We start from the raw sequence: 230686 nt of genomic DNA, 5'->3' as shown, positions 1-230686 counted from the left end.
CGCGTGTGCCGACCGCGACCAGGCGCTGCCGCTATCGTGGGCACAGCAACGCCTGTGGTTCCTGGATCAATTCGACCACGTGGCCGATGCGGCGTACCACATTCCAGCCGCATTGCGGTTGCAGGGCGAATTGAACCGCAGCGCACTGCGGGCAAGTCTGGATGCGATCGTCGCGCGGCACGAGAACCTGCGTACGACCTTCGTCAGCGTCGAGGGCGAGCCGCGACAGCTGATCGGACCGGCCGACAGCGGGTTCTCGCTGGCCGAACACGACCTGCGCAATCTGGACGAGACGTCGCAGGCCGCGACAGTGCGCCAATTGAGTGGCAGCGAGGCGCGCGCGCCCTTCGATCTGTCGACAGGCCCCTTGATTCGTGGCCGCCTGCTGCAACTCGGCGAACACGAGCACGTGCTATTGGTCACGCAGCATCACATCATCTCCGATGGTTGGTCGATCGGCGTGCTGGTGAAGGAAGTCAGCGCGTTGTATACCGCTTTCGCGCAAGGCAGGGACGATCCCTTGCCGCCACTGCCGATCCAATACGCCGACTACGCGATGTGGCAGCGCCAGTGGCTGCAAGGCGACGTGCTGCAGGCACAGGTCGATTTTTGGCGTGCGCATTTGTCCGGCGCACCGGCCTTGTTGGAATTGCCCACCGACCGGCCGCGGCCGGCGGTGCACAGCTACGACGGCGACAGCGTGCAGGTCCGCATGCCGCCTGCGCTCGGCGACCGCCTGAATGCGCTGGCGCAGCGCCATGGCGCCACCTTGTTCATGGCATTGCTTGCAGGCTGGTCGGCGTTGCTGTCGCGCTTGAGCGGGCAGGGCGAGGTGGTGATCGGCAGCCCGGTGGCCAACCGCCAGCGCGTCGAGATCGAACCATTGATCGGATTCTTCGTCAACACGTTGGCATTGCGTGTCGATCTGTCGGACGATCCGAGCGTGGCCGAGCTGCTGGCGCAGATCAAGCGGACGACGTTGGCAGCCTACGCGCACCAGGACCTGCCGTTCGAACAGGTGGTGGAAACGCTGCAGCCGGTGCGCAGCTTGAGCCACAACGCACTGTTCCAGGTCGCATTGACGCTCAACAACACGCCGGTCGACGACGACCTGAGCCGATTGCCTGGGCTGACATTGTCGTCGATGGAGAGTGCGCTGCGTACCGCCCGTTTCGATCTCTCCTTGTCGCTCGTCGCGACGCCCGAAGGTCTGGTCGGCAGCGTGATCTACGCTACCGCATTGTTCGACCGCGCCACGATCGAGCGGATGATGGGGCATTGGGTCACGCTGCTCGAGGCGATGGTCGCCGACGACGCGCAGCGCGTCAGCGGCTTGCCGCTGCTTACAACGCAAGAGCATGACCAGCTGCTGCGAGGGTTCAACGCGACACACGTGGAATATCCACATGGCCAACTGCTGCATGCACGGTTCGAAGCGCAGTCCGCACGAACACCCGATGCGATCGCGTTGGAATACGAGGGCGAGCAGTTAAGTTACAGCGAACTGAACCGCCGCGCGAACCGGGTAGCGCATCGCCTGATCGCCCATGGCGTGAAGGCGGATGATCGCATTGCGCTCTGCGCCGAGCGCAGCCTGGCGATGGTGGTCGGCGTGCTCGGCATCCTGAAGGCCGGTGCCGCCTATGTGCCGATGGATCCGCTGTATCCGGCCGATCGACTGGCCTATATGCTCGACGACAGCAGGCCGGTGGCGGTGCTCACGCAATCCTCCCAGCGCGAGCGTTTGCCGGCGCAGGCATCGCAGCAATGTCCTTTGTTGCTGCTGGATGTGGATTTCGACACCTCTCCCGACGAACATGCGCTCAATCCAAGCGTTCCAGGGCTGTCGTCGCGGCATCTGGCCTACGTGATCTACACCTCGGGCTCGACCGGCCAGCCGAAGGGGGTGATGGTCGAGCATGCCTCGGTGATGAATCTGCAAATGGAACTGGAGCAATCGATCTTCGGCGCGCTGGCCGAGCACGATCGAGTGGGCCTGAATGCCTCGCTGTCGTTCGACGCATCGGTGAAATCGCTGCTGCAGCTTCTGTCCGGCCGTTGCGTCGTGATCGTTCCTGCGCAGGTGCGCGCCGACGCGGATGCGCTGTTGGCGTTCCTGGCACGCAGTCGCATCGATGCGTTCGATTGCACCCCCGCGCAACTGGAATCGCTGCTCGCGGCCGGCCTGTTGGAGCATGCGACGTATCGGCCGCAGGCCGTCCTGATTGGCGGCGACGCCATCTCCGCCAATACGTGGCAGCGGCTGGGCCGCTCGATCACGCCACGTTTCTTCAATGTCTACGGCCCGACCGAGTGCACGGTCGACAGTGCATTGACCGCCGTCGACGGCGGCGGAGAACGTCCTAACATCGGCAAGCCGATCGGCAACGCGCGGATCTACATCCTCGATGCTCGGCGGCAGCCGGTCCCGATCGGTGCGTGCGGCGAGCTTTACATCGCGGGCATGGGAGTGGCGCGGGGCTATCTGCACCGTCCTGAGTTGACGGCGGAGCGCTTCCTGAAGGATCCGTTCTCCGACGATCTGGATGCGCGCATGTACAAGAGCGGCGATCTCGGGCGCTGGCTGCCCAATGGCAGCATCGAGTACCTGGGCCGCAACGACCAGCAGGTCAAAATTCGCGGATTCCGCGTCGAGCTGGGCGAGATCGAGGCCAAGCTGGCCGGGTGTCCAGGCGTACGCGAAGCGGTGGTGATCGCACGCGAAGACGTGCTTGGCGACAAGCGACTGGTCGCCTACGTGGTGCGGCAAGAGAATGCGGATTTTCCCGTCGCCGAACTGCGCGACCTGCTATTGCAGGATCTGCCCGAGTACATGATTCCGAGCGCCTGCGTGCTGCTGGACGCGCTGCCGCTGACGCCCAACGGCAAACTGGACCGCAAGGCGCTGCCGGCGCCGGACCAGGCGGCTGTGGCGAGCCGCATATACGAAGCGCCGGAAGGCGAAGCGGAACAGGCGATCGCTGAGGTCTGGCAGGAGCTGCTGGGAATCGAGCGTGTCGGCCGTCATGATCACTTCTTCGAGCTCGGCGGGCATTCGCTGCTCGCTGTCCGCGTCGTGGTACGGCTCAAGGAAATCCTGCAGGTCGATATCGACCTGCGCGACGTGTTCATCACCCCGCAGCTATCTGCTTTGGCAAACATCATCATCGATCGTCAGTTCGCCCAGTTCGATCAAACCGAGTTGTTGACGGTGCTGGGATCGATGCAGGAAGCGGAGCTGCGCGAGTGAGAGGAACCGATACGGTGCGCGATGGGCGGCGGCAGGCAAACCGATGGACCATACGCGGATTGGGTGACAGGCGAGGGCCACGTCTTTTCCAGGCTTAGAAAGGGGGGTGGTGTTGTTGGGCGACGTTGATGCACCGCATTGGTATGGGCGGCGACTTCATTAGGGCTTGGACGATTTTGTTGAAAGGAATGATGGAAAGATGGAACAGGTAGCGCTCAACAAGCTTTCGATTGCCGAACGGGAACGTTTGCTCAAGCTCGCTCGCGCGAAGCTGGTTTCCAATTTCGCCTCGACATCGCCAATTCCACGCGCCGACCGCAGCGTCGCTATACCGTTGTCGTGGGCGCAGCAACGTCTTTGGTTCCTCGATCAGCTCGACCGTGCCGCCGGCGCGGCGTACCACATTCCCACGGCGCTGCGCTTGAGTGGCGCGTTGAACCGGACAGCGTTGCAAGCGAGCCTGGACCGGATCGTGGCGCGGCACGAGAGCCTGCGCACGACGTTCGTCAGCGTCGAAGGTGAGCCGCAACAGGTGATCGCACCGGCAGATATCGGGTTCGTGTTGATCGAGTACGACCTGGGCGATTTCGATGAGGCGTCGCAAGCCGCGGCAGTGGCCGAACACAGCGACGAAGAAGCGCGTACACCGTTCGATCTGGCGTGCGGGCCCTTGCTACGCGGCCGCCTGCTGCAGTTGGCGGAGCACGAACATGTAGTGCTGGTGACGCTGCACCATATCGTCTCGGACGGCTGGTCCACCGGCGTGCTGTTGCGCGAAGTGAGCGCCTTGTACACCGCCTTCTGCCAGGGTGCGGCCGATCCCTTGCCGGCGTTGTCGATCCAGTATGCCGACTACGCTGCCTGGCAACGGCAATGGCTGCAGGGCGACGCCCTGCGGGGCCAACTCGATTTCTGGCGCCGCTGTCTGAAGGGTGCGCCGGCGTTGCTGGAGCTGCCGACCGATCGCCCACGCCCACCTGTGCAAAGCTACCGAGGCAACGATGCCTCGATCCGCTTGTCCCATGACCTGAGCGCGCGTTTGCGCGCACTATCGCAGCGCCATGGCGTCACCTTGTTCATGACGATGCTCGCGGGCTGGTCGGCGTTGCTGTCGCGGCTGAGCGGCCAGGACGACATCGTCGTCGGCAGCCCGGTGGCGAACCGCCAGCGTGCCGAGATCGAACCGCTGATCGGATTGTTCGTGAACACCCTCGCGCTGCGCGTGGACCTATCGGCGGATCCGAGCGTGGCGGCGCTATTGGCGCAGGTCAAGGCGACGACGCTGGACGCGTACATGCACCAGGACCTGCCGTTCGAGCAGGTGGTCGAGGCGCTGCAGCCCGAACGCAGTCTGGCGCATAGCCCGGTGTTCCAGGTGTTGCTGGTGCTGAACAATACGCCTGGTGGCGATGGTCTCGACCGTTTGCCCGGATTGACCTTGTCCGGTGTCGATATCCTGCAACAGACCGCGCAGGTCGATCTCGCCTTGTATGTATCCGATCTTCAGGATGGAATCGTCGGAGGGGTGACATACGCGACGGACCTGTTCGACCGCGGCACGGTGGAACGGCTGCTGGGGCATTGGGTGACATTGCTCGAGGGCATGGTGGCCGACGAGACGCAGCCGGTGAGCCGTCTGCCGTTGTTGACCGGCGACGAGCGTGGGCGGGTGCTGGCGGGGTTCAATGCGACGCATGCCGCCTATCCGCCGGATCTGTCCGTGCATGCGTTGTTCGAAGCACAGGTGGCGCGCACCCCGGGGGCAATCGCACTGCAGTTCGACGGCCAGTCCCTCAGTTACGCCATCTTGAACCGCCGCGCCAACCAACTCGCGCATCGCCTGATCGCGCTCGGTGTGCAGCCCGACGATCGCGTGGCGATCTGCGTCGAGCGTAGCCTGGAGATGGTCGTGGGTTTGCTCGGCATCCTGAAGGCCGGTGGTGCCTATGTGCCGCTGGACCCGTCCTATCCCGACGATCGCCTGGCCTACATGCTGGAGGACAGCGCGCCGGGCGTCGTCCTGACGCAGGCGGCGCTGCTGGCGCGTCTACCGATGCTCGGCTCGGCCGCGACACTGGTGCTGGACGCAGACCGGGCGCTGGCCGCGCTGCCCGAGCACGACCCGGTCGTGGCGGGGTTGACCCCGCGGCATCTGGCCTACGTGATCTACACCTCGGGCTCCACCGGCCAGCCCAAGGGCGCGATGAACGAGCATCGCGGGGTAGTCAATCGTCTGTTGTGGGCGCAGTCGCAGTTCCAGCTGTCGGCCGAGGATCGCGTCGTGCAGAAGACGCCGTTCGGGTTCGACGTATCGGTCTGGGAGTTCTTCCTGCCGCTGCTGGCCGGCGCGCGGCTGGTGCTGGCCAAGCCGGCGGGGCATCAGGACCCGGAGTACCTGGTGGACCTGATCGAAGAGGCGGGCATCACCCTCGCGCATTTCGTGCCGTCGATGTTGCAACTGTTCCTGGAGCGGGCCGAGGCGGCGCGCTGCGGGAGCGTGCGGGACGTGCTGTGCAGCGGCGAGGCGTTGCCGCCTGCGCTGCAGTTGCGTTGCCAACGGGCGTTGCCGCACGTTCGCCTGCACAACCTGTACGGGCCGACGGAAGCGGCGGTCGACGTGACGTATTGGCGATGCGATGCCGACCGGCATCCGGGCACCGTGCCGATCGGCCGGCCGATCGCGAACACGCGGATGTACGTCCTGGACAAGCATGGTGTGCCGGTTCCGGTCGGTGTCACCGGCGAGTTGCATATCGGCGGTGTGCAGGTCGGGCGTGGGTATTGGCGGCGTCCGCAGCTGACGGCGGAGCGCTTCCTGCCGGATCCGTTCTCCGGCGATGCGGATGCGCGGATGTACAAGACCGGCGACCTCGGCCGCTGGCTGCCGGACGGCAGCCTGGAGTACCTGGGGCGCAACGACTTCCAGGTGAAGCTGCGCGGCTTCCGGATAGAGCTGGGCGAGATCGAGGCGAAGCTCACCAGTTGCGTGGGCGTGCGCGACGCGGTGGTGATCGCGCGCGAGGATGGGGCAGGCGATACGCGGTTGGTGGCATATTTTGTTTTGCAGGATGAGGCCGAAGTGACAGCTTCGGCTCTGCGTGAACGCCTGCTACTCGATTTACCGGAGTACATGATCCCCAGCGCGTTCGTGCGACTGGACGCGCTGCCGCTGACGCCCAACGGCAAGCTGGACCGCCAGGCACTGCCGGCGCCGGACCAGGACGCGGTCGCCAGCCGGCTCTACGCCGCACCGGTCGGCCAGATCGAACAAGCGATCGCAGCGATCTGGCAGGACCTGCTCGGCCTGGCCCAGGTCGGCCGGCATGACCACTTCTTCGAACTCGGCGGCCACTCGCTGCTGGCGGTACGTTTGGCGACCCGTCTGCGTGCGGCGCTAGGGGTGGAGGTGGCATTGCGCGACGTGTTCGCGCAGCCGACGCTCGCCGGCCTGGCGCACGCCCTCTCCGGCGCAACCGCCTCATCGCAAGACGCGATCGTGCCGGTGAAACGCGATCGCGCCTTGCCATTATCGTGGGCGCAGCAACGGCTGTGGTTCCTGGACCAGCTCGACCATGCGGCGGGCGCGGCGTATCACATCCCGGCCGCGTTGCGGTTGCATGGCGCACTGGATCGCGATGCCCTGCATGCGAGCCTGGACCGGATCGTGGCGCGGCACGAGAGCCTGCGCACGACGTTCGTTAGCGTCGAGGGCGAGCCGCAACAGATGATCGCGCCGGCGGAACTCGGGTTCGTGCTGGTCGAACACGACCTACGCGATCTCGATGAGGCGGCGCAAGCTGCAGCGGTCGCGGAGATGAGCGAGGCCGAAGCGCGTGCATCGTTTGATCTGTCGATTGGACCGCTGATCCGCGGCCGCTTGCTGCGACTCAGCGACCAGGAACACGTGTTGCTGGTGACGCAGCACCATATCGTCTCCGATGGCTGGTCCATCGGTGTACTGGTGCGCGAAGTCGCAGCCTTGTACACGGCCTTCTGCCAGGGCGCCGCCGATCCGTTGCCGGCGTTGCCGATCCAGTATGCCGACTATGCCGCCTGGCAACGGCAGTGGCTGCAGGGCGAGGTGTTGCAGGCCCAGCTCGACTTTTGGCGCACGCACCTGCTGGGTGCACCGGCGCTGCTGGAACTGCCGAGCGACCGTCCGCGTCCGGCCGTGCAGCGCTATGCAGGCGATGCGCTCGACGTGCGCCTGCCTCCGGAACTCACCACGGCGCTGCGTGGCTTGTCCCAGCGCCATGGCGTTACGCTGTTCATGACCCTGCTGGCCGGCTGGTCGGCGTTGCTGTCGCGGCTGAGTGGCCAGGACGACATCGTCGTCGGCAGCCCGGTGGCGAACCGCCAACGAGCCGAGATCGAACCGTTGATCGGGTTCTTCGTCAACACCCTGGCGCTGCGCGTGGACCTGGCCGCGGACCCGAGCGTGGCGGCGCTGTTGGCGCAGGTCAAGGCGACGACGCTGGACGCCTACATGCACCAGGACCTGCCGTTCGAGCAGGTGGTCGAGGCGTTGCAGCCGGAACGCAGCCTGGCGCATAGCCCGGTGTTCCAGGTGCTGTTGACCTTGAACAACACGCCGGCCGGCGGCGATCTGGATCCACTGCCGGGCTTGCGCCTGTCCGGGATCGCCAGCGAACGCCATACGGCGCAGTTCGACCTGTCGCTGTCGCTGACCGAGACGCCGGAGCGGGTGGCGGGCAGCCTGGGCTACGCGACGGACCTGTTCGACCGCGGCACGGTGGAACGGCTGCTGGGGCATTGGGTGACATTGCTCGAGGGCATGGTGGCCGACGAGACGCAGCCGGTGAGCCGCCTGCCGCTGTTGACCGGCGACGAGCGTGAGCGGGTGCTGGCGGGGTTCAATGCGACGCATGCCGCCTATCCGCCGGATCTGTCCGTGCATGCATTGTTCGAAGCGCAAGTGATGCGCACGCCAGAGGCGATCGCGCTGCAGTTCGACGATCGGTCCCTCAGCTACGCCGCACTGAACCGCCGTGCCAACCAAGTCGCGCATCACTTGATCGCGCTCGGCGTCCAGCCCGACGATCGCGTGGCGATCTGCGTCGAGCGTAGCCTTGAGATGGTCGTAGGCCTGCTCGGCATCTTGAAGGCCGGCGGCGGTTATGTGCCGCTCGATCCGATCTACCCGGCAGAGCGCCTGGCTTACATGCTGCAAGACAGTGCGCCGGTCGCGCTGCTGACGCAGGCAGCGCTCCAGGACCGGCTGCCGGCATCGAGCGTGGCGATCCCCACGCTGGTGCTGGATGCAGAGGCATCGCTGGCCGCCATGCCCGAGCACGATCCGGTGGTGCCGGCGCTGACCACGCGCAGCCTGGCCTACGTCATCTACACCTCCGGTTCGACTGGCCAACCGAAGGGCGTGATGGTCGAGCACGGCCATGTCGTACGCCTGTTCGCGACGACCCACGCGCAGTTCCGCTTCGACGAGAGCGACGTGTGGACCCTGTTCCACTCCTTCGCGTTCGATTTTTCGGTCTGGGAGATCTGGGGAGCACTGTTCTATGGCGGCCGCCTGGTGATCGTGCCGGCGTTGTGCGCGCGGACGCCGTCAGAATTTTATGCGCTGCTGGTGCGCGAAGGCGTCACGGTGTTGAACCAGACGCCCAGCGCGTTCCGCGCATTGATGGCGGCGCAACAGGAGGCCACGGCCGAGCACCATCTGCGCGTGGTGGTCTTTGGGGGCGAGGCGCTGGAGCTGCCGATGCTGGCGCCGTGGTTCGCGCGCAATGCGGCCGCGCGCACGCAATTGGTCAACATGTACGGCATCACCGAGATCACGGTGCATGCGACGTACCGGCCGATCACGGAAGACGATGTGCGGCAGGCGCGGGGCAGCCTGATTGGCCGTGCCTTGCCGGATCTTCGGCTGTACGTGCTGGATCGTCATCGCCAGCCGGTGCCGATCGGGGTGACGGGCGAACTCCACGTCGCTGGCGGCGGCGTGGCCCGGGGATATTGGCAGCGTCCGCAGCTGACGGCGGAGCGCTTCCTGCCGGATCCGTTCTCCGGCGATGCGGATGCGCGGATGTACAAGACCGGCGACCTCGGCCGCTGGCTGCCGGACGGCAGCCTGGAGTATCTGGGCCGCAACGACTTCCAGGTGAAGCTGCGCGGCTTCCGCATCGAGCTGGGGGAGATCGAGGCGAAGCTGGCTGGCTGCGCAGGCGTGCGCGACGCGGTGGTGATCGCGCGCGAGGACGGGGCAGGCGATACGCGGTTGGTGGCATATTTTGTTTTGCAGGATGAGGCCGAAGTGACAGCTTCGGCTCTGCGTGAACGCCTGCTACTCGATTTACCGGAGTACATGATCCCCAGCGCGTTCGTGCATCTGGACGCGTTGCCGCTGACGCCCAACGGCAAGCTGGATCGCCAGGCACTGCCGGCGCCGGACCAGGACGCGGTCGCCAGCCGGCTCTACGCCGCACCGGTCGGCCAGATCGAACAAGCGATCGCAGCGATCTGGCAGGACCTGCTCGGCCTGGCCCAGGTCGGCCGGCACGACCACTTCTTCGAACTCGGCGGCCACTCGCTGCTGGCGGTACGTTTGGCGACCCGTCTGCGTGCGGCGCTTGGGGTGGAGGTGGCATTGCGCGACGTGTTCGCGCAGCCGACGCTCGCCGGCCTGGCGCACACCCTTTCCGGCGCAACCGCCTCATCGCAAGAGGCGATCGTGCCGGTGGAGCGCGATCGCGCCTTGCCGTTGTCGTGGGCGCAGCAACGGCTGTGGTTCCTGGACCAGCTCGACCAAGCGGCGGGTGCGGCGTATCACATCCCGGCCGCGCTGCGGTTGCGTGGCGCACTGGATCGCGCTGCCCTGCGTGCGAGCCTGGACCGGATCGTGGCGCGGCACGAGAGCCTGCGCACGACGTTCGTCAGCGTTGAGGGCGAGCCGCAACAGGTGATCGCACCGGCGGAGGTCGGGTTCGTGTTGGTCGCACACGACCTGCGCAATCTTGGCGAAGCAGCGCAAGTTGCGGCCGTGGCCGAACACAGCGACGAAGAGGCGCGTGCACCGTTCGATCTGTCGGTCGGGCCGCTGATCCGCGGCCGCTTGCTGCGACTCAGCGACCAGGAACACGTGCTGCTGGTGACGCAGCACCATATTGTCTCCGATGGCTGGTCCACCGGCGTGCTGGTGCGCGAAGTCGCTGCCTTGTACACGGCCTTCTGCCAGGGTGCCGCCGATCCCTTGCCGGCGTTGCCGATCCAGTATGCCGACTACGCCGCCTGGCAACGGCAGTGGCTGCAGGGCGAGGTATTGCAGGCCCAGCTCGCTTTTTGGCGCACGCATCTGCTCGGTGCACCAGCACTGCTGGAACTGCCGACCGACCGCCCACGTCCGGCCGTGCAGCGCTATGCAGGCGACGCGCTCGACGTACGCCTGACTCCGGAACTCACCACGGCGCTGCGTGGCTTGTCCCGGCGCCACGGCGTCACGCTGTTCATGACCCTGCTGGCCGGCTGGTCGGCGTTGCTGTCGCGGCTGAGCGGCCAGGACGACATCGTCGTCGGCAGCCCGGTGGCGAACCGCCAGCGTGCCGAGATCGAACCGCTGATCGGGTTCTTCGTCAACACCCTGGCGCTGCGCGTGGACCTGGCCGCGGCCCCGAGCGTGGCGGCGCTGTTGGCGCAGGTCAAGGCGACGACGCTGGGCGCCTACGCGCACCAGGACCTGCCGTTCGAGCAGGTGGTCGAGGCGTTGCAGCCGGAACGCAGCCTGGCGCATAGCCCGGTGTTCCAGGTGCTGCTGACCTTGAACAACACGCCGGCCGGCGATCTTGAGCAACTGTCGGGCCTGCGCCTGTCCGGGATCGCCAGCGAACGCCATACGGCGCAGTTCGACCTGTCGCTGTCGCTGACCGAGACGCCGGAGCGGGTGGCGGGCAGCCTGGGCTACGCGACGGACCTGTTCGATCGCGGCACGGTGGAGCGGCTGCTGGGGCACTGGGTGACATTGCTCGAGGGCATGGTGGCCGACGAGACGCAGCCGGTGAGCCGCCTGCCGCTGTTGACCGGCGACGAGCGTGAGCGGGTGCTGGCGGGGTTCAATGCGACGCATGCCGCCTATCCGCCGGATCTGTCCGTGCATGCGTTGTTCGAAGCACAGGTGGCGCGCACCCCGGGGGCAATCGCACTGCAGTTCGACGGCCAGTCCCTCAGTTACGCCATCTTGAACCGCCGCGCCAACCAACTCGCGCATCGCCTGATCGCGCTCGGTGTGCAGCCCGACGATCGCGTGGCGATCTGCGTCGAGCGTAGCCTGGAGATGGTCGTGGGTTTGCTCGGCATCCTGAAGGCCGGTGGTGCCTATGTGCCGCTGGACCCGTCCTATCCCGACGATCGCCTGGCCTACATGCTGGAGGACAGCGCGCCGGGCGTCGTCCTGACGCAGGCGGCGCTGCTGGCGCGTCTACCGATGCTCGGCTCGGCCGCGACACTGGTGCTGGACGCAGACCGGGCGCTGGCCGCGCTGCCCGAGCACGACCCGGTCGTGGCGGGGTTGACCCCGCGGCATCTGGCCTACGTGATCTACACCTCGGGCTCCACCGGCCAGCCCAAGGGCGCGATGAACGAGCATCGCGGGGTAGTCAATCGTCTGTTGTGGGCGCAGTCGCAGTTCCAGCTGTCGGCCGAGGATCGCGTCGTGCAGAAGACGCCGTTCGGGTTCGACGTATCGGTCTGGGAGTTCTTCCTGCCGCTGCTGGCCGGCGCGCGGCTGGTGCTGGCCAAGCCGGCGGGGCATCAGGACCCGGAGTACCTGGTGGACCTGATCGAAGAGGCGGGCATCACCCTCGCGCATTTCGTGCCGTCGATGTTGCAACTGTTCCTGGAGCGGGCCGAGGCGGCGCGCTGCGGGAGCGTGCGGGACGTGCTGTGCAGCGGCGAGGCGTTGCCGCCTGCGCTGCAGTTGCGTTGCCAACGGGCGTTGCCGCACGTTCGCCTGCACAACCTGTACGGGCCGACGGAAGCGGCGGTCGACGTGACGTATTGGCGATGCGATGCCGACCGGCATCCGGGCACCGTGCCGATCGGCCGGCCGATCGCGAACACGCGGATGTACGTCCTGGACAAGCATGGTGTGCCGGTTCCGGTCGGTGTCACCGGCGAGTTGCATATCGGCGGTGTGCAGGTCGGGCGTGGGTATTGGCGGCGTCCGCAGCTGACGGCGGAGCGCTTCCTGCCGGATCCGTTCTCCGGCGATGCGGATGCGCGGATGTACAAGACCGGCGACCTCGGCCGCTGGCTGCCGGACGGCAGCCTGGAGTACCTGGGGCGCAACGACTTCCAGGTGAAGCTGCGCGGCTTCCGGATAGAGCTGGGCGAGATCGAGGCGAAGCTCACCAGTTGCGTGGGCGTGCGCGACGCGGTGGTGATCGCGCGCGAGGATGGGGCAGGCGATACGCGGTTGGTGGCATATTTTGTTTTGCAGGATGAGGCCGAAGTGACAGCTTCGGCTCTGCGTGAACGCCTGCTACTCGATTTACCGGAGTACATGATCCCCAGCGCGTTCGTGCGACTGGACGCGCTGCCGCTGACGCCCAACGGCAAGCTGGACCGCCAGGCATTGCCGGCGCCGGACCAGGACGCGGTCGCCAGCCGGCTCTACGCCGCACCGGTCGGCCAGATCGAACAAGCGATCGCGACGATCTGGCAGGACCTGCTCGGTTTGGCCCAGGTCGGCCGCCATGACCACTTCTTCGAACTCGGCGGTCACTCGCTGCTGGCAGTGCGTCTGGCGACCCGCCTGCGTGCGGCGCTTGGGGTGGAGGTGGCATTGCGCGACGTGTTCGCGCAGCCGACGCTCGCCGGCCTGGCGCACGGCCTCTCCGGCGCGACCGCCTCATCGCAAGACGCGATCGTGCCGGTGGAGCGCGATCGCGCCTTGCCGTTGTCGTGGGCGCAGCAACGGCTGTGGTTCCTGGACCAGCTTGACCATGCGGCAGGTGCGGCGTATCACATCCCGGCCGCGTTGCGGTTGCGTGGCGCACTGGATCGCGATGCCTTGCATGCGAGCCTGGACCGGATCGTGGCGCGGCACGAGAGCCTGCGTACGACGTTCGTCAGCGTCGAGGGCGAGCCGCAACAGGTGATCGCACCGGCGGAGGTCGGGTTCGTGTTGGTCGCACACGACCTGCGCAATCTTGGCGAAGCAGCGCAAGTTGCGGCCGTGGCCGAACACAGCGACGAAGAGGCGCGTGCACCGTTCGATCTGTCGGTCGGGCCGCTGATCCGCGGCCGCTTGCTGCGACTCAGCGACCAGGAACACGTGCTGCTGGTGACGCAGCACCATATCGTCTCCGATGGCTGGTCCACCGGCGTGCTGGTGCGCGAAGTCAGCGCCTTGTACACGGCCTTCTGCCAGGGCGCCGCCGATCCCTTGCCGCCGCTGCCGATCCAGTATGCCGACTACGCCGCCTGGCAACGGCAGTGGCTGCAGGGCGAGGTATTGCAGGCCCAACTCGCCTTTTGGCGCAAGCATCTGCTCGGTGCACCGGCGCTGCTGGAACTGCCGACCGACCGCCCACGTCCGGCCGTGCAGCGCTATGCAGGCGACGCGCTCGACGTACGCCTGACTCCGGAACTCACCACGGCGCTGCGTGGCTTGTCCCAGCGCCACGGCGTCACGCTGTTCATGACCCTGCTGGCCGGCTGGTCGGCGTTGCTGTCGCGGCTGAGCGGCCAGGACGACATCGTCGTCGGCAGCCCGGTGGCGAACCGCCAGCGTGCCGAGATCGAACCGCTGATCGGGTTCTTCGTCAACACCCTGGCGCTGCGCGTGGACCTGGCCGCGGCCCCGAGCGTGGCGGCGCTGTTGGCGCAGGTCAAGGCGACGACGCTGGGCGCCTACGCGCACCAGGACCTGCCGTTCGAGCAGGTGGTCGAGGCGTTGCAGCCGGAACGCAGCCTGGCGCATAGCCCGGTGTTCCAGGTGCTGCTGACCTTGAACAACACGCCGGCCGGCGATCTTGAGCAACTGTCGGGCCTGCGCCTGTCCGGGATCGCCAGCGAACGCCATACGGCGCAGTTCGACCTGTCGCTGTCGCTGACCGAGACGCCGGAGCGGGTGGCGGGCAGCCTAGGCTACGCCACGGACCTGTTCGACCGCGGCACGGTGGAGCGGCTGCTGGGGCACTGGGTGACATTGCTCGAGGGCATGGTGGCCGACGAGACGCAGCCGGTGAGCCGCCTGCCGTTGTTGACCGGCGACGAGCGTGAGCGGGTGCTGGCGGGGTTCAATGCGACGCATGCCGCCTATCCGCCGGATCTATCCGTGTATGCCTTGGACAGCGCGGAACAAAGTGTGTCTTCGCAGCATTGGTCAGTGCACGCATTGTTCGAAGCGCAAGTGATGCGAACGCCAGAGGCGATCGCGCTGCAGTTCGACGATCGGTCCCTCAGCTACGCCGCACTGAATCGCCGCGCCAACCAGGTTGCGCACCGCCTGATCGCGCTGGGTGTGCAGCCTGACGACCGTGTCGCCATCCATGCCGAACGTGGTTTGGACATGGTGGTCGGCCTGCTCGGCATCCTGAAGGCCGGCGGCGGTTATGTGCCGCTCGATCCGATCTACCCGGCAGAGCGCCTGGCTTACATGCTGCAAGACAGTGCGCCGGTCGCGCTGCTGACGCAGGCAGCGCTCCAGGACCGGCTGCCGGCATCGAGCGTGGCGATCCCCACGCTGGTGCTGGATGCAGAGGCATCGCTGGCCGCCATGCCCGAGCACGATCCGGTGGTGCCGGCGCTGACCACGCGCAGCCTGGCCTACGTCATCTACACCTCCGGTTCGACTGGCCAACCGAAGGGCGTGATGGTCGAGCACGGCCATGTCGTACGCCTGTTCGCGACGACCCACGCGCAGTTCCGCTTCGACGAGAGCGACGTGTGGACCCTGTTCCACTCCTTCGCGTTCGATTTTTCGGTCTGGGAGATCTGGGGAGCACTGTTCTATGGCGGCCGCCTGGTGATCGTGCCGGCGCTGTGCGCGCGGACGCCGTCAGAATTTTATGCGCTGCTGGTGCGCGAAGGCGTCACGGTGTTGAACCAGACGCCCAGCGCGTTCCGCGCATTGATGGCGGCGCAACAGGAGGCCACGGCCGAGCACCATCTGCGCGTGGTGGTCTTTGGGGGCGAGGCGCTGGAGCTGCCGATGCTGGCGCCGTGGTTCGCGCGCAATGCGGCCGCGCGCACGCAATTGGTCAACATGTACGGCATCACCGAGATCACGGTGCATGCGACGTACCGGCCGATCACGGAAGACGATGTGCGGCAGGCGCGGGGCAGCCTGATTGGCCTTGCCTTGCCGGATCTTCGGCTGTACGTGCTGGATCGTCATCGCCAGCCGGTGCCGATCGGGGTGACGGGCGAACTCCACGTCGCTGGCGGCGGCGTGGCCCGGGGATATTGGCAGCGTCCGCAGCTGACGGCGGAGCGCTTCTTGCCGGATCCGTTCTCCGGCGATGCGGATGCGCGGATGTACAAGACCGGCGACCTCGGCCGCTGGCTGCCGGACGGCAGCCTGGAGTATCTGGGCCGCAACGACTTCCAGGTGAAGCTGCGCGGCTTCCGCATCGAGCTGGGGGAGATCGAGGCGAAGCTGGCTGGCTGCGCAGGCGTGCGCGACGCGGTGGTGATCGCGCGCGAGGACGGGGCAGGCGATACGCGGTTGGTGGCATATTTTGTTTTGCAGGATGAGGCCGAAGTGACAGCTTCGGCTCTGCGTGAACGCCTGCTACTCGATTTACCGGAGTACATGATCCCCAGCGCGTTCGTGCGGCTGGACGCGCTGCCGCTGACGCCCAACGGCAAGCTGGATCGCCAGGCATTGCCGGCGCCGGACCAGGACGCGGTCGCCAGCCGGCTCTACGCCGCACCGGTCGGCCAGATCGAACAAGCGATCGCGACGATCTGGCAGGACCTCCTCGGCCTGGCCCAGGTCGGCCGGCACGACCATTTCTTCGAACTCGGCGGCCACTCGCTGCTGATCATCGGGTTGATCGAGCGTCTGCGCCAACACGGGCTGCGCGCGGATGTGCGCATGGTCTTCATGACGCCCATTCTGTGCGCACTGGCAGAACAACTGGCCGGCGATCCGCAGACCACGCAGCGCATGGACATCGCACCGAACCAGATCACGACGGAGACCACGTCGATCGTGCCAGAGCTGCTGCCGTTGGTACGCCTGAGCCAGGAACAGATCGACGGCATCGTCGCCGGCGTACCCGGCGGCGTGTCGAACGTGCAGGACATCTATCCGCTGGCACCGCTGCAAGAGGGAATTCTGTTCCATCACTTGCTCGGAGGCGAGGGAGACGCCTATCTGGTACGTACGGTGGCGACGTTCGATCGTCGGGAGCGGCTGGATGATTTCCTGAGCGCATTGCAGGCGGTGATCGACCGCCACGACATCCTGCGCAGTTCGATGCACTGGGAAGGACTGCCGAGACCTGTGCAGGTCGTGCAGCGCCGCGCCCCTTTGAAGATCGTAGAAGTGGCCCTAGCGGCAGGTATCGCAGCGGCACCGCAGTTGCTGGCCCGCACCGATCCGCGCCGGATACGGCTGGATCTTCGGTATGCGCCGTTGCTGACGGCATACACCGCTGCCGATCCGGCGTCGGGCGAGTGGATGCTGGCATTGTTGAGCCATCACATCATCGACGACAACTACTCGATGCAGATTCTGCTCAAGGAAATGCGATGGTTGATGCAGGGACGCGGCGATCTTCTGGCCGCACCCTTGCCGTACCGCAATTTCATCGCCTCTGCGCAGACGGTGCCGGATGCAGCGCACGAGGCGTATTTCCGCAAGCGCCTGGGCGACGTCGAAGAACCCACCGCGCCCTACGGTGTCTTGAACGTACAGGGCGACGGCGGATCTGTCGGCGAAGCACAGGTGCAGCTCGATGAAGCGCTGTCGCAACGTATCCGCGACGCGGCGCGGCGGCAGGGCGCGACGCCAGCGGCCTTGTTCCATCTGGCATGGGCGCGCGTCCTCGGCCAGTGCAGCGGCCGCGACGACGTTGTGTTCGGTACGGTGCTGTCCGGCCGCATGCAGCACTCGTTCGACGCCGAAAGCGTGGTCGGTGTGTTCATCAATACCCTGCCGATCCGGATCGCGTTCGAAGGAACGGGCGTGGGCGAAATGGTACGCGCCACGCATCGCAACCTGAGCGAATTGCTGACGCACGAACAGGCATCGTTGGCGCTGGCGCAGCGCTGCTCTGCCGTTCCGCTGCCATTGCCTTTGTTTACGGCATTGATGAATTACCGGCATGGCAGGGGCGAAGCGCGGCGCCAGGACGATTCGACTGGCCGGGCATGGGAAGGCATTCGCGTCGTCGACGGCGAGGAACGCACCAATTATCCGCTGGCGGTATCCGTAGACGATTTGCAGCAAGGATTCCGCTTGACCGTGCAATCCGCCGCGGGAATCGATCCAGCGACGTTGGCCAGCTATCTGGAAACGGTGGTGCATGGGCTAGTCGAGGCGCTCGAGAGCGAACCGCAGCGGCCGCTGCGGCAACTGCCGTTGATGCCCGCGGCGGCCCGGGATCGGGTCCTGGTCGAATTCAACGCGACACGTGCCGAGTACCCGCAAGACCAGCTGATCCATGAAGTGTTCGAAGCGCAAGCGGCGGAGCACCCGGATGCGATCGCGGTGGAGTGCGATGGCCGGTGCTTGAGCTACGGCGAACTCAATCGCCGTGCGAACCAGGTGGCGCACCGATTGATCGCATTGGGCGTGCGTCCGGACGAGCGCGTCGCGATCTGCGTCGAGCGCAGCTTCGACATGGTGATCGGTCTGCTCGGCGTGCTGAAGGCAGGCGGCGCGTATGTGCCGCTGGATCCGAACTATCCGGCCGAACGTCTCGCGTACTTGCTCGAAGATTCCGCCCCTGTGGCTATGCTGATCCGTTCGCGCCTGCAGGAAGGTACGCCGATGCCGGCGTCCTCGGGACGCCCAGTGCTCGCGCTGGAGGAGGTCGCGTCTTCGGCGCAGTTCGAACATGCGCACGATCCGAGGATCCCTGGCTTGACCGCGCGCAACCTTGCCTACGTCATCTATACCTCTGGTTCGACCGGGAAGCCCAAGGGCGTGATGGTCGAGCACCGCAGCGTCCTGCGGCTGGTCATCAACAGCGGCTACGCGCCGATCGCGGCGACGGATTGTGTTGGCCATGGTTCCAATCCGGCTTTCGACGCGTCGGTTTGGGAAATCTGGGGTGCGTTGCTCAATGGCGCGCGGCTGCTGGTGATCCCGCAATCCGTGCTGATGGACGCGCATGCCTTGAACCGTCTGCTGACGGGCGCCAGGGTCACGGTGATCCTGCTGACCACCGGACTGTTCAACGAGTATGCGGCGATGCTGGGTCCGGCATTTGCAGGACTGAAATACCTACTGGTCGGCGGAGATGTGCTGGATGCGCGCAACGCGGCACGCTTAATGAGCGGTGCACGACCGCCGCAGCATCTGGTCAACGCCTACGGCCCCACGGAAACGACAACGATCGCAACCACGTTCGAAGTCGAAACGGCATCACCCGCAGGGCGCAGCGTGCCGATCGGCCGTCCGATCGCAAACACGCATGTCTACATTCTGGACGAACAAGGAGAGCCGGTACCACCTGGCGTCTCGGGCGAACTCCACATCGGTGGGCCGGGCGTCGCCCGCGGCTATCTGAATCGCGCCGAGTTGACCGCGCAACGCTTCCTGGTCGATCCGTTCGTGAACGACGAGGAGGCGCGCATGTACAAGACTGGCGACCTAGGCCGTTGGTTGCCCGATGGCAACATCGAGTATCTGGGGCGCAACGACTCCCAGGTGAAGATCCGCGGATTCCGGATCGAACTCGGCGAGATCGAAGCATGGCTTGCAGCTTGCCCGAAGGTGCGAGACGCGGTAGTGGTCGCGCACGAGCACTCCGTGGGCGACAAGCGTCTCGTGGCGTACGTGGTCGCTGCGGACGACGGATTCTCTATCGGCGAACTGCGTGAACACCTGCGACGCGATCTGCCGGACTACATGATTCCAGGCGCATTCGTCCGCCTGGATGCGTTGCCGCTCACGCCGAACGGCAAGTTGGATCGCAAAGCGCTGCCTGCACCCGATCAGCTTTCACAGGGCAGCCGCGAGTACGAAGCGCCCGTCGGCGACACCGAGGTGGCGATGGCGCAGATCTTTCGCGAACTGCTGAACCTGCCGCAAGTCGGGCGCGACGACCACTTCTTCGAGCTCGGCGGGCATTCGTTGCTGGCGATCAGGATGATCCACGCGATCAAGCTGCGTTTCGCCGTCTCGCTGCCGCTGGCCAGCATCTTCTCGTCTCCAAGCGTGAAAGCGCTCGCCGAAATGGTCGAGCAAGACCGCCATTCGGAGTCATCGCTGGTGCCGCTGCAGACATCCGGCTCGCAGCGGCCGCTCTTTTGCTTCCATCCCGTCGGCGGACATGTCTCTGTCTATCGGGCATTGGCGGGATGTTTCGCCGGTCGCTGCCCGGTCTATGGCGTGCAATCGCCAGAGGTTGCCGGATCGCGGCTGCGCATCGACTCCATGCAGGACATGGCCATGGCGTATGCGACGGCGATACGCGCCGCACAACCTGTTGGCCCTTACCGCTTGCTGGGTTGGTCCACCGGCGGACTGATCGCCGCGGAGACGGCCAGGTATCTGGCCGAGAATGGCGATACCGTCGACTATTTGGGATTGATCGATGTGCATACGAACTTCGGTGACGCGGCACGCTCGGAGGAGCAACTGCTGCGCAAGGCTGCGCTGGTCGAATTGCGAGCAAGCGGCGTTTCTCCCGGCGAATGGGCCGGCACAGAGGCGCCGCCTGCATTGGAAGCGATCGCGGGACTGCTCGAAGCGGACTTTTCAGGCGCGGCACCCGAACTGCTGGCTTGGGGCCTGTCCGGCTTCGACCGCGCAGCATTCGATCACCTCAAGACCCAGGTTCCGATCACCGCACATCACCTTGCGCTGGTATCCGCGTTCCGGCCCGATCCGGTCGACGTGCCGGTCCAGGCGTTCTGGGCGAACGAAAGCGTAGTGATGTCGGGTCCAGATCCGCATCCGGCACGGATCCAGATCGGCGCTGTCGAGACGCAGGCGATCGACACGGACCATGACGGGCTGTTGCGCGCGCCCCACGTCGAACGCGTCGCGGCAGCGATCCTGGCGTTCCTGGAACGCAGCGAGCGATCGCCGCAAACGGCGCAGGCAGCTGGGCGCATTGCGCGCGCACCACTTGAGGCGAATCCATGAACAGCATCGCTACCATGCAGTCGCCGCCTTGGCTGGTGCGCATAGCTCAGCAGCAGCCCAGCATGCGGTTGTTCTGTTTCGCGTACGCGGGCGGCAGCGCCTTCAGCTTCATGCCGTGGCGTTCCGCACTGAATCCCGCGATCGAGATCTGTGCAGTGCAGTTACCGGGCCGCGGCGCGCGGATCGCGGAACCGCCGATCGATTCCATGGCGGCACTGCTGCCGGCCATGGCGCCGGCGATCGCGCAGCTGGGTGCGCTTCCGTTCGCCTTCTTTGGCCACAGTGTAGGCGCATTGATCGCATTCGAGCTCGCGCGCTATCTGTACCTGCACGGCGTCGTCGTTCCTGAGCGCCTATTCATGTCCGGCTGCCACGCACCGCAATTCCGTAGCCCATCGCGGCAGCTGCACACGTTGCCGGACGGCGCTTTCATCGACGAACTCCGGCATTACAACGGCACGCCGGCGGAAGTGCTGGAAAGCCGGGAACTGATGGCCTTGATGCTGCCGACCATTCGCGCCGATTTCGCCATCGCGGAGAACTATCGCTACCGTCCCGGTCCGTTGTTGCAGATCCCGATCAGCGTGTATGCCGGCCTTCAGGAAGAGAACAAAGGGCATGGGCAAGTCGAAGGATGGCAAAAGGAGACATCCGCCGATCTCCGGACGACCTGGTTCGAGGGCGGGCATTTCTTCATCAACAGCGAGCGCGGCGCCGTGCTCGAACAGCTCGATGCCGAGTTGCTTGAGCTGCTGGGCGCTATTGGGGGAAAGCGCGTCGCACAGCCATACCCGGGGAACGATGCTGGAGGCCGCAAGTCGTTGGGTTGAGCAATATCGGCGATATGGTGCTGCCAGGGGCGCGCCGGCCCGTCACGCCAGAATTCGATCGTAGAAATCATCCGCGCAAGCCGAGGGGAGAATGCAGTATGAAAGTGGGTCCGCTTTTTTCGACGTCCGATCACCATCCGGTCGTCGTCACCCCGAATGGGGATTCCAGCCTGGGCGCGTTGCAGGCATATATGGCCGAAAACCAGTTGGACATTCAGCAATTGCTGAAGCAGCACGGCGGCATCCTGTTCCGCGGATTCGGCTTGGATGGCGCGCAGGACTTCCACAACTGCTCTGAAATCCTCGGCGCGAAGCCGTTCGGCTACGTAGGCGGCGACTCGCCGCGCAACCGCGTGGTCGCCGACGTGTTCACCTCGACGGAGTATCCGGCCAGCGAAGTGATCTCGATGCACAATGAGATGTCCTATCTGCCGAGTTGGCCGACGCGCCTGTTCTTCTACAGCCTGACTCCGGCCGTGTCCGGTGGACAGACGTCATTGGCCAACAGCGGCGACGTGTTGCGGAGCTTGCAGGACGAGGTCGTGCGGAAGTTCCGCACAAAGAGAATCAAGTACATCCGAAACTTCCAGCCCGGCATCCCGTTCGGAAAGAGTTGGCAGGCGACCTATCAGACCGATGATCCCGCCCGCGTGGAACGCATCGCTGCCGAACAGGGGTCGGCCTGCACCTGGTCGGCAAACGGCATGCTGCGCGTCTCCACGGTGTGCGATGCGTTCACTACGCATCCGCACACCGGCGAAGAAGTCTGGTTCAACCAGGCCGAGCAATGGCATTCCTCGGCATTGAATCCGGCCATTCGCGGCATGTTCGAACAGATGGTCGGGAAGGGAAACCTTCCGCACGAATGCGAGTACGGCGACGGCGAGGCGATGGAAGAGGACATGCTTGAGGACGTGCGCCGAATACTGAACCACAATAAATTGCTGTTCGATTGGCAGAAAAACGATCTGCTGATGATCGACAACGTACTGATGATGCATGGCCGCGAGTCGTTCAAGGGCGAGCGCAAGACGCTCGCCTATCTTTCTTCGACCTGAGGCGATCCGGCGGGCCCCAGTCATCATTTCTCCAGAAGCAGAACCTGATAAGGACATTAGATGCATCCGAACGATGCCGTTTTCCTGAAATCCGAGACGAAGATCGAGCCGCTCGTCTGTGGCTGGTACGCATGGCCGTATCTGATCGCCCCGGTGCAACTGGCAATGAACCTCAAGTACCGGCTGCTGCCACTGATGCAGTCGTTCGTGACCAATCCTGCGGCACACCTGGCCGCGAGCAGCGACCCGAAGATGTATGGAGGCCCGTTCGTCAGCCTTGCGCTGGAGGATGTGCCTGCCGTCGAACAACTGATGGCCGACACCCAGAAGCTATGCGCCCCCATGTTGACCTTCGCCGAAGACCTGAAGAACTTCAGTGCCACGCTTCAGGCCGAGGCCAATGGATTTTCCCTGAATGGTTTCTATTCCAGGCTGCCGCAGTCGCTGCGCGGTCTGGTCGAGTGCTTGTACGACACCAACGACCATCCCAACATCAGGCTCTTCGAAGACCTCGTCTACGATGAAGGAATGGGCGGGAAGCAGCAGATTTTCATGCAGCTGGCCGGCGAGCAGGAGCGGCATTTTTTCATGAGCACGCCGCGCCTGGACGGCAAGGATTCCTTCCGCTTCGACATGCACTTCTCGGACAAGAGAATGGATGCGCTGGCGGGCATGCGCACGAAGGCGCGGCCCTTCCAGGAGATCGTCAATCTGTTCGAAGTGGCCACAGATGCCGCTCCGGCGTTCGCCGAGTTCTTCACCACGTCGCCTCCAGTCACGAGCGGTGAAAGCGGCTATGCCGGTGCCGGGGTACGCATGCGCTATTTCGGTCATGCCTGCGTGCTGTTCCAGACCGATCAGATATCGATCCTGTTCGATCCGATGGTGGCGTTCGAGACGAAGGACGATGGGCGGTTCACCTACAACGACCTTCCCGACTTCATCGACTATGTGGTCCTGACGCACTCCCACCAGGATCATTTCTGCGCGGAAATGCTGATCCAGCTCAGGCATCGTATCGGCAAGGTGGTGGTGCCTGCGAACAACAGCGGCAACGTCGCCGATCCATCGATGAAGTTGATGTTGCGGTCTCTGGGTTTCGACGACGTGGAGGTGCTGGACGCATTCGAGCACGTCGAGGTTCCCGACGGAGAGATTCTCAGCTTGCCTTTCACCGGCGAGCATGCGGACCTGAGCATCTACAGCAAGCATGCCATTGCACTGACGCTCAAAGGGCGAAAGCTCATGTTCCTGATCGACTCCGACGGCGTCGACGGCATGCTCTACCAGCGGATGATGCGCAGGGTAGGGAAGATAGACGCGCTGTTTCTCGGCATGGAATGCCATGGTGCACCGCTTGCCTGGCTGTACGAGCCATTGCTTGGAAAGCCCATCACGCGAAAGAACAATGAATCCAGACGCCTCTCCGGTGCCAATTGCGAGCGCGCATGGAACGTACTGAGTGAAGTGCTGCCGCCAAGGGTGTTCATCTATGCCATGGGTCAGGAGCCATGGCTGCAGTACATGATGGGCCTGAAGTACGAGCCGGACAGCATTCAGTTGGTCGAATCGGACATGTTTCTGGAAAAGTGCAAGCAAGCGGACATTCCAGGGGAACGTCTTTTTTGCAGCCGCGAGATGGAATTCTGAGACGAGCCGGCTTCCTGCCGGAAACGAAAGCCGCTCGCGCGATGCCGTGGCCACCCGTAACGGACTACGCGAGCTCAATCCGATTGAATCAAGGAGCGTTCAATGTCAGTTTGCACAGTCGTCGAGCTTGGCGGTATTCCGCGCGCTCAGAACTCCTTTCAGGTGTTCAACGAGGTCGAATCCGGCGTCAGGAGCTATTGCCGCCGATTCCCTGCCGTGTTCTCGACCGCGCGCAACGCCGTTCTCGAAGACGAGAACGGGCGCATGTACATCGACTTCCTCGCAGCGGCCGGTTCGCTCAACTATGGCCACAACAATCCCGAGGTGCGCGACAGATTGATCGAGTACCTGTCGAGCGACGGCATCATTCAGGCCCTCGATTTGCATACGCTTGCGAAACGGGATTTTTTGCACGAGTTCAAACGCGTCATCCTGACGCCGAGAGGCTATGACTACCGGCTGCAGTTCACCGGACCGACCGGCACCAACGCGGTCGAGGCGGCGCTGAAATTGGCGCGCAAGATAACAGGGCGGCGCAACGTCGTGGCCTTCACCAATGCATTCCACGGCATGAGCCTGGCTTCACTTGCCGCATCGGCAAGAGCATCCAAGCGTGCTGCGGCCGGCGTTTCGCTGCACGATGTCGTGCGCATGCCTTACGACGGCTTTCTGGGCAAGGACATCGATTCGTTGGACGTCATCGAGGCGCTGCTTCTGCGCAGCGGTTCCGGTATCGACCTTCCTGCAGCGTTCATCGTCGAGACGGTGCAGTCAGAGGGTGGCATCAATGTCGCATCCTCGTCATGGCTCGCACGCTTGGCCGAGCTCGCCAAGAAACACGACATCGTGCTGATTGTGGACGACATCCAGGCAGGCTGCGGCCGTACTGGCGCGTTTTTCAGTTTCGAGCGTTCGGGGATCTATCCCGACATCGTTTGTCTGTCGAAATCGATCTCCGGTTATGGCCTGCCCATGTCCCTGGTCCTGATGAAGCCCGGCCTGGATCGCTGGGAACCAGGCGAACACAACGGCACCTTCCGTGGCAACAATCTGGCGTTCGTTGCCGCCACTGCGGTGCTGAAATACTGGGAGGACCACAAGTTCTGCAATGCGATCGAATACAGATCGCGGTTGATGGCCGAGGCGCTGCACTCCATGCAAGCCTCTGCTCCCGAGCACATATCCGAAGTACGCGGAATCGGCATGTTGCAGGGCTTGGTGTTCCAGGATAGGAATGTCGCCGACAGAGTCTCCCAGGCAGCGTTCGAAAAAGGGCTGATCGTCGAACTGTGCGGACCTGACGAAAATGTCGTCAAGCTCATTCCTCCCTTGACCATCGAGGAAGACGTCCTGCTGGACGGGCTGGAGCGCCTTTCTGCTGCGGTCGATGCGCAGTTCGGCTACCGCCCTTAGCCCGGCGGCATCCGAGCAGGACCGGTTGCCGCGAGTCGCTGGACCAACATTGGGAGCATTGCCAGGAGGAAGGGAGCCAAGGAAGTCATGCCTCGACTTCGCCGTCATTGGTAGATACCATTTAGGAATCACTAAAATACCAATCACGGCATGGAGTTGCTCGATGCGGAAGTCCCGACAGTTCTGCGCTGACGCTGTGGCCAAGGCAGCGCTCGCGCTTGCGCTGCTTGCAGGAAGCCCGGCAATCGCGGCGACCTTACCGGCCATCTTTCCCACCCCGGCGTCGGTGCGCATGACCGGAGCGGATTTCGCGCTCGGTCCGTCCGTGGTGCTGGTGCGGCCGGAAGGCACCGACCACGCGACGGAGACGCTGGTGCGCGACGCGCTGGCGGCGGCGGGCGTCGTGCAGATCCGCGCCGCCTCGGTCGTGCCGAAGCATCTGGACACCGTGTATGTGCTGCTCGGTATGGTCGAGGCTGCGCCGGTGCGCGAGGCGCTCGCGCGCACGGGCGCGACCTTGCCGGAGCGCAAGGAAGGCTATGCGTTGGGCAGCGTCGCCGGCGGCGAGGGGGCGGTGATCGTCCTTGCCGGCAAGGACAACGACGGCCTGTACCACGCGGCACAGACATTCCGACAGATCATCGCGCGCGGACGCGTGGCGTCGGTGGCGGTCTCCGACTATCCGGCGATGCCGGTCCGCGGCACCATCGAGGGTTTCTACGGCAAGCCGTGGACGATGGCAGAGCGCGCGGCGCATATCGCGTTCCTCGCGCGCTTCAAGGCCAACACCTACATCTACAGCCCGAAGGACGACGTGTTCGCGCGCGACCGCTGGCGGGATCCGTATCCGTCCGCCACGCTCGATGCGCTGGGAAAGGTCGTCGCTGTCGCCAACCGCGAGCACATCAATTTCGTCTATGCGATCTCGCCTGGTCCCTCGGTCTGCTACAGCGATCCGGCGGACCTGGATGCGATCCGGCACAAGTTCGCGGCGCTGCGCGGGCGCGGCGTGCGCAGCTTCTACGTCGCGTTCGACGACATCGAATACACCAAATGGAACTGCAAGGACGACGAGGCGGCATTCGGTCCGGCGGGCGAGAGCGCGGCGGCCGCCGCCCAGGCGAAGCTGCTCAATGCGGTGCAGGCGGATATCGCCGCGGCAGGCCATGGGTCGCTGATCATGGTGCCGACCGAGTATTTCAACGTCACCGAATCGCCTTATAAGGCAAAGCTGCGGCAGGCGCTCGACCCGCGCGTCGTCGTCCAGTGGACAGGCACCGATGTAGTGCCGTCCTCGATCTCGATCATGGATGCGAAGAGCGCGACCAAAGCGTTCGGCCGCATGACGCTGCTGTGGGACAACTACCCGGTCAACGACTTCGCCGAGACTACCGGGCGGTTGCTGATGGCGCCTTACGATCGGCGCCAGGCGGGCCTGTCGGAGGAACTGAGCGGTATCGTCGCCAATCCGATGAATCAGGAGGTCTCGAGCAGGCCGGCCGTGGCGGGATTGCTGGCGTTCGCCTGGAACGACCGCGACTACGATGCGCAACGGACCTGGCGCGCCGCGGCGCGCGATCTTGCCGGGGGTGACCCGGTCGTGACCCAGGCCTTGCTGGCCTTCTTCGACACGCAGCACATGGCGCCGACGTTCGGCCACCTTCCCTGGCAGCCGCAGGCTCCCCGGCTCAAGTCGCTGATCGACGACGTGCGCGACGCGCTTGCCGACGGCGACCCAGCGGCCAGCGAGGCCGCGCTCGATGCGCTGGGCAAGGCGGCCGATGCACTTGCCGCGGCTCCGGAGCGGATCCGTGCCGGAGCCTCCACCCAGGGCTTCGTGGCCGAAGCCGCTCCATGGCTGGATGCGACGCAACTGTGGGGGCGCTCCTTGCGTTTCAGCGCCGATGGATTGACGGCGGCGCTCGCAGGCGACCGGGCCGCGCTGCGCGATTTCGAAGAGGCCAAGCGGCTCGCCGCCAAGGCCAGCGCGATCCAATCGATTCCCGGCGCGACCCGTTTTGCAGGTCCGGTCAAGGTCGCCGACGGCGTACTCGATACGTTCGTGGCGGATGCGCCTCTGCTCGTGTATCTCCCACGCGTGCAGGAATGAGCGCGCAGGGTGGAGCGACGGCGGGCGATCACGTCCCGCGCCCGCCGCGCGGCGGCGAAGACAGCAAGGGGAGGGCAGCCAGCACCTCGCTTGTCGTCTGCCGAGCAAGGTGAAGCGCCGCGCACACGATGCCGGCGTCGGACCGGCTCGCCCCCGCCGCAGTGGCGGTAAACTTGCGCCTGGCCGGCCGACGAGATCGGCCCAGCGCAGGTTTCCACCGGACACAGACGCATTGAATGCCAAACGCCAAGCCGGTCCAACCGGCACTACCCAGTCACAGTGGCTGGCGATCGAGCGAGCCGCGGCGGCGGAACTGCTGCGCCGTACCGGCGAGGCGCACGTGACGATCCTCGAACTGCTTCGGCGCCATGCCAAGGATTTCAGCCCGAGGCAGATCGCCGGGCTCCAGCGGCGATTGCGCAAAGGTGTCAAGCGCTAGGCGTGGGGAGCCCGAGCCGATCGGCGCGGAAGAGTCGCGCCATGAGTGGATCGTCGAGTTACAGCGGTGCCTCGCCGGCCCGCGCTGCCGTGCCCACCGCTCCAGATCCCGCGCCTGGCGCGGCATGGATCTGGATAGCGCCTCAGCCGCTGTCCCGCTGCACGCGCGCCCGATAGTCGTGCACGTTGTCGCCACCGATGCGCCGCGCCTGTGTTCCCGTCACCGTGCCGACCTTGCTGTCCGAGCCGGTCACCGGCGTCGCCTCGACGCTGGTCTCGCGCTCGAAGGCGTGCGACTTGTCGGTGTTGCGGTAGTACCGGTACAGGGCCCAGTACAGCGCGCTGGCGCCGGCCGGGCCGGCCAGCAGCAGCCATAGGCCATTGTCGTCGCTCATGAGGTGGTCACCACGATCCAGAGTGCCAAGGCTTCGATGACGCTGCCGGCGGTGAGCGCGGCCAGCAGCAGTTTCCACTGCTGCACCGGCACGCTTCCCATGGTCTCGCCGGTGCGGCCGTTCACCGCGATGTAGTGCAGCATGCCGCCGTTGCGGCCGGGCTGGTGGTACGAATACAGCCACACCGGCAGGTACATCGACACCCAGCGCGTGCCGTGGACCTCCAGCCGCTCCTGCTCCCAGCGCACGCCGCGGTCGTAACGGTCGACGGAGTCTTCGACCTGGGCACGGGCGATCGACAGCAGCTGGTCCTCCACGCGCGGCCGCAGCTGCTCGATGTCGAGGTTGCGCTTCTCCGAGGTGAAGCCCGCCAGGTAGGACGCGTTCCACTTCACCGCGTTCTTGGTGTCGAACGGCAGGATCGTGTTGATGATGTTGTTGGTGTTGGCCCGCGTGTCCAGGTTGCCGCGGTCGGAGGACGATTCCAGCGGCAGGTCGTCCACGGTGAAATCCACGTGCCGCTCCACCTGGTACACATCGGCATCGTAGTAGGTCTGCTTGTTCTTTTCGGTGCCGCGCGTGTACTCGCGCGTCTTGATCTCGCCCTTGCCGGCCACGCTGGCGCTGACGTTGCTGTCGACGATCATGTAGGGCAGGTAGACGCCGACGACGTTCTCCGGCGTGAACTGCTCCTTGAACGCCTTCAACGCGAACAGGCGCCGCTTGTCCACGAACTGGCGGATGCGCGCGACCGCATCGTCCTTGCCGATATGGAACGGCAGCACCGCATCGGGCACCGCGCCGTTGGCGATCTGTTCGTTGACGCCGAACACATGGCGGCACCAGTGGCAGCGTGCGGTCATCGTGCTTTCGGTGTTGATCGTGACCTCGGCGCCGCAACCGGTGCACTTGAAGCTCATCAGGCTGGCGGCGTCGGCGGCGATGTCGCGCGCGCCGGACGCGATCACCGTGCCGCGCAGCGCGCCGATGCCGTCGCCGAATCCGAATGCCTCCTCGACCCGCGCGCCGTGCCATTCGTTGCGGCAGTACTGGCAGACCAGCAGGTCGGTGCCGAGCTTGGGCCGGATGTCGGTGGCGCCGCATTTCGGGCAGCGGTTGAGGCCGTCCCTGAGCTCGGCGGCGGCGGTGTCGATGGCGAGCGGATCGGGTGCCTGTACTTCGTCGCGGATCGGGCCGGGCAGGGTGGCCGGATCGATCGGAAAGCCGCCCGGCAGGGGCGGCACGTCCTGCGGCGATCCCGGGCCGCTCACCGGCGCCGCCGGCAACGGCGGCGGCATCGGTGGCAACGGCGGAGGCGTCGTTCTGGAGTCGGACATGGTCTGGGCGCGTCCGCGGTTACAGGCCCAGTGCCTTGGCCTTGGCCGCGTCGTAGTCGCCTTGGGTGATCAGGCCGAGGTCCAGCATCTCCTTGGCCTTCTTCAGCTTGGCGACCGCGTCGTCGGCGGCCGGTGCGGCGGGCGCGACCGGCTGCTGCAGGCCGCCCACGCCGCCGACCATGCCCGTGGCCATGCCGACCCCGACCAGGCCCGCGGCGCCACCATGCTCACCGGCCGATTGGATGCCCTGGGCGACGCTCGCCTGCAGATTGGAGTTGCCGCGCGCGCCGGCCAGCGCGTCGGCGCGCTGCACGGTCTTGAGCAGTTCCCGCGTATTGGCGTCGTACTCGATCGACACGATCGCGGTCTTGACGATGGCCAGGCCGCGGTCGGAACGCCACTGGTACGCCTGCTCGACCGCGTCGGACAGGCTCTTGGCGAAGCCGAGCGAATCCTGCTGCAGCTTGGTGATGCGGTTGCCCTTGCCCGGGTCGTTCGTGTACAGGCTGAAAGCCGGAGCGAGCGAGCCCACCACCTCGTTGAACAGCTGGTTGGCGGCGGAATTTTCCAGATCAGTGAAATCGAACACCTGGCCCGGCTGCAGGTAGCGGGCCGGGACGAAGTTCTTCACGAACAGGATCGGGTCGACGATCTTCAGCGTGTAGGAGCCGCGCGTCACCGCGCCGACCTGGGTGCCGAGGAAGCCGTCGTCCCAGTAGATCTCGGACTGCGTGCCGAAGCGATTCTCGGGCAGTTCCTTCAGCGACACGAAGAACGCGGCCTGCTGCGCGCCCGGCTGGCCGCCGAACTTGAAGCGCTCCCAGCTCTGCCGGATCAGCGGCGCGACCAGGCCGTCGCCGGCGAAGATCGACTGCGAGTTCGGATCGTCGGAGCGCCATTCGTAGCCGCCCGGTTCGGCGACGAAGCCGGTGATCGCACCGTCCTGCATCAGCAGCAGGCCGTAGCCTTCGGGAACGACGATCTTCGATCCGTTGCTGATGATGTTGGAAGAGGCGCCGGTGTTCGAACCCCGCCCGGCATTGGTGCCGCGCGGGACCGCGGCGAACAGCGCCGCCGTCGCCGGCAGGCCTGCCGGCACGGTGTAGAAGTCTTTCCACTGGTCGGCGAGAACGCCGCCGACCGCACCCGCCACCGCCTGTACGAGACCCATGACAACTCCCTTTGATTCTTGTGGACGGGTACCGTACCCATCGTGCCGCCGGACTATATCAGCAGCGGGCAGGGCGTGAAGCGCGAGCCTTGTCGATCCCGCCTACCGTTGGAGCTAGGCTCGGCACACGGGCGGCGGCCCAAAAACAAAGCCCCGCCGGAGCGGGGCCTTGTTACGGTTCTACCTCGTCCGGGCGCAGACCGGCATGCCATCCGGTGTCGGCCTCAGGGCAGGTCGCACTTGAGTTTCGCGTCCACGTAGTAGGGCTTGGGAACGTCCGGGTTCTGGCTGGTCTTCTCGAACACCACCTCGAACGAGTCCGGATTCGGCGTGCCCTTGCGTTCCGTGCAGGCGTCCTGCAGCTTCTTTTTCACCGCCGCGATACCGGCATCGCGATTGGCGCCATCGGCGCTGTTGGTCAGGTTGGCGACCTCGGCGAACGCGGGCGAACTCATGCCCAACAGGCATCCGGCGAACATGAGAGCGTGCAGTGTCTTCATGGAATCTCCTTGTTTGAATGTCCGTAAGCGTCTGGTGGCGTGCTCTGTGCCGCACGGCATGTCGTGGGCGCAGTTGGCGTCATCCAGCGCGCCGCTAGGATAGGAGGAGGTGGTTAAGGCTTCGTGCTGATCGCGCGATTCGCCTTGGGGCACGCACGCAAGGGATGCGCGCACCGACCGCCCCAGTTCGGCAGAGCAAGCGGGTGAGCGACGGATCACCCATGCAAGGGCCTCGATCGCCGTCAATTTTCAGAGACGGCGACCACGACGACGGCCGATGTCAGGCCGAGAAATCCACGACCGTCTTGCCGAGCTGCGGCTGGGTCCGGTTGCGTTCGATCGCCGCAGGCAGGTCGTCGAACCGCACCACGGCGCCGACCTTGGACTGCAGGCGACCGTGCGCCACGTCCTCGGCGATCGCCTGCAGGCGCGCCGCATCGGGCGTGTTGATGAACCACAGGCCGCGGCGTCCGGCCGGTGTGCTCGACAGGATCGCCGGCGACACGGTGCTGACGATGGCGCCATCGTCGGCGAGCACCGACCACGAGCGGTTCAGCACTTCGCCACCGACGTAGTCGAGCACCAGATCGATGTCGGTCACCGAACGCTCGAACTGCGTCTGGTCGTAGGCGATGACGTGGTCGGCCCCGAGGCCGCGGACGTAGTCGGCCTGGCTGGCCAGGGCGGTGGCGTAGACCACGGCGCCCGCCTGGCGCGCGTACTGCACCGCGAAAACCCGCCCAGACCGCCGGCCGCGCCGTGGATCAGGATGCGCTGCCCGGCACGGATGGGGCCGGCGAAGTGCAGGCTCTGCCACCCGGCCACCGAAGCGACCGGCAGCGCCGCCGCTTCCACGAAACTCAGGGCGTCGGGGATCAGGCTGAGATTGGCCTCGTTGACCGCGACCAGTTCGGCGTAGGCGCCCAGGCCGCCGAGCGGCCCCATCACGCGGTCGCCCTTGCGCAGTCGGGTGACGTTCGCGCCGACGGCCTCGACGACGCCGGCCAGTTCGATGCCCAGGACGGTCGGCAACTGCAGCGGAAACGCGTCGCGGACGTAGCCTTCCCGCACCTTCCAGTCCAGTCCGTTGATGCCGGCGGCCTGGACCCGCACCAGCACCTGGCCGGCTGCGGCGGTCGGCGCTTCGGTCGATGCGATCGTGGCCGCGTCGGCGCCGCCGTATTCGGTGAGAAGCAATGCACGGATGGTGTTCATCAGAAACTCCTTCAGGGTTTGGTTGCGGATGACCAAACGATAGGTGGTTTCAAATTCAAAACGAAGACCATAATATATAGACCTACCGTATCAAATGTGAGACGCATGGATCTCAACGCGCTCGAGGATTTCCAACTGGTGGCGGCCCACGGCGGCTTCGGCAAGGCGAGCCGGGCGAGTGGGCGCTCCAAGGCGACGCTGTCGCGCCGCGTCGCCGATCTCGAGGAAGCGCTGGGCGTTCGGCTGATCGAGCGGGGCTCGCACAGCCTGGAGTTGACCGAAGCCGGCCAACTGCTGCTGAGCAGAACGGAAGGGCCGATGCGCGAGGTGGCCGAAGCGGCGGCGGCGGCGCGCGATGGCATCGCAACGCCGCAGGGGCGGCTGCGGATCGCGGCGCCGATCCTGTTCTCGCAGCTGGCGTTGGGACGCATCGTGGCCCAGTTCGTGGCGCGCTATCCCGACGTGCAGATCGAAGCGGTGGCGGCGGATCGTGTCGTCGACCTGGTCGAGGAGCACTTCGATGCCGCCATCCGCATCAACCCGCGCAAGGACAGCAACCTGGTCGGCCGCTGTTTTGCCAGGGACAGGATGGTGCTCGCCGCAGCGCCCTCCGTGCAGATGCCGACCGGGCCGCGCGACACGCCGTTCCGGGTGCCTGCAGCGGTCATGCCGAGCTATCGCGACGGCGATGTGTGGAGCGTTCGCAATGGCCAGTTCAGCGTCGAGCCGCAGCCGATCCTGCGCCTGTCCTCGCTGCTGATGATCCGCGACGCCATCGCCGCCGGCGCCGGGGTGGCGATGCTGCCGCAGTCGATCATCGGCAGCCTGCTGGAAAAAGGCGAACTGGTGACCTGGGGCATCGTCGGCGACGAAGTCGAACTCTGGGTTCTGCACACCTCGCGACGCCTGCAGAGTCCGAAGGTCCGGGCGTTCGTGGAGTTCATGTGCGACCAGTATCCAGGCGGGTCGTTCACCATTCCGATGCGATGAATCGGGGTTGGGAGGCTAACAGCTGGCTTCAACGCAGCGTGGCGGGAATTCGGGCTGGGTATCGAGGGTAGGCCGACCATCGCTCCGGTCATCGCAGACGCCGGCCCTTCCCCGGCGATGGAGCGCGCTCGGCATGCCGGCGCTCCTCACCCGGTACAACCGCCGGGAATGACGTTCTGGGTGCAGGCGTGGGCAAGGCGGTAAGTCGCTTGTAAGTCGCCGCGCCAGAGAATGGCCGCGTTCCCACCCCCACAAGGCACGCTTCGATGCGCAAGTCCCTCGCCCTCCTCATGCTGGCGTCGCCGACGATCGGCATGGCCCAGAACAGCACGACCGCGGATCTGTTGCACGAGGTCGACGACGACCGCTGGAGCATCGGCGTCGGCGCCAATGCGCGGCAGAGCACGTACGCAGGCGAGGGCACACGGATCAGGCCGTTTCCGCTGGTGACGTTCGAAGGCGAGCGGATCTTCTGGAACGGGTTGTCGGCCGGCGTGCATGTCCTCGAGACCGACCGGATCGGCATCGACCTGATGATCGCCGGGCGATTCGATGGCTTCGACATCGCGGATCTTGGCCAGCGCGAACTCGTTGCCAATGGGCTGAATCCGGCGTTGCTGGAAGACCGCGACGATGCACTCGACGCAGGCATCGCGATCCGCTGGTTCGGGCGCGCCGGGCAATTGAAGCTGCGTGCGCTGGCGGACGTCACCGACACCAGCGGGGGCCAGGAAGTGACGCTGGACTATGGGTATGCTTTACAGTGGGGAAAGACCACGGTGGTGCCCGGCGCGTCGGTGACGTGGATGTCCAAGGACATCGTGCAGTACTACTACGGAATCACCGACAAGGAGGTGGCGCGTGGCGTGGCGGCGTATGCGCCAGGTGCCGCGGTGGTGCCGCAGGTCAATCTCGGGTTCCAGCGCTCGTTGGGTGAGAAATGGAAAGTGATCGGCGCGGTGAATTACCAGTTCCTGCCCAGCGAAATCACCGACAGCCCGTTGTCGGAGCCGGACACCGATGGCAGCGCGGGCGTGCGGATCGGCATCACCCGCAGCTTCTGAACGTGAGGCGCGCATGGCGGTGACAGTGGCATCGGACACCATCCACAACCGGGTCGCGCTGGTGGAGGACCATCTGCGCCTGGCCGGCCTGGTGACCCGGGGGTTGCAGGCGGCGGGCATCGCGGTCGATCACTATCGCAGCCTCGAGGCCGGGTGCCACGCTGTGCGGGACAGGCCGTATGCGGTGGTCATCGTCGACCGTGGCCTGCCCGACGGCGACGGCCTGGAGCTGGTCCGGCGGTTGCGCGGCGGCGGCGACCAGACCCCCTGCCTGATGCTGACCGCGCGCGATGCATTGCGCGACCGCGTGGACGGCCTGGACGCGGGTGCGGACGACTACCTGGCCAAACCGTTCGCGTTGGACGAGCTTGCCGCGCGGGTGCGGGCGTTGATGCGGCGCACGCCGCAGCTGCAGCTGTCGCAGCCGGCGTTCGGCGACCTGACCGTGGAGCCACATCACAGCGTGATGCGCTGCGGCGGGCAGACGGCCACGCTGTCGTCGTCGGAGTTGCAGATCGTCATCGCCCTGGTACGCGCCGGCGGCCGCACCGTGCGCCGCGACACGCTGGAACTTGCCGCCTGGGGCGTTTCCGAGGCGGTCACGCCCAATGCGCTGGATGTGGCCATTCACCGCCTGCGCAAGAAGCTGACGGCGCTGCGCTCGTGCGTGAGCGTTGCGAACATGCGCAACCAGGGTTTCTCGTTGAGCACGCCGGATGCGCCTGCATAGCCTGTCTGCGCGCCTGCTGGCCGCAGCGGTGGCCGGCCTGATCGCCGCGACCGCGGTGGGTGCGGCGGTGCTGGGCCTGCAGATGTGGCCGGACGACCCCACGCGCATCCTCCGCGCCGAGCTGGCCGAAGAGGTGCAGCACATCGCCGAGGGCATGCACGTGGATGGTGCCGGACAGGTGACGGTACGGCTGAGCGACAGCAACGCGGCGATCTACGATGCGATGCCGGGCGATGCCGCCTACGAGGTGCAGGACGCACGCGGCCGTCCGCTGGCGCACAGCCCGGATGGGCCGGCGCTGCGCGCCCTGCGTGCGATGGCGCCCGATGCGAAGGTGCTGCACGTCGACGTCCGTGGACGCAGTCTTGCGTTGGAAGTCGCCCAGGTGGGCATCGCCCACGCGGGCGTTCCATTCACCGTGCGCGTGGCGCGCAGCCACCGTCTGGTGACCACCTTGCAGCACCACGCCGGCGAGCTGTATCTGCGGGCGCTGCTGCTCACCACCGCGGTAGCATTGCTGATCTTCGTGGGGGTGGTCTATCTGACCGTCACGCGCATGCTGCGCCCGATCCGCGCGGTCTCCGACGCCGCCGCGGCGATCGGCCCGCGTAACCTCGCCGCACGCTTGCACGGCGACAGCCTGCCGGCCGAATTGCGCCCGCTGATCGCGGCCTTCAATACGACACTGGACAGGCTGCAAGCCGGATTCCAGGTGCAACAGCAGTTTCTGGCCGCGGCGGCCCATGAACTCAAGACGCCATTGGCGCTGCTGCAAGGCGAGATCGAACTGGGCGGTGCCGCCAATCGCGAGCTGCTGCTGCGCGACACCGCGCTGATGGCCAGGCAGGTCCACCAGTTGCTGCAGCTGGCGGAGGTCAGCGAAGGACACAACTTCCGCTTCTCCAGCATCGCGCCGGACGCCGTGCTCGAGGATGCGGTGCGCTACCTGCAACGCCTGGGCCAGCAGCATGCGGTCAGCGTGGTCTTCCTGCAGGGCACGGACACCTCGTCCGCCGTGGAAGCCGACAGCGCCGCATTGTTCGTGCTGGCCAAGAACCTGCTGGAAAACGCGATCCTGCATAGCCCGCGAGGGGGCGTGGTGGTCTTGGCGCTGCATGCGAACGGGTTTAGCGTGCAGGACCAGGGCAGCGGAGTGGCGCTGGGCGACCGGCCACACCTGTTTGCGCGGTTCTGGCGGGCGCGTACCGATGAGCGCGAGGGCGCCGGCCTGGGTCTGTCGATCTGCGCGGAGATCTGCGGCGCGCACGGCTGGCGTGTCGCGCTGGCCGATGCCGGTGACGCTGGCGGTGCGCGCTTTGAGGTCGTGTTCGACGCCACCGCGGAGTTGCGCCCGTGAGGGAGAACACAGGCGAGACGCAGGCGGCGTTGCAGTCGCTGGTCCTGGAGTTGGCGCGGCTGATCGACCCTGCACCTGGGTGCGCCGAACACTGGTTCGGCGCCGACCCCATCGATGCACTGGGCGGGCGTACCGCCGCGCAGATGATCGCCGACGGCCATGGCATCGCCGTGCTGAGCTTTCTGGTCCGCGTCGCGCATCTGCAAGCGGCGGTGCCGATCGTCGCCGGCCTGCATTCCGCCGGCGTGCCTTCGACAAAACGCCGCGTCCCGTAAGTAGCGGGTAAGCGCCGGCACACCACAGTACCTACTGCGCAGCGCTCGCCATCCCGGCGCGCCGCGACACTGGTGTGGACATTGAACATGAAACGGGACGAGATCGCCGCTTTGCTGGCACGGCTGCACTTCGACGCGCATCCGCCTGTACTGGCCAGGCGCCTCGGCGGCCGGGCGAGGGTGGCCGTGCTGGCGCTGATCGCGCTGCTGGCGGGCGTGGCGGGATGGGCGGTTGGGACGTTCGGACATGGCAGGGCGGCCGAAGCGGCAAGCGTTGCCGACGCCGCGCTACCGGGAATGCTAAGCATCACCACCGCAACGACGCGGCAATTGCAGTGGCAGGAGCAGATCCTGGCCTCGGGTGCGATCGTGCCGTGGCAGGAGGCGTCGTTGGCGTCGCCCCTTAGCGGCTTGCGAGTGGCCAGCGTCGAGGTCGACGTGGGCGATCTGGTCGGCAAGGGCCAGGTGCTGGCCAGGCTGGACGACGCGGTATTGCGGGCCGACGTCCTGCGCCTGCGCGCCGCCCTGGCGCAGGCGCAGGCGCTGCACGCGCAGGCCCGGCGCGACGCCGAACGCGCGGTCGCGCTGCGCGCGAGCAAGTTTCTCAGCGAGCAGGCCATCCTGCAGGCGACCACGCGCGTGGACACGGCCGCCGCCGACGTGCGCGTGGCGCAGGCGGCGCTGGCCGCCAAGCGGATCGACCTTGCCAACACCGTGCTGCGCGCGCCCGACGCGGGCGTGATCAGCGCCCGCGCCGCCACGCCCGGTGGCGTGCCGCAGGACGGCGAGGCGTTGTTCACCTTGATTCGCCAGCATCGGCTGGAGTGGCGGGGCGAGGTGACGGCCGCGCAGCTTTCGACCATCGCCAAAGGCCAGGTGGTCCGCCTGACGCTGGCCGATGGCACCCACGCCGAGGCGCTGGTACGCCAGACCTCGCCGGTGCTCGGCAGCGATTCGCGCCTGGGCCTGGTCTATGCGGACATCCGCAGCGGCTCCACCGCGCGGGCCGGGATGTACGTGGAAGGGCGCATCGGTGGCGGGACGACACCGGCGATGGCGCTGCCGGCGGCCTCGGTCGTGGTACGCGACGGACGCAGTTGCGTGTTCGTGCTCCAGGCCTTGGGTGCCCGCCACAAGGTGGCGTTGCGCGAGGTGACGGTGCGGCGGCGCCAGGGTGCGCTGGTGGAGATCGTGGCCGGCGTGTCGGCCGATGATGTCGTGGCGCACGAAGGCGCCGCCTTCCTGGCCGACGGCGACCAGGTGCGGATCGTGCCGGCATCGGCCGCTGCAATGCAGGCCGGCGTGAGCAAGGCCGGTTCGCCGTGAGCGCGGCGACCTGGCCCATCCGCCATCCCACCCCGGTGGTGCTGTTGTTCCTGCTGCTGGCGCTGGCTGGCTGGGTCGGCTTCCGCGACCTGCCGGTGCAGGATCTTCCCGAGATCGACCTGCCCACCATCAACATCGCGCTGGTGCAGCCTGGCGGTTCGCCGCTGCAACTGGAAAGCGAGGTCGCCCGGCCGGTGGAGGACGCGCTCACCGGACTGGTCGGCCTGCGCCATGTGCGCAGCACCGTGTTCAACGGCATGGTGCGGGTGAGCGCCCAGTTCGAGATCGGCAAGCCGTTGCAGGAGGCGTTGACCGAGACCAAGGAGGCGGTCGACCGCATGCGCTCGACCTTGCCGTCCACGGTGCTGCCGCCGTCGGTCAGCGCGGAACTGCTGGGGAGCAGCCCGATCCTGGGTTACGCCGTGCAGGCAAAGAAGATGGACGAGCAGCAATTGTCCTGGTTCGTCGACGACGTTCTCGCCAAGACATTGCGGGTGCTTCCAGGCGTCGGCCGGGTGGCGCGGGTGGGTGGGGTCGAACGCGAAGTGCGCGTCGAGCTCGACCCCGCGCGCATGGCAGCGCTCGGCGTCAGCGCCGCCGAAGTCTCACGTGCCATCGGCCGTGTGCAGCAGCAGGCCGCTGGCGGTACCGCGCGCCTTGGCGGAGAGACGCAGGCATTGCGCACGGTGGCGACAGTGCAGCAGGCGCGCGAACTGGAACAGTTGCCGATCCCATTGGCGGATGGACGCTGGCTGCGGCTGGAACACGTTGCACGCATCGTGGACGGTCCGCGCGATCGCAGCAGCGCTGCGCTGCTCGATGGCAAGGCGGTGGTCGGGATGGACATCTATCGTGCGCGTGGACGCGACGAAACCCGGGTGGCGGCGGCGGTGGAGCAGGCCCTGTCCGAACTGGCACAGCGTTACCCGGAGGTGGTGGTGACGCGGGTGGCGGGCAGCGTCGACTACACGCAGGAACAGTTCGACGGCTCGATGCAGCTGTTGCTGGAAGGTGCGCTGCTGGCCGTGCTGGTGGTGTGGTGGTTCTTGCGCGACTGGCGCGCCACCGCGGTGGCGGCGATGGCGCTGCCGTTGTCGATCCTGCCCACCTTTGCGCTGATGCCATGGCTGGGCTTTTCTCTCAACACATTGACGTTGCTTGCGCTTGCGGTGGTCGCCGGCATCCTGGTCGACGATGCGATCGTCGAGATCGAGAACATCGAACGCCACCGGCGGCTGGGCAAGCCCTTGCGCGAGGCCACCGCCGATGCGGTGTCGGAAATCGCGGTGGCGGTGATCGCCACGACGCTCACGCTGGTGGCGGTGTTCCTGCCGACCGCGCTCATGCCGGGCATCTCCGGCCTGTTGTTCGCACAGTTCGGCTGGACGACCGTGATCGCGGTGCTCGCCTCGCTGCTGGTCGCGCGCTTGCTGACGCCCTTGCTGGCGGTGCATTGGCTGGCCGACGCGCCCGCCGTGCATTGCCGGGAAAGCGCATGGGTCACCTGGTATCGGACGCGGGTGGCGTGGTGCCTGCAGCACCGCACCGCGACGCTGCTGCTGGCCGCGGCGGTGCTGATTGCATCGCTGGCCTTGCTGCCGCTGATCCCCACCGGTTTCATCCCGCCGGCGGAGCAGGGCTATGTGCAGATCGGCGTGGAGTCGCCGCCGGGAACGTCGCTGGAACGCTCCACCGCCATGGCCGAGCGGGTGCGCCAGGCGGTGGCGGATCTGCCCGGCGTCGTGCAGGTGTTCACCAGCATCGGCGGCACCGAAGGCGATGCCGGCATGTCGGTGTCCGAGACGCGCAGGGCGGTGCTGACCATCACCTTGGCCAAGCGCGGCCAGCGTCCACCGCAGCCTGCGCTCGAGCAGCAGATCCGCGACCGGCTGGCCACGCTGCCCGGCGTGCGCGTGACGGTCGGCGGCAATGCGCCCGGGGGCGAGGTCGCGCTCATCCTGGCGAGCAACGATCCCCACCTGCTGGCCGCCACGGCGCGTTCGCTGGAGCGCGAAATGCGTGGCGTGCGCGGACTGGCCAACGTGACATCCTCCGCCAGCCTCGAGCAGCCGGAGCTGGTGGTGCGCCCGATGCTGGGCCTTGCGGTGGAGCGGGGCGTGGAAACCCAGGCCCTGGCCGATACCGTGCGCATCGCGCTGGGAGGCGATTACGACACCGACCTGCCCAGGCTGACGCTAGACAGCCGCCAGCTGCTGATCCGCACCCAACTGCCGCAGGCCGCGCGCAGCGACCTCGACACGCTCACCCAGTTGCGCGTGCCGGGGCGGCACGGCCCGGTGCCGCTGGGCAGCGTGGCGAGCGTGGCGATGGAGAGCGGGCCGTACCAGTTGGAGCGGTTCGACCGCCAGCGCTACGTCACGCTCAGCGCGAGCCTGGCCGGGCTTGCGCTCGGACAGGCCAACGCCGCCATCGCCGCATTGCCCACCAGCCAGGCCAGGCCCAAGGCGGTCACGCGGATCGAGACCGGCGATGCCGAACTGGCCGCGGAAATGGCAGGCGGGCTGATCGGCGCCATCGCCGCCGGTATCGTCTGCATGTACTGCGTGTTGGTGCTGTTGTTCAAGGACGCGTTCCAACCGATCACCATCCTGTCGGCGGTGCCGCTGTCACTGGGTGGCGCATTCGCGGCCTTGCTGCTGAGCTCGATGGAACTGAACGTGCCGAGCATGATCGGCCTGATCATGTTGATGGGCATCGTGACCAAGAACTCCATCCTGCTGGTGGACCATGCCGAGCAGGCGTTGCGCAACGGCCAGGCGTCTTCCCCGTCGCAGGCGATCGCCGAGGCCGCCGCGCAGCGCGCACGCCCGATCGTGATGACATCGCTGGCGATGATCGCCGGCATGTTGCCGATCGCGCTTGGACTGGGTGCCGACGCGAGCTTCCGGCAGCCGATGGCGATCACCGTGATCGGCGGGTTGGTGACCTCGACGGTCCTCAGCCTGCTGGTGGTGCCGGTGTTGTTCGTCAGCATCGCCGAGCTGCGCCGACGCGTGGTGGCGGTGATGGGCAACGCTCGCCGCGGCGGCGCATCTGCGTGACGGCCGCGCCAGGAACGGCCGCGCGACCACGCGTACCTGTCAGCCGTCCTTTCGCTTGCGCGAGGTCTTTGTCGCACCTGGCGCGACGACACCGTCCCGTTTCCTGGAGGGGGTGCCGACCAGCTGCGCGCGAGGCGCAGCGCAGGTGCTGGCGGGATAGACCAGACAGGTGCACGGGGCCAGCACGCCAGGCGCGCCGGTCGCCGACAGGCCGACGAAACCGAGCGGTGCGTGGTAATAGCGGGTGCCCTGCGGTGGTTCCGCCAGGGCATGGCCGTCGCGGTCGCGAGGCCAGCCGGTATCGCCGGTTGTCCGCACCGCGGCATGCCAATAGTCGCCGCTGAGATACTCGCCATCCGGGTCGAAGCGCACCTGCAGGCCGTCCTCCAGGTCGATCCAGTCGTCCTCCTGCCCGGACGACGGCCGCAGCGGCACCGCGCCGTCGTCGAGGCTGACGTCGTCGCGGGCCTGCTGGTCCCAGCGCCGCACCTTGCTGGTGGCGTTCGCCTGCCGTGGCGCGTCCGTCGCCAGCACCAGTTCGTCGCCGTCGACGCTGGCCAGGCGGCACAGCGTGCCCGGCTGGCCTTGCAGATCGTCGTCTTCGTCGCTGAGTTCCACCCACTGCGCATCGAGGAAGCCGCGCGTGCTGGCCACGCGCAGGCGTTTGCCGCCGCCGGACACCCAGCGCGTCGCCACGCTGCCGTTGTCGCGCGACCATTTGAAGGTCGGCGCGCCGCTTTCGCTGCCGCGATGGATCTCCACGCGGTAGAGATGGTTCTCGGTGCCGCGGTAGGCGACGTCGGGATCGGTCACGCAGGGATCGTCCAGACGCTCCGGCGGTTCCAGCCGCAGCGTCATCGTCGCCCCGGCGTCGCGCTCGAACAGCTGCAACGGTACCGCGCAGGCCTGCTCCGGGCTCTCGCGCAGCAGATCGCGCTGCGCCTGCAGCGCGTCCAGCTGTGCCTGCAGCAGGGCCCGCTCATCCTCGTCCTCGGTCTGCTCGATGCGCTTCTTCCAGTCATCGATGCGCCCCTGCAAGCGCTTGTCCACCTCGGCCAGGTCGAGCGCGCGCACCTGCCAGACCACCTGCGAGCGGCTGCAGGTGTCCGCGCCGCCGAGCGCGACTTCGCGCAGGTGCGGCATTTCGATGCTGGTCACGTGGCGCTCCCACACCTTGAGATACACCCAGAATCGCGAGTCGTCGCGGTTGGCCGCGCCCAGCCAGCGGCGCAGCGCGTCGATCGGCCCATCCTTGCCGTCGGCCGGGGTGTAGTGCGGCTGCGCCAGGTAGTCGCAGCCTTCGCTTTCGCACAGCATGCCCTGCACATAGTAGCGGCCGGCCCCGATCTGCAATCCCAGGCCGTCGTCGTCGTCCAGCGTCAGGCCGAAGCCCGGACTGCCGGCCGGCGCGGCGTAGGGGCCGAACAGATCCAGCGCCAACGTGCGCAGGTGGTGCAGGAGGATGGCGCCCTGTTCGTTCGGATCGGCGTCCAGGGTGACGCGTCCCTGCTGCAGCAGCACTTGGCTGAAGTGGTGGCGGGGATCGAAGCTGACCCGCGAGAAATCGCCTTTCATGGGTAGGTCCTTTTTTGGTTCAGTCCGCGAACAGGAGCCCGACCGTCATCCCGGCCGGCGTGTGTTGATCCAGGCGCGCGCGCAGGTTGGCTTCGCGCTGGGGTTCGTAGAGATCGTGGTAGGCGCCCATCTCCGAGCCGTCATCGGCGCCGCGACGGATTTCCAGCGCGCTGTCCGGCGTCAGCCGCGCGTAGCCGGGCAGGCCGTAGCGGCGCGATTGGAAGCGCGGCTGCACGCGCTGGCGTTCGGCGCCGATCAGGGTCTGTTCGGTCGCTTCCGGCAAATGGCGCGCGCGCACCGCCGCCGTCACCTCGTCGGGCTGGCAGCGGTAGCGCCGCGGCGAGCGGCAGTGGCAGGGGATATGGCTGTGGCGCACACAACCGATCTGGCGCCGCGCCACATTGAGGCAGGCGTCGAACACGCTGTTCTCGGCCAGTTCGACCGCATGCACCTGGACCTGGCCGAGCACCGTGCTGTCGCGCAGGGTCAGCCGGACGTGGGCGACCGCCGCATCCATCGCCCCGATCGCATCGCCGCTGCCGGCGGCATCGATGATGCTGTCCGCGATGACCAGCGCGATCGGGTCGGTGCCGACCTCATCCTGGCGCACCTGGATCGAGCCGACGATGCTGTGCTCGATCTGTACGCGTGCCTGCACGCCGAGCAATTCCAGGCTGGGCTCGGAAGCCCGTTCGGGCGCGCAATCGCAGCCGATCCCCCAGCCCGGCACCAGCGTGCAATGGCGGATCGCCAGTTCGGCGCCACAGGCGGGGGTCTTGGCCGCCTGCTCGGCGTAGGCCCGCGGGTCGTGCGGGGCGCTGACCTGCATCGGCCGCCCGGCAAGCAGGATGCCTTCCAGCGCGAAGCGGCTGCCGACGTCCAGTTCCACGCCGAGCGCGTCGGGCAGGTCGGTCTGCCAGTCGATCAGGCGGATCACCGGCCGCGTTCCAGGGGCAGCGCACAGCATCAGCGACTGGCCGGGACGCAGGCGCACGTGCACCGGCTCGACCCACACGCCGCTGTGCATCAGCTCGATCACCGCGTGGGCGGGCGCTTCCTCCTCCCACTTGCGCAAGGCATCGCCGAGGCGCGGCAACGACGAGGCGCCGCCCTGGCCGACGCGATACAGCGTGAACGGCGGCGGTGGCCGCCGCGCCGGACGCGGATATTCGCCACCGCCCAGATCGGCCGCGAAGCCGTAGTGGTAGCTGACCCGCACGCCCTTCTTCGGCACCTGGTCGGGCGGGAACATCAGCCGTCCGCGCTGCGGGTCGACCGCGACCTTGCCGCGCGGTGGCCGGTAGCGCCAGCCGCTCAGGTCGGCCACCACGATGGCTTCGACCGGCACCGGCGCGCTGCCGTCCTGGCCGGCCCATTGCTCTGCCCAGATCGCCAGGCTGGCATCGGCGCCGTAGTCCTGGCGCAGGTGGTCGCGCAGATCGCGGCGGCGCAGCGGCAGCGGCAGGTTCTGTTCGTCGGCCTGGTGGAACGCGTCCGGCTCCGGCCGCGGCTTGCGGTACAGCGGCACATCCTGGCCCAGCACGCTGAAGGTGAAGCAATGCGCGCCGGCGTCCTCCACGCAATAGGCCGGGGTGCGCGTGACCGGGTAGCTGCGCGTGCGCCAGACATGCACGCCGACGCTGGGCACGTTGTGCCGGCCGCGGCGGTGGCGCGACTGGATGCGGCGCAGGTCGGCGCTGTGGGCCAGGGTGTCGAACGGGCGGTCGCAGCGGTCCAGCGCACGCATGTCGCGCAGGTCCGCCGTGCCCAGGCGCTCGGTATGCAGATGGCTGGGATGCTGGGCGCGGTCGAGCAAGCGGAAATATTCCTGCGCGCGCGCCGGCCATCCGCCGACATCGAAGGCCAGGTCTTCCAGCAACGAGACCGTGCCCTTGCGGCGCCGTTGCGAGATCAGATGCGCGACCTCGCGTCGCGGCACGCGGACACGTTCCAGCGCCTGGCCACCGGCGCCATCGCCCAGTGCCGCCTCCACCGGCCGATAGCCGAGCAGGTCGGCGAGGTAGGGCACGGCCCAGTCCTCGGCGGTCTCGATGAACCAGTTGTCGTACAGACGCGCGATGTCGTCCTCGACCAGGTTCATCTGCTCGGCGATCACCCGCAGCAGCGCCTGCAGCGGATAGCCCTGTTCGGCGTCGCGGATGCGGTGCACCGCCGGCAGCAGCCGATACAGGCGGTCTTCGCGGGGAAGCGTGTGCAGCGAAGGAAGATCCATGTCTGCGCTCACGAGTCGGGGTTGAGGATCAGGGTGTCGGCGACGGATGCCATGAAGCAGGCGATCTGCGCGGGCCGGGCCACGCCTTGTTCGATGCGGCCCGGGCGCGCCTCCACGCGCGGTGGGGGCCGTTGCAGCGCAGCGCCAACGCTCAGCGACTTGCCCGCGTTGTCGCCATGCAGGATCCGCTGCACCTGCGCGGTGATCTGCGCCTGGCTCACCAGCCGTGGCTGCCCGCTCTGCGGGTCGATCTCGGTATCGGTGATGCCGCCGAAGCTGTCCACGTCGACCCAGTCGATCCCATCCACCGACTGGATCGCCGCGATCGCCTCGCACAGCAGGGCCGGCTGCGCCAGCGCCCGCGCATCGAACCCGAAGCGCGCCAGCAGCCGCGTGCGTACCGCGGTGGCCACCGGTTCCCAGCGGTAACCCGGCAACAGCCGCAACCGCGCCTGCAGGACCAGGGCGATGCGTTCGCGCCAGACCAGCCGTATCGGCAGTCCGGAATCGCCCAGCGTGCGCAGCGCCTGGGCCAGATTCCGGTAGAGGTCCGAATCGATATCGATCGGCATGTCCTCCACGCCGGCGTAGCTGATCTGCACGTAGTCGCCCGCCACGTCGGCCAGCCGCCGCGCGTCGGCCTTGGCGATGCCGGCGAACATGCGGGTGAAGTCGGCGTAGTCCGAAACCGACACCAGCCGGTCCAGGGCGATGACCGAGCGTGGCGCGTTCTCGCGAATCAGCGCCTCGGTCTCGCGGTCGGCGCCACCGGAGGCGCGCAGCGGATTGACCACGTCCTTCAGTCCGAGCGGGCGGGTGACCATCAGCGCGACCTGGCCGGGGCGCACATTGCCGCCTTTGCCCAGGCCGTTGCGATATTCGGCGCGCAGGTTCTCGAATCCGCTGGGCGGACGCAGGCCATGCTCGCCGTCGCTGAAGACCACCGCGGTGCCGCCGTCGCCATCGGTGGTGGTGACGAAGGCACGGTCGTGTGGTCCCAGCATCGCCAGGCTTTGCGCTTCCGGCCAGGCCACGTCGTTGACGTAGACCTTCAGCGTGCTGACAGCGCCGAGTGCGGTTGGCGCCGGCCGCCAGGTCAGCGGCGGCTGGCGCAGCTCGAAGCGTTGTAGCGGACGCCGCGCGTCGCTGCTCCCCAGCACTTCGCGCCGGGTCTCGCCGTGGCTGGCGGCGACGACATTGCCGCGGATGCGCACGCTGGCGCGGTAATAGCGGTAGGCCAGCGGCGTGGCCAACTGCAGGGTGGTGTGCGGGCGGTCGCCAGGCAGGTTCGGGTCCTGCCCGTGGCGCAGCCCGGCGACCATCATCAGCTCGGCCGCACGCACTCCGCGCACCCCGGCGATGTCGCTGCGTTCGCCTTCGACCACCACCCAGCGCCCGGACCCCAGTTGCTCGTGCAGCGGGGCCAGTTCCAGCGTGCCGCCGGCGACGTCATCGAGGATCGGCGCATCGGTCAGGACCAGCGAACGCCGCTGCGGATGCAGCCAGGTGCTACGCAGTTCGGTGATCAAGACGCGCGCCTCCTTGACTTCGACCTCGCGCCACTGGGTCGGGCCGTCCGCGTCGCCGAACTCCACCCGGGTGGTGTCGCCCGACAGGCCATAGGCGCTGCGCGGGCCGCTGCGTGCGCGGGCGACGCGCAATACCTCCAGGCGCGGCAGATCGTCGACGTCCTCGCCGGCGCGCGACACCAGGATCAGGGCCCCGGATGCCAACAAGGGAGCGGCGCTGGCCAGGAACGCGTTGCTGGATGACTCGTCGGGCGCATAGTGCCAATCGCTCCAGCTCTCCAGCGCCGGCAGGCCGGGCGAGTCGGTGGCAGGCACCGGACGTGCCGACGTAGCGCCGAACAGCGCCCGCCCGGCCCCGAGCAAGTAGACCGCCTGCAGGGGCGAAGGCGCCGCGCCGGCAGTGGAGCCGCGCCAGGCATCGTAGTAAGCGCCCTTCAGGCGCGGCGCGAAGCCGGTGATCAACTGCGGCTGCAGGTCGGCGCCGCGGGCGAAGGCATCGCCCAGGTCGCGGCGCAGGCGCAGGCGGTTGGCGGCCTGGACCTGCGGCGGCATCAGCAAGGCCTCCACTGCCTCATCGGGCGTGGACACGATCGGCGCCGCGCCAGGCAGTTCCAGTTGTTTCAGCGCATCGCCGAACTTGGCGATCGCATCGATGGAGTCGCCCTCCACGCCGTTCTGCAACCGCTCGGCCCACTCCGCCAGCGGCCACGCGTCCGCGCCCAGCAGCAGGCCATCGCGCAGCCGGGTGGCGTTGCGCACGGCATTCGCATCGCCGTCGCCGTTGTCCTGCAGGCGCTGCAGCTCCAGCACCAGGTCCTGCAGCAATGGCAAGGCCTGCGGCACCAGCGGCGCCAACGGTTGCAGCCGCAGCGTGGTGCGCTGGGCTTCGAAATCGGTCTCCAGCGCCAGCACGCGACGCGCCTGGTAACGCATGGCGCCGCTAGCGAATTCGAACAACAGCAGGTCGCCGGCGCTTGCCCCGGTGTCCACGCCGGCCGCGTACACCACGTTCAAGGCGGGCAGGGTCGCCGCGTCGATCCGTTGCGGGCGCTGGCGGCGGATGCCGAGGTCGTTCCATTCGCGACGCGCCTGCAGCGGCTCGTCGGTTTCGAACATCTGCGGCAACTCGTCCGGCCCGGGGATCGACTGCGCACGCGTGCCGACCGGCACCTCGACCGGCTCGGCCTGATGCTCGTCGACGTTGTAGGCCAGGTGCACGCTGGCCGACACGCCGGCGCGCGGCTGGTAGCCGACCAGGCGCGCGAGCTCGACCAGCGAGCGCCGCTGCACGGCCGTTCGCAGATAGCCTTCGTTGGCGATGCGCTCCTGGTAGAAGGTCAGCACGTCGCCGACGCAGGCCCAGGCATCGAGCAGCGCCAGCGCCGGATCGGCGGGGTCGCGGGTGGTCAGGGCCTGCAACGGGCGATGGTGCAGCAGCGTCTGGCCGTCCTCGCCGGGCGCCGTCACTTCCATGCCGGACAGGCGCGCCTTCATGCTGGCCAGGAAGCGGCCGTGGGTGCCGACGCGATAGGGCAGCGCCGGCAGCGCCGGGCGCGGTGCGATCGCGACCGGCGTCATCGTCGCAACGCCGTCGCAGCAGCCGCACTGCGCGCCACCGCAGTGGCAATCGTGCGTACTCATCGCCCACCTCCCACGCTGATCGACAGTCGCCCGTGTTCGGGCCGGGCGGGATCGGCGTCCAGGCGCGCGATCTCGTTGCCACGCAAGGCCAGCACGCCATCGTCGAGTTCGCGGTTCGGCGGCGCGTACAGGCGTTGCAGGCGGGTGACCCGCGCGCATTCCACCCCCGGCACCGACATCGCCTCGGCCACCAGTGCGCTGACGCGGACGTTCTGGCCGAACTGCAGGCGGTCGGGATGGAAGTAGCCGGGCTGGCCGTCGCTGCGGCAGCCGGCGCCGAAGCGCTCGCGCAGGGCGGCGGCGACCGCGCCGCGCGCGTGGCCGGGCAGGGCGCAGACTTCCAGCGCGAGGTCCAGCGCGACGTAGCTCGCCGTTTCCACATGCAGGTCGTGGCCCATGCGGCGCACCCGTTCCAGGGCGGTCCGCACCTGCGCCAGCACCGCCGGCGCGGCCGGCACCTGGCCCAGCGGATCGAGCGCGACATCGGCTTCGTACCAACTGCCGGTCCAGACCAGTTCTGCGGCGGCGCGTTGCAGGCGCGGATCGCGTTCGGCGATGCGCGCGTAGTCGGCGGCGACGATGGCGCGCTGCAGGTCGCTGCGGAACGCCGACGGCGCCAGCAGGCGCGCCTGTGCCAGCGGTTCCGCATCGACGCCGCCACGCGCCGGCAACGGGTTGCCGAGGCGCAGATCGATGCCGCTCAGGCGCTGCCCACGCACGTACAGGCGATTGATGCTGCCGGCGCCGACATTGCCGGCGCTGCCGTTACCGACGCGATAGCGCGCCTGCATGGTGAGTCCGGCGCGCGGGCGCTGGCCCAGGCTGCCGTCGCCGAAGCGCACGCGCGCGCGGCCGTCGTTGTCGATCTCGGCGACGACGTGGCGGTCGCCGCCACGGCTGGCGAGCAGGTCGAACACCGGTTGCCAGGTGGCTTGGTCGCTGTCGAGCACGGCCAGGGCCGGCGATGCGTCGCGCGGATCGGCAGCGACGCTGGCGCTGGCCGCCGCAGTGGCGGCGGGGGCGGCATGGCGATGGGTCAGCGGCGACTCGGCCAGGCGCCAGCTCACGCGGGCTGCGCCCGCATCGGTCGGCGCCGGTTGACCCTCGCACTGGCATTCGTGCGGCGAGTCCGCTTGCGGCACCGTACCCAGGTCCTGCGGCCCGGTGCTGCGTCCGTGATCGACCAGCAGCACGTTGGCGAACGCCATCGCGACATCGCGCAGCCGGGCGCAGGCCGGCGCCGGGCCGAGCGCGGACAGGCACAGTGGAAAAGGCAGGGCGTCCTGCGCGTGCCATTCGATCTGCAGCAATGGCGTCGGCCGCGGATCGTCGGGGCCTGACGGGAATAGGCTGTCCTCATCGGGCGCGACGCGGACCAGCCGCACCGGCCAGGCGCGCTGCGGATCCGCATCGGCCTCCAGGCCGCTGCGCGCGCCGACCACCTCGCGCAGGATCAGCACATCGCCGGCACGCAGATCGAGCGTGCGCGCCGGCCCCTCGGCGTCCGCCCAGCCGTCGCGCAACACCGCGGTGGTGGCGCCCCGCGGCAGGCAGCAGTCGTCGCGGCCCCAGTCGTACAGGCCGATGCGGCTGTGTGCGGCGCGCAGCCGCACGTTGGCCGCAGCGTCCGCACCGACCGGCTCGAACACCGCCAGTGCCGGTGCGTCCAGCGCGGCCATGCGTTCGTCGTCGAGCACCGTGGGCAGTGGTGCGTCGGCGGCGATGCCGCTGACAAACGCGATATCGGCCGCGGGCAGGTCGAGGTCGCTGTCGGTTTCCAGCGCCACCCAGGCGCGCGCGTTGCAGCCCTCGTGCAGGCGGTAGTCCACCAGGCGCGCATGGCGACGCACCGAGATGCGCTGGCGCGCCGTGCCGAGATAGGCCTCGGTGGCGACCGCGTCCTGGTAGTAGCTGAGGTAGTCGCCGGCGTAGGCCAGCAGTTCGGTCAGGGCGACGCCGAGGTCCGGCACGTAGCGCGGCTGCCAGGCCAGCGAGATCAGCGCCAGGCGGTCCTCGATCAGGCGCTTGAAGCTCGCATAGTCCTTCACCAGGTAAGACAGCGACGGTTCGGCCGGCGACGGTTCCACGCAGGCCGGCGCGCTGGCGCAGTCGAGCTCGGCGGGACAGCCGACCTTGAACGAGAACGCCGCGCTCGCGTACATCGGGTCGAGCCCGGCCACGCCTTCGAGATGCAGCCGATAGGTGCCGTGATCGCCGCGCCGGTCCAGGCGCACGACCAGCCAGTCGTCGCGATCGGGACCGTCGCCGATCTGCGGGTCCACATCGACAATGACCAGGGGCCGGTCGCCACGCCCGCCTTCGAGCCGCAGATGGCCCGGCAGGCCCGGGCCGTCCTCGCGCAGTTCCGGCGGCAGCTTGCCGAGGAAGGTGACGTACAACGCACGCTGGTCGTCGGAGACTTCGACGAAATCCAGCCCGACCCGTCCCTGGAAGGCGCGGACGGCCTGGCGGCGCGGGTCGGTCAGGCAGGAAAGGTGCATGGCAAGGCTCCTGGTCGCGGCCTAGAGGGCGTGTTCGAAATCGGCGACGGCGTCTTCGCCGGTGCGCAGCACGCGGTACTCCACGTGTACGCGTAATGCTGCGTCGTCGGCGCTGACCTGCAGGGCACGCAGTTCGACCACGTCCTGCAGCCAGCGCTGCAATGCCGCCTGCAGGGTGAACTGCACCGTCGCCGCCAGTTCCGGGCTGTTGCCGGCAAACACCAACTGCAGCAGGCCGCTGCCGAAATCCGGACGGTTGACGCGCTCGCCGGCCTGGGTGAACACCAGTTGCTCGATCAGGTCGCGCACGTGGCCATCGAACCCGACCTCGGCGCTGCGGCCGCGGCCATCGACGTGGAAAGGAAAGTCGAGGTACATGCGCATGCTCCTGGCGGTCACATCGCGCTGACGCGCGCCTGCATCGCGCCGACGATCGGCGCCCCTTGCGGAATCTGTTCGGCGCTCTGGCAGATGCCCGGTCCTGGCCCGGGCGCCGGCGCCAGCATCACCGGCAACCCCATCACCTTGACCCGGGTGCTCGGCATCGACCAGCGCACGGTCACGCATGGCTGCGGTTTGCTTGGCGGCACGGTGAAGGGGCAGCCGAGCACGGCGATGGTCGGCGCGCCCGGCGGCATCACCGCCACCGGTTGCCCGACGACCAGGACCCGTGTCTGCCCGGGCACGATCTTGGCCTGGCCGGCGGCGTGCTGGCAGGTCATGGCGGCGTTGGCATGGAGCAGGAAACCCGGCATGGCGGAACCTCGGCTTAGGTAATGGTCATCGCGACTTTGTTGAAGGTGATCGCCGGGCCGACGAGATAGATCGACGCGCCCTTGCCGTTGTCGATGTAGATGCCGCTGTCGTTGACCACGAGCATCGCGCCGGTCGTACTCTTGAGCACGATGCCGCCGGTAACCGGCGTGGGCGGCATGTCGCTGACCATCACCATGTTCTGCAGCAGGGTCTGGATGACGATGTTGGGATCGGCGGGATTGCCGAGCTTGGCCATCGCCGGCGCGTCGCTGGGCAGGTCGAAACGGCAGCCCAGCCAGACCGGCTTGTTGGCGTTGCCCTGTTCGAACATCACCCATACGCCGGTGCCCGAAGGCGGCACCGCATAGATGCCCATGCCCGGACCGGGCGGGCCGGACAGCGGGGTGCACGGTTCGGCCCAGGTGGTGGGCACGAACGAGGCGACGTCGGCGATGGACAGCAGCAGGCGGCCGCGGAAGTAGGGGTCGGCATTGCTGGTGACGGTGCCGCGATAGATGCCGGGGAACTGGCCGTTGCGATGGGACTGGCTCATGTCGGCACCTTCGGCGTCAGCGAGATCAGGCCGTCGCGGCTGAGCTGGAAGCTCTGCTTGTATTCGCCGCGCTTGAGTTTGTGGGTGACGCTGTCCACGTAGTACAGGCCGTCGTAGGCCATGCTGGCGCCGCGCACGCCGACCAGCATCCGCGAGCGCAGCACGTGGCCGTAGCGCAACACATCGAGCGAGCCGGTGGCGGTGATGGCGTTGGCCGAACCCTTGAGCAGGCGGCCGAGCACCTTCTTGGCGGTGGACAGCGTGTCGTCGCCGCCGGACTCGCGGAACATCGCCAGGCGCAACGGCGCGATCGGTCGCGCGCCCAGCGGCGGCTGGAAGATGCTGATCGCCGGGATCGGCAGCGGAATCGGTACCCGGCCGGTGACCGGGTCGTAGACGGTGACCAACATGTTCTCCTTGGCCAGGCCGTCGAGCGAGAAGCTCAGCGACTCGACATTGGTGTGCGCGTCCATGTTCACGTTCAGCGCCGGCTGCGGCACCGGCACGCGGATGTCAGGGCCGAGGTAGGCGATGCTCTGCCCCGGCAAGGGGCCGGGCTCGACGTAGAAGACGAAGCCGTTGTCCTCGGCGATGCGCCGCAGATGGGTCAGATCGGTGCCGTTCTGCGACTCGATGCGCTCGGTCATGATCGGCTGGGTCGGAATGAAGCCGGGGATCACGATCGGCACCACGCCCAGCGCGGCGTACTTGGCCAGCACCGCATAGGCCTGCACCGTGTCGGACATGTTGGGATAGGGCAGGGCGAGCTCGATCAGGTCCATCGCCGCGCTGAGGTCGTCGCCGGTGACGGTCAGCGTCGACTGCCCCGGATCGTTGCTCGGCGCCAGGTCCTGGCGCGTCACCATGCCGTCCATCAGCACGTGCGGCATGCCGCCGAGCGTGACCATCACGATCACCCGCGTCACCAGCGGATCGAAATAGCCAGACGGCAACAGCGTGGTCAGCAGGCTGGAGTTCTTGCCCACCGCGAAGGTCAGCTGGAAACCGGCGCGGTCGCGGCCGCTGGTCACTTCCACGCTCTGCAACGCCTCGACCACCGCGCGCGGCACCGGGACCGGCACGGCCGGCCCGATCATCAGCGTGAGGTGGACGCCCTGCAGCATGGCTCATTCCCGCGCCGGCGGCGGCACGCCGTCGGGCAGGGCGATGCGCACGATCCCGCCGACCTCGTCGGTGAGCGCGTCCGGGTGCATCACGCCGTTGGCGTCGCACAGGCGCCAGAACGCCTCCGGATCGCCCAGTTCGCGTGCGGCGATGTGGTCGGGGCGCTCGCCTTCGACCACCGCGTGTTCGCGCAGCACGCTGAAGCCGTCCACCCTCGGCAGGAAGCGCCGCTGCAGGTAGGGCACCACGGTGCCGTCGGGCAAGATCAGCTCGGTCAGCGGGACATTGTGATAGCGGCTGGTCGGTGGGAAGTCGTAGTTGGCCATGATGGGTTGCTCAGTGGATGCCGGAGATGCCGAGCGCGCGGAAGTCGCCCTGGCCGGCCTGCGCGGCGAGGCGCTCGCGTGCCTGCAGGTAGCCCATGAACAGGCCGCCGCCGCGGCTGTCGAAGCCGAGGTCGTCGACGTTGAGCACGCGCAGGCCGAGCGAGACCTTGGCGCGGATCGGATTGAGCTGGGTGTCGAACGCTTCCTCGGTGATGCTCAGCTCGGTTACCCGCACCGGCACGATGCGCTGTGGCCCGAATACGAACACCGCCAGCGGCGCCTGCGCCGGCGCGATCTCCAGCGAACCGCTCGAGGCCACCGCGTCGGCGTTGCGCAGGTCGGCGCTGCTCGGCTGCACCAGCGCTTCCAGCGCCGCCAACTGCGGATGCAGGCCGAGCGTCACGTTGGGGCCGCGGCTACTTTCCAGCGCATCGGTGGCGTCGATCTCGGCCTCGAGCTTGATCGTCTCCACCGCCGGGCCCTTCAAGCGCAGTGCCTCGCTGCGGTCGCCCTGGTCGCTGCCCACCCCGCGCACCTGCAGGGTCCGGGTGAGGGTGTCCGGGTTGTACTGCAGCGCCAGGATCCGCAGCACGTGGCCGGCCAGCGGGTCCAGCAGGGCCAGGCCACCTTTGACCAGCTTGGGCGTGCGCGAATAGCCGCTCATGGCATTCTCACTCGTAGCTCTCGGCCACGCCGCGCAGGTAGCCCGGCTGGCGGCGATCCAGGGCGGCGGTGGCCATGCTCAGCGGACACTCTTCGGCGTCGTCGTCCATGCGCACGATGGGCAGGCGGTAATAGACGTTGTCCGGGTCGTCCAGATCGATGTCCCAGGACGCCTCGTCCAGCGCCAGCACCATCACCAGGCCGATGTGGCGCGCCACCGCGTCGAGCACGGCGCGGTGCTCCAGCGCCAGCGCCGCATCAAGGCTGGCGAAGCGCTCGAGCAGGAAGGCTTCGACCGCATCGAGCGAGGCCATGTCGCGGCCCGGGTCGCTGGGCATCATCGCGTAGAGCTCGTCGCGCACTTCGACATCGCTGGCCAGCCAGATCTGGAAGTCCTCGCGCGAGTGGAATCTGAAGGCGTGGAAGGGGTCGGCCATGTCGGTATGCTCCGGAGTCGGGGAAGGGGTCATCGCTTGGGCAGGTTGCGGCTGACGAAGGTGCTGTTGCCCTTGCCGTCGGAGGTGCGCCGCTCGACCAGGATGCCATTGTCCAGCAGCAGCTTGAGCAAGGGTCCGCTAGGTTCGGTATCGATCAGCATCCACTTGATCTTCCAGCCGCGCTTGACCAGCTTGGCGTCGCGCATCACTTCGGAAACGATGTCTTCGGTGGCGTAGATCTTGCCGGTCTCGTACGCCTTGACCTCGATGCCGATCTTCTTCTTGACGTCGGCGATATCCAGGCGGCGCACCTCATCCTTGCCGGTCTTGACCGTCTGCTCGGTCTTGCCCATGCCGATGCGCGCATGCTCGGCAGCGACGATGATGTTGGCCTTGTTGGCGCGATCGACGTTGGCGTCATAGACATTGGACCAGCTGTCGTAGGGCAGGTCGCCGCCGATCAACTCGTACATTTCGCGGCGGATCGCTTTGTGCCGCTTGCTGCCCACATCCTGCTGGCGCAGCTTGGTTTCGAGCTCGGCGTACTGGCGCTGCTTGGCCTTGGACAAGCCCTTTGCGGCCACGAAGCCTTCGCCGTCGCCAGCGAACGCGGTGCCCATGTCGAGCGTGCGCAGATGCTGGTCGAGCTGCACCTGCAGGCTCTCGAGCTCGGCCATCGCCTGCGCCGCGGCTTCCGGGCCGAGCGTGCGCATGTGCTCCATCTGCTGCTTGATCGCCTTGGGCAGCTTCTGGACTTCGAGCATCGCCTCGTAGGAGGCGCGGTGCTCCGGCTTGATCGCATCGATGCCGATCAGCCGCGCGATGTCGGCGATGGCCAGCTTCACCCGGCCGGAGAAGCCCTGGTATTTCTGCATCGCGCGCACGGTATCGGCATGCATGCCGACCGTTTCCGGACGCGCGTCGGGGCTGCAGCGGATGCGGATCTCGGTGATCAGCCCGGTCTTGTCGTTGATGTCGTAGTCGACCCGGACATCGTTGCCTTCGAGCTTGTCGTCGATGCTGGCGAGCTTGCGCATATCCGGCGGCAACTCGTGGGCCATTTCTTCCAGGGTGGAGCGGCGCTCGGTCGCCGGCGCGGTGCCGGGGCCCGCTTGTTCGGGATGCGCAGCGGCCGCTTCCTTGTCGGCCTTGGCGCGGGCCTCGTCGTCGGCGCTGTTGGTTTTTTCCTTGATCGCGGGCGGCTCGCCCAGTTGGGGTTCACCGGGCGCGCGTTCCAGCGGGCTCTTGGCGGTGGGTTCGCCCGGGGTGGGCGTGCGTTCGGCCGGCAGGCTTTCCTTGACGGCCGCGCCCTTGGCTTCCGGCTTGGCTGGCCCTTGCGCCTCCTTGGCCGCCTGCTTGGCCTTCATCACGTTGCCGGCGATGAACATGCCGTTGTTCTGCACCGCCGAACCGATCGCCTGCGCGCGGGCGCGGCGTGCGGCGGCATGGGTCATGCTGCCGCTGCGTTCCTGCGCGGCAATCTCGACCATCTGATCGAAGAAGCTGAGGTTGCCCCAGATCAGCCCGCCGTAGTTCATGACTTCGTTGGCGATCTCCACGCCCTTGGCGATCCGTTCGGCGGCCTTGAGCGCGTCGGTGGCGGCGGCGATTTGCGCTTGGGTGAACTTGCCGTCCTGGACGATCGCGAACACCTTCTCGAACTTCTGCACGCGCAGCCCGGCCCCCAACTGGCCGGCCGCGCCGACACCGCCGAGCACGCCGAGCACGTCGCTGACGGTCTGCGCGTCCAGGTACAGGCGGCCCGCCTGCCAGCGCTGGATCAGCCGCGCCGCCGCAACGCCGGCGCCGATCACCGCGCCGGCGGTACCGGCCGAGGCGACGAACAGGCCGACCGCGGCCAGCGTCATCACCAAGTCGTCCAGACGCTTTTCGGCCAGCGCCCAGTTGGCCGGCGCGCTTTCCACGTACATGGTTTCCGGCGCGCCGGATTCCAGCCCCAGGTTGCCGGTACGCACGCCGATCTTGCCGCGGCCGTACGATGCATGGCCGCCGAACTTGGTCAGCGCCGAGCGCAGCGCTTCGCTCGGCGTGCCGCCCATGCCGACATAGGCATCGCCTTCGCGATTGGTGACGTCACTGACCAGCCAGCGGTGCCGGTCGCCGTGCTTGGCCATCGGCCCGGCCGACAGCAGCATCGGATACTGCTCGCCGGTGACCTCGGAGATCAGCGTGGCGTTGAGCCGGCGCATCGGCGGTAGGTCGCCCGCGCCTGCGGTGCGCTCGGCCTCGTGGCGCTGGTAGCGCTTGATCTGGTCCTGCACCAGTTCCAGGTCGCGTTCGCGGCCGTAGTCGGAGAGGTTCGGCGCCTCCTTCCTGAAGTCGTCCAGTTCCTTCTGCTTCTCGGCCTCGCTCTTGCGCAGTACGTCCAACGCCGAGCCTTCAAAGCGCAGCCGCGCCTGCGACAGCAACTCGCGGAGGTACTTGCCCTTGGCGACCTCACCGGCAGCGTCGGCCAGCTTGATCTGCGCCTCCAGTTCGGCCAGTTGCGCGCTGGGCTCGTCCAGCGCTTCGTCTACCGCCTTTTCCATCGGCGCCACTTCGGTGATCTTGGACGCGACCGAGGGCGGGCGGATGATCTGCTTGCCTTCGCGGTCCTCGTTGATCGCCGGCGTGGTGATCGTGCGCACCAGGTAGATGCCTTTCTTGGTGAAAGGGATTTCCTGTTGCGTACGCGGGCCAGCGAACAGCTCGGCCACCCAGCTCAGCGCCGCGCCTATGGCGGTGGTCAGCAGCGAGACCGGCGCCAGTTCCAGTGCCAGCCGATTCGCGGCGGCATTGGATAGACGCTCGCCTACGGTGTCGCCCTGCGGGTTGAGCGTTCCGTGGGCGGCGCGAAGATTGTCCTTCCGCCAGTCGCTGAAGGCGCGATTGAACTCGTGGTTGGCCCCGCCCATGCCGGTGACGTCCTTGCCGGCGCCTTTCCTCGCATGCTGGAGCTGTGCCAGCCTTTCCTCGTAGCTGGGGCCGCTGTCGTCGACCTTCTCGCCCTTCTGCTTGGCCTTGTCCTTGTTGGCCTGCTGCTCGGCGTATTGGGTGACGTCGAACGACTCCCAGCGGTAGTGGATGGTTTCGCCGATCTGCGAGATCGCCTGCGAGGCCATGTTGTAGTTGCCGTTGGCGCCCCAGTCGATGGTGGCCGAATAGGTGGGGTTGGCATCGACCGGGACCAGCTTGGGACCGGTCATGTTGACCGGCCACGGCGGCGCATTCGGCGGTTGGCCGTCGCCGCGACCTTGGAGCGGACTGGCATAAAGCCCCGCGCCGCCGGCGCCGTCCTTGCCGCCGCGACCGCCGCTGTCGTAGGTGGGCACGAAATAGATCACCAGCGGGTTCGGCGTGGCGTTGACCCGCTGCCGGAACGTGCCGGCGTCCTGCAGGATGGCAGTGAGATCCATGATCGGCAGGCGCTTCGGCGCGGCGGCACCGGCGCCTGCCTTCTTGGCGTCGTCGGCGGCCTGCTGCTTCTCCTCGGCACTGAGGTCGCGCGAGACCACCGGGCTGGCGCTGGACTCGATGTCGATGCTCTTGCCGCTGCGATCCACGGTCACCGCGCGCATCGCGTTGCCGTAGTGCACGTAGATGCCGGGGGTGAACGCCAGCCCCTTGATGTCCTTGAAGGGCAGCTTGCCGCCGACCGGCTTGCCGCTGTCGTCATAGACCTTGAGGAACTTCGGGTGCAGGCCGACGAAGACCATCTTGCGCAGCGCTTCCCCGCGGAAGTTCAGGTGGTTGGCGCCCATGTAGGCGGCCGCCGCGTCCATGCCGCTGCTGTGGATCTGCAGCCGCGTCCAATCGGGGTCGTCGGTCTTCTTCTGCTCGGTATCGGGCTTGGGCGCCGTGGTCTTGCCGGCATTGGGCTTGCGCCGCAGCACCGGCGGCATGCCGCGGTCCTGGGCGACATGCGCCAGCTCGTGCGCGATCAGGCGCCGGCCTTCGACATCGCGCGGCGCATACCGGCCCTGGTCGAAGACGACATGCGCGCCGACGCTGTAGGCCTGCGCGTCCAGCGCCCGCGCCGATTGCGCGGCGACGGCGTCATGGTGCAGGCGCACATGTCCCAGCGAGGTGCCGGTCTGCGCTTCCATGTCTTCGCGCAGTGCCGGCGCCAGCGGCTGGCCGGGACTGCCGAGCGTGCGCGCCAGCGACACCGGCGGGGCGATGCGCGCGGCCCGGTCGCGCGGTGCGGTGGACGCCGGCAACGCAGTTGCGGAACGACCCGCTGCGTACGCATCGGCGAAGCGGTCGGCGTCGCGTTCGCGCGGGTCGTCGATGTCTCCGATGGCGATGGGTCCGGCAGCGTGCGAGGCGGCGGCACAGGCGGTACAGCGCGCTTCCCCCATCGTGTGGTTGCCGCAGGCGCAACGCGAGGCGGCGGCCGACGCGGGCGCCGCGAGGCAGGTGTCGCGCTGGCGCAGTGCCTTGGTCATCGGCGCAGGCCGCCGAGCAGCGAACTGGCGACGGCGCGCGCGCTGTCTTCCGCGGAGGTGCTGCGGCCGAGCGCGACCGGTGCTGCGGCCAGGCGCTCCTGCGCGAGCGGCCGCGGCGGTAGCGACTGTTGCGCCAGCAGCACGCCGAGTTTCCGTTCCAGCGCGGCCTGGAAGAGCAGGTGCTGCCCGGGACCGAGCGCGATACCGTGCAGGACGACACGTTCGATATGCAGCCTGGCGCTCATGCCGGCGTTCTCGCGGACACCGGCGCCGGCCGCGCCGTGGCACGGAAGTCCGCCTCGTCGCCCGGCCGGCCCAGTTTGCGCAGTTCCGCGCGCACCGCCGCCAGCATCCGCGGCATGTCCACCGCATCGTCGTCGGCCGCGGCGGCGAAGGCGGCATTGAGCGCGATGGAATGGATGTTGCCGCCGCTGAGGTTGAAGCGCGCCAGGCGCTCGCAATCCAGTGCGCGACGCGGCACCTCCGCCGGCAACGCGTTGCGCCAGATGCGGCAGCGTTCGGCCGGGCCGGGGTACGGGAAGTTCACCACGAAGCGCAGGCGCCGCAGGAACGCATTGTCGAGCGAGGCCTTCATGTTGGTGGCCAGGATGGCGAGGCCGGAAAACGACTCCATGCGCTGCAGCAGGTAGTTGGTCTCGATGTTGGCGTAGCGATCGTGGCTGTCCTTGACCTCGCTGCGCTTGCCGAACAAGGCGTCGGCCTCGTCGAAGAACAACAGGGCGCCGCCCTGTTCGGCGGCGTCGAACAGCCGTCGCAGGTTCTTCTCGGTCTCGCCGATGTATTTGCTGACCACCGAGGAAAGGTCGATGCGGTACAGGTGCAGGCGCAGTTCGTTGGCGATGACCTCGGCGGCCATGGTCTTGCCGGTGCCGCTCTCGCCGGCGAACAGCGCGCTGATGCCGAGGCCACGGTTCATGCGCTCGCCATAGCCCCATTCGCGGTAGACACGGTGGCGCGCGCGCGCCTGCGCGGCGATCTGCCGCAGCAGCGCATGCGGTTCCTCGCCCAGCATCAGGTCGTCCCAGTGCGCCCTGGGCTCCAGCCGCTGCGCCAACAGGTCCAGCCGCGGCGATGCGAAGTCGCGGCACAGATCCCAGGCGGGAATGGCGCGGGTCCGTGCACCTGCGGCGGCCTCGCCGATGCGGCCGAGGTCGAGATCGAAGTGGCTGGACAGGCTGGCGGCTTCGGTCTCGTTGTCTTCCTCGGCGAGCGCTTCGCGCCAGGCGTGATACTGCTCGCTGGCCGTCGGCAGCGGCGCGCGGACATGACAACTCGGCACGTCCAGCGCCAACGGCGTATCGCGCAGGCCGACGAACACCGGCCCCAGCGGCAGGGAGAGCAAGGTCGACAACGCGGCCAGCCGTTCGCCCTCGGCCTCGTCGGCCTCCACGTACAAGGCCAGCGGCAGCAGCAGGCTTTCGCGGCGCCACAGGCGCGCCAGCGTCTCCAGTTCGCCGCGCTGCAACGGCAGCGATTCGGACGCGATGCGGTGCAGCCGGCGCGACAGCCGCGCACAGACCTGGGTGGCGATCGCCAGGCGGCTATGGCGGTCCTGGCCCAGCAGCTGGACCACCGGCGCGGCGTCGCCGGGCGCATCGTCGAGCGCCGCCAGGATCTGCTCCACGCTGGCCTGCTGCAGCGCCGACACCGGTCGCTCGGCGACCTCGGGGCCGATCCAGGCGCCGAGACGCGCATCGGCCACGTTGAGGCCTTTGACGGCGTTGACGATGCGCTCGTCCGCACGCAACGCGGCGGCGGTGAGCGCGGTCGCACCGGGCTGGTTGATCTCCAGCAGGCGCAGGTGGCGCAGCGGCCGGTGCGGCGACAAGGCATCCCACGCCGCATCGTCGAACAGGCGCAGCGCCAGCGCGAACGTCGGCGCCGACACGCCGTCCTGCGCGGCCGCAATCGCAGCGGGCAGCGTCGAATCCAGTTCGACCGCCACGCACAGCCACAGGACGTCGCTCTCGAAGCGATCCAGGCCGAAACGTCGCGCCAGCGCCAGCAGTGCCGGTAGCGGCTCGTCGCCCGCAATGGCATCGCGCGCCGCGGCGACGTCGGCCAGTGACGCGGCGGGGTCCGGTGCCGGCAGGGCCGGCAGGTCGGGCGCGTGTTTCTTCCAGCGCGACCAGGAACGTGGCGATCCGCCAGCTGCAGTGGTTGCGGCAACGGTGGCGGTGGACGGCGTCACCGCCTGCAGGCGCAGGTGCAGCCAGTCCAGCGACAGCTCGAGATAGCGCTCGTTGGCCAGGCTCCAACCGGGGTGGTCGTGGGGGGCAAGGGTGCGCATGGGCCTCACGCCAACGCCACGCTCTGTTGCGGATCGAACTGCGGCATACCCTCGCTGTGCAGCACCGGTAGACTGTCCACACCCTCCACGCGCAGCGCCACGGCGTGCGCGCCGGCGACGGCCATCGCCGCAGGCACGGTCGCGTGCACCATGCTGGGCAGGCTCGCGTCGGCCGGCGTGTCGACGCTGTCGACCGCCAGTTCCTGCCCGCCGAACAGCAGCCGCAGGCCGGCATGCTGGGCGGGCAGCAGTTGCGGCACGCAGTCGATCGCCAGCGCGACATCGGCATCCGCGGCCGCCGCCAACGGCACGACCGCGATGCGCGGCGCCAGCATCCACGGCAGGGGATCGCCGATCCGGTCGGGTTGTCCGAGCGTGCTGGCGCGCAGGCGCAGCGTGTACAGGCCGGGCGCCCACGCCGCGGCGGCACCCGGCGCGTCGGCGGCCGGCAGCTGCGCTTGCCAGCGGCGCGGTCCATCGGCCAGCAACGGCAGGGACTGGCGCAGGCCGCTGCGTGCGTGTTCGAACACCAGCTGGGTCTCGGCATCGGCGCCGTCCGCATCGACCCGCAGCAAGTCCCCAAGGCGACCGCCGCGCAGGCCCGGCAGGGTGAGGTTCTCGATCGCGCGCAGGCGCGGCGGCATCGCTGCGAGGGCGCGCGGGCCGCGATCGTCGGGCCCGCGCCGCAGCACCGGCAACGCGGCGCGCACGCTGGCGTCCGACTGGATCAGCACCACCGAGACCTGATACGCCATCGACGCGCGGAAGCGCGCCTGCGCCGCCGTCCACAGCTTCGACAGTTCCTCGGCGCCGAGGTACTGCGGGGTGATCTTCAGCCACTCCACCTGATCGGCCAGGCTCTCGGCCGAGAACGCGCCGAACGGCAGGGCCGGCGGCGCCAGCAGCGCACGCAGGCGCTCGCGGTCGAGCATCGGCGTTTCGTGCAACGCCTGCATGCCGAGCCCGAGCAGCGCATCGCGACTCAGCTCCTGGTTGCCGAACGCAGTGAGCAGGTAGTGCAGGTCCAGCGCCAGCGGCGGGTTGGCGACGCGTTGTCCGGCGCCGTCGCGCGAGGCCAGCCCGGTGTTGCGCCAGCCGCCATTGGCGCTGACCTGGTAGAGGAACAGGTTGATCTGGTTGGGCTCGTTGTCGCCGGTCAGCACGCGGTCCAGCGCCATTGCGCCGACGCCGACGCTGCCGAGCGCGGACAGGTCGAGACCATCGAGATGGCGGTCGACCAGATTCTTCAATGCCGCGGTCACCGCTGCGATGGCGAGGGCATTGCTCATCGCGGGCCCCCGTGGCGCTGTCGCAGGTAGGCTTCGAGGCTGGGCGCGGTTGCGCTGGCGGCAGGGCGCGACGACGGCCGTTGCGACGCAGGCGCAGGCGCGTGGGCGCGGATTTCGACGCTGCCGATGGTGACCTGCACCGACGTCTCGGTCGCGGCCGGCAACGCGGCGCGGCGTGCAGGATGGGCGACCGGCGCGGCGACGCGCTGGGTCGCCGGCAGGCGCGGTGGCAACGGCAAGGTCGGCACCTCCGGCACGGGAGGGGCGGACTGTGTCGGTGCGGGACGCGCGCGGCGCAGCGGTGTGGGATCGACCGCTTCGGCCGCCGGCTGCGCGTGCGGAGCGGAGGGCGCCGGCGCGGTGTCCTCGGTATCGCGTCGTGGGCGGCGCACCGTCGGCACCGGGGTCTGGTCGCTCGCGGCCACGGTGACCACGTTGTGTCGCGCGGCGGACGAGGCGGGCAGGGGACGCAGCGACGGCGGCGCCGGCAACGTGGGTTGCGTCGGATGCGCCCCCTTTGGCGCCGGCGTGGTCGGGCTCTCGGCGCGTGGCGCGCGCAGCGCGACCGGCGCGTCCGGGCGATCGTGATGATGGATGTCGTGCCTGTGCACCACGTAGGCCTCGCCGCCGCCAGGCGGCGTCGGCACCGGCGCGGGGAGTCCAGCGTCGAATGCCATCGGTGAGGACGGCGCGGCCTCGCGAGCTTCGAACACGCTCGGCCGGCGCCGCCGCAACGCCGCATGCGCCGGGCCCTGCACCCGTTCCACCAGCCGCTGCAGGAAGCCGCTCATGGCTGCACCATGTCGAGGTAGAAGCGCCGGCGCAGCGGCGTCAGCGCGAGGATGTCGTGTTCGCGCCAGCCATAGGCGCGCGCGAGCTGGTGCACGTCGGACAGCAGGTCCTGGGCCCAGTCGTCGAGCGACTCCCACAGATAGCCGCCGATGTCGAAGGCCGCGGCCCACGCCGTGGCGCAGGCAGGGCAGGCCAGCGCCAGGCGCAGGTCGGCCAGCGGATCATGCTCGGCCATGCGGGTTTCCAGCCGTGCCACCAGCGCGGCCGGCAGTTCGTCGGCACTGGCCTCGCGTTCGCCCTGGCGCACGCGCAACACGCAGCGGCGCAGCAGCGCGGCGACCGCCACCGCGGGGTCGGCAGCGGCCTCGCGCAGCGCCACGACGTCGTTGCTGCTGGGCAGACGGAACTCGATCTCCCAGTCATGTTCGCGCAGCGCCAATGCAGCCGGCACCGGCATCGGCGCTGGAGCTTCGGCACCGCCGAACTGCGCGCAGTCGAACTGCGACTCCAGGGTTTCGCCGCAGGCCGGGCACTGCATCAAGGTGTGCAGCTGAGGTCCGAACAACGCCGACTGCAACCGGAACAGCGCCGCATCGCGCGTCCCCAGGCTCGCCGCGCCCCACGCGTCCGCCTCAGGCTGCGGCCACACCGCCTGCAACAGGCCGACGGCGCGCGCGTCGGCGGCCGCGGCATGCAGCCGTTCCCAGGTCTGCAACAGCACCTGCTGGAATCCGGCGTCGTGAAAGTCAGCAGGCATCGGTGTCGCGCTCAGGCCGGCTCGGTGAAGCTCGGTTCGGCCGGCTCGACCACGTCGGGGTCGCGCTCCCAGCCTTCGTTCTCGAGCTTGATGTGCTGGATGGCGACCGCATTGGCGTTGGCGTCCAGGTCGGGTAGCGCCTGGTACTCCGATACCCAGCAACGGAACAGGCGATAGGCGATGGCAAGCTGTCCGGCTTCGTTGTAGACCTCGATGATCAAGTCCTTGCGGAAGTCCTTCAGCGAGGTTTCCGAACCCAGGCCGGAACCGAAATTCCACACCTTGTTCGCCCACTGCTCGAACTCCTTGTCGTGGGTGACGCCGCGCTCCAGCGTGATCGGCTCGGACTTGGTGCGGCCGGGCGACTTGCGGCTGATGCTCGGATCGCCGCCTTCGCGGTGCTCGACCACCTCCGTGCTGCGCTTGAGCGCGCCGACCTTACTGATGCCGGCGACGTACTTGTTGTCCCATTTGACGCGGAACTTGAAGTTCTTGTAAGGATCGAAACGCTGCGTGTTGACGGTGAACTGGGCCATGGACGTGCTCCGGTGAAGAGGGGGATCAGGTCTCGATCGCGCCGGCGATCTGCTGCAGCTTCAGCACCACGAACTCGGCCGGCTTCAGCGGCGCGAAACCCACCACGACGTTCACCACGCCCAGGTTGATGTCGTTCTGCGTGGTGGTGTCCTTGTCGCAGCGCACGAAGTAGGCGTCGCGGGGCGAGCTGCCCTGGAACGCGCCCTGGCGGAACAGGTTGTGCATGAACGCGCCGACGTTGAGCCGCACCTGCGCCCACAGCGGCTCGTCGTTGGGTTCGAACACCACCCACTTCAGGCCGCGGAACAGGCTTTCCTCGATGAACAGCGCGGTCCGCCGCACCGGGATGTACTTGTACTCGTCGGCGAGTTGGTCGGCGCCGCGCAGCGTACGCGCGCCCCAGACCACGCGGCCGCTGGCCGGCATGGCGCGCAGGCAGTTGATGCCGCGCTGGTTGAGCTCGCCATTCTCGGCATCGGTCAGCGGCACCGACAGCTGCGGCACGCCGACCAGGCCGGCGTCGAGCCCGGCCGGCGCCTTCCAGACGCCGCGCTGGGTATCGGTACGCGCGAACACGCCCGCCACCGCGCCGCACGCGGCGAAGGTTTCGATCGCGTTGTTGCGCAGCAGGTTGGGTTGGCGCAGGCGCGGGAAGAACAGTGCGGCGTTGCGGCTGCGCGGATCGGCGAACTCGTCCAGACCGTCCAGCGCGTCGGCCTTGGTGTCCCAGGCGCTGGGCGAGTCGATGACATGGAAGGCGCGGCGCTGCTCGCAGTACGCGGTCGCTGCCGACAGCACGATCGCTTCGGCATCGTAGTTCGCGCCGTCGTTGCTGCGGTAGGGCGGGATGCACAGCAGGTTGAACAGGTCGGCCTGCTCCAACGCGTACAGGCCGCGCTTCTGCACCAGGCCGAGCTCGGGCAGGAAGTCGGTCGCGGCCAAGGCGCCGCCATCGCTAGCGCGGCGGTCGGCCTCGTCGTACTTCAGTTGCAGCGCCGCGCGAGCCTGGTCCATGGTCTGCTTCAGCGCGGCCGTGTCGACGCTGTCGCGGACCGCCTTGTCGAACGCGCGTTTGGCCGCGGCAACCGCGTCCTCGGCGGCGCTGACCTCGTCCACGCCATCGTCGACCGTGGCCGGCAGGCTGCCCTGCACACGTACCAGGTTCGATTCGGAGAGCAGCACCCGGTCCACGCGGCGTGCGCTTTCGACCACGGTGAGGTTGAGATAGGTCTCGCTGCCGCCGCCGGCCGAGGCGTCGCGCACGGTCAGGTTGAACACGTCGCCGGCGCCCACGCCCAGCGTGGCGGCGACCTCGGCGTTGCCCGACATCGCAATGGCGGCGCGCAACTTTCCGCCCCAGCGCCCTTCGTTGGCGGCCTGTAGCGACAGACCGCCGGCCTGCAGCGACGCGCGCGACGGCGCGGCGGCCTTGGCGCCGGCAGCGAGCGCGGAATCCTTGGTCGCCCCTGGTGCTGCCGAGGCGGCGGTGATCGCAGCGGCGACGGCCTTGGCCGCGGACAGCTCGGGTTCTTCGGCGAACGTTGCGGCCTTGGTGCTGGCATTGGCGACCACCGTCGCCAGGTCGGCGCCACCGCCGGCTGCCGCCAATACCTCCGCGGCGGCCGCTTCGGCGTCGACGCGATCGGCGTCGCTGGCGTAGCTGGGGTGGAACAGGCGGACGATCACTGCCTGGCCGCCGCCGTTGAGGAAGAAGTCGCGAACGGCGTAGCCGAGTTGACTTCCCAGCCACAGCCCGCCGAAGGTACGCTCGAAGTCGCCGAAGCCGTTGATGGTCACCGCTTCGTTCACCGGGCCACGCAGCGCGCGGCCGACGAATGCCGTCACCGACGTGGCCACACCGGTGATGGTGCGCACGCCACTGGGGATCTCCTCTACGTAGACGCCGGGATAGCTAAGGGCAGCGGGCATTTCGGTTCTCCTTGGTCTCGGTCAGTGCAGGTCGGCGGTGCGATCGGCGTTGTAGGCCACGCTCAACGCATACAAAAATTGTCCGTCCGGAAGCATTCGAACCTGCAGGCGGCCACGTTCCGCAAGCGACGTCAGTACGGCCTCGATACGTCCGCTTTCGCGGTTGTACCGTTGTTGCGGCAGCCACCACCGAACGATGCCCTGCAGCGTGTCCGCGGCTTCCGGATGCGCGCGGAGATACGACAGCACTGCGTCGGCAACTTCCTGATCCGAATCATTTCCATGCGGCTCGAGCGTGATCATGTGAAGCATCCCCAGTGCTTTCTCGGCAAGGGTCGCAACATCCATGCCAGCGATCTTTTCGGCGACGACCGCGTCCGGACGCATGGGAATCCGCAGAAAGCTGTGGTTTGCAGCCCAACTCACGCGCGCAAAAACTGTTGAGCGACCAGTTCGACTGGGGGATTGCCCACCCAACCGCGGTGCGACCGGGTGCGCCTGGACCCGGTGGTCAGTCGTGGCAGTGGCGCCCGATGCCATGGCGCTTGAGCATCTTTCCAAGATGCCGGCGTTCGGTGTTGGCCTCGGTCGCGGCTCGGCTGACGTTGTAGCCGGTACGGGCCATGAGCTGCGTCAGATAGTCGTGCTCGAAGCGCTCGACGGCGCGCTGCTTGGCTTCAGCCATCGAAAGCAGATCGTCGCCGCAGACCGTCGGCATCGAGGTGATCGATGCGGCGGGCAGCACTGCAAAGATCGTCTTCGCCGCCAGCGCCAATTCACCGAGACCGATTCGGCCATCGTTGGCGCGTACGCATGCCCGGAGCGTGACGTTCTCCAGCTCGCGCACATTGCCTGGCCAATCATGGCGGGACAGCGCCTGCAAAGCCTGCTCGGTCCACTCGCACGCAGGCAGGCCGAAGCGTACGGTCAGCTCGGCCAGCAGATGCATGGCCAGCCACTTCAGGTCGCCGCCACGATCGCGCAGCGGCGGCAAGGTCAGCTGCAGCGCGCTGAGCCGGTAGTAGAGATCGCGGCGGAAGCGACCCTGTTCGATCGCCGACAGCAACGGACAGTTCGTGGCCGCCAATACGCGGACGTCGGCCATGCGCAATGCCCGCTCGCCGACGACCCTGAACTCGCCGCTCTGCAGGAAGCGCAACAACGTGGTCTGCGCCCGCGAGGACAGCGAGTCGATCTCGTCCAGGAACAGCGTGCCGCCGCTTGCGAATTCCACCAGCCCCTGTTCGCTGCTGCGCGCGTCGGTAAAGGCGCCACGTCGGTGGCCGAAGAGTTCCGTCTCGAGCAGGTTGTCGGGCAACGCGCCGCAGTTGACCGGCACAAAGGGTTTGTCGCGACGCGGGCTGGCGTAGTGCAACTGGCGTGCCACCAGTTCCTTGCCCGTGCCGGTTTCGCCCTCGATCAGGACGGACGCATCGCAGCCTGAATAGCACTGAATGAGATCCTTCAACTCCCGCATCGCGTCGGAGTCTCCGACCAACACGGGCATCTCCCTGGGCTTCTGAGCCGCACTGTCCATAGCACTTGACTCCGTCGTTGGCCGCTTTTGTAGGTACGTTGCGCGACAGATGGCGCATCACGGGCCGGAAACGCACCTGGATGCAGGAAGCAGAATCTGAGGCAACGTCAAGTTGAACGGGAAAGCCGGCAGTAACCGGACAGCGAACCTCCGACGCGGTTCGCCAACGCCGGTGGGCACCCGGATCTGCGCAAGACGTCCCCGCCTAGCCGAAGGCCAATTAACGGAGCGCGGACTGGAGCGATCTATCGGGGTAGCGAGGGATCAAAACGCCCAACGCGAGTCAAGAAGAATTACGCCGCTCGGCCATGTAGCGGCCAGGCGAGGTGCCCAGCGCCTTGCGGAACATCGTGACGAAACTGCCTGCGCTTTCGTAGCCCAGATCGTCGGCGACCTGCTGCACCGACACCCCCATGCTCAACCATTTGACCGCGAGCATCAGGTGAAGCTGCTGACGCCAGCGGCCGAAGCTCATGCCGGTCTGGTGCGTGAGCAGGCGCGCCAGGGTACGTTCGCTCATGCCCACGCGCCGCGCCCAGGTCTGCACCGTGCCGCGCTCGGCCGGCTCGGCGACGATCGCCTCCACGATCTTGCGAAGCCGGGGATCGGTCGGCATCGGCAGGCGCAGCGTTCCGATTGGCGCTGCCGCCAGTTCGTCCAGAAGCAGGACGACCAGATGCGATTCGGCGCCGCCCTCCGGATACAGCATCGGCAGGCGTGCGGAACGGATCACCAGCTCGCGCAACAGCGCCGTGGTGGAGATGGCGCAGCAGGTCGACGGCAGCGCCGAGGCGACGGCCGGATCGATGAAGGCGACATAGACTTCGATCGTGCCGGCGGCGGTGATCTTGTGCAGGACATCGCTCGGCACCCACAGCGCGCCCTGCGGAGGCACGATCCAGAGACTGCCTTCCACTTCGCAGGTGAGCACCCCACGCAGCAACAGCATGAGCTGTCCCTTGCGATGGCGATGGAAGTCCTTTTCCAGCCGGTCCTGCCCGTCACCGAGGCTGGCCACGTCGATGCCGGCGGTACCGATGGTCACCACTGGGCGCGGGACGAGGTCCGGGTCGGTCCACTCGGTGGGATCGATGAGATCGGTCAGCACAGGCACGCGGCGTCGACTCCACAGCGATTGGCAGGAATTGCGAATATCTTGGCACAGTTCCCCAATGCCGCCAGCGTTGCGGCTCCCTACGATGCGTGACGGCAGAGGGATACCCGTCGGCCATTGCCATTGGAGAACATCGTGGATGCACTACACACCGAGCGCGTCGCGCAGACCTTGCAGCAGTTGTTCCAGGAAGCCGATCGCGCCGACCAGGGGATCATGGATCAGTTCGAGGCCGATCCCGGCGAACATGCGGAGCAGGCCTTCAGCGGCGCCATCGCCAAACTGATGAATGCGGAAAGGCGCGATCTGCGCGGCGTGTACCAGGGATACGCCGAGAACTTCCTCAACGTCACGCCGGCGTATGGCCGCTTCCTCTACCAGTGCGCGCGCATGCGCCAAGCCACGCGCATCGTTGAGTTCGGCACATCGATGGGCGTGTCCACCATCCACCTCGCCGCCGCGTTGCGCGACATGGGCGGCGGGCATCTGATCGGCACCGAGCTGGAACCCGGCAAGGCCGCCCGCGCCAACGCGAATCTGCACGCTGCCGGGCTTGCCGATCTGGTCGACATCCGGATCGGGGACGCGCGCGAAACGCTGGCCGATGTCGGCGGCCAGATCGATCTGGTGCTGCTGGACGGCGCGTTCAGCCTCTATCTGCCGGTGCTCAAGCTGCTCGAGCCGCACCTGAAGCCAGGCACGCCGATCCTTGCGGAAAACGCCTTCGACCACGACAACGAATACCTGGCCTATGTTCGCGACCCGGCGAACGGCTATCTGTCGCAGCCGATTGCGATCGACGAGGGCAGGGGCAACGAACTGTCGATCTTTACCCGATGAGCGCGCAGAACCCCGACGTCGCGGTGCCTGGGCCGGGCCGCATAGGCCGTGCCTTGCTCAGGATGTTCATGAAGCAGGCCAGCGTGGTGCAGGCCGAAAGCCTCGCCGAAAACTTCCGGCTGATCACGCTGGAGAGCCCGGCGTTCCGCGAGCTGCAATGGCTGCCGGGTCAGAAGATCCAGATCGCAATGGGCTCGGCGCTGGTCGCGAGGACCTACACGCCGATCGAATGGGACGCGGTAGCCGGGCGAACCCGCATCGTCGCGTACACGCACGGCAGCGGACCGGGCAGCGCCTGGATCGACCGCGCCAAGCCCGGCGACGCATGCGATGCCTTCGGCCCGCGCGCATCGCTCGATCTCGGTCGCATCGCCGGTCCCTGCGTCGTTCTCGGCGACGAGACATCCATCGGGCTGGCCTACGCACTCAATCGGCGGATTGGCGGCCGCAGCGAGGTGGCGTGTTTGCTCGAAGTGGCCCACGAGGCCGCCGCGCGCGCAGTGCTGGATCGCCTCGACCTGGGCGACGCCGAACTGTTCAGCCGCTGCGCCGACGACCGGCACCTCAAGGACATGGAGCGCCGCTTGCAGGTGGTCGCCGCAACCGATGCGACCTTCGTCTTGACGGGCAGGGCGCCATCCATCCAACGCCTGCGCCGGACGTTGAAGGGCCTAGGCGTTCCGGCATCGCGCATCATCGCCAAGGCATATTGGGCGGAGGGTAAAACTGGGCTGGACTGAGGTTTGCGAACTGGGTCTTTGTCGACTAGGGAGCATTCGTGCAGGTAGGCACTGCCTGCGGGCAGGCAGTGCCACCATCGACCACCGCGTATCACCACGCGTTCGCAGCGGCCATCCTCGCAATTCGCTGGCTCCCCGGCAGTGCGCATGGGAATGAACCACCCAAGTGCCGTGTGCCGGGGACGACCGCATCGTGCATGCGAGCCGGTTCCTCGCGCGGTGCTTCTCTCGTGCTATTTGTCGAGAAAGGAAACGAGCGCAGGAATCGTCTGCTCCGGCGCCTCCTCCATCAGCCAGTGGCCCGAGCCCTTGACGATGACGCCTTCGACATTGGTATCGACCAAGCGCGCCTGGTCGATCAGGAACTGGCCACCGGCCCTCTCGCCGGACAAGACCAGCATGGGGACATGAATCGGGGTCCGGGCGAAGTCGGCGAAGTCCTTTGCATCCTGCTCGAAGTTGCGGAAGTATTCGAAGCCGGCGCGCATGCCTCCCGGCTTGGCGTACTGCGCAGCGTAGAACCGCCGGTCCGCCTCGGAGATCGAACGCGCGCGATCGGCGGCGAAGTCGTTCCAGAAATGCTCGAAGTAGATGCGTTCGCGTCCATCGACCAACTTGAGCGGCACCTCTCCATAGAAGTGGAAGTGCCAGAGGTCGCGCAGCAACCAGACCTTGGTCCAGTCGCCTACGCCCGGCAGGAAGGCATCCATCAGCACGACACTTTCGACCTGGTCGGGATACTGGGCTGCGTAGGCATAGGCGACCATCAGGCCGATGTCATGGCCGACGATCTTGACCTTGGGATAGCCGAGCGACTGCACCAGCGCATGGATGTCCTGGGCCATGGTCTTCTTGTCGTAGCCGCCTTGCGGTTTCGACGACGAACCCGCACCACGCAGATCGGGTGCGATCACCATATGGCGATCGGCCAATTGGCGCATCAGCGGACGCCACATGTGGCTGGTCTCGGCATAGCCATGCAGCAGCACGACCGGCGTGCCGGTGCCACGGCCGGCTTGCAGGTAGTGCAGCGTGACGCCATTGACGTCGGCCGAGTGGCTCTGGATGGGATCGTTGGCCGCATAGGCGGTGGATGCGGCGAGGAGCGCCAGCAATGCGATGCCGGCACGCCGGAAGGAACGAAGCAGCGTTTTCATGGGAATTCCTCGTTAGGAGCGTTGCGGAAGGGGAGGGTTTTCCTCCCGATCATGTGGATGCCGTTGCCGGCAGGGAAAAAAACCGGCTCATGGGTCTGCGGTAAAGGGCACGCGTGCCAGGAACTCGCGCGTCGTCAGCAGTGCATGCGCATAAGTGGGCCCATTGATTTCGTGTGCGTAGAACATCGCGTCGTGACTCAAGGCCGCGGTGGCATCGGTGACCAGGGTGACGTGGTAACCCAGCTCGCTGGCATGGCGGGCGGTGGTTTCGACGCAGAGATTGGCGATCAACCCGACCATGACGACGTGGCTGATGCGTTGTTGCTTGAGCAGGAGATCCAGGTCCGTGCTAACGAAACCGTTAGCGCCCCAATGTTCCGTGGCCACGGTGTCGCCGGATGCCGGCATGAAGTCCGGATGCCACTGGCCTCCCCAGCCGTTCTTCAGGAACGCCTGGGCTTGCGAGATCGCCTTCTGGGAAGGGGTAGGGTGCTGCCAGCGGTCGAAGTCGCTGGGCTGCGCGCGGTGATGGGGGACGAAGAACAGCGGCCATCGCGCGCAGCGGATCGCCTGACGGATCCGGCGCAGGTTCGGCAACAGGTCGACGGCCACGGCAACTTCGGCCAAGCGCGGCCAGAGCTTTCCGCCGTCGGACAGCGAATCGTTGTAAGGGTCTACCAGCAGCAGCGCGGTATGGCCCGGCGGATAGAACGGCCGCAGCGAATCCATGGCAGCGTCTCCGGGCGCGCCGTTGCGCCCACAACGCAAGCTTCGGCCGGTCGTGGCGAGACGACATCGCAAAGAACGGTGGGTCGCGCGTCCTCCATTTGGGGGTCCCGTTGGCGACCCGGGTTTGCTGTACATTGCTTCGCGAACGACAGGGGCGTGCGTAGCGGAGCTGACATGGCCATCCGGATACTGACCATCGACGATCATCCACTGGTGCGGGATGGCATCTCCGCCATGCTGGAGGTCGAACAGGACCTGGCCGTAGTAGGCGAGGCCGGCGATGTCGAAAGCGGTCTGGAAGCGTTCCGCCGCCTGCTGCCGGATATCGTGCTGGTGGACCTGCAAATGCCAGGCTGCAACGGCATCGAGTTCATCCGCAGGCTGCGTGGGGAGTTTCCCGCGGCCAAGGCGGCCGTGCTCACGACTTACAGCGGGGATGGCAATGCACGCGAGGCGATGGCAGCGGGTGCGTACGGCTACCTGCTGAAGAGCTCGCTGAGGGGTGAACTGATCGACGCGCTGCGCAAGATCGCGCAGGGAAGGCGCTGCGTATCCGCCGAAGTGTCGCAGGAGATCTCCCGGCACATCGGCGAGGAGGCGCTGACCGCGCGCGAACTGACCATCCTCACGGCGCTGGCGCGCGGCTGGGAAAACAAGCGGATCGCCAATGAGATGGGAATCTCGGCCGAAACCGTCAAGTCGCACCTGACCCGCATCTTCGAAAAGATCGACGCCAGCAATCGGACCGAGGCATTCCAGATCGCGTTGCGCCGAGGCCTGGTGAGGCTCGACGATTGAACGTCGCCCCGTATGCGCTACGAGGGCGACCGCAGCCTGTGTCTCAAGGTGGTTCCACGTCGCCGAGCGCAGGATGCCGATGGACGGCGGGGCTTTCTGGCCTTGGTCGATGGCGATTGGCGGCAGCGTGACCCAGATCGGCCAGCGCTGCGGCACCAGCGCAGTCTCCCGCCAGTTCAGACGACGGAGCGCACCACGCCGCCATCCACGCGTACGGCCGCGCCGGTAGTGGCCGAGGCCTGCTCCGAGGCGAGATAGACGCTGAGATTGGCGACTTCATCGACCGTTGCGAGGCGTCCAATCAAGGAGGTCGGCCTGTGCGTGGCAATGAAGTCGCGTTCGACCTCCGCCTGCGAAATTCCCTTCTCCACGGCGATTTTCCCAAAGAAATCGCCAACACCTTCGGATCTGGTGGGACCCGGCAAGATGGCATTGACAGTGACCCCCGTGCCGGCCAGCGATTCGGCGAGGCCGCGCGACACGGCGAGCTGTGCGGTTTTGGTTGTGCCGTAGTGCACCATCTCCGCAGGGATCTGTACGCCTGATTCGCTCGAGATGAATTGGATGCGGCCCCAGCCACGCCGGGCCATTTCTGGAGCGTAATGCCTGGCAAGGCGAATGCCGCTCAGAACATTCACTTCGAAGAATCGCATCCAATCTTCGTCAGGAATATCGAAGAACGCCTTCGGTTCGAAGATCCCGAGGCTATTGACAAGGATGTCCGTCGCCGATACGGCGGCAATCAGTTCCTGTGCGCCCTTGCTTGTCCCCAGGTCGGCGGCGACACCCGACACCTTGGCATGGGGAACGTTGCTGGCAATGGCAGCGATCGCGGCGTCCACGCGCTGCTGGGTGCGCCCAGTGACAACCACTCGGGCGCCAGCAGCGGCCAGGCCATTGGCGATGGCAAGTCCGATGCCGGCCGTCGAACCCGTGACGATGGCGGTCCTGTTGTTCAGGTCGATCTGCATGGAAATCTCCTCCAGAGGTTTGACAGACGTTTTTCTTTGAATCGCGGTGGCTCATGAAGCTTTGCATTGCAGCACCGCGACGTCGAGCGCGGCCTCTCCAGGTACCCGACGGACGGACTCAATGCTTGGCTGTCGGAGTCTCCGCCGGATTCTCGTAGACCGTGTCCGTCGGCCCAAAACCGGTGATGAGCACAGTGACCGCCTCGTCACCGGTCTGCGCGAAATGGGCGGCATTTGCCGGCTCGGTGTAGACCGAACCGGCCGTCAGTGTCTTGAGCTTGCCTGGGTCGAACTTCTGTCCGAAACCGAAGTGCCACGTGCCCGACAAGACTGTCCCAGCGCGGTCACCCGCATGATGATGCGCGGGAATGGAAGCATGCGGGGCAACACGAAGCAGTTGGCTGTAAGGGCCAGGCTGTGATGGATCGCCGAGGATGGTGACTACCTGCACGTTCGCATTGCCAGAGCCGCCTGCGCCGCCCGTGGGGGAAATGGCAGCGAGTTCGCTGGGTGTCTTCGCATAGTTGTCCGAGAAGGTCGGAACGCTCGTCTGCTGCGCATGTGCATCCACTGCCAGAGCAACCAGCAAAGCAATCATCGGCTTGTTCATCTTGGATCGTCCTATCGGTGAGGTTTGGCTTCTCTGCGTCCGGCATTGGCGACGCGGGTTGCAAGTACACGCAGACGCCTGGATTGGCCGCAGCGAATCCATGGCAGGCTTCTCCGGCGTGCGACGTGGCCTCCACGACACCAGCATCGGCCGATCGCCGCAGGGCGACATCGCGGGAAACGGTTGGTCGTCCGTCCTCCATTTGGGGGATTCCGCGTTGGCCGCGTTCGCCGATCTCCTGCGATCACCCGGATGCAGCACCTCACCCGCTGCGCCATACTCCTGAAGTCCATCCCGGCGGGGGAGATCGCCGGGCACACATCCCTCTGATTGCGTCACCCCCAATGGCCCCTCTGGTCCCCGTTGTGCCGTCCTTCTGGTTTGGCGAGCCGGGCGGTGGTGCGCGCCGTCTCCTGCATGCTGGCTTCGCCTTGCTGCTGCTCGGCTTGTGCGCCACGGCGCAAGCCCTTGCTCCCGATCGCGCCTTGTCGCAGCTGCGGCATGACCGATGGACTCCCGACCGGGGGGCGCCGGCGCAAATCATGTCGATCGCGCAGACGCCGGATGGATTCCTCTGGCTAGGATCGCGCCAAGGCCTGTACCGGTTCGATGGGCTGCGCTTCGAGCGGATTACCCGGATCGCAGGCGAGGCCATGGTCGATGACGACATCCTCAACCTGTTCGCCGACGAGGACGGCAGCATCTGGATCGGCTATGTCAGCGGCGGCATGAGCCGCATGGCCGGACCACGCCCGGCGAACTACCCGTATCAACGCGACGATGTCCCCATCGGTTCGGTGATCGGGTTTGGACGGGACGCGACTGGGCGGCTGTGGGCAGCCACGTCCGGCACGATCGTGTATCTGGACCTGGCCACGGATACATGGAAGACCTCTGCGGCTATGGACTTCGATCCGGCGTGGTCGCCGCGGCGCTTGTTCGTCGACCGCGAGAAGGGCGTATGGGTCGCCTTTTCGGATGGAGCGCAACACGGTATCGCGCACCTGGCGCCCGGCGCGACGCAGTTCCAGCGCATGCCGCAGTCCATCGAGACTCCTTTTTTCGACCAGGCGCCGAACGGCACGCTGTGGGCGGCGGACGAATGGGGCGTACGTCCGCTTGCGCAGGCGATGCCGCTGCCCGGACACGCCGGGGTTACGGCCAGCTGGCTCGCACCGGATGTCAAGGGCGCCGGCCTTCGCTTCGACCGCGACGGCGTGATGTGGCTCGCCACCGCGGATGGAATCGCGCGCGTACGCGATCCCGCCAAGCTGCATGCGCCGGACAAGGCCCATCCCGCGCCGTCGCCGGAACACTTCGGCACCGCGCAGGGATTGAGCTCCGAGGTGGTGTGGACGCTGTTCGAGGATCGGGAGGGCAACCTCTGGGCCGGCACGGCCAATGGCCTGGATCGTTTCCGTGGGAACGCGCTGGCCGCGATCCGCCTACCGCGGCGCGAGCAGGCATTTTCGATAGAGGCGGATCGCGCGGGCCGCATCTGGGCGGGCAATCCCGACCAGGGACCGATGCGCGTCACTCCGGATGCCGACCGCGCCAGCGGTGCGCTTGTGCAGGAAGTCCGGGGCGCGGATGACGGCGTGACCGCACTGCATCGCGACGGCGCCGGAAACCTTTGGGTCGGGGACGCGAACGGCGGGTTGTGGCGCGCCGACGGGGCAGGGCTTCGGCCTGTTCCGCTGCCGCCGGAGGTCGCCGGTGGCGGCAGGATCGTGACGATGGCCAGCGACCACCAAGGTGGCCTGTGGCTGAGCAAGGTCAATGGCGGATTGCTGCGGTTCCACGAGGGAAGGTGGGAAGCACAGAACGCCAGGTACGGCATGGCACCGGGCACCGCGCCGCGGGCGCTGGCGGAGGACGCGCAGGGCCGGATCTGGTCCGATGCGGGACAGACGATCCGGGTGTTCGAGCATGGCGTACACCGCGATTTCGATGAAGATGGGCCGGGTGTCGGTCGCATCGCGGTGCTGCGTGCCTGGGAGGGCGAGCTCTGGATCGGTGGCGTGCAGGGCGTGGCGGCGCGCATCGGCGAGCGCTTCCAGCGCCTGCTCGGACGCGATGGCGAAACGTTCGAACGCACAGCCGGCATGGTCATGCTGGCCAATGGCGAGGCTTGGTTCATCGGGCGCCCCGGCATCACCCGGGTGCCCGCTGGCGAGATGGCACGCTGGCGCCTGCGGCCGTCCTATCGGGTCGCCTTCGAGCGCTTCGGGGTGCTGGATGGCCTGCGGGGCGCAGCAGAGCAGAGTGGAGCCTCGCCGGTCGCAGTGGCCGACGGCCAGGGTCGGGTATGGTTCGCGACCAGTCGCGGCGTCCATTGGATCGATCCGCGGCAGCTCCAGCACGGCAATGCGAGTCCAGGTGCTGCGCCCGTCGTGCTGGCCGTGCACGTCGATGAAAAGACTCTACCGCTCGCATCGCCGCTGACCCTGCCGGCCGGTAGTCGTGACCTGCGGATCGGTTACACGGCGCCCTTCCTGCGCAGGCCCGAACAAGCCCGGTTCCGCTATCGTCTGGATGGACTGGACGATGATTGGCATGACGCCGGCGCTCGACGCCAGGCGTTGTACAGCCGCCTGGCCCCGGGCACCTATCGGTTCCGGCTCATGGCCGGCGACGGGGCACAACCGTGGTCCGGACGGGAAGCGGCGTTTACTTTCCAAGTGTTGCCGGCGTTCTGGCAAACATGGTGGTTCGCACTGGCCTGCCTGGTGGTCACGCTGCTGCTGGTCTGGTGGCTGGTGCGATGGCGTGTGGCTATCGCGCGTGAGGGCCTGCAGCGGGCGTACCGTGCGCGTATCGGCGAGCGCGAACGTATCGCACGCGATCTGCACGATACGCTGCTGCAATCCATGCAGGCGCTGGTGTTCCTGGTGGATGCCGCGCGCGGGCGGCTCGAACGCGGCGACGGCGAAGCGGCCAAGGCCGGGCTTTCCCGCGCGGTACGGGAAGCCAATGCCGGGCTGGTGGAAGGCCGTGACCGTATCCGCGACCTGCGGCAGCAAGGGGCGGAGCCCCAGGACCTGGAAGCGGCCCTCCGCGACCTGCCGAAGACACTCGACATGCCGCCGGATTTCGCCTACGAATTCAGTACGCGGGGCAGGCCGGTCCGCTGGCATGCACCGGAGCAGGACGAGGTGTATCGAATAGTGCGCGAGGCGGTCGCCAACGCGGTGCGCCATGCCGGCTCCAGGCATCTCCGCGTCCGCGTGACCGGTGGATGGCTTGGCGTCCTGGTGGAGGTCCAGGACGACGGTTGCGGGATCGAAGCAAGACTCCTGAAACGCGGCAACCGGGATGGCCACTGGGGACTGACCGGCATGCGCGAACGGGCGAGACTTTTGGGGGCAACGCTATCGGTGACATCCAGGCCGGCGGAGGGCACGGTCGTGCGGCTGCGCCTGCCGCGCTGGCGCGCGGGAAGAGGCGTTGGAGTTTAGGTCGGGTTTCGGCTCTATCTACTCAACGAGGGGCGTCGTCACCAATACCCTAGCAACCATGAGTCCTGCAGCTGTATCCGACCTCGGCTATCATTCTCCCAATCTGATGTGAGTACGGATATGGAAGTGCGACTCACGCGCGAGCAGGTGCTCGCGCTTGCGCCTGATGCATCGTCAAGCAAGGCGGCCGGTGGTCTGGCCACAGATGGAAAGTGGAGCCTGCTCGGTGCCGACGCCGAAGTCCTGTGGGGCGAATGCCAAGGCAGCGGCGCCAATCCATACCAGACCCAAGTGGAGCTGACCACGCTGGTGAGCCGCTGCTCGTGCCCCAGCCGCAAGTTTCCTTGCAAGCATGGCCTGGCATTGCTGCTGCTATATGCCGCCGGCAGTCCGCGCTGCGTGCCAAGTGCGCGCCCAGCCTGGGTGGAGGAGTGGATGCAGGGCCGTCGCGCCCGTGCGGTCCGGAAGGAGGAGGCCGCCGCCAGCGTGTCTCCGCCGGATCCGCAGGTGCAGGCCGCCGCTGCCGCCAAGCGCGAACAGGCGCGCTGGTCGCGCATGGAAACCGGTGCGGCAGAACTGCAGCGCTGGGTGGCCGACCAGTTCCGCCAGGGGCTGGCCAACCTGGGCGCGGGCTTCGAGCAGGAAGCGCAGCGCATGATGGCACGCATGGTGGATGCCCAGGCCCCGGGACTGGCCAGCCGGCTGGAACGCGCGCTGGGCGAGGGCGGACGCGACCTTGCCCAGCTGGCCGAACTTGGCGAGTGCCTGGGGCTGTTGCAGCTGCTCACCCAGGCGGTGCCCCGCATGGACACCTTCAGCGCAGCGCGCCAGGGCGACCTGCGCACTGCGCTGGGTTGGCCGATGGAGCGCGACGCGGTGCAGCGAGAGGGCGAGACCGTGCGCGATCGCTGGCACGTGCAGGGTCAACATGTGATTGAACAGCCAGGCAACTTGGTGGAGCGCCGCGTGTGGCTGCATGGCCTGGAAAGCGGGCGGGCCGCACTGCTGCAGGACTACAGCCACGGTGGGCGCGGTTGGGAGCAGCATTGGCGCAACGGCCATGTTCATGCGGGCAGTCTGCATTTTCACGCGGGCACGGTACCGCTGCGCGCGGTGCCGGGCGAGATGGAAGCGGGTCTGGACGCCGGTACGGCGCCGCCGCGCGAAGATACGCTGGACGCCGCCGCGCAGGCGTACGCCATCAACCCATGGCTGCCACAGGTGCCCATGCGCCTTGGTGAGGCGCATGTGGCACATGATGGCCGCAACGCCTGGGTGCAGCACGCCGAAGGCACTTTACCGCTTCGGCTTCCGACGATGCAGGGCTGGGCGCTGATGGCGTTTGCCGGTGGCCACCCGCTGTGCCTGATGGGCGAGTGGGACGGCCAGGCACTGCTGCCACTGACCGCATGGAACGCGACGGGCGAGCGCTGGGAAAGGAGCGGGGCATGAGCGAGGCATGGTTGAAGCCGGCGCTGCTGGGCATAGACCGCCCGCAGGCCATTCCCGCCGCAGGCGCGCTGGGCGAAGTGCTCGCCGCCGTGGCCACGCAGGAAGACGCCGCGCTGGGCTACAGCCAACAGGTGGGCGTCCTGGCCGCCTGCCGGCGCGCCGCCCTGCGCATGGCCGCGCCGGTGGCTTTGCCGCCGCCTGCGGAAGTCGATCCTCTGGTGCTGCCCACCGGCCACGCCTGGGCACCGCTGTTGAAGGGGCTATTCACCAGCGCACAGCCGTCGCCGTGGATGAAGCGCGCCCGTTACGAGGCCTGCTTGCAGTTGGCCGCACACAACCGGCACCTGCCAGTGGCGGTGCTGCCGCAGGCGTTGGAAGCCGGTGTCCGCCTGAGCGCGTTGCGCCCCGGCCTGCGCCCGGTGCTGGGTGTACGCGGCCGCTGGCTCGCGGCCTGCAATGCAGACTGGGCCTACGCGGCCGATGCAGTGGGCGAAGCGGAGGCACCGACGGACCTGGAGCAGGTGTGGAACGAAGGCGCGTTTGATGCGCGCCTGCTGGCCTTCCGGCAACTGCGTGCGCACGACGCCGAGGACGCCCGCGCGCGCTTGCAGGGCACGCTGAAAGACCTTTCCGCGCGCGAACGGGTGGACTTCGTCGCTGCGCTGCAGCCGCAGCTGAGCGAGGCCGACGCGCCGCTGCTGCAGCCGCTGTTGAAGGACCGCAGCCGCGAGGTGCGCATGCTGGTGGGTCCGATGCTGGCTCGGCTGCCGCCCACGCCGCACGCACAGTACGTGCAGGCGCAAATACTCAACTTGCTGCAGCACCAGCCCGGCGGGCTGCTGCGTCGTATGACCTGGAAGCTGGAAGCTCCCTCGGCGGCTGATGCCGGATGGGCCGAAGCCGCCATCGACGGCAAACGCCCCAACAACGATATGTTGGGTGAGCGTGCCTGGTGGCTCTATCAGCTGGCGCGCCAGCTGCCGTTGGCCTGGTGGTGCCATACCCTGGAAAAAGCGCCAGCGCAGGTGCTGGCCTGGGCTCGCAGCACGGACTGGTATGACGCGCTGTTGCGCGCCTGGCTGGAACGTGTGGACGCCAGCGAACCAGAATGGGTGGAAGCCCTCATTGGTGTGGAGCAGCGGCACATGAGCCTGGGCGATCTGCTGGCCATGCTCCCGCCGACGCAACGCGAACGGCACTGGCCCACCAGTGCGGCCGAACTTCAACAAAAACGCCTGTTCGGCGAAGTGTTGGACAGCACCGGCCTCGGCCAGACGCTCAGCGCGACTTACTCGCAGCAGCTGGCTGCCGGGCTGGGCGCGCTGTTTGGCGAAGAGTCCCTGCGCTACGACTACACCCTGCGCGACGCGCTGCTGGAACTGTTGGCCGTGCTTCACCCCTCCGTGCTGTCGCACGTGCAGGTGGCCGACGCACGGGCCGACGCCACCGAGGCCATGCACGACTGCGTGCAGCAGGCACGCCAACTTCTGGCCTTGCGTCAGGCGCTGCATTCCGCTTTCTGATCATCACGACCTTTCATTGGAGCCAACATGAGCACTGCCGTCCTGCGCCAGCACGCCGAACACCAATACGCAGAAGAGTTGGAAGAACTGCGCCGCCAGGACACCCGCCAGCGCCCGGCCAACTGGATGCTCTCGCCGTGGGCGGTGGTGACCTATCTACTGGGCGGCACGCTGGAAAACGGCTTTGTGGTCAGCCCCAAGTACATCGGCGAGCGTCGCCTGATGGAAGTGGCCGTGGCCACCATCGCCACCGACCGCGCCCTGTTGCTGTTCGGGGTGCCGGGCACGGCCAAGTCGTGGGTGTCCGAGCACATGACCGCGGCCATCAGCGGCGATTCCACCCTGCTGGTGCAGGGCACGGCCGGCACCAGCGAAGAGCAGATCCGCTACGGCTGGAACTACGCGCAGTTGTTGGCCCACGGCCCCAGCGAGAAGGCGCTGGTGCCCAGCCCGCTGATGAACGCCATGCGCCTGGGCAAGATCGCGCGCATCGAGGAACTCACCCGCATTCCGGCGGATGTGCAGGATGCGCTTATCACCGTGCTTTCCGAAAAGACCCTGCCCGTGCCGGAACTGGGCAGTGAAGTGCAGGCCGTGCGCGGCTTCAGCGTGATTGCCACGGCCAACAACCGCGACAAGGGCGTGAACGAACTTTCCAGCGCGCTCAAGCGCCGCTTCAACACGGTGATCCTGCCGGTGCCCTCCAGCGAGGAAGATGAAGTGGCGATCGTGGTCAAGCGCGTGGCCGAAATGGGTGTGGCGCTGGACCTGCCGGCCGAACCGCCGGCACTGCAGGAAGTCGCGCGGGTGGTACGGATTTTCCGCGAGCTGCGTAACGGCGTTACCGAAGACGGCAAGGCCAAGCTGAAGAGTCCCAGTGCCACGCTTTCGACCGCCGAGGTCATTTCGGTGATCAACAACGGCATGGCCCTGGCCGGCCACTTCGGCGATGGCGTGCTGCGCCCGGGCGACATGGCCGCCGGCATGATCGGTGCCATCGTCAAGGATCCGGTGCAGGACGCGCTGGTGTGGAAGGAATACCTGGAAACCGTGGTGAAGGAACGCGACGACTGGAAAGACCTGTACCGCGCGTTCCGCGATCACGTCTGAGCGGCCGGCGCCAATGAGCGAAGGCATCTCCCTTTTCGGCATCCGCCACCACGGCCCGGGCTGCGCGCGCAGCCTGCTGGCTGCGTTGGAGGCGCTGCAGCCGGACTGCGTGTTGATTGAAGGCCCGACGGGTACCGAGGCGTTGCTGCCGCACGTGTTGGAGGCGGGCATGCAGCCGCCGGTGGCGTTGCTTTCCTATAGCGTGGACGACCCGCAGCTGGCGGTGTTCCATCCCTATGCGCTGTACTCGCCGGAATGGCAGGCCATGAGCTGGGCGTTACGCAACGGCGTGCCGGTACGCTTCATGGACGTGCCCCCGGCGCTGACGCTGGAATGGCAGGCGCAGGCCCGCGCGGACCGCCTGGTACCGGAGGCCGCCGAAGCGCTGGACGCAGCGGATGAAACAGCGGTGCAGCCCCAAGGCGATGCCGGATCTGCCGCTGAAGAAGACGCCGAAGCCCGCCCGGCCGACCCACTGGACTGGCTGGCGCGGGCCGCCGGCCACGCCGACGGCGAGGCGTGGTGGAACTACATGGTGGAAGAGCGGGGCAACGGGCAGGGGCTGTTCGACGCCATTGCCGAGGCCATGGCAGCCGTGCGCGAGCACACACCGGAACACCCCGGTCTTCGCGGCGAGCACGAGGTGGTACGCGAGGCGCACATGCGCACCGCATTGCGCAGCGCCAGCAAGGAATTCGCGCGCGTTGCCGTCGTGTGCGGGGCCTGGCACGTGCCGGCGCTGCAGCCGGCCGCCCTGCGCGCCAACAGCACCACGGCAGACAACCGCCTGCTCAAGGGCATGCCCAAGCGCAAGACGCAGAGCACCTGGGTGCCGTGGACCTACCGCCACCTGAGTGCCGAAAGCGGATACGGTGCCGGCGTGGACGCGCCGGGCTGGTACGACCACCTGTGGCGCAACGCCGGCTCGCACGACCAGCGTACCGTGGGCTGGTATGCCCGCGTGGGCCGATTGCTGCGCGAGCACGGGCTGGATTGCTCCCCGGCCCATCTCATCGAAGCCACGCGCCTGGCCGACACCCTGGCCGCGCTTCGCGGCCATCCTTCGCCGGGGCTGGAAGACATTGCCGAAGCCAGTCGCGCCGTCATCTGCAATGGCGACGACGCGCCCATGCGGCTCATCCGCGAACGTCTCATGGTGGGCGACGCGCTGGGCCAGGTGCCCGAAAGCGTGCCGGTGGTACCGCTGCAGCGCGACCTGGAAGCCCAGCAGAAACGCCTGCGCCTGAAACCCGAGGCGCTGGAAAAAACGCTGGATCTGGACCTGCGCAAGGACAACGACCTGGCGCGAAGCCACTTGCTGCACCGCCTACGGCTGATCGGCATCGAATGGGGGAGGCTTGCGCGCACCGGGCATTCGGTGCGCGGCACCTTCCACGAAGTCTGGCAGTTGGCGTGGCAGCCGCACTTCCTGGTGGATCTGGTGGAGGCCAGCCGCCACGGGCAGACCCTGCTGGACGCCGCTTCCAGCAAGGCCATCGCGCAGGCGCGCAAGGCCGAAGCGCTGCCGGAACTTTCCGGACTGGTGGACCAGGTGCTGCTGGCCGATCTGCCGCAGGCGGTGCGCGCCATTGCCGCCGAGCTGGAGGCGCGCGCAGCCACGGATGCCGATCCGCTGGCCCTGCTTGGCGCACTGCCGCCGCTGGCCAACATCCACCGCTACGGCAACGTGCGGCAGACCGAGGGCGTGCAGGTGGCGCACCTGTTCGACAGCATGCTGGAACGTGCGGTCATCGGCCTGACCCTGGCCCTTTCCAGCTTGGACGAAGCGCGCGCCGAACAGGCCCGCACCGTGGTGCTGGATGCCGACCGCGCCATTGGCCTGCGTGACGACGCAGGCGGCAGTGCCGGGTGGCAGCATGCATTGCAGCGGGTGGCGCTCTCGTCTTCGTGCAGCGCGCTGCTGCGCGGCGTCGCGCTGCGGCTGCTGTTCGACACGCAGGCGGTGGCGGCCGACACGGTGCACGTGCAGCTGCAGCAACAGCTTTCGCCAGGTGCCGAGCCACTGCAAGCCGCGCAGTGGCTGGATGGCTTCCTCAACCGAAACGCCACCGTGCTGCTGCACGATGATGCGGTGTGGCGGATGATCGACGAATGGGTGGTGGCGCTGGACGAGGCGCAGCTGGTGCGCGTGCTGCCGCTGGTGCGGCGGACCTTTGCCGCCTTCGAGGCCGCCGATCGCCGTGACCTGGGCACCCGTGTGAAGCGGGCCCCGGTGCAGAAACCCGCGGCCGTGCTGGCCCCGGACTGGAACGTGGCACGCGCCGAACGCGCGTTGCCGATGCTGCGCGAACTGCTCGGGCTGCCCGCATGACCGATACCACCGAAGCACTGGACACCCCCACCTCGCGCGAGCAGCGCTGGCGATTGATTCTGGGCCAGGAGGCCGATCGCAGCTGCGGCGCGTTGCCCAAGAACCTGCAGGGCATCGACCAGGCCCTGGCCGCGCTGTACGAACCTGATGGCCCCGGCGGCCTGGGTCGCCGCGGCGGGCGCGGGGCGTCTTCCCCGAATGTGGCCCGCTGGCTGGGCGACATCCGCCGTTATTTCCCGTCATCCGTGGTCCAGGTGATGCAGCGCGACGCCCTGCAGCGGCTGGATCTCACCCAGATGCTGCTGGAAAAGGAAATGCTGGAGCAGGTGCAGCCCGACGTGCACATGGTGGCCAACCTGATCGGCCTGAGCCGGGTGATTCCGGCAGAGACCAAGGACACCGCACGCATGGTGGTGCGCAAGGTGGTGGACGACCTGCTGCGCCAGCTCGAGGAGCCCATGCGCTCCGCAGTGACCGGCGCACTGGACCGCGCCCGCCGCAACCGCCGCCCGCGCCTGGCCGAGATCGACTGGCACCGCACCATCCGCAGCAACCTGCGCCACTGGCAGCCGGAACTGCGCACCGTGGTGCCGCAGGAGTTGGTCGGCTATGGCCGCAAGGCAAGAAAGCCGCAGCGGGAAGTGCTGCTGTGCATCGACCAGAGCGGTTCCATGGCGGCATCGGTGGTGTATTCGAGCATCTTCGGCGCGGTGATGGCCTCGTTGCCGGCGGTGGCCACGCGTCTGGTGGTGTTCGACACCGAAGTGGTGGACATGAGCGAACAGCTGGACGACCCGGTGGATCTGCTGTTCGGCGTGCAGCTGGGCGGCGGCACCGACATCCACCGCGCGGTGAGCTACTGCCAGGGCATCATCCGTGAACCGCACAACGCCATCCTGGTGCTCATCTCCGACCTGTACGAGGGCGGGGTGGAAGACAACCTGCTGGCCCGCGCCCGCGAGCTGCTGGAGGCCGGCGTGCAGTTCATCGTGCTGCTGGCACTCAGCGACGAAGGCGCGCCGTCCTACGATCGAAGCTTGGCCGGCAAGCTGGCGGCACTGGGCGTACCGTCGTTCGCCTGCACGCCGGACGCATTCCCGGGGCTGATGGCCGCTGCGATCCGCCGCGACGACATCAACCAATGGGCAGGCGGGCAGGGGCTGTTGACGACGCGTTGAGCGTCTACGCTGGATCGCGCAGCAATGCATGGCGGACAGACGGGGCAGGGCAGCGCGAACGCAGTGCGACTAGGGAGCGTTATCAGGGGTAACGAGGACGCGCGAACTGAGCCACGGTGGGAAGTCCGGAAACGCGATCGGAAGTGCACGGTGAGTATTTCTGTTCCTCAACGTCCCCGAGGCCAGGCTGATTGGACGCGATATTCCAGCCGAGATCCTTCCGTCAGGGCACCTGACGACGATCATCACCCCTGGGCAGATAGGATGCCTCGCTCGTCGGTTCCAACTGACATTTTGGCTCGGCAAACGTGCCAGACACCCAGCCGGTTCGGGCCAGACTTACGAAGCGCCTTCAGTATGCTCGGACTGCGGCGGAAGCTGAGTCAGCGCTGAGGCGTTCGTCGTGTAGTCCTTCGCCGACCGCGGCGCTTCCTCAGCCTGTCACGGAATGATTCGGTTCCTCGAAGCCATCCTCTGTGGACTGAGCCCGTGGTGGCCCCCTCCACTGAGCTATCGCCTCGCGACCTTGGATGCGTGCGTGATGTGGGAATCAGGAGAGCAAAAGACGGCATTCAATTGCCTCCGTCCCCTACGCGCTGCTCAGAAGCCCCTGACCAACTGTAACCATGCCCGTGCGGAGCTGCGCTTGCCGAGCAATGTGGGTGTGGCGCCCACCGATGTGGCCAGTTGCACTTGCGCCTGCCAATGGCGTGTGCCGACCCAGCTGAAGCCGATGCCGACGCCATCGAGGTCGAATTGATTGCGGCCGGCGATCCACGGGTCGGCATTGACGCGCAGGCTGCCATGGTCGACAAACAGGCTGCCCTCGCAGCGGCCGGCGCAGTCGAACGGCAGATGGTGGCGTAGCTCTACTGTGCCCAGCCAGCCGCTGGCGCCGGCGATGCTGGAGACGTCGTATCCGCGCACGCTGTTCGACCCGCCCAGCAGGAACTGCTCGGAGGAGTCGAGGTTGCGGTTGCTGTGCTGGCCGCTGAGGCTCACATACACGCGGGTAGCGGCACTGAGGTTCTGCAGGCGGGCGAGGCTGGCGTTCCAATGGGTGTAGCCACCTTGTGTGCGTGCGGTGGCAGCGTCGGCGGCCGCTGCCGCGGCGTTGGCGAAGCCGAGCCGGCCGTGGCCGAGGCCGAGGCTGGCGCTGGTCAGCCCGCCGCCGCCCCAGTCGTCGCCGTGCTGGCTGACGACGCTGGCTGTCCAGTGATTGCTGTGGCGGTCGTTGCGCAGGGCGGTGCTGTCGATGCGGTCGCGCAGTTGCTTGCGGTCGAACTGCAAACGGACGTCCAGTCGGCTGTCGTGCGTGCGCACCAGCGGCTGCGACAGCCAGGCACTGGAAACCCCGGCGGTACCGTGTGCATCCAGCGCATCGAGCGGACCACCCAGCGCATAGGCCAGCATCGAATACGCCGCGCCGAGCCGGGTGCCACGCCCGTTCAGGGTGAACTGGTAACCCAGCCGGCCGTAGCGCAGGCCGCGGCCGGAGGTGAGCGTACCCAGGCTGAGCTGGTCGCCGTGGCGCATCGGATTGTTGATGTCTAGATAGGCTCCCACGCGCAGGCGGCCGGTGTAGCGGCTGCCTGCGGTGTCGGCGACCAGCTGGCCTTGCAGAGATGGTTCGGCGTCGGCCTGCACGGCAAGGGTCGAGGTGCCCGGTTCTGTACCGGGGCGCAGCGTGGCGTGGGCTTCCACGCCGGGCAGGTCGCCGAGCAGCAGCAAGCGGGTATACAGCGTGGACTCGGTGACGACTTCGCCGGAGTGCAACGGCGCCAGCGTGGCGCGCAGCAGGCCGTCGCCGATGCGGCTTTGGTTGGCCAGTTCGACCTGGTCGTAGCGCGCCTCGACCACCTGCAGGCGCACCGTGCCGCCGCTCAAGGTTTGCGCCGGTACCAGTGCGCGGGCCAGCGGGTAGCCGTGCGCGTGGTAGTAGTCGGTGATCCGCTGCGCCAGCGCGTTGAGCTGGGTCAGGGTCTGCGTTTTCCCTTCGCCGTCGGCGACCAGCGCATGCAGGGTTGCGTTGTCGAAGATGGTGTTGCCTTCCACCAGCAGGTGCGTCACCGCGAACGGGGTGGCGTCTTCAGTGGTGTTGCTGGTCGGCGACTCGATCACCAGGCCGGGTGCGGCGACGGGTTTCTCCAGCGGCTTCGGCGGCACTTGCTGCAGGATCTGGCCGCTGTTGGGGATCGTCTGCGCTCGCGTGGCCAGCGGCAGGGCGAAGCAGGCCAGTGCAAGCGGGGCGAAGCGAAAGCGGAACGGTGACGGCATACGGTGATCCTTGCGCGGGGCGCGGGATGTGCGGGTTGCGTGATTCACGGCAGACGAACTCCACCGTTGACGATGCGCACATCCGGGGCATACGGCGCGTGGGCAGCATCGGTGTCCTCGGGGGATTGCTGCAGCCCGGCGACGGTGCTGACGACAAGGCGTGGCGCGCTGCCATCGATCACATGTAGCGCGGCGGCGTTGCCTGGTGCCTGCTCAAACAGATAGTTGAGTGCGGACAAGCCGCTGCCGTCGATGGCGTACGGCCCGGCCGGGCTGGCCGCGGTGGCTGGCGTCTGCCATGTCAGCGTGCCGTCGGTGGCATCGGCCAAGGTATCGCCACCGACCAGCCCGGTTACGGCACCGCTCAAATCACCCGGCATCTGTCCGATCTTGAAGTGGGCGGTATCCGCGCGGTATGTCAACGTCGCGGGCGTGACATCGGCGGTCGTGGTCGCGCTGGTGTTGTAGCTGTAGTTATTCGCGTCGCTGCCGCTGGCCGTGATACCGAAGACGCTGACGGTTTTTCCGGTACCGACATTCTTGTTGAGGAAGTTGCCGGTACCGGTGAAGTTCACCGTATCGCCGGACAGCACGCCGGCACTTGCCAGCGTGACCGCATCGACCGTGCTGCCGTCGTAGACGCGGCTGGTACCGGTGGCATCGACGGTGATGCCGAGCTGGCTGATGTCGGCCGTCGTGTTCGCGGTGGTGTTGTAGCTGTAATTGCCCGCATCGGCACCGCTGGCGGTGATGCCGCTGACGGTGACGGCCTTGTTGCTGCCAGCGTTCTTGTCGGCGAAGGCCGCCGAGGCGTTGCCGAAGGTGACAGCGTCGCCCGCCACCAGGCCAGTTGTGCCCAGTGCTGCGATCGTCGCGGCCGTGCTGCCGTCGTAGACCTTGTCCATACCGATCGCGTCGACCGTGATCGTCTTGGCGGCAATGTCGGCTGTCGTGTTCGCAGTGGTGTTGTAGCTATAGTTACCCGCATCGGCACCGCTGGCGGCGATGCCGCTCACGCCGACCGCCCTCGCCGTACCGACATTCTTGTTGAGGAAGTTGCCGGTACCGGTGAAGTTCACCGTATCGCCGGACAGCACGCCGGCACTTGCCAGCGTGACCGCATCGGCCGTGCTGCCGTCGTAGACGCGGCTGGTACCGGTGGCATCGACGATGATGCCGAGTTGGCTGATGTCGGCCGTCGTGTTCGCGGCGGTGTTGTAGCTGTAGTTGCCCGCATCGGCACCGCTGGCGGTGATGCCGCTGACGGTGACGGCCTTGTTGCTGCCGGCGTTCTTGTCGGCGAAGGCACCGGTGCCGTTGAAGCCCACCGTGTCACCGACGAGGATGCCGGTGCTGACCAGTTTTACCGCATCGGCGCTGGTGCCGTCGTAGACGCGATTGGTACCGGTGGCACCGACGGTGATGCTCCGCGCGGTGATGGTGCTGCTGCTGTTGTCGACGTAGGTGACGGCATAGTTGCCGCCGCTGTTGCCGTCGCTCACGGTGACGCCGTTGATGGTCACGTGCTTGCCGATGCCGACGTTCTTGTCGGTGAAGGCGAAATTGCCGCCGCCGAGGGTGTCGCTGCCGAACAGCGTGCCGCCGCTCACTACCGCTGTGCCGATCGCGCTCAGCCCGCCATCGTAGGTTTTGCTGACGTTGCTGCTGCTGACCGTCAGCGCGGCCTGACCCACCGAGAGGCTGCCATTCCTGTAAGCGATGGCGTAGTTGCCAGCGGTGAGGCCGTCAGGTGTGATTGTGTAGCCGCCCGCGTTGGTGGCGCCTTGCGCGTCGCCGGCATAGCCCAGCGCGCCGCCGAGTACCGAGGTGGTCTCGCCGTTGACAAAGCCGCTGTAGGTGACGCCGTGGCCGCCCGTGTAGGCGAGGCCGTTGTAGGTCTTGCTGTCGTCATTGGCGGTGACCGTCAGCGCGGCCTGGCCCACTGTGAGGCTGCCATTCCTGTAAGCGATGGCGTAGTTGCCAGCGGTGAGGCCGTCAGGCGTGATCGTGTAGCCGCCCGCGTTGGTAGCACCTTGCGCATCGCCGACATAGCCCAGCGCGCCGCCGAGTACCGAGGTGGTCTCGCCGTTGACAAAGCCGCTGTAGGTGACGCCGTGGCCGCCCGTGTAGGCGAGGCCGTTGTAGGTCTTGCTGTCGTCATTGGCGGTGACCATCAGCGCGGCCTGACCCACTGTGAGGCTGCCATTCCTGTAAGTGATGGCGTAGTTGCCAGCGGTGAGGCCGTCGGGGGTGATCGTGTAGCCGCCCGCGTTGGTGGCGCCTTGCGCATCGCCGGCATAGCCCAGCGCGCCGCCGAGTACCGAGGTAGTCTCGCCGTTGACAAAGCCGCTGTAGGTGACGCCGTGGCCGCCCGTGTAGGCGAGGCCGTTGTAGGTCTTGCTATCGTCATTGGCGGTGACCGTCAGCGCGGCCTGACCCACCGTGAGGCTGCCATTCCTGTAAGTGATGGCGTAGTTGCCCGTGTTGAAGCTACCGCCGGTAGCTGCGTTCGACGTGATGGTGTACGGGCCGCCAGTGACGCCGGCGCTTGCCGCAGCACCGGCGCTGGTGAGCGCGACATCGCCGATGGTTTCGCCGTTCTGCAGGCCGCTGGCCGTGAACTCGTTGCCTGCAAACGTGAGCGTGTCACCGTAGGTCTTGCTGGCGTTATTCGCCGTGATTGTCAGGATGGCCTGGTTCACCGTCAGTGCGGCGGCGTTACCTGTCGCTTGCGCGAACGTGTAGTTGCCGTAATTCGCGGTCAGGCCGCTGCCGTCGATGGCGTAGTTGCCGACGTTGCTGATGGCTGTGGCACCGGTAGCGAAACTGGCGGTGCCGGTGGTGGCGTTGGCCAGGGTCTGGCCGTTGACGAAGCCGGTCACCGTGCCGGTCAACCCGCTCGGCGTGTTGCCGTAAGTCGTAGTGGCGGTATCGGCCAGATAAGTCAGGAGGGCCGGATTCACCGTGAGTGCGGCGGCGTTACCTGCCGCTTGTGCGAACGTGTAGTTGCCGTAGTTCGCAGTCAGACCGCTGCCGTCGATGGCGTAGTTGCCGACGTTGCTGGTGGCTGTGGCACCGGCAGCGAAACTGGCGGTGCCGGTGGTGGCGTTGGCCAGGGTCTGGCCGTTGACGAAGCCGGTCACCGTGCCGGTCAACCCGTTTGGCGTGTTGCCGTAAGTCGTAGTGGCGGTATCAGCCACATAAGTCAGGAGGGCCGGATTCACCGTGAGTGCGGCGGCGTTACCCGCCGCTTGTGCGAACGTGTAGTTGCCGTAGTTCGCGGTCAGGCCGCTGCCGTCGATGGCGTAGTTGCCGACGTTGCTGGTGGCTGTGGCACCGGTGGTGAAACCGACGGTACCGGTCGTGGCGTTGGCCAGGGTCTGGCCGTTGACGAAGCCGGTCACCGTGCCGGTCAACCCTGTCGGCGTGCCGCCGTAGGTGGTAGTTGCGGTATTGGCCAGATAGGTCAGGGTGGCTGGGGCGATGGTCAGCGTGCCGGGCGTGAAAGCGATGTCGTAACCCATCTGGCCGGAATACAGGTCGCTAGTCAGCGCGTAGCTGCCGGCATTGGTCGCCGGGGTGCTGGTTCTGGCGTTGGCGTCGCCCAGAATCAGGCTCGCATCCACACTGCTCGCTGGCCGCCAGTGGCTCGGCGTCAGCGTGCCGAGGATCGAGCTGCTGCTGCCAGCAAAGGCGGTGCCGTTGTAGAACGTGCCGATATTCACGGTGAAGACCGCCAGGCCCGTCATGAAGGTACGCAACAACGGCGCGGTGTCACCCGCGTAGATCCGCCAGGCCGCGGAGCTGCCGCCGACGGCACTGATATCCGTGCCCCAGGCCGCAAAACTGGCCGGGTCCATCATCTGTGCGGTGGTGAGGCCGGTGCCGCCGCCGTCACTGGTGGATTGGCCTGTGGTTTCCGTGTCCCAGTAACTGCCGATGATGGTGCCTGCGGCGTAGAAACCGACCAGACCACCGACATAGTTGTTGCCGCTGACCGCCCCGGTGGCGTAGGTGTTTGTGATCGTGCCGCCCGGTTCGTTGGAGCCAACCAAGCCGCCGACGTAGTTGCCGCCGCTGTACAGGATGCCGTTGACCTCCCCGGTGGCATAGGCGTTCGTGATCGCGCCGAGGTTGCTTCCGACCAGACCCCCGACATAGTTGCTGCCTCTGACCGGCCCGGTGGCATAGGTGTTGGTGATCGTGCCGCCCGCTTCGTTGAAGCCAACCAAGCCGCCGACGTAGTCGCGTTCGTCGGAGGTGAAGCCGTTGACCATCCCGGCGACATAGGTGTTTGTGATCGTGCCGCCGTTGTCTCCGACCAGGCCGCCCACGTAACTCTGCCCTGCAACCGACCCGCCGAGCAGACCGAGATTGCGGATCGCGCTGCCGTTGCCGGTGACGCCGAACAGGCCGACGTAATCGGTGTTCGGCCAATTGATGGTCAGGTTGTTGATGGTGTGACCAAGGCCATCGAAGACGCCGGTGAACGCTGCGCCTGAGGCGCCAATCGGCCTGAAGCCGTTGTAGGCAAAGATGGGCCGGCCTTGGGCGTCCAACTCGAGGCCAACCCACCCGATCGAGGCGCTGGCGTCGATGTCGTTGCCCAGCACATAACGGCCGGCGAGGCCGGTGTTCACGCCCTGCAACTGGTTCAGATCCTGGATGACGGTGTAGAGGTTGGGCCGGTTGCTGGGCGTCACGGTGCCTGTGGGCAAGTCGTTGGTGTTGAATACCTGATTGCCGGACATGCCCAGCAGGTATGGCGTTGTCTGGTTGCCGACGTTGCCCCACCTGGCGGCCGTGAAACCTCCGGGCAGCGCTGCGATCAGTGCCTTGGTAGTCAGGCCGGTACCGCCGCTGCTGGTGGACTGACCGGTGGTTTCCGTGTCCCAGTAGCTGTTGGTGATCGTGCCGGCATTATTGAACCCAACGAGACCGCCGACGTTGCTGCCGGTGCCGCTGACCGCACCAGTGGCATAGACTTGGCTGATCGTGGTGCCGGATACGTTGTTCCCGACCAAGCCGCCGACATAGTTGCTGCCACTGACTGCGCCGGTCGCATAGGCTTGGTTGATCGCGCCGCTGATGTTGTATCCGACCAGACCGCCGACGTCTTTGCTGCCGCTGACCGTACCGGTCGCATAGGCTTGGCTGATCGGGCCGCCGTCGTTGATCCCGATCAGGCCGCCGACCTCACCGCCGCTGCTGCTGACCGTACCGGTCGCATAGGCTTGGCTGATCGAGCCGTGGTTGTTGTACCCGATCAGGCCACCGACAGTGGCCACGCCGCTGACCGCACTGCTGGCATAGACTTGGCTGATCCGGCCGCTGCTGTCGTTGTATCCGACCAGGCCACCGATGTCGGCACCGCCGCCGGAGCCGACGTCGGCACCGCCGGGATTGCCGTTGATCGCACCGGTGGCGTAGGCCTGGCTGATCGTGCCGTAGTTGTACCCGACCAGGCCGCCTACGTTGCTTTGCCCCTGGATCGACACGCCAAGCAGGCCGATGTTACGGATCGTCGTTGTGGTGTAGGTGTAACCGAACAGGCCGACGTTGTTGGAGCCGGGCCGGTTGATGGTGAGGCCACTGATGGTGTGGCCGAGGCCGTCGAAGGTACCGGTGAACATCTTGGAATCGGTGGCGTTGAACCTGTGGCCGATCGGCACGAAGCCGGAGCCGATGGCAGAGCCGAAGGCGGAATCTCCCCAGTTGGCCGTGGCGCTGGCGTCGATATTGGCACCTAGCGCGAAATAGCAAAAACAGTTGAGGGCGCCGCTGATGCCTTGCAGGTCCGTTCCGGACGTGCTGCCGGGGGCGCCCAACGTCGTGATGATGGTGTACGACTGGCCGTTGATTTTCAGCGTGTTGCTGCCGCCGGTGAAATCCACCCGGCCGCTCTGGCCCGGCATGGTACTGACCATGTTGACATTGACGGTGCCGCCGCCAATCGCCGCATCGCCGCCGTTGGCGGTGCTCGTGTTCAGCGCGAGGCCGGCGCTGCCGCTGGCCGTCATCACGGCGTTGATATCGACATCGTGGGCGGCGGTGAGCGTGAGCGTGTTGGCGCCCCAGTTCACTACATCATTGACGTAGATGTCGCCGCTGCCGCTGGCGTTGGCGCCTTGGCTGGACTGAATGGTGACATTGCCACCACCAAGCTGGCTGCCCAAGGTGCTACCGCTTATGTCGCCACCGCTGAAGGCGATGGTGAAATCGTGCGGATCGATCAGCCAGGTGCCGGCGTTGCCCATGGCGGCCAGGGTGGTGATCTTTGCGCCGTCGGCCACCTGCACATGCGCCGCCGAGGTTTCGACAAAGCCGCCGTCGCCGCCATTCGGCGCGCTGGCGTCCAGCGTGCCGTCCACCTGCGTGGTACCTGCTTCCATGCCGCCGAGCAGCACGATCCTGCCGGCGCGGTTTTCGACCGTCCGCGCCTGGATCGTGCCGCTGTTGTTGACCACGCTGGCTAGCAACGAGTCCTTCGCGCCGGCGCTCATCAGCACCTGGCCGCCGTCTGCGACGATCAGCTGCTTGTTCTCGGCCAGCGCGTTCAAGGTGCTGGCGTCGATCTGCATGTCGAGCAGGTGGTTGCCGTCGAAACTCAAGGTGACCGCGCTGCCGCCGGCCAGCGCCACGCTGCCGGCAGGCGCGTGGATCGCACCCTGGTTGGACACCGCGTGGCCGAGCAGGGCCACGTAGCCGCCGGGCGCAGCGGTGATCGTGCCGAGGTTGGTCACGCGGCCGACGCTTGCGCCGGTAAAGTGCAACGTGCCGCGACCCAACTGGCTGTCGCTGACGTCGAGCGTGCTGGCGACCAGGCCGCCCGCGTTGACCTGCGCGCCTTGTCCAAACAGCACGCCGTTGGGATTGATCAAGAACACCTGGCCGTTCGCGTTCAGGTGGCCGAGGATCACGCTGCCGTTGGGGTCGGCGATGCGGTTGACGGCGATGGACTGCGCGTTCGGCTGCAGGAAATTGACCGTGTCCTGCGCGCCGATGTTGAAGTTCAGCCAGCTCAGTGACAGGTTCTGGCTGTTCTGCTGGATGGTGGTGAGGTGATCGCCGTAGTCGATACGGCCGCTGCCGGCGGTGACCTGACCGCCGGTGGGGTGGGTCGAGGATGCCGTCGACGCGGTGACCGTCGGCGCGAGCGTCGGACGAGCGGCGGCGATGGCCGCCGCCGGACGGGCGGCATCCATCGCCGTAACGCCGGTTGGCGCGGTAGCGAGGGCCAGCATCGGCAGGCTCAGGGGCAGCGCAGCCCACCCGGCCGGGCGCGTGCGGCGCGATGTCGAGGTACCCCCGGCCTTGCCGCGACCGCGGGCGAGTTCGGAAACGACCAGCCAGGTGCGACGGACCTGGCTCCAGACCAGCCGGTAGATGTGATTCATGCGATTCCCCTGTGGTGCAACGCAGATTTCCCCGGGGCAAGCTTCTCTTGGACAGGCTCGATGACCGGGTTGGTTAGCTGGGAATTTTGCGCGCGAACGCACAGGCGACTTGATCGGCTGTCTCAGTTGGGAAGGGGAGGTTGGGGGGGAATGACGACATGGGGAACGAGGTTTTCGTTGGCAAGACGGCAGGCGATAGCGAGTCGATACGCCGGGCCTGGCGCTGGTTCGATGCGCCAGCAAGCCTCAGGGCCAGCATGGGAGGGTGTTGCGGCATGCCACGACAGGCGGCGACAGGCGGGGATAAAAGCGGGCGCGCGTCCTGTAGCATGAGCGCGCGGACGGGGGCCCGGGATGACCAGCAACAGCACAAGCCATGTCGAGGTCGAGGCAAGCGCTCGCGCGCCGATCCACCACCACTTCAGCACACGCGACGTCGCACGAACGCAGCAACTGGTGGCGTGGCGTGATCGAACCTCCTCTTTTCTCGATATAGCGGTGTCGCACGCACAGGTGGCTGACGGGTTTCGCGCCACGCTCGACCATTATCTGGTCGATGGCATGAGGTTTCTCCACGCCAGCACCGACCCGATCACGCAGACCCGCACGGCGCCAAAAATTTCCACGGACACCATGCGCGATTATGTTTTTCACGTGCTGCTGGTGGGGGGCGGCGGCGTCGAAACCACAACCGGTCTGTATCCACGGCGCAAGGCGCTGCAATCCCGACCAGGCATCCTGGCGCTGGACATGGGCCAGACGATGCGCATGGAGCGGGAGTGCAGGAGCCAGGTCATGGCCTTGTTCCTGCCGCGCGCACTGGTGGAATCGGTGCTGCCCGATGCGGAATCGCTGCATGGCCGCGTGATCGACTACGCATCGCCGTGCGCGCGCATGTTTCTCGGCGAACTGGAGGCGCTTTCCAGCAGCATCGATACGATGAGCGTGGCTGAAGCCCGCTCGATGATGGCCACATGCGCGCACCTGATCGTCGGGGCCTTCGCCAAACAGTGCGGCCTGAGTGGCGACGCGCGCGCCGCGATCCGCGCTGCGGTATTCGGGAGGGTACGGCGGCATGTCGAGCACCACTTGCACGAGCCGGAACTATCGCTGGAGAGCATCGTCGATGCATCGCAGCTGTCCCGCGCCGCGCTGTATCGCCTGTTCGAGCACGAAGGCGGCCTGGCCACCTACATCCGCAATCGCCGGTTGCGCGAGGCCGCGGACGAACTCATCCGATTCCCGAAGGCGCCGGTCGTGGAGATCGCTTACGGCCTGGGATTCAGGAGTGCGGCGGATTTCAACCACGCGTTCCGCCGCGCGTATGACATGCCGCCCCGGGACTTCCGCGCCCTGGCCCGTTCGCGCGAAAGCCGGGCATCAGGCCAGAAGTCCGTCGCTTCCATCACGCCGTGAATGGCAAGAACCGACACTTGCAGACCGCTGGACATGCGTCGCCTCACCGCTTGGAGATGCAGATTCGGCGCAGCGCCAGAATTGCCCGGCGAAATGTGCGGGGAGGGGCGGGAGCTTGGATTGGGTGATTATGCATGTTTATCGGGGGTAGGGCAGATGTACGCTTCTGGCCGGAAGCGGATTCGCCAACTTGGACAGCGGGTCCGGTTGTACCTCAGCTTGTTAAGCGGATCCAGCCATCATAAGATTGAGTCGCATCAAGGGGATAGGCCGTCACACGGTGCGCTGCGGATAAACCGGACTCAAGGGTCCGGCTGTTAGGTAGTTAAGCTTATGAGGGAGTCTCTGAGTGCTGCCATCACAAATTTCCGCCCTAGCCGAATCGATCGCATGGATGCTTTGTTCTCATGCAGCCCACGGCATATCTACTGATTCGTTGAAGGGCATCGGTGAAATCACCCTTCGAGACGCTTTGGTAGTTGCCGCTGCGTCAATCGGCGCAAAACAGAAAAGAGCGTGGCTGCTGAGCCGCGAAATTGAGCCAGACGAATGGTCGGATGCTGCCGTTGACCTAATTATTTATCGCGTATCAGCGGCCGCTGAAACCTTAGTAGGCGGCACGGAACTGAAATGGTGGCGGCAAGCTGACATTAGAAACAGTAGCAACCGGCGAACACACCTTGTGAAAGATTTTGTTCGTGCAGCTGCGCTCTACAACATGAGCGAATCTTTCGCGTTCGTCGCCCTTCTGTCTACCAAGGACTCATGGGTCGCTACGACCGATACGCGAGGTGGCGACAAACCAGTTATGGACAAAATCAAATCAACTGGGTCAGAGCTTTGGAGCTTGAACCAGCTCAGTGCCTGCCCTTCTGTAAGGGCAACGGTGAAGGCACTCCAAGGCAAAGTGCCAATCGCAAGTTCATTTCGCACAAAACTGGCTGCGTCTTGCTCACTATCAGACACGCATGGGTCGTTGTGCAGCGCAAGAGTCTGGGAAGTATCGAAGGTTAGAAATAGTCACTGGATTGAGGACCCGAACGAGCTAGCCAAATATACGGCATCCGCCTAACAGTTCGTTCAAGCCGAGCCCGCTTCGCGGTCTCACTCACTGGACGCAGGCTGGCTTAACTCAGGGCGCTCAGTGCCCGCTGCCGGCCGAAAGTAAACATCGGGGGCAGGGATTAGGGAGATTTATCGAGGGTGGGGAGGGTGGTTTCAGACCCAAAGCAGATGCCAGACACTCGCCATAGCACTGAGTAGCTCATTTCCGGTTAAATTCTATCTTTACACCCGAAGGGCCGGGTATCGTGACTATTGCTCAGAGCGCCGAGTCATTAAAGAAAAAACTTCAAGAAGGCCTAATGCTCGATCAGTCCTTCATGGAGTTGTACAGGTTCATCGATGCCTCTCCGAACGGCAAATTCGGGTGGGTCGGTCTGGTCGAGAGCAGCCCCGTAGACGGGCCCGAATCAGATGCCCAGATCGCAACTTGGCGTCAGGAATTGCGGGAATGCTTGGCGGCTAGCAAGCCGTTCAACCCGCTGCCAGTCGCTGACCTCGACAAGGCGCTGGAAGACATAATTCGTACCGGGCAGGTATCTCGTGAAAATTCAAGGGATCTGGTCATTGCACTCCGCGTGCTCGATTCCGCGTTCCGCGGCGTGCATTTGGGCGAGGTTTTCCATGCGCACGACAACGAGATGCTGGTGGCGCTTCGGACACGGCTACAGCAGGGTAATCCCTTGTTCTCGTCGGGCGACTTGCATGCGTTCCCCAAGCCGCGGCGCCTAGCCGATCCCGTGTTGAGGGGGCAGGAATATCTATCGGATCTGCTGGATGTCCTGACCGTCGTCCAGTTGCCGCCCAGTTTCGAGATCGCCTATGAGCCCATGCTGGACGTGCCCAGGCGGCGCATGGAGGGCGTGCGCTCCATCGGCATCATTCCGACCGTGCACGGGTTTTCTGAACTCGCCTGGCATCAGGTAGGACAGTATCGATACAGCGTTTCCGAACATCTTGAAGCCATGGCCACGCTGCAAGCGCGCTTGCAGGCAGCGCTGGACCTTCTGCTGGCCCGGGGCATTGATCTCCTTCTGCTACCGGAACTAGTTTCGGGTCCCGAACTGCATGCCTCGCTGATGGCTCTTTTACGGCAGCGTACCGCCGCAGGCGGTCCGATGCCATTGCTCGTACTGGCCGGAACTCGGATGTCGCCAGTGGGTGGCCTGACGCGCAACCGCGCGACGATCCTGGATCCGGACGGCGAGCAACTCTGGTGCCAGGACAAGATGCACGCCTACCGCTTCACTCAGGCCGAGCAGGCGAAAGCCGGTTACCCTCTGGGCAACCTCGAGCTGGCCGACAGAACCGAGGCGATCGACATCGAGCCGCGCAAATTGGTTGTCGCGGACCTGACTGCTTCTCTGCGCCTGATTGTGCTGACCTGCGAAGACTTTGTCGCGCACCAGCCCTACCCACAAGTAATCTCAGGCATGTGTGCGACCACCCTCTTGGTTCCCATCATGAGCGGGGGACGGGCTTCCGCCGCCGCCCAAGCGTGGATTACCGACGCTGCGATGAAGTTCGTCCGCCACCCCGGAGCGACAAGCATCGTGGCCAATTCCGCCGCCCTGGTCACATGGGAAAAAACCCCTGACGAGTGGTGGCATTTCGGCGAAATTCGCTCGGCGCCCCGGGTCGACGTGACTTGGGAGGGGCTAGCCCCTGACGGGTTAGGGGAGCCTATCGCCTGGTTGGCGACGCTTGATCGCAAGGTTTAAGTGTGCATACAATTGTTGACAATTGTTAAGGCGCTCTATGCGGCTCAAATCCGAAGTACTCGCGGAACTGCTCGAGCCGACGCTCTTTGGCTTGCAGCGCCCCGACGGGGAGCGCATCGGTAAACTGCTTGGCCAAGCGCGAGCCGCGTTGCTGCGCGCATCCGACACGCTCCAGATGGAAGGACGAGAGCCGGATCGCATCTCCTATGAGTTGGGTGTGGCGACCACCTTTACCCAACTCCTCGCCACCGCAGACCAGCGCCAGTATTTGAATGACGCCGTCGCGCGAGTGAAGGACATCAAGGATGGCGTGCAGACCCTTCACGAAATCGCCTTGATCGGACGATCGGCCCCGGAGCCGACCCAACGGGAACTGGCGGCACTGTTGAATGCCGACCGAGGTAATTTCAATCGCCGGATAACCCTTCTAGAGCAACTCGGCGTGGTGGAATCGCGGCGAAGCGGCCAATCGCGCGTCTACGCCATGACGGATCTGGGCCTGGATGTTCTGGGCGAATTGCAGCCCGGCTGGCGAGCGGTGCATCCGTCGCGCAGCGAAATGATGCGAACCGAAGCCGAAACCAAGCGGGTGGCGAGCGAGATCGCCACGACGATCATCCGTGGATGCGAGTTCAATGCAGGGAGGAGCGCAACGATCGTCACACCGGTGGCTTCTTTTGCATTGCACTCGGAACCGGCGGAGGAATTGCTCATCACGCCTCCCATGGCATCCAGGCGACGTACTGCCTGGGCGGTCGAACCCCAGATCGAGCAGGGGATGGCGATGGTCGCCTGATCAACGGAAACCTCTTGGAGCCGGACGTGAACAGTAGTCGGTCGATCGAACTGCAGGGGGTTCCTGGAACCGATGCGGTCGCCAGCAAGCGCGGGTACTACTATCAGGACGTCGTCACGGCACTGGCGTGGCTAAAGCTCCAGCCGGGCGAAATCCTGAGGGTCGAGGACCTAGAGGATCTCGCCGTCGATGACGGGGCTATGGTCAACGTGGAACAGGTCCGCCACGTTTCCGCAAGCCTGACGCTGACCGGTGCCATCACTTACCTGGAGCGCGTCCTTGATATCGCGGCCCGGAATCCCGGGGTCGATTTTTCGTTCGTCTACAGGACCACGGCTGGCATCGGGAAGGAGAAGTCCCGCGACCATCAAGTCGACGGCCAGGCAGCACTGGAATACTGGGAAATGGTCCGGGAGGGCGGTGATTCAGCGCCCCTCATCGCGGTTCTGGAAGCGCTCGCGCCAGCAGGTGGCCGTTTGTCGGCATTCCTAACGCAGAAGGCGCCCCAAGATGTTGTCGACGGTTTGATTTGTAAGGTTACCTGGGCGGCGAACGCCCCATCTTCCGCGCCGCTCGAACATGCGCTGACGGAAGGGCTGGCTGCGATCGTCCAGCAAGAGATTGGCGGCAGCTGGGCTGAAAACAGGCGACTCCTACCTGCGGTCATTGCCGCAGTCCAACGCGCGTCGATGGAGCCCGAATCGGAACATCGCCGGCTGACCTATGGCCAGCTGCGCGACCTGCTAACCACCCTGACCAACAAGACCCTGCCCATCGAGGTGTACGACCAACTGGTCAGGGATTCGGCAGTTGCCCGGAATCCGCCGATTGAGGCGATCAACGGCGACACCGAGCGTCGACTGCACGCACTGCGCGTCACGCGCTTCTTTCCGGAGGCGTTGCCGCAGGACACGGCTAGGCAGTTGGCAGGCGATGTCAGGAACGGCGGAAAGAACCAGATCGCGAACAAGGAGTTGAGGGCGCTGGCGTTGAGCTGGGCCGCTAGGGTGCTCGCAGAAGAGGATGCGGGCGCTGCGCGCTCCATGCTCGAGGAAGCGCAGTCGTTGGCGCCACAGCAACACGTCAGGCTGGTGTCCGCCCTGATCCAAGCCCAGGAGAATTCGGGTGAGGCCTTGCGGAGCATCCAGGACGAACGCGGCGGGACATCCATGACCATTCGGTATGCCATCGCCAGGAAGGGCGAGGGGGGCGACGGGTGGCCTTGGGTAACCGAAGGCGCGCTCACCCCATCGGACTTCGATGCCGATGGAAGTTTCCTGATCCTCTGGGACCATCTGCAGCGCAGCAGGTGGCAAGAGGCGCTGGCATGGTGGGAAGGCGTGCCGGAGGAAGCACCACCGGCACTCCCGGCATTGTTTTGGGCTGGAGCCCACGTGGCGTTGGCGTATGGCGTTCCGGAACCCATGAGATGGATTGTGCTGCATGGCCCACCGATTGCCGACGAAATGCCGTTGGTCGACGATCCGAATGGACTCAAAGCGCGTCGCAAAGCAGTTGAATTATTTGCCCAGTTCCAAGCCAGCGCCAACACGCTTGGAATGAGCAAGATCGCGACCACGGCCCAGGAGTACGAGCTCTGGCTGCGGCTGCGCGACCGGGTGAGCCAAAGCGCCGCGGCCACGGAGGTGGCCCAGCTCTGGGACAACTCCGGTCACGACACGCGGTGGATTCCCTTGGCCATCCAGGCAGGCGTTCAAATCGACCTGTCCAGTCTGGCCAAAGAACTCGATAGGCGCGGAAAACTGTACGGCAGCCTGAATTATGAGGACGCGAGGGCGCGGCTGGCGCTGTTGTTGTCGAGCAACGCGAAGGAATGGATCGATCAGTGGCCTTCCCTTCACGACCAGTTCAAGCCGTATTTCTCAGTGCCATTTCTTCAGCACCGCGAGATCCAAGGGCTGATCCAGTCCGAGCGACTGGAAGAAGCAGCCGTCGCACTCGCGAAGGCGTCCGATCTGCCCGATTTTGTCCGGACGCAGTTGCAGCTGGAAATCGGGCCCGTAGATGACGAAACATCATTCGCGAGCCTTCGTGCTGCGGTCGCTGCAGATGGCTCCCCCGGCCCCATGCGTAACCTGATCCGGGCGTTGGTGCGTGCCAAGAAATTGGAAGAGGCGACTGAACTGGCAGAATCGCTGTTCAAGCAAACGCGGGACCACGACCATGCCGAAGAGTGGCTCCGATTGCTGGCCAAGCAGAACCAATGGGACCAGATCGTCGACTTCCTCGACGCGAATCCGACACTGATCGAGCAGTCTCAGGTGCTTTCAGGAATGTATTTCGATGCGCTTTTCCGTCGAGGGAGGTGGGAGGATGCGCGAGCTCTGGCCGAGAAAGCCACGGAACTGGCCGAGCGCTCCAGTGAAATCGCGTTGCAACTGGCCCTGTACTCCTGCGATTGGGACCAGGTGGGCCTGTTACTGGAGCAGGCCCAAGCCAATGCATCACTCTCTGCGGAAGACCAGCTCCGATTCGCGCAATTGGCTACCGCGTTCAATCGGATCTCCACAGCCAAGCGCTTGGCGACAGCCGCCGCGTCGGCCAGTCCCGGTGATCCCAACATTTTGTTTGGCTGCTATCTGGTCGCCATGCGCGGCCGCTGGGACGACGAGGTCGTCGTCGCGGACTGGTTTAGATCCGCGGTAGAGCTGTCGGGCCCAGAGGGTCCGGTATATCAAAGATCGCTGTCCGAGCTGATCGAGATGATTCCAGAGCACCGCAAGCGCTCGGATGAATTGTGGAGTAGCGTCGCCGACGCAAAGATGTTCCTTGCTTTGGCGGCACAGCAAGCCCGGCAACCGCTTGCTGCGCTTATGCTGGGTCAGGCGGAGGCGAACCGTTTGGCACGCGACCCACGTTTCCGTGTCGTGATCACTGCCTTTTTTGGCCTGGCGCGCTCCGCGGCTCCCCGGCCACAGGTCATCGCGCTCGACCAGACGGCGCTTCTCACGTTAGGGTATCTGGAGCTGTTGCCGCGGTTGCTTGATGTCTTCCCGCGCATATACCTGCCTCATTCCACGGGCCCATGGCTGTTCAATGAACAGAACGAGATCCAATTTCATCAGCCCAGCCGGGTCTACGACGCCCAGCGTCTATTGAGCGCTATAGCGCGGCGAGAGGTGCATGTCACCGCAGCAAATGGCCAGTTCGCAAACGCGCTGGCGCCGGAAATAGGGCAGGACCTGGCGCAATTTGTCCATGCGGCGCAAGAAGATGCGCAGGCGGGTCGTGCGGCCTACATCATTCGGCCTGCGCCGCTGCACCGCCCTGGCTCGTTGTCGTCGCAGGATGCCAATTTTGGCGAACATGCGCCCCTGTTTCGCAGCACCATCGAGCTGCTTCGAAGCCTCAAGGCGCACGGGGCGATCGATGACTCGGCCTATGATCGTGGCGAATCATATCTCAAGCGAAAAGATCTCGGCTGGTCACACGACAGCGAGATTCCTGCTGGCGCGACACTTTATCTCGACGACGTCAGCGTCGCGTACATCCAGTGGCTCGATCTCTGGTCATCGCTGGTCCGGGCCGGGTATCGCCTCTTCGTGCATCCCGATAAGCAGGCCGAGGCCTCTGCGCTTGACCAATCCGATTCGACCAGCCAGTCAGTGACCAAGTCCATCGACTCGGTCAGAAAGTTCGTCCATGACGGCCAGTCCCGCAAGATCGTGCATAGCCTGCGTCGCCCCAATCGCGAGGTGGGTCGGGAACTAGAAGGCGATGACGCGCCGCGTTTCCTACTGCCTCAGTTGCTGGAGCACGAAGGAGGTTTGGAAGCTATCGTCGTGGATGATCGTGCGGCCAATCGACATCCCGTGATCACCGACAGCCATAACAAGAATGTAGCCTGCAAATCGACGCTGGAAGTACTGGATTGGCTGCTTGATGCCGGAAGCATCGACAACCGGGAATGGCAGCACGCCCGGACCCGACTGCGGCAGGCCGGGTATCAGTTCATTCCCGTCACCGTCGAGGAGCTCACAGCGGCGCTGGACGCCTCCGTCATGCGAGAAGGATTATTAGTCGAATCGGCAGCAGCCCGTGCGATACGTGAGAGCCATCAACTCGCGCAGGCCGCGGAAATTGTCTTGACGCCCGATGAGGCACCTTGGCTGTCCAACCACGGGCAGCAAATCAGCAAAGCGGTCGTGGCGATCTGGGAGCGTTCAGGGGATGCTGGGGAATCTGGCGCCAAGTCCACATGGCTGGTCGAACTTAGTCGTCTCGATGGGTTTTCCGGGCGTTTGCCAGGCGAATGGAACGACTCTAGGTTCGTCACGTTGGATGCGCTGACATTGGCGCGATTCCTGATGCTCTCCGTGACGAAGCCGCAGCGGAAAGCCTACAACAGTTGGCTGGAAGATCGTTATCTGAAGGAAATGAAAGACGATCGACCTCAGGTGTTCAGTGTCCTGTGCGAGAACGTGATCCACCACTTGGGACGCATCGATTCCATTATCAAGGAAAAGAATTTTCACCACGTCGATCTCGAAGCCGCGACTGCGGTGCTTGCCAAGGACATGGTCGCGAGTCTACCGCCATCGGTACGCGAACGTGTTCTGGACGACGACGATTTCCTCGGGGGTCTCGGCCTCAGCCGGACGACGCGGGTCACCGTCCATATCGAGGGCAAGCCGAGTTTTGATACTCAGACGCTGTACGGCGCGGTGAAAGAGCTCTATTCCCAGAACAACGACGTTACAGTGGATGATGTCGATGGGCAGACATGGAAACTGTCGATTGCCGAGGGGAGTGCGGTTTTTTGCAGCCATCCGGCAACCGGAAGGCAATTTACGGTCCGCTATGCGCCATTGGTGTCCGAGGAGGCGCAGGTACGCGACGCATACTTCGCCGAGCTGCTTGGCTTGGCGCGCCTGGAGCGGGGCGATGTAGCGGATTGGGCAGAGAAGATACACGCTGGCCCCGCCAATCCCTTCCACTTCCCACGCATTGCCCTCGATCTCAATGATACGCCTAGCGCCTTTGTTGAAAGGTTCCGGGACTCTATAGAGCAAGGCAGCACCCAGCGTGCAGTGCTGATTCCACTGAGGCGCCGTTACTACGAGCGACTGGTGCCGCCGTGGCCAGGACATGGGTCGCTGGAGATTTTCTCCCAGGCCGTCCGATTGTTGCCGGCGACCAGCGATCCCGAACAGATCGGCTTCGACCTGGTACGTTCCTCCCATCCTTCGCTTACTCCGGTAGGAGCGATCGCAGGTCTTTCGTCGTCCTGCCTGCGCGAGCTGGTGAAAGCCTTGTTGCCGGGTATCGATCTATGGTCGCTGACCGGGCTGCTCGAAGCCATTGCGACGCGCGACGATGTCTTTTCGGATCTTCAAGACCTGACCAAGGAGTTGCTTGAACACTTCATTGGCCTTGTCAGCGATCAATCCGATCGCTTGCGGCTCGCGGTGGCGATCGTCGCTGCGGTCGATGGCCAACTCAATACGTCCGGCCTGTTTACTGACGTCCCGGTGTATTGGCGCCGTTTGGCGTCCATTGCGCACGCAGCACTTATCGAACGTACCATTGCCGAGACAGGCGCCTCTAGTGAGGCGTTTGCCACCTGGGCTGAGCAGACGATGGGAAAATTCCAGAACGCAACGCTCGCCGACATGTGGCGAGAGCCGCGATGGGGGGGCTTCATGCTGTCGGTCGGGCAACTGAAACAGGAGCTGGTTGGCCGCGCCTTGAATGCCTTCGCACCAAAGCGCGACGAAGCCGAGCGAACTGACAGCGGCAAGCTGATATTTGGCGAGGATCCCGAGTCCTTGTCGTCATGTCGTATCAGCGTGTTCAGCGGGCTGCCAGGTCCCTTGGAGGGGTCCTCCGAGGACATTCAGAACCTGCCAAACGAGCTCCTGGACTCCATGGCGGCAAACCTCGAGGACGCCTCCCTGCCATTGTGGGAAAGGATATTAACGGCGGCGCACCTGGCCGGACTAGGCGGACTACCCGAGACACATGTCGAACTTCTAAATAATTCCGTCAAGGAGCTTGATCTATCCGATGCGTTGCTCGAGTCAGGTCAAACGCCGGCTTTGCTGTTCCGCCTGTCCCTTACAGCTGCAAGTTCACGCAACGCCCAATTTGCAACGGCAGTGAAGAATCTGCTTGCGCGACATACTTCTACGCCACTGCCACTACGCCTTTATGCCGGCCTGATGGCCTGCGGATCCGATGCCGTTGAGCAAAACTGGGCAAGGGAAGTCAAGCAGTGGGTAGAGCACCTCATGTCCCGGGATCTCTCACGAGACGATGCTCAGCACATCCTGCATGTAGCTGGCGTGATGTGCGATGCGCGCCCGATGTTGCGACGTACTCTGGCCAAGACAATCATCTGCCTTCAAGGGTCTGCACAGCGGCTAGGTTGATTATGGAATGACACCCCGGGACTTCACTCGAAACAACAGCATTATTTGAGAAGACGGGCGGCCGGATTGTCCTGTGCTGCACCGACCTGAAAGTACCCAATCACGCTTGCCACGGAACGATGCTCGGTCATCGCCATCACGACCGGGAGTGGGACGCCTTGCTTGCCGGCCTCGGTTACGAACCCCGATCGAAGGCTGTGCGCCCCGAAGTCGCCTTCCAACCCGGCCAGACGGGCACGACGCTTCACGATCGACGCCACCGAGCCAGGGAGCAGGGCAGGGCCAACTCGATCCTTCCAGATCCGCCGGAAGATTGCTCCTTCGTGGATATCTGCTGCATCGAGCCAGGCCGCGAGCGCTTCGGCACTGCGCCCAAGGATCGGCTTGTCCGGCGTCGAATCTGCATTCACGCCGCCTGCTGGGTCTTGGAGTACTCCAGTCGATATATAAAGCCGTCGTCGCCAACCTTGCGTAGGCGACGGCGATCTCGCTGCGCCGTCGCCCGCCACTGGCAAAGCCAAAGCAGAGCAGGGCACGGTCACGCAGCCCTTCCAAACTGTCGTCACAGGTCGCCAGCATGGCCTCGAGCTCAGGGCGTGTGATGGCGGTCTTCTTGGTCGGTCGCTCACCGCGTTTGACTGAGGCTCGGCGGGCGCGGCTCAGCAGCGTCCTGACACTGGGCAACTCGCACGGGTTGGCCAGGCGCTTGAGCTTGTGCGCCTTAGACAGCACCGCCACACGCTGGACCACCGTCGACAGCTTTAACGGCCCGACCTTGGCCTTGAGGCCGGCGGCCACCAACGCCTGGTCAACAGCCAGATCCAGCGCACCCGGACCCGTGCCGCCTGCATCACGTATTTCGCATAATGTATATTATGTTAAAACCGCCGTGTTGCTGGGGCGCGGGTTGCCACCATTCTTGCTGGCATTGCTCTTGCCCTGGTAAGCCTCGAGCCGGCTCCATCTCGCCTTGCAAGGTGGATCGATCGCAGGATAAGGCGTACACAGTGGCAAGCCCCACCCGGTCATTGACCAATGGATATCGCCGGCAGCTCTACCGAGGGTCGGCAGCGCAGATAGTTACGCTGCTGATCGAGCGCTTGCTCCCAGCCATTGCCCACTCTGCGGATCACACGGCCCTCGGAACATGAGACGCCGGAAGCCTTGGCTTCAGCGGTACCAAGTGCAGGGATATCGAGAAGAACCGAAGATGGCCGAGGACGTCCCCAGGCGCGGGACATGCCGTCCTGCATCGCGAAGTCGACATGCTCGCAATATGCATGTACCCATGGCCGAGGATCGCTAGCAAGAAGCTTGCGACAATCGAGCTTCGGAACCGCAGTGACATTGCGATTCGGGTTCACACGCTCGATGCCGCGGCCAGCGGCTGAGCGCGTCTGCGCAGACAAAGCGGACGCCGAAAGCAACAAGAACAGCCCTAAGACACGAACATCCATGCTCACCCCCGTGGCAGAGATGATATGCGAGGAGTGAAGCGCACGCTTAGACAGATGCAACGCCCCGATGTCAGGCGGTATGTACGGCCATCGTCCGCGCCAGCACCGCAAGCACCGCCAGATGCCCCACGTAGTAGATGTAGAACGCCCAGCGCGTCCGTGGAATGGGGAAATGGCGGTTCGCCAGCAGCGCCACCGCTGGCAGTGCCAGCAAGGCCCAGCCATTGCCGTTCCACCAGCACAGCGGTCCGAACGCCGCGAGGAGTACGGCGATGCGCGCATAGCGGTGTTCAATCATATGGCGGAAGCCGTGCCGGGAGGCGCCCTGGCGCGACGCATGCGGCACCGCGTGCAGACGAAACACCCACCAGGCGGCCAGCACCAGGATCAGGCCGGCCCAGTTGTAGTCCACCAATGGCGGCGCGGCCAGGACGCACATGCCGAGCAAGATCCATTGCCGTTGCTGGATGCTCCAGATCGCGGCGGCGGCCAGGGCGAAGCTGAGCAATATGTTGAACGGCGCCCAGTAGCCGAACGCGAGTCCGTGCACCGGCTGCGCCACGATGCCCCACAGCAGCAATCGGCGCACGGACTTGAGTACGTCGGCACCTGGCTGGGCCAGGTTGTAGGCCATGACCAGGGCGAACAGTGGAAACGCGACGCGACCGAGTTCGGACACGATCGGGACATAGCCATGGGCCAGCACCTTCGCTACGTGATCGCCGGTCATCAGCAGCAAGGCGATCCATTTCAACAGTTCGCGGGCGCTGCTGGTCATCGTGTCGTTCAGAACGCCGCTCCTCTGGCGGCCAGGTGTCCGCCCTGCCCCTTCCTTGCGCCATCGCCCGTGACGGGCGGCGATGCGTAGGGCGATGGTTCGGCGAGCAGCGGGCACGCATCGCTGTCGAGGCCATGGACGGTAGACTGTTCCATGCGAGCCGGCAATACGGTCGAGTGCGTTTCGCAGCGCGGCGCGCCATCGCGGATCGCGCCGCGCATGCCCCGCCGGTCAGAGCGGTCGCTGCGCCATCGGGATTGGCGTGGAGCTCGGGCGCTCCATGTGCAGGCAGCGATCCGCCACAGCGGACAGGCTGGTCCGGTGCGACACGACGACCAGCGCGGTGCGTGGCAGGCGCTGCCGCAGCGTCGACAGCACGTGCTTCTCCGAAATCGCGTCGAGTGCGCTGGTGGCTTCGTCGAGCAAGGCGATCCGCGGTTGCCTGAGGATCACCTGCGCCAGCAGCAAGCGCTGCAGTTCGCCGCCGGAGAGTTTGGCGGCGGCGCTGTTCAAGGTCGTGTCCAGGCCCTGCGCGCCCGCCTGCAGGCGCGCGGCCAGGCCGACGTCGCGCAACGCCTGCCACATCGCCGCTTCGCTGGCGCTCGGCTCGGCCCAGGCGAGGCAGTCGCGCACCGTGTGCTGCCACGGGCGCACGCTCTGGCCGACATAGGCGCCATGCCGGACCAGGGCGCGGTACGCCGCGAAATCCAGCGTTTGCCCATCGCATTGCGCGGCGAACACCCGCGGTTCGACCATGCCGGCGAGCACGTCCATCAGGCTGCTCTTGCCGGCACCGGAGTGTCCGCAGATCAAGGTCATGCTGCCGGGCGCCAGGATCAGTTCGCCGATCGCGATCGCGGCCAGCGGCGGCGCCAGGCCGATCCGGTGGATCCGCAGCGGGCCATGCATGGGCGGTGCCGCGTGCGGCGTTGCCTGCATCGCCCTCGCCGTCCCCAGGCCCACATAGTGCTGCCATAACTCCAGCGCCGGTGCCGCCGAACGCAGTTGCTGGAAGCTTTGCCGGGTCGAGACCAGATACGGCAGCAATCGCCCCAGCAACAGGCCCACGGTGATCAGCCCGCCGCGGTCGATGCCATGCCAGAGGCCGGCCAGCAGCATGATCGCGGCGATGGCGGCGACGGCGCTGAGTTCGAGCAGCAGCCGGCCCGAGGCGACCAGCGCCTGTTGCCGCCAGTAGCCATGGCTGAGCCGGCTGGAGATCGCGTCGTAGCCGCTTTTCTCCAGGTCTTCGCGTTCGAACGAACGCACATGGCGCAGGCGCCGCGGGAAATCCTCGCTGAGCCAGAACAGCCGGGTCATGTCGGCGACGTATTGACGGCTCACCTGGGCCTGTTCGTGGCCGGAGATGCGGAACGCGAGCACGGCCAGGCCCAGCAGCGGCGGCAGCGCCAGCACCAGGATGGGCGACACCAGAAAGGCGATGCCCAGGCTGACGCCGGCGGTGATGGCGGCCACCAGCAACTGCAGCAAGGCGCTGAAGCCCTGGACGATGATCTCGATGTTGTAGGTGAGCACGTTGGCGATTTCCGCCGAACTGGCGTCGGCAAGCGCCGGCAGCGGCGCGTCGAGCAGGCGCGCGTGCACCTGGCGGCGCAGGCGCACCGCGTGGCCGCTGGCCAGCTCAGCGGCCAGCCGCGCGCCCGTCCAGCGCAGCAGGGCGAAACCGGCGCTGGCGACGACGAAGATCGTCGTCTGGGCCAGGACGCCGTCGGGCAACGCCAGCACGTGGCCGCCGAGCGTCAGTGCATGCCCGGGTTGCACCAGCGGCACCAGGGCGACCGTGGCCACGGCGCCGGCCAGCGCGCAGACCAACGACAGCACGACGTAGAGACAGATGCGCATCCGCTCGCCACGATCCAGGGTGGCGATGAAGGTGCGCAGCAGCGGCGGCGCTCGGTCGGGCGCGGTGGTGCGTGCGGTCATCGGTGACGGCCTGGGGACGGCGCCCGTTCGCCGATCCGCGTGGCTGGCTGCAACGCGCCTGCACGCCGCACCGGCGCGAGCATGGCGCCGCGGCCGCCCTCGCCTGCGCGCGACGCCTCCGTTCTCATGGCCGGCATACGGTCGTCGCCGCCGCACTCATCGCAGCAACTGCAGCACGGCATCGACCGACGCATCCGGATGCGCGCCGCGCTGCAGTTCGTACACGCCCAGCCGCTGCAGCTGGCGCGCGAACAGCGACCATCCCGGTTGCGCGGCAGCGTACGGCTGGTCGACGGTCAGGCGATCGAGCACCTCGTGCTCGGCGACGGGCCGCAACAGTTGCTGCGGATCCGCGGCGGCCGTGCTGGAGACGAACACTGCGCCGGCAAGCTGCAACGGCGCAGGCGCCAGGCATGCGCGGCCGTTGCGGATATCGACTTCGTGCTTGAGCGCGCCGCTGCGGCGCCGGATCGTCGGCGCGGCGGCGATCCAGGCGCGGGTCTGCTCGTCGACCAACCGCAGCAGATCCGGGCGCAGGTGCAGGAAGTTGCCGATGCCGGTGGCGAGCATGCGCTGCGGCTCGACGAACAGCGCATCCTCGGCGAGGAATTCCAGCCCGCACAGCATGCTGTGCAGGGCCAGCGTGGACTTGCCCGCACCGCTGGCGCCGAGCAGCAGCACGCCGCGCCCACCAGCGCCGACACAGGCGCCGTGCAGCGGCACCAGGCGCATCGCGCGCGCCGCCAGCACGAACACCGCGAACTCGATCAGTTCGTAACGCACATGGTAGGGATGGGCGAGCATGTCTTCCGACACCACCAGCAGCGCCCTGCCCTGGTCGGGCATCAGCACCATGTAGTTGTCGGCGTCGATGACCCCGCACAGCACACCGGCGCCGGAATGGGTCTGCACCGGCGGCGGCTGCAGCGCGAACACATAGGGTGCGTCGTGGCGCGCGACCAGGTTCAGTTCGATATGGAAGTCGGCTGCCTCCGGCAACTGGTGCGGCGGTACGTCGCCGAACGCCGCTTCGACCAACTGCAGCAAGGCCTCGCTATTGCTTTCGAAGCGGAAGCGGCCGCCCAGCAGTTGCTTGTTGAGGACGTGGTCGCGCCGCAGCCGGTCGTGGAACGGATCGGCGGCAACGCCAGCCTGCGTTGCGGCAGTGCCGGCTACAGGCTCCCAGCGTTGCGTGCGCACGGTCGAGGGCTGCATCGGGAATGGGTCCATGGAGTCGATGCGCGTGAGTGCGTGCAGCGGCAGCAAAGGTTGTGCGGGCCGCACGCGCCGACCCACCTGCGCAGCGCGCACAACCAAAGACCGCGCCGGCGGCACTTACGGCACGGCCACCTGTGCGCGGCCACTGCTGCATGCGCCGCGGCATTCGTTGCCGGCGCCGAACGAGACCCTTCCGCCGATGCCAAAGATCCAGGTCAGCCACTCCTACTTCCTGCGCTACGACCCCAAGCAATGGGAGCGCGGCAAGCCGTATCCGCCGCTGGCCACGCTGCAGGTGGCCACGCTGCTGCGCCGGCACGGGCACGAGGTGACGCTGTTCGACGCGATGCTGGCCGACGGCGTGGAGGACTACCAGGCCTCGCTGCGCGCGGCGCAGCCGGACCTGGTGGTGTTCTACGAGGACAACTTCAATTTCCTGACCAAGATGTGCCTGAGCCGGATGCGCGAGGCCGCCTGCCGGATGATCGCCGAGGCGCGTGCCGGCGGCAGCCGGGTGATCGTGGCCGGCTCCGACGCGTCGGATCATCCCGAAGCGTTCCTGGCCGCCGGCGCGCACGCGGTGCTGATCGGCGAAGGCATCGCGCCGCTGCTGGAACTGGTCGAGCGGCTGCAGCAAACGCCCGACATCGATGCCGCGGCCTGGGTGGCGGACGTAGCCGATGTCGCCAGCGCCGCGCTGCCGCAGCTCAAGCGCGCACAGATCGGCGCGCGCCCGCCGGATCCGCGCCTGTCCGGCCTGGCCGCCTGGGACCTGGTCGATATCGAGCGCTATCGGCGCCTGTGGCTGCAGCGGCACGGCTACTTCAGCCTGAACATGGCCGCCTCGCGCGGTTGCCCGTTCCGCTGCAACTGGTGCGCCAAGCCGATCTGGGGCAACCACTACAAGCGCCGCAGCGCGCCGGAAGTGGCCGAGGAAATGATCCACCTCAAGCGCGCCTTCGCCCCCGACCATATCTGGATGGCCGACGACATCTTCGGCTTCCACATCGACTGGGTGGAAGAATTCGCCGCGGTGCTGGCCGCGGCCGATGGCTCGATTCCGTTCACCATCCAGACCCGCGCCGATCTGGGCAGCGAACGCATGGCCGCCGCGTTGGCCCGCGCCGGTTGCGCCGAGGCGTGGATCGGCGCGGAAAGCGGCAGCCAGCGCATCCTCGACAAGATGACCAAGGGCACCACCGTGGAGGACGTGATCGCCGCGCGCCAGCGTCTGGGCGCGCACGGCATCCGCGTCGGTTTCTTCCTGCAGCTCGGCTACCTGGACGAGCAACTGGACGACATCCTCGCCACCCGTGCGCTGGTGGCGACGGCGCGTCCGGACGACATCGGCGTCAGCGTGTCGTATCCGCTGCCGGGGACCAAGTTCTACCAGCAGGTGAAGAACCAGCTCGGCCGCAAGACCCATTGGCAGGACAGCGACGACCTGGCGATGATGTTCCATGGCGCCTACGACTCGGAGTTCTACAGGCGGGTGCGCGATCTGCTGCACCGGCAGGTGGACCTGCAGCGCACCGAAGCCACGCGGCCGCCGCAGGACTATGCGCAGGACTGGGCGGCACTGGATGCAGAGTGGGACGTATTGATCGCCAGCGAAGGCCAGCACCGCACCGACGCCGCCCTGCCGACCGCCGCCATCGTCTCCGACCGCCGCATCCCGCTGGCGCAACGTCAATGAGCGCACAGGCGACGCCGCAAGCGCAGGCGCCCTCCTCCGCCGATCCCTTCATCGATGCATTTGCCGAGCGCGCGACGCAGCCTGCGTTGAAGCAGGTCGGCAGCGGCTTGCGGCTGGCGACCGAAACCCTGGCTTGCGAACTGGCGCGGCCTGGCAACCCGATGCCGCAGTGGAACCGGCTGCAATGGCAGCTGGCCGCGGCGGCGACCGCCGCGCACGGCATCGGGCCGTTGCTGAGCCGGCTGTCGGTGTGGCCCGATCGCGACTGGAGCGCGTTCCTGGCCGAGCAGCGCGAGCACGTCGCCCACCGCTACCGGCGCATCGCCGCGCTGCTGGAGCGGATCGATACGCTGGCGCAAGACGCCGGCGTGGCCATCGTGTCGCTGAAGGGCGCGGCCTTGCACGCGCAAGGCCTATACCTGCCTGGCGATCGGCCGATGGCCGACATCGACCTGCTGGTGCGCGCCGAAGATGCGGCGCAGGCGGGTGCGCTGCTGGAAGAGCTCGGCTACGTGGCCGAGTTCGCGCAGTGGAAGCACCAGACCTTCCGCCCGGCGCAGGCGCAGCCCGTCGCCAGCCTGGGCGAGCATCGCGACACGCCGATCAACATCGAGCTGCACCTGCGCATCCAGGAGCGGTTGCCGCTGGCCACGGTCGATATCAGCGAACGCATCTTCCCGCGCGACAGCCGCCCGGGGCTGAACCCCTACCCGTCCAATGGCGCGCTGATGAGCCATCTGCTGCTGCACGCGGCCGGCGGCATCTGCAGCCGCAGCCTGCGCTTGATGCATCTGCACGATATCTCGCTGCTGGCCACGCGGATGAGCGGCAAGGACTGGCGGGTGCTGTGCGACGCCACCGATGGCGCGCCGTGGTGGGCGCTGCCGCCGTTGCAGCTGGTGCTGCGCTACTACCGCACGGCGATTCCGAAGCCGGTGCTGGCGCAGTTGCGCGCGCAATGCCCGCCGCTGCTGCGGCTGGTCTCGCGGCGGCTGGACCTGACCCGCGCCTCGTGCTCGCAGCTGTGGCTGCCGACGCTGCCGGGGATCGAATGGGCGCGCTCGCTCGGTGAGGTGTTGCGCTATCTGCGGCAGCGGCTGCAGCCTTCGCCGGAAAGCCGGCAGGAGCGCGCCGACATGATCCGCACCCAGCTGTGGTTGCAGGGCCAATCCTGGGTCGCCCTGCCGCAGCGGCGGCGCGTGCTGCTGCGCCTGCTGCGTCCGGTGCCGCGCATGGATGCGTTGTATGCGGTGCGCAGCGCTTTGCAGGGGTATGCGCCGCGTTAGGTAGAGCGGCTTCAGCCGCTACAGGCGTTACCGATAGTGCCTGTCGCGGCTGAAGCCGCTCCTACATTGGATACGTGCGCTCACGCGCGCTTTGGACACAACCGCCGGTACAGCGTGTTGAAGCTGCGCACGGTGTGTTCGGCGTCCTCGCGCACCGCGCGGCATTGTGCGGACCAGGCCAGGCGCAGGCGCAGTTCGTCGTCGGCCAGGACCTGGCGCAAGGCTTCGGCCAGGCCGGCCCAGTCGCCGGTCGGCACCGCCAGCGCCGCCGTCGGCGCCCATTCCAGCAGGTGCCCTACCCCGGTGCCGACGGTGGGCACGCCGGCCACCGCTGCTTCCAGCAACACCATCGGCCCTGCTTCGTGCAGCGACGACAGCACCAGCAGATCGGCCGCCTCCACCAGCGGGCGCAGTTCGCGCTGGGTCTTGAAACCGAGGAAACGCACCTGCTGCGACAGCCCGAGCTGCGCGACCAGGCGCTGCATCTCGCCTTCGAGCGTGTCCACGCCGACGATGTCGATGCGAAACGCGACCCCGGCGCGCGCCAGCGCCGCCAGTGCGCGCAGCAGCGTCGGCTGATCCTTGACCCGGTTGAGGCTGGCCACGTGCAGCAGCTGCGCGGTGCCGCCATCGCGGCGGCGCGGCTCGCGCTGCGGCCAGGCACGCAGGTCCACGCCCAGCGGCACGCGTTCGGCGGCGATGCCGAGCGCCTGCAGGGCATCGACGATCGGCGCGCTGGCTGCGGTGACCGCGTTCGCCAGCCGAAGCACCAGCGCCTCGCGCAGCCGGCCCTGCCATTTGCGCCGTCCGCCGTAGCCGATGGCATGCAGCGCGACCAGTTCGCCGCCGGCGATGTGCACGAGGCTCGGCCGCCGCAGCAAGCGTGCGGCGGCCACGGCGATCAGGCTGCAGTGGCCGGAGAAGATCGATTGCACCAGGTCGAACGGCGCCCGGCGATGCTCGGCGCGGATCGCGGCGACCGCGCGCAGGCGGGTGCGGCCGTCGCCGATGTTGTGGATGCGCGCGCCGAGCAACTCCCAGCATGCCGGCGCAGGCTCCTGGTGCAGCACGAACACATGCAGCTCGTGGCTGCGCGCCAGGCGCTCGATCAGGGTCAGCAGCACCGGGATCACCCGGTACTCGCCGCTGCGATCGACCCCGCCGGGCACCACCAGCGCCAGTTTCATGCATCGCTCCGCGCGGCTTGCTCCAGCAGTTGCGCATAGGCGCGCGACCAGCGTCGGCCCACCGCCGCGAACGACAGCTGCGCATCGAAATGCGCGCGGACCTGCTCTGGCGACGGCCGTTCGGCAGCGGCATGCACCAGCGCCTCGGCGAGCAGCCCGGCATCGCCGCACGGCCACAGTTCGCCGACGCGGCCGCAGTCGGTGAGCGCGCGGAACGACGGGATGTCGGTCAGCACCGGCAGCGTGCCGCAGGCGAAGGCTTCCAGCGCGGCGTAGCCGCAGCTTTCGGCCAGGCTGCCCGAGACGAACAGATCCGCCGCGCGCATCAGCGTCTGCACCTGCGCATGGTCGACCTTGCCGAGCAGATGCACGCGCCCGCGCAGGCGCGGATCCTGCTGCACGCGTTGCTGCACCGCCTCCAGCAACGGCGCGCTGCCGAACGCGCAGAACAGCTGCAGTCCGGGCAGCCGCGCGGCGGCGCGGGCGATGCCATCGAGCACGGTCAACGGGTCCTTGCCGGCGCTCAGGTGCCCCACCCACAGCACGCAGGGCGCGCCGTGCAGGCCGCTGTCGCGACGCGCCTGGGCGCGATCGCCGGGGGTGAAGCGGCAGCTGGATTCGGGGATCGCGAACAGGCGGGTGGACGGCGCGAACAACCCGGCATGCACGAATGCGCGCGCCAGATCCAGCGAGGTGAAGGCGATGCCCGCCGCGGCCGCGTACCACTGCCGCCACTGCGAGCGGCGCCACCAGCGCGGCGGGCGATTGGCATGGTCCTGCAGCAGGATCGGCACCTGCGGCAACTGCCGCGCCATCGCGCAGGCCTCGCGCGCGAACTCCAGGCCGTGCACGTGGACCACGTCGGCGCCGATCGCCTGCACGATGCCGGCGATGCGCCGCGCACGGCTGCTGGTACCGGCATGGCCCGGATCGGTGAAGTGATACTCCACGCCGTTGCGCAGCAACTGCGCCGATGCATCGGCGGCCTGGATCACCGACACGCGGGTGCCGGCGCTGGCCACCGCTTCGGAGATGTCGGCCAGCGACGGCCAGTGCGCGAACACCTGCGCCGGCGCCAGTCCCGGCGGCGTGCGGACGAAATTGATCTGGGCGACGTGCATGGGGTTTCCGCGGGGAGGCGACACGCCTAGATGCCGGAGACCTGCGGCCGGCGCAGGCGCACCAGCCAATTGGCCAGGTTCAGCTCCCACGGTCGGTCGTAGCGCCGGTAGCGGTAGCGCCACGCCGCCATCGCGCTCAGGCCGCGCTTGGCCCAGCGCGGCGAACGCAGGTCCTGCGCGGTGGGATAGCGGCAGCCCAGCACGGTGACGAAGTCGCGGATGCGCTGGCGCAGCGCGTCGTCGAGCCAGGGCGCGTCGGCATGGCAGGCGTAGTCCACCCATTGCGGCTGGGTCCACTCCTCCGGCGTGCGCGGGAACTCCACCGGCGCGCCGTGCAGGTCGCGCAGCGGCATCGATGCGCGCTTGCCGCGGTCCTTCTCGTGGCGGCTGGCTTCCGGCAGCGGCGTGTACACGTAAACGATGATTTCCGACTGCGGATTGATCTGCTTGAGTTCGCGAATGAACTCGAAGGTCTGCTCGGTCGCGTGCACGGTGTCCTGCGGCGGCGCGACCATGAACGACAGCTCCGGAATCACCCCGTTGCGCCGGCACAGCTCGGCCACCTCGAGGGTCTGGTCCGGACGCGTGCCCTTGCGGATTTCCTTGAGCATCGCCCCGCTCGGCGATTCGGCGCCGATGTAGGCCATGCGCAGCCGGCTCTTGCGCACCAGCGTCCAGGTGCTCTCGGACAGGTTGAGCAACGCGTCGGCGCGCGCGTAGCACCACCATGGCATCTCCAGCTTGGCCATGACTTCCAGCAACGGGATCATCTCCGCCTCGCGGTCGAAGAAGTTGTGGTCGAAGAACTGGATCGAATCGGCGCCCAGTTCCTCTTTCAGGTAGCGCAACTCACGCTCCAGCCGCGCCGCGGTGGGCAGCGCGGTGGCGCCGCCGAACATCGCCGCCACGCCGCAGAAGGTGCAGCGGAACCGGCAGCCCAGCGCGGCCTGGTGCGAGGCGGTGCGGCGGCCGAGGAAGCTGCGGCCCAGGTACTGGCGCGGGTCGCCGAGCTTGGCGTACGGCAGCGCCGGTGCCGCCTCGCCGCGGCTGAAGCCGCGATTGCGGTTGTGCACGATCGCGCCGTCCTGTTTCCACGACAGCCCGTCGATCTGCGCCAGGCTGGGGCCTTCGCCACGCAACGCCGCGACCAGTTCCGGCAGCGTGTCCTCGCCCTGCGCGCGGATCGCGTAGTCCACGTACGGCGCGCTCAGCGCGGTGTCGGTATACAGGGTCGGGAAATAGCCGCCCCAAACGATCGGCATGGCCGGGAAGCGTTCGCGGATCGCCGTGGACAGCGCGATCGACGGCGCGATCTGCGGCCCGCCCATGACGCTGATGCCGACCGCGTCGTAGCGTTGTTGCTGCAACGCCTGCAGCGCGCTGTCGATGAAGCCGCGATCGACGTTGCCGTCGATGATGCGGCAGTCGCCGCTGCGGTCCAGCGCCGCGGCCAGGTTCAGCAGCGCCAGCGGGAAGCGGGCATTGCCGCGCGAGGTGATGGTCGGATTGACCAGCAGCGTGTTCGGTGTGGAAGGCATGGGAGAAGACCGCAAGGCGAGGCTCACGGCAGGCGCCGCAGCCGGAACACCAGCGCCACCGGAACCTGCAGCGCGGCAGGATCGAAGTGCGCGCCGGCGGGAATGTCGGCAGGATCGAGCATCGGTTCGCGCACCGCCTCGATCGCCAGCCCGAGCGCGGCGCAGGCCGCATGCCAGTGGCTGTAGAGGTGCTGGGTATGGCGCACCGCGTAGCGCTGGCCAGCGGCCTTGAAATCGCGCTTCCAGCCCAGCGCGTGGCCGATCGGATGCACGTCGCTGCACAGCACGCTGCCGCCCGGGCGGGTGGCGCGGTGCAGTTCGGCCAGCGCCGGCTGCAGGTGCGGCAGATGCCCGACGGCCAGGGCGCAGATGCTCAGGTCGGCCTCGGCATCGGCCACCGGCAGTGCGTCCAGGCTGCCTTCGCGCAGCGTGTAGCGATTGCCGGCGCCGGCCGCATCCAGTTCGCGCGCGGCGCGGCCGAGCATCTGCGGCGACAGGTCCACGCCGGTGGCGTGCGCGGCGTGGCGCTGCAGCGCATGCAGCAGATAGCGTCCGCTGCCGCAGCCGGCATCGAGCACGCGCTGGCCGTGCAGCGCGGGCGGCAACAGCGCCAGCATGGCCCGCTGTTCGGCCTGCATCACCGGGTTGTGCGCGTGCGCCGGATAGCTTGCCGCCCACAGCGCATAGGCCTCGAGCGGGTCCAGGATCGGCACGGCGCTCATGCGCGGCGTGCCTGCAGGGCGGACGGCTCGGCCGTGCGAAGCGCATCGCCCTGCAGCTCCAGCCCGGGTTCGAGCGCGAGCAATGCGGGGTCGGCCAGCTCCGCGGCCAGCAGCTTCGGCACGCCGTCCAGCGTCACCGGCACCGCCGCCACGCCGGTGGCCTCGAACCAGTCGGCGAAATCGGGATCGGCGATGCGCGGGCGCCCGTCGCGTACCACCGCGCGCAGTTCGCTGCGTGCACGGCCGACCAGGCTATGCGCCGGGTCGCCGCCGCGGTCGCCGACGATCAGCAGATCCGCGGCGCTGCCGACCGCGAGACTGCCGCGTCCGGGGAGGCGCAGGATGCGCGCGGCGGCGGTAGTCGCCAGCGCCAGCGCCTGCCCGGCATCCAGCCCGTTGGCGGCGGCCACCTGCAGTTCCTCGAGCAGGTCGCGCGCGCCGCTCAGGCGCGAATCGCTGCCCAGCGCCAGGCGCCCGCCCGCGTACAGCCGGCGTGGATCCAGCGTGCGCCCCAACAGCGCCAGGTTGCTCGACGGGCACCACACCACGGCGGCGCCGCAGGCGAGCACGCGCTCGATGTCGGCCGCGCTCAGGCCCACGCCGTGGATCAGCACGCTGTTGGCGGCCAGGCAGCCGCGCCGGTCCAGTTCGGCCAGTTCGCCGGCGGCGATCGCATCGGTGCCCTCGGCCAGGTGGATCATCCACGGACGGTCGGCGGCGGTCGCGGAGAAGCTCTGCGCCAGCGGCGGGCCGTAGTCGGGTCCATGCAAGGCGTAGCTCCAGCCGAACTCGCGCAGCAGCGCGACCGGGAAGTCCGCCGCGTCCAGTTCGGCATGCCACGGATCGTGGTGGGCGACACAGGTGACGCCGGCGAGCAGATTCTTCAGCGCGCCGTGGCGCAGGCGCAGCGCCTTGGGCAGCCGCAGCGCGGCGGCGACGGCGGGATCGCGGAAATGCGCAGCGAATGCCTCGATCCACGCGTAGCTGTTGGCGAACGGCGCGGTCTGCGGCAGCGGCGGCACCGCGTTGACCTGCAGGTGCTCGTGCGCATTGATCAGCCCCGGAAACACCAGGTGCCCGTGCAGCGCGATCCGGTACGCCGCAGTGGCCGGCGCGGCGGCGATGCGCGCGCCGCGCAACGCCAGGGACGCGCGCAGCGCGCCGGCCGGCGTGGCCAGGCGCGAGCCGTGCAGGCAGACTTCGGCGGCAGCGGAAAGCGCGCGCATCGTTCAGCGCTTGCGCATCACGATCAGGAAGTGATCGCCCATGTCGCGCAGCAGCGGCCAGCCGCCGATGCGGTCGTCCAGCCGGCCCAGGCGTTCGCCCCAGCGCGGGTGGCGGCGATAGTGGTCGACCAGGTACGGCGGCGGCAGGCACAGGCTGAGCGCGCGATAGGATTCCAGTTCGAAATGCGCGGAGAAGGCGCGGTAGAACTCGCGCGGCAGGTAATACCAGGTCCAGATCGTGTGCCCGTTCATGCCCACCGCGGTGACCCCGCGCGCGCCACGCACCGCGGCGCGGCGGAAGCGCCCGCGCAGCGCGTAGTGGCCCACTTCCCACGGGCACAGGCGTCCGATCACCGAGAACACCAGGCGCCCATCGCGGCGCAGCAGGCGCGCGCATTCGGCGGCCACCGCGGGCAGGTCCGGCGCGCAGTTCAGCGGGCCGAAGTTGGAATACATGCCGTCGAACTCGCCGTCGATGCGGTCCAGTTGCTGGATGCCGACGTGCGCCGCGCTGAGCCGTCCCTGCAAGGCCGGGTCCTGCGCCCGCTGCCAGGTGCGCTCCACCATCTGCGGCGACCAGTCGGTGGCCAGCACCCGATAGCCGCGTTGCGCGAACTCGTGGGCGTCCAGGCCGGTGCCGCAGCCCAGGTCGATCAGCCGCGCGCCGACCGGCAACTGCGCGGCCACCGTGTCCCACAGGGTGGTGCGCATGCGCTGGATCAGCTCGTTGTTGCCGCGCGGGCCGTCGTAGTCGGCGGCAACGCTATCGAAGGCGCGCTGGGTCTCCAGCAGCAGCGCCGGATCGATCGTCGCCGCGCGCGCAGCGGTGCCGGGCTTGCCATTCGCAGTCACATCCACTCTCCACTCGCCTGCCGTCGTCGTCGGGAATTGCCGTGCCGGCCGCAAGCGCGGATCGCACGGTATGCCAGTGAGTGCGGGTGGCGGGCGGTTTGGTTGAATCGCCGTGAGCGGCGTGGTGCGTATTGGCGCTTATGCGCCGCTAAGGGCCTGCTGAGGCTGCGGCATGCGTGCCACCTGCCGGCGCCGCAGCGCGTTGCGGACGATCGCGGCGAACACGCCGAGTCCCACGCCCAGCATCAGTCCCACCGCCAGTACCAGCACCGGATTGGGAAATGCCGGGCGTTCGGGCACGTAGGCCGCCCATGGCGCGGAGGTGTCGTAGGTATAGCGCGCGCCGAGCCGGGCGCGCAGGTCGTCGCGCTCGGACTTCAGGCTGCGGATGGTCGTGTTCTTCTCCGACAGCAGCATGTCGCCGAGCAATTGCCGCTCGACGCTGCCCTTGCCTTCTGCCTGCTGTTGCAGCAGGCGCGCGCGCTCGGCCTGGGTCGCGGCGAGTTCGCTGTCGATGTCCTGCAGGCGTTCGCGCGTCTGTTGCATCGGCACGGCCTGGATGCGCCGATGCAACGCCTGCAACTGCGCTGTCGTCGCCGCAGCCAGGGCGCGCGCCTGCTGCGCCGAATCGGCGCGCAGGCTCAGCTCGATCAGGTTGGCATAGGGATCCGGGTCCAGCTTCAGACTGCCGCGGTACAGCGCGGCCTCGCGGCCGTTCAACGGCAGGCCCAGGCTCTGCAGCACCTGGTCCTGGAACAGCCGGGTCTTGATCCGCTCGATCACCCGCTGGAACGGCTCCAGCTTGGGATCGCGCCCGGCCGGGGTCGGGCCGAACTCGCCGACCTGTACCCACGCGGTGGCCTGCCACTGGCGCGTGGCGACATGCAGGAAGGCGAACGCCAGCGCCAGCGCGACGAGCAGCGGCAGCACGCACCACGTCCATTCGCGCCGCAGGATCCGCCACAGGTCGATCAGGTAGATTTCGTCTTCTTTCATGGCAAGGTAGTTCCCGGAGAAAAAGGTGGCGACGGCGCCTGCCCCGCCCTGCCCGGCGCAGCCGCCAGCGCCGCGCGGCGGTTCGGCAGCAGCGCGCTGCCGGCGTGCAGGACCAGGCACAGCGCGATGAAGCCGGCGTTGGTCCAGGTGAACGCCTGCGGCGCGAATGGCGACATCAGGCAGGCATAGGCGATGCGCAGGAACACCAGCAGGTTGAACAGCGACACCGTGCTGCCGAGCAGGCGCACGCTCCACAGCAGCGCCGCGTACAGCGCCAGCATCGCGGCCAGCGCGGCGCCGGCGCCGCCGGCCAGCAGGAACGGGAAGAATTCGGTGCCGACGTTGATGTTCGGCGCATCCAGCGGAATGCCGGTGCCGGCGGTGGCGATCGAACCGCTCAGCGGCACCAGCTGGTTGACCAGGAAACTGGCATTGACGTAGTCCTTGGCCAGCATCGCGCCGAAGTTGTACGGGCCGGCGCCGATGTACAGCAGCAGCCACTTGATGCCTTGCGGCGCGGCGCGATAGAGCGCGCTGAACGGCAGCGTCACCGAGTCCAGCGAGCCCGAGCGCAGCGCGCCCAGCAGCGAGAACGCCGCGCCGCCGGCGACCAGCAACGCCACGATGGCCTTCCACGGCACCGGCCGCGCCGGATCGCGCCGCAGCAGCAGGAGCAGCGCGAAGCTGAACAACGCGGCGAAGATGCGGTTGCGGTCGATCACCAGCACCGGGAACACGAAGCCGGCGACGATCATCGCGTTGCGCAGCGCCTTGTCGCGCACGCACAGCAGCCCGATCGGCGGCAGGATCCAGCACATGTTGGACAGGTGCCGCACGTGCGAATGCAGCGGCGTCAGGTCGGCATAGGCGGAAGGATTGGTGAACAGCGGGATCGGGAACAGCGCCAGGTCCAGCACGCAGAACACGCCGACCAGCGCGGCCAGGCACAGCGCGACGAAGGCCTCGCGGGTGCCGGCATAGCGACGCGCGCGAAACGCAGCCAGCGACGGCAGGCGGATGCCGTGCAGCGCGTCCAGCAGCAGCGTCGTGGCGGCCGCGGCGGCGAGCAAGGCGATGCCGGCGGAATAGCCGGGCGGCAGATCGAAGCTGAGCAGGGTCAGCGCGCAACTGAACAGCAGCGGCAGGCCGAAATAGCTCGACGGCAGGCGCAGCAGGCGTTTCATGCGCGCTCGGCCAGCGGCGCCGCGGCGGCCGGCCGCAGGCGCGCCAGCAGCGACAGCCAGGCATGCGCCAGCAGGTGCCCGCCCAGCACCGCCGGCTGGCGCCGCAGGAACGCGATCTTGGCCGCGATGTAGTGCGCCTGCGCATGCAGCAGCGTGCGGCACGGCGCATCGAACAGCGCCGCGCGGCGCAGCGCCACCTGCCGCGACTCGGTCAGATTGGCCAGGCGGCTGGGCAGGTGCCGGGTCCTGCTGGCGTTGGCGCCGTGCAGCCGGTACGCACAGACGCCGACGTCGATGAAGCCCAGCGCGTCGCGCGCGACCAGGCGCAGGAAGAAGTCCCAGTCCTCGATGTGCAGCTCTTCGTCCCAGGCCACGCGCGCCTGCAGCGCGCTGCGCCGGACCAGGGCCACCGCCCCGCTCACCGCCCAGTGCCGGATCACCGCGCGGCGGATGCCGGCGTCGCTCAGGTACAGGCGTTTGTCCACGCCGTGCAGGTCGCGCATGCTGCTCTGGTGCAACAGGCGCCCGTCCGCGTCGACCACCACCGCATCGCCGATCACCGCGGTCTTGCCTGGCGCGGCGCGCAGATAGGCGACCTGCGCGGCCAAGCCGCCCGGCAGCAGGTAATCGTCGCTGGCGCCCAGACGCAGGAATTCGCCGCTGGCCATCGCCACCAGATGGTTCAGCGTGGCGGCGATGCCGCGGTTCTCGCGCGGCCAGAACCGTACCGGGATGCGCTGTCCGTGCAGCGCGATCCATTCGGCGATGCGCGCGGCGGTGGCGTCGCTGGAGCCGTCGTCGACGATCACCAGCTCCTTGTTGGGATACGGATCCTCCAGCACGCTGTCCAGGCAGCGCTGCACGAAGCGTTCATGGTTGAACGCCGGCACCAGCACCGACACCAGCGGCATGTCGCCGCGCAGTCCGCGTTCGTCCATCAGCGCAACCCTCCCAGATAGCGCCGCACCACCACGACGTTGAACGCCAGGTACAGCGCATAGTTGACCGCGAACGCGTATGCCGCCCCGATCAGGCCCATGCGCGCGGTGAACAGATAGACCAGCCCCAGATAGCTGGCGGCGAACACGCATTCGGAGATCACGAACAGCCGCGTCATCGCCTTGGCCAGCATCAGGTACGACAGCACGAACGAAGCGATCTTGATCACGTCGCCGACCAGCTGCGGCGCGTACAGCGGCGCGGCGGCGGCGAAGTCGGCGGCGAACAGCAGCCGCGTGAGCCAATCCCGGCACAGGTAGATCGCCGCGGCCAATGCGATCACCGCCGGCAGCACGTAGCGGTAGGCGGTGCGCAATTCCAGCAGCAGCCCGGCGCGATCGCGCAACGCGGCCAGCTTGGGCAGGTAATAGACGTTGATCGCCGTGGTGAAGAACAGCAGATAGGCCTCGGAGACCTTGCTCACCGCCTGCCAGTAGCCGACCTGCTGCCAGCCGAAGGTGTCGGCCAGATGGTCGCGCACGCCGATGTTGACCAGCAGCGGCAGCAGCGCCGAGGTCAGGGTCATCACCGAGAACGCGGCCAGGCGCCGGGTCATTTCCGCATCGAAGCGGATGCGCAGCATGTCGCGGCGGAAGTACGGGCTGCGCCGCAGCGCCGGCAGCCCGGCGCACAGCCACAGCACCTGCCCGGCCACCAGCGCCAGCAGCGCGCCATACAGCTGCAGCCAGCGCGACAGCCACAGCACCACCAGCACGCTGAGCACCGAGCCGGCGACCTGGATGAAGGCCAGCCGGCGCACGTCCATGAAGCCGTTGACCACGGCCAGGATGTAGTTGACCAGGGCGATGCCGAGCTGGGCCACGGCCAGCACGCAGATCAGGCTCTGGTACTGCGGATCGCCGAGCAGGCGCTGCGCGATCTGGCGGCTGAACAGCAGCGCGACCACCCCCATCACGCAGGCGGCGCAGCAGGCATAGCCCAGCGCCGCGCCGAGCAGCCGCGCCAGTTTCTGCGCATCGTCGCGGTACTCGGCCACGTACTTGACGATGCCCGCGCCGATGCCGCCGCCGGCCAGCACCGCCAGCAGCGACATCAGGCTGGTGAACTGGCCGAGCCGGGCCACGCCGGCCGGCCCGGCATAGACCGCGACCAGCTTGAGCACCAGCAACGCGGCCAGCAGCTTGGCCGCGGTGGCCGCCCCGCTGTACACGCCGCTGCGCAGCACGTTCATGCCGCGCTGGCCTCGAACGCCAGGCAGGCGCCGATCACCCGCTCCACCGCGGCCGCATCCAGGGTCGGGTCGATCGGCAGGCTCAGCACCTCGCGATGCAGTTGCTCGCACAGCGGCAGGCTGAGCCCGCTCAGTGCGGCATAGGCCGGCTGCCGGTGCGGCGGCTGCGGATAGTGCACCACGCAGTGAATGCCGCTGGCCAGCAGATGGCGCTGCAGCGCGTCGCGCCGGGCGCAGCGCACCACGAACAGATGCCAGGCGTGAGCCGCCTCGTCGGCCACCTGCGGCAACTGCAGTTGCGGATGCGCGATACCGGCGCGATAGCGCCGCGCCACATCGCGGCGCAGGGCGATGTCGGCATCCAGGTAGTGCAGCTTGACCCGCAGCAGCGCCGCCTGCATTTCGTCCAGGCGCGAGTTCACGCCTTGCACCAGGTGCCGGTACTTGATGTCCGACCCGTAGTTGCGCAGCATCCGGATCTGCGCAGCCAGCGCGGCGTCGTCGGTCGTGACCGCGCCGCCATCGCCGAGCGCACCCAAGTTCTTGCCGGGGAAGAAACTGAAGCCGGCGGCGTCGCCGAAACTGCCGGCGTGGCGCCCCTGCAGGCGCGCGCCGTGCGCCTGCGCCGCGTCCTCGATCAGCAGCAGGCCATGCTGCCGCGCCAGCGTCCGCAACGCGGCCATGTCCGCCAGCTGGCCGTACAGATGCACCGCCATGATCGCCCGTGTGCGTGGGCCGATCGCCCGCTCCACGCTGGCCGGATCCAGGTTGAAGCTGACCGGATCCGGCTCCACCGGCACCGGCAGCAATCGGTTCTCGCTGATCGCCAGGAAGCTGGCGATAAAGGTGTTGCCCGGCACGATCACCTCGTCGCCGTCGCACAGCCGGCCCAGTTCGCGGTAGCCGCGCAGGATCAGGCTCAGCGCGTCCATGCCGTTGCCCACGCCGATCGCATGCCCGGTGCCGCAATAGGCGGCGAACTCGCGCTCGAACGCGTCGAGCTCCTCGCCCAGCACGTACCAGCCCGAGTCGATGACCCGTGCCGCCGCGGCCTTTAGTTCGTCGGCATAGCGGGCGTTGAGCGCGCGCAGGTCCAGGAACGGCACGCTCATCGCAGGTCCCAGGCGTAGAAATCGTGGACCACGCCGCGCGCGCCGAAGCGCTCCTTCTGCGTGACCAGGCCGTCGTTGAGCACCTGGCCCTGCTGCTCGGTGGAAATGCCCAGGCTGAAGTACTCGCGCTGCGCGTAGTGGTCTTCGATCAGCTCGGCCAGCAGCAGGCTCAGCGCGTCCACGCGCCGGCCCTGTTCGGAACAAGCAAGGTACTGGGTGTGCACCACGCGACCGAAGTCGTACAGCAGCGTGCCGGCCAGCAGGCTCTCGCCGTCGCGCACTTCGTACAGCACCAGCTGTTCCGGGAAGCGCCCGCACAACAGGCGCAGTTCCTGCAGGCTGTGGGTGGGCGTGGCGTCGTGGCGCTGCAGCACCTCGCTCAGCAGCGCATGGAACGGGGCCGGATCGTCGCTGCGCTGAACGCGCAGGCCGGCCCTGCGCGCCTTGCCGATCGAGCGCCGTCGTTCGGCGGCGAAGCGCAGCGGCTCGCGCAAGGCGATCGCCGAAGACAGGTCGCGGCGTTGCAGGCGCGCGCCGAGCCGGTGCAGCGCGTACAGATCCTCATCCGCCGGCGACGCATGGAACAGGTGCGGCACCGCCTTGTACAGCAGCTCGTGCACGCCGCGCGCGCGGTAATGCGCGGCGATCTGCTCGAACACGTCCAGTGCCGCCGCCGCGCGCAGCCCATGCGCGGACAGCAGCCCGGCATAGCTCAGCCCGGCATGGCTGACCACGCGCGTGCCCTCGATATTGGCTGGGAACACCGCAAGCAGCGCACCTCTGCGTTCGACCAGCAGCGAGGCGTCGACGAAGCGCTCGGCGTGGTAGTCCATGTAGCCGCGCCGGTGCAGCAGGTTGCCATTGCGGGATTCGGCGATCAACGCGTCCCAGGCCGGCGCGTCGGCGGCGGTATAGGGCCTAACCGAAATCATCGCCACTCCCCTCGCCTGCGCCCTGCGCCAGCGGCGCCACCGCCACGCCGAAGCCGTCGCGGCCCATGTCGTTGCCGTTGTAGAACATCAGCACACGGTCGCGGTGCCGGATCAGCGCCGGATAGCACAGCGTGCGCGCGTCCCAGCCGCCAGGCGAAAGCGCCAGGCCGAAGGCGTCGTCGCACCGCTGCCAGTGGCGGCCGTCGGCACTGCGCGCCACGCCGGGGAAATACGCGCCGCCGACGTTGCCGCGGGTGAAGTACATCAGGTAGCCGCCCTGGTGGCGGTACACGCGCGGGCGGCCGATGCGGTATTCGCTGCCCTGCGGTTGCAGGCACAGCGTGTCCTGGCGCGGGATCGCCTGCAGGTCGTCGGTCTCGGCGTAGCGGATGTGGTAGCGCGGGAACGGCGTGCCGTCGATGTGCTCCCAATCGTCGCCGACCGCGTACCACAGCCGCCAGCGGCCGTCCTTGTAGCGTGCCGAATGCACCGCGGCGATGGTGCTGCGCCCAGGCGCGCGATCCAGCAGCGGCGTGTCCTGGCGGCGCTGGAACGTCTCGCCGCCGTCGCGGGACACCGCCAGCCCGGTGAAGGCCAGGAACTTGGCCTTGGCCACGCGCTGGAAGCCGACATAGAACATGTACAGCCCATCCGGCGCGGCGACCACGTCGCCGAGGATCATGCCGTTGTCGTCGAAGCAGCCGTCGCGGCCGATGTCCAGCACCGGCGTGGCGCTGACGCGCACCACCCGGGTCGGATCGTCGCCGCGCACGTCGACGTAGCCGATGCGGCTGATCCCGGCGTCGTCGCGGAAGCCGGCGTAGACGCGGATCAGCTCGGCGTCCAGGCGATGCGGCGTCGGCGTCAGCGCCGAATGCCGCATCCAGCCGCCGACGCCGTCGCGTGCGGTGGCGAACGCCAGGCCGCGTTTGCTCCAATCGAACATGGCGTCAGAGCGTCACGTCGAAGCTGGACTTGCCGGCCACCGCGCGCGCCGGCGCGCCGACGTAGACCCGGCCCGGCTCGGTGTCGCGGGTGACCAGCGCGCCGGCACCGATCACGTTGTCCGCGGCGACCTTGACCCCGTCGCTGAAGGTGGCATTGACCCCGACGAAACTGCTCTGGCCGATCTCGCAGTAGCCGGAAATCACCGCATGCGAGGCGACGAACACGTGGTCGTGGATCACCGTGCGGTGACCGATGTGGTTGCCGCTCCACAGGATGCAGTTGTCGCCGATGCGGGTGAACGGCTGCACCACATTGCCTTCGAACACGAAACAGTTCTCGCCCAGCTGCGCATTGCGCCAGACGAAGGCGCGCGAACTGACGTAGCTGGCCAGGCGATAGCCGCGGCGCTTGGCGTCGAGGAAGAACCGCGTGCGCAGGCGGTTGAGGCCGCTGGCGGGAATCGCCACGAACGCCTCGACCTCGCCCGGCGGGTACAGCCGCTCCAGGTCTTCGTACGCCACCACCGGGCGCTCGGCCAGCGTCGGCGCGACGATGTAGTCGCGCTCGGCGCTGATGGCCAGCACCTCGTAGTCGCTGTCGTGGCTGAAGTACTCGCAGGCGATCTGCGCCAATTCGCCCGCGCCGATGATGACCAGCGGTTTCGCCATGGCCCTACGCCTCCTGCCTGCGTTCGCCGGCGGCTTCGCGCAGGAACTCGTCGTAGTCGAGGATGTAGTCGGCCGGATCGTAGACCTGGTCGGCCAGCACCATCAGCACGCAATCAGCGCTGAAATCGTACAGGTCGCGCCACACCATGCTGCCGAGCAGCAGGCCCTGGCAAGGGTCGTCCAACACCACCTGCACCGGTCCGCTGCCGTCGTCGAGCAGGAACGACACCGAGCCATGCAGGGCCACCGCCAATTGGTTCAGATGGCGGTGCGCGTGCTGCCCGCGGTGCACGCCGTGCTTGGTCGCGAACAGGTAGTACACGCGCCGGATGTCGAAGGGCACGTCGCGTTGCTGCTCCAGGGCCACGAGCAGACCGCGCTCGTCGCCGTGCGTACGCAACTGGATTCGTTCGATTGCCATGAATGTGTCCGACACGGACTCCGACGCGGAGTTACCAGGCTGAGTGCTTCCGGTCGGCGCAAAGGTTGCGCCATGCCGCGCGCAACGCCGATGCGAAGGCCGCCGCCACGCCGACGCAACCTTTTGCCACGCCCCCGGCACCCATCTGCGACCACCACTGCGCCGCCCCGCTGCGCGCTCGGCAGTGGCCGCACGACGCCGCGAGCGGCAGCGCGCATTCCATCGACACGACCTGGACAGGGCACGCCACCATGACTTCATCCACGCAGGCCGACGACAATCTCGCCCTTTCCGAAGCGCCAGGGCATCCGCCGCGCACCTCCGCAGGCGCGGCGCTGCCGCGGCCGATGGTGGTGCTGCACTGGCTCACCGTGCTGTGCCTGGTGTTGGCGGCAGGGCTGATCCTGTTGCGCGAAGAGGTCGATGGCCGCGCCGTACGCCAATGGTTGCTGGAGGGGCATCGGCATTTCGGCCTGTTCGTACTCGGCCTGTTCTTCCTGCGCGTCGCGCTGCGCCTGCGCCTGGGCAAACGCCACGACCCCGATGCCCCCTCGCCGCTGCTGCGGGCGCTGGCCGGGCTCACCCACGTGGTCATGTACGCGCTGCTGCTGACCCTGCCGGTGCTGGGCTGGGCGCTGAGCCAGTCCATGGGCAAGCCGGTGCATCTGTTCGCCGCCACGCTGCCGGAACTGGTCGCCCCCGATCCGGATCTGGCCGACACGCTCGGCGCCTGGCACGTGTATGCCGCCTGGGCGCTGCTCGGCCTGATCCTGCTGCATATCGGTGCCGCGCTATGGCACCACTTCGTGCGCCGCGACGACACCCTGCGGCGAATGCTGCGCTTCCGCCGCGGCTGAGCCGCGCCTTACGCCCTTCCCTCGTCCGCCGCCGCGCCGACCCGCTCAAGGACCCATCGCATGCAGACCAGCACGTCTCCTTCTTCCTTCTTCCGTCCCGGCATGCTGCGTGGCGCCGAGCAGGTCCTGCTGTGGTCCACGCTCGGTTCGCTGTTGCTGCTGGTCAGCCCGCGCGCCGCGGCGGTACCGGCGTTCGCGCGGCAGACCGGCTCCTCCTGCGCGGACTGCCACATCGGCGCCTACGGCCCGGCGCTGACCCCGTACGGCATGCGCTTCAAGCTCAACGGTTACACCGACAGCGACGGCAACGGCACCAAGATCCCGGTCTCTGCGCAGCTCATCGGCACCCGCAGCGTGCCGGTACGCGGCAAGACCAACAACCAGCTCAGCGAGGGCGACCTGTACCTGGCAGGGCGCATCAGCGACAACATCGGCGGCTACATCAAGGTCTCCAGCACCAACAACGGCAAGGACAAGTTCACCACCAAGCTGGACAACGTGGACCTGCGCTTCGTCGCCAAGACCTTCAAGCTCGGCGGCAAGGACGCGCTGCTCGGGGTCAGCGTCAACAACAACCCCGGCAGCCAGGACCCGATCGGCGTGCTGCCCAACGCCTCCGGCCTGGGGCCGGCCTCGGCCTACGCCAGCTCCACCACCCTGCTCAACCAGTCCTCGCTGTCCAACCGGGTGATCGGCACCAGCGTCTACGGCGTGTACGACCGCAACTGGTACGGCGAGATCGGCACCTACAACGCGCTGCCGGTCTCCACCCAGGACGACCTCGGCTACGCGGTCGGCGGCGACCCGGGCAAGCTCAGCGACACCGGCTACCTGCGCCTGAGCTACATGAAGGACATGAAGAAGCAATTCTTCTCCGCCGGCGTGGTCGCCCTGACCACCCATCGCCAGCTGCCGCGCAGCACCGGTCCGCGCGACGACTTCACCGACCTGGGCTACGACCTGAACTACCAGTTCCTGGGCACCCGCGAGCACATCCTCAAGCTCGGTTATCTCAACATCTACGAGCGCCGCCGCTACGGCAGCGCGGCGATCGACCCGGCCGACCCCAGCGTGGCCGGGCTGCGCCGCGGCAGCATCCGCGACCAGTCGATCAACCTCAGCTACACCTACAAGCAGAGCTACGGCCTGCTGCTGGCGCACTTCATCAATACCGGCTCGGACGACGCGTTCCGCTACAGCCCGTACGGCGCCCCGGACACCACCAGCAACCTGATCAGCGCCTCCTGGGCGCCGTTCGGCAAGGACGACTCGTTCACCTCGATCGCCAATATGCGCCTGTCCGCCACCTGGTTCCGTTTCAGCAAGTTCAACGGCACCACCGGCAACGTGTTCGGCGCCCTGCCGGTGACCCGCCCGCACGACCTGAACCAGTTCTCGCTGGCGCTGAGCCTGGCGTTCTGAGCACACCTTCCCCCACGTACGGATCGTCATGAAACCAGCCAACGCAGTTCCCCTGTGGTGCACCCTGATGGCCAGCCTGCTGCCGCTCGGCGCCGCCCTCGCGCCCGCCGCGCATGCCGGCGGCGGCCTGCCCGGCGCCGGCGTGTTCGCCACCGAATGCGCCGAATGCCACAGCGCGGCGCCGGGCAAGAACAAGAAGGGCCCGACCCTGTTCGGCGTGGTCGGACGCAGTGCCGGCAGCGTGCCCGACTACCGCTACTCGGACGCGATGAAGAAGACCCAGTGGACCTGGAGCGACGACAAGCTGCGCAGCTATCTGTCCCAGCCGGCGTCCAAGGGCATCCCCGGCGCCAACATGAAGTACGACGGGCTCGACGACAGCAAGCAACTGGAAGATCTGATCGCCTATCTCAATTCCCTGCATTGAAGTCGGCACCCGGCCCCGGCATAGTCGAAACTGAACCCGGCGTCCGACGCCGGGTGTGTGCCGTGTCGCCGCCAGTGCGCAATGCCGATAATGGCGATCGTCCACGGGGCGAGCGCTCCAGCGGTGCCGCTGCCATGCGCCCAGCGTCCTCTGCGATCCGACCTGCGACCATCGAGCGACCGTGCACAACCGCCCCTTCCGCCGCCGGCTCCCTGTCCCCGACCGCCCTGCCCGCGACCGCCATGCATGGGCATCTTGACCGGCATGACCGCGCCCGCAGATGACCTGGCGCAGCGTGTCGCGCGCCTGCGCCCGCTGCGCGGCGCGCTGGCGCTGGCGGCGGCGCTGTGCCTGCCGGGCACGGCGCTGGCCGCCAAGCTGGGCGGCGCGGTCGGGCTCAGTTCGCAATTGGTCGATCGCGGCATCGCGGTGACCGCCGACACCCCGTCCCTGCAGGTCGCCGGCTATTGGCTGCCCGCGCCGGGCTGGTCGCTGGGCGCGTCCGCCAGTACCGCGCTGGACGCGCCGGGCCACCAGTTGCTGACCACGATCGAGCTGTCGCGCAGCTGGACCCTGTCCGACAGCTGGCAGATGCAGGCCGGGCTGCTGCGCTACGACTACCCCGGCAACCGCATGAACCGCCTGTTCAACCGCAACGAGGCCAGCCTCGGCTGGTCGTACCGGGACCGGCTGAGCGTGTCGCTGGCCGCGTTCGAGCTGCCCGACAGCTACCGCGGCCGCTGGTACGGCGCGGCCGACCTCACCGTGCACCAGCCGCTGCCGGGGCAGCTGTCGCTGTCGGCCGGGATCGGCATCAGCCAGGCCCCGCCGGCGCTGTACGGGCTGGACTACGCCGACCACTACAGCTATGGCCACGCCGGGCTGATGTGGAACGGCGGCGCCTGGAGCGTGGAGATCGACCGCGTGTTCAGCGATGCGCGCAGCATCTACGCCAGGCGCGGCAACGGGATCTGGCCGTGGGTGGTCACCGTGTCGCGTGCCTTCTGATCCGCACACGCAACCTTTCCGTGCCGACCCGGCACATACCGGTGCCCGTTGCCAAGCCAGCCCTCCATGACCGACACCGATCCACTTGGCGATGCCACCGACCGCATGCTGCTCCGGCGCATGGCCGGCGGCGACCGCGATGCGCTGGCCACCCTGTACCGCAACTACCACGGGCGGCTGTGCCGGTTCCTGTCGCGGCTGACCCGGCGCCCGGACATCATCGAGGAGGCGATCAACGACTGCTTCTGGATCGCCTGGCAGAAAGCCGGCGATTTCCGCGGCGACTCGCAGGTCTCGACCTGGATCATGGGCATCGCCTACCGCTGCGGGCTCAAGGCGATCCGCCACCACAGCGACGAGGCGATCGAGGACGGGGTGAGCGCCGAAGAGCATTTCGCCTCCTCCGCCGACCCGGACGAGGACCGCGAACTGCGCGACTGGCTGGGCAAGGGCCTGGAGCGGCTGTCGGCCGACCAGCGCATGGTGGTCGAACTGGTCTACGGCCTGGGCCACAAGCTGGAAGAAGTCGCGGCGATCATGCAGTGCCCGGTGGGCACCATCAAGGCGCGGCTGTTCCACGCCCGGGTCAAGCTGCGCAACGTGCTGCCGGGATTGGCCGGCGGCGCTTCCCCTCTGACGGAGAGCGCGTCATGAAGACAGGCTTCAACGAGCCGGGCAACGAGTGCTCGCACGCCTGGGAACTGATGCCGTGGGTGCTGCAGGCCAGCGCCACGGAAGAACAACACGAGTGGCTGATCGCGCATCTAGCCAAGTGCAGCTTCTGCAGCGCCGAGTTCGCGCAGCAGAGCCGGCTGCGCATGGCGATGTCGCTGCCCAGCGACGTGCCGGTGGATGCCGAAGCCGGACTGCAGCGCCTGCTCGGCCGCCTCGACGCGCCCGAGCCGCAGCGCCTGCCGGCGCGCGTGCGCCCCAGCTGGACCACACGGGCGCTGGTCGCCGCGGCGCTGGTGCAGGCGGTCGGGCTGGGCGTGCTCGGGGTCAGGCTGTCCGCCAGCGACCAGAGCCAGGGCGCCAGCTACCGCACCCTCAGCGACACCGCGCAGCCGCTGGCGAGCGACGCGATCCGCGTGGTGCCGGATGCGCGCATGACCCTGGCCGACTGGGACGCGGTGCTGCGCAAGCTGCAACTGCGCGTGGTCGGCGGCCCCAACGGCGCCGGCGCCTACACCGTGGTGCCGGTCCAGGCCGGCTCGCCGGCGCAGCCGCAACGCAGCGTGCAGCAGTTGCGTGCGACGCCCGGCATCCGCCTGGCGGAACCGATTTCCGCCCCATGAACCTGCGTCGCGCCTGCCTGCTCGTCGCCTGCCTCGCCCTCGGCGCCTGCGCCCATGGCGGCCGCGGCGGCGCGTCCGCAGCCCCGGCGACGCCGGCGAAGACGCCTGCCATGGACGCCTCGCCGGCCTTGGACAGCCAGCGCCAGATCGTGCTGGCGGTGGCCAACCCGATGGCCGCGCCGGGCCGGCATGCCGGCTCCAACCTGATCGGCTATGCCTCTTCCAAGTACTACGGTGCCGGCACCCAGGCGGTGGCGACGCTGGACGCGCTGACCCAGCGCTACGGCCTGCGCCAGGTGACCGGCTGGCCGCTCAAGCCGCTCGGCCTGTACTGCGTGGTGCTGGAGCCGGCACCGGGCATCGAGCGCGACACGCTGCTCGCGGCCCTGGCCAAGGACGAACGCGTCGCCCTGTCGCAGCCGCTGCAGGACTTCGCCACCTACGCCGATCCCGCGCCCGCGCCGGCCAGGCCCGCGCAAGCGCTGCGCTACAACGACCCCTACGTGGACATGCAAAGCGGCTTCGCCGCGACCAACGCCGCCACCGCGCAGGTGCTGAGCCAGGGCCAGGGCGTGAGCGTGGCCATCGTCGATACCGGCGTGGATACCGCCCACCCGGACCTGCAGGGCCGGCTGCGCGAGGTGCGCGACCTGGTCGGCGCCGACCCCGCCGCGTTCAATCGCGATCACCACGGCACCGAAGTGGCCGGGATCATCGCCGCCGGCAGCAACAACCGTCTCGGCATCGTCGGCATGGCGCCCAAGGCCATGCTCGACGTGTACAAGGCCTGCTGGTATCCGCAGCGCGCCGGCGCCGGCGCCGGCTGCAATTCCTTCACCCTGGCCAAGGCCTTGGTGGCGATCGGCGACACCCGCGCGCGCATCGTCAACCTGAGCCTGGGCGGCCCGGCCGACCCGTTGCTGCGCAAGCTGCTCGAGCAGTTGCTGCGGCAGGGTCGCATCGTGGTCGCGGCGATGCCGCCGGACGGCCGCCTGGACGGCTTTCCCGACGCCACCCCGGGCGTGATCGTGGTGCGCACCAGCAGCAGCACCACCCAGTCGCCGCCGGGCGTGCTCAGCGCGCCGGGCGAGGACATCCTCACCACCCAGCCCAACGGCGGCTACGACTTCACCTCCGGCTCGTCGATGGCCACCGCGCATGTCAGCGGCGTGGTCGCGCTGCTGCTGGCGCTGGCGCCGCAGCTGGACGCGCGCAGCGTCCACGAACTGCTGCAGCGGACCAGCCGGCAACGCGACGGCCTGCTGCAGGTCGATGCCGCCGCCGCGGTGCAGGCCCTGCCCCGCGCGCGCGCGACTGCGCGCTGAGCGTCAAGGCCATGGCCAAGTGGATTCCGCAATGGATGCATCGGCTCGCCTCGCCGGCGACGTTCTACCGCGTCGCCGGCACGATCCGGCCGTGGGCGCTGGGCGCGGCGCTGCTGCTCGGCGCGGTCGCGTTCTACGGCGGCCTGGTGCTGGCGCCGCCGGACTACCAGCAGCACGACGCCTACCGGATCATCTTCATCCACGTGCCCAGCGCCTGGATGAGCCTGTTCGTCTATGTCGCGATGGGCGCGGCCGGCTTCGTCGCCCTGGTCTGGCGGCTGAAGCTGGCGGAAGTGGCGTGCATGGCCTCCGCCTCGATCGGCGCCGCGTTCACCTTCATCACCCTGTGCACAGGTTCGCTGTGGGGCAAGCCGATGTGGGGCACGTGGTGGACCTGGGACGCGCGGCTGACCTCGGAACTGGTGCTGCTGTTCCTGTACCTGGGCGTGATCGGCCTGTACCGCGCGATCGAGGATCCGCGCCAGGGCGCGCGCGCCGCCGCGCTGCTGGCGCTGGTCGGGCTGCTCAACCTGCCGATCGTGCATTTCTCCGTGGTCTGGTGGAACACCCTGCACCAGGGCTCCACGGTGCGCGTGCTCGGCCCGTCGAAGATGCCGCTGGCGATGCTGTGGCCGCTGCTGACCGCGGTACTGGCGAGCAAGTGCTACTACCTGGCCAGCCTGCTCTGGCGCATGCGCACCGACCTGCTGGCACTGGAGCGCGGCAAGGGCTGGGTGCGCGCGCTGGCGCTGGCCGTCCCAGTGCCGCCAGCGGCGCAGGCGACCGCGGCCGTGGCGGCGGAGCGTGCGGCATGAGTGGCTTCTGGGCGATGGGCGGCTATGCCGCCTACGTGTGGACGGCCTACGCGCTGTTCCTGCTGGTGCTGTTGCTGGACACGCTGCTGCCGCGCTGGCGGCAACGGCGCCTGCTCGCCGAGACGCGCGCGCAGGTGCTGCGCGAACAGGCGCGCCGCCAACGCGGCGCCTCTTCCCGCTTGCCCGGTAGCGCCGATGAATCCCACCCGTAAGCGGCGCCTGCTGCTCGTGCTGCTGGTGCTGGGCGCCGCCGCGCTCGCCACCGGCCTGTTCGTGCTGGCCCTGCAGCACAACATCAGCTACCTGTTCACGCCGAGCCAGGTGCAGGCCGGCCAGGCCGACGGCTACCGCGTGTTCCGGCTCGGCGGCATGGTCAAGGCCGGCTCGATCCGGCGCAGCGCCGATTCGCTGCGGGTGGAGTTCACCGTGATCGACAAATCCGGCGCCACCGCGGTCGCCTACACCGGGATCCTGCCGGACCTGTTCCGCGACAACCAGGCGGTGATCGCCACCGGTTCGCTGCATGGCGCCGGTTTCGTCGCCACCGAGGTGCTGGCCAAGCACGACGAGACCTACATGCCGCAGGAACTGAAGGACGCGATGGCGCAGGCCCACGAGGGTCGCACCGCGGCGGCAGTTTCCGCATCGGCCGCCACCTCCGCAACGCCATGATGCGGCCGCCCTGCCGCGCCACGCTGCGCTGGCCGCACTCGGCCGCCCTGCCGCGATGACCGCCGAACTGGCCCAGCTCGCGCTGATCCTGGCCCTGCTGCTGGCGCTGGCGCAGGGCGTGCTGCCGCTGCTCGGCGCCTGGCGCGGCGATCGCGCGTTGATGGCGGTGGCGCGGCCGGCGGCCTGCGCGCAGGCGCTGTTCGCCTGGCTGGCCTTCGCCCTGCTCGCGTATGCGCTGCTGCGCCTGGATTTCTCGGTGCGCTACGTGGCCGCCAACGCCAACCTGACGCAGCCCTGGTACTACCGGCTGGCCGCGGTGTGGGGCGCGCACGAAGGCTCGCTGCTGCTGTGGATCGCCATCCTCAATCTGTGGACGGTGCTGCTGGCGCGCAGCAGCCGGCACCTGCCGGAAGCGTTCGCCGCGCGCGTGCTCGGCGTGCTCGGCCTAGTCGCCGCCGGTTTCCTGGCCTTCGTGCTGTTCACCTCCAACCCGTTCGCGCGGCTGTCGCCGATGCCGCTGGACGGCAACGAACTCAACCCGGTGCTGCAGGATCCGGGCATGGTGTTCCATCCGCCGGTGCTCTACACCGGCTACGTCGGTTTCTCGGTGGCCTTCGCCTTCGCCATCGCCGCCCTGCTCGGCGGCGAACAACAGCAGGCCTGGGTGCGCTGGGCGCGGCCGTGGACCAATGTCGCCTGGGGCTTCCTCACCGCCGGCATCGTCGCCGGCAGCTGGTGGGCCTATGCCGAACTGGGCTGGGGCGGCTGGTGGTTCTGGGATCCGGTGGAGAACGCCAGCTTCATGCCGTGGCTGGTCGGCGCGGCGCTGATCCACACTCAGGCGGTCACCGAGAAACGCGGCGCGCTGGGTGCCTGGACCCTGCTGCTGTCGATCCTCGCCTTCTCGCTGTCGCTGCTGGGTACCTTCCTGGTGCGCTCGGGCGTGCTGACCTCGGTGCACGCCTTCGCCGCCGACCCGCGCCGCGGCCTGTACATCCTCGGCTTCCTGATCGTGGCGGTCGGCGGTGCGTTGCTGCTGTACGCGCTGCGCGCGCCGCGGCTGGCTGCTGGCAAGCCGTTCGCCGCCCTGTCGCGGGAAACCGCGATCCTGGTCGGCAACCTGATGCTGACCGTGGCCGCGGCGATGGTGCTGCTGGGGACGTTGTTCCCGCTGCTCGGCGATGCGCTGCGCTTGGGCAAGGTCTCGGTCGGCCCCCCCTACTTCGGCCTGCTGTTCCCGTTGCTGATGCTGCCGGTGGTGCTGCTGCTGCCGTTCGGCCCCTACCTGCGCTGGGGCCGGACCGAACCCGGCGCGCTGCAGGCGGTGGCCGTGCGCGCGGTGCTGGCCGCGCTGGCCTGCGCACTGGTCGCCTTCGTGCTGACCGACGGCTCGGCACGTGCGGTGGCCGGGGTCGCCGCCGCGGCGTGGATCGGCGTCGGCACCGCGCTGTACGCGTACAAACGCCTGCGCGAAGCGCCGCGCGGGCGCCGTTTCCCCGCGGAACTGGCCGGCATGTTGCTGGCCCATGCCGGCGTGGCGGTATTCGTGGCCGGCGTGCTGCTGTCGGAAAGCCTGTCGATCGAGCGCGACGTGCGCCTGGCGCCCGGGCAGAGCGAACAGATCGGCGGCTACGCGTTCCGCTTCGACGGCGTGCGCATGATCGACGGACCCAACTGGAAGGCCGAGCAAGGCACGCTGACGGTGAGCCGCGACGGTGCGACGGTGGCGGTGCTGCATCCGCAGAAGCGCCTGTATTCCAGCGAGCGGATCCAGACCGAGGCGGCGATCGATGCCGGCGTCACCCGCGACCTGTACGTCGCGCTGGGCGAGCCGATGGACGACCAGCACATCGAGAACGCCTGGACCCTGCGCCTGTACTACAAACCCTTCATCCGCTGGATCTGGCTGGGCGGCCTGTTGATGATGCTCGGCGGGTTCGTCAGCGCCTGCGCGCGCCGGCTGCGTGCGCCGCACGCGGTCGCGCACGCCCAGGGCCTGGTCGCGCCTGCCGCCCCGGCAGCGGCGGGCGCAGCGCCATGAGCCGGCTGCTGCCCCTGCTCGGCTTCCTGCTGCTGGCCGCGCTGTTCGGCTTCGGCATCTACTGGAGCCGCGCGCACGACCCGCACGAGGTGCCCTCGCCGCTGATCGGCAAACCCGCGCCGGCGTTCTCGCTGCCGCGCCTGGACGATCCCGCGCAACGCGCAGGCAGCGCCGACTTGCACGGCCGCCCCTACCTGCTCAACGTGTTCGGCAGCTGGTGCCTGGCCTGCGGCGAGGAACACCCGGTGCTGCTGGCGCACGCCAACGACCTCGGCGTCGCGCTGATCGGCTACGCCTACAAGGACGACCCGCGCGACACGCGCGCCTGGCTGGCGCACCGCGGCAATCCGTATGCGCTGGTGGTGGTCGATCAGGACGGACAGCGCGCGCTCGACTTCGGCGTCTACGGCGCCCCGGAAACCTTCCTGATCGATGCCCAGGGTGTGATCCGCTACAAGCATGTCGGCGTGCTGACCCCTGCGGTGATCGCCGACGAACTGCGCCCGGCGATCGCCGCGCTGGACGGAGCGCAGCGATGAGCGGGCCATTCGCGCGGACGCCACGCGGCCGGCCATGGACTAGACCGTGGCTGGCGTTGCTGGCCTTGCTGCTGCTCGCCCACGCCTTGCCGGCGGCGGCGCAGGCGGTGGATCCGTTGCCGTTCCAGGATCGGCAACAGGAACTGCGCTTCCAGCGCCTGACCGCGCAATTGCGCTGCCTGGTCTGCCAGAACGAGAACCTGGCCGACTCCAACGCGACGCTGGCGCGCGACCTGCGCCACCAGGTGTTCGCGCAATTGCAGGCCGGCCGCAGCGATGCGCAGATCAAGCAGTACATGGTCGATCGCTACTCGCAGTTCGTGCTCTACGACCCGCCGCTGGCGCCGGCCACCTGGCTGCTGTGGTTCGGTCCGCTGCTGTTCCTGCTCGGTGGCGCGGCCGTGGTCGTGGCCACGCTGCGGCGCCGGGCCGCCGCAGCGGCGCACGCGCCGCCGGAACAGGAGCCGGAAGAACAATGGTGACGGCCGGTTTCTGCGTCGCCGCCACGCTGATGGTGGCCGTCGCATTGAGCGCATTGCTGTGGCCGCTGCTGCGCCGGCATCCGGGCGCGCGCACGCTACGCATCGCCGCCGCGGCGCTGCTGGCAGCGACGCTGCCGCTGGCGAGCGCCGGCCTGTATCTGCTGGTCGGCGACCCGGCCGCACTTGCCGGCGTGCCCGTGCAGGCCCCACCGGCGCCCGACCCGGCCGTGGCGCAGCGGGCACTGCAGCAATGGCTGGAGAAGGCCGCCCTGGCGGTGCAATCGAAACGCAGCGCCGAAGCGCGCGACGCCTACGCGCAGGCGCTGCGAATCGATCCGGACAACAGCGACGCGCTGCTCGGCTGGGTCGAGGCGGACATGGCGCAGCAAGCCGACTTCGCCGTCGGCGCGACCGCGCACGGCATGCTCGAGCGCGTGCTCGCGCAGCAACCGGACAACCAGCGCGCCCTGTGGATGCTCGGCATCGGCGAATTCCAGCAGCACCGCTACGCCAACGCCGCGGCGCACTGGCGGCGCCTACAAGGCCTGCTGCCCGAGGCTTCCCCGCTGCGCGAGGCGGTGGCGCAGAAAATCGCCGCGGCCGAAGCGATGGCCGCGGTGCCTGCCCCCACGAGCGCTGCGACGCGCTGAAGCTGGCTCGACCGAGTGCCTTCGCCGGCGGCCGCACCTGCTCGGAGAGCGGTTTTTGATCCTGTTTCAGCGCATGTAGGCATTGAATGGCTTCGCAATGTGGGTTCGCTCCCGCATGCAAGCCTTGGATCCCAAGCCTTCCAGCCATTCGGCGCCCGAGCCTGCGAGAACCAGTCGAGGTTCCATCCCCGCGCATGCAAGCCCTGTCAGCTTCGACCCAGGAGCCCGCCGCAGGCTTGGCGAGGCGCAGCCTGGAATAGCCGCCGGCCAGCGCTAGCTGGCCGCTTTGCCGGGTTTCAGGACGCCTTCGAAGGAGTGATTGGCGGTTCTCGGACCCATGTGTCCCTTTGCAGGTGCCGCGCATCATGGCCATACCCATGCGTTGCACGCGGAAGATAGGAATGCGTATCATTAACGCGATCAGCATCCCTGCTGCCGCCACGCTCCCGCCTAGCCGATGCCAAGCCGGTGCTTTTCCCCGACAAGGCTTCCATGCATCCAGTTGCTCCCGCCCCCCTGCACGATCCCCGCGTCCCGGGCACGACCGCCACGCCGCGGCGTCCGTTGCCGCCCTGGTTGGGCGTGCTTTCGCGCAGCGTGGCGGCGATCTTCGGCGGCTATGCGCTGGCCGCGGCGACCTCTGCGCTGTTGCCGCTGCTGTGGCCGTCGCTGCGCGCGCAGGCAGTGCTGAGCGGCATGATGCTGGGCATCCTGGTCTGCGCCTGCACCGCGCTGTGGGCGTTCGCCACGCGCAGTGCGGCGCGCGCCTGGCTGGGCATTCTCGCGGTGCTGGCGCCGATGGCGCTGGCCATCGCTTGGCTGCAGCAGCACGCGCCATGAAGCAGGGATTCCGCCAGTCGATGGCCTGGCTGCATACCTGGACCGGGCTGCTGGTCGGCTGGGTGCTGCTGCTGATCTTCATGGCCGGCACCGCCAGCTATTTCCGCGACGAGATCAGCCGCTGGATGCGTCCGGAGCTGCCGCATGCGCAGCTGAGTACCGACGCCGTCGCCGCGCGCGCGATCGCGCTGCTGGAACGCGAAGCACCGCAGTCGCCGCAATGGACGGTGGCGCTGCCGGGCGCGCGTTCGTCGGTGACCCAGGTGTTCTGGCGCAATCCGCCGCCGGCCGACGGCAGCAAGCAGAGCCGCAAGCAGAGATTCGGCGACGCCTTGCTGGATCCGCTCAGCGGCCGCGCCAGCGCCGCGCGCGACACGCGCGGCGGCGACTTCTTCTATCGCCTGCACTTCGATCTGCACTACATCCCGGTGACGTGGGCGCGCTACATCGTCGGCTTCTGCGCGATGTTCATGCTGGTGGCGATCATCACCGGGGTCATCACCCACAAGAAGATCTTCAAGGACTTCTTCACCTTCCGCCCGGCCAAGGGGCAGCGCTCGTGGCTGGATTTCCACAACGTCAGTGCGGTGCTGGCCCTGCCCTACCACGCGATGATCACCTACACCGGGCTGGTCACGCTGATGCTGATGTACTTGCCGTGGGGCATCAAGGTCGCCTATCCGGATGCCGAAGCGGCGTTCTACGCCGAGGCCTTCCAGCAGCCGGAAAATACCCGCGAGGCCAGCGGCGAGCCCGGCCGGCGCCTGCCGATCGCGCGGCTGCTGGACGTGGCGCGGGCCGAATGGGGCGCGCAGGCGCAGATCGCCGGGTTCTCGCTGTACAACCCTGCCGACGCCGCGGCGGTGATCGAGATCCGCCAGGGCGGCGGTCAGCGCCTGGCCTACGATCCGCCGTCGCTGCTGCTCGACGCCGGCAACGGGCAGGTCCTGGCGCGCAGCGGCCAGCCCGGCGCCGCCGCGCAGACCCGCAGCACCTTGTACGGCCTGCACTTGGCCCACTTCGCCGGGTCCGGGCTGCGCTGGCTGTTCTTCGGGTCGGGCCTGCTCGGCTGCCTGATGGTCGCCAGCGGGGTGATCCTGTGGGCGGTCAAGGAGCGGCCCAAGCATGCCAAGGCCGGCAGGATCGGCTTCGGCCTGCGCCTGGTCGACGCGTTGAACATCGGCGCGGTGGCCGGGCTGCCGATCGCCTTCGCCGCCTATTTCTGGGGCAATCGGCTGATCCCGCTGCAGGTGGCCGAGCGTCTGGACCAGGAAGCGGCGGTGTTCTTCCTTGCCTGGGCGGCGGCGCTGCTCGCGGCCTTCGTCTGGCCCAGGCGCGCGATGTGGGCCTGGCAGTTGTACCTGGGCGCGGCCATGTTTGCGCTGCTGCCGGTGCTCAACGCGCTGACCACCGATGCGCATCTGGGCATGACGTTGCCGGCCGGCGATTGGGCGCTGGCCTCGGTGGATCTGGTGTGCTTCGGGCTGGGCTGCGCGCTGGCGGTCGCCGCGCGGCGCATGCAGCGCTGGCAGCCGCCGCTGTCGGCGGCCGAACGCCGTGCCCGCGAACGCGCGGCATCGGCGCAGCCGGCGTCGGCCGCGGCGCTGGAAGCGCAATGAGCTCGCTCGGCCTGTGTCTGGCCTTCTCCGGTTTCGTCGCGCTGTGCCTGGCGATGGAGAAACACCAGTTGGAGCTGCACGGTGCGCGCCGCGCCGCGCCGGCACGGATGCGCCAGCTGCGGATCGTCGGCTGGCTGCTGCTGGCCGCGGCGTTCGCGTGTTGCGTGACGGCGCTGGGCTGGACCATCGGCCCGGTACTGTGGCTGGGCACGCTCAGCGCCAGCGCCGCGCTGCTGACCTACGGACTGCTCCCCTATCGGCCCCGCGCCATGGTGCCGCTGGCGCTGGCCGCACCGCCGCTGGGCCTGGTCGCCGCGCTGTTGTCCTAGCGCGTCTGGCCAGCGCCACTCACTTGTCGACCCCGACGACCGGCGGACGCAGTTCCGTCGCCACGCGGGCGCCGCCGATCACCAGCAGCAGGCCCGCCGCCAGTGTGATCGCCAGGTACACCGGCACCATGCCGCCGCGCCCGCCGCGCAGGAACACCAGGCTCTCCATCATCAGCGAGGAGAACGTGGTCAGGCCACCGAGCAGGCCGACGATCAGCAGCGCCCGCCAGTACGGTGCGCTGGCGCCCTTGCCTTCGATCCAGACCAGCAGGAAGCCGCCGAAGAACGCGCCGACCAGGTTCACCGCCAGCGTGCCCCACGGAAAGCCGGCGCCGTAGCGCTGCAGCAGTGCGCTGCCGACGGCGAAACGCAGCCCGGAACCGACCGCGCCGCCGGCCATCGCCAGCAGCAGTTGCTGCCACCACAGGGCGACGTTCATGGGTGGCTCCGGCATGCGGCGGCAGCGCGTGGAAAGGCAAGGACGAAGGGCGGCATCGTGGTCTCCGAAAAAGGCGATGCCGAGGCGCAGGCCTGCCGCCCCGGCGAGGGTTGGGCAGGCATCATCAGCGCGCAGGTGCTGCGGGCGGTTCGAGGAGGAATGCCATCTCCTGGGCCCGATTATGGCCGCGGCAGCTTGGCCTTGTCAGCCCGCGCCTGCTCGCGCGCGGCGCGCAGGCGATCCAGCTTGTCCTTGAGCTTGATCTCCAGGCCGCGCTCGACCGGCCGGTAGTACACGCGCTCGCCCATCGCATCCGGAAACCCGGTCTGGTCCAGGGCGATGCCGCCCTCGGCGTCGTGGTCGTATTGATAGTGCTCGCCGTAACCGAGGTTCTTCATCAGCTTGGTCGGCGCGTTGCGCAGATGCAGCGGCACCTCCTGGGTGCCGCTCTCGCGCACTTCGGCCTTGGCCTGGTTGAAGGCGGCGTAGCCGGCGTTGGACTTGGCGGTGCTGGCCAGGTACAGCACCAGCTGCGCGAAGGCCAGTTCGCCTTCCGGGCTACCCAACCGTTCGTAGATGTCCCAGGCTTCCAGCGCCATCTGCTGCGCGCGCGGATCGGCCAGGCCGATGTCCTCGATCGCCATGCGGGTCAGGCGCCGCGCCAGGTAGGACGGATCGCAGCCGCCGTCGAGCATGCGCGTCAGCCAGTACAGCGCGGCATCCGGATTGGAACTGCGCACCGATTTGTGCAGCGCCGAGATCTGGTCGTAGAACTGCTCGCCGCCTTTGTCGAAGCGGCGGGTGCGGTCGGCCAGCACCTGCAGCAGGGTCTGCGGGGTGATCTCGCCGCCCTCGCCCTGGGCCAGTTCCGCGGCGATCTCCAGCAGGGTCAAGGCGCGCCGCACGTCGCCGTCGGCGGCGCCGGCGATCTCCAGCAGCGCCGCGTCCGACACCTGGATCGCCTCGCCGCCCAGGCCGCGCTCGCTGTCGTGCAGCGCCCGCTGCAGCGCCTCGACGATGTCCTGCGGCGACACCGGTTCCAGCACGTGCACGCGGCAGCGCGACAGCAGCGCCGAGTTCAGTTCGAACGACGGGTTCTCGGTGGTGGCGCCGACGAACAGGATGGTGCCGCGCTCGATGTGCGGCAGGAACGCATCCTGCTGCGCCTTGTTGAAGCGATGCACCTCGTCGACGAACAGCACGGTGCGGCGCCCGTCGGCGAAGCGCTGCGCGGCCTCGGCCAGCACCAGCCGCACCTCCGGCAGCCCGGACAGTACCGCCGAGATCGCCTTGAATTCGGCCTCGGCGTACTGCGCCAGCAGCAGCGCCAGCGTGGTCTTGCCGCAGCCCGGCGGCCCCCACAGGATCATCGAATGCACACGCCCGGACTCGACCGCGCGGCGCAGCGCGCTGGCCGGCGCCAGCAGGCGCTTCTGCCCGACCATCTCGTCGAGCATGCGCGGGCGCATGCGCTCGGCCAGCGGACGCATCGCATCGCGATCGACGCTCAGCAGGTCGGGGGTATCGGGGGCGAGGAGTCTGCGTTTGGCCACCTGCACATTCTATCGCCGGCGCCCGTGCGCCGCGCGTCGCGGTGCGCCTGCGCGGCGCAGACGCGGGCCGGCGCAGCGCTACAATCGCACGCCCCTCCTCCGCCGAGTGTCCGCGCCATGAGCCACCATCGCACGCTGGATGCCTTCACCCATGCGCACGACTTCCTCGGCGAGCGTCACGAACGCAATGCGCGCCGGACCTGGGCGGTGGTCGGGTTGACTGCGGCGATGATGGTGGTGGAGATCGTCGCCGGCTGGTGGACCGGATCGATGGCGCTGCTCGCCGACGGCATCCACATGGCCACCCATGCCGGCGCGCTGTCGCTGGCCGGCTTCGCCTATTGGTTCGCACGCCGCCACCGGCACAATCCGCGCTTCAGCTTCGGCACCGGCAAGGTCGGCGACCTGGCCGGGTTCTCCAGCGCGCTGATCCTGGCGCTGATCGCCCTGGGCATCGGCGTGGAGTCGGCGCTGCGCCTGGCGCAGCCGGTGCAGATCGCCTACGACGAGGCGCTGTGGATCGCCGCGCTGGGCCTGCTGGTGAACCTCCTCAGCGCCTGGATGCTCGGCGCCGACCATCACCATGGGCACGAGCACGGACATGGCCATCCGTCGCACGCGCATTCGCCCGCCCCCGCCGCGCAACGCCATGCGCATCGCCACGATCACCATCACGATCACGATCACCGCGGGCAGGAGCACGCCCATGACCATGACCATGGGCACAACCACGCGCATGCCGGCGGCGCCCACGACCGCCACGCGCACACCGACCACAACCTGCGCTCGGCCTACATGCACGTGCTGGCGGACGCGATGACCTCGGTGATGGCGATCGTCGCGCTGCTGCTGGCCAGGCAACTGGGCTGGCTGTGGCTGGATGCGTTGATGGGCATCGTCGGCGCCATCGTCATCGCGCGCTGGTCGAGCGGGCTGCTGCGCGATACCGGCGCGGTGCTGCTCGACGCCTCGGCACCGGCGGCGCTGCAGGCGCAGATCCGCGAGCGTCTGCAACAGGACGACGAGCGCATCGCCGACCTGCACGTGTGGCGGGTCGGTCCCGGCCAGCACGCGGCGATCGTGTCGCTGGTGACCCACCGGCCGCGGCCGGCGGCGTTCTACCACGCGCGCCTGCAGGGCGTGGCGACGCTGGGGCACGTCAGCATCGAAGTGCAGACCTGCCCCGATTGAGCCGGCGCGGCATGGCCGCGGCCGGCCGCGCGCGTCAGCGGTCGCCGACCACGTCCACGTCCTTGTCCGGCACGTAGCGGAAGGTGCCGGCGGCGAAGGCCGGATTGCGCTTCCAACCGCTGAAGCTGATCTCGGTGCGCTGGCCGACCGCGTCGACCACTTCCATCCTGGCCAGGCCGTTGCCGTCGAAGCCGAGCTTGGCGATCTGGAAGCTGGCCTCGGTGTCCACCTTCGGCGTCATCGACAGCCACTGCAGGCCGTCGCGGGCCACCGCTTCCTCGCTGACGTCGTACTGGCGGTCCAGCTTGCTCGGGTCGATCAGCGCGGTCAGCGGGCTGTTCTGCTCCTCGGCGCCCTGGGTGCGCACGGTGACCTGCTTCAGGTCCGGATCGTAGACCCAGACCTTGCCGCCGTCGGCGACGATCAGCTGCTCGTATGGCTTGCGGTATTCCCAGCGGAACAGGCGCGGCGCCGACAACGCGACGCGGCCGCTGGCGGTTTCCTTCAGCGCGCCCTTGCCGTCGTAGACCTTCTGCGCGAACTGCCCGTCCAGGCCCTTGAGGCCGCGGGTGAAGGTGTTCAGGTCCTCGCGCGCGCCGGCGAAGGCGCTGCCGGCCAGCAAGGCGGTGGCGAGGACGGTGTAGCGGAGTGTGCGAAGCATGCGGATGGAGTTCCGGATGGAGTGTGGGAAGTGTGCCGCGGCGAAGCTGAATAGGCGATCAGACGCAGCTGCGCTCATGGCCCGGTCTGCATGCGGCCGAGGTCGCCGTACAGGATCTGCCCGCGGAAGCCGCGCCGCACCTGTTGGTACAGCTCACGGAACGCCGCGTAGTCCTGCGGCTGGCACAGCGCCTGCGGTCCATGCACCGCGCGCCGGTGCAGCGCGTGCGTGGCGACCACGGTTTGCCCGTCGCGCACCCAGGTCGCCGTGTATTCGCCGGCGGCATTGCGGAAGCGGGTGTCGGCGGGAATCGCGATGATCGGCACGCTGTCCGGGAAGGTCAGCCGGTAGGTCTCGCTGCGCGCGTTGTCGTTGCAGTAGAACGGGGTCAGGTTGCGCTCGGCCGAGGTGGTCGCGTAGACCCCGCGCACCGAGTCGGCGCCGGGCATCTGCGGCAGGGTCATGCCGCCGACCACGCCGAAGTCGACGTAGTCGCTGGCGCGGAACCGGTAGGCGTAGCCGAACGGCTGGCTCAGGTCCTGCGGCGCGCCCTGCAGCACCAGTTCGCCGCTGCCGTCGAAGCCGGACGTGGCCAGGATCGATTCCTCGATGCGGGTGCGGTTCTGCGTGTTGAGTTGCACGAACATCGTGCGCAGGCCGATCTCGCCGATCTGGCCGCTGTCCAGCTTGGTCGTGCCGCTCAGGCTGCCGTCGGCGGCGAAGCGATAGTCGGCCTCGGCGCGGTACAGGTTCACCCGCGCGTCGTTGGGCGGGGTGCGCGCCACGGCGCCGTCCACCGTATGCAGCACCGGCACGCCCAGATCGCCCGCCGGCAACTGGCCGAAGCGCGCGTAGGGATTGGTCGAGTCCACGTACAGCTTGAACTCGGGCAGGTAGGTGATGGCGTGGTTGAAGCGGCCGAGCACCGGCACCTCGGGCAGGGTCGGCCCGCCCTCGGCGCCGATCAGCACCGGCGTGCTGGCGATGCCCTTGGCCGCCAGCAGCGCCTCCAGCACCACGGTGTGGTCCTTGCAGTCGCCGTAGTGGTTGTCGAGGATGCTGTCGGCGCTGTTCGGTTCCAGCCCGCCGTTGCCCAGGTACACCGCCACGTAGCGGATGTTGCGCGCCACCCACTCGTACAGCGCGGCCGCCTGCGCGCGGCGGTCGTCGATGCCGACGGTGATCTGCTCGGCGCGCGCGCGCACCTTGGGGGTGACCTGCGCGGCGACGCCGCTGCTGCGCTGGTAGGCCTGACCCATCTGCGACCAGCGGCGGAAGCTGCTGGCCATGATGGTCGGGCTGAATTCCCAGGTCGCCGCCGCCCAGTTCTGGCTCTTCATCGGCTCGCGGCGCTGGTAGCGCCATTCCCAGCGCGCCTGTTCGCCGTCGATCCTGGGCTTGTTGCCGCCGTCCACACCGCGCGTGTACAGGTGCATCGGCATGCGCCGCGGCGCGACCAGGGTCACCGTGGCGTCGTCGTACTGGGAAAACACGCTGAAGGTCTCCCACAGGCTGAAGTAGCCGGGGAAGTACGGCACGGTCTGGGTGCGGCGCACCCGGTACACCAGCCGCGTGCCCGGCATCAGGTTGGGGAACACCACCACCTTGACCTTGCGGTCGGCGTACATCGCCGCCGAGGCGCTGGAATAGCTTTCCTGGGTATAGATCTTGTCGGCCGGCACGTCGTGGCGCAGCCCGTCCGGGGTGATCGCGTAGGCGGCCAGCACCTCCAGCGTCTCCAGCTTCTCGCTGTAGCTCAGCCGCACCTGGCTGAACTTGTCCACGCCAGCCTTGGTCTTCAGCAGCAGCTCGTACTCGTCGGTCTCCACGCTGCTGGCGTCGTCGCGCACTTCGTAGTCGGCGCGGTAGCGCACGTAGCTGTAGTTGTTGGCGACCTCGGGCGTGGCGGCGGCCGGAGCCCGGGCGCCCGCCGTGGCGGCAGGCGTCGGCTGGGCCACGGCGGTGGCGCAGGCCGTGGCCAACAGGGCGTACAGCAGCGGGCGCAAGACCCAGGCGGTTCGGGGCATCGGCAACGGCGGCGAACGGAAGCGGCCGCCAGCGTCGCACATGTCGCGGCGCCGGGCGGCCGCCGCCAGCTCGAACCGGGATGCGGGCCGCGTCGCGCGCGTCACTTCGGCGGCGGCGGCGCCAGCACGCTGCGGTCGCCGTTATGTTCGGGCGGGCTGACCACGCCCGCCGCTTCCATCGCCTCGATCAGCCGCGCGGCGCGGTTGTAGCCGATCTTCAGCCGCCGCTGCACGCCGGAGATCGACGCGCGGCGGGTCTCGGTGACGATGCGCAGCGCCTCGTCGTACAGCGGGTCGGATTCGTCCCCTCCCCCGCTGTTGCTCTCCGGCAGGCCGGTGGCGCCGACCACGGTGCCGTCGCCCATGGTCTGCACCTCGTCGAGCACGCCCTCGATGTAGTCGGCCGGGCCGCTGGCCTTCAGGTGTTCGACCACGCGGTGCACTTCCTCGTCGCTGACGAAGGCGCCGTGCACGCGGTCGGGCATCGCCGTGCCCGGCGGCAGGTACAGCATGTCGCCGTGGCCGAGCAGGGTCTCGGCGCCGGACTGGTCGAGGATGGTGCGCGAGTCGATCTTGGAGCTGACCTGGAACGCGATGCGGGTCGGGATGTTGGCCTTGATCAGGCCGGTGATCACGTCCACCGACGGGCGCTGGGTGGCCAGGATCAGGTGGATGCCGGCCGCGCGCGCCTTCTGCGCCAGGCGCGCGATCAGCTCCTCGACCTTCTTGCCGACGATCATCATCATGTCGGCGAATTCGTCGATGAAGATGACGATGAACGGCAGCGTGTCCAGCGGCCGCGGCGCCTCGCCCAGGTCCGGGTTGGGCTTGAACAGCGGATCCATCATCGGCTGCCCGGCGTCCTGCGCGTCCTTGACCTTCTTGTTGAAGCCGGCCAGGTTGCGCACCCCGACCGTGCTCATCAGCTTGTAGCGGCGCTCCATCTCCGCCACGCACCAGCGCAGGCCGTTGGCGGCCTCCTTCATGTCGGTGACCACCGGCGCCAGCAGATGCGGGATGCCCTGGTAGACGCTCAGCTCGAGCATCTTCGGGTCGATCATCAGCATCCGCAGTTCCTTGGCCGAGGCCTTGTACAGCAGGCTCAGCACCATCGCGTTGACCGCCACCGACTTGCCCGAGCCGGTGGTGCCGGCGACCAGCAGGTGCGGCATGCGCGCCAGGTCGGCCACGGTCGGGCGGCCGGCGATGTCCTTGCCCAGGGCCAGGGTCAGCGGGCTGGCCGACTTGTCGTATTCCTTGGAGCGCAGCAGCTCGCTGAGATAGATCATCTCGCGGCTGACGTTGGGGATCTCCAGGCCGACCACCGACTTGCCCGGGATCACGTCGACCACGCGCACCGACTTCACCGACAGGCCGCGCGCGATGTCCTTGTCCAGCGAGCTGATCTGGCTGACCTTGACGCCCGGCGCCGGTTCGATCTCGAAACGGGTGATAACCGGCCCCGGATAGGCCCCGACCACCTGCGCCTCGATGCGGAAGTCCTTGAGCTTGAACTCGATCTGCCGCGACAGGGTCTCCAGGGTTTCCTCGGAATAGCCCTTGGTCTGCGGCTTGGGATCGTCGAGCAGGGCCAGCGGCGGGATGCCGGACTGGTCGCCGCCGGTGCCGTGGAACAGCGGGATCTGCTGCTCGCGCTTGGCCCGCTCGCTCTTCTCCACCACCGGCGCCGGCGGCGGCTCGATCTTGACCGGCTCGCGCTTGGCGCGCTGCACCGCATCGACCTTGCGCACTTCCTCGCGTTCCTCGCGCATGGCGCGGGTCTGCTGCCATTCGTTGGCCTGCTGGCTGCCGCGCCGCGCCAGGGTCGGCAGGGTCATCACCGCGCGGCCGATGCGCTCCATCACCGCGAACCAGGACAGCCCGGTGGCCAGGGTGATCGACCCCAGCAGCAGCACCAGCACGAACAGGTTGCTGCCCAGCGCGCCGAACCCGGCCGCCAGCGAACTGCCCACCAGCTTGCCGAGGATGCCGCCGGCGCCGGCCACGTCGCCGCTGAACAGGCGCAGGTGCAGCAGCCCGGTGGCGGCGATCAGGAAGCCGACGATGCCGACCAGGCGCAGCGCCGGGCCCAGGTCGGCCTCGCCGTCGCCATCGCTGTCCATGCCGAACAGCGCGATCCAGGAGATCGCGCCGATCACCAGCGGCAGCAGGAACGCCACGTAGCCGAACAGCTGCAGCAGCACGTCGGCGATCCAGGCGCCGAACTTGCCGCCCATGTTGTGCACCGGCGCGACCACGCTGCCGGTATGCGACCAGCCCGGATCAGTCGCCGAATAGGTGGCCAGGCTGGCCAGCAGGTACAGCAGCAGCGGCGCGATCGCGATCAGCGCCAGGTCGCGCCACAGCTTCTGCCGGCGCGGATTGGCCGCGGCGGCCTGCTTGCGTGCGGCCGCATTGGCGCCCTGGGATTTGCCGCGTTCCGGAACCTGCTTCGCCACGCTCTGACCAGACCTTAGGAATACACCGTTAGTGATTGATAATAAACGAATCGGCCTGGCATTTCAGCAGTCGGAGCCTGAACCGCCCCAGCCTCTTCCCCGGCACGCTTCGACCCTGGCGCGGCGGCACGCACGCGCGGCATCGGAAGACGGGGCGCGGGTCGCAGGCCGCAGCGTTCTCGCCACGCGGCTTGATTCATCCCAGGCCGGCCGCCACTCTATGCGACTAAGCCGGAAGCCGCGCAATGCCGCGAATCCGCCGCCATTTCACCCTCTTCGCGAGTATACATGAGCTCTTCTGCCGCCAATTCCGCCAAGCATTCCCGCCTGCTGATCCTGGGCTCCGGCCCGGCCGGCTGGACCGCCGCGGTGTACGCCGCGCGCGCCAATCTCAAGCCGGTGGTGATCACCGGCCTGCAGCAGGGCGGGCAGCTGATGACCACCACCGAAGTCGACAACTGGCCAGGCGACGCCCATGGCCTGCAGGGCCCGGACCTGATGACGCGGATGCAGGCGCATGCCGAGCGCTTCGACACCGAGGTGATCTTCGACCACATCCACACCGCCGACCTGTCGCAGCGCCCGTTCCGGCTCAGCGGCGACAGCGCCGAGTACACCTGCGACGCGCTGATCATCGCCACCGGCGCCACCGCCAAGTACCTGGGCATCCCCTCGGAAGAGGCGTTCAAGGGCCGCGGCGTGTCCGCCTGCGCCACCTGCGACGGCTTCTTCTACAAGGACCAGGACGTGGTCGTGGTCGGCGGCGGCAACACCGCCGTGGAAGAGGCCCTGTACCTGTCCAACATCGCCCGCAAGGTCTACCTGGTGCACCGCCGCGACACCCTGCGCGCGGAAAAGATCATGCAGGACAAGCTGTTCGCCAAGGTCGCCGCCGGCAAGATCGAAACCGTCTGGCACCACGCCATCGACGAGGTGCTGGGCAACGAGGCCGGCGTCACCGGGGTGCGGGTGAAGTCCACTCTGGACGGCAGCACCCGCGACCTCGACGCGCACGGCTTCTTCGTCGCCATCGGCCACCACCCCAACACGCAGCTGTTCGACGGCCAGCTGGCGATGAACAACGGCTACCTGGAGATCCGCTCCGGCCTCGGCGGCGCGGCCACCGAGACCTCGGTCCCCGGCGTGTTCGCCGCCGGCGACGTGGCCGACCAACACTACCGGCAAGCGATCACCTCGGCCGGCTTCGGCTGCATGGCCGCGCTGGATGCCGAGCGCTATCTGGACAAGGGCGCTTGACCGAATCCGGCTCCCGGGCCGCCGAGCGCTGCCGCCATGGCGTTGCGCTCGCCTGCCTGCTCGCGGCGGCGGGCGCGCTGCATGCCCAGCCCATGGCGCCGCCGCTGACCATCGGTTCGGTGGAAGCGGCGCACATGGCGTTCTGCATGTCCCCGGAGCAGGTCGATGCGCTGGCCGCGACGATGGCCGGCGGCTTGCTGGGCACCGGGGCCGACGACAGCATCAAGCTGCTGATGAGATCGATGAGCAAGTCCGTGCGCGACACCGGCGACCGCATCACGGCCGAGGCGATCGCTGGCGATGCCGGCGCTCGGGCGGTGTTCACCCGCTTTCTCGGCGAGTGCATGCTGGCTGGCATTCCGACAGCACCGCAGCGCCGCGAGCGCGCCCTGGACTGGTTGCGCAAGGACGCGGACGGCGGCGCCGCCGACGCGGCCGACACGCTTGCGGCCCTGGTCGCGCTGGGCGAGCTTCCGGGCGGCGCCAGCGAAGTGCAGCGCTTGCTGGCGGCGCGCCCGTCGCAGGCGCCGGCAGGCGCAAAGGCCGATGCCGCCGTGCAGGCCGAGGCGGCGCAGCAGCACCTAGCCCTCGCATCGGCGCTGTTGCGCGGCGCGATGAGCACGTTCTCCAGCGAACTCGGCGCCAACGCGACCGACAGCGCCCAGTTGCGCTTTCTTTACCGGCCCTGCCCGGGCTCGTTCGAATCGAGCGCCGTGCAGGCTGCGGCGCCGCCACAGCATGCCGCCGGCCTGGCCCGAGTGACGGCGCGCCTGGCGCAGCTGCCCAGGGCCGGACTCGACTGCGCCGACCCGGCACTCGCCACGGTCGTCCTGCCGCTCTCGTTCACCGTGCCGGCCCGTCCCGAACCAGCCCGGCAATGACCCAGGTACGCTGGCTGCACCGGCTCGACGAGGTCGCCGCCGCCGACTGGGACGCCCTGCACGACGGCCGCAACCCGTTCGTCGCGCATGCCTTCCTGGCCGGCCTGGAACGGCATGGCTGCCTGCGCCCGGACTGGGGCTGGAGCCCGCTGCACCTGACCTTGTGGGACGGCGACGCCCTGGTCGCCGCCGCGCCCGGCTACCTGAAGAGCAACTCGCACGGCGAGTTCGTGTTCGACCATGCCTGGGCGCACGCCTACGCACGCTACGGCCAGGACTACTTCCCGAAATGGCTGTGCGCGGTGCCGTATTCGCCGGTGACCGGGCCGCGGCTGCTGGCGCGCGACGCCGCCGGGCGTCAGACGCTGCTGGCCGCGATGCAGGCGCTGGCCCAGGCCAGCGGGCTGTCCTCGGCGCACGTGAACTTCCACGGCGCCGACGAGGATGCCGCCTTCGGCGACGACTGGCTGCCGCGCAGCGACGTGCAGTACCAGTGGCACAACGAGGCCGGCTGGACCGATTTCGACGCCTATCTCGGCGCGATGGACCACAAGCGGCGCAAGAACATCCGCCAGGAGCGGGCCAAGGTGCAGCGCGCCGGCATCGGCTTCCGCATCGTGCATGGCGACGAGGCCAGCGCGGACGACCTGCAGGCGATGTATGGCTTCTACCTGCGCACCTTCGAGGACTACGGCAATTCGCCGGCGCTGACCCTGGAGTTTTTCTCGCATCTTGCGCGAGAAATGCCGCGTAACTTTTTGATATTCCTAGCCATGCAGGACGGCGCACCTGTGGCCGGCGCCTTGTGCCTGCGCGGTGGTGACACCTTGTACGGCCGCTACTGGGGCGGCGACGCCCTGCCCGGCCTGCATTTCGAGACCTGCTATTACCAGGGCATCGACTACTGCCTGCGCGAAGGCCTGACGCGTTTCGAACCCGGCGCACAGGGCGAGCACAAGATCGCCCGCGGCTTCCTGCCGCGGCTGGTGCGCAGCCGCCACTGGATCGCCGATCCGGGCTTCCGCGCGCCGCTGGCCGACTGGTGCGCGGAAGAGCGCGAGGCGGTGCGCCAGCACGCGGCAACGCTGTTGCGGCACTCGCCGTTCCGCCAGGACTGAAGCGGCGCCCGATCGGCTACGCTGCGCCCGATGCGCCGTCTCCCCGCCCTGCTCGCCGCCGACCCAGCCGCCCCGTTCCCGCCCGCGGCGGGCGCGCTGCGCGAACCGGAAGGCCTGCTCGCGATCGGCGGCGATTTGACCCCCACGCGCCTGCTCAACGCCTACGCGCACGGCATCTTCCCGTGGTACTCGGACGGCGATCCGATCATGTGGTGGAGCCCAGACCCGCGCGTCCTGTTCCACAGCGACGGGGTGCGGCTGTCCTCGCGCTTCCGCCGTTCGCTGCGCCGCTCGCCATGGCAGGTACGCGCCGATACCGCGTTCGCGCAGGTGATGCAGGCCTGTGCGCAGGCGCCGCGCCGCGGCCAGGACGGCACCTGGATCACCGCCGAGATGCGCGCCGCCTACCTCGCCCTGCACCTTGCCGGGTACGCGCACTCGGTGGAAGTGTTCGACGGCGAGGACCTGGTCGGCGGCATCTACGGGGTGGCGCGCGGACGCATGTTCTTCGGCGAGAGCATGTTCAGCGCCCGCAGCGGCGGCTCCAAGGTGGCGCTGGCGGCGCTGGCCCGGCGCCTGCACGGCTGGGGCTGGCCGCTGATCGACGCCCAGGTCGAGAACGACCACCTGCTCAGCCTCGGCGCGGAGCGCTGGCCACGGGCCGCCTTCCTCGAGGCGATCGCCGCGCTGGTCGCCGATCCCGTCCCTGCCGGCCCGTGGACGCGGAATTTCGGCGAACTGGCGGCCGCGGAACTGGCCTTGCCCTGAGCGGGGTTAACGCAAACTTTGCATGCGGCGGCCGAGGCGAGTAAAATCCTCGCTCTTAAGGCCTTTGGCCGCACGCGAAATCGCACAGGAATACATGTCGAAAGACGACTCCATCGAATTCGAAGGCACCGTCAGCGAGACGTTGCCCAATACCACCTTCCGGGTCAAGCTGGAAAACGGGCACGAGATCATCGCCCACATCTCCGGACGCATGCGCAAGAACTACATCCGCATCCTGACCGGCGACCGGGTGAAGGTCGAGATGACCCCGTACGACCTGACCAAGGGCCGTATCACCTACCGCATGAAGTGATCGCCTCGCAGCGGTTGTGAGAAAGGCGGCCATGGGCCGCCTTCTCGTCTGAATCGGTGACATCGCGAGGCGACTGCAGGTGCTGCAGCCGCCTTTTGTCGTGCCTGGCGTTCTAGCGAATCGCCGGCCCCGGCCTCATTCCACGGTCGCCGGCAGCAGGCGCTCCGGCTCGGCCTGGGTCTCCACCACCAGCTCGCCGTCGCGCACGTCGATGGTGACGCGGCCGCCGCCGACCAGCTTGCCGAACAGCAGCTCGTCCGCCAGCGGGCGCTTGACCTTGTCCTGGATCACCCGCGCCATCGGCCGCGCGCCCATCAGCGGGTCGAAGCCGTGCTGGGCCAGCCAGTCGCGCGCGGTCGGGGTGGCCGACAGCGACACGTGCTTCTCCTGCAGCAGCATCTCCAGTTCGATGATGAACTTGTCGACCACGCGCAGGATGTGGCTGAACGCCAGCGGCTGGAACTGCACCACCGCGTCCAGGCGGTTGCGGAACTCCGGGGTGAAGCTGCGGCGGATGGTTTCCATCGCGTCGGTGGAATGGTCCTGCTTGGTGAAGCCGATCGAGCGCCGCGAGGCCTGGGTGGCACCGGCATTGGTGGTCATCACCAGGATCACGTTCTTGAAGTTGGCTTCGCGGCCGTTGGTGTCGGTCAGCACGCCGCGGTCCATGACCTGCAACAGGATGTTGAAGATGTCCGGATGCGCCTTCTCGACCTCGTCCAGCAGCAGCACGCAGTGCGGGGTCTTGACGATCTTCTCGGTCAGCAGCCCGCCCTGGTCGAAGCCGACATAGCCCGGAGGCGCGCCGATCAGGCGGCTGATCGAATGCGGCTCCATGTACTCGGACATGTCGAAGCGCACCAGTTCGATGCCCAGCTGCAGCGCCAGCTGCTTGGTCACCTCGGTCTTGCCGACGCCGGTGGGACCGGAGAACAGGAAGTTGCCGATCGGCTTCTCCGGATTGGCCAGGCCCGAACGCGCCAGCTTGATCGACGAGGCCAGCGTCTCGATCGCCGGATCCTGGCCGAAGATCACCATCTTCAGGTTGCGCTCCAGGTGCTGCAGCACGTCCTTGTCGGTGGCGCTGACCTGCTTGGCCGGGATCCGCGCCATCTTGGCGACGATGGTCTCGATCTCCTCGATGTCGATCAGCTCCTTGCGCACGCCCTGCGGCAGCAGCCGCTGGCGCGCGCCGGCCTCGTCCATCACGTCGATCGCCTTGTCCGGCAGCAGGCGGTCGCCGATGTGCTTGACTGACAGGTCCACCGCCGCCTGCAGCGCGTCGTCGGCGTAGGTCACGCCGTGATGCGCCTCGTACTTGGGCTTGAGCCCCTGCAGGATCTCGAAGGTCTCGCCGACGGTCGGCTCGACGATGTCGATCTTCTGGAAGCGCCGCGCCAGCGCACGGTCCTTCTCGAAGATGCCGCGGTATTCCTGGAAGGTGGTCGAACCGATGCAGCGCAGATCGCCGGAGGCCAGCGCCGGCTTGATCAGGTTGGACGCATCCATGGTGCCGCCCGACGCCGAGCCGGCGCCGATGATGGTGTGGATCTCGTCGATGAACAGCACCGCGTTGGGCACCTTCTTCAGCGCGGTCAGCACGCCCTTCAGGCGCTTTTCGAAGTCGCCGCGGTACTTGGTGCCGGCGACCAGGGCGCCCAGGTCCAGCGAGTAGATGACCGCGTCCGCCAGTACTTCGGGCACGCTGCCTTCGACGATGCGCTTGGCCAGGCCCTCGGCGATCGCGGTCTTGCCGACGCCGGCCTCACCCACGTACAGCGGGTTGTTCTTGCGCCGGCGGCACAGCACCTGGATGGTGCGCTCGATCTCGTCGGCACGGCCGACCAGCGGGTCGATGCGGCCGTTGCGCGCCTGCTCGTTCAGGTTGCTGGCGTACTCGGCCAGCGCGTCGCCCTTGGCTTCGCCCTCGCCCGCTTCGCCCTTGGGCTCGCCGTCGGACGGTGCCGGGCTCTCGCCCTCCTCGCCCAGCTTGGCGATGCCATGCGACAGGTAGTTGACGATGTCGAGCCGGGTGATGTCCTGCTGATTCAGGAAATACACCGCATGCGAGTCCTTTTCGCCGAAGATCGCGACCAACACGTTGGCGCCGGTGACCTCCTTCTTGCCCGAGGACTGCACGTGGTAGACCGCCCGCTGCAACACCCGCTGGAAGCCCAGCGTGGGTTGCGTATCGCGGCCATCGTCTTCGGCCAGGCGCGACACCGAGGCCTCGATCGCCTGCTCCAGTTCGCCGCGCAAGCGCTCGGCGTCGGCGCCGCAGGCCTTGAGCACCGCCTGCGCCGAGGGGTTGTCGAGCAATGCCAACAACAGGTGTTCGACCGTCATGAATTCATGGCGGGCTTCCCGGGCGCGCTTGTAGCACTGGCCGATGGTTTGCTCGAGATCTTTGCTGAACATGGTTCACTCCGACGTCTGATACCAACAATATGCGGCTGGAGTTGCGGATTTCCACAACCCTATCGGATCAGTGTGTTCAGACCGCGTTAGTCCGGGCAGACCGGTGACCGACGCCTACCAATATCAGGCTTTTTCCATCGTGCACAACAGCGGATGCTGGTTCATCCGGGAAAACTCGTTCACCTGAGCCACCTTGGATTCAGCCACTTCGCGGGTATAGACCCCGCAAACGCCGCGGCCGCGGGTATGCACATGCAGCATCACCTGCGTGGCCCGTTCCAGGTCCAGCGAGAAAAACTGCTGCAACACGGTCACCACGAAGTCCATCGGGGTGTAATCGTCGTTCAGCAACAGCACTTGGTACATCGGCGGGCGGGCGACTTCGGGCTTGCCGGTCTCCACCATGACGCCGTGATCGTGATCTGAAGAATTCTTGCGAGGCATGCGCCAATTATATACGGCGGCTGTCGGCCCGGATTGGACGATCGCCGATCCTGCCCGCACAATTCCCCTTCTTTGACGGCGCAACGCATGCATTCGACGACTTTCCGTACGGCCGCCCTGCTCGCCGCGCTCCTGGCCGGTACCGTCGCGCCGGCATTGGCCGCGCCCGACCAGGCGCTGGGCAAGCGCCTGCAGGCGATGGGTTACGACGTCCAGGCCGATGCCGACGGCGACTACCAGTTGCTGTTCGGGCTGCGCGAGCAGGGCCGCGAGCGCCAGCAACTGATCTACGTGCGCTCGCCTGTGGAGACCTTCGGCAGCCACCGCATCCGCGAGATCTGGTCGCCGGCCTACCAGGCCAAGGGCGGCACCTTGCCGGCGGCGGTCGCCAACCGCCTGCTGGAAGACGCGCAGGCCGACATCCTCGGCGGCTGGGTGCGCCAGGGCGGCACCGCGGTGTTCGTGGTCAAGCTCGCCGCCGATGCCGACGACACCGCGTTGCGCGAGGCGCTGGAAGCGGCGGCGCGCGGCGCCGACGCGATGGACGCCGAACTCAACGCCGGCAAGGACGCGTTCTGATGGCGCTGGCCCCCGGCCCCTGGCAGCCCGACGTGACCGTGGCCACGGTGGTGGTCCGCGACGGCCGCCTGCTGCAGGTGGAGGAATCCATCGCCGGCACACTCGTGCTGAACCAGCCGGCCGGGCATCTGGAGCCGGACGAGAGCCTGCTGCAGGCGGCGCTGCGCGAGACGCTGGAGGAAACCGGCTGGCAGGTGCGGCTGACCGCGTTCATCGGCGCCTACCAGTGGAAGGCCGACAACGGCCGCCACTACCTGCGCTTCGCCTTCGCCGCCGACCCGCTCGCGCACGACCCGCAGCGGCCATTGGACGAAGGCATCGTGCGCGCGCTGTGGATGACCCCGGCCGAGCTGGAGGCCGCCGCGCCGCGCTGGCGCAGCCCGCTGGTGTGGCAGGTGGCCGCCGATTTCCTCGCCGGCAAGCGCTATCCGCTGGACCTGGTGCGGCAGCTGGCATGAGCGGCGCACGGATCATGGTCGGCGTCTCCGGCGGCGTGGATTCGTCGGTGGCGGCCTGGCAGCTGGTGCAGCAAGGCGCCGACGTGGCCGGCCTGTTCATGCAGAACTGGGCCGACGACGGCAGCGGCGACTGCCGCGCCGAGGACGACCGCCGCGACGCGGTGGCGGTGTGCGGCCTGCTCGGCATGCCGTTCCACTTCCGCGACTTCTCGCAGGAATACTGGCAGGGCGTGTTCGCGCATTTCCTGGCCGAGTACGCCGCCGGGCGCACGCCCAACCCGGACGTACTGTGCAACCGCGAGGTCAAGTTCAAGCATTTCCTGGATGCGGCGCGCGCGCTGGGCGCCGAGCGCATCGCCACCGGCCACTACGCCCGGGTCGCCTTCGCCGACGGCCGTTGGCGGCTGCTGCGCGGCGTGGACCGCAACAAGGACCAGAGCTATTTCCTGCACCAGCTCGGCCAGGCGCAGCTGGCCGCGACCCTGTTCCCGGTCGGCGAGCTGCCCAAGGAGCAGGTGCGGCGCATCGCCCGCGAGGCCGGCCTGCCGACCCACGCGAAGAAGGACTCCACCGGCATCTGCTTCATCGGCGAGCGCGACTTCCGTGAGTTCCTCGGCCGCTACCTGCCGGCCCGGCGCGGCGAGATCCGCGATCCGCACGAGCAGGTCGTGGCCGAGCACCCCGGCGTGTTCTATTTCACCCTGGGCCAGCGCGAAGGCCTGAACATCGGCGGCGTGCGCGGGCGCGCGGCGGCGCCGTGGTACGTGGTCGGCAAGGACGTGGCGCGCAACGTGCTGTACGTGGATCAGGATCGCGACAGCCCGCATTTGATGTCCGCGCAGCTGCACTCGGAAACCGCGCACTGGATCGCCGGGTCGCCGCCGGCGCGGCGCTTCGACTGCACCGCACAGACCCGCTACCGCCAGGCCGACGAGCCTTGCACGGTCGAGGTCGGCGACGACGGCACCCTGGCGGTGCGTTTCGCGCGGCCGCAGCGTGCCGTCACCCCCGGCCAGTCGCTGGTGCTGTATCAGGGCGACGACTGCCTGGGCGGCGCCGTGATCGCCACCACCGATGCCCCGCTGGAACGCCGCCTGGCGCAGCAGCACCCCGCACTACACGAGGAAACCATCCGATGACCGATTCCATGGACGCGCGCGTACTGGCGCTGGCCGGCGTTGCCCAGGCCCTGCAGCAGGTCCGCCGCATCGCCGAGACCGGGCAGTCGGAGGCGTCGCTGGTGCGGACCCTGCTCGACAGCGTGTTCCGCACCGACGCCGCCACCCCGGAGGCGGTCTACGGCCGCGCCGGCGACGTGGCGCCGGGGCTGCGCCTGCTGCACAACTATTTCCGCAACCAGGGCCAGGACGAGGCGCTGCCGCGGCTGGCGCTGGCGGTGCTGCAACTGGAGCGGCGCTTCGTGCGCGACACCGAGACCAGCGCCAAGGTCACCGACGGCATCGCCCGGATCGCGCCGATGCTGGACGAACACGCCGACAGCGCGCACCCGGAGGTGATCGGCGCGCTGGGCCAGCTGTATGCCGACACCATCAGCCACCTGCGCCCGCGGGTGATGGTGCAGGGCAACCCGCACTACCTGGGCCAGGCCGGGGTGGTCGCCGAGATCCGCGCGCTGCTGCTGGCGGCGATGCGCTCGGCGGTGCTGTGGCGACAGATGGGCGGCAGCCTGTGGGACTTCCTGCTGGCCAAGCGGCGCATGCTCGAGGCGGTGGACCGGGCGCTGCGCTGAGCGCGGGCGCCGCCGGGTCTTGCGCTTCTCGACGCAGGGCACGTTTCGCAATGCGGACACGATCGACGCCACACCGCGGCTAAAGACCGAGGGGGTACGGCCGATACAGCAATCGTGAATCTGCCGAGAACGTCCATGTACTCACGCCTCCTAATCCGTCTGGCCGCCCCGCTCGCCCTGACGCTGCTGTTCCCCATCGCCGCCGGTTTCGATTGGCCGGCCCCGGTCCGTTGGGCCATCCTCACCACGATGACGTTGAGCTGGCTGGGCTTTGCCGCCTGGACAGCCTACAGCCAGAGCCGGCGATCGCCGGAGCAGTCCAAGATCATGCGCGAGCAGGATCAGCTGCTGTCGGAACTGCGCAACTTCGTCGGCAACGAGATCGACGGCTCGCGCAGCGAGATCGAACGGGCCCGCGAACTGATCCGCCAGGCGGTCAGCGGCCTGGGCGGCAGCTTCGAGGCGATGAACCGCAAGTCGCGGCAGCAGAGCGTGGCGCTGGCCCGGATCGTGGACCGCGCCGGCGACGACGGCGGTGCCGGGGTCGACGTGGCGCGCTTCGCCCAGCACGCCAGCCAGCGCATGGAGCAACTGGTCGAGGCGCTGGAACAGGTCAGCGGCCAGAGCAGCGCCACGGTGCACTACATCGACGACATGTCGCAGCACCTGGATGGCATCTTCGCGCTGCTGGAGGACGTCAAGTCGATCGCCGACCAGACCAATCTGTTGGCGTTGAACGCGGCGATCGAAGCGGCGCGTGCCGGCGAGGCGGGCCGCGGCTTCGCGGTGGTGGCCGACGAGGTGCGCAACCTGTCCGAACGCTCGACCACCTTCAACGAGCAGATCCGCAAGCTGGCGCACAGCTCCAAGGACGCCATCGCCAAGGTCCGCGAGACGGTCTCGCACATGGCCTCGCGCGACATGGACCGCTCCCGCGAGGCGCGTGCCGAGGCCGCGTCGATGCTGGACAACGTGGCGGCGATCAACAACTCGCTGGGCGAAGGCATGCGCGAGATCTCCGAGTGCGGCCGCGCCATCGACAGCAGCGTCGCCGAAGCGGTGCGCGCCCTGCAGTTCGAGGACATCGCGACCCAGGCTCTGGGCGGCGTGCATACCCACCTGGACCGCCTGACCGCGATCAACCGCGAGGCCGTGGCCCTGCAGGAACTGCTGCATCGCAACGGCGGCGTGTTCGACAGCGAGCTGGTCGAGGCCCTGCAGCGCGTCGGCAGCCGCCTGCGCGAGATGCGCGTGGAGTGGGAGCGTCCGCCGCACAAGCCGGTGGCGCAGCAGGGCATGGGCGCCGGCACGGTCGAGTTGTTCTGACCGAGGCCGTGTTCCCCGCCGCATCATGAAGCGACCAGTCCCCGGCCCCGGCCGGGGCTTGTCGTATCCGCCCTTCCCCGCCCGGCCGAGTCGATGCCTTTCCAGTCCCAGCCCCGAGTCGAGGCCATGCCCTGCGACGACCCGAACGCCACGCACGAGACCGTGCCCGCCCAGCCGCATTCGGCCGCGGTCGCGGACAGCGGCGCCACGTCCGGCATGACGCGGCGTCGGCCGGGCAGCGCGCTGCGGCAGCTGGAGACGGGGGCGCAGGGCGAGCTACGGCGCATGCTCGGCGAGCGTGCGGCGCTGCACGGCGGCATCGCCGATCCGGTCTGGGCCGGACTGGCCTGGGACATGGGCCTGAGCGGGAGCGGCATCGCCGCGGCCGGCACGGCGGCGCCGCTGCCTGGCTATGCAGGGCTTTGCGAGAACGACTGAAACCGGCTGCGCGTTCGCCGCACTGCGCCGCGAGTGCATCGCGATATTCTCGCGGCTGCCGAGCTGACGGTTTTTTCGACATTCTCTAAACGCCACAAATTTGTAGATACCGTCTTCCCGTCTAACAGGCAATGGCCTTTTGAGGATCGAAGGGCGTGTTTGATTTGAGGACGCCGTAGGCAAGATGCAGCAACTTGCGCATGGCGGCGCAGACGATTTGCTTGCCGGCTTTGCCGCGTTCGCGCAGGCGCTGCTTCAGCGCACGGACGACCGGATTGTGGGTCATGGCGACCAGGGCCGGCATGTACAGGCCCGCGCGCAGCCGCGGGGAGCCGGTGCGGGAGATGCAGACCTGGCCCTGGCGCTTGCCGGACTCCTGCAGCCGGGGGTTGAGCCCGGCAAAGGCGGTCACCGCCGAGGCGTGGGCGAAGCGCTCCACATTGCCAAGTTCGGCCAGCATCAACGCCGCGCTGGTGTCGGCGATCCCATCGATGCTCACCAGCAGGTCGCGCTGCCCGCGCAAGGTCGGGTCCTGGTCGATCTGGTCGTCGATGGCCCGTTCAATCTGCGCGATGCGCGCCTGCAACTGGCCGATGTTCTCCAGGAGCGAGTCGCGCACCACCGGCGCGGCCACGTCCAGGCGGTTGCGCTCCATCTGCAGCATTTGCAGCAGGTCGTCCCGGCGCCGCACCAGCGCCTTGAGCTGCTTGAGCGCCGGCGGGTCGGGCTGCCAGGGCCGCAGCTGCGCCGCATGGCGCTGGCCGTAGCTGGCGATCAGCTTGGCATCGCTGCGGTCGGTCTTGACCCGGGTCAGCTGGCTGCGTGCATACAGCGCCATCTGCGCTGGGTTGAGTACGCACACGCGGTAGCCCAACCCATGCACGAACTCGGCTAGCGCCTCGTGGTAGGTGCCGGTGGCTTCCATCACGATCCAGCTGTCCGCCTGCGCGTGCGTCTGCAGCCACGCGTGCAGGGCCTGGAAGCCCTTCGGATCGTTGGGAAGCTTGGCCTTGGTGCGGTACTTGCCGTTGGCCAGGTCGATGGCCAGATCGAAACTGCGCTTGGCGACGTCAATGCCGACGACTGGGGACATAAGGACTCCTCCATCGGATGGGTGATCACGATCATCGCTGCGCCCGGTCCTGCCTTGTGGATGCGAGTTCACGCCAGCGGCGGACTCTGGATACCGTGCGGACACCACAGGGCCAGCAGATGGAGGGCGGGAGCCGATCTACAGCACAAGCTCGAAGCTTCAGGAGCGACTGGACTTCCCGCACCTCCCCCGATGATCAGTCGGAAGACATAACGCCTTCAGGGGCGCCATGTCCAGATACAAGGAGCGGCTTCAGCCGCGACCGGGCCTTACCAGGAACGCCCCGGTCGCGGCTGAAGCCGCTCCTACAAGGTGCCGTCGTCGTTTGCCAATCGATGCGACGCGCTAGCTGGGGTTCTCCAGCGAGAACAGGTCCGCCTGCTTGTCGTAGGCGAAGTATTCGGCGTAGCGCGCCCAGCTGGTCACCGCCTGCACGGTTTCCGCCGCGTAGTCCTCGGACATGTGGTCTTCCAGCTCGTCGCGGAAGCGCCGCGCAGGGGCGTGGTGGGTCGGGCGTTCGTCGAGCACGCGGCGGATGTGCGCGGCCAGCGGCACGTAGGTGGCCAGGTGCTGGGCGAACAGTTGCTTGCGCGCGTCGGTGCCGAGTTCGGCGAAGCGCTGCCCGGCCGGGGTCAGCTGCAGGTCGCCCTGCTCGAACACCGCCAAGCGCAGCAACTGCAGGGTCTCGGCGATCGGGAACAGCTCGTCTACTTCCAGCTGCAGGCCGGCGGCCAGCGGCGGCAGGTCGGCGCGGCCATGGTAGGGCTCGGCCGCCACCGCCTCGACCAGGCCGGCCAGCAGGTTGCTCGACACCCGCGGCAGCACCATCGCGATGCCGCTGCCGGGGAACACGCCCTCGCGCACCTGCGGCCGCTGCGGGCTGGCGGTCATGCGCGCGTAGATGTCGTCGACCAGGGCGCGGAACGCCGGCGCCAGGCGGTTGCGCGGCTGCGGCAGGGTCACCTGGATCTCGCCGATCACCCGGCCCGGATTGGCGCCGAAGATCACGATGCGGTCGCACATCAGCACCGCTTCCTCGATGTTGTGGGTGACCATCAGGATCGATTCGATCGGCATGCGCCCTTCCGACCACAGGTCGAGCAGGTCGGTGCGCAGGGTCTCGGCGGTCAGCACGTCCAGCGCCGAGAACGGCTCGTCCATCAGCAGCAGTTTCGGCCGCACCACCAGCGCACGCGCCAGGCCCACGCGCTGGCGCATGCCGCCGGACAGCTCCTTCGGATAGGCGCCCTCGTAGCCGTCCAGGCCGATCAGGTCGATCGCCGCCAGCGCGCGCCGGCGGCGTTCGTCGGCGGCCACGCCGCGCGCCTCCAGGCCGACTTCCACGTTCTGCAGCACGGTCAGCCACGGGAACAGCGCGAAGCTCTGGAACACCATCGCGATGTCGTCGATCGCCTGGGTCGGCGTGGCGTCGCGGAACACGATGCTGCCGGCGCTGGGCTGCAGCAGCCCGGCGATGGCGCGCAGCAAGGTGGACTTGCCGGAGCCGGAGCGCCCGAGCAGGCCGACGATCTGGCCCGAATGCAGGGTCAGGTCCACGTCGTCCAGCACCACCAGCGGCGTCGCCCCGCCCTTGTCGTAGCTCTTGCGCACGCCCTGCACGCGGACCAGCGGAGCGCGCTCGGGCGCGGTTGCGGAAAAGGTCATGGTCGTCTCTCCAGTGGTCGTCAGTCGAAGCGCAGGCGGCGTTCGGCGAAGGCGTACAGGCGCCGCCACACCGCACGGTTGAAGAAGGTCACGAACAGCGACATCACCGCCACCCCGAGCAGCACCCGCGCGCCGTCGCCGGCGGCGGTGGCGCGGGCGATGTAGGAGCCGAGCCCGTAGGCCTGCACCTGGGTGTCGCCCCAGTTGGCGAGTTCGGCGACGATGCTGGCGTTCCACGAGCCGCCGGAGGCGGTCAACGCGCCGGTGATGTAGTACGGGAAGATGCCCGGCAGGATCACCCGCCGCCACCAGGTCCACGAGCGCAGCTGGTACACCGTGGCCGCCTCGCGCAAGTCGGTGGGGAACGCGCTGGCGCCGGCGATCACGTTGAACAGGATGTACCACTGCGTGCCCAGCACCATCAGCGGCGACAGCCAGATGTTCGGGTTGGCGCCGGTGGCGACGATCGCCAGCACCGCGAACGGAAACAGCACGTTGGCCGGGAACGCGGCCAGGAACTGCGCCAGCGGCTGCACCCGCTGCGCGACCTTCGGGCGCAGTCCGATCCACACGCCGATCGGCACCCACACCACGCTGGCCAGCGCGATCAGCACCACCACCCGCGCCAGCGTGGCCAGGCCGCCGCCGAACGCCTCGGCCAGGTCGTGCAGGCCGAGGTGGCGGCGGCCGTAGTCGAACGCGAACCAGGCCGCGGCCGCGGCCGCGATCGCCAGCGCCGCGCTCCACAGCCGGTCGCCCCAGACGTTGCCGCGGCCGCCCTGCACCGCCGCTGCCGGCGGACGCGCCTGCCGCGGGGTCCAACGCAGCAGCAATGCGCGCTGCCAGACCCAGGCCAGCGGCGCAACCGCGCGCTTGGCCAGCCGCGTGCGCCGCAACAGGTCGTACAGCCACGACTGCGGCTTGTCCTGCGAGGCGGTGAGTTCGGCGCGGAACTTGTCCGACCAGGCGACGATGGGACGGAACAGCAACTGGTCGTACAGCACGATCAGCACGCCCATCGCCAGCACCGCCCAGCCGACCGCGGCGAAGTCGCGCTGCGCGATCGCCAGCGCCAGGTAGGAGCCGATGCCGGGCAGTTCCAGGGTGTGGTCGCCGACCGTGATCGCCTCGGAGGCGACCACGAAGAACCAGCCGCCGGACATCGACATCATCATGTTCCAGATCAGCGCCGGCGTCGCGTACGGCGCTTCCAGCCGCCAGAAGCGCTGCCACGGCGACAGGCCGAAACCGCGCGCGACCTCGTCCAGATCGCGCGGCACGCTGCGCAGCGACTGGTAGAACGAGTACGCCATGTTCCAGGCCTGGCTGGTGAAGATGGCGAAGATCGAGGCCAGCTCGGCGCCAACTTGGCGACCGGGAAACAGGCCAAGGAAGAAGGTCACGGTGAAGGTCAGAAAGCCCAGCACCGGCACCGACTGCAGGATGTCCAGCGCCGGCACGATCAGCCGCTCGGCGCGGCGGCTCTTGGCCGCCAGCGTCGCCACCACGAAGGTGAACAGCAGCGAGGCGGCCATCGCCGCGAACATGCGCAAGGTGGTGCGCAGGCCGTATTCGGGCAGCTGCCGCAGGTCCAGCGAGACCGCCGCGGTGCCGGGCGGCGGCAGCGGCGCGCGCATGTCGGCGGCGCCGTGCAGCAGCAGCACGCCCAGCGCCAGCAGCAGCGCGAACACCGCCAGGTCGTGGAAATTGGGCAGCACGCCGGGACGTGCGGCGACGGCGCCGGGCGCATTGCGATCGCGGGGAAATAGCACCATGGGACGTTTCCGGCAGGACGGCGCAGCGGATGCGCCGCGGGTGGGGGAGATGGTGGAACCAGCGTGGGACGGCGACTCAGTCCGGTAAGGCGACATTCAAGCCGAGCGTCAGCCAGTTCTGCGCCGGATCGGCGCTGCGGCGCCCGGCCAGCAGGTCGACGCTCGCCGCGCCGTTGAACGCGTAGCGTGCGCCGGCTTCGGTCAAGGTTGCGGCGCGTTCGCGGTAGCACTCGCCGAGCCAGGTCCAGTTGCCGCCGGCGGCGCGCTCCAGGCCCAGCCCGGCATGCGCGCTGCCGACGCCGCCGCGCGGCTGCGACCAGCCCAGGTTGACGTGCAGCAGCGTGCGCCGCCGCGGGTCCAGGGCGAAGCTCAGCGGCAGGTTGAGCGTGCTCTCGGCATAGCGCGGCGAACGCGCCTGCCAGCTCGATTCCAGCGACAGCGCCGCGCCCCACCTGCCCTGCTCCGGATCGCGCAGCGACTGCTTGACGCCGATCGCGAACGCGGAGGCGGCAGCGCCCAGGCCATGGCTCAGGGTGAGCCCGACTTCGGTCGACGCCCAGGCGCAGGCGGGGGCGGCGGTGAGTTCGCCGGCACCGGCGGCGCGCCACCACGATTCCACTTGGCAGTGGCCGGCGGCAGTGATCGAGGCGTCGTCCACCCACAGACTGGCCCCGGCATGCGCGCGCGCGACCGGCAACGCGCACAGGGCGCACAGCAACAACAACGACGACAGATGCATGGGCGGCTCCGGAATGCGGAAAACGCCAGGGGCGACGCTCGGATGTCCTCGCGGATCGGGCATGCATACTGCGGAAATGCCGCCAGCGCCGGTGCGGCGGTGGCGAACGATCCCGTCCTGAGCGGACGGGACCCATCTGGGACGAACCCAGACCTTGGCGGTCCTGTCAGCTCAACAGCTGCAGTGTCGGTCTAGGGTGACTGTCCAAGGAAGTGGCCTCTGGCCGGGTGCGATCGGCGCGCAGTATAGCCAGCAAATGCGGCACCGCAACACCGCGGCGTGCGCCCGCGCAACGGGCGTTCACTGGCCAGCAAGCACCAGCCGCGGCTGCGTCGCCGGCAGCGTGCTGTGGCGGGCGCGCAACCACGCCGCCAGTTCGCGCGGCGGCAGCGGCCGCGAGTGCAGATAGCCCTGGATCTCGTCGCAGCCCTGCTCGCGCAGCAGGGTTTCTTCCTGCGCGGTTTCCACGCCCTCGGCCACCACCTGCATGCCCAGCGCATGGCCGAGCTGCACGATCGCCTGGGTGACCTTGGCGGTGCCGCTGTCGTGCAGCATGTCCTGCACGAAGCTGCGGTCGATCTTCAGCCGCTGCACCGGGAAGCGGTTGAGGTAATGCAGGTTGGAGAAGCCGGTACCGAAATCGTCCACCGCCAGCAGCACGCCTTCCTGCTCGAACAGCTCGAAGCAGCGGCGCAGCGACTCGGTGTCGCGGATCAGCGCCGACTCGGTCAGTTCCAGTTCCAGCCGCTTCGGCGACCAGCCGTTGCGCAGGCACAGTTCGATCACCCGTTCGGCGAAGCCGCGGTCGCGCAGCTGCATCGCCGAGACGTTGACCGAGATGCGGTCGAAGCTCAGCCCCGCCGCGTCCCAGGCCGCGGCCTGGCGGCAGGCCTCGTTGATCACCCAGTCGCCCAGGCGCACGATCTCGCCGCATTCCTCAGCGATGGGAATGAACTCGGCCGGATTGCAGTGGCCATGGCCGGGGCGGTGCCAGCGCAGCAGCGCCTCGACCGCCGGCGCGCGTTCCCCGGCCGCATGCACCAGCGGCTGGTACACCAGCGAGAACTCCTCGCGGTCCAGCGCGCCGTGCAGCGCATGCTCGATCTCCAGGCGCCGCTGCGCGCGCAGCAGTACGTCCTGGCTGTAGTAGTGGCAGGTGTTGCGGCCGGATTCCTTGGCCGCGTACATCGCCGCATCGGCGGCGCGCAGCAGGCTGTCGAAGTCCTGGCGCCCCTCCTCCATCAAGGCGATGCCGATGCTGGCGCCGATCTTGATCACGTTTTCGCCGTTGTGCAGCGGCTCGGCCAGCGCCGCGATCAGCTTGCGCGCCACATGGCCGGCATCGCCCGGCTCGGCCAGGTCGCGCAGCACCACCACGAACTCGTCGCCGCTGAAGCGCCCGAACAGGTCGCTGGTGCGCAGCTGCTGGTGCATGCGCGTGGCGGCCAGCTTCAGCAGCGCATCGCCGGTGGCGTGGCCGAAGGAATCGTTGATGCTCTTGAAGCCGTCCAGGTCCACGAACAGCATCGCCAGGGTGCTGCCGCGCTCCACCGCGTCGTGCATCGCCTTCTCGGCCTGCTCGCGCAGCAGCTGCCGGTTCGGCAGCCCGGTCAGCAGGTCGTAGTGGGCAAGTAGTTCGATGCGCTCGCTGGCCTCGCGTTCGCGGGTGATGTCGCGGAACAGCACCACGAAGCGCGGCGGCAGGCCGTCGCGGTCGTCCAGTTCGATCAGCACCTGCACCCACACGCGGTGCCCGGACGGGCGGTGGAAGCACAGGTCCAGCTGCTCCGGCAGCCCGCCATGGGCGATCCGCACCAGTGCCGCCTCGAACGCGTCGCGCGAGTCCTGGGTGTACAGCGCCAGCGCATGGTCCAGGTCGATGTTTTCCTTGCGCAGGCCGTGGATGCGATAGCACTCCTCGGTCCACTGCATGCGCCGGGTGCCGACCTCGATCTCGCAGCCGCCGATCTTGCCCAGCGCCGAGACGCGATTGAGCAGTTCGGTGCGCCAGCGGATCAGCGCATCGGTCTGGCGCTGTTCGGTGATGTTCTGCACCTGGCCGAGCACGCGCTGGATGCGGCCGTCTGCTTCCGGCTGCGGCTGCGCCCAGACCCGCAGGTGCAGCGGCGCTTCGCTGCCGCGTATCAGCTCGACCTCGAAGTTGGCCTGCTTGCCGTCGCGCTGCATGCGCCGCCAGATGGCGATCACCTGCGCGGCCGACTCGCGGCTGAGCAGGCGCAGCCAGCCGCGGCCGCTCGGCACCTGGTCCTCGGCCAGCCCGGTCACGCTCAGGAACTCGCGCGACCACCAGATCCGGTTCTGCAGCGGATCCCACGACCAGCTGCCCATGCGGGTCATGCGCTGCGCCTCGCGCAGCAGGGTCTGCTGGTCGCGCAGGCGCTGTTCGAGCAGCTTCTGCTCGTGAATGTCGGTATGCGTGCCGACCATGCGCAGCGGGCTGCCGTCGGCGGTGCGCGCGACGATGCGGCCGCGGTCCAGGATCCAGCGCCACTGACCGTCCTGCTGGCGCAGCCTGAATTCGCAGACGTAGGTCGCCGTGCGGCCTTCGAAATGGGCGCGGATCGCCTCGCGCAGGCGCGTCTGGTCCTCGCTGTGGACCAGCGGCAGCAACGTGTTGAGCCCGTAGTCCGGCGCGTCGCCGGTGTAGCCGAGCATCTGCTTCCAGCGCTCGGAACGGAAGATCGTGTCGCTGGGGATATCCCAGTCCCACAGGCCGTGTTCGGCGCTGTCCAGGGCGATTTCCCAGCGCGTGGCGCCGTTGCCGTCGACCGGCTCGGGCACGCTCAGGGTGTAGGCCAACAACGCGCCGGCATCGTCGCGGACCGCGCGCAGCCAGCCGTCCAGGCGCCGCCCGGCGGTGCCGGGCAAGGCACAGGCGAGCATGCCCTCGCCATCGAGCAGGCGCTCGCGCACGTCGCGCATCAGCTCGGCATACGCCTCCACGGTGCGCGGCAGCTCCAGCGCCTGCGCGGCCCGGTTCGCGGCCAGCGGCCGCCCTTCGGCGTCCAACAGGACCACAGCCGAGGTGAGCGGATGCTGCAGCAAGCTTGCGATGACGCCTTGATCCACGCCGAAGTGCTCCGTTTTTCTACCGCGCTGAGGCCGGCGGACGAAGGAGATAACGGCACCTGGCGCCATTAGTTGAGCGCGAGGGGGGCCGGATGCCGCTGCGCCGGCCTGGCGGGCCGGCCCGCCGGTGGGCCGCGGCGAGCGCTTGCCGCTAAGATGGCAGTGGACGAATACCGCCGCACCAGGCTGTCGGGGCATGCAACCACAACTCGATCTCCCCCCGCCCCACCCGTCCTCGGACATGCGCCTGGCGCAACGGCTGGACCGCGGCATCTGGCGGACCGCGCTGCTGTACCTGCTGCTGGGCCTGGCCTGGTCGCTGGGCAGCGACCTGCTGCTGGCCCGATTCGTGAACGACCCGCGGACCCTGGCCCTGCTGAACCTGCTCAACGATGCGGTGTTCCTGTTGCTGACCGCCATCGCCCTGTACTTGCTGCTGCGCCCGCTGGTGCGCGGGGCGTTGCAGGTGCACGCGCGGCTGGCGCTGTCCGAGGCCGGCTACCGGCAGATGTTCCAGGCCAATCCCAGCCCGATGCTGGTCTACGACCTGGAAACCCTGCGGATCGCCGACGTCAATCCGGCGGCGGTGGCCTTCTTCGGCTGGACGCACGACCAATTCATCGGCATGGAACTGGAGCGGCTGTGGCCGGCGGACGCGGCCGCGCGCATGCGCGAGGTGATCCAGGCCATCCGCGACACGCCATCCAAGGTCTGCGTGGTGGCCGAGCCGCTGCGCCTGCGCGATGGCAGCCAGCGCATGGTCGAGTCGCGCAGCACCGGCCTGGACTACCGCGGCCGCGACGCGCGGCTGGTGGTGATCAGCGACCGCAGCGCCGAGCACCAGGCGCAGCAGCGCCGCGACCAAGCCCTGCAACGGCTGGAAGAGGCGCAGGCGATCGCCCGCCTCGGCTCCTGGGAGCTGGATCCGGGCAGCGGCCTGGGCCGCTATTCGGACCAGGTCTACCGGATGCTCGGCCGGCGCGTGCCGGAGCAGGCGCGCGAGCATCGCCTGGAAGAACTGCTGGTCCCGGCCGACCTGGCCTCGCAGGCGCGCATCCAGCGCATGCTCGAGGAACTGTGCGGCCCGGCGCCGGTGCAGCTGGACATGCTGCTGCCGGTGCTGGCCGCCGACGGCCAAGCGCGGATGCTGCATCTGCGCGCCGAAACCGCCTGCGACGACGCCGGCGCGGCCTGCGTGCGCGGCACCCTGCAGGACGTGACCGAGCACGAGCGTTCGCGGCGCCTGCTGCACGAACGCGAGGAACAGTTCCGCGAACTGGTGCGGGTGCTGCCCGACGGGGTGGCGATCCTGCACCAGGAACACGTGCTGTACGCCAACGCGGCCTGCGCCGGGCAGTTCGGCCACGAGGGCGAGAACCTGCTCGGCGAACCGTTGCAGGGGCTGGTTCACGCCAGCGACCTGCAACAGGTGCGCGAGCAGATGCGCGATGCCGGCGACAGGGGCGAGCGCGGCGCCGCGGCGCGCATGCGCCGCCGCGACGGCTCGCTGTTCCACGCCGGGCTGTCGTTCGGCAACGTGCGCTACAGCGGCCGCGACTGCAAGCTGCTGATCGTGCGCGACCTGAGCGAACCCGAGCGCATGCGCGACGCGCTGGCGCTGAGCAACCGCGAGCTGCAGGCGATGGCGCGGCGGCTGTTCTCGCTGCAGGAGGACGAACGCCGCGCGATCTCGCGCGACCTGCACGACGACATCGGCCAGGCGATCACCGCGATGAAGCTGTCCGCGCACGCGGCGCTGGACGAGGCCGACGCCGAGCGCCGCCGCGAGGACCTCAACGAGATCGTGCAGTTGGCCGACAGCAGCATCACCAAGCTTCGCAACCTGTCGACCCTGCTGCGCCCGCCGCAGCTGGACGCGCTCGGCCTGGAAGCGGCATTGCGCTGGCAGGCCGGGATGCTGTTCCGCGCCTCGCCGGTGCGCCTGCAGCTGGACATCGCCACCCTGCCCGCGCGGCCCAGCGGCGAGGTCGAGCAGGCCTGCTTCCGCATCGCCCAGGAAAGCCTGACCAACGTGCTGCGGCATGCCTGCGCTGGAGAAGTGCGCATGGCGCTGAGCGACGAGCAGCACCGGCAGCTGCGCCTGGAGGTGGTCGACGACGGCGACGGCTTCGATCCGGCCGGACCGCGCGGGCTGGGCCTGATCGTGATGCGCGAGCGCGCGCAGAGCGCAGGCGGTACCCTGCAGATCGATACCGCGCCCGGCGCCGGCACGCGGGTGACGCTGTGCCTGCCCTACACCACGGCGGCGACGCCGACGCACCCACCTGGACCCTGACACGAATGTGGAATCCCGCTGTCCCCGTGCCGCCTGACGACGAACTGCCGTCGCGCCTGGGCGCCGGCCATCCGGCGCTGACCGGCATGATCGCCGAGGCGCTGGCCGGCGGCCCGGGCGTGATGCTGCTGCACATCGATATCGACCACTTCGCCTCGATCAACGAGAACATGAGCGCGGAAGTGGGCGACCACGCGCTGGCGCTGCTGGCGCACCGGCTGCAGGCGCACCTGGGCGGGCGCGGGCTGCTGTGGCGCCACGGCAGCGACGAGCTGGTCATGGCGGTGCCGCGCACCGCCGACGTGCCGCCGCCGGAGGCCTTCGCCGAGGAGATCCGGCAGCAGATCGAACTGCCGCTGTCGGTGCTGCCGTACACCTTGTTCATGACCGGCAAGATCGGCGTGAGCCTGTGCCCGGAACACTCCACGCGGCTGTCCACGCTGCTCGACTATGCCGAGGACGCGGTCTACCAGGCCGCGCGCGAAGGCGGCAACATGGTGCGCCTGTACGCGGCCGACGGCCCGCCCAGCGCGCACAGCGAGAGCATCATCTCGCGGCAGATCGTCGATGCGATCCCCAACGGCGAGCTGCGCCTGCGCTACCAGCCGATGGTCAGCGCCCGCGACGGCCGCGTGGTCGGCATGGAATCGCTGCTGCGCTGGCAGTCGCCGACGCTGGGCATCCTGGTGCCGGAGCGCTTCATGCGCACCGCCGAGCGGCTGGGCGTGATCGTGCAGATCGGCACCTGGGTGATGGAAGGCGCGCTGCGCCAGGCGCGGCTGTGGCGCGACCAGGGCTTCGACGACTTCACCATCGCGGTCAACGTCTCCACCCTGCAGCTGCTGCGCCCGACCTTCTTCAACGAAGTGATGTCGGCGCTGCAGGCGGCCGGGGTGCCGCCGCAGATGATGGTGCTGGAGATCAACGAAAGCGCGCTGACCAACAACGTCAACTTCGTCCACGAGACCCTGGCCAACCTGTGCCGCGAAGGCATCAGTCTGAGCCTGGACAACTTCGGCACCGGCGATTCCAGCCTCAGCGCGCTGGTGCGCTATCCGGTGGACAAGCTGAAGATCGACCGCAGCTTCATCAAGAGCGCGCCGGCCGGCAACCGCGAGGCGGCGATCGCCCGCGCCATCATCGCCATGGGCCACCAGCTGGGCATGGTGGTGATCGCCAACGGCGTGGAGTCGCAGGCGCAGCTGGGCTTCCTGCGCCGCAACGACTGCGACATCTTCCAGGGCTACCTGTTCGGCGAGCCGATGTCGGCCGAGGCCGCCGGCATGGCGCTGCGGCGCCGCTACCTGCGCCCGGAATCGTTCACCGAGACCCGCCCGGACCGCACCCTGCTGCTGCTCGACGACGAGGAGAACGTGCTGCGCTCGCTGGTGCGCCTGTTCCGCCGCGACGGCTACCGGATCCTGGCCGCCGGCAACGTGCGCGACGCCTTCGACCTGCTGGCCACCAACGACGTGCAGGTGATCCTGTCCGACCAGCGCATGTCCGACATGAGCGGCACCGAGTTCCTGGGCCGGGTGAAGATGCTCTACCCGGACACCATCCGCCTGGTGCTGTCCGGCTACACCGACCTGGCCACCGTCACCGACGCGATCAACCGCGGCGCAATCTACCGCTTCCTGACCAAGCCCTGGAACGACGACGAACTACGCGAGCACATCCGCCAGGCGTTCCGCACGCATGACGAGCAGCGGCGGGATGCGGGGCCCTGAGGGGCCGGGATTGGGCATTCGGGATTAGGGATTGGCAAAAGCAGCGATTCCTGCCCCTCCTCGACACGCACGGACTGGAACAGCAAGCGCAAAACCGCTCTTGCGAATCCCCAATCCCGAATCCCAAATCCCGGCAACTACTTCGGCTGCCGCACCGGAATCACGATCCTGAAGCTTGAGCCCTCGCCGACGGTGCTGGTCACGTCGATGCGGCCGTGGTGCTTGTTGATGATGCCGTAGGAGATCGACAGGCCCAGGCCGGTGCCGCTGCCGACCGGCTTGGTGGTGAAGAACGGGTCGAAGATGCGCTGCAGCAGGTCCGCCGGGATCCCGGCGCCGGAGTCCTTGAACTCGATCCACACGTCCTCGCCGTCCTGGCCGGTGCTGACCACGATGGTGCCGCGCTCGCCGATCGCCTGACCGGCGTTGAGCAGCAGGTTCATGTACACCTGGTTGAGCTCGGACGGCAGGCACTCGACCAGCGGCAGGTTGCCGTAGTGGCGGTCCAGCGTGACCTTGTACTTGAGCTCGTTCCAGATGATGTTGATCGTGGATTCGAGCCCGGAATGCAGGTCCACCAGCTTCCACGATTCCTCGCGGCCGGAGTACGAGAAATCCTTGAGGTCGCGCACGATGCGCGTCACCCGCTCGATGCCCTCGCGCGACTCGGCCATCAGCTGCGGCAGGTCGCGGCTGATGAAGTCGATGTCGAAGCGGTTGCGGATGTCGTCGATCTCGGGGATCAGCGCCTTCGGGTCCGGCGCGCGCAGGGCGCGTTCGTAGGCCTCGATCAGGGTGAACAGGCTGCGCAGGTATTCCTGCAGGCTGCCCAGGTTGGAGTGCACGTAGCCGATCGGGTTGTTGATCTCGTGCGCGACACCGGCGGCAAGCTGGCCGATGGAGGCCATCTTCTCCGACTGCAGCAGCTTTTCCTGTGCGCCGTTGAGGCGCAGGTAGGCCTGGCGCAGTTCGGCGTGGCGCTGCTGCAATTCCTGTTCGTAGTCCTGCTGGCCTTCGATGCCCTGGATCAGCGCCAGGTAGTGGCCGTCGTCGCCATCGCCATGGAAATACAGGTGCGCCAGCACCACGTGCTCCTCGGTCGGCAGGCTGCCGCTCCAGCGGCCGCTGCTGCGCGCCTGCGAGCGCGCATCGTCGGGCAGCCACTGCGCCAGGCGTTCGCCCAGCGCACGGTCGTCGACGGTGTCGGCATTGCACAGGTGGCCGCGCGCGGCGCGGTTGGCCAGCAGCAGGCGGCCATCGGCGCGGAACAGCACCAGTCCTTCGTCGATCAGCTCGCTGAGCGCGAGCAGGCTTGTGCGCGAAGGCAATGGCACCGCAGCGGTGTAATCGGGATCGGCGAGATTCACGACAGGCAACGGGTAACGAGCGGACGCTCAATATACGCCGATGCCCTGGTCAGGTGCGACGCCGGCCAAGCCGGCACGCGATGCTCAGGCGATCGCCAGGTGCCGGCTGGTCCGCAGGCTGCTGGACTGGCCGTTGGCATCGTAGGACGAGGCGCTCTCGCTGCGGCCCAGGTGACGCAGCGCCCAGTTCACTTCGCGCCGCCGCCGCGACAGCAGCGCGCCGTTGGCGCGGTTGGCGTCGGCCAGTTCGCGCAGCCGCGACTCGGCCTCGGCACCGGCCGGCACGTCGGCCTCCAGCGCGCGCAGCGCGGCCAGCTTGTCGCTGGTCGCCCGCATCAGTTCCTCCACGTTGTGATCCAACAAGGCCTGCCGTTCGCCGGCGAGCGCGTCGCTGAGCTGTTGCAAGGGGTTGGTCACGGAGGTGTTCATGCGCTGAGCTGCTGGTCCAGGTCGAGCATACGGCTGGCGATGGCGTCGGGATTGATCTTGTAGCTGCCGTTCTGCAATGCGGCGCGCACCGACTCGACGCGGCTGTTGTCCACCGCCGGCGCGGTCGACAGCTCGCGCTGCAAGGTCTGCAGGCCGGACGCCTCGCCGGTCAGGCGCAGGCTGTCGGCAGCGGCCGTGGCATCCACCGGGCGTGCCTGTCCTTCCTCGGACGCGCCGGAGGCGGCCTTGGTGTTGACGGAGGTGGTGCGGAGCGCCGCCTGGCTGGGCAGGCTCCCCTCGATTTTCTGGCTCATGGCGGAAATCCTGTTACGGGTTCGGTGTAGGTAACGGCGTTACCCCACGGAACTTTAGGCCGGATCTCAGCGCGTCACTAAAACGTCGCCATTTTGTGACACAGTTCCATGAACGACGCGGCGTGACGACAGGTTCTCGACGGTCACCCGCTCGTTTTCGCCGCCGTCGCTGAGCGCGCGGCCCGCCATCCGCACTTCCAGCGCCCCGCTGCGCGCCACCAGCGCCACATTGTCGCCGCGCCGCACCAGCCGCTGCGCGACCAGATCGCTGGCCGACAGCAGCGTACCGGCCGGCAGCGTGCGCCGCACCACCCGGCCGATCGCCACCGCCGGATCGGTCATGGCCGCACCGACGATCCGCGCCACGTCGCGCTTCTCCGACACCATATCGGCGGCCCCGACGGTCTCTCCAGCCGCCAGGCCGCGGCTCAGGACCAGCACGTCCTGCAGGCGCCGCACCTTGACCGGCACGAACAGGCGCCAGCCGGCCTCGCGCGGGCAGCTCACCTCCACCGTGGTGGTGCCGGTGGGCTGCGCCTGCAACGGCACCGGGCACAGCGGCACCCGCACCGACGGATCCAGCGTCGCCTCGGCCGTGGCATCGGGCCCGAGCGTAGACAGCGCCGCGGCGCGGATCGAGTCGACCGGTTGGAATTCCGCGGCCCAGGCCGGCAGCGCCGCCAGCAGGACCACTAACAGGATCAGGCGCATGGCCATCTCTCAAAATGGATGATTCGCCAAACCTCATGCAAAGCCCGTGCCGCGATCGACGTATCGGCGCTCCGAAAGCCTGGCGACGGGGCTAGGCACGCTGCGGTGCGGCCGTGCCGGGCCCCATGGCGCGGCTGGCCGCCGGTCCTGGCCTCGCGCCAAGCCCTGCGCGGACGGCGCGGCGACTTGCGGGTTGCGCTTGGACGGGACAAATCAGCATCGTCACCGACCGCTTCGGACACACCTTCCCTATACGTTGCCCTGCGCGCACGCGTCAGGCGCAGCGGGGCCATCGCCATCGCGTCGACAGCTCCTGAGGAGTTAGGCCTCAAGTTCCGCCGCGAATGCGCCGATATGAACGCCATGTCTCATGACCTGCTCAACCGAATCGACCAGCGCACCCGCTTGGCGGGCCACAACCGGCTTGCCCTGCTGCTGTTCCGGCTGGGCGGTCGTCAGCTTTTTGGCGTGAACGTCTTCAAGGTGCAGGAAGTGCTGCGCCGTCCGGATCTGTTCCAGGTGCCAGGGCTGCCACTGCAATTCTCCGGCGTCGCCGACGTCCGCGGCCGTTCGGTGCCGGTGCTCGACCTGGGCCTGGCGATCGGCCACCCGGAGCGCGAGACGCAGGCCGACAAGGCGCCCGGCTACCTGGTGGTCACCGAGTTCAACCGTTCGGTCCAGGGCTTCCTGGTCAGCGGCGTGGAGCGCATCGTCAACATCGCGGTGGAGGACATCCATCCGCCGCCGGAACTGGGCGCCGAATCCAGCTACCTGACCGCGGTGACCCGCTTCCAGGGCGAGCTGATCCAGGTCATCGACGTGGAAAGCGTGCTCGCCGACATCGCCCAGACCCGGGTGGAGGCGCAGATCGACCCGTCGCTGGCGCTCACCGGTTCGCAGCTGCAGGTGCTGGTGGTGGACGACTCGCGCGTGGCCCGGCAGCAGATCCGCAGCGTGCTCGACCAGCTCGGGGTCGGCGCGACCCTGCTGTCCGACGGCCGCCAGGCCCTGGACCATCTCTTGCAGATCCACGCCGGCGGCGAGAATCCGGCCGACCGCTACGCCATGGTGATCTCCGACATCGAGATGCCGGCGATGGACGGCTACACGCTGACGACGGAAATCCGGCGCCACCCCGGCCTGGCCGGCCTGTACGTGCTGCTGCACACCTCGCTGTCGGGCGTGTTCAACAACGCCATGGTCGAGCGCGTCGGCGCCAACGCCTTCGTCGCCAAGTACAGCCCGCACGAGCTGGCCGACTACGTGCTGGCGCGGTTGCGGGTGGTCGCCGCGGCCCAGGCCGCCTAGTTCTCCGCGGCCCCGGCGCGACGCCGGGAGCCTGCCTGGGGCGCCGCAGCAGCGCCGCCCCGGCCCTGTGGCATGCCGGAAAGCGGGTGATCCCACCCCGCCCGGCGCGTTGGTCCCCGGTTTTGGCACAGGCCTTGCCTGTTCTCCTGCAACGAACCGCGGGAGCGCGCCATGTCCAATCTGATTTCATCCTACCTGGGGGTCCACGGCGACGCCCTGCCGCTGCGCGAGCAACGGATGAAGCTGATCGCCAGCAACCTCAGCAACGTCGACACGCCCGGCTACAAGGCCCAGGACCTGGACTTCGACGCGGCCATGCGCGCCGCGCAGGGCCAGCGCGACGGCAGCCAGATGGCGGTCACCGACAGCCGCCACCTCGCGGTCGGCGGCGCCACCGGCCTCAATCCGTTCCAGCTCACCCGCCAGGCCAGCCAGCCCAGCCTCGACGGCAACACCGTCGATGCGGACGCCGAGCGCGCCGCCTACGGCCGCGCCGCGCTGGAATACCGCGCCTCGCTGAGCTTCGTCGAATCCAAGGTGCGCAGCATGCTCACCGCGATCACAGGCCAATAAGCATGAGCAATCTGCCGATCTTCGATGTCGCCGGCTCCGCGCTGCAGGCGCAGTCGGTGCGACTGAGCACCATCGCCAGCAACCTGGCCAACGCCGACTCGGTGGCCGGCTCGGCCGAGGCCGCCTACAAGCCGATCGAACCGATCTTCCAGGCGGTGCGCAACCCGCACGACAGCAGCCTGACCTCGGTCAACGTCAAGGAAATCGCCCAGAGCAAGGATCCGCCGCTCAAGCGCTACGAGCCCGGCCACCCGCTCGCCGATGCCGACGGCTACATCTACTCGCCGGACGTGGATCCGGTGGCGCAGATGGTCAACCTGATCTCCGCCTCGCGCAATTACCAGGCAGGCGTGGAAATCCTCAACACCGCCAAGGAACTGGCGTTGTCCACCTTGACCATGGGCCGCTAAGCGCCCCTCCCTCCCGCCGCTTCCCGGCCTAGGACGTACTGATGAGTACCGTTTCCAGCGACATCTATTCCAGCCTCGGGCTGACCGGCTCCAGCACCAGCAACACCGCCTCCAAGTCGGCGTCGCTGAACCAGGCCGACTTCCTGAAGCTGATGACCGAGCAGTTGCAGCACCAGGACCCGCTCAAGCCGATGGACAACAGCCAGATGGTCTCGCAGATGGCGCAGCTGTCCACCGTGCAGGGCATCGGCGACCTCAACAAGACCGTGACCGCGCTGTCCGATTCGATGAGCACCGACCAGATCCTGCGCGGCGCCCAGCTGGTCGGGCACAAGGTGCTGGTGCCGTCGGCGACGATGCCGCTGGGCGCCGAGGGCGGCGTCAACGGCGTGATCGCCGCGCCCGGCGCGGGCATCGTCAACCTCACCGTCAGCGACGCCAACGGCAACGCGGTCAAGCAGATCAGCGTCAACGCCAGCAAGGCCGGCGAGGTCAATTTCAGCTGGGACGGCACCGATACCAACGGCATCCGCCAGGCCGCCGGCAAGTACAGCGTCACCGCCACGCATACCGACAGCAGCGGTACCAACAGCACGCTGTCCACCTACATCCAGGCCCCGGTCGAGAGCGCCACCATCGGCTCCGACGGCATCTACCTCGACCTGACCGGGCTGGGCACCGCCCCGCTCGCCAACGTGCTCCGCGTCAGCTGAGCCGGCCAATCCACAGGAGTCCATCATGGGTTTCAACACTTCGCTGTCCGGCATCAAAGCGGCCAATTCCGACCTCAACGTCACCGCCAACAACATCGCCAACGTCAACACCACCGGCTTCAAGGAATCGCGCGCCGAGTTCGCCGACCTGTTCTCCGCCACCGGCTACGGCATCGCGCGCAACGCGATCGGCGCCGGCGTGCGGGTCAGCAACGTCGCCCAGCAGTTCTCGCAGGGCAACGTCGACCCGACCGGGCGCAACCTGGACCTGGCGATCTCCGGCGACGGCTTCTTCACCATGACCAGCAACGGCGCCAAGGTCTATTCGCGCGCCGGCAACTTCCAGACCGACGCCGACGGCTACGTGGTCAACCCGCAGGGCGCCAAGCTGCAGGTGTTCCCGCCGGCGGCCAACGGCAACGGCTTCGCGGTCGGCACGCTGACCGACCTGCAGCTGCTGACCACCGACAGCTCGCCCAAGCAGAGCGAAATGGTGAACCTGATGTTCACCCTGCCCGGCAACGCCAACGTGCCGACCGTGGCCACCTTCGCCCCGACCGACGCCAACAGCTACAACCACTCCACCGGCGGCATCACCGTCTACGATTCGCTGGGCGTCAGCCACACCCAGACCTCGTATTTCGTCAAGACCGCCACCGCCAACCAGTGGCAGGTGCACAACTACGTCGACGGCGTCGCGGTCGGCACGCCGAGCACGCTGCAGTTCGACGGCAACGGCAAGCTCACCACGCCCGCCGACGGCCGCATCGCACTGAGCACGTTCACCCCGAGCACCGGCGCCGGCACCCTCAACCTGACCCTGGACGTGAGCGGCTCGACCCAGTACGGCGAAGCCTTCGCCCTGCGCGACGCGCGCCAGGACGGCTACGCCAGCGGCAAGCTCAACTCGATCAGCATCGACGCCACCGGCGTGGTCTACGCGCGCTACTCCAACAACGCCGACAAGGCGCTGGGCCAGGTCGCGATGACCAACTTCGTCAACCCGCAGGGGCTGAGCTCGCTCGGCGACAACGTGTGGGCGGAAAGCTCGGCCTCGGGCAATGCGCGCACCGGCGCGCCGTCGACCTCGGACTTCGGCGACATCCAGTCCGGCGCGCTCGAAGCCTCGACCGTGGACCTCACCGAACAGCTGGTCAACATGATCGTCGCGCAGCGCAACTTCCAGGCCAACTCGCAGATGATCTCCACCCAGGATCAGGTCACGCAGACCATCATCAATATCCGTTAAAGCCGGGATTGGTGATTCGGGATTGGTGATTCGCAACGGCTGGCATTCCGTCGATCGGAAGCCAGCCTTGCACGCCACCCCTGATCGTTTGCGGCACCGCCGCTTCTTCGAATCCCGAATCCCCCCATCCCGAATCACGGCTCACATCCATGGACAAAGCACTCTACGTCGCCATGACCGGCGCCCGCGCTTCGCTGCAGGCGCAGGGTACGGTCTCGCACAATCTGGCCAATGTCGACACCGCCGGTTTCAAGGCCGCGCTGGCCAATACCGAGGCGTTCCGCATCCAGGGCGCAGGCTATCCGTCGCGGATCGATGCGCTGCACGTCGACCAGGGCTTCAACCGCGACGTCGGCGCGCAGCAGGTGACCGGCAATGCGCTGGACGTCTCGCTCAGCGCCGACAACTGGCTGGCCGTGCAGGCCAGCGATGGCAAGGAGGCGTATACGCGCGGCGGCGAACTGGCGTTGACCGCGAACGGCCAGCTGGTCACCTCCAGCGGCCGCGCGGTGCTGGACGACCAGGGCAATCCGATGGCGATCCCGCCGCACCAAGCGCTGGAGATCGGCGGCGACGGCACCGTGTCGATCGTGCCGCTGGGCGAAGGTCCGCAGGCGATGACCGTGGTCGGCAAGATGAAGGTGGTGCAGGCGCCGGCCGAACGCCTGGAGCGCCGCCCCGACGGGCTGATGCGCAACATCAGCGACGATCCGACCCAGGCGTTCGCCCTGTCCGCCGGCAGCCCGGTCCACACCGGCGCGCTGGAAGGCAGCAATGTCGACGCCGCCGGCGCGCTGGTGCAGATGATCCAGCTGCAGCGCCAGTTCGAGATGCAGGTGAAGGTGATCAAGCACGGCGACGAGAACGCGCAGTCGGCCAACACCATGCTGCGCCTGAACGGCTAAGCCCGCGGCCGGCGCAGACGGAAAGCCGGCGCATTTGTGGCACGGCACATGCATCAGTCTCCCTGCCCCTCGCGGATCACGGGGCCACCATCTAGAGGAATCGGGTCATGAATCAGGCTTTGTGGGTCGCCAAGACCGGACTGGATGCGCAGCAGACGCGCATGTCCGTCGTCTCCAACAACCTGGCCAACACCAACACCACCGGCTTCAAGCGCGACCGCGCCAGCTTCGAGGACCTGCTGTACCAACAGGTGCGTCAGCCCGGCGGCGCGACTTCGGCGCAGACCCAACTGCCGTCCGGCCTGCAGCTGGGCACCGGCGTGCGCGTGGTCTCCACCTCCAAGGATTTCGAGCAGGGCAACCCGCAGCAGACCGGGCGCGCGCTGGACGTGATGGTCAACGGCCGCGGCTTCTTCGAAGTGCAGATGCCCGACGGCACCTCGGCCTATACCCGCGACGGCAGCTTCCAGATCAATGCGCAGGGCGAACTGGTCACCAACAGCGGCTATGCGATCCAGCCCGGCATCCAGGTCCCGGAAGGCGCGCAGTCGCTGACCATCGGCACCGATGGCACGGTCAGCGTGCAGGTCGCCGGTACCGCCGCGGCGCTGGAGATCGGTTCGTTGACGCTGAGCGATTTCATCAACCCCTCGGGCCTGCAGGCCAAGGGCGAGAACCTGTACGCGGAAACGGCCGCCTCCGGCCCGGCGCAGAACGGCACGCCCGGCCTCAACGGCCTCGGTACCACCGTGCAGGCCTCGCTGGAAGGCAGCAACGTCAACGTGGTCGAGGAGCTGGTCAGCATGATCGAGACCCAGCGCGCCTACGAGATGAACGCCAAGGCGATCTCCACCACCGATTCGATGCTCGGCTATCTGAACAACAACGTCTGATCCCGACTTTCCTGGAAACCGCCATGTCGCGTCTGTCCTCTCTCTCTCTCGTCACCGCCGCGCTGCTCCTGCCGGCGCTGCTCGGCGGCTGCACCAGCCTGGGCATCGCCGCCGGCGATGTGCGCCCGTATGCGCCGATGGCGCCGATCGTGCCGGTGGTGGCGCAGGCCGCACAGCCCAGCGCCGGCGCGATCTATGCCGCCGGCCCAAGCCTGTCGCTGTATTCGGACCGGCGCGCCCGCGATGTCGGCGACCTGCTGACCATCACCCTGGTCGAAAGCACCAACGCCAGCACCACCGCCAACACCAGCATCACCAAGAAGGACGCGGTGACGATGGCCACGCCGACCCTGCTCGGCGCGCCGCTGACGGTCAACGGCATCAACGTGCTCAACAACTCCACCAGCGGCGACCGCAGCTTCGCCGGCAAGGGCAACACCGCGCAGAGCAACACCATGCAGGGCAGCATCACCGTGACCGTGATGCAGCGCCTGCCCAACGGCAACCTGGTGATCCAGGGGCAGAAGAACCTGCGTCTGAACCAGGGCGACGAACTGGTGCAGGTGCAAGGCATCGTCCGCGCCGCCGACATCGCCCCGGACAACACCATTCCTTCCAGCAAGGTCGCCGACGCGCGCATCGCCTACGGCGGCCGCGGCGCCGTCGCCCAATCCAACGCGATGGGCTGGCTGAGCCGCTTCTTCAACTCGCGCATCTCGCCGTACTGAGGCCTGCCATGAATCTTTCGTCCCTGCCCTGCCGCCTGCTCGCCGCGTTCGCGCTGTGTGTCGGCCTGGCCGCCCCGGCCGCCGCCGAACGCATCAAGGACCTGGCCCAGGTCGGCGGCGTGCGCGGCAACGCGCTGGTCGGCTACGGCCTGGTGGTCGGCTTGGACGGCAGCGGCGACCGCACCAGCCAGGCACCCTTCACCGTGCAGAGCCTGAAGAACATGCTCGGCGAGCTGGGCGTCAATGTTCCGTCGAACGTCAATCCGCAGCTGAAGAACGTGGCCGCGGTGGCGATCCACGCCGAACTGCCGCCGTTCGCCAAGCCCGGCCAGCCGATCGACATCACCGTCTCCTCGATCGGCAACGCGGTCTCGCTGCGCGGCGGCTCGCTGCTGATGGCGCCGCTGAAGGGCGCCGACGGCCAGGTCTACGCAATCGCCCAAGGCAGCCTGATCGTCGGCGGCTTCGGCGCGCAGGGCAAGGACGGCTCGCGGATTTCGGTGAACGTGCCCAGCGTCGGCCGCATTCCCAACGGCGCCACGGTGGAGCGCGCACTGCCGGACGTGTTCGGCGGCAGCAACGAGATCACCCTGAACCTGCACCAGAACGATTTCACCACGGTGTCGCGGATGGTCGCGGCGCTGGAGAACGCGTTCGGCCCGGGCAGCGCGCATGCGGTTGACGGCGCCACCGTCGCGGTGCGCTCGCCGACCGACCCCGGCGCGCGCGTCGGCCTGCTGGCGCGGATCGAGAACATCGAGCTGTCGCCGGGCGCGGCGGCGGCCAAGGTGGTGGTCAACGCCCGCACCGGCACCGTGGTGATCGGCGCGCAGGTGCGGGTCAGCCCGGCGGCGATCTCGCACGGCTCGCTGACCGTCACCATCAGCGAAGGCAGCCAGGTCAGCCAGCCCAACGCGCTGAGCAACGGCCAGACCGTGGTCGCGCCGAAGTCGACCATCACCGCCACCAACGAAGGCAGCCGCATGTTCAAGTTCGAGGGCGGCACCTCGCTGGACCAGATCGTGCGCGCGGTCAACGAAGTCGGCGCCGCGCCGGGCGACCTGATCGCGATCCTGGAAGCACTCAAGCAGGCCGGCGCGCTGAGCGCGGAGCTAGAGGTCATCTGACATGCGCATCTCGGCCTCCCCGATCGAACTGAACGCGACCACCCCGAACGATCCGGCCCGGATCGACAAGGTGTCGCGCCAGTTGGAAGGACAGTTCGCCAACCTGCTCGTCAAGAGCATGCGCGACGCCAGCTTCGGCGATTCCCTGTTCCCGGGCGAGAACCAGACTTTCCGCGACATGTACGACCAGCAGATGGCCAAGGCGCTGACCGAGGGCAAGGGGCTGGGCCTGGCGGCGATGATCGCCAAGCAGCTGGGCGGCAAGAGCGCCGACACCCCGCCGACCACTACCTCGATCGGCGCCGCGCAGGCGGCCAAGGCGTATTCGCTGGTGTCCGGCCAGGGCGGCGGCAGCGTCGGCAACGGCGCGATCGCCGGCGCATCCGCGCCGGCCGATACCGACGCTGCGGCGATCGCCGGCGCCGGCGCCTGGAGCGGCATGGAGGCGGCGGATGCGTCGCAGCAGCAGGTCGCGCGCGTGCTCGACCTGATCGCCGGCCGCGAGACCAGCGCGATGCACGAAGCGCTGGGCAGCAACCCTGCCGACGGCAGCGCCACGCTGCCGTGGACCGGCACCGACGACCGCTGGCCGAACCTGGCCGCCACCGCGGCCGACGACGACAAGAGCATCGATGCCGGCGCCGCCGCGGCGGCCAACGCGGCCGCGGCCAGCCTCGGCACGCGCACCCCGGAAGGCTTCGTCGCGCAGATCTGGACGCATGCGCAGAAGGCGGCCAAGGAACTGGGCGTGGACGCGCGGGCGCTGGTCGCGCAGGCCGCGCTGGAAACCGGCTGGGGACGCCGCGGCATTTCCCGCGGCGACGGCGCCAGTTCCAACAACCTGTTCGGGATCAAGGCCACCGGCTGGAGCGGCGAGCGCGTCACCACCGGCACCCACGAATACGTCAATGGGGTCAAGCAGTCGCAGAGTGCGGACTTCCGCGCCTACGCCTCGCCGGCCGAGAGCTTCGCCGACTACGTGCGCCTGCTGAAGACCAATCCGCGCTACCAGCAGGCGCTGAACGCCGGCACCGACATCCGCGGCTTCGCGCAGGGCCTGCAGCGCGCCGGCTATGCCACCGATCCGTCCTATGCGGCCAAGATCGCCGCGATCGCCGGCGGCCCGACCATCGGCCGCGCCGTCGCCGCGATCGGCAATGCCGCCGCCAGCGGCATCGGCCGCGCGTTCGCCAGCACCTCCGATCCGTCCAACAGCGCCCTGCGCTGAGGTAGCCGTCCATGTCCGTCCTCTCCACCGGCACCAGCGCCCTCATCGCCTTCCAGCGGGCGCTGGCGACCGTGAGCCACAACGTCGCCAACATCAACACCGATGGCTACAGCCGGCAGCGGGTCGCGTTCGCGACCACCACGCCGACCCGGTACGGCTCGGACTACATCGGCAACGGCACCAAGATCACCGACATCTCGCGCGTCGCCGACCAGCTGGCGACCTCGCGGCTGCTGGACAGCGGCGGCGAACTGGCGCGGCTGAAGCAGCTGTCGGCCTTGTCCGACCGCGTCGACGGGCTGTTCTCCGACACCGCCACCAATATCTCCGGCCAATGGTCGAAGTTCTTCGACGCCAGCACCGGCCTGTCCGCCAACGCCTCGGCCACCGCCAGCCGGCAGAACCTGCTGGACAACGCCGGCTCGCTGGTGACCCGCTTCAAGCAGCTCAACGGGCAGATGGACGCGCTCGGCAACGAGGTCAACAACGGCCTGCTGTCCGCGACCACGGAAGCCAACCGCGTGGCCGCCGAAGTGGCCAAGATCAACGGCCAGATCGGCAGCAACGCCGCCGCGGCCGCGCCGGACCTGCTCGACCGCCGCGACCAGCTGATCACGCAGCTGGTGGGCTACACCGGCGGCAGCGCGGTGCAGCAGGACGGCGGCGCGATCAACGTCTACACCGCCGGCGGCCAGGCGCTGGTGGTCGGCACCACCGCCTCGACCCTGACCACCGTCACCGATCCCTACCAGCCAGGGCGCCTGCAGGTCGCGCTGCAGGCGCAAGGCGCCACCATCGCCCTGGGCGACAGCGCGATGGGCGGCCAGATCGGCGGCCTGCTCGAGTTCCGCAGCGACGTGCTGGATCCGACCAAGGCCGAACTGGGGCGCCTGGCCACCGGCCTGGCGGTCACCTACAACCAGCAGCACAAGGCCGGCGTCGACCTGTACGGCAACCTGGGCGGCGACTTCTTCTCGCTGTCCGCCCCCAGCGTGAACTCCAACGCCGCCAATACCGGCAGCGCCAGCTTCAGCGCCGCAGTCAGCGACCTGAGCAAGCTCGACGGCAAGAACCTGCTGCTGAAGTTCGACGGCAGCACCTGGACCGCCGCCCGCGCCGACACCGGCGCCAGCGTGGCCATGACCGGCACCGGCAGCAGTGCCGACCCGTTCGTGGTCAACGGGGTGACGCTGCAGCTGTCGGGCACCGCCGCCGCCGGCGACAAGTTCCTGCTGCAGCCCACCGCCGACGCGGTCACCCACCTGGGCGTGGCGATCACCGATCCGTCGCGCATCGCCGCGGCCACGCCGATCACCGCCAAGACCGACCTGGACAACCTGGGCACCGGCAAGGTCAGCAACGTGCGCGCCAGCAACGCCGCCAATCCCAACCTGCTGAACCCGTCCAGCATCGCCTTCATCGACGCCAACCAGTACACCATCGACGGCGCCGGCCCGTTCGCCTACACCGCCGGGCAGACCATCAGCGCCAACGGCTGGAGCCTGACCCTGGACGGCGCGCCGGTGGCCGGCGACACCTTCGCGGTCGGCCCCACCGGCGCCGGCTCCAGCAACAACGGCAACGCGCTGACCCTGTCCAACCTGGACGATGCCAAGGCGTTCAATGGCGGCACCATCACCCTCAACGGTGCGGTGTCCGGCCTGACCACCACGATCGGCTCGGCGGCGCGGCAGGCCAAGTACGCGGCCGACGCCCAGGACGTGATCCACACCAATGCGCAAGACGCGCGCGACTCGGTGTCCGGCGTCAACCTGGACGAGGAAGCCTCGAACATGTTGCGCCTGCAGCAGGCCTACCAAGCCGCGTCGCAACTGATTTCCACCGCCGATACGATGTTCCAGTCCATCCTGGGTGCGATCCGATGAGCAACCGCATTTCCACCGGCATGATGTTCAGCCAGTCGGTCAACAACATGCTGGGCAAGCAGGCCAAGATCTCGCACCTGGAACAGCAGCTGGCCACCGGCAAGCGCCTGGTCACCGCGGCCGACGATCCGGTCGCCTCCGGCACCGCGGTCAACCTGGACCGCGCGGTGGCCGAGCTGGCGCGTTTCGGCGAGAACGCCAACAACGTGCAGAACCGCCTGGGCCTGCAGGAGAACGCGCTGGCGCAGGCCGGCGAGCTGATGGCGCGGGTCAGCGATCTGACCGTGCAGGCGAACAGTTCGGCGCTGACCACCGACAACCGCAAGGCGATCGCCTCCGAACTCACCTCGCTGCACGACAGCCTGCTGAGCCTGTCCAACAGCACCGACGGCAGCGGCCGCTACCTGTTCGCCGGCGCCGCCGACGCCAACGCACCGTTCGCGGTGGTCGGCGGCCAGGTGGTCTACAACGGCGACCAGACCCAGCGCAGCGTGGAGGTGGCCGCCGACACCCTGGTTGCCGACGCCCTGCCCGGCAGCGAGATCTTCATGCGCATCCGCACCGGCGACGGCACCGTCGACGCGCACGCGGCCGGCGCCAACACCGGCACCGGGCTGTTGCTGGACTTCAGCCGCGACGCGACCTCCGGAACCTGGAACGGCGGCAGCTACAGCGTCGCCTTTACCGCCACCGACACCTATGAAGTGCGCGATGGCGCCGGCACCGTGGTCAAGACCGGCACCTACGCCGCCGGCGAGACCATCAGCTTCGACGGCCTGAAGATGCGCCTGGACGGCGCGCCGGCGGTCGGCGACAGCTTCCAGATCGGCGCCGCCACCAACAAGGATGTGTTCTCCACCATCAGCACCCTGGCCGCCGCGCTGAACACGGACCCGATCACCGCCACCGACAAGGCCGCGCTGCAGAACACCCTGCAGTCGTCGATGCGCGACATCAGCCAGGCCTCGGCGAAGATGATCGACGCGCGCGCGTCCGGCGGCGCGCAGCTGTCGGCGATCGACAACGCCGCCGAGTTGCGCGCCTCCAACGAAGTGACGCTGAAGACCACGCTGTCCTCGCTGCGCGATCTGGACTACGCCGATGCGATCGGCCAGTATCAGCTGGAGCAGTCCGCGCTCAAGGCGGCGCAGACCATCTTCACCCAGATGCAGTCGATGTCATTGTTCAACATGATCCGCTGAATCCCCGCATTCTCTTCTTGCGCGCATGCCGGCCCGCGCCGACGGCGCTGCGGTCCGGGCGGACCTCGACGCAATCCAGGCGCAACTGCAGCGCCGCCGCTCCAACCCCGGGATGGCTTTCATCGGCCACGAAATTGCGCGATGCTCTGCCGAACGGGGAGAATGCATGACAACCAGGGAACAGGACGGCGCCCACGCCGATGTGCCGGCGGGCGCCGCGGCCGCTTCTGGCGGCGGGCCGCAGGCCGATGCGATCGAGCAGGCGCCGACCGATTGGTCGCTGCTGCCGGTCAAGCACGTCAACCAAGACTCGATGGTCGCGGAGATCTGGCGCCTGCTGCGGCAGGAGCCGGCGTTGATGGTCAGTGCCGGCTACGTGTTCCTGTCCGCGCTGGGGCTGTGGTCGAGTTACTTCTTCTACCTGCGTTTCCAGTTGTCGATCCTGGACTACCTGCAGGTGAGCGACTTTCTGGTCGCCGGCCTGCGCGATCCGGCCTACATCCTGATCCTGCTGCTGGGCATCCTGATGGCGGTCGTGCTCGGCTGGCCGGAGACGCTGCGCCGCCGCAACCCGGCCAAGGTGGAACGCCTGCGCGCGCGGCATTGGGGCTGGCGGTTGCTGTTCTCGCATTCGCCGTGGATGAACTGGGAACTGTTGGGACTGCGGCCGTTGACCGGCATGTGCATGGCGGTGGTCTGCTTCATGGCCTTTGGTGCGGCACTGTATGCCATGAACACGGCCGAGAAGATCCGCGATGGCCGCGCGGGCACGCCGGTGCAGGTGGTGCTCAGCGGCGACAGTGCGGCGCTGCCGGGCAACGCGAAATTGCTGGGGTCCAGCAGCGCGTTCGTCTTCCTGTGGTGGCCCGAGCAGCGTCGCGCCGAAGCGGTGCCGATCGCCTCGATCCGCCGACTGCAGTCGGGCGTGGTGCCGGCCAAGCGCCCGGCTCCGGCAACGGCGGCGAAACCGGCGCCGGTGCCTGCCACGGCGCGCTGATCGCCTGGACTTCACTGCCCCTGGCCACAGGACTGCCACTGGCCACAGGGCCGCGGATACAACGATGCCACCGGCGTTACGCCGTAGGCTCTCGGCGCCCTTTCCTGGCGTAGCGCCTTCTTTATCCGCGCCTGGGCCGGATCCTGCCTCGACGCCGCCTTGATGATCTTTGCCCGCCTTTTAAGCATTGTCTCTTTGCGCCGATCTCCGGGCGGCTTTCTTGCCGCTTATCCGCAATCCGGTGAAGCCCTCCTTCGTCCGGACCGCCGCGACGCTTCTTTTATACCGAGTTCGTCATTGCCATCGGCTGCGCACGGCCCCTGCGCCGGAACCCTAAAGTTTGGCAAACCGCGGCCGAAACAAGCTCTTCGCCGCGAGTGCCACAGGCTCCCGGTTCGCCGCATCGCGATATTTTCCGCAGCGAATCGCTAAAGGTTGTGACCCTCCCGCCGTTATTTATCTCAGCAGCGGCAACGGCCAATTGATGGCCCCCCTGCGGAGGCTCCAGGCACCGACAGGTTGCCGGATAAATCGCTTAGAGGAGATATCAAAATGGCACAGGTAATCAACACCAACGTAATGTCGCTGAACGCTCAGCGTAACCTCAACAGCACCAGCTCGAGCATGGCGACGTCGATCCAGCGTCTGTCCTCGGGCCTGCGCATCAACAGTGCGAAGGACGACGCCGCCGGTCTGGCGATCTCCGAGCGCTTCACCACCCAGATCCGTGGCCTGGACGTCGCCTCGCGCAACGCCAACGACGGCATCTCGCTGGCCCAGACCGCTGAAGGCGCGATGGTCGAAATCGGCAACAACCTGCAGCGTATCCGCGAGCTGTCGGTGCAGTCGGCCAACGCCACCAACTCCGACACCGACCGCGAGGCGCTGAACTCGGAAGTCAAGCAGCTCACCTCGGAAATCGATCGTGTTGCCAACCAGACCAGCTTCAACGGCACCAAGCTGCTGAACGGCGATTTCTCTGGCGCCCTGTTCCAGGTCGGCGCGGATGCCGGCCAGACCATCGGCATCAACAGCATCGTCGACGCCAATGTCGATTCGCTGGGCAAGGCCGGCTTCGCCGCCGACCAGACCAGCACCGCCGCCTTCGTCGCCGGCACCGCGACCGCTTCGGGCAGCATCTCGGGCATCTCGGTTAACGGCAAGTCGATTGCCAGCGTCAGCGTCGCCGTCGGCGACACCGCCGCCGACATCCAGAAGAAGGTCGCCGCGTCGATCAACGACAAGCTGGACCAGACCGGCGTGTACGCCTCGGTCGACAACGCAGGCAAGCTGAAGCTGGAATCGCTGAAGGCTGGCACGGACTTCTCGTTCACCGCCGGCACCAGCAGCGCCACTGGCGTGACCGTGGCTTTCGGTGGCGTTGCTGCCACCGCCACCGCGGTGGCCGGCAGCACCAGCACCCTGGAAGACCTGGACATCTCCAGCTTCTCCGGCGCCCAGCGTGCCCTGGAAATCGTCGACAAGGCGCTGACCTCGGTCAACTCCTCGCGCGCCGACATGGGTGCGGTGCAGAACCGCTTCACCTCCACCATCGCCAACCTGAGCTCCACCTCGGAGAACCTGTCGGCCTCGCGCAGCCGCATCCGCGATACCGACTACGCCAAGGAAACCGCCGAGCTGACCCGCACCCAGATCCTGCAGCAGGCCGGTACCGCGATGCTGGCGCAGGCCAAGTCGGTCCCGCAGAACGTGCTGAGCCTGCTGCAGTAACAGCAAGCGCACACGCAACGATCGAAGGCCCCTCCGCAAGGAGGGGCCTTTTCGTTTTCCGCCGCCCGGCCGGCACAGGACTTGCATTGGGGTCGGGGCATTCCCGACATGCGCGGACGGCTCAAGAACCGCCGTCCGCCGCCGATACCCCTATCTACCGCTGGCCTCCGTGCCCGCTATCGTAAGGAAGCCCACCCATGGCTACTTCATCGCTTTTTGCCGTCGGCTCCGGTATGGACGTCGCCGCCGTGGTCAAAACCTTGGTCGCCGCGCAGCGCGCGCCGCAGGAAAACCGGATCAACGCGGACGGCACCGCATCCAGCGCCAAGCTTTCGGCGCTGAGCACGATCAAGGGCGCGCTGTCCAACCTGCAGACGGCGATGAACGCGATCGCCAAGAGCGCCGACAAGAGCGCGGTCAAGGCCACCGTCGCCGACGGCGCCGGCTATACCGCCAGCGTCACCGACAGCGCCACCGCCGGCAACTACAGCATCGAGGTGGTGAAGCTGGCCGAACGGCAGAAGCTGACCTCGGCCGCCTATGCCGACAAGGCCGTGGTCGGCGACGGCACGTTGACGATCGGGTACGGCGACAAGTCGCTGAACGTCACCGTGGCCGCAGGCAGCAAGCTCAGCGATGTCGCCGCAGCGATCAACAAGGCCGCCGGCGGCAACGGCGTGACCGCCAGCGTGGTGAGCGCCGACGACGGCGACCACCTGGTGCTCAACGCGGTCGATTCCGGGACCAAGGGCGCGCTGACCATCAGCAGCGCCGGCGGCAACGGCGGACTCAGCGCGCTGACCTACGGCAGCGGCAACGGCGGCGGCCTGACCCAGACCGTGGCCGCGGCCGACGCGATCGTGCGCGTGGACGGTTTCGAGCGCACCTCCAGCAGCAATGCGGTGGCCGACCTCGTCCCTGGCATCACCTTGAATCTGACCAAGGCCGCGGAAGGCACCAAGTACAGCCTGACCATCGCCAACGACAGCACCAGCCTGAAGGCGAACATCACCGCGTTCGTCACCGCCTACAACACCGCCAACACCCTACTGAAATCTTCCAGCGCCTACGACGCCACCAACGACAAGTCCTCGGCGCTGACCGGCGACTCGATGGTGCGCGGGCTGCAGCAGTCGCTGCGCAAGCAGGTCAGCGAAAACGTGGTCGATCTCAAGGCGCTGGGCGTGACCATCGACAAGAACGGGGCGATGAGCTTCGACAGCGCCAAGTTCGACAGCGCCGTCGCCAGCGACCCGACGTCGGCCAAGGCCATGTTCGGCACCGACGGCGGCTTCACCGCGGGCATGACCACGCTGTTGAACAGCAACCTGGATACCACCAGCGGCACCATCACCCAGCGCACCGCCTCGCTCAACAAGCACATCACCGACCTGACCAACCAGCTCAGCAACCTGGACAAGCGGATGGAAACGCTGACCAAGCAGTACACCGACAGGTTCACCGCGATGGACACCATCGTCGCGAAGATGCAGAGCACCAGCGACTACTTGGCCAAGCAGTTCTCTTCCAACAACTGATAATCGTTATCGAGATGCTCTTCACGGGACTCAAGTCGGACCGCCCAGTGGCCGATAACGTGTGTATCGACAGTCATTCCGGCCCAGCTCCGAATACCGCCGCCGTGGCGCCATCGCCACGTACGGCGGCAAGCGGCCGCTACGCCACCCGAGGGAGTTTTCCATGCACGGTTCCAGTCGCCAATACGCCGAGCAATACCGCAAGATGAGCGTGTCCACCAGCATCACCGATGCCGACCCGCACAAGCTGGTCGCGCTGCTGTTCGCCGGCGCCTGCCAGCGCATCCGTCAGGCCCAGGCCTGCCTGGCGCAGGGCGATCAGGCGCGCAAGGGCAAGGCGATCGGCGAAGCCTGCGCCATCGTCGGCCACCTCAACGGCTCGCTGGACCACGAGGCCGGCGGCGAGATCGCCAACAACCTCTCGGCGCTGTACGACTACGTGATGCACCGGCTCACCGAAGCCAACCTGCACAACGACGAAAGCGCGCTGGTCGAATCGCTGGAATTGCTCAGCGAGATCGACGCGGCCTGGAATGCCATTCCGCTGCAGCAGCGCGAACTGGCGCCGGTCGCCGCGCTATGACCGTCAGCCTCGACTCGCTGCACGCCGAACTGCAGCAGCTGCAGCAGGCGCTCGATAGCGACGAGCACGCGCTGGCCGAGCGCCTGGTCGCCGAGCACGACCAGCATCTGCGCCACTACCTGCAACAGACCGGCGCCGACGCCGCACGCGATGGCCTGGCCTCGCTGCTGACGCTGCAACAGGCGGTGATCGCGCAGATGTGCCAGGCGCGCGACGAAGCCGGCGACTGGCTGCGCGCCAACCGCCAATCCAACAATGCCGCACGCGCCTATTCGCAGGCCGGATCGCTGAGATGAACAGCGTGTCCGACGGCACCGCGCACCATCCCGCCGAGACCGAGCTGTTCCACGACACGCTCAGCTGCGAACTGGCGCTGCCGGCCGATTTCAAGCTCGGCAACGGCATCGGCCGCTTCGGCGCCGGCGAAGCGCTGCTGCGCGGCCTGGCCCAGATCGAGGACCTGCGCAGCGACGACGGCAGCGAGGAACGCGGCGACCAGCCGCTGCAACTGCAGCGCATGGACGCCAAGCTCGACCTGATGCTGGTACTGCTCGGCCGGCTGGCGCGGCAACACGAAGACACCCTGCCGCTGCGTCCATTGCGCTGGTCGCGTCGCGGACTGAGATTGGAGCTGGGTTCGCGCTCCGGTGCCGCCCCCGGCGCCGCCGGCCTGCTGCGCCTGCAGCCCTCCGACTGGCTGCCCGACTACCTGGAACTGCCGGTGCAGGTGCTGGCCGAAGCCGTCGCCGGCAGCGGTTTCTACCTGTGGCTGCGCTTCGAAACCCAGCCGGCGGGCATGGAAGAAGCCCTGGAGCGCCACCTGTTCCGCCTGCACCGGCGCCAGATCGCCGACAACCGGCGTGCGGCCGAGCGGGCGCCGCCCGCGCCGTGAGCGGCGGCGAGGTTGGCGGCAGCGGCGCGCTCGGCTAAGGTGCGGTACTAGTAGAGAGGGACTTCCACCGTGCGAGTCATCATCGTCGACGATCACACCCTGGTTCGCGCCGGCCTGAGCCGGCTGTTGCAGGCGTTCGCCGACGTCGACGTGGTCGCCGAGGCCAGCAACGCGCAGCAGGCGGTGGACCTGACCACCCTGCACCGCCCCGACCTGGTGCTGATGGACCTGTCGCTGCCCGGGCGCAGCGGCCTGGACGCACTGAGCGACGTGCTGCAGACCTCGCCCAAGACCCGTGTGGTGATGATGTCGATGCACGACGACCCGGTGCACGTGCGCGACGCGCTGGACCGTGGCGCCACCGGCTTCGTGGTCAAGGATGCGGCGCCGCTGGAACTGGAACTGGCGCTGCGTGCGGCCAGCGCCAACCAGGTGTTCCTGAGTCCGCAGATCTCCTCGAAGATGATCGCGCCGATGCTCGGCCGCGAACGCCCGGTCGGCATCGCCGCGCTGTCGCCGCGGCAGCGCGAGATCCTGCGCCAGATCGGCCGCGGCCAGAGCAACAAGGAAATCGCCTCAGACCTGGGCATCAGCGTCAAGACGGTCGAGACCCACCGCGCGCGGATGATGGAATCGCTGGGCTGCCGGCGCGCCAACGACCTGGTGCTGCTGGCCGCGCGTCATCAGAACGAACTGACCTGAGTCGCGGGCAACCGAAGCAGCGCGCAACGGATTCCCGACACGCCGCACTGGCATGGCGCTTGCCTTAACCGGTCAGCTGCCGCCGTGAACCTGGCGAAGCCCGCCAGCACTGGCTCTGCAGCGCCGGTCGACCGGCACCCCCTACACGCATGTAGGGATTTTCCCTACAGACTGTCGGGAATTTGACTACCTCGCTCAGGAACCTCCCGATTCTGTTACCGTCGGATGGCAAGCACTATGCATTCCACGGGCGCCAGAGGCTTGGCGCCAAACCGAGGAAGTTCGCATGAAGCCGACCGTCTCCGCCCAGCTAGGCCAGCACCTCCACCTGACGCCGCAGTTGCTGCAGTCGATCCGATTGCTGCAGCTGGACGGGATGCAACTGGAACTGGAAGTCCGGCGCGCGCTGGAGAACAACCCGCTGCTGGAACTGGAAGAGCCGGAAGGCGTGCTCGAGCCGGTCGTCGATCACGACAACGCGTTGGAAACCGCCGCGTTCGACGAGCTGCCCGAATCCTCGATGTGGGATATCCCCGTCGCCGGCTGGAGCGAAGGCGAGGACGACCGCATGCAGCGCATCGCTGCCGGCGAATCCACCGACCCGCAGGTGCGGGTGTTGCAGCGCCTGGCGCTGGAACTGGACGAGCGCCAGCTGGAAGTGGCCGCGTTCTGGCTGGAGCACAGCGACGATGCCGGCTACCTCGACGGCGCGCTGGACACGCTGACCCTGCTCGCCTGCGCGCGCTTCGACCAGCCCGCCGCGCAGGTGGAGGCGGTCCGCCAGCGGCTGCTGCACGGCGACCCCGCCGGCCTGGCCGCCTGCGACCTGCGCGAATGCCTGAGCGTGCAGCTGGCCGCCCTACCCGGCCGCGTCGCCGGCCGCCACCTGGCCGCGCGCATCCTGGCCGGCGACCTGAACCTGCTCGCCAGCCACGACTACCCGCTGCTGGCGCGCCAGCTCGACGCCGAAGCCGACGACGTGCGCGAAGCGGTGCGGCTGATCCTGTCGCTGCAGCCGCGTCCCGGCGACAGCCTGCTGCCGGAAAACCTGGGCCACGTGATCCCGGACGTGGTCGCCTGGCACAGCGACGGCACCTGGCGGGTCGCGCTGAACCCGGCCACCACCCACCGCGTCACCGTCAACCCGATGCACGAGCGCGCCCTGGCCGAGGCCGGCGAGGCGGCGGCGCCGCTGCGCGAGATGCTGCAGGAAGCGCGCTGGCTGACCCGCGGCCTGTCGATGCGCTACGAGACCCTGCTGCGCACCACCCGCGCCATCGTCGAGCGCCAGGCCGCGTTCCTGGTCAAGGGCGAGGAAGCGATGGCGCCGCTGACCCTGAAGGAAGTGGCCGACGCGATCGGCATGCACGAATCCACCGTGTCGCGCATCACCACCGGCAAATACCTGCAGACGCCGCGTGGTACCTTCGAACTGAAGCATTTCTTCGCCGTGCGCCTGGAAGGCGCCGCGGTCTCGGGACAGGCGGTGCGCGCGATGGTGCGGCGCCTGATCGAATCCGAGCCGTCGGGGCGGCCGCTGGCCGACGAGGCGATCGCCGGCTTGCTGGCGCGCCAGGGCGTGAACGTGGCCCGGCGCACCGTGGCCAAGTACCGTGAACAACTGGATATCGCCCCCGCCCGCGAACGCCGTCGCGCCAAACCGCTGCTGGCCCGCGCGAGCTAAGGAAACAATGCATATGAACAAACTGTCCGTGCTTCTGGTCGACGACCACGAAGGCTTCATCAATGCCGCGATGCGCCACTTCCGCAAGCTCGACTGGATGGAGGTGATCGGCAGCGCCGCCAACGGCCTGGAGGCGATCGAACGCTCCGAGTCGCTACGCCCGCAGGTGGTGCTGATGGACCTGGCCATGCCCGAGATGGGCGGGCTGCAGGCCACGCGCCTGATCAAGACCCAGGACCAGGCCCCGTACATCGTGATCGCCAGCCATTTCGACGATGCCGAACACCGCGAGCACGCCATGCGCGCCGGTGCCGACAACTTCGTCAGCAAGCTGTCCTACATCCAGGAAGTGATGCCGATCCTGGAGGGCTTACGCACAGAGGGAGTACCGGCATGAGCGAATCGCGCATCCTGGTGATCGACGACGACGCGGTACGCGCCGAACGCACGGTCAGCCTGCTCGAGTTCATGGACCTCAACCCGCGCTGGGTGACCGACGTGGCCGACGTCAACCCGGGGCGCCACCGGCAGAGCGAGTGGATGGCGATCCTGGTCGGCGGACTCGACGACCAGGCCCAGGCCGATGCGTTCTTCGGCTGGGTCGCGCGCAGTCCGCTGCCGCCGCCGGTGCTGCTGCTCAACGGCGAAGCGCAGGCGTTCGCGCAGCGCCACGGCCTGCACGAAGCCAACGTGTGGCAACTGGAGGCGCCGCTGCGCCACGCGCAACTGGAGACCCTGCTGCGCCGTGCCAGCCTCAAGCGCCTGGACGCCGAGCACCAGGCCGGCGCGGTGCAGGACAGCGGCCCGACCGGCAACAGCGAAGCGGTCGTGCGGCTGCGGCGGCTGATCGACCAGGTCGCCGCGTTCGACACCACCGTGCTGGTGCTGGGCGAGTCCGGCACCGGCAAGGAAGTGGTGGCGCGCGCGATCCACCAGCAATCGCCGCGCCGCGACGGCCCGTTCGTGGCGATCAACTGCGGCGCGATCCCGCCGGACCTGCTGGAAAGCGAACTGTTCGGCCACGAGAAAGGTTCCTTCACTGGCGCGCTGTCCGCGCGCAAGGGCCGTTTCGAAATGGCCGAGGGCGGCACCCTGCTGCTCGACGAGATCGGCGACATGAGCCTGCCGATGCAGGTCAAGCTGCTGCGCGTGCTGCAGGAGCGCAGCTTCGAGCGCGTCGGCGGCAACGTCACCATCCGCTGCAACGTGCGCGTGATCGCCGCCACCCACCGCAACCTGGAAGAGCGCATCGCCGGCAACCAGTTCCGCGAGGACCTGTTCTACCGGCTCAACGTGTTCCCGATCGAGATGCCGGCGCTGCGCGAGCGCAGCGACGACCTGCCGGCGCTGGTCAACACCATTGCCGCGCAGCTGGCGCGCACCGGCCGCGGCGAAGTGCGTTTTTCCGAGGAGGCGCTGCAGGCGCTGCGCGGCTACGAGTGGCCGGGCAACGTGCGCGAGCTGACCAACCTGGTCGAGCGCCTGGCGGTGTTGCATCCCAGCGGCCTGGTGCGGGTGCAGGACCTGCCGGCGCGCTACCGCGGCGACTTCGCCTCCTCGATCGACGTGTCGGCGCCGCCGGCCCCGATCGCGGCGCCGGATCCGCGCCGCGTGCCCAACGTGGTCGATCTGCACGTCGGCCCCAAGGCCTTTGCCGATCCGGCCGAGTCGGCCGCGCAGGCCGCGGCGACGCTGCCGGAAAGCGGACTGGACCTGCGCGGGCACATGGCCAACATCGAGCTGGCGCTGATCAACGAAGCGCTGGAGCGTACCCAGGGCGTGGTCGCGCATGCGGCGCAACTGCTGGGCCTGCGCCGCACCACGCTGGTGGAGAAACTGCGCAAGTACGGCATCGACCGCGACCAGACCGAACTGGCCAGCTGAGCCGGCACGTCGACATTCACCCCAGCGGCCACCGCAACTGTGACCCAGGAGCTTCTCGCATGACCGTCGTTCTGACCTACGGCACCTTCGATCTCCTGCATGTGGGCCACATAAATCTGCTGCGCGGCGCGCGCGAGCTAGGCGACAGGCTGTTGGTCGGACTTTCCAGCGATACGTTCAACGCGCTCAAGCACAAGAGCGCTCTGCAGGACTATGCCAGCCGCGAAGCAGTATTGCGCGCGATCCGCTACGTTGACGACGTTTTTGTCGAAGATAGTTGGGAGCAAAAGGCCAACGACATCCGCAAGTACCACGGCGACCTGCTGGTGATGGGATCGGACTGGCAAGGTGAGTTTGATTTCCTCTCCCGCTATTGTCAGGTGCGCTATCTGCCGCGCACCGAGAACATCTCCAGCTCTTCACTGAAAGCGCTTGCGCGCGAGAATGCGCCAGCGTCGCAAGCTGCCGTCGATGTCGCCGTGCTACCGCTGCGTTCCTCGCGCTGACGCGCGCCATGGAGCCGAGTGTGCGGGAACTCGCTTTCGATGTGCCGAGTGGGTTGTCGCTGCATGACAATGTGTTGCGCGTAGCGCTTCAGTGGGTGCCGTCGCGGCGTGCCGAGGCATGGGAACTGCGCCTGGTTAGGCGCGATGGCGGCGATACGCTCGTTGCCGCGTGTGAGGCCGTAGCCGGCGAGCTGCGTGCTGCAGTTCCGATTCATCCGCTGCTCGACGCGCCGGCCGGCCGCTGGGATGTGCAGTTGTGCCGCAGACAGTCCAACGGCGAAACGGTGCTGCCACTGATCTCGTCGCCGAGTCCCGGTCACCCGCGGCATTTCCTTGAGCAGCGCGTTGGCGCGCACGGTTTGTCGGCCTATCTGAGTGATAGCGTGGGCTCACTGGTGTTGTACGTTGCTCCGCACGCACAGCACCAGCGCATGGTGGCCGCAGAGAACGCCAAGGCCCGTTTCGGGGACTGGCTGCGGGAGCTGCCACTGCAGGAAGATCTGGTCCTGTTCGAGAGCTTCCTCGGCAAGAGCTACGCCGGCAATCCGCGCTATGTCTACGAAGCCTTGCGTGAGCTTCGCCCGGACCTGCGCTGCGCCTGGGCCTACAGCGGCAATCAGCCGATTCCAGGCGATCCACCGCGGGTGGTGCGTGGCTCACCCGACTACTACCGGCTGCTGGCACAGGCCAAGTACCGGGTCAACAACGTGCTCTTCGCCGCGCCTGGGCGCAAGCCGGAGACCGTGTACTTACAGACTTGGCATGGCACGCCGTTAAAGCGACTTTCCTACGACATCGAGGTCGCCGGGCCGGAAGCCGACGCGCGCGAGAATTTCTACCGCGAATCGCGCGGCTGGAGCGTACTGCTCAGCGAGAACTCTTACTCCACCGAAATCTTCCGCCGCGCCTTCCGCTACTGCGGGCCAATCCTGGAGACCGGCTATCCGTTGACCGATCCATTGTTCAATCCCGTCCTAGACCGAGCCGCGTTGGCAGCGCGCCTGGGCCTGTCTTCGGATCACAGCTTCGTGCTGTATGCGCCAACGTGGCGCGACCACAAGCCAATCGGGGCATGGCGTTTCGATTTTGACCTACAGTTGGACCTGCAGGCGTTGTCTTCGGCGCTGGCGCCGAAGCAGACGTTGCTGGTCAAAGCTCACCATTTGGTCGCCGCGCGCCTGGATCCTGACGCTCTACCGGCCAACGTGGTAGACCTTTCGCACTTGGATGACATTAACGAGCTGTGCCTGCTCGCCGACGTGCTCATCACCGACTATTCTTCGGTACTCTTCGACTATGCCGTCACTGGAAAACCGATCCTGTTCTACTGCTACGACTTGGAGCTGTACGCGTCGGAGATCCGTGGTTTCTACCTAGACGTGGAGCGCGACCTGCCCGGCCCGCTGGCGCGCACCACAGCGGAGTTGGTAGCGCTATTCGGCGATCTGCCGACGGTCACTGAGGCATATGCAGGGCGCTACGCCGCCTTTCGTCGTCGCTACTGCGCATTGAACGACGGAAACGTGGCACGGCGCGTGATTGAAGCCGTATTTGGAGGCGCTCCTTGATCCTAAATGCGCTCGTCTTCCCCTGTGGTTCGGAAATAGGTCTGGAGATCCACGCAGCGTTGAAGTACAGCAAGGTTGTGCGCGTTCACGGCGCTTCGTCGGTATCCGATCACGGGGAGTTCGTCTACGCGCGCTATCGGCAGATAGACGCACATGTCGCATCGACCGACTTCATCGAGCAGCTCAATCAGCTGATCGATGAATGGAAAATCGACATCGTGCTTCCCGCACATGACAGCGTGATTCCAGTGCTGGCCCAGCATCATTCGAAATTGCGGGCCGCGGCAATGGTCCCAGACGCCGAAACCGCAGCACTATGCCGCAACAAGAACCTCGCCTACGCACGGCTACGTCCGCTGGGCATAGTGCCTGCCGATATCGATAGTGCAACGCCGGGTTATCCGATCTTCGCCAAGCCAGCGGTCGGCCAAGGCAGCCAGGGCGCGGAACGCGTAGACAACGCGGCCCGCCATCGCCAACTGCGCGACAGCCCCATCGAGTACGTTTTCAGCGAATATCTTCCTGGCGCAGAATATACCGTGGACTGCATCTCCGACCACGCCGGCGCTCTGCTGCATGCCGCCCCGCGCGTGCGTAGCCGGATCAAGGGTGGCATCAGCGTGCGCACCGAGCCGGTCGCTACCGATCCGTCGATCGACGCGATGGCCGCTTCGATCGCTGCAGAACTGAGGCTGCGCGGCGCATGGTTCTTCCAAGCGCGCCGAGATGCGCAAGGCGTGCCCAAGTTGCTCGAAGTGGCGCCGCGCATAGCAGGTTCGATGGGACTGTCACGCAACCTCGGCGTCAACTACCCGCTACTGAGCATCTATGCGCACTTGAGCATGCCTTTCAGTGTCTGCGCGCAAAACTACCCAATCCAAATGGACCGCGCCCTGCACAGCCGGTTCCGTACCGGGCTACGCTACGAGCGGGTATACCTGGATCTGGATGATACTTTGATAATCGATGACCGGGTCAACCCGCTGCTGATGGCGCTGCTTTACCAGTGGTCCAACCGCGGCGTCAGGGTCAGCCTGATCACCCGCCATGCGCACTGTCCGCGACAGACGCTGGCGCACTACCGCATCAGCGCCGAACTGTTCGACGAAATACTGCATATCGAGGATGGCGCGCCAAAGAGCCGGTACGTCACGCACACCAAAGGAGCCTTGTTCATCGACGACTCCTACCGCGAGCGATGCGACGTACTCGATACCCATGGCATCCCGGTTTTCGACGTGGACGCCATAGAACAACTGCTGGAGTGGCGCGCATGAACCCGATCCAAGCGGCATCTGAACCCGATGCTACGCCGCTGCTTTCGCTTGTGGTGCTGGTCTACAACACGGCCCCCTACCTTCCGGCATGTTTCGACTCGCTACTGACGCAGCGCTACACCAACATCGAGATCCTGGCAATCGACGACTCCAGCAGCGACGACAGCCTGGCGATCTGCCGCGACTACGAGGCACGCCATCCAAACTTCCGCTGCCTGACCAAAGACAACGAAGGCGGCGCAGTGTCGGGCAACCTAGGCATCGCGATGGCGCGCGGTGAGTACGTGGCGCTGGTCGATTCGGACGATGTGGTGACGTCCGATGGCTATGCACTGCTGATCGCCGAGGCGCTGCGCTGTGACGCCGACATCGTCATCGGACGCGCCGCGCGACTCACCGATGATGGCGCTCACTCTTCTGTCGCATTCTTATACGAGCCGTTCGTGTGGAGCCGGCGCAGGGTGATCGATTCGGTGACAGAGTTCCCCGACATCATTCACGACGGCTTTTATTGGAACAAGGTGTTCCGCACCACGTTCTTGCGTGAACACCAGCTGGGCATGGTTCCCGGCCTGCTCTATGCGGATCGCCCGTTCGTGCATAAAGCCTACTTCCTAAGCCGACGCACCGCGATCATCCCCGAACTGGTATATCTATGGCGCGTTCGCGCGGCCGGCGGCCAGGCATCTATCACGCAGTCAATCAGTACGGCGGCTAATTTCAGCGACCGGATGCGTTCGGTGGCGATAGAATGGGACGATTTCGCCCACGTTCCCGCCGGCGAGACGTATCGCCGCGCGATCGCGGTTACCAACCTGCAACGTGCGCTATACACGGCGATCGGCGTGGTGTCCTCGCCATCATTTCGGAAAGTGTTCGTGCCGGCGATGCAGCAGCTGCTGGCACTGTATGGGGACTTGGACTATCGCTCACTGGGGGCGCGCCGTTCGCTTTACCTTGAGCTGATCAAGACCGATCAAATCGAAGGCTTGTGCTTTCTGCTCGGTGTGACCATGGAGAACTGCTGGATCGCCGAGATCGACGGTGCCTGCTATTGGCGGCAGCCATTCCTGGACAATCCTGAGGTGCCGATTGCGCGCGAGGTGATGCGGATCGACTTTCCCACCATCGGATTTTTCCGTCTGTGCGGCGTGCAGTTAATCGAGCAACGACTGCTTATCGAGCTTGAGATGCACGATTGGATCACGACTCGCTGCGATGACCTGGAGCTGGAACTGCATTCGCTGTACGGCGAAGGCGGTATCACCCTGCGACCGATGGGGCGGTTGCGCGCCCATGTCTACGGGTTTGAGCTGCCGCTGGACCAGGCCTGGGAACCGGGCGGACTGTACGGACTGATCCTGCAGTTCCGCAGCGGCGGCATTCAAGGGCGCTATCGCATCGGGCTTAAGATGATGCTGCCCGAGGTGCTGCTACAGTTGCCGCTGCTCAACAGTCGCGGCCGCCTGCTGCATTCGCCGGAGGCCGGCGGTGTAGGTTTTGCGGTGGACTGAGCGCTGGCGTCAGGCACGCCACTTGCATGCCTTGTCATTGCCACGAGCAGAAATCCATGACCCAGCTGCCCATTCCCGTCACCAGCCCGTTGCTGCCTCCGCTGGAGGAGTTCATCCCGTACCTGCAGCGGATCTGGGACAGCCGCATCCTGACCAACGGCGGCAGCATGCACCAGGCGCTGGAGAAGGCGCTGTGCGACTACCTGGGCGTGGAGCACATCGCCCTGTTCGCCAACGGCACGCTGGCGCTGGTGACCTCGCTGCAGGCGCTGCGCGTCACCGGCGAGGTCATCACCACGCCGTATTCGTTCGTGGCCACCGCGCATTCGCTGCTGTGGAACGGGATCAAGCCGGTGTTCGTCGACATCGACCCGGTCACCCTCAACCTGGACCCGGCCCGGATCGAGGCGGCGATCACCCCCAAGACCACCGCGATCATGCCGGTGCACTGCTACGGCACCCCGTGCGACGTGGCCGAGATCCAGCGCATCGCCGACACCTACAACCTGCGGGTGATCTACGACGCGGCGCACGCGTTCTCGGTGCGCGACGCCGGCGGCAGTGTGCTGCGCCACGGCGACCTGTCGGTGCTCAGCTTCCACGCCACCAAGGTCTTCAACACCTTCGAAGGCGGCGCGATCATCTGTCCGGACGCGCGGACCCGCCAGCGCATCAACCACCTGAAGAACTTCGGCTTCGTCGACGAGGTCACCGTGGTCGCCCCCGGCATCAACGGCAAGATGAACGAAGTCTGCGCCGCGTTCGGCCTGCTCCAGCTCCAGCACATCGACCAGGCGCTGGCGCGCCGCGCGCAGATCGACGCGCTGTACCGGCAGCGGCTGGCGGGCGTGCCGGGGCTGCACTGCCTGCGCGCCAGCGACCACGTCAGTCCGAACAACGCTTACTTCCCGATCATGGTCCAGGACGAGTACCCGCTGTCGCGCGACGAGCTGTTCCAGCGCATGCGCGACCACGACATTCTGGTGCGGCGCTACTTCTTCCCGCTGATCAGCGAGTTTCCGATGTACCGTGGGCTGTCGTCGGCGCTGCCGTCCAATCTGCCGGTCGCGCATGCCGCCGCGCGCCGGGTGCTGTGCCTGCCGATCTACCCGGACCTGAGCGAAAGCGACGTGGAGCGGATCTGCGACTTGCTGCTGGCCCCGGTCCGGCGCCGCGCGGCGTGACCCAACGGCATCCGCTCACGACGCTGGCGGCGCAGCCCGATGTGCCATGGTGGCGGCGCGAGATCGCCAGCGCCTGGCTGGGACGCGCAGTGTTGGCACTGTGGTGGTGCTTGGACAGACTGCTGCCCAAGCGCGATGACCATTGGGCTTTCTTTACCCATCCGCTAAAGCCGATGCAGTTCGTCGAGAACGCGCGCGCCGTGTTCGAGCAGGTCGGCGCCGATCCGGGTGTCCATAAGATCGTATTCGTGCGTAGCGCCGCGCAGTTCCCCCTGGATGCGGCCTGCAACACGCGCGTGCTCGAACTGGGCAGCATCGCCGGCCTGCTCGCGCTGGCGCGCTGCGGCGTGCTGTTGCTGACCAATTCGGTGGCCATGGACCTGTCGCTGCGCTGGCGCGACGGCAGCTACGACGCGCCGCGCGCGAGCCTGCGCCGCCGCGTGGTGGTCAACCTGTGGCACGGCATCCCGCTCAAGCGGCTGTTCGCGCTGGCCAACCCCGAGCAGCGCCGGCACGGCGACCGCAACGCGGCGCGGCGTCGCGAACGCCGCCACTACGCCGGGCTGGTGGCGTCGTCGGACGTGGACAGCTACGCGATGGCGGCGATCTTCCATCCGCTGCCGCCCGACCGGGTGTGGGTGACCGGCCTGCCGCGCAACGACTTCCTGCGCATGCCCGAGGACGCGCTGCCGGCCGCACTGCGCGAGCAGACCGAGCGGCTGCGGCAGCTGCGGCGCGGGCGGCCGCTGGTGCTGTACGCGCCGACCTACCGCGACACCCGCGTGGCCGCCATGCCAGGCCATGTCTTCAGCGACGGCGAAGTGGCGCGACTGCGCGAACTGCTGCAGGGCGCCGGCGCGGTGCTCGGTGTGCGCGGGCACTATCTGCGCAATGCCGCGCCGCCGTTCGACCCGCAGCGCCATCTGGACGACGACGTGCTGCTGGACCTGGAACACGAGCGTTTCCCGGAGATCGCGCCGCTGCTGCGCGAAGCGGCGGTGGTGCTGACCGACTACTCGTCGGTATACATCGACGCGATGTACCTGGACCTGCCGGTGCTGAGCTTCGCCTGGGACCTGGAGCATTACCGCACGCGCCAGAACGGCCTGCTGTATGACATGGCGCTGGCCTTCCCCGGGCCGGTGGCGACCGATTTCGACGCGCTGCTGGAGGCGCTGGACGCGACGCTGAAGCAGCGCGGACAAGCGCCGGACGCGCGCTACCGCGCCGCGCAGCGGATGTTCTTCAACCATCGCGACGCGCACAACGCGCAGCGGCTGGTACAGCGGCTGCGCGCGGCGATCGCGCAACGAGCCCAACGATGAGCCACGCCCCCTCCTCCTCCCCCGAAGCGCCGCTGGTCAGCGTGGTGATGCCGGCCTACAAGGCGCGCTTCCTGCCGCAGGCGCTGCACAGCGTGCGCGCGCAGACCCACCGCCCGCTGGAGCTGGTGGTCTGCGACGATTCGCGCGACAGCCAGATCCAGGCGATGGTCGAGGCCTTCGCCGCCGAGGTCGACTTCCCGGTGCTGTACCGGCGCAACCCGACCCGGCTGTGGGAGGTGCGCAGCACCACCCGCGGCGTGGCGCTGGCCTCGGGCGACTACATCAAGTTCCTGCACGACGACGACGTGCTGCACCCGGACTGCATCGCCGCGCTGCTGGCGGCGCTGCGCGCGGCGCCCAGCGCCGCGCTGGCGGCGGCTCGGCGGCGCCTGGTCGATGCGGACGGCGCGCCGTTGCCGGACGAACTGAGCACCAGCTTCCCGTTCGCGCACGACGTGCTGATCGACGGCCGCGAGCTGACCGCGTTCCTCGCCGAGCACACGGTCAACTTCATCGGCGAACCCAGCGCGGTGCTGTGCCGGCGCGCGCCGCTGCTGGCGCTCGGCGACGGGCTGGCCACGCTCAACGGCGTGCGCATCACCTGGGTCGCCGACCTGGCGCTGTACGTGAAGCTGCTGCGCGACGGGCCGCTGGCGATGCTGGCGCGGCCGCTGCTGGATTTCCGCATCTCGCGCGAGCAGTTCAGCCAGCTCGGCCGCGACCGGCCCGGCATCGGCACGCCCGGGCACGAAGCGCTGCGCCGCGCGATCCACGACCTGGGCTGGAGCCGCGACGACGGCACTGCCGGCGAGGTGGCGGTGGCGCCGCTGGACGGCAGCGCCGGCTTCGCCCGGGTCGACCTGCTGCAGGCGCTGCGCGCCGCGCTGACGCGCGACCTGGCGCAGCGCCAGCTGCGCGACTGGCAGGCGCGGCGCACGCTGCTGCCGGCGCAGCAGGCCCTGCTCGACGCGCACCTGCGCCAGGCCGGCCCCGGCCCGCGCCTGGGCGTGCTGGTGTCGGCGCCACGCGATGGCGACGCCGCCGCGCTGCAGCGTACGCTGGCCAGCCTGGCGCTGCCCGGCGCGCTGTACGCCAACCTGTCGGTCTGGCTGCTCGGCGCGGCGGTGCCGCCAAGCGTGGCGATCGGCAGCGGCGAGCTGGGCAGCGTCGCGTTCGACCCGGCCTATCCGGCCGACGCGCTGAACGCGGCGATCGGCGCGTGGGACGTGGACTGGCTGGTGCGCGTCGACGCCGGCACCGAATTCGCCGCCAGCGGCCTGCTGCGGCTGCTGCTCGAACTGCAGCAGGCGCAGCCGCCGCTGCGCGCGCTCTACGCCGACGAGTGGCAGCGCGGCGGCGACGGCGGCCTGGGCGCGGTGTTCCGCCCGGACGTCAACCTGGACCTGCTGCTGAGCAACCCGGCGGCGATGGCGCGGCACTGGGTGTTCCGCCGCGACGCGGTGCTCGCGGCCGGCGGCTTTTCCACCGACCATCCCGGCGCGCTGGAACTGGCCCTGATCCTGCAGCTGATCCAGCGCGGCGGCCTCGCTGGCCTGGGCCACCTGCCCGAGCCGCTGCTGACCTGCGATGCCACGCTGCGCGACGACCCGCAGGCGCAGATGCGCGCGATCCAGCAGCACCTGCAGCAGCGCGGCTACCACGACGCGCTGGTGGCGGCGATCCAACCCGGCCTGTACCGCATCGACTATGCGCACGGGCAGCGCCCCAGCGTGTCGATCGTGCTGGTGGTGCACGACGACCTGGCGCGGTTGCAGCGCTGCGTGGTCGGCCTGCTGGAAAAGACCGCCCACCCCCACTACGAGGTGCTGCTGGTCGACAACGCCAGCGCCGGCGCCGATACCCGGCAGTGGCTGCACGCGGTCGCCGGGCTCGCCGGCGGGCGGATCCGGGTGATCTGCACCGAGCAGCCGCTGGGCCATGCCCCGGCCTGCAATCTCGGTGCCGCGCAGGCCGAAGGCGACTACCTGCTGTTCCTGCGCGCCGACACCGCGGTCGTGCAGGCGCAGTGGCTGGACGCGCTGCTCAACCACGGCCAGCGCCCGGAAGTGGGCGTGGTCGGCGCGCGCACCGTGTCCGGCGACGGCGCCATCACCCATGCCGGGCTGCTGCCGGGCCTGCTCGAAGGCGGCGGCCACGCGTTCGTCGGCGAGGCGATGACCGCGCCGGGCTACATGGGCCGGCTGCAGGTGGACCAGAACTACAGCGCGGTGTCCGACGCCTGTCTGTTGCTGCGCCGTGCCTTGTTCGCCGAACTGGGCGGCTTCGACGCCGAGACGTTCCCGCAGCAGGGCGCGGACATCGACCTGTGCCTGCGCGCGGGCGCCCTCGGCTACCTGACCGTGTGGACCCCGCACGCGCTGCTGCTGCGCGGCGAAGCCGCCGAGCGCGCGCCCGACGCGGTGCACGAACGCCTGTTCGAGCGCTGGCTGCCGCAGCTGGCGCACGATCCGGCCTACAACCCGAACCTGCGCCTGGACCGTGCCGGCGGCTTCAGGCTGGACGAATCGGAGTTCTCGTGGCGGCCGCTGCCCGGGCGCCCGTTGCCGGTGGTGCTGGCGCATCCGGACGACGCGTTCGGCAGCGGCCACTACCGGGTGATCCAGCCGTTCCTGGCGCTGCGCGATGCCGGCCTGATCGACGGCGCGTACCACGCCAGGCTGCTGGACACAGTGGAACTGCAACGCTTCGCCCCGGACGCGGTGGTGCTGCGGCGGGTCGGCGACGACGCGCTGCGGCTGATGCAGCGCATGCACCGACATTCGCGCGCGTTCAAAGTCTTCGAGCTGGACGATTTCCTGCCCAAGTTGCCGCCCAAGAGCGTGCACCGCGAACACATGCCCAAGGACATCGCGCGCTCGGTGCGCAAGGCGCTGTCGTACATGGACCGGTTCGTGGTCTCGACCGCGGCGCTGGCCGAGGCCTATGCCGGTTACCACGCCGACATCCGCGTGGTCGAGAACCGGCTCAGCCCGCAGTGGTGGGGCGCGCTGCCGGCGTCGCGGCGCAACGCCGGCGCCAAGCCGCGGGTCGGCTGGGCCGGCGGCTCCAGCCACACCGGCGATCTGGAACTGCTGGCCGACGTGGTGCGCGACCTGGCCGACGAAGTCACCTGGGTGTTCTTCGGCCTGTGCCCGGACAAGCTGCGTCCCTACGTGCACGAGGTCCATGCCGGCGTCGAGCTGGCCCGCTACCCGCGCGCGCTCGCCGCGCTGGACCTGGACCTGGCGCTGGCGCCGCTGGAGCAGAACCTGTTCAACGAGTGCAAGAGCAACCTGCGCCTGCTCGAGTACGGCGCCTGCGGCTACCCGGTGGTCGCCAGCGACCTGCGCTGCTATGCAGGCGCGCTGCCGGTGACCCGGGTCAAGAACCGCTACCGCGACTGGATCCAGGCGATCCGCATGCATTTGGCCGATGCGCCGGGCCGCGCCGCCGCCGGTGATGCGCTGCGCGAGGCAGTCCGCCACGACTGGATGCTGCAGGGCGCACACCTGCAGGCCTGGCGCAGCGCCTGGCTGCCGGACTGAGCACAGCGGCCGTCGGGCCGGCACCGACATTGCATCCTGATCCTGGCCGGGACCCGCGCCGGCGCGGCGCGTCAATCGGCCGGCACCCGCGGACCGACCGCTGCGGCCGGGCGGCGTCGGGAAGCCGACGCCGGCGCCGCCGGCCATCGCACGGCACGCGCTCCCTTCTCCCCCCGGGAGAAGGTGCCCCGAAGGGGCGGATGAGGGTACGGGCGAAGCCTCGTGCCATTCGACGCAGCCACGCATTCGCCCGTCCGTCCGGGTAGCCGATCGGCACCCGCCGGATTTCGGCACACGGCTTGCATCCATCCCGGGTAGCCGCCCTGGCATGGACATCCCCGTATGAGCGACTCCATCAGTTCCATCCTCTCGCAGATCCGCAGCTACCAGAGCCAGGTCGGCCAGGCCGCGCCCGCGCAGGTGGCCGATGCCGGGCGCAGCAATGCGATCGAGGGCCTGACCGGGACCCAGGGCACGCAGGGACCTAGCTTCAGCGAGACCCTGCGCAGCGCGCTCAGCGGGGTCAACGAAACCCAGCAGAAGGCCGGCAATCTGGCCAAGGCTTTCGAAATGGGCGACCCCAACGCCGGCCTGGCCAAGGTGATGATGGCCGCGCAACAGTCCCAGGTGGCGTTCCGCGCCACCGTGGAAGTCCGCAACCGACTCGTCCAGGCGTACCAGGACGTGATGAACATGCCGCTGTAAGGTAGACGACGATGGCCCTTGCGCTCAGCAAAGAAACCCTCAACGGCGAAAAGGCAGGTGCCTGGTTCGATCGCCTGCAGAGCCTGCAGATCACCCGTCGCCTCGGCCTGATGGCGATGATCGCGGTGGCTGTGGCCGCCGGCCTGTTCGTGTTCTTCTGGTCGCAGAAGCCCGCCTTCACCCCGCTGTACACCGGCCTGGACGAAAAGGGCACGGCCGAGGCCACCGACCTGCTGCGCACCGCGCAGATCCCGTTCAAGCTCGACCCGACCACCGGCGCGATCACCGTGCCGGAGGACAAGCTCTACGACGCGCGGCTGAAGCTGGCCGGCGCCGGCCTGACCGACACCGGCAACATGGGTTTCGAGGTGATGGAGAAGGACCCGGGCTTCGGCGTCAGCCAGTTCGTCGAGAACGCGCGCTACCAGCACGCGCTGGAGACCGAGCTGGCACGCACCATCGCCAGCCTGCGCCCGGTGCGCGAGGCGCGGGTGCATCTGGCCATTCCCAAGCCCAGCGCGTTCACCCGCCAGCGCGAAGTGGCCAGCGCCTCGGTGGTCTTGGAACTGCGCGGTGGTACCACCCTGGAGCGCAACCAGGTCGATGCGATCGTCAACATGGTCGCCTCCAGCATCCCCGACCTGACCCCGGAGCGGGTCACCGTGGTCGACCAGAGCGGGCGCATGCTGACCATCGCCGATCCGAACAGCGACGCGGCGCTGAACGCGGCCCAGTTCGAGCAGGTGCGGCGCCAGGAAGCCTCCTACAACCAGCGCATCCGCGAACTGCTGGAGCCGATGACCGGCCCCGGCCGGGTCAATCCGGAAGTCAGCGTGGACATGGATTTCTCGGTCACCGAGGAAGCGCGCGAGCTGTACAACGGCGAGCCGCCGAAGCTGCGCAGCGAGCAGGTCAGCGACAGCAGCACCGCCGCGGCCGGCCCGCAGGGCGTGCCCGGCGCGACCAGCAACACCCCGCCAGGCGCCGCCGCGCCAGGACAGCCCGGCGCCGCCGGCACCCCGGGCGCGACCCCGGCCAACACCCAGCAGGCCGCCGCCGCGACCCCGACCGAAAGCTCCAAGAGCGCCACCCGCAACTACGAACTGGACCGCACCCTGCAGCACACCCGGCAGCCGCCGGGCCGGATCAAGCGCGTGTCGGTGGCGGTGCTGGTCGACCACGTGCCGCGGCCGGGCGCCAAGGGCAAGACCGTCGAGCAGGCGCTCAGCGCCGCCGAACTGACCCGCATCGAAGGCCTGGTCAAGCAGGCGGTCGGCTTCAGCGCCGAGCGCGGCGACACCGTGTCGGTGATGAACGCCCCGTTCGTGCGCGAAGCGCCGGAAGCGGCGGACAAGCCGGGTTGGTGGGAAGATCCGCGAGTGATGAACGGGTTGCGCCTGCTGCTCGGCGCGGCGGTGGTGCTGGCCCTGCTGTTCGGCGTGCTGCGCCCGGCGCTGCGCCAGATCGCCGGCCCGGCGCCGGCCAAGAGCAAGGACAAGGCCGAACCGCACAGCGCCGACGTCTCGATGCTCGACGACGAAGACCCGCTGCTGCCGTCGCTGGCCGAGGACACCGCCCGCATCGCCGGCGGCGCGCGTCCGGCGATCGCCCTGCCCGACGCCTACGAGGAGCGTCTGCGCCTGGCGCGCGAAGCGGTCAAAGTGGATTCCAAGCGTGTTGCGCAAGTCGTGAAGGGATGGGTCGCCAATGAAGCCTGATGCAAGCGCGATGAACGGTACCCAGCGCGCCGCCGTGCTGCTGCTGTCGCTCGGCGAAGCCGACGCGGCCGAGGTGCTCAAGCACATGGATCCCAAGGAGGTGCAGAAGATCGGCATCGCCATGGCGACCATGAGCGGCATCTCGCGCGACCAGGTCGAGCAGGTCATGGACGAGTTCAATTCCGAACTCGGCAGCAAGACCTCGCTGGGCGTGGGTGCCGACGACTACATCCGCAACGTGCTGGTGCAGGCGCTGGGCGCCGACAAGGCCGGCGGGCTGATCGACCGCATCCTGCTCGGCCGCAACACCACCGGCCTGGACACGCTGAAGTGGATGGACCCGCGCGCGGTCGCCGACCTGGTGCGCAACGAGCATCCGCAGATCATCGCCATCGTCATGGCGCACCTGGACAGCGACCAGGCCGCCGAGGCGCTGAAGCTGCTGCCCGAGCGCACCCGCGCCGACGTGCTGATGCGCATCGCCACGCTCGACGGCATCCCGCCGAACGCGCTGAGCGAGCTCAACGAGATCATGGAACGGCAGTTCTCCGGCAACCAGAACCTGAAGTCGTCCAACGTCGGCGGGGTCAAGGTCGCCGCCAACATCCTCAACTTCATGGACAGCGGCCAGGACCAGGGCGTGCTGGCGGCGATCGGCAAGATCGACGCCGAGCTCAGCACCCGCATCCAGGACCTGATGTTCGTGTTCGACAACCTGGTCGAGCTGGAAGACCGCGCGCTGCAGACCCTGCTGCGCGAAGTCAGCGGCGACCGCCTCGGCCTGGCCCTGCGCGGCGCCGACATCAAGGTGCGCGAGAAGATCACCAAGAACATGTCCCAGCGCGCGGCCGAGATCCTGCTCGAGGACATGGAAGCGCGCGGCCCGGTGCGCCTGGCCGACGTGGAAGGCGCGCAGAAGGAAATCCTGGCGATCGTGCGGCGGTTGGCCGATGAAGGCGTGATCAGCCTCGGCGGCGCCGGTGCGGAGGCGATGGTATGAGCGGCAACGTGGTGCGCTGGCTGGCGCCGGAACTCAACGTGGCACCGCCGTCGGAGCCGCAGTTCGAGGAGCCGTCGCTGCCCGAGGAACCGGTGCTGCGCCCGCCGAGCCTGGAGGACATCCAGGCGATCGAGGCCGCCGCGCAACACGAGGGCTTCGAGCGCGGCCATGCCGAGGGCCTGGCCCAGGGCCAGGCCGAGATCCGTCGCCTGACCGCGCAGATCGAAGGCATCCTGGACAATTTCTCGCGCCCGTTGGCGCGGCTGGAGAACGAAGTGGTCGGCGCGCTCGGCGAGCTGGCCGTGCGCATCGCCGGCAGCCTGGTCGGCCGCGCCTACGAGGCCGATCCGGCGCTGCTGGCGGACCTGGTCGGCGAAGCGCTGGACGCGGTCGGCGGCGCGCGCCGCGAGGTCGAGGTGCGCCTGCACCCGGACGACATCGCCGCGCTGACCCCGCTGCTGGCGCTGATGGCCGACGGCACCCGGCTGGTGCCGGACCTGACCCTGAGCCGCGGCGACCTGCGCGTGCACGCCGAAGCGGTGCGCATCGACGGCACCCTGGAAGCGCGCCTGCGCGCGGCGCTGGAAACGGTGATGCGCAAGTCCGGAGCGGGCCTGTGAGCGCGCTGTCCGGCACCCACCCGGCCGACTGGCTGGACGCGCGCAACCTGCGCCTGGCCTCGCGCCTGGGCCAGCTCGACCTCGACGCCGCCGCCGGCCGCGGCCTGATCCGCGAGGGCATCCTGCGCCGCGCGGTCGGGCTGACCCTCGAAGCGGTCGGCTGCGAAGCGCCGATGGGCGCCACCTGCAAGGTCGAGGTCGACGGCGGCTGGGTCGATGCCGAAGTGGTCGGCTTCTCCGGCGAGCGCACCTCGCTGATGCCCAGCGCCGAAACCCATGGCCTGCTGCCCAACGCGCGGGTGGTGCCGGTGCGCCGCCGCGGCGGCGTGGAAGTGGGCGAAGGCCTGCTCGGCCGGGTCATCGACTCGGACGGCGTGCCGCTGGACGGCAAGGGCCCGATCCGCGCCGAGGGCTCGGTGGGCATGGCCGGCGTGTCGATCAACCCGCTGGCGCGCGAGCCGATCACCACCCCGCTGGACGTCGGCGTGCGTGCGATCAACGCGCTGCTGCCGATCGGCCGCGGCCAGCGCGTGGGCCTGTTCGCCGGCTCCGGCGTCGGCAAGTCCACCCTGCTCGGGATGATGACCCGCTACACCGCCGCCGACGTGATCGTGGTCGGACTGATCGGCGAACGCGGCCGCGAAGTGCGCGATTTCGTCGAGACCACGCTGGGCGAGGAAGGCCTGCGCCGCGCGGTGGTCGTCGCCGCCCCGGCCGACCGCCCGCCGCTGGCGCGCCTGCATGGCGCCTACCGCGCCACCGCGATCGCCGAATGGTTCCGCGACCAGGGCCTGAACGTGCTGCTGCTGATGGATTCGCTGACCCGCTTCGCCCAGGCGCAGCGCGAGATCGGCCTGTCGGTCGGCGAACCGCCGACCACCCGCGGCTATCCGCCGTCGGTGTTCGCCAAGCTGCCGGCGCTGGTCGAGCGCGCCGGCAACGGCGCCAAGGGCCGCGGCTCGATCACCGCCTTCTACACCGTGCTGACCGAAGGCGACGATCCGCAGGATCCGATCGCCGACGCCGCGCGCGCCATCCTCGACGGCCACATCCTGCTCTCGCGCCGCGTCGCCGACAGCGGCCTGTACCCGGCCATCGACGTCGAATCCTCGGTCAGCCGCGTGGTCCAGGACATCGCCGACGAACCGTGGCGGCTGCGCATCCGCGCGCTGAAGCGGCTGGTCTCGGCGTACTCGTCCAACCGCGACCTGATCACCATCGGCGCCTACCAGCGCGGCAACGATGCGGCCGTGGACGAGGCGCTGGAGCGGTGGCCGGAGATCATGGAATTCCTCGGACAGGATGTCGCCAAGGCCGCAGATCTGCCCCACAGCCAGGCCGCATTGAAGCGCCTGGTCGAACGTGAGAACTAAGCCATGATGCAATCACAGCGTATCGATCCCCTGCTCCGCCGCGCCCAGCAGCACGAGGACGAGGTCGCCCGCGACCTGGCCGAGCGCCAGCGCGCGCTGGAGACCCACGAATCGCGGCTGGAAGAACTGCGCCGCTACGCCGAGGAATACGCCAACAGCCAGATGGCCGCGACCAGCCTGGCGCAGCTGGCCAACCGCCGCGCGTTCCTGGACCGCCTGGAGAGCGCGGTGCAGCAGCAGTGCCAGACCGTGGACCGCAACCGCGAGAAGGTGGAGATGGAACGCAGCCGGCTGCTGCTGGCCAGCCGCGACAAGCAGGTGCTGGAACAGCTGGCGGCCAGCTACCGCGCCCAGGAACGCAAGGTCGACGACCGCCGCAGCCAGCGCGAGATGGACGACCTCGGCGCGCGCCGGGTGCGCCTGGCGGTGGCCGCAGCCGACAGCGACACCGAACACGGAGACAACCGATGAACACCGCACTTTCCGCACTGGGCGGCAGCGGCCGCGCCAGCATCCCCGGCGGCGGCGCCGACGCGCAGGGCCCGGACCGCAACGGTGGCCAGGATTTCGCCGCGCTGCTCGGCAACGACAACGCGAACGCAGCGCCGAAGCCGGCGCCGCGCCCCAGCACCAAGTCGCAGCAGGCCTCTGCCGACAAGGACGCCGCATCCAAGCGGCCCGAGGCGGCGGACGACGCCGCCAGCGAGCCGGCGCGCAGCGCGCAGGCCGGCGCGCAGGCCGCGGGCGACAGCGAGAAGAGCAGCGAGGAGACCAAGGCGCCGGCCAAGAGCGCCAAGGCCGACGCCAAGCAGGGCGAGGACAGCGAGGAAGACGCCGGCTGGCCGCCGGCCGGCCTGGCCGGCATCGGCCTGGGCCTGTTGCCCGTGCTCGGCGCGGCGCTGCCCGCAGTCAGTGCCGGCCCGCTGGGCGCGGCCGCCGGGCTGGCGATCGGCGTGGCCGGCGCCGCGGCCAAGGGCGTGGCCGCGCTGCTCGGCGGCGACGCCCTGGCCGCCGGCACCGACCCCGCAGCCGCCGCTGCGGGCGCGACGACCGCGGCCACGCCGGGCGCGACCGGGGCCAGCGCCGCGGTCGCCGCCGGCAGCTTCGGCGGCATGCTGGCGCAGGTCGCCGGTGCCGCCGCACAGGCGGCGGGCGGCGGCGATGCCGCGGCACCGGTGGCGGCGCTGGCCAGCGCGGTCGCGGACAAGGCCACCGACAACGGCGGCGCTGCCGCCGGCACCGGCACCGATCCGGTCAACCTCGTGGGACCGGCGGGAATCCACGCCCCGTCGCGCACCGCGGACGCGGCCGCGCCGTTCACCGGCTCGCCGACCCCGACCCCGCAGCTGCACGGCGACAACTTCGACGACGCGATGGGCGCGCGCATGAGCTGGCTGGCGGACCAGAAGATCGGCCACGCCCACATCAAGCTCAGTCCTGCCGAGCTCGGCCCGGTCGAGGTGCGCCTGCATCTGAACGGCGACCAGGTCAACGCCAGCTTCAGCAGCGCCCAGGCCGACGTGCGCCAGGCGCTGGAGAACAGCCTGCCGCGGCTGCGCGAGATGCTCGGCCAGCATGGCTTCCAGCTCGGCCAGGCCGACGTCGGCCAGCAGCACCAGCACGCCGCGCAGAACGCCCCGCAAGGCACCGCGCCGGGCGGCGGCGAAGCCGGCAGCGACGAGCTGCTGGGCAGCGTCGGGATTCCGTCGGCGGTCCTGCGCCAGCGCGGCCTGCTCGACGCCTACGCGTAATCCGGCCGCACCGCCGCGGTCGCCGCGGCGCGAACCGCTCCCCGCCCGGAGCGGCTTCGGCCGCGACGGGCATCGCCGACAAGGCCCTTCGGGACTGGAGTTCCTCCTGAAAACCGGCCTCGGCAACCGGCCGTCGCGGCCCCCGTCAAATATCCGGCAAGCCACTGCTGCCGTTTCGGCACACCGATTGCATCCCTGGGGGCAGAGTCCCCCTTCAAGGAGCCAATCCGTGGCAGCTGCAGCCGACAAATCGAAGAAACCCGCCGACGCCAAGGATGCCCCCGAGGGCGGCAAGTCGAAGAAGAAGCTGCTGATCATCCTCGCCGCCGCGGTGCTGGTGCTCGGCGGGGGCGGCGCCGGCGCCTGGTTCTTCCTGAAGAAGCCCGACGACGCCCACGCCAAGGCCGCGGCCAAGACCGCCGAACTGCCCAAGCCGGCGCAGTACTTCGCGATGGACCCGGCGTTCGTGGTCAACCTCAACGGCAGCGCCGAAGACGGCCCGCACTACCTGCAGATGGAAGTGCAGCTGATGACCCGCGACCCGGAAGAACTGAAGCTGATCACCGAGAACGCCCCGGCGATCCGCGCGCACCTGCTGATGCTGTTCTCGCAGGTGCAGGCGCAGGACATCGCCGACCTCGCCGGGCGCAAGAAGCTGCAGGCCGCGGCGCTGGCCGACGCGCAAAAGCTGATGACCGCCGAGACCGGCAAGAAGTGCGTCGAAGAACTGCTGTTCACCAGCTTCGTGACCCAGTAAGGCGCCGCCGCGATGACCGACCTGCTTTCCCAAGACGAGATCGATGCGCTGCTGCATGGCGTCGATGCCGGCGCGGTGGACACCGGGCCGGCACCGCCGGCGCCGGGCGAAGCGCGCCAGTACGATTTCTCCAGCCAGGACCGGATCATCCGCGGGCGCATGCCGACCCTGGAGATGGTCAACGAGCGCTTCGCGCGGCTGTGGCGGATCGGCCTGTTCAACCTGATCCGGCGCTCGGCCGACCTGTCGGTGCGCGGCATCGACCTGATCAAGTTCAACGACTACATGCACTCGCTGTACGTGCCCAGCAACCTCAACCTGATCAAGTTCAAGCCGCTGCGCGGCACCGGCCTGATCGTGTTCGAGCCGACCCTGGTGTTCACCGTGGTCGACAACTTCTTCGGCGGCGATGGCCGCTACCCCACCCGCATCGAAGGCCGCGAATTCACCCCGACCGAGATGCGGGTGATCCAGCTGATGCTCAAGCAGACCTTCGCCGACCTGCACGAGGCCTGGGCGCCGGTGATGGAAGTGGAGTTCGAGTACCTCAATTCCGAGGTCAACCCGCACTTCGCCAACATCGTCACCCCGCGCGAGTACGTGGTGGTCAGCCGCTTCCATGTGGAACTGGAAGGCGGCGGCGGCGAGATCCACATCACCCTGCCGTATTCGATGCTCGAGCCGATCCGCGAACTGCTCGACGCCGGCATCCAGAGCGACCGCGTGGACCGCGACGAGAGCTGGAACGTGATGTTGCGCGAGCAGCTCAATACCGCCGAGGTCACCATCTCCAGCGTGCTGGCGCAAAAGCAGATGACCTTGCGCGAGCTGACCCGGCTGAAGATCGGCGACGTGCTGCCGATCGACCTGCCCAAGCAGGTGCCGTTGTGCGTGGAGAACATCCCGCTGTTCACCGGCGAATTCGGCATCTCGCGCGGCCAGAACGCCGTGAAGATCACTTCGAACCAACCCCCGGGCGCGCTGCGCCGCCGCCCCGCCTTCCAGGAAGACGCGTCATGAGCCAGAACGACATCCCCGAGCCGATCCCGACCCAGTTCGACAGCCTGCAGCCGGAGTCCCATGGCGGCATCGGCAACGACCTGAACCTTGACATGATCCTGGACGTGCCGGTGACGCTGTCGCTGGAAGTCGGCCGCAACCGCATCCCGATCCGCAACCTGCTGCAGCTCAACCAGGGCTCGGTGGTGGAACTGGAGCGCGGCGCCGGCGAACCGCTGGACGTGTACGTCAACGGCACCCTGATCGCGCACGGCGAGGTGGTGACGATCAACGACCGCTTCGGCGTGCGCCTGACCGACGTGGTCAGCCCCACCGAACGCATCCGGAGACTGCGGTGAGCCTATTGCTCGCGGCCGCCACCCAGGCGGCCAAGTCCGCCTCGGGCGTCGGCAGCGCCGCGCCGTCGCCGCCCAGCCTGTTCGGTGCGGTGCTGGCCCTGCTGCTGGTGCTCGGCCTGATCCTGGGCATGGCCTGGGTGCTCAAGCGCCTGCCCGGCAGCGGCTTCCGCCCGGCCGAAGGGCTGCGCGTGGTGGCCAGCCTGGCGGTCGGCGCCAAGGAGCGCGTGGTGGTGGTCGACGTCAACGGCGAGCAGTTGCTGCTCGGGGTGTCGGCCGGCGGGGTACGTACCTTGCATCGCTTGCCCGAGCCGCTGCCGCAGGCACCGGCGCCGTCGCTGCCGAACCTCAAGCAGCTCAAGAACCTCCCCGATTTCGCCCAGCTGCTGGCGCAGAAGCTGCGCAAGGACAAATGATCATGTTGCTTCGTTGGAACCGTTACGCGCGCGGCCTGCGCCTGCTGTTGATCCTGCTGACGCTGAGCCTGCTGCCGGCGCTGGGCTGGGCCCAGGCCGCACCCGCCGCGGCGCCGGCCACGCCGGCACCGGCCGCGCAGAACGCCGCGCCGACCCTGCCGTCGCTGCCGCAGGTCAACGTCGGCAAGGTCGGCGCGCAACCGGTGAGCCTGCCGCTGCAGACGCTGCTGCTGATGACCGCGATCACCCTGCTGCCATCGATGCTGCTGGTACTGACCGCGTTCACCCGCATCACCATCGTGCTCGGCCTGCTGCGCCAGGCGATGGGCACCGGGCAGACCCCGTCCAACCAGGTGCTGATGGGGCTGGCGCTGTTCCTGACCGCGCTGGTGATGATGCCGGTGTGGGAAAAGGCCTGGGGCCAGGGCATGAGCCCCTACCTCAACGGCCAGATCGATTTCCAGACCGCATGGACCCTGACCACCCAGCCGTTGCGCGCGTTCATGCTGGCGCAGGTGCGCGAGGCCGACCTGATGACCTTCGCCGGCATGGCCGGCAACGGCACCTACAGCGGTCCCGACGCGATCCCGTTCCCGGTGCTGGTGGCCTCGTTCGTGACCTCGGAACTGAAGACCGCCTTCGAGATCGGCTTCCTGATCTTCATCCCGTTCGTGATCATCGACCTGGTGGTGGCCAGCGTGCTGATGTCGATGGGCATGATGATGATGTCGCCGATGCTGGTCTCGGCGCCGTTCAAGATCCTGCTGTTCGTGCTGGTCGACGGCTGGGTGCTGACCGTCGGCACCCTCGCCGCCAGCTTCAACGGAGTCTGAGCCGATGAGTCCCGAACTGGCCTTGACCGAACTGCGCGGCGGCCTGATCACGGTGCTATGGGTGGCCGGCCCGCTGCTGCTGTCGATGCTGGTGGTGGGCGTGGTGATCGGCGTGTTCCAGGCCGCCACCCAGCTCAACGAGCCGACCATCGCCTTCGTCGCCAAGGTGGTCGCCCTGACCGCGATGCTGTTCGCCACCGGCAGCATGCTGCTGGCGCACCTGGTCGAGTACACCACCATGCTGTTCCAGCGCATTCCGCATCTGATCGGGGGCTAGGCGTGGCTGGCGAGAACGGGACCGGGGACCGGGGACCAGGGACCCGGAAAAGCAGGGGCAGCCTCGGGGCTTTCCCGATACGCGCTCTTCGGGTCCCCGGTCCCCGGTCCCCGGTCCCCGCCCTGGTCCCCGCCTGATGGATTCGGCAACCCAGATGGTCATCGATGGCCAACAGGCCTTCGCGATGGTCGGCGCGATCCTGTGGACCATGCTGCGCATCGGCGCGATGCTGATGGTGATGCCGCTGGTCGGCACCCGCGCGGTGCCGGCGCGGATCCGGGTGATGCTGGCGGCGACGCTGGCGATGGCGCTGGCGCCGCTGCTGCCGCCGGTACCGGACTGGGACGGATTCGATGCCGCGGTGGTGCTGAGCGTGGCGCGCGAGCTGGCGGTCGGGGCGAGCATGGGCTTCATGCTGCGGCTGATCTTCGAGGCCGGCGCGCTGGCCGGGGAACTGGTGTCGCAGAGCACCGGCCTGGGCTTCGCGCAGATGGCCGATCCGTTGCGCGGCGTCACCTCCGGGGTGATCGGGCAATGGTTCTACCTGGCCTTCGGCCTGCTGTTCTTCACCGCCAACGGCCACCTGGCCGTGGTGCAGCTGCTGGTGGACAGCTACAAGGCGCTGCCGATCGGCAATGCGTTGCCGGACGCGCAGGCGATGGCCTCGGTGGCGCCGGATTTCTTCATGAGCATGATGCGCGGCGCGGTGACCCTGGCGCTGCCGGTGATGGTGGCTATGCTGGCGGTGAACCTGGCCTTCGGCGCGCTGGCCAAGGCCGCACCGGCGCTGAACCCGATCCAGCTCGGCCTGCCGGTGGCGGTGGTGCTCGGCCTGGCGCTGCTGGCGGTGCTGGTCGGGGAAATGGGACCGCCGGTGCAGCGCCTGTTCGATGCCGCCTTCGACGCCGCCCGGCAAGTGACCGCCTAGGCGCACTCGCGCAAGCGGGTCCGCGCGCCATTCAAGCCCCGCCCCGCTGCGCCGATACCCTTGTTCCAGGGGTGTTGCAGGTGCAGCGCCCACCGTCGCGCAGCGCCTTCCGGGGACGCCAGTCATCGCCGTGCCGATCAGCCACCCGCCGTCGTCGCCCTCCCCGCCGCGCGCTCGCGCATGGCGGTTCGCCGCCGTGCTCGCGCTGTGCGCCTGGGCCGGCGCCGCGCTGGCGCAGGAGTACAGCTTCCGCGACTACGCGCAATCCGACGGCCTGCAGGGCCTGAGCGTCAACTGCCTGTACGCCGATCGGCAGGGCGTGGTCTGGGCCTGCACCGAACTGGGACTGCACCGCTACGAGCGCGAACGCTTCGAGCAGGTCGGCGCCGATGCCGGCCTCGGCAGTCCGCTGGTCTATGCGATCGCCGAAGACCGCCGCCAGCGCATGTGGGTCGGCGCCTCCAATGCGCTGTACGTCGGCGATGGGCGGCGCTTTGCCGCGGTCCCCGGCGCCGACGGCCGGCGCCTGCCGATCGACCAGGGCAGCTCCCTGGCCGCATTCGGCGACGGGCTCGTCGCGCTCAGCGACAAGCGGCCGCTGCGGATCGCCGCCGGCGCCGACGGCCGCTGGCTGGTCGCGCCGCTGCGCAGCGCCGACGGCACCGCCCTGGCCGAGATTTCCAGCATCGCCGCGATCGGCGACGCGTTGTGGATGGGCTGCGGCCGGCAACTGTGCCGGCTGGATGCGCAGGGCCGGCTGCGCCGGCTCGGCCGCGCCGAGGGCGTTCCCGAGGACCGCTGGCTGGCGCTGCTGCGCGGCCGCGACGGCACGCTGTGGGCGCGCGGCGTCCACCATGTGCTGGCCTGGCCGGCCGGCGCGACGGGCTTCGCCGAACGCGCGCCGCCGCCAGGCAGCGAGCTGTCCACGGTCGCGGTCGGCATCAATCTGGTGGAGGACGCCCACGGCCGGGTGCTGACCCGCAGCGATACCGGCCTGCTGCGCTGGGAAGACGGACGCTGGCGCGCCTTCGACCGCACCCAGGGCCTGGGCGCGCTGGCGGCCAATATCTGCGCCCTGCTCAGCGATCGCCAGGGCCGCCTGTGGATGGGCACCCGCGGCCGCGGCGTGCAGCGCTGGCTCGGCTACGGCGTGATCCAGCACTGGGAGGAACCGCAGGGGCTGGCCACCGGGCCGACCTGGGCGGTCATGCGCAGCCGCGGCGACGGCCGCCTGTACGTCGGCAGCGAAATGGGCGCCAACGTGCTCGACGCCGGCAGCGGCCGCATGCGCCCGCTGACCGACCGCGACGGGCAACCGCTGCGCCAGACCGTGCAGCTGGTCGACGCCGCCGACGGCACCCTGTGGCTGGGCCAGTCGTCCGGCCGGGTGCTGCGCCTGGACCGCGGCAGCGGCCGCATGCACGAGATCGCCAGGGTGTCGGCGTCGCTGAAGTGGATGTTCTTCGACGACGCCGGCACGCTGTGGCTGCTGACCACCCGCGGCGCGTTCCTGCTGGCGCCGGGCGAACGCCAGGCACGGCCGGCGCCCGACCTGCCGCGCGACCATTTCAGCAGCGGCGGCTACGACGCGCGCGGCCGCCTGTGGCTGGTCGGCGACCACGGCCTGTACCTGCACCAGGCGCAGGGCTGGCAACCGGTCCGCCTGCGCGGCGCGGTGCCGGACGCGGAACTGGACAAGTTCACCATCAACGCCAGCGACGAGGCCTGGCTGTCGTTCGGCGACGTCGGGGTGTGGCATGGGCGCTTCGACCCGCGCAGCGCCACCCTGTTCGTGCGCAAGGTCGACGATCCGCTGCTGGCGCGGATCGTGCCCTACGTGCTGCGGCAGGACCGGCAGCAACGGCTGTGGGTCGGCAGCAGCCAGGGCCTGGACCTGTGGTCGGACGGACGCTGGATCCGCGTGACCCAGGCCGAGGGCCTGCTGTGGGACGACACCTCCGAATCGGCGTTCTTCGAGGATGCCGACGGCTCGGTCTGGATCGGCAACAGCAAGGGCCTCAGCCAGGTGCTGGACCCGGCGCGGCTGTTCGCCGCGCGGCCGCTGCACCTGCAGTTGCTGCACGCCACCCGCGGCGGCCGCGCGGTCACCGCCGGCGCGCAGCTGCCGTGGTCGCAGCAGCCGATCGAGATCGCCTTCGCGGTGCCCGGCGCGGTCGGCGGCAACGACACCCTGCGCTTCCGCTACCGCCTCGAGGGCCTGCAGGAGCAATGGGCCGACACCGAACAGGCACATCTGACCTATACCCTGCTGTCGCCGGGCCGCTACGCACTGGAGGTGCAGGCGCTGGACGAGCGCCAGCGCGCGCGCAGCGAGGTGGCGCGCCTGGAGTTCGTGATCCTGCCGCCATGGTGGCGCAGCCCGCTGGCGTGGATGGCGTACGCGCTGGCCGCCGCGCTGCTGGTGACCGCGGTGTGGCGCTGGCGGGTGAAACAGTTGCTGGCGCGCGAGCGCACCCTGGCGCGGCTGGTCGCCGAGCGCACCCGCGAACTGGAACACGACAAGCGCGAACTGGAGGTCGCCCGCGCCGCGCTGGCGCTGAAGGCAGTCCGCGACGACCTGACCGGCCTGCTCAACCGCGTCGGCATCCTCGATGCCCTGGCCGCGCAGATGCAGCACAGCCGCAGCGACGGCAGCGCGCTGGCGGTGGCGATGATCGACCTGGACCATTTCAAGCACGTCAACGACCTGCACGGCCACCTGGTCGGCGATGCGGTGCTGGCGCGGGTCGGCCGGCGCATGAACGCGAACCTGCGCGGCGCCGACCTGATCGGCCGCTACGGCGGCGAAGAACTGCTGGCGGTGCTGCCGGGCCTGGCGCCGCCGGCACGGACCCGGCTGCATGCCCTGCACCAGGTGGTCGGCGCCACGCCGTTCCTGACCGATGCCGGCATGCTCGAGGTCACCGCCTCGATCGGCGTGGCCTGGTACCGCCCGGGCGAGACCGTGCAGCAATTGCTCAGCCGCGCCGACGACGCGCTGTACCGGGCCAAGCATGGCGGCCGCAACCGGGTCGAGCTGCACCTGGACCCGGCGCAGGGAGAAGCGCTGCCGTCTTGAACGGCGGCGGCTCAAGCGCGAGCGCATCGCAGCCGATACAGACAGCGTCGGCAGCACAATCGCGGAGCGCCCGCGCAACCGCGCGCCGCCCGCCGCCCGCTCCTCTCCATTCCTCGCCACGTGCCTGCCGCCATGTCCGACTCCTTGCCAGTTCCCGCTCATGACCGTCGCGGCATTCGCGGCGGCTGAGCTGCCGGGCCTGCGCGCGCGTCGGTGCCACTGGCCGACGCGCTGCGTGCTGCTGCTGTGGCTGGGCCTGGGGCTGCTGCTGGTTCTGGCGCTGGGCGATGGCGCCCGCGCCCAGTCGATTCCGCTGCGCCGCTATGCCCACGACCAGGGCCTGCTCGGCCTGGCCGGCACCTGCCTGCTGCAGACCCGCGACGGCGGCCTGTGGGTGTGCACCGAGAGCGGCCTGTACCGTTTCAACGGCCACCAGTTCCAGCAGATCCCGCTGCAGGGACAGCGCGGCCATTTCATCAGCGCCGCTGCCGAGGATGCCGGGCAGCGGCTGTGGGTGGCCTCCTTCGACGCCGTCTTCGTCGGCAGCGGCACGCAGCTGCGCCGGCTCGCGCCGGAGGAGACCGGCCCGCTGCGCAAGAACGCGCTGCGCCTGGCCGGCACGCAATGGGGCATGGCGCTGCTCAACGGCACGCAGGTGCTGCGCGCGGTCGCCGTCGGCGGCGGTCGCTGGCGGTTGCGGCCGCTGTTCGACCCGGCGACCCTGGCGCGCTTGCCGCAGCTGGGGCAGATCGGCGCGATCCAGGGCGAGGCCGGGTACCTGTGGCTCGGCTGCGCCAAGGAGCTGTGCCGGGTCGACGCCGACGGCGCGGTGACGGTGTACGGCCAGGCCCAGGGGCTGCCGCCGGAGCGCTGGCGCAGCGTGCTGCGCGACCGCGACGGCGCGCTGTGGGTGCGCGGCGATCGCCACGTGATGCGGCTGCCGGCCGGCGCCGCGCGCTTCCTCGCGCAGAACCCGCCCGACGTCGGCCTGGACAAGGTCATGGTCCAGGCGCAGCTCCTGCTCGACCCGCAGGGGCGCGTGCTGATGCGCACCAACCAGGGCCTGGCGCGCTGGGAACGCGACCGCTGGCGGCGCTTCGACCGCGGCAACGGCCTGCCCGACGGCGGCATCGTCGCGCTCGCGTTCGACCACGCCGGCGACCTGTGGATGACCGTGGACGGCGAAGGCGTGGTGCGCTGGAACGGCTACGGCTGGATCGAGAACTGGGACGCCGCGCAGGGCATGAGCACCGCGCCGACCTGGACCATCCACCGCGACGGTGCCGGCGCGCTGCTGATCGGCAACGAAGGCGGCATCAACCGCCAGCGCCGCGACGGCGAGCGCTTCCAGCCCTGGCTGGCCGACGCCGGGCTGCAGATCGTGGCCATGCGCAGCGCCGCCGATGGCTCGCTGTGGAGCATCGGCTCGCTGGGCGAACTGCACCACCACGACCGCGACGGCCGCCTGCTGCGCGCCTATCCGCGGCTCGGCAGCGCGATCAAGCGGCTGTACCTGGATGCCGCAGGCCGGGTCTGGATCCTGGCGATCGACGGCCTGTACCTGCTGGCGCGGCCGCAGTCCGACGCGCTGCCGCAGCGGGTGCAGGCGCTGCCGGCCAGCGAGTTCTCGGACATCCAGCAGCGCCGCGACGGCAGCCTGTGGCTGTCCGGCGCGGCCGGCGTGTTCCGGCTGCGCGGCAGCACCTGGACCCCGATCCGGCTGCTGCTGAACGGTGCGCCGGCGCACCCCTGGGTCAGCAAGCTGCTGATCCAGGAGGACGGCCAGGTGTGGGCGGCGCTCTACCATCCGGGCCTCTGGCAGGGCCGGCTCGACGGCGACACCCTGCACCTGCAGGCGGCGGCCGAGCCGCAGCTGCGCGAACTGCAGGTCTACCTGATCCGGGCGACCCGCGACGGCCGCGTGTGGATCGGCCACAGCCAGGGCGTGGACGTCCACGACGGACCCCGCTGGTCGCGCCTGACCCAGTCGCAGGGGCTGCTGTGGGACGACATCTCCGAGGCGGCGTTCTTCGAGGACGACGACGGCTCGGTGTGGATCGGCAACAGCAAGGGCGTCAGCCATGTGCTGGCGCCGCAGCGCCTGTTCCAGGCGCACGTGCCGAAGGTGGCGCTGACCGAATTCACCCGCGGCG

176 protein-coding genes, 1 pseudogene and 1 riboswitch (2 of these 178 running past the window's edge) are annotated in these 230686 nt (G+C 68.2%); of the genes and pseudogenes, 107 read left to right on the top strand and 70 right to left on the bottom strand.

Annotated features, from left to right (window positions below):
- From NUG20_RS11320 to NUG20_RS11285, 8 genes are all read left to right on the top strand, one after another.
- On the top strand, positions 1 to 3250 hold the 3' end of the coding sequence (locus NUG20_RS11320; RefSeq protein ID WP_263394597.1) for a non-ribosomal peptide synthetase. 6620 nt of this gene lie to the left of the window's left edge; 3250 of the gene's 9870 nt are visible here — the last part of the coding sequence; its start codon lies beyond the left edge, outside the window; it ends in the stop codon at positions 3248 to 3250.
- A 199-nt stretch (positions 3251 to 3449) separates the two neighbouring features.
- Positions 3450 to 20549: a non-ribosomal peptide synthase/polyketide synthase gene (locus NUG20_RS11315; RefSeq protein ID WP_263394596.1), complete on the top strand. Its 17100-nt coding sequence runs from the start codon at positions 3450 to 3452 to the stop codon at positions 20547 to 20549.
- On the top strand, positions 20546 to 21379 hold the full coding sequence (locus tag NUG20_RS11310; RefSeq protein WP_263394595.1) for a thioesterase II family protein: 834 nt from the start codon (positions 20546 to 20548) through the stop codon (positions 21377 to 21379). Before NUG20_RS11315 ends, NUG20_RS11310 begins: the two co-directional genes overlap by 4 nt.
- On the top strand, positions 21376 to 22437 hold the full coding sequence (locus NUG20_RS11305; RefSeq protein WP_263394594.1) for a TauD/TfdA family dioxygenase: 1062 nt from the start codon (positions 21376 to 21378) through the stop codon (positions 22435 to 22437). The genes NUG20_RS11310 and NUG20_RS11305 overlap by 4 nt, the downstream gene beginning before the upstream one ends.
- Positions 22438 to 22497: 60 nt before the next feature.
- On the top strand, positions 22498 to 24087 hold the full coding sequence (locus tag NUG20_RS11300) for an MBL fold metallo-hydrolase (RefSeq protein ID WP_263394593.1): 1590 nt from the start codon (positions 22498 to 22500) through the stop codon (positions 24085 to 24087).
- 102 nt (positions 24088 to 24189) lie between these two features.
- Positions 24190 to 25500, top strand: a complete 1311-nt coding sequence (ectB, locus tag NUG20_RS11295; RefSeq protein WP_263394592.1) for a diaminobutyrate--2-oxoglutarate transaminase — start codon at positions 24190 to 24192, stop codon at positions 25498 to 25500.
- A gap of 163 nt (positions 25501 to 25663) precedes the next feature.
- Positions 25664 to 27610 carry a glycoside hydrolase family 84 protein gene (locus tag NUG20_RS11290; protein ID WP_263394591.1) on the top strand — a complete coding sequence of 649 codons (1947 nt, stop codon included), beginning with the start codon at positions 25664 to 25666 and terminating at the stop codon, positions 27608 to 27610.
- A gap of 232 nt (positions 27611 to 27842) precedes the next feature.
- A complete protein-coding gene (locus NUG20_RS11285; RefSeq protein ID WP_263394590.1) occupies positions 27843 to 28049 on the top strand; it encodes a hypothetical protein in 207 nt (68 codons plus the stop codon).
- Positions 28050 to 28191: 142 nt separating this feature from the next.
- Here NUG20_RS11285 and NUG20_RS11280 read toward each other — a convergent pair whose 3' ends face one another.
- The 6 genes from NUG20_RS11280 to NUG20_RS11255 all read right to left on the bottom strand — a co-directional run bounded on the left by NUG20_RS11280 (position 28192) and on the right by NUG20_RS11255 (position 32666).
- The gene (locus tag NUG20_RS11280) at positions 28192 to 28443 is read right to left on the bottom strand and encodes a hypothetical protein (RefSeq protein ID WP_263394589.1); all 252 of its coding nucleotides are present in this window, start codon (positions 28441 to 28443) and stop codon (positions 28192 to 28194) included.
- Positions 28440 to 29780: a TFIIB-type zinc ribbon-containing protein gene (locus NUG20_RS11275; RefSeq protein ID WP_263394588.1), complete on the bottom strand. Its 1341-nt coding sequence runs from the start codon at positions 29778 to 29780 to the stop codon at positions 28440 to 28442. Before NUG20_RS11275 ends, NUG20_RS11280 begins: the two co-directional genes overlap by 4 nt.
- A gap of 19 nt (positions 29781 to 29799) precedes the next feature.
- Entirely contained in the window at positions 29800 to 30951 is a 1152-nt protein-coding gene (locus NUG20_RS11270; protein WP_263394587.1) for an SPFH domain-containing protein, read from the bottom strand.
- Positions 30952 to 31175: 224 nt separating this feature from the next.
- Entirely contained in the window at positions 31176 to 31451 is a 276-nt protein-coding gene (locus tag NUG20_RS11265) for a hypothetical protein (protein ID WP_263394586.1), read from the bottom strand.
- Between the two features lie 280 nt (positions 31452 to 31731).
- Positions 31732 to 32151 carry a zinc-binding dehydrogenase gene (locus NUG20_RS11260; RefSeq protein ID WP_263394585.1) on the bottom strand — a complete coding sequence of 140 codons (420 nt, stop codon included), beginning with the start codon at positions 32149 to 32151 and terminating at the stop codon, positions 31732 to 31734.
- Positions 32049 to 32666: an NADP-dependent oxidoreductase gene (locus NUG20_RS11255; protein ID WP_263394584.1), complete on the bottom strand. Its 618-nt coding sequence runs from the start codon at positions 32664 to 32666 to the stop codon at positions 32049 to 32051. The genes NUG20_RS11260 and NUG20_RS11255 overlap by 103 nt, the downstream gene beginning before the upstream one ends.
- Positions 32667 to 32771: 105 nt before the next feature.
- Between NUG20_RS11255 and NUG20_RS11250 the strand changes: the two genes are divergently transcribed.
- From NUG20_RS11250 to NUG20_RS11220, 7 genes are all read left to right on the top strand, one after another.
- Entirely contained in the window at positions 32772 to 33656 is an 885-nt protein-coding gene (locus tag NUG20_RS11250) for a LysR family transcriptional regulator (protein ID WP_263394583.1), read from the top strand.
- A 266-nt stretch (positions 33657 to 33922) separates the two neighbouring features.
- Positions 33923 to 34720, top strand: coding sequence for a MipA/OmpV family protein (locus NUG20_RS11245; RefSeq protein WP_263394582.1), 798 nt, complete (start codon positions 33923 to 33925; stop codon positions 34718 to 34720).
- Entirely contained in the window at positions 34677 to 35450 is a 774-nt protein-coding gene (locus tag NUG20_RS11240; protein ID WP_263394581.1) for a response regulator transcription factor, read from the top strand. The genes NUG20_RS11245 and NUG20_RS11240 overlap by 44 nt, the downstream gene beginning before the upstream one ends.
- A complete protein-coding gene (locus tag NUG20_RS11235) occupies positions 35437 to 36807 on the top strand; it encodes a sensor histidine kinase (RefSeq protein WP_263394580.1) in 1371 nt (456 codons plus the stop codon). Before NUG20_RS11240 ends, NUG20_RS11235 begins: the two co-directional genes overlap by 14 nt.
- 29 nt (positions 36808 to 36836) lie before the next feature.
- On the top strand, positions 36837 to 37082 hold the full coding sequence (locus tag NUG20_RS11230) for a hypothetical protein (protein ID WP_263394579.1): 246 nt from the start codon (positions 36837 to 36839) through the stop codon (positions 37080 to 37082).
- Between the two features lie 111 nt (positions 37083 to 37193).
- On the top strand, positions 37194 to 38408 hold the full coding sequence (locus NUG20_RS11225; protein ID WP_263394578.1) for an efflux RND transporter periplasmic adaptor subunit: 1215 nt from the start codon (positions 37194 to 37196) through the stop codon (positions 38406 to 38408).
- Entirely contained in the window at positions 38405 to 41470 is a 3066-nt protein-coding gene (locus NUG20_RS11220; RefSeq protein ID WP_263394577.1) for an efflux RND transporter permease subunit, read from the top strand. Before NUG20_RS11225 ends, NUG20_RS11220 begins: the two co-directional genes overlap by 4 nt.
- A 39-nt stretch (positions 41471 to 41509) precedes the next feature.
- On the opposite strand, the gene NUG20_RS11215 is transcribed toward NUG20_RS11220, so the two are convergent.
- From NUG20_RS11215 to NUG20_RS11110, 22 genes are all read right to left on the bottom strand, one after another.
- Positions 41510 to 43045, bottom strand: a complete 1536-nt coding sequence (locus tag NUG20_RS11215) for a DUF6519 domain-containing protein (protein ID WP_263394576.1) — start codon at positions 43043 to 43045, stop codon at positions 41510 to 41512.
- Between the two features lie 19 nt (positions 43046 to 43064).
- Positions 43065 to 45278, bottom strand: coding sequence for a hypothetical protein (locus tag NUG20_RS11210; RefSeq protein WP_263394575.1), 2214 nt, complete (start codon positions 45276 to 45278; stop codon positions 43065 to 43067).
- An 8-nt stretch (positions 45279 to 45286) separates the two neighbouring features.
- The gene (locus NUG20_RS11205; RefSeq protein ID WP_263394574.1) at positions 45287 to 48448 is read right to left on the bottom strand and encodes a putative baseplate assembly protein; all 3162 of its coding nucleotides are present in this window, start codon (positions 48446 to 48448) and stop codon (positions 45287 to 45289) included.
- Complete coding sequence (locus NUG20_RS11200) at positions 48445 to 50949, bottom strand: putative baseplate assembly protein (RefSeq protein WP_263394573.1); 2505 nt, start codon at positions 50947 to 50949, stop codon at positions 48445 to 48447. The genes NUG20_RS11205 and NUG20_RS11200 overlap by 4 nt, the downstream gene beginning before the upstream one ends.
- A 21-nt stretch (positions 50950 to 50970) precedes the next feature.
- Positions 50971 to 51327, bottom strand: coding sequence for a GPW/gp25 family protein (locus NUG20_RS11195; RefSeq protein WP_263394572.1), 357 nt, complete (start codon positions 51325 to 51327; stop codon positions 50971 to 50973).
- A 17-nt stretch (positions 51328 to 51344) separates the two neighbouring features.
- The gene (locus NUG20_RS11190; RefSeq protein WP_263394571.1) at positions 51345 to 51704 is read right to left on the bottom strand and encodes a hypothetical protein; all 360 of its coding nucleotides are present in this window, start codon (positions 51702 to 51704) and stop codon (positions 51345 to 51347) included.
- A gap of 14 nt (positions 51705 to 51718) precedes the next feature.
- A complete protein-coding gene (locus NUG20_RS11185; RefSeq protein WP_263394570.1) occupies positions 51719 to 52258 on the bottom strand; it encodes a phage baseplate assembly protein V in 540 nt (179 codons plus the stop codon).
- On the bottom strand, positions 52255 to 53382 hold the full coding sequence (locus NUG20_RS11180) for a hypothetical protein (protein ID WP_263394569.1): 1128 nt from the start codon (positions 53380 to 53382) through the stop codon (positions 52255 to 52257). The genes NUG20_RS11185 and NUG20_RS11180 overlap by 4 nt, the downstream gene beginning before the upstream one ends.
- A gap of 3 nt (positions 53383 to 53385) precedes the next feature.
- Positions 53386 to 53709, bottom strand: coding sequence for a LysM domain-containing protein (locus tag NUG20_RS11175; RefSeq protein WP_263394568.1), 324 nt, complete (start codon positions 53707 to 53709; stop codon positions 53386 to 53388).
- Positions 53710 to 53719: 10 nt separating this feature from the next.
- Positions 53720 to 54373: a hypothetical protein gene (locus tag NUG20_RS11170; RefSeq protein WP_263394567.1), complete on the bottom strand. Its 654-nt coding sequence runs from the start codon at positions 54371 to 54373 to the stop codon at positions 53720 to 53722.
- 7 nt (positions 54374 to 54380) lie between these two features.
- Positions 54381 to 54809: a hypothetical protein gene (locus tag NUG20_RS11165; protein WP_263394566.1), complete on the bottom strand. Its 429-nt coding sequence runs from the start codon at positions 54807 to 54809 to the stop codon at positions 54381 to 54383.
- Positions 54810 to 54838: 29 nt separating this feature from the next.
- The gene (locus tag NUG20_RS11160) at positions 54839 to 59257 is read right to left on the bottom strand and encodes an eCIS core domain-containing protein (RefSeq protein ID WP_263394565.1); all 4419 of its coding nucleotides are present in this window, start codon (positions 59255 to 59257) and stop codon (positions 54839 to 54841) included.
- Positions 59254 to 59502 carry a hypothetical protein gene (locus NUG20_RS11155; RefSeq protein WP_263394564.1) on the bottom strand — a complete coding sequence of 83 codons (249 nt, stop codon included), beginning with the start codon at positions 59500 to 59502 and terminating at the stop codon, positions 59254 to 59256. The genes NUG20_RS11160 and NUG20_RS11155 overlap by 4 nt, the downstream gene beginning before the upstream one ends.
- Positions 59499 to 61568 (bottom strand): ATP-binding protein, encoded by a 2070-nt coding sequence (locus NUG20_RS11150; protein ID WP_263394563.1) that lies wholly within the window; start codon positions 61566 to 61568, stop codon positions 59499 to 59501. The genes NUG20_RS11155 and NUG20_RS11150 overlap by 4 nt, the downstream gene beginning before the upstream one ends.
- Positions 61569 to 61573: 5 nt before the next feature.
- A complete protein-coding gene (locus tag NUG20_RS11145; protein ID WP_263394562.1) occupies positions 61574 to 62857 on the bottom strand; it encodes a Pvc16 family protein in 1284 nt (427 codons plus the stop codon).
- Positions 62854 to 63648 carry a hypothetical protein gene (locus tag NUG20_RS11140; protein ID WP_263394561.1) on the bottom strand — a complete coding sequence of 265 codons (795 nt, stop codon included), beginning with the start codon at positions 63646 to 63648 and terminating at the stop codon, positions 62854 to 62856. Before NUG20_RS11140 ends, NUG20_RS11145 begins: the two co-directional genes overlap by 4 nt.
- The gene (locus tag NUG20_RS11135; protein WP_263394560.1) at positions 63645 to 64406 is read right to left on the bottom strand and encodes a hypothetical protein; all 762 of its coding nucleotides are present in this window, start codon (positions 64404 to 64406) and stop codon (positions 63645 to 63647) included. The genes NUG20_RS11140 and NUG20_RS11135 overlap by 4 nt, the downstream gene beginning before the upstream one ends.
- An 11-nt stretch (positions 64407 to 64417) precedes the next feature.
- Positions 64418 to 64942, bottom strand: a complete 525-nt coding sequence (locus NUG20_RS11130; RefSeq protein WP_263394559.1) for a phage tail protein — start codon at positions 64940 to 64942, stop codon at positions 64418 to 64420.
- A gap of 25 nt (positions 64943 to 64967) precedes the next feature.
- A complete protein-coding gene (locus NUG20_RS11125; protein ID WP_263394558.1) occupies positions 64968 to 66872 on the bottom strand; it encodes a phage tail sheath family protein in 1905 nt (634 codons plus the stop codon).
- 21 nt (positions 66873 to 66893) lie between these two features.
- The gene (locus tag NUG20_RS11120) at positions 66894 to 67259 is read right to left on the bottom strand and encodes a hypothetical protein (RefSeq protein WP_263394557.1); all 366 of its coding nucleotides are present in this window, start codon (positions 67257 to 67259) and stop codon (positions 66894 to 66896) included.
- Positions 67260 to 67383: 124 nt separating this feature from the next.
- Entirely contained in the window at positions 67384 to 68379 is a 996-nt protein-coding gene (locus NUG20_RS11115; protein WP_263398363.1) for a sigma-54 interaction domain-containing protein, read from the bottom strand.
- Positions 68380 to 68692: 313 nt separating this feature from the next.
- The gene (locus tag NUG20_RS11110) at positions 68693 to 69523 is read right to left on the bottom strand and encodes an AraC family transcriptional regulator (RefSeq protein ID WP_263398362.1); all 831 of its coding nucleotides are present in this window, start codon (positions 69521 to 69523) and stop codon (positions 68693 to 68695) included.
- A 135-nt stretch (positions 69524 to 69658) separates the two neighbouring features.
- Between NUG20_RS11110 and NUG20_RS11105 the strand changes: the two genes are divergently transcribed.
- The gene (locus tag NUG20_RS11105) at positions 69659 to 70363 is read left to right on the top strand and encodes an O-methyltransferase (RefSeq protein ID WP_263398361.1); all 705 of its coding nucleotides are present in this window, start codon (positions 69659 to 69661) and stop codon (positions 70361 to 70363) included.
- On the top strand, positions 70360 to 71103 hold the full coding sequence (locus tag NUG20_RS11100) for a siderophore-interacting protein (protein WP_263398360.1): 744 nt from the start codon (positions 70360 to 70362) through the stop codon (positions 71101 to 71103). The genes NUG20_RS11105 and NUG20_RS11100 overlap by 4 nt, the downstream gene beginning before the upstream one ends.
- Before the next feature lie 233 nt (positions 71104 to 71336).
- On the opposite strand, the gene NUG20_RS11095 is transcribed toward NUG20_RS11100, so the two are convergent.
- A complete protein-coding gene (locus tag NUG20_RS11095; protein ID WP_263398359.1) occupies positions 71337 to 72260 on the bottom strand; it encodes an alpha/beta fold hydrolase in 924 nt (307 codons plus the stop codon).
- 87 nt (positions 72261 to 72347) lie between these two features.
- Complete coding sequence (locus NUG20_RS11090; protein ID WP_263398358.1) at positions 72348 to 72989, bottom strand: cysteine hydrolase family protein; 642 nt, start codon at positions 72987 to 72989, stop codon at positions 72348 to 72350.
- A 174-nt stretch (positions 72990 to 73163) separates the two neighbouring features.
- Between NUG20_RS11090 and NUG20_RS11085 the strand changes: the two genes are divergently transcribed.
- Positions 73164 to 73787, top strand: a complete 624-nt coding sequence (locus tag NUG20_RS11085) for a response regulator transcription factor (RefSeq protein ID WP_263398357.1) — start codon at positions 73164 to 73166, stop codon at positions 73785 to 73787.
- Between the two features lie 176 nt (positions 73788 to 73963).
- Here NUG20_RS11085 and NUG20_RS11080 read toward each other — a convergent pair whose 3' ends face one another.
- Together NUG20_RS11080 and NUG20_RS11075 are read right to left on the bottom strand one after the other, a co-directional pair.
- Positions 73964 to 74758 (bottom strand): SDR family NAD(P)-dependent oxidoreductase, encoded by a 795-nt coding sequence (locus tag NUG20_RS11080; protein ID WP_263398356.1) that lies wholly within the window; start codon positions 74756 to 74758, stop codon positions 73964 to 73966.
- A 118-nt stretch (positions 74759 to 74876) separates the two neighbouring features.
- Positions 74877 to 75368: a cupin domain-containing protein gene (locus NUG20_RS11075; protein ID WP_263398355.1), complete on the bottom strand. Its 492-nt coding sequence runs from the start codon at positions 75366 to 75368 to the stop codon at positions 74877 to 74879.
- Between the two features lie 542 nt (positions 75369 to 75910).
- Between NUG20_RS11075 and NUG20_RS11070 the strand changes: the two genes are divergently transcribed.
- From NUG20_RS11070 to NUG20_RS11045, 6 genes are all read left to right on the top strand, one after another.
- Entirely contained in the window at positions 75911 to 78826 is a 2916-nt protein-coding gene (locus NUG20_RS11070; RefSeq protein ID WP_263398354.1) for a sensor histidine kinase, read from the top strand.
- A gap of 120 nt (positions 78827 to 78946) precedes the next feature.
- On the top strand, positions 78947 to 80278 hold the full coding sequence (locus NUG20_RS11065) for an SWIM zinc finger family protein (RefSeq protein WP_263398353.1): 1332 nt from the start codon (positions 78947 to 78949) through the stop codon (positions 80276 to 80278).
- A complete protein-coding gene (locus NUG20_RS11060) occupies positions 80275 to 81801 on the top strand; it encodes a DUF5691 domain-containing protein (RefSeq protein WP_263398352.1) in 1527 nt (508 codons plus the stop codon). Before NUG20_RS11065 ends, NUG20_RS11060 begins: the two co-directional genes overlap by 4 nt.
- A 27-nt stretch (positions 81802 to 81828) precedes the next feature.
- Positions 81829 to 82911 carry an ATP-binding protein gene (locus NUG20_RS11055; protein WP_263398351.1) on the top strand — a complete coding sequence of 361 codons (1083 nt, stop codon included), beginning with the start codon at positions 81829 to 81831 and terminating at the stop codon, positions 82909 to 82911.
- A gap of 13 nt (positions 82912 to 82924) precedes the next feature.
- Positions 82925 to 85243 (top strand): DUF5682 family protein, encoded by a 2319-nt coding sequence (locus tag NUG20_RS11050; RefSeq protein ID WP_263398350.1) that lies wholly within the window; start codon positions 82925 to 82927, stop codon positions 85241 to 85243.
- Positions 85240 to 86421, top strand: coding sequence for a vWA domain-containing protein (locus tag NUG20_RS11045; RefSeq protein WP_263398349.1), 1182 nt, complete (start codon positions 85240 to 85242; stop codon positions 86419 to 86421). Before NUG20_RS11050 ends, NUG20_RS11045 begins: the two co-directional genes overlap by 4 nt.
- A gap of 600 nt (positions 86422 to 87021) precedes the next feature.
- Here NUG20_RS11045 and NUG20_RS11040 read toward each other — a convergent pair.
- Together NUG20_RS11040 and NUG20_RS11035 are read right to left on the bottom strand one after the other, a co-directional pair.
- Positions 87022 to 88698, bottom strand: coding sequence for a ShlB/FhaC/HecB family hemolysin secretion/activation protein (locus NUG20_RS11040; protein WP_263398348.1), 1677 nt, complete (start codon positions 88696 to 88698; stop codon positions 87022 to 87024).
- Between the two features lie 44 nt (positions 88699 to 88742).
- Positions 88743 to 96095, bottom strand: a complete 7353-nt coding sequence (locus NUG20_RS11035; RefSeq protein WP_263398347.1) for an MBG domain-containing protein — start codon at positions 96093 to 96095, stop codon at positions 88743 to 88745.
- Positions 96096 to 96449: 354 nt separating this feature from the next.
- Between NUG20_RS11035 and NUG20_RS11030 the strand changes: the two genes are divergently transcribed.
- The 5 genes from NUG20_RS11030 (at position 96450) to NUG20_RS11010 (ending at position 107482) form a co-directional block, all read left to right on the top strand.
- Complete coding sequence (locus tag NUG20_RS11030; RefSeq protein WP_263398346.1) at positions 96450 to 97511, top strand: helix-turn-helix domain-containing protein; 1062 nt, start codon at positions 96450 to 96452, stop codon at positions 97509 to 97511.
- 349 nt (positions 97512 to 97860) lie between these two features.
- A complete protein-coding gene (locus tag NUG20_RS11025) occupies positions 97861 to 98583 on the top strand; it encodes a hypothetical protein (protein WP_263398345.1) in 723 nt (240 codons plus the stop codon).
- A gap of 292 nt (positions 98584 to 98875) precedes the next feature.
- Positions 98876 to 100294: a carbon-nitrogen hydrolase family protein gene (locus NUG20_RS11020; RefSeq protein WP_263398344.1), complete on the top strand. Its 1419-nt coding sequence runs from the start codon at positions 98876 to 98878 to the stop codon at positions 100292 to 100294.
- Between the two features lie 37 nt (positions 100295 to 100331).
- Positions 100332 to 101090, top strand: a complete 759-nt coding sequence (locus tag NUG20_RS11015; protein ID WP_263398343.1) for a helix-turn-helix domain-containing protein — start codon at positions 100332 to 100334, stop codon at positions 101088 to 101090.
- Between the two features lie 26 nt (positions 101091 to 101116).
- The gene (locus NUG20_RS11010; RefSeq protein WP_263398342.1) at positions 101117 to 107482 is read left to right on the top strand and encodes a tetratricopeptide repeat protein; all 6366 of its coding nucleotides are present in this window, start codon (positions 101117 to 101119) and stop codon (positions 107480 to 107482) included.
- Positions 107483 to 107523: 41 nt separating this feature from the next.
- Here NUG20_RS11010 and NUG20_RS11005 read toward each other — a convergent pair.
- From NUG20_RS11005 to NUG20_RS10985, 5 genes and pseudogenes are all read right to left on the bottom strand, one after another.
- Positions 107524 to 108340: pseudogene (locus NUG20_RS11005) on the bottom strand (site-specific integrase).
- A 167-nt stretch (positions 108341 to 108507) separates the two neighbouring features.
- Positions 108508 to 108939 (bottom strand): hypothetical protein, encoded by a 432-nt coding sequence (locus NUG20_RS11000; RefSeq protein ID WP_263398341.1) that lies wholly within the window; start codon positions 108937 to 108939, stop codon positions 108508 to 108510.
- A 70-nt stretch (positions 108940 to 109009) separates the two neighbouring features.
- Positions 109010 to 109717 carry a TraX family protein gene (locus NUG20_RS10995; RefSeq protein ID WP_263398340.1) on the bottom strand — a complete coding sequence of 236 codons (708 nt, stop codon included), beginning with the start codon at positions 109715 to 109717 and terminating at the stop codon, positions 109010 to 109012.
- Positions 109718 to 109948: 231 nt separating this feature from the next.
- Positions 109949 to 111661: an ATP-binding cassette domain-containing protein gene (locus NUG20_RS10990; protein WP_263398339.1), complete on the bottom strand. Its 1713-nt coding sequence runs from the start codon at positions 111659 to 111661 to the stop codon at positions 109949 to 109951.
- Between the two features lie 156 nt (positions 111662 to 111817).
- Positions 111818 to 112876 carry a phosphoenolpyruvate carboxykinase (ATP) gene (locus NUG20_RS10985; RefSeq protein WP_263398338.1) on the bottom strand — a complete coding sequence of 353 codons (1059 nt, stop codon included), beginning with the start codon at positions 112874 to 112876 and terminating at the stop codon, positions 111818 to 111820.
- A 202-nt stretch (positions 112877 to 113078) separates the two neighbouring features.
- On the opposite strand from NUG20_RS10985, the gene NUG20_RS10980 reads away from it, so the two are divergent.
- Complete coding sequence (locus tag NUG20_RS10980) at positions 113079 to 114575, top strand: B12-binding domain-containing radical SAM protein (RefSeq protein WP_263398337.1); 1497 nt, start codon at positions 113079 to 113081, stop codon at positions 114573 to 114575.
- Positions 114572 to 115861, top strand: coding sequence for a nucleotidyltransferase family protein (locus NUG20_RS10975; RefSeq protein ID WP_263398336.1), 1290 nt, complete (start codon positions 114572 to 114574; stop codon positions 115859 to 115861). Before NUG20_RS10980 ends, NUG20_RS10975 begins: the two co-directional genes overlap by 4 nt.
- Positions 115862 to 115941: 80 nt before the next feature.
- Here the strand turns inward: NUG20_RS10975 and NUG20_RS10970 are convergent, their stop codons facing one another.
- From NUG20_RS10970 to NUG20_RS10900, 15 genes are all read right to left on the bottom strand, one after another.
- Positions 115942 to 117048, bottom strand: a complete 1107-nt coding sequence (locus NUG20_RS10970) for a glycosyltransferase family 4 protein (RefSeq protein WP_263398335.1) — start codon at positions 117046 to 117048, stop codon at positions 115942 to 115944.
- Positions 117045 to 118169, bottom strand: a complete 1125-nt coding sequence (locus NUG20_RS10965; RefSeq protein ID WP_263398334.1) for a glycosyltransferase family 4 protein — start codon at positions 118167 to 118169, stop codon at positions 117045 to 117047. Before NUG20_RS10965 ends, NUG20_RS10970 begins: the two co-directional genes overlap by 4 nt.
- Before the next feature lie 26 nt (positions 118170 to 118195).
- On the bottom strand, positions 118196 to 119707 hold the full coding sequence (locus tag NUG20_RS10960) for a B12-binding domain-containing radical SAM protein (protein ID WP_263398333.1): 1512 nt from the start codon (positions 119705 to 119707) through the stop codon (positions 118196 to 118198).
- A gap of 23 nt (positions 119708 to 119730) precedes the next feature.
- On the bottom strand, positions 119731 to 120429 hold the full coding sequence (locus NUG20_RS10955) for a class I SAM-dependent methyltransferase (protein WP_263398332.1): 699 nt from the start codon (positions 120427 to 120429) through the stop codon (positions 119731 to 119733).
- On the bottom strand, positions 120426 to 121655 hold the full coding sequence (locus tag NUG20_RS10950; protein WP_263398331.1) for an amidohydrolase family protein: 1230 nt from the start codon (positions 121653 to 121655) through the stop codon (positions 120426 to 120428). The genes NUG20_RS10955 and NUG20_RS10950 overlap by 4 nt, the downstream gene beginning before the upstream one ends.
- Before the next feature lie 3 nt (positions 121656 to 121658).
- Positions 121659 to 122507, bottom strand: coding sequence for a class I SAM-dependent methyltransferase (locus NUG20_RS10945; RefSeq protein WP_263398330.1), 849 nt, complete (start codon positions 122505 to 122507; stop codon positions 121659 to 121661).
- A gap of 138 nt (positions 122508 to 122645) precedes the next feature.
- The gene (locus tag NUG20_RS10940; RefSeq protein WP_263398329.1) at positions 122646 to 123503 is read right to left on the bottom strand and encodes a Wzz/FepE/Etk N-terminal domain-containing protein; all 858 of its coding nucleotides are present in this window, start codon (positions 123501 to 123503) and stop codon (positions 122646 to 122648) included.
- The gene (locus tag NUG20_RS10935; RefSeq protein ID WP_263398328.1) at positions 123500 to 124687 is read right to left on the bottom strand and encodes a hypothetical protein; all 1188 of its coding nucleotides are present in this window, start codon (positions 124685 to 124687) and stop codon (positions 123500 to 123502) included. The genes NUG20_RS10940 and NUG20_RS10935 overlap by 4 nt, the downstream gene beginning before the upstream one ends.
- A complete protein-coding gene (locus NUG20_RS10930; RefSeq protein ID WP_263398327.1) occupies positions 124684 to 125625 on the bottom strand; it encodes a glycosyltransferase in 942 nt (313 codons plus the stop codon). Before NUG20_RS10930 ends, NUG20_RS10935 begins: the two co-directional genes overlap by 4 nt.
- On the bottom strand, positions 125625 to 126878 hold the full coding sequence (locus NUG20_RS10925; protein WP_263398326.1) for an O-antigen translocase: 1254 nt from the start codon (positions 126876 to 126878) through the stop codon (positions 125625 to 125627). Before NUG20_RS10925 ends, NUG20_RS10930 begins: the two co-directional genes overlap by 1 nt.
- A complete protein-coding gene (locus NUG20_RS10920; protein WP_263398325.1) occupies positions 126875 to 127990 on the bottom strand; it encodes a DegT/DnrJ/EryC1/StrS family aminotransferase in 1116 nt (371 codons plus the stop codon). Before NUG20_RS10920 ends, NUG20_RS10925 begins: the two co-directional genes overlap by 4 nt.
- Entirely contained in the window at positions 127987 to 128922 is a 936-nt protein-coding gene (locus tag NUG20_RS10915; protein ID WP_263398458.1) for a GNAT family N-acetyltransferase, read from the bottom strand. Before NUG20_RS10915 ends, NUG20_RS10920 begins: the two co-directional genes overlap by 4 nt.
- Positions 128909 to 129868 (bottom strand): glycoside hydrolase family protein, encoded by a 960-nt coding sequence (locus NUG20_RS10910; protein ID WP_263398324.1) that lies wholly within the window; start codon positions 129866 to 129868, stop codon positions 128909 to 128911. The genes NUG20_RS10915 and NUG20_RS10910 overlap by 14 nt, the downstream gene beginning before the upstream one ends.
- Positions 129869 to 129872: 4 nt before the next feature.
- Positions 129873 to 130538 carry an acetyltransferase gene (locus tag NUG20_RS10905; protein WP_263398323.1) on the bottom strand — a complete coding sequence of 222 codons (666 nt, stop codon included), beginning with the start codon at positions 130536 to 130538 and terminating at the stop codon, positions 129873 to 129875.
- Between the two features lie 4 nt (positions 130539 to 130542).
- The gene (locus NUG20_RS10900) at positions 130543 to 130959 is read right to left on the bottom strand and encodes a sugar 3,4-ketoisomerase (protein WP_263398322.1); all 417 of its coding nucleotides are present in this window, start codon (positions 130957 to 130959) and stop codon (positions 130543 to 130545) included.
- A gap of 251 nt (positions 130960 to 131210) precedes the next feature.
- Here NUG20_RS10900 and NUG20_RS10895 point away from each other — a divergent pair, with 251 nt between their 5' ends.
- The 17 genes from NUG20_RS10895 (at position 131211) to NUG20_RS10815 (ending at position 145280) form a co-directional block, all read left to right on the top strand.
- A complete protein-coding gene (locus NUG20_RS10895) occupies positions 131211 to 131816 on the top strand; it encodes a cytochrome b (RefSeq protein WP_263398321.1) in 606 nt (201 codons plus the stop codon).
- Between the two features lie 102 nt (positions 131817 to 131918).
- A complete protein-coding gene (locus NUG20_RS10890) occupies positions 131919 to 133238 on the top strand; it encodes a cytochrome C (RefSeq protein ID WP_263398457.1) in 1320 nt (439 codons plus the stop codon).
- 28 nt (positions 133239 to 133266) lie between these two features.
- Entirely contained in the window at positions 133267 to 133665 is a 399-nt protein-coding gene (locus tag NUG20_RS10885; protein WP_263398320.1) for a c-type cytochrome, read from the top strand.
- Between the two features lie 246 nt (positions 133666 to 133911).
- A complete protein-coding gene (locus NUG20_RS10880; protein ID WP_263398319.1) occupies positions 133912 to 134673 on the top strand; it encodes a TorF family putative porin in 762 nt (253 codons plus the stop codon).
- Between the two features lie 66 nt (positions 134674 to 134739).
- Positions 134740 to 135327, top strand: a complete 588-nt coding sequence (locus NUG20_RS10875) for an RNA polymerase sigma factor (RefSeq protein WP_263398318.1) — start codon at positions 134740 to 134742, stop codon at positions 135325 to 135327.
- Positions 135324 to 135968: a zf-HC2 domain-containing protein gene (locus tag NUG20_RS10870; protein ID WP_263398317.1), complete on the top strand. Its 645-nt coding sequence runs from the start codon at positions 135324 to 135326 to the stop codon at positions 135966 to 135968. Before NUG20_RS10875 ends, NUG20_RS10870 begins: the two co-directional genes overlap by 4 nt.
- Positions 135965 to 137293: a S8 family serine peptidase gene (locus NUG20_RS10865; RefSeq protein ID WP_263398316.1), complete on the top strand. Its 1329-nt coding sequence runs from the start codon at positions 135965 to 135967 to the stop codon at positions 137291 to 137293. The genes NUG20_RS10870 and NUG20_RS10865 overlap by 4 nt, the downstream gene beginning before the upstream one ends.
- An 11-nt stretch (positions 137294 to 137304) precedes the next feature.
- The gene (ccmC, locus tag NUG20_RS10860) at positions 137305 to 138108 is read left to right on the top strand and encodes a heme ABC transporter permease CcmC (protein WP_263398315.1); all 804 of its coding nucleotides are present in this window, start codon (positions 137305 to 137307) and stop codon (positions 138106 to 138108) included.
- Positions 138105 to 138320, top strand: coding sequence for a heme exporter protein CcmD (ccmD, locus tag NUG20_RS10855; protein WP_263398314.1), 216 nt, complete (start codon positions 138105 to 138107; stop codon positions 138318 to 138320). The genes ccmC and ccmD overlap by 4 nt, the downstream gene beginning before the upstream one ends.
- Entirely contained in the window at positions 138304 to 138780 is a 477-nt protein-coding gene (ccmE, locus tag NUG20_RS10850; protein WP_263398313.1) for a cytochrome c maturation protein CcmE, read from the top strand. Before ccmD ends, ccmE begins: the two co-directional genes overlap by 17 nt.
- A gap of 55 nt (positions 138781 to 138835) precedes the next feature.
- Positions 138836 to 140821, top strand: a complete 1986-nt coding sequence (locus NUG20_RS10845; RefSeq protein ID WP_263398312.1) for a heme lyase CcmF/NrfE family subunit — start codon at positions 138836 to 138838, stop codon at positions 140819 to 140821.
- Positions 140818 to 141360: a DsbE family thiol:disulfide interchange protein gene (locus NUG20_RS10840; protein ID WP_263398311.1), complete on the top strand. Its 543-nt coding sequence runs from the start codon at positions 140818 to 140820 to the stop codon at positions 141358 to 141360. Before NUG20_RS10845 ends, NUG20_RS10840 begins: the two co-directional genes overlap by 4 nt.
- Positions 141357 to 141842: a cytochrome c-type biogenesis protein gene (locus tag NUG20_RS10835; RefSeq protein WP_263398310.1), complete on the top strand. Its 486-nt coding sequence runs from the start codon at positions 141357 to 141359 to the stop codon at positions 141840 to 141842. The genes NUG20_RS10840 and NUG20_RS10835 overlap by 4 nt, the downstream gene beginning before the upstream one ends.
- A complete protein-coding gene (locus NUG20_RS10830; RefSeq protein WP_263398309.1) occupies positions 141836 to 142492 on the top strand; it encodes a tetratricopeptide repeat protein in 657 nt (218 codons plus the stop codon). Before NUG20_RS10835 ends, NUG20_RS10830 begins: the two co-directional genes overlap by 7 nt.
- 492 nt (positions 142493 to 142984) lie before the next feature.
- Positions 142985 to 143332: a DUF3649 domain-containing protein gene (locus NUG20_RS10825; protein WP_263398308.1), complete on the top strand. Its 348-nt coding sequence runs from the start codon at positions 142985 to 142987 to the stop codon at positions 143330 to 143332.
- On the top strand, positions 143329 to 144951 hold the full coding sequence (locus tag NUG20_RS10820) for a PepSY-associated TM helix domain-containing protein (RefSeq protein WP_263398307.1): 1623 nt from the start codon (positions 143329 to 143331) through the stop codon (positions 144949 to 144951). Before NUG20_RS10825 ends, NUG20_RS10820 begins: the two co-directional genes overlap by 4 nt.
- Positions 144948 to 145280, top strand: a complete 333-nt coding sequence (locus NUG20_RS10815) for a DUF3325 domain-containing protein (protein ID WP_263398306.1) — start codon at positions 144948 to 144950, stop codon at positions 145278 to 145280. The genes NUG20_RS10820 and NUG20_RS10815 overlap by 4 nt, the downstream gene beginning before the upstream one ends.
- 19 nt (positions 145281 to 145299) lie before the next feature.
- Here the strand turns inward: NUG20_RS10815 and crcB are convergent, their stop codons facing one another.
- The gene (crcB, locus tag NUG20_RS10810; protein ID WP_263398305.1) at positions 145300 to 145719 is read right to left on the bottom strand and encodes a fluoride efflux transporter CrcB; all 420 of its coding nucleotides are present in this window, start codon (positions 145717 to 145719) and stop codon (positions 145300 to 145302) included.
- 108 nt (positions 145720 to 145827) lie between these two features.
- A riboswitch (Fluoride riboswitch) is annotated at positions 145828 to 145898 on the bottom strand.
- On the bottom strand, positions 145899 to 147209 hold the full coding sequence (locus tag NUG20_RS10805) for a replication-associated recombination protein A (protein WP_263398456.1): 1311 nt from the start codon (positions 147207 to 147209) through the stop codon (positions 145899 to 145901).
- A gap of 180 nt (positions 147210 to 147389) precedes the next feature.
- Between NUG20_RS10805 and dmeF the strand changes: the two genes are divergently transcribed.
- Positions 147390 to 148463: a CDF family Co(II)/Ni(II) efflux transporter DmeF gene (gene dmeF, locus NUG20_RS10800; protein ID WP_263398304.1), complete on the top strand. Its 1074-nt coding sequence runs from the start codon at positions 147390 to 147392 to the stop codon at positions 148461 to 148463.
- A 34-nt stretch (positions 148464 to 148497) separates the two neighbouring features.
- On the opposite strand, the gene lolA is transcribed toward dmeF, so the two are convergent.
- The 3 genes from lolA to NUG20_RS10785 form a co-directional block, all read right to left on the bottom strand.
- Positions 148498 to 149124, bottom strand: a complete 627-nt coding sequence (lolA, locus tag NUG20_RS10795; protein ID WP_263398303.1) for an outer membrane lipoprotein periplasmic chaperone LolA — start codon at positions 149122 to 149124, stop codon at positions 148498 to 148500.
- A gap of 74 nt (positions 149125 to 149198) precedes the next feature.
- A complete protein-coding gene (locus tag NUG20_RS10790; protein ID WP_263398302.1) occupies positions 149199 to 151151 on the bottom strand; it encodes a DUF3857 domain-containing transglutaminase family protein in 1953 nt (650 codons plus the stop codon).
- A 101-nt stretch (positions 151152 to 151252) separates the two neighbouring features.
- Positions 151253 to 153610 (bottom strand): DNA translocase FtsK, encoded by a 2358-nt coding sequence (locus tag NUG20_RS10785; RefSeq protein WP_263398301.1) that lies wholly within the window; start codon positions 153608 to 153610, stop codon positions 151253 to 151255.
- 288 nt (positions 153611 to 153898) lie between these two features.
- Here NUG20_RS10785 and trxB point away from each other — a divergent pair, with 288 nt between their 5' ends.
- From trxB to infA, 5 genes are all read left to right on the top strand, one after another.
- Complete coding sequence (trxB, locus tag NUG20_RS10780; protein ID WP_263398300.1) at positions 153899 to 154867, top strand: thioredoxin-disulfide reductase; 969 nt, start codon at positions 153899 to 153901, stop codon at positions 154865 to 154867.
- Positions 154864 to 155748, top strand: a complete 885-nt coding sequence (locus NUG20_RS10775) for a hypothetical protein (RefSeq protein WP_263398299.1) — start codon at positions 154864 to 154866, stop codon at positions 155746 to 155748. Before trxB ends, NUG20_RS10775 begins: the two co-directional genes overlap by 4 nt.
- Positions 155745 to 156866, top strand: a complete 1122-nt coding sequence (locus NUG20_RS10770) for a GNAT family N-acetyltransferase (protein ID WP_263398298.1) — start codon at positions 155745 to 155747, stop codon at positions 156864 to 156866. The genes NUG20_RS10775 and NUG20_RS10770 overlap by 4 nt, the downstream gene beginning before the upstream one ends.
- A 30-nt stretch (positions 156867 to 156896) precedes the next feature.
- The gene (aat, locus tag NUG20_RS10765) at positions 156897 to 157634 is read left to right on the top strand and encodes a leucyl/phenylalanyl-tRNA--protein transferase (RefSeq protein ID WP_263398297.1); all 738 of its coding nucleotides are present in this window, start codon (positions 156897 to 156899) and stop codon (positions 157632 to 157634) included.
- A 94-nt stretch (positions 157635 to 157728) separates the two neighbouring features.
- Positions 157729 to 157947, top strand: a complete 219-nt coding sequence (infA, locus tag NUG20_RS10760) for a translation initiation factor IF-1 (protein WP_004425677.1) — start codon at positions 157729 to 157731, stop codon at positions 157945 to 157947.
- 135 nt (positions 157948 to 158082) lie between these two features.
- Here infA and clpA read toward each other — a convergent pair whose 3' ends face one another.
- Both clpA and clpS read right to left on the bottom strand, forming a co-directional pair.
- Positions 158083 to 160365: an ATP-dependent Clp protease ATP-binding subunit ClpA gene (gene clpA / locus NUG20_RS10755; protein WP_263398296.1), complete on the bottom strand. Its 2283-nt coding sequence runs from the start codon at positions 160363 to 160365 to the stop codon at positions 158083 to 158085.
- Between the two features lie 123 nt (positions 160366 to 160488).
- Positions 160489 to 160809 (bottom strand): ATP-dependent Clp protease adapter ClpS, encoded by a 321-nt coding sequence (gene clpS, locus NUG20_RS10750; RefSeq protein WP_263109329.1) that lies wholly within the window; start codon positions 160807 to 160809, stop codon positions 160489 to 160491.
- A gap of 87 nt (positions 160810 to 160896) precedes the next feature.
- On the opposite strand from clpS, the gene NUG20_RS10745 reads away from it, so the two are divergent.
- From NUG20_RS10745 to NUG20_RS10720, 6 genes are all read left to right on the top strand, one after another.
- On the top strand, positions 160897 to 161388 hold the full coding sequence (locus NUG20_RS10745; RefSeq protein ID WP_263398295.1) for a hypothetical protein: 492 nt from the start codon (positions 160897 to 160899) through the stop codon (positions 161386 to 161388).
- Positions 161388 to 161846: an NUDIX hydrolase gene (locus tag NUG20_RS10740; protein WP_263398294.1), complete on the top strand. Its 459-nt coding sequence runs from the start codon at positions 161388 to 161390 to the stop codon at positions 161844 to 161846. The genes NUG20_RS10745 and NUG20_RS10740 overlap by 1 nt, the downstream gene beginning before the upstream one ends.
- Complete coding sequence (mnmA, locus tag NUG20_RS10735; RefSeq protein WP_263398293.1) at positions 161843 to 162985, top strand: tRNA 2-thiouridine(34) synthase MnmA; 1143 nt, start codon at positions 161843 to 161845, stop codon at positions 162983 to 162985. The genes NUG20_RS10740 and mnmA overlap by 4 nt, the downstream gene beginning before the upstream one ends.
- Entirely contained in the window at positions 162982 to 163596 is a 615-nt protein-coding gene (hflD, locus tag NUG20_RS10730) for a high frequency lysogenization protein HflD (protein ID WP_263398292.1), read from the top strand. Before mnmA ends, hflD begins: the two co-directional genes overlap by 4 nt.
- Positions 163597 to 163731: 135 nt before the next feature.
- Positions 163732 to 164922 (top strand): methyl-accepting chemotaxis protein, encoded by a 1191-nt coding sequence (locus NUG20_RS10725; protein WP_263398291.1) that lies wholly within the window; start codon positions 163732 to 163734, stop codon positions 164920 to 164922.
- A gap of 126 nt (positions 164923 to 165048) precedes the next feature.
- Positions 165049 to 165360 carry a hypothetical protein gene (locus tag NUG20_RS10720; RefSeq protein ID WP_263398290.1) on the top strand — a complete coding sequence of 104 codons (312 nt, stop codon included), beginning with the start codon at positions 165049 to 165051 and terminating at the stop codon, positions 165358 to 165360.
- 121 nt (positions 165361 to 165481) lie between these two features.
- Here NUG20_RS10720 and NUG20_RS10715 read toward each other — a convergent pair whose 3' ends face one another.
- The 5 genes from NUG20_RS10715 to NUG20_RS10695 all read right to left on the bottom strand — a co-directional run bounded on the left by NUG20_RS10715 (position 165482) and on the right by NUG20_RS10695 (position 173722).
- Positions 165482 to 166453: an IS110 family transposase gene (locus tag NUG20_RS10715; protein WP_263396421.1), complete on the bottom strand. Its 972-nt coding sequence runs from the start codon at positions 166451 to 166453 to the stop codon at positions 165482 to 165484.
- A 345-nt stretch (positions 166454 to 166798) separates the two neighbouring features.
- A complete protein-coding gene (locus tag NUG20_RS10710) occupies positions 166799 to 168118 on the bottom strand; it encodes an ABC transporter ATP-binding protein (protein ID WP_263398289.1) in 1320 nt (439 codons plus the stop codon).
- Between the two features lie 20 nt (positions 168119 to 168138).
- Positions 168139 to 169893: an ABC transporter permease gene (locus tag NUG20_RS10705; protein WP_263398288.1), complete on the bottom strand. Its 1755-nt coding sequence runs from the start codon at positions 169891 to 169893 to the stop codon at positions 168139 to 168141.
- Between the two features lie 76 nt (positions 169894 to 169969).
- Positions 169970 to 170632 (bottom strand): PA4824 family protein, encoded by a 663-nt coding sequence (locus NUG20_RS10700; protein WP_263398287.1) that lies wholly within the window; start codon positions 170630 to 170632, stop codon positions 169970 to 169972.
- A gap of 300 nt (positions 170633 to 170932) precedes the next feature.
- Entirely contained in the window at positions 170933 to 173722 is a 2790-nt protein-coding gene (locus NUG20_RS10695; protein ID WP_263398286.1) for a sensor domain-containing protein, read from the bottom strand.
- Between the two features lie 196 nt (positions 173723 to 173918).
- Here NUG20_RS10695 and NUG20_RS10690 point away from each other — a divergent pair, with 196 nt between their 5' ends.
- Together NUG20_RS10690 and NUG20_RS10685 are read left to right on the top strand one after the other, a co-directional pair.
- On the top strand, positions 173919 to 176018 hold the full coding sequence (locus tag NUG20_RS10690) for a PAS domain-containing sensor histidine kinase (protein WP_263398285.1): 2100 nt from the start codon (positions 173919 to 173921) through the stop codon (positions 176016 to 176018).
- 5 nt (positions 176019 to 176023) lie between these two features.
- Positions 176024 to 177748 (top strand): EAL domain-containing protein, encoded by a 1725-nt coding sequence (locus NUG20_RS10685; RefSeq protein ID WP_263398284.1) that lies wholly within the window; start codon positions 176024 to 176026, stop codon positions 177746 to 177748.
- Positions 177749 to 177885: 137 nt separating this feature from the next.
- Here NUG20_RS10685 and NUG20_RS10680 read toward each other — a convergent pair whose 3' ends face one another.
- The 4 genes from NUG20_RS10680 to flgA all read right to left on the bottom strand — a co-directional run bounded on the left by NUG20_RS10680 (position 177886) and on the right by flgA (position 180569).
- Positions 177886 to 179082, bottom strand: a complete 1197-nt coding sequence (locus tag NUG20_RS10680; RefSeq protein WP_263398455.1) for an ATP-binding protein — start codon at positions 179080 to 179082, stop codon at positions 177886 to 177888.
- Positions 179083 to 179199: 117 nt separating this feature from the next.
- Positions 179200 to 179544: a flagellar protein FlgN gene (locus tag NUG20_RS10675; protein WP_263398283.1), complete on the bottom strand. Its 345-nt coding sequence runs from the start codon at positions 179542 to 179544 to the stop codon at positions 179200 to 179202.
- Positions 179541 to 179858 (bottom strand): flagellar biosynthesis anti-sigma factor FlgM, encoded by a 318-nt coding sequence (flgM, locus tag NUG20_RS10670; protein WP_263398282.1) that lies wholly within the window; start codon positions 179856 to 179858, stop codon positions 179541 to 179543. The genes NUG20_RS10675 and flgM overlap by 4 nt, the downstream gene beginning before the upstream one ends.
- Before the next feature lie 66 nt (positions 179859 to 179924).
- Positions 179925 to 180569 (bottom strand): flagellar basal body P-ring formation chaperone FlgA, encoded by a 645-nt coding sequence (flgA, locus tag NUG20_RS10665; RefSeq protein WP_263398281.1) that lies wholly within the window; start codon positions 180567 to 180569, stop codon positions 179925 to 179927.
- A gap of 363 nt (positions 180570 to 180932) precedes the next feature.
- Here flgA and NUG20_RS10660 point away from each other — a divergent pair, with 363 nt between their 5' ends.
- The 45 genes from NUG20_RS10660 to NUG20_RS10440 form a co-directional block, all read left to right on the top strand.
- Complete coding sequence (locus NUG20_RS10660; protein WP_263398280.1) at positions 180933 to 181877, top strand: chemotaxis protein; 945 nt, start codon at positions 180933 to 180935, stop codon at positions 181875 to 181877.
- 171 nt (positions 181878 to 182048) lie between these two features.
- Positions 182049 to 182450 carry a flagellar basal body rod protein FlgB gene (flgB, locus tag NUG20_RS10655; RefSeq protein ID WP_263398279.1) on the top strand — a complete coding sequence of 134 codons (402 nt, stop codon included), beginning with the start codon at positions 182049 to 182051 and terminating at the stop codon, positions 182448 to 182450.
- 2 nt (positions 182451 to 182452) lie between these two features.
- Positions 182453 to 182860 carry a flagellar basal body rod protein FlgC gene (flgC, locus tag NUG20_RS10650; protein ID WP_263398278.1) on the top strand — a complete coding sequence of 136 codons (408 nt, stop codon included), beginning with the start codon at positions 182453 to 182455 and terminating at the stop codon, positions 182858 to 182860.
- Between the two features lie 41 nt (positions 182861 to 182901).
- Positions 182902 to 183573 (top strand): flagellar hook capping FlgD N-terminal domain-containing protein, encoded by a 672-nt coding sequence (locus tag NUG20_RS10645; protein ID WP_263398277.1) that lies wholly within the window; start codon positions 182902 to 182904, stop codon positions 183571 to 183573.
- A gap of 25 nt (positions 183574 to 183598) precedes the next feature.
- Positions 183599 to 184822: a flagellar hook protein FlgE gene (gene flgE, locus NUG20_RS10640; RefSeq protein WP_263398276.1), complete on the top strand. Its 1224-nt coding sequence runs from the start codon at positions 183599 to 183601 to the stop codon at positions 184820 to 184822.
- A 149-nt stretch (positions 184823 to 184971) separates the two neighbouring features.
- A complete protein-coding gene (locus NUG20_RS10635) occupies positions 184972 to 185727 on the top strand; it encodes a flagellar basal-body rod protein FlgF (RefSeq protein WP_263398275.1) in 756 nt (251 codons plus the stop codon).
- A gap of 107 nt (positions 185728 to 185834) precedes the next feature.
- A complete protein-coding gene (gene flgG / locus NUG20_RS10630) occupies positions 185835 to 186620 on the top strand; it encodes a flagellar basal-body rod protein FlgG (RefSeq protein ID WP_263398274.1) in 786 nt (261 codons plus the stop codon).
- A 23-nt stretch (positions 186621 to 186643) separates the two neighbouring features.
- Positions 186644 to 187348, top strand: coding sequence for a flagellar basal body L-ring protein FlgH (gene flgH, locus NUG20_RS10625; protein ID WP_263398273.1), 705 nt, complete (start codon positions 186644 to 186646; stop codon positions 187346 to 187348).
- 8 nt (positions 187349 to 187356) lie between these two features.
- The gene (locus NUG20_RS10620) at positions 187357 to 188475 is read left to right on the top strand and encodes a flagellar basal body P-ring protein FlgI (protein WP_263398272.1); all 1119 of its coding nucleotides are present in this window, start codon (positions 187357 to 187359) and stop codon (positions 188473 to 188475) included.
- Between the two features lies 1 nt (position 188476).
- On the top strand, positions 188477 to 189703 hold the full coding sequence (gene flgJ / locus NUG20_RS10615) for a flagellar assembly peptidoglycan hydrolase FlgJ (protein WP_263398271.1): 1227 nt from the start codon (positions 188477 to 188479) through the stop codon (positions 189701 to 189703).
- 11 nt (positions 189704 to 189714) lie between these two features.
- Positions 189715 to 191589, top strand: a complete 1875-nt coding sequence (gene flgK / locus NUG20_RS10610; RefSeq protein WP_263398270.1) for a flagellar hook-associated protein FlgK — start codon at positions 189715 to 189717, stop codon at positions 191587 to 191589.
- Positions 191586 to 192791: a flagellar hook-associated protein FlgL gene (gene flgL, locus NUG20_RS10605; RefSeq protein WP_263398269.1), complete on the top strand. Its 1206-nt coding sequence runs from the start codon at positions 191586 to 191588 to the stop codon at positions 192789 to 192791. Before flgK ends, flgL begins: the two co-directional genes overlap by 4 nt.
- A 166-nt stretch (positions 192792 to 192957) precedes the next feature.
- On the top strand, positions 192958 to 193788 hold the full coding sequence (locus tag NUG20_RS10600) for a hypothetical protein (protein WP_263398268.1): 831 nt from the start codon (positions 192958 to 192960) through the stop codon (positions 193786 to 193788).
- 552 nt (positions 193789 to 194340) lie between these two features.
- The gene (locus NUG20_RS10595) at positions 194341 to 195519 is read left to right on the top strand and encodes a flagellin (protein WP_263398267.1); all 1179 of its coding nucleotides are present in this window, start codon (positions 194341 to 194343) and stop codon (positions 195517 to 195519) included.
- A 197-nt stretch (positions 195520 to 195716) separates the two neighbouring features.
- Positions 195717 to 197057: a flagellar filament capping protein FliD gene (fliD, locus tag NUG20_RS10590; protein ID WP_263398266.1), complete on the top strand. Its 1341-nt coding sequence runs from the start codon at positions 195717 to 195719 to the stop codon at positions 197055 to 197057.
- Positions 197058 to 197220: 163 nt separating this feature from the next.
- On the top strand, positions 197221 to 197640 hold the full coding sequence (gene fliS / locus NUG20_RS10585) for a flagellar export chaperone FliS (protein WP_263109365.1): 420 nt from the start codon (positions 197221 to 197223) through the stop codon (positions 197638 to 197640).
- Positions 197637 to 197936, top strand: coding sequence for a hypothetical protein (locus tag NUG20_RS10580; protein WP_263398265.1), 300 nt, complete (start codon positions 197637 to 197639; stop codon positions 197934 to 197936). Before fliS ends, NUG20_RS10580 begins: the two co-directional genes overlap by 4 nt.
- Positions 197933 to 198532, top strand: a complete 600-nt coding sequence (locus NUG20_RS10575) for a PilZ domain-containing protein (protein WP_263398264.1) — start codon at positions 197933 to 197935, stop codon at positions 198530 to 198532. Before NUG20_RS10580 ends, NUG20_RS10575 begins: the two co-directional genes overlap by 4 nt.
- Positions 198533 to 198601: 69 nt before the next feature.
- Positions 198602 to 199234: a response regulator gene (locus tag NUG20_RS10570; RefSeq protein ID WP_263109368.1), complete on the top strand. Its 633-nt coding sequence runs from the start codon at positions 198602 to 198604 to the stop codon at positions 199232 to 199234.
- A gap of 286 nt (positions 199235 to 199520) precedes the next feature.
- The gene (gene rpoN / locus NUG20_RS10565) at positions 199521 to 200918 is read left to right on the top strand and encodes an RNA polymerase factor sigma-54 (protein WP_263398263.1); all 1398 of its coding nucleotides are present in this window, start codon (positions 199521 to 199523) and stop codon (positions 200916 to 200918) included.
- A gap of 13 nt (positions 200919 to 200931) precedes the next feature.
- Entirely contained in the window at positions 200932 to 201315 is a 384-nt protein-coding gene (locus tag NUG20_RS10560; protein WP_010341669.1) for a response regulator, read from the top strand.
- Entirely contained in the window at positions 201312 to 202802 is a 1491-nt protein-coding gene (locus NUG20_RS10555; RefSeq protein WP_263398262.1) for a sigma-54 dependent transcriptional regulator, read from the top strand. The genes NUG20_RS10560 and NUG20_RS10555 overlap by 4 nt, the downstream gene beginning before the upstream one ends.
- 59 nt (positions 202803 to 202861) lie before the next feature.
- On the top strand, positions 202862 to 203308 hold the full coding sequence (locus NUG20_RS10550; RefSeq protein WP_263398261.1) for an adenylyltransferase/cytidyltransferase family protein: 447 nt from the start codon (positions 202862 to 202864) through the stop codon (positions 203306 to 203308).
- Between the two features lie 20 nt (positions 203309 to 203328).
- Positions 203329 to 204876: a CDP-glycerol glycerophosphotransferase family protein gene (locus NUG20_RS10545; RefSeq protein WP_263398260.1), complete on the top strand. Its 1548-nt coding sequence runs from the start codon at positions 203329 to 203331 to the stop codon at positions 204874 to 204876.
- Entirely contained in the window at positions 204873 to 206153 is a 1281-nt protein-coding gene (locus NUG20_RS10540) for an ATP-grasp domain-containing protein (protein WP_263398259.1), read from the top strand. Before NUG20_RS10545 ends, NUG20_RS10540 begins: the two co-directional genes overlap by 4 nt.
- Positions 206150 to 207667, top strand: a complete 1518-nt coding sequence (locus tag NUG20_RS10535; RefSeq protein WP_263398258.1) for a glycosyltransferase — start codon at positions 206150 to 206152, stop codon at positions 207665 to 207667. The genes NUG20_RS10540 and NUG20_RS10535 overlap by 4 nt, the downstream gene beginning before the upstream one ends.
- Positions 207668 to 207732: 65 nt before the next feature.
- Entirely contained in the window at positions 207733 to 208851 is a 1119-nt protein-coding gene (locus NUG20_RS10530) for a DegT/DnrJ/EryC1/StrS family aminotransferase (protein WP_286038038.1), read from the top strand.
- Between the two features lie 173 nt (positions 208852 to 209024).
- Positions 209025 to 210176: a CDP-glycerol glycerophosphotransferase family protein gene (locus tag NUG20_RS10525; RefSeq protein ID WP_263398256.1), complete on the top strand. Its 1152-nt coding sequence runs from the start codon at positions 209025 to 209027 to the stop codon at positions 210174 to 210176.
- On the top strand, positions 210173 to 213721 hold the full coding sequence (locus NUG20_RS10520; protein ID WP_263398255.1) for a glycosyltransferase: 3549 nt from the start codon (positions 210173 to 210175) through the stop codon (positions 213719 to 213721). The genes NUG20_RS10525 and NUG20_RS10520 overlap by 4 nt, the downstream gene beginning before the upstream one ends.
- A gap of 342 nt (positions 213722 to 214063) precedes the next feature.
- Positions 214064 to 214426: a flagellar hook-basal body complex protein FliE gene (fliE, locus tag NUG20_RS10515; RefSeq protein ID WP_263398254.1), complete on the top strand. Its 363-nt coding sequence runs from the start codon at positions 214064 to 214066 to the stop codon at positions 214424 to 214426.
- 11 nt (positions 214427 to 214437) lie between these two features.
- On the top strand, positions 214438 to 216144 hold the full coding sequence (fliF, locus tag NUG20_RS10510) for a flagellar basal-body MS-ring/collar protein FliF (RefSeq protein WP_263398253.1): 1707 nt from the start codon (positions 214438 to 214440) through the stop codon (positions 216142 to 216144).
- Positions 216145 to 216154: 10 nt separating this feature from the next.
- Positions 216155 to 217144, top strand: a complete 990-nt coding sequence (fliG, locus tag NUG20_RS10505) for a flagellar motor switch protein FliG (protein WP_263398454.1) — start codon at positions 216155 to 216157, stop codon at positions 217142 to 217144.
- Positions 217141 to 217764 (top strand): FliH/SctL family protein, encoded by a 624-nt coding sequence (locus NUG20_RS10500; RefSeq protein WP_263398252.1) that lies wholly within the window; start codon positions 217141 to 217143, stop codon positions 217762 to 217764. The genes fliG and NUG20_RS10500 overlap by 4 nt, the downstream gene beginning before the upstream one ends.
- Complete coding sequence (locus tag NUG20_RS10495; RefSeq protein WP_263398251.1) at positions 217761 to 219137, top strand: FliI/YscN family ATPase; 1377 nt, start codon at positions 217761 to 217763, stop codon at positions 219135 to 219137. The genes NUG20_RS10500 and NUG20_RS10495 overlap by 4 nt, the downstream gene beginning before the upstream one ends.
- Before the next feature lie 3 nt (positions 219138 to 219140).
- Complete coding sequence (gene fliJ / locus NUG20_RS10490; protein ID WP_263109388.1) at positions 219141 to 219608, top strand: flagellar export protein FliJ; 468 nt, start codon at positions 219141 to 219143, stop codon at positions 219606 to 219608.
- Positions 219605 to 220888, top strand: coding sequence for a flagellar hook-length control protein FliK (locus NUG20_RS10485; RefSeq protein ID WP_263398250.1), 1284 nt, complete (start codon positions 219605 to 219607; stop codon positions 220886 to 220888). Before fliJ ends, NUG20_RS10485 begins: the two co-directional genes overlap by 4 nt.
- A 229-nt stretch (positions 220889 to 221117) precedes the next feature.
- Positions 221118 to 221645, top strand: a complete 528-nt coding sequence (locus NUG20_RS10480; RefSeq protein ID WP_263398249.1) for a flagellar basal body-associated FliL family protein — start codon at positions 221118 to 221120, stop codon at positions 221643 to 221645.
- Between the two features lie 12 nt (positions 221646 to 221657).
- Positions 221658 to 222665 carry a flagellar motor switch protein FliM gene (gene fliM, locus NUG20_RS10475; protein ID WP_263398248.1) on the top strand — a complete coding sequence of 336 codons (1008 nt, stop codon included), beginning with the start codon at positions 221658 to 221660 and terminating at the stop codon, positions 222663 to 222665.
- Entirely contained in the window at positions 222662 to 223003 is a 342-nt protein-coding gene (fliN, locus tag NUG20_RS10470; protein WP_263398247.1) for a flagellar motor switch protein FliN, read from the top strand. The genes fliM and fliN overlap by 4 nt, the downstream gene beginning before the upstream one ends.
- Positions 223000 to 223416 (top strand): flagellar biosynthetic protein FliO, encoded by a 417-nt coding sequence (fliO, locus tag NUG20_RS10465; protein ID WP_263398246.1) that lies wholly within the window; start codon positions 223000 to 223002, stop codon positions 223414 to 223416. Before fliN ends, fliO begins: the two co-directional genes overlap by 4 nt.
- Positions 223417 to 223418: 2 nt before the next feature.
- Complete coding sequence (fliP, locus tag NUG20_RS10460; RefSeq protein WP_263398245.1) at positions 223419 to 224249, top strand: flagellar type III secretion system pore protein FliP; 831 nt, start codon at positions 223419 to 223421, stop codon at positions 224247 to 224249.
- A gap of 4 nt (positions 224250 to 224253) precedes the next feature.
- The gene (locus NUG20_RS10455; protein WP_263398244.1) at positions 224254 to 224526 is read left to right on the top strand and encodes a flagellar biosynthetic protein FliQ; all 273 of its coding nucleotides are present in this window, start codon (positions 224254 to 224256) and stop codon (positions 224524 to 224526) included.
- Positions 224527 to 224662: 136 nt separating this feature from the next.
- Positions 224663 to 225454 (top strand): flagellar biosynthetic protein FliR, encoded by a 792-nt coding sequence (gene fliR / locus NUG20_RS10450; protein ID WP_263398243.1) that lies wholly within the window; start codon positions 224663 to 224665, stop codon positions 225452 to 225454.
- A 196-nt stretch (positions 225455 to 225650) separates the two neighbouring features.
- On the top strand, positions 225651 to 228533 hold the full coding sequence (locus NUG20_RS10445; RefSeq protein WP_263398242.1) for a ligand-binding sensor domain-containing diguanylate cyclase: 2883 nt from the start codon (positions 225651 to 225653) through the stop codon (positions 228531 to 228533).
- A gap of 160 nt (positions 228534 to 228693) precedes the next feature.
- Positions 228694 to 230686: the 5' portion of a ligand-binding sensor domain-containing diguanylate cyclase gene (locus tag NUG20_RS10440; protein WP_263398241.1), read on the top strand. The gene runs 953 nt beyond the window's last position; 1993 of the gene's 2946 nt are visible here — the first part of the coding sequence; its start codon is at positions 228694 to 228696; its stop codon lies beyond the right edge, outside the window.

Origin of the sequence: Xanthomonas sp. CFBP 8443, assembly GCF_025666195.1 — a bacterium.
Classification (GTDB): domain Bacteria; phylum Pseudomonadota; class Gammaproteobacteria; order Xanthomonadales; family Xanthomonadaceae; genus Xanthomonas_A.
Note: the sequence above shows the minus strand (reverse complement) of the source record. Positions and strands in the feature narration are given on the sequence as shown.

Coding starts and splice junctions, on each gene's coding strand:
- NUG20_RS11315 (WP_263394596.1), top strand. CDS start 3,450: ATGGAACAGGTAGCGCTCAACAAGCTTTCGATTGCCGAACGGGAACGT.
- NUG20_RS11310 (WP_263394595.1), top strand. CDS start 20,546: ATGAACAGCATCGCTACCATGCAGTCGCCGCCTTGGCTGGTGCGCATA.
- NUG20_RS11300 (WP_263394593.1), top strand. CDS start 22,498: ATGCATCCGAACGATGCCGTTTTCCTGAAATCCGAGACGAAGATCGAG.
- ectB (WP_263394592.1), top strand. CDS start 24,190: ATGTCAGTTTGCACAGTCGTCGAGCTTGGCGGTATTCCGCGCGCTCAG.
- NUG20_RS11290 (WP_263394591.1), top strand. CDS start 25,664: ATGCGGAAGTCCCGACAGTTCTGCGCTGACGCTGTGGCCAAGGCAGCG.
- NUG20_RS11280 (WP_263394589.1), bottom strand. CDS start 28,443: ATGAGCGACGACAATGGCCTATGGCTGCTGCTGGCCGGCCCGGCCGGC.
- NUG20_RS11275 (WP_263394588.1), bottom strand. CDS start 29,780: ATGTCCGACTCCAGAACGACGCCTCCGCCGTTGCCACCGATGCCGCCG.
- NUG20_RS11270 (WP_263394587.1), bottom strand. CDS start 30,951: ATGGGTCTCGTACAGGCGGTGGCGGGTGCGGTCGGCGGCGTTCTCGCC.
- NUG20_RS11265 (WP_263394586.1), bottom strand. CDS start 31,451: ATGAAGACACTGCACGCTCTCATGTTCGCCGGATGCCTGTTGGGCATG.
- NUG20_RS11255 (WP_263394584.1), bottom strand. CDS start 32,666: ATGAACACCATCCGTGCATTGCTTCTCACCGAATACGGCGGCGCCGAC.
- NUG20_RS11250 (WP_263394583.1), top strand. CDS start 32,772: ATGGATCTCAACGCGCTCGAGGATTTCCAACTGGTGGCGGCCCACGGC.
- NUG20_RS11245 (WP_263394582.1), top strand. CDS start 33,923: ATGCGCAAGTCCCTCGCCCTCCTCATGCTGGCGTCGCCGACGATCGGC.
- NUG20_RS11240 (WP_263394581.1), top strand. CDS start 34,677: ATGGCAGCGCGGGCGTGCGGATCGGCATCACCCGCAGCTTCTGAACGT.
- NUG20_RS11235 (WP_263394580.1), top strand. CDS start 35,437: ATGCGCCTGCATAGCCTGTCTGCGCGCCTGCTGGCCGCAGCGGTGGCC.
- NUG20_RS11215 (WP_263394576.1), bottom strand. CDS start 43,045: ATGAAAGGCGATTTCTCGCGGGTCAGCTTCGATCCCCGCCACCACTTC.
- NUG20_RS11210 (WP_263394575.1), bottom strand. CDS start 45,278: ATGGATCTTCCTTCGCTGCACACGCTTCCCCGCGAAGACCGCCTGTAT.
- NUG20_RS11205 (WP_263394574.1), bottom strand. CDS start 48,448: ATGAGTACGCACGATTGCCACTGCGGTGGCGCGCAGTGCGGCTGCTGC.
- NUG20_RS11200 (WP_263394573.1), bottom strand. CDS start 50,949: ATGCACCTTTCCTGCCTGACCGACCCGCGCCGCCAGGCCGTCCGCGCC.
- NUG20_RS11195 (WP_263394572.1), bottom strand. CDS start 51,327: ATGTACCTCGACTTTCCTTTCCACGTCGATGGCCGCGGCCGCAGCGCC.
- NUG20_RS11190 (WP_263394571.1), bottom strand. CDS start 51,704: ATGCCGGGTTTCCTGCTCCATGCCAACGCCGCCATGACCTGCCAGCAC.
- NUG20_RS11185 (WP_263394570.1), bottom strand. CDS start 52,258: ATGAGCCAGTCCCATCGCAACGGCCAGTTCCCCGGCATCTATCGCGGC.
- NUG20_RS11180 (WP_263394569.1), bottom strand. CDS start 53,382: ATGCTGCAGGGCGTCCACCTCACGCTGATGATCGGGCCGGCCGTGCCG.
- NUG20_RS11175 (WP_263394568.1), bottom strand. CDS start 53,709: ATGGCCAACTACGACTTCCCACCGACCAGCCGCTATCACAATGTCCCG.
- NUG20_RS11170 (WP_263394567.1), bottom strand. CDS start 54,373: ATGAGCGGCTATTCGCGCACGCCCAAGCTGGTCAAAGGTGGCCTGGCC.
- NUG20_RS11165 (WP_263394566.1), bottom strand. CDS start 54,809: ATGGCCGACCCCTTCCACGCCTTCAGATTCCACTCGCGCGAGGACTTC.
- NUG20_RS11160 (WP_263394565.1), bottom strand. CDS start 59,257: ATGACCAAGGCACTGCGCCAGCGCGACACCTGCCTCGCGGCGCCCGCG.
- NUG20_RS11155 (WP_263394564.1), bottom strand. CDS start 59,502: ATGAGCGCCAGGCTGCATATCGAACGTGTCGTCCTGCACGGTATCGCG.
- NUG20_RS11150 (WP_263394563.1), bottom strand. CDS start 61,568: ATGCGCACCCTTGCCCCCCACGACCACCCCGGTTGGAGCCTGGCCAAC.
- NUG20_RS11145 (WP_263394562.1), bottom strand. CDS start 62,857: ATGAGCAATGCCCTCGCCATCGCAGCGGTGACCGCGGCATTGAAGAAT.
- NUG20_RS11140 (WP_263394561.1), bottom strand. CDS start 63,648: ATGAGCGGCTTCCTGCAGCGGCTGGTGGAACGGGTGCAGGGCCCGGCG.
- NUG20_RS11135 (WP_263394560.1), bottom strand. CDS start 64,406: ATGCCTGCTGACTTTCACGACGCCGGATTCCAGCAGGTGCTGTTGCAG.
- NUG20_RS11130 (WP_263394559.1), bottom strand. CDS start 64,942: ATGGCCCAGTTCACCGTCAACACGCAGCGTTTCGATCCTTACAAGAAC.
- NUG20_RS11125 (WP_263394558.1), bottom strand. CDS start 66,872: ATGCCCGCTGCCCTTAGCTATCCCGGCGTCTACGTAGAGGAGATCCCC.
- NUG20_RS11120 (WP_263394557.1), bottom strand. CDS start 67,259: ATGCGTCCGGACGCGGTCGTCGCCGAAAAGATCGCTGGCATGGATGTT.
- NUG20_RS11115 (WP_263398363.1), bottom strand. CDS start 68,379: ATGCCCGTGTTGGTCGGAGACTCCGACGCGATGCGGGAGTTGAAGGAT.
- NUG20_RS11100 (WP_263398360.1), top strand. CDS start 70,360: ATGAGCGCGCAGAACCCCGACGTCGCGGTGCCTGGGCCGGGCCGCATA.
- NUG20_RS11095 (WP_263398359.1), bottom strand. CDS start 72,260: ATGAAAACGCTGCTTCGTTCCTTCCGGCGTGCCGGCATCGCATTGCTG.
- NUG20_RS11090 (WP_263398358.1), bottom strand. CDS start 72,989: ATGGATTCGCTGCGGCCGTTCTATCCGCCGGGCCATACCGCGCTGCTG.
- NUG20_RS11085 (WP_263398357.1), top strand. CDS start 73,164: ATGGCCATCCGGATACTGACCATCGACGATCATCCACTGGTGCGGGAT.
- NUG20_RS11080 (WP_263398356.1), bottom strand. CDS start 74,758: ATGCAGATCGACCTGAACAACAGGACCGCCATCGTCACGGGTTCGACG.
- NUG20_RS11075 (WP_263398355.1), bottom strand. CDS start 75,368: ATGAACAAGCCGATGATTGCTTTGCTGGTTGCTCTGGCAGTGGATGCA.
- NUG20_RS11070 (WP_263398354.1), top strand. CDS start 75,911: ATGTCGATCGCGCAGACGCCGGATGGATTCCTCTGGCTAGGATCGCGC.
- NUG20_RS11065 (WP_263398353.1), top strand. CDS start 78,947: ATGGAAGTGCGACTCACGCGCGAGCAGGTGCTCGCGCTTGCGCCTGAT.
- NUG20_RS11060 (WP_263398352.1), top strand. CDS start 80,275: ATGAGCGAGGCATGGTTGAAGCCGGCGCTGCTGGGCATAGACCGCCCG.
- NUG20_RS11055 (WP_263398351.1), top strand. CDS start 81,829: ATGAGCACTGCCGTCCTGCGCCAGCACGCCGAACACCAATACGCAGAA.
- NUG20_RS11050 (WP_263398350.1), top strand. CDS start 82,925: ATGAGCGAAGGCATCTCCCTTTTCGGCATCCGCCACCACGGCCCGGGC.
- NUG20_RS11045 (WP_263398349.1), top strand. CDS start 85,240: ATGACCGATACCACCGAAGCACTGGACACCCCCACCTCGCGCGAGCAG.
- NUG20_RS11040 (WP_263398348.1), bottom strand. CDS start 88,698: ATGCCGTCACCGTTCCGCTTTCGCTTCGCCCCGCTTGCACTGGCCTGC.
- NUG20_RS11035 (WP_263398347.1), bottom strand. CDS start 96,095: ATGAATCACATCTACCGGCTGGTCTGGAGCCAGGTCCGTCGCACCTGG.
- NUG20_RS11030 (WP_263398346.1), top strand. CDS start 96,450: ATGACCAGCAACAGCACAAGCCATGTCGAGGTCGAGGCAAGCGCTCGC.
- NUG20_RS11020 (WP_263398344.1), top strand. CDS start 98,876: ATGCTCGATCAGTCCTTCATGGAGTTGTACAGGTTCATCGATGCCTCT.
- NUG20_RS11015 (WP_263398343.1), top strand. CDS start 100,332: ATGCGGCTCAAATCCGAAGTACTCGCGGAACTGCTCGAGCCGACGCTC.
- NUG20_RS11000 (WP_263398341.1), bottom strand. CDS start 108,939: ATGGATGTTCGTGTCTTAGGGCTGTTCTTGTTGCTTTCGGCGTCCGCT.
- NUG20_RS10995 (WP_263398340.1), bottom strand. CDS start 109,717: ATGACCAGCAGCGCCCGCGAACTGTTGAAATGGATCGCCTTGCTGCTG.
- NUG20_RS10990 (WP_263398339.1), bottom strand. CDS start 111,661: ATGACCGCACGCACCACCGCGCCCGACCGAGCGCCGCCGCTGCTGCGC.
- NUG20_RS10985 (WP_263398338.1), bottom strand. CDS start 112,876: ATGCAGCCCTCGACCGTGCGCACGCAACGCTGGGAGCCTGTAGCCGGC.
- NUG20_RS10980 (WP_263398337.1), top strand. CDS start 113,079: ATGCCAAAGATCCAGGTCAGCCACTCCTACTTCCTGCGCTACGACCCC.
- NUG20_RS10975 (WP_263398336.1), top strand. CDS start 114,572: ATGAGCGCACAGGCGACGCCGCAAGCGCAGGCGCCCTCCTCCGCCGAT.
- NUG20_RS10970 (WP_263398335.1), bottom strand. CDS start 117,048: ATGAAACTGGCGCTGGTGGTGCCCGGCGGGGTCGATCGCAGCGGCGAG.
- NUG20_RS10965 (WP_263398334.1), bottom strand. CDS start 118,169: ATGCACGTCGCCCAGATCAATTTCGTCCGCACGCCGCCGGGACTGGCG.
- NUG20_RS10960 (WP_263398333.1), bottom strand. CDS start 119,707: ATGCCTTCCACACCGAACACGCTGCTGGTCAATCCGACCATCACCTCG.
- NUG20_RS10955 (WP_263398332.1), bottom strand. CDS start 120,429: ATGAGCGCCGTGCCGATCCTGGACCCGCTCGAGGCCTATGCGCTGTGG.
- NUG20_RS10950 (WP_263398331.1), bottom strand. CDS start 121,655: ATGCGCGCGCTTTCCGCTGCCGCCGAAGTCTGCCTGCACGGCTCGCGC.
- NUG20_RS10940 (WP_263398329.1), bottom strand. CDS start 123,503: ATGAAAGAAGACGAAATCTACCTGATCGACCTGTGGCGGATCCTGCGG.
- NUG20_RS10935 (WP_263398328.1), bottom strand. CDS start 124,687: ATGAAACGCCTGCTGCGCCTGCCGTCGAGCTATTTCGGCCTGCCGCTG.
- NUG20_RS10930 (WP_263398327.1), bottom strand. CDS start 125,625: ATGGACGAACGCGGACTGCGCGGCGACATGCCGCTGGTGTCGGTGCTG.
- NUG20_RS10925 (WP_263398326.1), bottom strand. CDS start 126,878: ATGAACGTGCTGCGCAGCGGCGTGTACAGCGGGGCGGCCACCGCGGCC.
- NUG20_RS10920 (WP_263398325.1), bottom strand. CDS start 127,990: ATGAGCGTGCCGTTCCTGGACCTGCGCGCGCTCAACGCCCGCTATGCC.
- NUG20_RS10915 (WP_263398458.1), bottom strand. CDS start 128,922: ATGATTTCGGTTAGGCCCTATACCGCCGCCGACGCGCCGGCCTGGGAC.
- NUG20_RS10910 (WP_263398324.1), bottom strand. CDS start 129,868: ATGTTCGATTGGAGCAAACGCGGCCTGGCGTTCGCCACCGCACGCGAC.
- NUG20_RS10905 (WP_263398323.1), bottom strand. CDS start 130,538: ATGGCGAAACCGCTGGTCATCATCGGCGCGGGCGAATTGGCGCAGATC.
- NUG20_RS10900 (WP_263398322.1), bottom strand. CDS start 130,959: ATGGCAATCGAACGAATCCAGTTGCGTACGCACGGCGACGAGCGCGGT.
- NUG20_RS10895 (WP_263398321.1), top strand. CDS start 131,211: ATGACTTCATCCACGCAGGCCGACGACAATCTCGCCCTTTCCGAAGCG.
- NUG20_RS10890 (WP_263398457.1), top strand. CDS start 131,919: ATGCTGCGTGGCGCCGAGCAGGTCCTGCTGTGGTCCACGCTCGGTTCG.
- NUG20_RS10885 (WP_263398320.1), top strand. CDS start 133,267: ATGAAACCAGCCAACGCAGTTCCCCTGTGGTGCACCCTGATGGCCAGC.
- NUG20_RS10880 (WP_263398319.1), top strand. CDS start 133,912: ATGGGCATCTTGACCGGCATGACCGCGCCCGCAGATGACCTGGCGCAG.
- NUG20_RS10875 (WP_263398318.1), top strand. CDS start 134,740: ATGACCGACACCGATCCACTTGGCGATGCCACCGACCGCATGCTGCTC.
- NUG20_RS10870 (WP_263398317.1), top strand. CDS start 135,324: ATGAAGACAGGCTTCAACGAGCCGGGCAACGAGTGCTCGCACGCCTGG.
- NUG20_RS10865 (WP_263398316.1), top strand. CDS start 135,965: ATGAACCTGCGTCGCGCCTGCCTGCTCGTCGCCTGCCTCGCCCTCGGC.
- ccmC (WP_263398315.1), top strand. CDS start 137,305: ATGGCCAAGTGGATTCCGCAATGGATGCATCGGCTCGCCTCGCCGGCG.
- ccmD (WP_263398314.1), top strand. CDS start 138,105: ATGAGTGGCTTCTGGGCGATGGGCGGCTATGCCGCCTACGTGTGGACG.
- ccmE (WP_263398313.1), top strand. CDS start 138,304: ATGAATCCCACCCGTAAGCGGCGCCTGCTGCTCGTGCTGCTGGTGCTG.
- NUG20_RS10845 (WP_263398312.1), top strand. CDS start 138,836: ATGACCGCCGAACTGGCCCAGCTCGCGCTGATCCTGGCCCTGCTGCTG.
- NUG20_RS10840 (WP_263398311.1), top strand. CDS start 140,818: ATGAGCCGGCTGCTGCCCCTGCTCGGCTTCCTGCTGCTGGCCGCGCTG.
- NUG20_RS10835 (WP_263398310.1), top strand. CDS start 141,357: ATGAGCGGGCCATTCGCGCGGACGCCACGCGGCCGGCCATGGACTAGA.
- NUG20_RS10830 (WP_263398309.1), top strand. CDS start 141,836: ATGGTGACGGCCGGTTTCTGCGTCGCCGCCACGCTGATGGTGGCCGTC.
- NUG20_RS10825 (WP_263398308.1), top strand. CDS start 142,985: ATGCATCCAGTTGCTCCCGCCCCCCTGCACGATCCCCGCGTCCCGGGC.
- NUG20_RS10820 (WP_263398307.1), top strand. CDS start 143,329: ATGAAGCAGGGATTCCGCCAGTCGATGGCCTGGCTGCATACCTGGACC.
- NUG20_RS10815 (WP_263398306.1), top strand. CDS start 144,948: ATGAGCTCGCTCGGCCTGTGTCTGGCCTTCTCCGGTTTCGTCGCGCTG.
- crcB (WP_263398305.1), bottom strand. CDS start 145,719: ATGAACGTCGCCCTGTGGTGGCAGCAACTGCTGCTGGCGATGGCCGGC.
- NUG20_RS10805 (WP_263398456.1), bottom strand. CDS start 147,209: ATGCGTCCGCTGGCCGAGCGCATGCGCCCGCGCATGCTCGACGAGATG.
- dmeF (WP_263398304.1), top strand. CDS start 147,390: ATGAGCCACCATCGCACGCTGGATGCCTTCACCCATGCGCACGACTTC.
- lolA (WP_263398303.1), bottom strand. CDS start 149,124: ATGCTTCGCACACTCCGCTACACCGTCCTCGCCACCGCCTTGCTGGCC.
- NUG20_RS10790 (WP_263398302.1), bottom strand. CDS start 151,151: ATGCCCCGAACCGCCTGGGTCTTGCGCCCGCTGCTGTACGCCCTGTTG.
- trxB (WP_263398300.1), top strand. CDS start 153,899: ATGAGCTCTTCTGCCGCCAATTCCGCCAAGCATTCCCGCCTGCTGATC.
- NUG20_RS10770 (WP_263398298.1), top strand. CDS start 155,745: ATGACCCAGGTACGCTGGCTGCACCGGCTCGACGAGGTCGCCGCCGCC.
- aat (WP_263398297.1), top strand. CDS start 156,897: ATGCGCCGTCTCCCCGCCCTGCTCGCCGCCGACCCAGCCGCCCCGTTC.
- infA (WP_004425677.1), top strand. CDS start 157,729: ATGTCGAAAGACGACTCCATCGAATTCGAAGGCACCGTCAGCGAGACG.
- clpA (WP_263398296.1), bottom strand. CDS start 160,365: ATGTTCAGCAAAGATCTCGAGCAAACCATCGGCCAGTGCTACAAGCGC.
- clpS (WP_263109329.1), bottom strand. CDS start 160,809: ATGCCTCGCAAGAATTCTTCAGATCACGATCACGGCGTCATGGTGGAG.
- NUG20_RS10745 (WP_263398295.1), top strand. CDS start 160,897: ATGCATTCGACGACTTTCCGTACGGCCGCCCTGCTCGCCGCGCTCCTG.
- NUG20_RS10740 (WP_263398294.1), top strand. CDS start 161,388: ATGGCGCTGGCCCCCGGCCCCTGGCAGCCCGACGTGACCGTGGCCACG.
- mnmA (WP_263398293.1), top strand. CDS start 161,843: ATGAGCGGCGCACGGATCATGGTCGGCGTCTCCGGCGGCGTGGATTCG.
- hflD (WP_263398292.1), top strand. CDS start 162,982: ATGACCGATTCCATGGACGCGCGCGTACTGGCGCTGGCCGGCGTTGCC.
- NUG20_RS10725 (WP_263398291.1), top strand. CDS start 163,732: ATGTACTCACGCCTCCTAATCCGTCTGGCCGCCCCGCTCGCCCTGACG.
- NUG20_RS10720 (WP_263398290.1), top strand. CDS start 165,049: ATGCCCTGCGACGACCCGAACGCCACGCACGAGACCGTGCCCGCCCAG.
- NUG20_RS10715 (WP_263396421.1), bottom strand. CDS start 166,453: ATGTCCCCAGTCGTCGGCATTGACGTCGCCAAGCGCAGTTTCGATCTG.
- NUG20_RS10710 (WP_263398289.1), bottom strand. CDS start 168,118: ATGACCTTTTCCGCAACCGCGCCCGAGCGCGCTCCGCTGGTCCGCGTG.
- NUG20_RS10705 (WP_263398288.1), bottom strand. CDS start 169,893: ATGGTGCTATTTCCCCGCGATCGCAATGCGCCCGGCGCCGTCGCCGCA.
- NUG20_RS10700 (WP_263398287.1), bottom strand. CDS start 170,632: ATGCATCTGTCGTCGTTGTTGTTGCTGTGCGCCCTGTGCGCGTTGCCG.
- NUG20_RS10690 (WP_263398285.1), top strand. CDS start 173,919: ATGCAACCACAACTCGATCTCCCCCCGCCCCACCCGTCCTCGGACATG.
- NUG20_RS10685 (WP_263398284.1), top strand. CDS start 176,024: ATGTGGAATCCCGCTGTCCCCGTGCCGCCTGACGACGAACTGCCGTCG.
- NUG20_RS10675 (WP_263398283.1), bottom strand. CDS start 179,544: ATGAACACCTCCGTGACCAACCCCTTGCAACAGCTCAGCGACGCGCTC.
- flgM (WP_263398282.1), bottom strand. CDS start 179,858: ATGAGCCAGAAAATCGAGGGGAGCCTGCCCAGCCAGGCGGCGCTCCGC.
- flgA (WP_263398281.1), bottom strand. CDS start 180,569: ATGCGCCTGATCCTGTTAGTGGTCCTGCTGGCGGCGCTGCCGGCCTGG.
- NUG20_RS10660 (WP_263398280.1), top strand. CDS start 180,933: ATGTCTCATGACCTGCTCAACCGAATCGACCAGCGCACCCGCTTGGCG.
- flgB (WP_263398279.1), top strand. CDS start 182,049: ATGTCCAATCTGATTTCATCCTACCTGGGGGTCCACGGCGACGCCCTG.
- flgC (WP_263398278.1), top strand. CDS start 182,453: ATGAGCAATCTGCCGATCTTCGATGTCGCCGGCTCCGCGCTGCAGGCG.
- NUG20_RS10645 (WP_263398277.1), top strand. CDS start 182,902: ATGAGTACCGTTTCCAGCGACATCTATTCCAGCCTCGGGCTGACCGGC.
- flgE (WP_263398276.1), top strand. CDS start 183,599: ATGGGTTTCAACACTTCGCTGTCCGGCATCAAAGCGGCCAATTCCGAC.
- NUG20_RS10635 (WP_263398275.1), top strand. CDS start 184,972: ATGGACAAAGCACTCTACGTCGCCATGACCGGCGCCCGCGCTTCGCTG.
- flgG (WP_263398274.1), top strand. CDS start 185,835: ATGAATCAGGCTTTGTGGGTCGCCAAGACCGGACTGGATGCGCAGCAG.
- flgH (WP_263398273.1), top strand. CDS start 186,644: ATGTCGCGTCTGTCCTCTCTCTCTCTCGTCACCGCCGCGCTGCTCCTG.
- NUG20_RS10620 (WP_263398272.1), top strand. CDS start 187,357: ATGAATCTTTCGTCCCTGCCCTGCCGCCTGCTCGCCGCGTTCGCGCTG.
- flgJ (WP_263398271.1), top strand. CDS start 188,477: ATGCGCATCTCGGCCTCCCCGATCGAACTGAACGCGACCACCCCGAAC.
- flgK (WP_263398270.1), top strand. CDS start 189,715: ATGTCCGTCCTCTCCACCGGCACCAGCGCCCTCATCGCCTTCCAGCGG.
- flgL (WP_263398269.1), top strand. CDS start 191,586: ATGAGCAACCGCATTTCCACCGGCATGATGTTCAGCCAGTCGGTCAAC.
- NUG20_RS10600 (WP_263398268.1), top strand. CDS start 192,958: ATGACAACCAGGGAACAGGACGGCGCCCACGCCGATGTGCCGGCGGGC.
- NUG20_RS10595 (WP_263398267.1), top strand. CDS start 194,341: ATGGCACAGGTAATCAACACCAACGTAATGTCGCTGAACGCTCAGCGT.
- fliD (WP_263398266.1), top strand. CDS start 195,717: ATGGCTACTTCATCGCTTTTTGCCGTCGGCTCCGGTATGGACGTCGCC.
- fliS (WP_263109365.1), top strand. CDS start 197,221: ATGCACGGTTCCAGTCGCCAATACGCCGAGCAATACCGCAAGATGAGC.
- NUG20_RS10580 (WP_263398265.1), top strand. CDS start 197,637: ATGACCGTCAGCCTCGACTCGCTGCACGCCGAACTGCAGCAGCTGCAG.
- NUG20_RS10575 (WP_263398264.1), top strand. CDS start 197,933: ATGAACAGCGTGTCCGACGGCACCGCGCACCATCCCGCCGAGACCGAG.
- rpoN (WP_263398263.1), top strand. CDS start 199,521: ATGAAGCCGACCGTCTCCGCCCAGCTAGGCCAGCACCTCCACCTGACG.
- NUG20_RS10560 (WP_010341669.1), top strand. CDS start 200,932: ATGAACAAACTGTCCGTGCTTCTGGTCGACGACCACGAAGGCTTCATC.
- NUG20_RS10555 (WP_263398262.1), top strand. CDS start 201,312: ATGAGCGAATCGCGCATCCTGGTGATCGACGACGACGCGGTACGCGCC.
- NUG20_RS10550 (WP_263398261.1), top strand. CDS start 202,862: ATGACCGTCGTTCTGACCTACGGCACCTTCGATCTCCTGCATGTGGGC.
- NUG20_RS10535 (WP_263398258.1), top strand. CDS start 206,150: ATGAACCCGATCCAAGCGGCATCTGAACCCGATGCTACGCCGCTGCTT.
- NUG20_RS10525 (WP_263398256.1), top strand. CDS start 209,025: ATGCAGTTCGTCGAGAACGCGCGCGCCGTGTTCGAGCAGGTCGGCGCC.
- NUG20_RS10520 (WP_263398255.1), top strand. CDS start 210,173: ATGAGCCACGCCCCCTCCTCCTCCCCCGAAGCGCCGCTGGTCAGCGTG.
- fliE (WP_263398254.1), top strand. CDS start 214,064: ATGAGCGACTCCATCAGTTCCATCCTCTCGCAGATCCGCAGCTACCAG.
- fliF (WP_263398253.1), top strand. CDS start 214,438: ATGGCCCTTGCGCTCAGCAAAGAAACCCTCAACGGCGAAAAGGCAGGT.
- fliG (WP_263398454.1), top strand. CDS start 216,155: ATGAACGGTACCCAGCGCGCCGCCGTGCTGCTGCTGTCGCTCGGCGAA.
- NUG20_RS10500 (WP_263398252.1), top strand. CDS start 217,141: ATGAGCGGCAACGTGGTGCGCTGGCTGGCGCCGGAACTCAACGTGGCA.
- fliJ (WP_263109388.1), top strand. CDS start 219,141: ATGATGCAATCACAGCGTATCGATCCCCTGCTCCGCCGCGCCCAGCAG.
- NUG20_RS10485 (WP_263398250.1), top strand. CDS start 219,605: ATGAACACCGCACTTTCCGCACTGGGCGGCAGCGGCCGCGCCAGCATC.
- fliM (WP_263398248.1), top strand. CDS start 221,658: ATGACCGACCTGCTTTCCCAAGACGAGATCGATGCGCTGCTGCATGGC.
- fliN (WP_263398247.1), top strand. CDS start 222,662: ATGAGCCAGAACGACATCCCCGAGCCGATCCCGACCCAGTTCGACAGC.
- fliP (WP_263398245.1), top strand. CDS start 223,419: ATGTTGCTTCGTTGGAACCGTTACGCGCGCGGCCTGCGCCTGCTGTTG.
- NUG20_RS10455 (WP_263398244.1), top strand. CDS start 224,254: ATGAGTCCCGAACTGGCCTTGACCGAACTGCGCGGCGGCCTGATCACG.
- fliR (WP_263398243.1), top strand. CDS start 224,663: ATGGATTCGGCAACCCAGATGGTCATCGATGGCCAACAGGCCTTCGCG.